The sequence below is a fragment of the Ruegeria sp. H8 genome, from assembly GCF_056532905.1.
The window spans coordinates 1-226,100 of sequence record NZ_JBQFNY010000005.1 but is presented as its reverse complement, the minus strand read 5'-3'; the positions used below and the strand labels follow the sequence as shown (position 1 = coordinate 226,100).

The following is a 226,100-nucleotide window of genomic DNA, read 5'->3' as shown; positions in this document are numbered from 1 at the left end:
GTCGAACTACGGGGCTTTGGTGCCTTTTCCGTGAAAAAACGCGATGCACGTGTTGGGCGCAACCCGCGCACGGGCGAGACAGTGCAGGTCGAAGAAAAATGTGTACCGTTTTTCAAAACTGGCAAGTTGCTCAGGGATCGATTGAACGGTAAAGCCTGACACCATGATGCGTTACCTTCGATATGCTTTTCTGGCGGCTCTCGGGATCATCCTGATTTCCGTGTCTCTTGCCAATGTTCAGTCCGTTGAACTGAAACTGATGCCGGATGCTCTGGCCGAGCTTCTGGGTTTTAACCTCAGCGCGTCACTGCCGCTGTTTCTGGTGGTTTTAGGGGGTGTTGCAGCAGGATTGGTTATTGGTTTCCTGTGGGAATGGCTGCGGGAACACAAGCACCGCCGCGACGCGACCGTGAAGAAAACCGAAGTGCGCAAGCTTGAGCGTGAAGTCAAGAAACTCAAGAAAAAGCAAAACGAAGGCAAGGACGACGTACTTGCCCTTCTGGATGAGGCGAGCTGAGCCTGACCGCTATGCCTGATGTTCGGTTCAAAATCTGCGGTCTGACCGCACCGGATCACGTGCGCGCTGCGGCCGAAGCCGGGGCGGGCTATGTCGGGTTCGTTTTCTTTCCGAAATCGCCACGCAATCTGGATGTTTCGCGGGCCGCAGAGCTGGCGCATCTGGTCCCGGTTGGCGTTGCCAAAGTGGCTTTGGTGGTGAATGCCACTGACGAAGAGTTGGACGGCATCGTTTCGACTGTACCGCTTGATATGCTTCAACTGCATGGCAAGGAATCGCCCGAACGGGTTTCCGAAATTCGCGAGCGATTTGGTTTGCCGGTGATGAAAGCCATAGGAGTGGCCGAGGCCGAGGATCTGGCGGCCATCGATCTTTACTCGGAGGTGGCCGATCAACTGCTGATCGATGCGAAACCGCCCAGAGAATCCGAATTGCCGGGCGGCAACGGGTTGGCCTTTGACTGGCGGCTGTTGGCCGGACGGAAATACTGGCGGCGACCCTGGATGCTGGCCGGTGGCCTGACACCCCTGAACGTTGCCGAAGCAGTGCGGATGACAGGTGCCCGGCAGGTGGATGTGTCATCCGGTGTCGAAAGCGCGCCGGGCGTGAAAGATGCGGCCCTGATCCGCGACTTTGCATCGGCTCTCAGGTGATCTGAAAAAGATCTTGTTGCGTATCCCTCGAAACGGAGGGATGGAGCATGCTCGCAGCAATCGGGGGCGTTTCCTTGAAACACTGGTACCATGCGCCGGAGTTTTTCTGGCGCGCGGGACAGGCCTGTCGGCAGGCGCAAGGCGACCCATTGTGCCTGCACGCTGACTTGTTCAGGAAGGATGGCATCTATTTTTCATTCAGTGTCTGGCAAGACATCGAAGCAATGCTGACATTTTCCCAATCCGGCCCCCACAGGCGTGCCGTGTTGGCGGCCGATCGTTTGGCGGATGTGAACAGGTTTCATCATTTTCCGTGCATTGGTGTGCCCTCGCCGGAACAGGCGATTCAGGTCTGGCGTCAAAACACGCAGGTTGTGGAATGATGCGTTTTGCCCATGGCAAATCCCGCTGCCACCACCTATGAACAACAGATACGACGAGGGAGACACCCATGGCCAACGATCTTTTCAATTCCTTCATGTCCGGCCCTGACGAACAGGGACGTTTCGGCATCTTCGGCGGGCGTTTTGTCAGTGAAACTCTGATGCCGCTGATCCTGTCGCTGGAAGAGGAATACAACAAGGCCAAAGATGATCCGACGTTCTGGGCCGAAATGGATGACCTGTGGGCAAACTATGTGGGTCGTCCTTCGCCGCTGTATTTTGCGGAACGCCTGACCGAGCATCTGGGTGGTGCCAAGATCTATCTGAAGCGTGACGAGCTGAACCACACCGGCGCGCACAAGATCAACAACGTGCTGGGTCAGATCATTCTGGCGCGGCGTATGGGCAAGACCCGGATCATTGCTGAAACCGGGGCAGGGCAGCACGGCGTGGCCACCGCCACCGTATGTGCCAAATTCGGCTTGAAATGCATTGTCTATATGGGGGCGCACGACGTGCAGCGGCAAGCCCCGAACGTATTCCGTATGCGTCTTCTGGGGGCCGAGGTGATCCCTGTGACCTCGGGTCGTGGGACGCTCAAGGATGCGATGAATGACGCGCTGCGCGACTGGGTGACCAATGTGCGCGACACGTTCTACTGCATCGGCACCGTGGCTGGGCCGCACCCCTATCCGGCAATGGTCCGCGATTTCCAGTCGATCATCGGCAAGGAAGCGAAAGAGCAGATGATGAAGGCTGAAGGCCGTTTGCCAGACACGATCATCGCCGCAATCGGCGGCGGTTCGAACGCGATGGGCCTGTTCTATCCCTTCCTCGACGACAAGGACGTCAACATCATAGGCGTCGAGGCGGGCGGAAAAGGTGTGAACGAGAAAATGGAGCATTGCGCCTCGCTGACCGGCGGTCGGCCGGGCGTGCTGCACGGCAACCGGACCTATCTGTTGCAGGATGACGATGGCCAGATTCTTGAAGGCTATTCGATCTCGGCCGGGCTGGACTATCCGGGCATCGGGCCCGAGCATTCCTGGCTGCACGAAATTGGACGCGCGAATTACGTCTCGATCACTGACAAGGAAGCGCTCGAGGCGTTCCAGTTGTGCTGCGCAACCGAGGGGATCATCCCGGCGCTGGAACCAAGCCACGCTTTGGCCCATGTGATGAAGATCGCACCGGAATTGCCCAAGGATCACCTGATCTGCATGAACATGTGCGGCCGTGGAGACAAGGACGTTCAGACCGTGGCCAAATATCTGAACTTCGATATGTCAGACACCGAAGGCCGTACGGCGGGCTGAGTATGAACCGCGGCGGCATGTCCCGGTTGCCCTGTTTTGGGGTCGATGGCTCAAGCAGTCCTGAAAGCAATAATTCCAAGGCAGGACAGGCGGGATAGTCAAACATGTGACATGTCCGCCGAAATCAGGTTGCCCTGCAAAAAGGGCCGCCGCCAATGCGCATGTGAGGACAACACAGAAGCCCGAGGAATCGCCGGCTGCTGTGAAACCTGGATCATTGTGCCTGCATTTGTTTCCCGACAACTGCCAGTTGCGATCTCTGCCCGAGATTGTTGCGAATATCCCGTCAAAGCCGAGAGTTTGTAACCTGCACATTCTGAGCATATGACTTGCAAAGTCTCGGCTTGTTGTGACCTTTCGCCGAGAAGACACCCTGAAAACACCGGGGTCCGAAGTGTTTTCTGGGCATTTTTCGCCTTTGCCTTGCGGTTTGTGCATGGCCATGTCGCCCGCACGCCAAAGTTGAGTTGCTTCCAATTCTATACAGTGTCTCCAAATTGAATTAACTATTGGATAACTGGCGTAGTTGCCGCCGGTTCAGGGGACGTCTCTGCAATGGATGGGACAATGGATGACGTGGTTCGGGGCACAGTGTCTTTGCCCGGGCGCCCTGGTGTTTAGCGCCCTTGCGGTGTTGTAGGAGGTAAAATGGTCAGGTCCGTTATTTCGAGGCTGTCGTGCCTCTGTTTTCTGATTTCAGCACTCATGATCGGAAGCGCGAAAGAGGGTGCGGCCCTTGGTGGTAGCTTCATCATAACCTCGGTTCCGACGCCGAACGGGGGAAGCATCTTTTTCAACAATATCCCATTTACCGGCACGGCCTTTGTTTCGCTGGGGGGGTCGGGGCAGGTTCCCGGCGGCAGTTTCTATTTCAACAACGGCATTCTGAACCAAAGTGCGATCACGCCTGCCGGCCTTGCTTCCCTGGGCTATATCGGCGCAACCATTCTCAGTCAGGATGGCGCGGATTCCACATATGCGGCAGACGGGTATATGGGGATTACGTTCACCGCGCGCGAAGCCGTCGGAGGGCCGCTTTATCGCTATGAGATCGCGTTGTCCGGTGTAACGAACACGCAAATCGTCAACACGCGCGTTCTGGTGGATACGACACAGCCAACTGCAACGATCGGCGCCTTGACACCGACCGGCAGCGGAACGTTTCAAGCAACCATTACCCTGAGCGAACCAAGCACCGATTTCACCGTGGGCGACCTGTCCGTCACCAATGCAACGGCCACTCTGACCGGGTCCGGCACCAGCTATGTCGCCACTTTGACGCCCCAGAACAACGGCACCATCGAGCTTTTCATTCCGGCAGGGGTGTTCTCGGACGCGGCTGGGAATCTGAACCTGGAATCAAACAGAGTCAGCACGCTTCAGGCCGTGACAAATGCTCAACGTCAGATTCAGGCGTTCCAGAACGCCCGGACCAACAGCCTTGTGACGAACCAGCCGAAACTGACCCAGTTTCTGCAAGGTTCGGGGTCGGGTGTACTGGACGCTTCGGTCACGCAGGGCTCGGGGTATCTGAATTTCGCCAGTGATCCGGCGCGCCCCGTCTGGTTCAGTTTGACCGGCAACTGGAGTTCGCAGGATAATTATGACAACTCCTATGCACTGGCTGTTGTCGGGGCTCATCGCCAGATCAATTCGAACCTGTTGATCGGTGCCATGCTTCAGTTCGACTATGCTGAAACGGAAAACGGCCCGGCCAGCGTGGACGGTACGGGCTGGTTGGTTGGTCCTTACGTGGTGGCAAAATTGCCCAATCATTCGGTGTTTCTTGAAGGGCGCGTACTTTATGGCCAGGCCGACAACAACATCTCTCCGTTTGGCACCTACGAGGACAGTTTCGACAGTGACCGTTGGCTGGTTCAGTCGCGCGTAACCGGCGAGATAAAGCGTGGCGCCCTGACATTGATGCCTTTGCTGGACGTAAGCTATGCCAGTGACGATCAGAAAGCTTATACCGACAGCCTGGGCAATCTGATTCCACAGCAGGATTTCAGTTTGACGACGGCACGGTTGGGCGTGGATTTCAGCCACCCGCTGCAAGTGTCACGCGGAGAGATGATGCTGACGGGCGGGCTTTCGGGGATTTGGAGCACGACTTCGGGTACTGGGACCGCCCCGGGCGTGACACCGATTGGCGACACCGCCCGTGCCCGCGCGGATCTGGGCCTGGATTACCGGCTGGAAAACAACAGCTTGCTTGCAGCAAACCTGTACTACGATGGCATCGGTGAAAGCGGTTTCGAAAACTACAGCATCAGCCTGATCTGGCAAATGGCATTCTGACCCTGGGGCGAAACTGGATCGCGGATCAGGTCTCGCCCCAAGGCGCAATGGCTGTCTAGGCATTCGCCTTGTTCTGAAGCAAGATATCAAGCGGCACAATCTCGAGAGCGCGTTGATGGGTTGCCTCCAGGTGAACCTTTGGCGCGCATCCTTCGTCATGGGCCTGTAGGAACCGGCCGGCACACAGACACCAGCTGTCACCGGGCTTGAGGCCCGGGAAATCGAATTCGGGCCGAGCCGTGCTCAGATCATTGCCGACGTATTTCGAGAATGCCAGAAACTCGGCCGTCATCACGGCACATACGGTATGGCTGCCCTGATCCTCGGGGCAGGTATTGCACGCACCGTCGCGGAAGAACCCGGTCAGAGGATCACGTGAGCAGGGCGCCAGAACGCCGCCGAGTACATTGATACTTTCTTGCTTCTGCATGAACACACCTTACAGGCTTTCTGCGATCTTGCGGAACATTTCGATATTCTGGTCGTTTACGCCAGTGTCGCGGAATTTCCGATCAGCGCCGGTAGACACAATCAGAACGCCGCGAGGTTGGTTGAAATAGATGTATTGCCCATACACGCCCCGGGCCAGAAACTCTCCCTCATGGGCGCCGCGCGGGATCCACCACTGGTACCCATATCCAATCTTCCCCTGAGCGGTCGGGGCGCTGGGTTGAGTTGCCTCGAATATCCAGTCGGCGGGCACCACTTGCCGGCCGTTCAATTCCCCATCTTGCAGGATCATTTGCCCGAACCGTGCAAAGTCACGTGTCGTGAAATTCAATCCGCCCAGAACAAATGCGACACCGGCGCCGTCAGTGACATAATACCCGTCCCGCTCAAGGCCCAGGGGCTGAAGGATTTTTTCCGTCAAAAGATCCGCGACACTGCGACCGGTCGCCCCGCGTATCACCATGCCCAATACATGCGTGTCTATGGAAACGTATTGCCAGGTTTCACCAGGGGGCGCGAAACTGTCCTGCAATGAGGCTGCGAAATCGTCCAGTTCACCGCCTAGGGCAATCACACGGCCCATCCTGTTGATGTCAGATTTCGGGTCCAGATAATCTTCGTCAAACGTGACGCCGCTGGCCATGTTCAGAACGTTCCGAATTGTCGCCCTGTCATATGCGCTGCCTGCAAGTTTGGGGGCGTATTTGACGACGGGATCATCCAATGAATCGATTGCGCCCTCTTGCAGGAGAATGCCGAAAAGCGCCGACAGATAACTTTTTGCCACTGACCACGAAATCCGACGATCATCGGAACCGGTGCCCAGATAGTATTCCTCGAACCGGATCTTGCCGTTCTGCATGATAAGCAAAGAAGTGACCGAGCGTTCATTGATCCAAGTGTCGGTGCCTTCCGGAAGATCGAAACCTTCGCCGTAGGGCAATTCCCATGTCGGGGCGTTTCCACGCGGCAGATCCACGGTCAGAAAGGCTTCATCCATATGCGAAAAGTTGTGAACGATCTTGTCCTCGGCAAACAGAGAGTTCACCGCCATCAGGCGCTGTAACTCTTCGCGTTTCCAAAGCCCAACGGCAGCGGCGGCCAAAGCCAGCGCCAGCACAATGCGCAGAACCCACTTCAGTATGGACCGCATCGCATAGCCTCCCTTGTTTGCGTGTATTGGAACGCGGACATCCCACTTTCGCAACGCCGACGTAACGGAAAGAGGGCGGGGCGCTATTTGAACTTGTCCAACAGTTTCTGCATGGCCGACCGTTCGTCGGCCGGTGGCTTCGGAGGTGCCTTAGATGCGGTTTCAGCTTTCGGAGCCGCCGTCTTGGACGACCGGGGCGGAGCAGTGCGCAGGGCCACCGCGTTCATGAATTTTCCACCATCATCCCGGGCCAGATGGGGCGCGCCGTCCGAAACACCCCGAAGAACGTCGTCCAGCCAGTCACTCCCGGCTTTCGCAAAGTCGCTCAGAACATAAGCCGAGACCATTTCCTTGCGGCCCGGATGTCCGATCCCAAGCCGGACACGGTCATAGGCTGCGCCTATATGGTCGTGGATCGAACGCAGACCATTATGCCCAGCGTGTCCGCCGCCCGCCTTTACCCGCACTTTGCCCGGGGCGAGGTCCAACTCGTCATGGAACACGACAACATCTGTGGACTCGAGCTTGTAGAAACGCATCGCTTCACCCACGGATTGACCGGACCGGTTCATGAAGGTCTGCGGTTTCAGCAAAAGGGTTTTTTCAGACCCTAACCGCCCTTCCGAGATTTCGCCCTGAAACTTGGATTTCCATGGGCCAAACCCATGATCTTTCGCAATCCGCTCCACAGCCATGAACCCGATGTTGTGCCGGTTTCGGGCGTATTTCTGCCCCGGGTTTCCCAATCCGACAAAGAGTTTCATGACCAAGCTCCGCCTTTGTAGCCTCGAGGCTATGTGATGCCCGGAATTGCCATGGAAATCCAGTCAGCGCCGCGCGCCTTGGCTAAAAAAAACGGGGCTCGTCAGAACCCCGTTTCAAAATCCTGACGTTTGATCCGGATTTATTCTTCTTCTTTGCCGACGACTTCGACTTCGTCGACTGCAACTTCTGCTTCTTCACCTTCTTCGTCGTCGCTTGTCGACAGACCGGTCGGTGCCGAGACGTTTGCGATCACGAAGTCGCGGTCGATGGTCGGCTTGGTGCCTTTGGGCAGTTCAACCGACGAAATGGTGACGACGTCGTTGATGTTCATTCCGGCCACATCGACGGTGATCTTCTCAGGAATGTCACCTGCGGTGCACAACAGCTCGACTTCCGGGCGGACAACGGTCAGCACGCCGCCCTTCTTGATGCCGGGGGCTTCATCTTCGTTGATGAATTCAACCGGAATGTACAGCGCGATCTTGGTGGTCCGGCGCAGGCGCATCAGGTCCAAGTGGGTCGGCAGGTCTTTGACGACATCACGCTGAACGTCGCGGCAGATGACGCGAACGTCTTCATGGCCTTCGACTTTCAGGTTCCACAGGGTCGACTTGAAGCGACCGGCCTTCAGGCGCTTGAACAGTTCGTTGAACGGAATCTGAATCGGCAGCGGATCTTTGTCGCCGCCAAACACTACGCCCGGAACCATGCCTTCGCGGCGAGTTTTGCGAGCGGCGCCCTTGCCTGTCCCCGTCCGTTCCAGAGCTACGAGATCAGGAATCTCTCCAGCCATGATAATTCTCCAATGTTAGGGCGGGCATCCTCCAAGGCTGTATACCCGCGTGAAGCCGCGTCCTTATCTCGATTCATCCGGTTTGGAAAGGGGTAATTCACAGCTTGCCGTTCTGTGGGGCTCAGCCGCGCGCTCCGAAGTGTTCTTCGCCAGATCAGTGAAGGGTCCGCTGCTTCATCTGGCCACAAATATCCCGGGGGAGACGCCCGGAACGGGCGGCGGGGGGCAGAGCCCCAAATCTCCCGCGGGCTCAGCCTTGCCAACGACCACCAAAATCTTCTGGTACCAGAAGATTGTGCGCCCCCAGCGCGCTAACGGTTTTTTCACCGCACAGCGCCATTGTTGTATCAAGTTCCTTCTGAATCACTTCCAGCGCGGTGGTGACGCCTTTCTGACCCATGGCGCCCAACCCATAAACAAATGCGCGGCCGATATACGTCCCCGTGGCCCCCAGCGCCAATGCCTTGAGCACGTCCTGACCCGAGCGGATACCACTGTCCAGATGCACTTCGACATCATTGCCGACAGCGTCCATGATTTCGGGCAATACCCGGATCGAGCTGAGCGCACCATCCAGCTGACGCCCGCCATGGTTCGACACGACAATGGCATCCGCTCCCAGCTTGGCAGCCATTTTGGCATCTTCCGCGTCGAGTATCCCTTTCAGGATCACCTTTCCGCCCCACTGTTCCATCAGTTTTTCGACTTTACTCCAGTCGAGGGTGGGGTCGAACTGTTCAGCGGTCCAGGCCCCCAGTGAAGACGCGTCCGAGATACCTTGCACATGTCCCACTATATTGCCGAACTCGCGCCGCTTGGCCCGCAGCATTTCAATGCCCCAGGCCCATTTGGTCATCAGGTTCGCGATGGTCTTCGCGGTCAGCTTGGGGGGTGCGGACAGGCCGTTTTTCAGGTCTTTGTGCCGTTGGCCCAGAATTTGCAGATCCAATGTAATCACCAGCGCCGAACACCTGGCGTCCTTGGCCCGCTGGATCAGACGGCTGACATAGTCATCGTCCTTCATCGTGTAGAGCTGAAACCAGAACGGCTTGTCGGTGTGCTCGGCCACGTCTTCGATCGAGTTGATCGACATTGTGGAAAGGGTAAAGGGAACACCAAAATCCTCGGCGGCTTTGGCGGCCTTCATTTCCCCGTCCGCATGCTGCATCCCCGTCAACCCGACCGGGGCCAACGCGACCGGCATCGACACTTTCTGGCCGATCATTTCCGAGGCTGTCGAACGCCCGGACATATCAACGGCAACCCGCTGACGCAGGCGGATCTTTTCAAAATCGGAACTGTTTTCGCGGAAAGTCTGTTCCGTCCAGCTGCCGCTTTCAGCGTAGTCGTAGAACATCCGCGGCACGCGACGCTCGTAGATGCGCCTGAGGTCTTCAATATTGGTTATCACAGGCATGACTCAGACCTCCAAACTTACTGGTTCGTTTTCCTTACCAATGCATGTCAAAGCCTGCAATGATCTGGCCCGGCGTCGGGCAGTCAAAAAAGCCTGCCCCAGAACAGTCTGCGGCAGGCTTTTTAGTGTGTTGTGTTATCTGCCGGATCAGGCGCTATGGGCGCCATCCGACAGGGACTTTACAAAATCCAGCACTTCGTCGACCGGTTTGCCTGCACCGATCTGGCTGACGATCGCCGATCCGACTACGGCACCATCTGCCACGGACGCGATATTGCGGGATTTCTCGGGCGTATTGATGCCAAAGCCCACGATCACCGGCAGCTCGGTCGCGGCCTTGATGCGCGCAACCTCGGGGGCCACATCCGTTGCCTGCGCCTCGGCCGCGCCGGTGATGCCAGTGATTGACACGTAATACACGAAACCCGAGGTGTTTTGCAGAACGCGCGGCAGGCGCTGGTCATCCGTGGTAGGTGTTGCAAGACGAATGAAGTTCAGCCCGGCAGCCTGAGCAGGCAGGCAAAGCTCTTCGTCTTCCTCGGGCGGCAGATCGACAACGATCAGCCCGTCAATCCCGGCGTCTTTGGCATCGGCCAGAAAAGCCTCGACACCCCGGCTGTAAATCGGGTTGTAGTACCCCATCAGGACAATCGGCGTCGTGTCATCTGTTTCCCTGAACGCGCGCGCCAGATCCAATGTGCGCTGCAACGTCATCCCGCCATCCAGCGCGCGTTGGCCGGCCGCCTGAATTGTGGGGCCATCCGCCATCGGATCAGTGAAGGGCAAACCAAGTTCGATGATGTCCACACCCGCGCCGGGCAGGCCTTTGACCACGTCGAGCGAGGTGTCATAGTCCGGGTCCCCTGCCATCACATAGGCAACAAAAGCCTTCTTTCCTTCGGCTTTCAGGGCGGCAAACTTGGCGTCGATACGGGTCATCGGATGTCCTTGCAATCGGGTTTGGACCCGTGTGCAGAAACTTTGACCGAAAATCAATCCCGCCAACGCAGGAATAGCTCAGAAGCCCAGATGGTACCGCAGCAGAACCGCGTTTACACCAGGGTTCTCATCATTGGTGCTGGCGTTCGATTTGTGCGTGATCGCAACTGACATTCTGTTGCCGTTGTTCAGGTTATATCCAAGACCCAAAAGGCTGCGGATCTGAAAGTCTCCGCCCAGGTCGTTCTGGTCGTTGCTGGCATTGAAGTACCCTGGCATGACACTGCCTTCGACGAACCAGCGCTCACCCAGAGAATACAGCCCGACCAGCCCCACACCGATATGCGTATCCCCGTCTTCGTCCACAGAAAACGCAGCACCCCAGCCAGCACTGAACCGAGTTGCCTGGTGAAAAGGAGAGTGATGGTATTCGAGAGCGATCAGTGCCTGATCTTCGGACGTCGCCTCGGAAAAATCTGAATACCCGGCACCAAAAACTACCGTCTGAGCATGGGCTGTAGCAAATGTAGAGACCGTCAGTACGGCTGCAAGAAGTAGTTTTTCCATTATATTCTGCCATTTAATTTGGTCGCGCTATGTTAATTGTTCATCCTACCCTTCGTTTTTCAGGACCGACAAGAACACGATTTGAGAACAATTTCGTGATGTGGCCGAAGGGACTCAAACAAAGTCGCCCGGCAATCACTTGCGCATTGATGCGGACCTGCATAGAAGCTGCGTTCGTATTCTATGCAGGAGGCCGTTATGGGCTTTAAGATGGGAATCGTGGGTCTGCCGAATGTGGGCAAGTCGACCCTGTTCAATGCGTTGACCAAAACCGCTGCCGCGCAAGCCGCGAACTTCCCGTTCTGCACGATTGAGCCCAATGTCGGCGATGTGGCCGTGCCGGATGAGCGGCTCGACAAGTTGGCGGCAATCGCGTCGTCGAAACAGATCATCCCGACGCGCATGACATTCGTGGATATCGCCGGTCTGGTGAAGGGCGCCTCGAAAGGCGAGGGGCTGGGGAACCAGTTTCTGGCAAATATTCGCGAGGTCGATGCCATCGCCCATGTCCTGCGCTGTTTCGAAGATGGCGACGTGACCCATGTAGAAGGCCGCATCGATCCTGTGGCCGACGCCGAGACCATCGAGACCGAGCTGATGCTGGCCGATCTGGAAAGCATCGAAAAGCGCCGTGCCAACCTTGTGCGCAAGCTGAAAGGCAATGACAAAGAGGCCCAACAGCAGGACCGCCTGCTTGCCGAAGCGCAAAAGATACTGGAGAGCGGCAAACCTGCACGGTTGGTCGAGGTTTCGGACGAGGATGCCAAGGCCTGGAAGATGTTGCAGCTGCTGACCACCAAGCCGGTTCTTTATGTTTGCAACGTGTCCGAGGAAGAAGCCGCTGAAGGCAACGAATACTCGGCGAAAGTTGCCGAGATGGCTGCCGCCCAAGGCAACTCTCACGTCATCATCAGCGCCAAGATCGAGGAAGAGATCAGCTTGCTTGAAGCGGACGAGGCGCAGATGTTCCTTGAGGAAATGGGTCTGGAAGAACCCGGTCTCGACCGTCTGATCCGTGCCGGGTACGACCTGCTGAAACTGGAAACCTATTTTACGGTCGGCCCGAAAGAGGCCCGCGCCTGGACCATCCGCACCGGCACCGCTGCACCGCAGGCGGCTGGTGTCATTCATGGTGATTTCGAAAAGGGATTCATTCGCGCCGAGACCATCGCCTATGACGACTTCATCGCCTGCAATGGCGAGCAGGGGGCGAAAGAGGCAGGCAAGATGCGGGCCGAGGGGAAAAGCTATGTCGTCAAGGATGGCGACGTGATGCATTTCCTGTTCAATACTTAAGGGTGCGCCGGGAACGAACACCGCTCGACAGGCGGATTTTTGCGAAGCTTATGCTGCAACGGGTCAGTCGATGCGCTTCAAGCGGGCTATGAAAAGCAGCCGAACTAGCTACATTATGGGCATGGTGAAGTTCGTATTGGCGATAACCACGGCTGTTCTTTTTTCGTCACTTCCTGTGGTTGCCGACAAAACGGACGAGGCAATTGAAATAGTGTCATGCATCAACACGGCGAATGGGCATTCCCAGCCGGTGTATGGAACGCCTTGGGAATTATCGCAGGCAGTGCTTGAGCTGCCATTGGAACATGAGTTGGAGCGACTAGCGGATGGGTACTTCTTTATCGGAGGAAGACGGCTCGGATATCATGGCACTTGGGCTGCGTTTCTTGATCTTACCGTTAGCGAATGGATCGCATATGAAACGAGAGATCAAGACGACGACCTTTTGATTTTTGCGTCTAGCTTTGTGCCGCCCGAGGTTGTTTCGGCGTTGGGTGAGTGTGGCGTATTATGGGGCGGTTCTTGGGTTGAAGAATATCCCGTTGTGGTTCTCGACCCTCCGCCTGTAACGCCGCTGCCCGAGGAACAAAGGCTGCCCGACAATCCATTAAAAAGCGATGTCGACTTGGCTCCTCCCAAAAGTACATCGGAGTAACCCCGATGTTCTGTGACATCCTGTTCAGTCCCGCGCCAAATCTGTTTTTGTTTAACTGAGGCGATTCTGACATCCTCTACACCTCCGAGCTTTTCTCGCAGGCAAAAATCCCGATAGAGTGGGTTTCGAGCTACCATCTGAGATTTCTCCAAATGATCGAAATTCGCGACCTGCAATTGCTCAGTGCATTGGCACGGCATCGGCATTTTGCAAAGGCGGCCGAGGAATGCGGGATTTCGCAGCCCGCCTTTTCCATGCGCATCCGCAACCTCGAGGATCGGCTGGGCGTGTCCATCGTCCGCCGCGCCAACCGGTTTCAGGGCTTGACCGAAGAGGGCGAGATGATTGTCCAACGGGCGCGGCGTATTCTCGATGACACAAAAGCACTCGAGCAGCAGGTGCTGGCCACTAGGGGCGAGATCACCGGTACGCTGATCCTTGGCGTGATTCCGACGGCCATAGCCTTTACCGGGCGCCTCACCAAACGCTTTCGGAAGGCGCATCCGCGCATCGTTACGCGCATCGAAACCATGTCTGCCACCGCCATTCAACACCGGCTGGACGAAGGAAGCCTGGACGCCGGGATAACATATGGCGACAGCATCGGGACCGATCTGCGACAGGTGCAACCTTTGTACGAGGAAACCTATGTTCTGCTGGTTCCGTCACACATGACGGACGAAACCGGCCCCTTGCCATGGGCGCGCGTGGCTGAATTTCCGTTGAGCCTGCTCGAGCCGCAGATGCAAAACCGGCGTATTCTGGATCGTATCTTTGCCGAACAGGGGCTGCACCCGGACGTGGTCGCCGAAACCAGCGGGTTTACCGCGTCGATGGTGATGGCGCGCGAGGGGCTGGCTGCTACGGTTGTGCCACGTGTCCTTATTCGGGCCTTGGGCGAGTTGCAGGGGACAAAGGTGCTGCCGCTGGTCGATCCGATTGTCAGCAAACCCATTTGTCTGGCCACCCTCAGCCGAGACCCTGAACTGCCAACGGTGCAGGCACTGCGCGCCGTGGTGACGTCTTTACGGTGATAAGATGTCGTTATCGTGCGATTGCAAAAAGCGATTTGACGATATGCTAGCCTGATGAGACACGGGGCCTGAATCGGAGGGCATCATGGCACCATTAGACACCAAGCCATCAGGCGCACCCAAGGGCGTCTGGAAGTCAGGTAAAGGCAAGGGGCGGCACACGCCCAAGGGCCGACAGTTTACGGATGAAGCACAGGCCGAAATTGCGCGCCTGCTGGGCGACCGCCCACGCCGCCGCGACCTGTTGATCGAGTTTCTGCACCTGATTCAGGACACGCACGGCCATATCAGCGCCGACCACATCGCCGCGCTGGCCGTCGAGATGCGGATCGGTCAGGCCGAGATCTACGAGACCGCGACTTTCTATGCCCATTTCGACGTGGTGAAAGAAGGTGAAACACCGCCCCCCGCGCTGACCATCCGCGTCTGCGATTCCCTGTCCTGCGAAATGGCTGGTGCGCAGCAGTTGAAAAAAGCGTTGGAGGATGGGCTGGACCCGTCCGAAGTGCGCGTTCTGCGCGCGCCCTGCATGGGGCGCTGTGACACGGCACCGGTGCTGGAAATCGGGCACAACCACATCGACCACGCGACCCCTGAAAAGGTGCAGGCTTCGATTGCTGCGGGCGACACTCATGCCCATCTGCCCGACTATGAGACCTTCGCGACCTATGTCGAGAACGGCGGTTACGCAAAGCTGAAAGAGCTGCGCGAGGGCGGCGACTGGGAAGCGGTTCAGGAACAGGTTCTGGCCTCGGGTCTGCGCGGTTTGGGCGGCGCAGGTTTCCCGTCGGGCAAGAAATGGGGCTTTGTCCGCATGAACGACGGCCCGCGCTATCTGGCCGTGAACGGGGACGAGGGCGAACCGGGCACCTTCAAGGATCGCTACTACCTGGAACGCACGCCGCATGTTTTCCTCGAAGGCATGCTGATTGCCGCATGGGCGGTCGAGGCAGAGACCTGCTTCATCTACATGCGCGACGAATATCCGGCCGTTCTGGAAATCCTGCGGCGCGAGATCGCGGCGCTGGAACAGGCCGGGATCGTCGCAAAAGGTTATATCGACCTGCGCCGCGGCGCGGGCGCTTACATCTGCGGCGAAGAATCCGCGATGATCGAATCGATCGAAGGCAAGAAGGGCCTGCCCCGCCACCGCCCGCCCTTCGTGGCGCAGGTGGGCGTTTTCGGCCGCCCGACGCTGGTGCACAACGTGGAAACGCTCTACTGGGTGTCCAAAATCTGCCGGGAAGGTCCGGAGATCCTCAATTCAGTTGAAAAGAATGGCCGCAAGGGGCTGCGCAGCTATTCGGTCTCGGGCCGGGTGGCGAAACCCGGCGTCTACCTGCTGCCGGCAGGGTCGACCATTCTTGACGTGATTGATGCAGCCGGAGGCATGGCCGAAGGTCATGTGTTCAAGGCGTATCAACCGGGCGGGCCGTCGTCAGGTCTTCTCCCCTCCAGCATCGACGACGTCCCGCTCGACTTTGACACACTACAGCCGCTGGGCACCTTCATCGGGTCTGCTGCGGTTGTAGTTCTGTCCGATCAGGACACGGCCCGCGATGCGGCGCTGAACATGCTGCGGTTCTTCGAGGACGAAAGCTGTGGCCAATGCACCCCCTGCCGGGCGGGCTGCGAAAAGGCGGTCAAGCTGATGCAGGCCGAGACGTGGGATACCGATCTGCTGGAAGATCTGTGCCAGGTGATGGGCGATGCCTCGATCTGCGGTCTGGGGCAGGCAGCCCCGAACCCGATCCGTCTGGTCATGAAACACTTCGCTGAAGAAATCTGAGGGAGACAGAGCCATGCTTGATGCAAGCCCAAACAAGACCGTCACCTTCAACCTGAACGGCGATGACGTCACCGTGCCCGAAGGCACCACCATCTGGGAAGCGGCCAATGGCCGTGGACTGGTGATCCCGCATCTGTGTCACAAACCGGCGCCGGGCTACAAACCCGATGGCAACTGCCGCGCCTGCATGGTCGAGGTGGAAGGCGAGCGTACGCTGGTCGCCTCGTGCATCCGTCCGGCGGCTGACGGGATGGTGGTGAAAACCGACACCGACCGCGCCGAGAAATCGCGCGCCATGGTCATGGAACTGTTGGTGGCCGACCAGCCCGAACAGCCGCATGATGCATCCAGCCATTTCTGGGATATGGCCAAGCTGAACGATGTCAGCGACAGCCGCTTTCCGGCGAAAGAGCCCGAGAAGATCCCGTTGCTGGATGACAGCCATGTGGCGATGCGGGTCAATCTGGATGCCTGCATCAACTGCAACCTCTGCGTCCGCGCTTGCCGCGACGTGCAGGTGAATGACGTGATCGGCATGGCCGGGCGCGGGCATACCGCGCAGGTGGTGTTCGACCAGAACGACCCGATGGGCGCATCAACCTGCGTGGCCTGCGGCGAATGCGTTCAGGCCTGCCCGACTGGCGCTCTGATGCCCGCCACCGTGCTGGACGACCAGCAGCACGGCGACAGCAAGGATTACGATTCCGAAACCGAAAGCGTCTGCCCCTTCTGCGGGGTGGGCTGCAAGGTCAGCCTCAAGGTCAAGGACGGCAAGGTCAAATATGTCGAGGGCATCAACGGCCCCGCCAACGAAGGCCGTCTGTGCGTCAAGGGCCGGTTCGGGTTCGACTATATCCACCACCCGCACCGCCTGACCAAACCGCTGATCCGGCGCGAGGATGCACCGGCAAAAGGTCTGAACGTTGATCCCGGCAACTTGTCGACCCATTTCCGCGAAGCGACCTGGGAAGAGGCGATGGATCTGGCGGCCACCAGGCTGATGGCCCTGCGCGACGAAGATCCGCGCAGCGTTGCGGGCTTTGGATCGGCCAAATGCACCAACGAGGAAGCCTATCTGTTCCAGAAGTTCATCCGTCAGGGTTTCAAACACAACAATGTCGACCACTGCACCCGTCTGTGCCATGCGTCGTCCGTTGCCGCTCTGATCGAGAACGTGGGCTCGGGCGCGGTGACGGCGACCTTCAACGAGATCGAGAACGCTGATGTGGCCATCATCATCGGCGCCAACCCGATCGAGAACCACCCCGTCGCGGCCACCTATTTCAAGCAGTTCGCCAAGCGCGGCGGCAAGCTGATCGTGATGGACCCGCGCGGCGTAGGCATGCGCAAATTTGCGGACGAAATGCTGCAATTCCGGCCCGGTGCCGATGTCTCGATGCTGAACGCGATCATGAACGTGATCGTCGAGGAAGAACTGTATGACAGCCAGTACATCCACCGCTGGACCGAGAACTGGGAGGCCGAGAAAGAGCATCTGCGCCAGTTCACCCCCGAGGCGATGGCGCCGATCTGCGGCATCGAACCGGATCAGCTGCGTCGCGTTGCGCGCACCTTTGCCAATGCCAAGGCGGGTCTGATCTTTTGGGGCATGGGCGTCAGCCAGCATATCCACGGCACCGACAATTCGCGCTGCCTGATCTCACTGGCCTTGATGACCGGGAATGTCGGCAAGCCCGGCGCGGGTCTGCACCCTCTGCGGGGCCAGAACAACGTGCAGGGCGCATCAGACGCCGGCCTGATCCCGATGTTCCTGCCGGACTACAAGACGGTGACGGATGACGGCATTCGCGCGCAGTTCACCAATATCTGGAAATCGGATGATTTCTCGAACGAGAAGGGTCTGACCGTCACCGAGATCATCGACCAAGCCTATGCGGGCAACATCAAGGGCATGTACATTCAGGGTGAAAACCCGGCTATGTCCGACCCGGATGTTGGCCACGCTCGTGAGGCCCTGGCCAAACTTGACCTGATGATCGTGCAGGACATCTTCCTGACCGAAACCGCGAACTATGCCGACATCATCCTGCCGGCCTCGGCGCTGTATGAAAAGAACGGCACGGTGTCGAACACCAACCGTCAGGTACAGCGTGTGCGCCCGGCCGTGGCACCTCCGGGTGAGGCGCGCGAGGATTGGAAGATCACGGTCGAACTGGCGCAGCGCATCGGGCTGAACTGGGACTACTCCGACGTGTCCGAGGTCTTTGCCGAGATGAAACTGACCATGGAGTCGCTTGACAATATCACGTGGGAACGGCTGGAAACCGAGACGATCACCTATCCGTCGCTCAGCGAAACCGATCCCGGCCAATCTATTGTGTTCGGCGATGGTTTCCCCCGCGCGGGTGGCAAAGCAAGGTTCACTCCGGCCAATGTCATCCCGCCTGATGAGGCGCCCGATGATGAATACCCGATGATTGCCACCACCGGCCGTCAGCTGGAACATTGGCATACCGGTTCAATGACCCGACGGGCAAAGGTTCTTGACGCGGTCGAGCCAGAGGCCAACTGCTCGATGAACCCGCGCACGCTGAAGCTGATGGGGATTGAACCGGGCGAAATGATCCGCCTGACCACGCGTCGTGGTTCGATTGAAATCATGGTGCGCGCCGACCGGGCCATTGCCGAAGACATGGTGTTCATCCCGTTTGCCTATGTCGAAGCGGCGGCGAACATCCTGACGAACTCGGCCATCGACCCCTACGGCAAGATCCCCGAGTTCAAGTTCTCGGCCATTCGTGTCGAAAAGATCGAGGATGCGATGGCAGCGGAGTAAGATCGCGGCCAGACTGAACAAGGGCGGCCTCTGGAAGGGTGCCGCTTTTTCTTTGCCGCGCCGTCGTTCAAACGATTGCCCCACCTGACTTGCCCCGGCAATTCGTCGGGTTTTCAATTGGCCGCGGCACCACGCAATTTCCCGCGCTGGCGATTGCATCGCGACCACCAACGAAATCGGAATCTGGCGTCGACAAAGCAATTTGAACACCCGCCACCTGCTTGGGCGACATGAACGGATGGCTCAGCTCGGTTTCTTTTGTGACAGTTGGTCAGTAGTCACGTTCGAAGAACACACCCACGCCTGTCTCTCCTCGGCCATCGACCGTACCGCGCACCGTGAAATTGTCCGTGACATCAAGGTTCAGATTCACTTCGGTGTCACCTTCGGTGTTCACGGTGAAATCCGTATAGAGGTTTTCACCCAAGTACGCGCCCGCGCCCAAACGGCCCGCGCCGCTTTCGGACGCTCCTATGTCGACCGTGTCGACTCCGGTGGAGTCGCGGAGACCTTTGGTTGCATCCCCTCCCGCACCGCTAAGCTGCGCCAGTGATGCTGCCATTTGCGCGATCAGGAAAGGCGAGATTTCTGAAAACCGGTTCCCGAACAGCAACATTGCCAGTGCTTCTTCAGCCGGACGTTCGGGGTCTGAAAACACATTGACCTCAGGTGAATCCAGCGGGCCGGCAATTTCGATCGTCGCGGTGCCGTCAGACGTGCTGGCTGAAGACTCGAATTCGATATACGGGGTCAGGTCGCCCTGCAACGTGACGATCCCCTTGGTCAGTGCCAATCTGCGGCCCAGAATGTCGAAATTCCCTCGGATCAGTTCGATCTGACCGGACGGAACGACAGAGGCAGTGGTGCCGCCGATGAAAATTCGACCACCCAGTTCTGCGTTCACACCCCGCCCTCTGACGAAAACCGCTTTGGGTGCAAGCAGGCTGATATCCAGCGCAATACGGGATGCGCTTTTCTCCGATCCTTCGGTCACGACCAATCCGGCCCGCTCTCGCGTGATGAAACCGGCGCGACTTTCGTTGATGTGCTGGATGTCCGGGATAGGTGCCGCGCCTACCGCGCCGGACGCGGCGGCAAGGTTGATGTTGGTTTCGTCAAACGTGATCTGACCGGCAAGCGAACTGTTTCCGGCCAACGCCCCGGTCATGGCAATCTGACCGTTCAGGGTCGTTTCATACAGCAACCGGTCTGTCAGCACCAGGTTGTTCAGGGTGGTGGTAATCTGGGCGTTGAACGGAGGGGTCAGGTCAACAGGCCCGTTGACGGTAAAGTTGCCGCCCGCCCGAACTCCGCCATTCAGTGTAATGTTTGCGCGACTTTGCGCCAGATCCACCTGACCACTAATCCCGGTAATGGTCTGACCAGCACCCGGAATGGCAAGGGATGTGCCCGAAGTGGTGACTGAACCGCTCAGCGACGCCAGCGCCGGAGCACCTTTGAGTGCCAGATCGAAGCGCGCCGACCCGTCGATCTTGTTGGGTGTGATGAAGACATTCGCGATCCCAAGGTTGATGCCGCCCTGTGCCTTCAGATCCGCCTGACTGCTGGTTTCATCAAAGGTGCCAGCCAACGTGGTGTCTATGTCGGCAGGCCCTTGCGCCTTGGCGTCAATCGTCCAGACACCGTTATCGCGTTTGGCCGTTCCCTTTGCCGCCACAGTGCCGGGAAATTCGGGAACGAACCGCTCGATCCGGTTGAGTTTGGCGTCAAAATCCACATCAGCCGAGCCATTCTGGCCGACCGTTCCTTGAAGGCTGGCGTAAGAGCTGTCAGGCCCGTCCAGGCGAGCAGTGCCTTCCAGTCCAGAGCCGGTCGGAGCGACGTTCCCGCTCAGGTTCAGCGGTCCGGACAAGGTTTGCGACAGACGGGTAAGGTCATCCAGTTTGGCGGAAAAGTCCAAACCGCCGGCGTCTCGGTTCAGCTTGCCCGATGCATTCGCCGAAAGAGCGGTTCCAATCAGTTGGAAAGTACGGATATCCAGGCCTTCATCGTTGTTCATCGCGTCTACGGTCAGGTTCGTTCGCCCCTGAATCAGGTCGTCAACGGCGTCGATCCCGGTTTTGATGTCGTCCGCCGCCAAATTGCCTTTTACGTCGAACGCTTTGCTGCCGACTGCGCCCTTGCCGGCAAAATCCGCTCGGATCGCCCCTGCCAGATCGCGTTTTGCAAGGCTGGAAAACGGTGACAGGTCCGGGATGTTCAGATTGACCTGCCCGTCAATCGCAAGGTCTTTCCTTGGGTCGTCTATGGTAACAGAGGCCTTGGCGGTCAGGGCTGAACCGTTCACCGATGCGTCGCGGATCACAATCTGTTCCTGACTCAGCGCACCGTCGAACGTGATCTCGTTGCGACCGACCAAAAGCGGGTCGATCTCGGCCAGACCGGTTTTGATATCCCGGCCCGATACGCTGGCCGTGCCGTCAAACTCCAGCGTCTGAACAGTTCCTTTTCCGTTCAGTTTCGCTTGCACTGCACCTCCGAGTTCGCGTTTGGCAAGGCCGGAAAACACGGACAGGTCCCGGGAATTGACCGTCGCCTGACCATCAATCGTCACGTTGCCATCAGGGGTCGTTACCGTGCCGTCGGCCTGGGCGCGCAAGGTATCACCGATCAGGGTGAAATCTCGGATGGTTACGCCATCTGCGCCGCGCCTGGCGTCGAGCGTTATTGTTGTATTGCCCTTTATCACCGGATCGATGTCATCACGCCCGGTCGAGAGGTCTGTTCCTTCGACCTCCAGTGTGCCGTCGAAACTGCCTTCCAGTGGTGAGCCTTGACCGTTTAGACGGGCCGAGACCTGGCCTCCCAGCTCCAGTTGGGCCAGTTCTGAAAACCGAGACAGATCCGTGGCTTCCAAAGTAGCGGTGCCGTCGACGGCCAGACCGGTGGACAGGCCGCTGACCAATGCGTCGACGCCCAATTCGTAATCCGCACCAACCAGTTCGAGACCGGTCAGGTTCAGGGATTGGTCACTGCCATATTCGAAAGTGCCATCCAGTGTGACGAGGTCGCCTATTGCTGCACTCAGGGTCTCGTCCGCCAGACTAATACCGTCCAACGCGGCCTGCAGGTTGCCATTGATTTTTAGCACTGCGCCCTGTTCCAGGGTCCCGTGAGCAGTAATTTGCGCGCGCTCCAAATCAACCTGCTCGGCCTGCACGGCGTTCGCAGTCAGGCTCAGGTCCCAATGATTGCCGTTTTTTTCGTCGTACAGCGCCGAAATCTGTGCTGCTCCAACGGACGTGTCACCGCCCGAGGCTGGAAGAGTTACCCTTTCACCCTCCGGTGGCGTTATGCGTCCTTGCAGGGCCGCGAGTTGCAATCGCCCACCTGCCGCCAACTGTAACTGGCCTTTCAGGTTCAGTGCTTGTGACGAAAACTCAAGCTCGTCAATTTCCAGCGCACCTTCAGGTTGGGTTCGCCCATCCACATAGAGCTGTGTTTTGGCACCGAAAAACGTATCCATTTCTTCGGCGACAAAAGGTGTCAAATCACCACCGAGATCGGCAGTAAACGCAATGCCCTCTTCTGCGCTGGCCGCGGCAGTCGGGGCCGAGCGTAACCGAACCTGACCCGTCACCCGAGGCTGACCATCGCTGCTGAGACCGATATCGGCCGTAAAATCGGTCACGGGTCCGGATCCTTTCGCTGTCAGCGCGATAGGCGGGGTATCCGGCATTTTAAGAGCGGTCGAGATCAGGCCGCCCGCTGCCTCTGTCACCTGAAGGTCAAGATCGATCTGGCTGTTTGAATTCTGAAATCCCGCTGTCAACTTGATTTCGTCACCTGCCCGGTCCAGCCGGGTGATATCAAGGTTGGTGTCCAGCGTCCCGTCGGCCAGTGACAGGTTGCCACTGACCGCCAGTTCTGCGGCCACTCCGATCAGGGGCTCGCCCAAAGCCAGCTCGTCGATGCGAATTTCACCGATTTCGATGGCAACAGGCAGTTCAGGCAGTTGGAAGCCTTTTGCCTCTGCGGTTGGCGGCGGCGTGTCTTTGGTGGTGGTGCCAGGCGCGCGGGCAACGTCGATCTCTTGTGCCGTCAGGGCATTGACCGAGAACCTCCCACGGATCAAAGCCAGCCGGTTCCAGTCTAGTTCGGCATCCTTTATGGTCAGCCAGACCCCTTCGTCATCGGCAACGGTGATCTCGGCAATCGTGGCACGTGAACTCAGTGCACCTTGCAGGCCTTTGACGGTGACGTTCTGATCGTCGCCCGACAGTGTATCCTGTAGGAACCTCTCGATCATGCTGCCGCCTTCGTCCTCCTGCGGATGTCCGGCCACAGGCACGATTGCCAGCGCGCCAATCAGCAGAGGATATGAAAGGTACCGTCTCAAAATGCCTGTCCTATCCCGATATAGAACTGTAGCCCGTCCCCGGTGGGACCGCTGACAGGATAGGCCAGATCAAGACGCAAGGGGCCAAACCCGCCCAGATCGTATCTTACGCCGATACCGGCGCCCGAGTGATCTTCTTGCGCGCCGCTGCCGACAAAGGAAGACGTATCGACGACACCGTAGTCATAAAACCCGACCAACGACAGGCTGTCAGTAACCTTGCCCCGGATCTCGCCGGACAAGCCAATAAATGACTTGCCGCCCGCGATGCCGGTCCCGACCGGAATGCCAAGGCTTTCATAGGGTTGCCCGCGAACGGTTCCCGCACCGCCCGAGAAGAACAGAAAGTCAGGCGTGACGCCATCGGCAGGTGGGCCAATCACGGATCCCAGCTGCGCGCGACCGGCCAAAACGATCCGCCCCCCTGTCCCCAGGCTTGTATAGGCCCGCCCATCAAAGAAAAGGCGGAGGCCGGTATCCGTACCGGATATTCCGACAAAGGGCATGACTTGCGAGTCCAGATAGAATCCGCGTGTGGCGCTGACTTTGCTGTCGCGTTTGTCCCATTCAGACCGGAAGGGCAGGATGAAATACCTGAACTTGCGACCAGTGCCATATGCGTCGTCGGCGTCTGACAGCTGAAACCCGGCGGATGCCTCGGCATATAAGTTGTCGGAAAAAGTGCGGCGCGCACCATAGGCCAGCGAAGCCACCGTTACATTATAGTTTTCCGTGTTGCGGCGTTCCAGCAGGGCGCTCCAGAAGGTGTTGTCATCCGGGCCAAGCCGGTCAGGTTGATCCAGACGCAACCCGATCCGGCCATCAATATCCTCTGCACCGCCAATATTTCGAACCGCCACTTCGAAGCGCAGACGTTCTGCGCGCCTGAACATATTGCGATGGGTCCACGTCGCGGTCACATCCACACCATCACGAGAGGCCAGTTCCACACCAAAGGTCAACCGACGTTTGGGCAGGTCTTCGAACGTGGCGTCGAAATCCAGTGTGCCATCGGGGTTTGGAGTCTCTCGTTCCTGCAACGAGACCACGTTGAACGTGCCGGTCCGGCGCAACCGTGTTCCCACCTTCTGGATTTTCTCAGGGGAATAGACCTCTCCACTTGGGAACCCGGCGATCTTTTCGATGGATCTGTGGCGCACATCTGAATTGCCCTTGATGAACATCTTGCCAAATGTCAGCCTGCGCCCGGGATCAAGGTCGATCTGGGCATCCAGACGGGCTTGGGCGTGGCGCGCGATGATTGTCTGACCCGCAATTCCGGCTTTTGCGTGACCCGCGTCCCTCCAACCCTGAACACCGGCCGAGGAGGCCTGTTGAATGGCACCGGTCGTCGCCAGTTTCCCGGGGGCAAAGTTTTCGGGCAGTTCCGTTCCGGGGGCCAGGGGCTTGACAGTGGCGGTGCCGAATTTGAAGCTTGGCCCGGTTTCAACGGTAATCGCAGCACGGTTTATTTGTGCAGGCACCGTGAGAGAGCTCAACTCGGCCGCCTCCTGTCCATCAAGCTTGATGCTGACGACCGGGCTGAAATACCCTTCGTCGTAAAGGATTTGCACGATCGTACGGTAATCCGACAAAGCTGCCGAGAGGATTTCAAGCGGGGTGTCGAGGCCGCGTTCCTCAGCGGTGGTTACTGAGGAGGTCTCCTTGAGGCGATCAACCAGTTCTTTCGATGCGCCGGGGGCCGAAAGGGAGGTTTCCAGCGCCGCCAGCGTGGTTGGGGCCAAAGTCACAACTGTGGCCATCAGCCAGCGCCCCAGACGGCATTGCCGCTTGCTCCTTTGCATGAATTGCCCCAACTGTCCCAATTCCAGTTCTCTTGTCCGTGTCGTGCACGGCCCTTTGAATTCAGGTTAGAGCATCTGAAAGCGGATGGGGAAAGGAATTATACATGAGACGAGAATTTTTTCGGCCAAATTGTGTTGAGGTTGCCGCCCGGCTATTCGGCTGCCATAAGGCGGGCCACGTCCAGCATTCGCGCCGAGAAGCCCCATTCGTTGTCGTACCAACCAAAGACCCTGACCTGATTTTCACCCACCATACGGGTCTCGGGCCCGGCAACAACCAGCGATTCAGGGCGGGACCGCAGGTCGGACGAGACCAGTGGCAAATCAGTCCAGCCAAGCACTGGGGATGCAGCAACGGCCTGCTTCAGGGCTCGATCGAAGATCTCGGCGCTCATACCGCGCTGCAATGTGACCACGAGGTCCACGGCTGACACACTTGCCGTTGGAACGCGGACAGCCGCGCCCGAGATACGCCCGGCCAGATGCGGAAGGACGACATCGATAAGGTGCATCGCGCTCGATGTGGTCGGAACCATCGACAGCGCCCCAGCCCGAGAACGGGCAAGGTCGCCACGCGGCGCATCCACCATCGGTTGGCTGTTGGTATAGCAGTGGATGGTGGTCATGTGCCCCGATGCAACACCGCCGATATCGTCGATGACCTTGACCAGTGGCACCAGCCCATTTGTGGTGCAGGATGCGTTTGACACAATCCGGGCGCTGCCCAACTGGTCTTCGTTCGCACCCAGAACGATGGTGACATCAGCAGCGGGGGAGGGGCCTGAAATCAGTACTTTGCCTGCGCCCGCAGACAAACCGCGACGTGCAACGTCCGAACTGCGGGCGATACCCGTGCAATCCAGCATGACGTCAACGCCCGACAGATCAACGCGGGACAGATCATCGCTGTGGGTCATGGGAATTGAGTGCCCATCCACGATCAGCGCGGCGTTCCCTGCGGACACATCGCCGGAGTAGGGACCAAAGGTGCTGTCGTATTTGAACAGGTAAGCACAGGTGTCCAGCGGCGCGATGTCATTGATCAGCACCAGCTCGATATCTGACCCTTCCGGCAGGGCCAGAACCTGCCGCAGGATCGTACGGCCAATACGGCCGAATCCGTTTATTGCGAGTTTCATGCGCAAGCTATGGCAGGCCGGTCGGGCGACCTCAATGCCTGATCTGACGCTGTGTCAGTTGCAGCTGACCTGCGAGAAAAACTGGCCCGAGATGTTCTGATACATGCTGGCCACGATCGGCTTGCACCCGGTTGCCTGCTGAATCGCGGCAATGGCCTGAACGGTGCGCAGGCGCGGTGGCGGACCGAACGGGTTGAGGTTGTTGTTGTCACGCGTGGCGCGATAGACAACCGGCGCATCGGAAACCTGCGTCACCGCCCAGGTGCGGCTCATGACGAACACGGATTTGGTTTCTTCCTTGGCCGAGATGGGGGATGCAAAAAGGGCCGCGGATGAAGCGAGTGCTGCGACGGCCAGCAGGGCAGGGCGTAGTTTCATGGAACAATCTCCAGTGCTCAAAATCAGAATTTACTTGGATTTCAGCAAATTCCGGCCCGCCTGTGAAGCCCCAAGGTCAGAAATTTGCGACGCCACCCCGTCGGACAGGTGTTACCGGCGAGCTGTGGGCAATGGCAAATGTCGGTTGCAGCCCCTGTGCCGCCAATGCCTGAACCACCCCGGAGGGCCCGCGTTGCGGGCTTGCGAACAGAAGTCTCGCAGACAGGACTGTCCGGGGTGTTTCGAAGGTTCGCCTCAGGGGCTTGGCCCTGCCGAGTTAGGGGTATAACCTTGACCACAAATGATTTCAGCTCTGCGAGGCCGCCATGAATGCCCCATTTTTTACCGCTATAGCCGCATGCGGCATTTTATTGATGAGCACTGTGGTCGAGGCCAAGCCCCTGTCCCGAATCATAGCCGAGATGGGGTTATCTCCGGCAGATTTCGAAGTGGTCAACGCAGCCTCGAACGCGCTTTTGACCAGCGGTACGCCTTCCGTGGGCCAGGAACGGTCATGGAAGAATGACGACACGGGTTCCAAAGGGACGATCCGGGTGCGGTCGGTACAGGGAAATTGCGTTGGTCTTCAGCATGTGATTCAGCCGGAAGGCGGTGATCAGAGCAGGGAAATCCGAACCCGCCGCTGCAATGACGGCAACGGCAATTGGATCCTTACGCCCTGATCATCAGCTCGGAATTCAGTAGCCCTGATCACGATCGACTTCATGCAGCAAGGCCGCGCCGGAACTGAGGCGTCGGAAGTTTTCGGCCACATCCGACAACGCGTCGCCCAGATGCCAGCCTGAAACATGTGGTGTGATCGTTACGCCGGGGTGGCGCCATAGCGGGCTGTCTTGTGGCAAAGGTTCCCGCGAGGTGACGTCCAAAACGGCATGCCCCGGAACCCCTGCGTCCAGTGCCGCGATGAGGGCGTCCTCATCAATCAGATTTCCGCGCCCGGCGTTCAGCAACTGACTGCCGGGTTTCATCGCCGCCAGCATCCGGGCATCAAACAGGCCAGCGGTCTGAGGGGTCGAGGGCAGGATGGCGCAAACGTGGTCACATTGGCCAAGAAGCGCGGGCAACGCGTCCTGCCCATGGATGCAAGTTACGCCTTCAATGGCTTTTGGCGTACGGCTCCAGCCCATCACCTGAAAACCCACGGCGTGCAGCATCCGCGCGGTGCGGGCGCCGATGTGGCCAAGACCCAGAACACCGACCACGGTGTCCGGCGTAAAAACCGGTGCGCGCGGGGACCACTCGGCGCGGGTTTGAGCCGCTTCGTGAAACGCCATGTGTCGCTGAGCGCGCAGGATATAGGCCAGAAACCACTCGGCAATGCCCTGTGCCGGGGCGTCAGGCTTCAGGCGGGCGATGCGAACGTGACCGGGCAGGCCGGGATGGCTGACAATGGTCTCGACCCCTGCGCCCAGCTTTTGAACCAGTTTCAGGTTCGGCAGTCGCGTCGGGTGGTCACGTTTCATGTCAACCACGGCCAGCATCGTTATGTCATCCGGATTGCCCAGCGTTTGGGCGGTGCGGATATCCGCATCCGGCAACACCGCCTGTAAACTGCGGGCAATTTCGTCATCACTTATCCAGTTGGACAGCCCGGTTTCGATCAACAACGCCATGTGCGGCTCCTGCATATGTTTGATGTGGTGACGTCCCGTCACTGCGGTGGACAGGGCCCGGGCAGTTAAGCCATCCTTGCGGCAAAAGTATAGCCCGGACCCGGTGCTTCAGAGGGACATTTCCGAAAACATGACATTCAGCCTGGCCGTGCAAATTCATGATCATCTGCAAGACGTTGCTGATATGACCGTGGCCGAGGTCATTCGGATGGATGGCGCATGTGTCCCTGGCGGTGATGGCGAAACTGATCGCAAGGCCGGCGTGTCAAACAAATTCGCCCCCAAAGTCGGAACGGGGAAAGTGTTTGAACGCCCGGGCACAGACAAACGGAAACGATTTGCGCAAGAACAGACCTGAGGATCACATGGCCGAAGCGCTCGACTTTACCAACACGACCTATTTTCATCAGCGCAAGGACGGGGCGTTTGTTGGCAACGATGCCGCGCGCGGGCCTTGGTCTGCCGCACATTGCCACGCGGGGCCGGTCAGCGGCTTGATCGTACGGGCCGCTGAAACCGAAATCGGCCCCGAGAAGATGCTGACCCGACTGACTGTCGATTTGCTGAGGCCGCTCCCGCTGGCCGGGCTTCGCGTTGCGGCAGAAACCACGCGCCACACAAAGACGCTCGGGACTACGCGGGTCACGGTGCACGATCTCGACGATACGTTGTGCGCCACGGCCACAACCATGCACCTGTTGCGGCGCGATCTGGGGCAGGTGCCGAATGTCGAAATGGATGCGCCGAAAATAGAGGACGTTGTCGATGGCCCTTTTCCGATAGGTGAAATTCGCCACGACCTGCCAGGCTTTGCCCATTACAGCGATATTCGCTATCCCGCAGGGGGAAAACAGGGCGCCGGACCCAAAACGATTTGGATGCGTACTCCGCAGCTTTTGCAGGGCGAGGATCAATCGCCCATACAGGCCCTGTGTCCGTTGGCCGATTGTGGCAACGGTATTTCCTGGAATGCGCCGACCACTGAAATGGGGTTCATGAATACGGACCTGACCGTGCATATCCACCGTGAACCGGTTTCGGATTGGCTGGCCTCAAAATCGATTTCGCATTGGCAGCCTTCCGGCATCGGCATGTCTCAGTCCGTGCTCTTTGATACGCAAGGTCCGGTGGGCACAGCGCTGCAAACACTGGTTCTGTTTCCGCCGACTTGATGGTGGGCCGGATTTCGCATCGGGATTGAAAATGTCGTTGCCGCCACGCGGACGGAGACCTATCTTGCGCCTATGCGTTATCTTATAACCACTTTGATCCTTTGTTTGCCGATGCAGGCCAACGCCCACCCGCATGTCTTCATTGATACCGGGCTGGAGTTCATCGTGGATGACGCCGGTCAACTGACCCATGTTCGCGTGACCTGGGCGTATGACGAATTCTACTCGTTGCTGGTTCTGGAAGACATGAAGCTGGATCAGGATGCTGACGGCGTTCTGACGGAAAGCGAAGAACGGTTCCTGACCGGGTTCGATACGCAGTGGGTGGAAGGATATAACGGCGATCTTGTCGTTGCCGCAGACGGAACCCCCGTCGCGCTGTCGGGCCCGATGGAGGCGCAGGCGACAGTTGAAGACGGGCGCGTTGTCACCACGCATCTCAGGGCGGTGGAGGCTGGTTCCGTCGCGGCCACGGCGCTGTCTGCGAAAGCGTTTGATGAGACGTTTTATACCGCCTACGAGGTGACGCGGCCCGTGACCGTGACGGGCGCCGCCGCGTGCCAGATTGACCGGTTTGACCCGGATATCGACGGCGAACTGGCCCAGATGCAGGCCTTTCTGCTGACCCTGGACGCCGACTATGACCTCGAGGAAAATGACATCCCTCTGGTCGGTGAACGTTTTGCCACCGAGATCCGCGTTTCATGTCCCGCTACCTGATCCTGCCTGTCGGCCTGGCGATTGCACTGCTGCTCTGGTTTTGGGGCAGCGGAGGCTTTGACAGTCTTGCGGCCTGGGCTGCGGGAGAGCAACGAGAATTCCAGAACCAGATCGCCCGGTCCTTGCGTGCCGCGCGTGCCGAGCAACCCGAGGCGGTGGCAACGCTGCTGACGGTCTGTTTCGCCTATGGGTTCTTTCATGCCATCGGCCCCGGCCACGGAAAGGTCCTGATCGGGGGTTACGGTTTGGGTCGGCGCGTCGCCTTCTGGCGGTTGTCGGCGATCAGTGTATTGTCCAGCCTGGGGCAGGCGGTGACGGCCGTCGTCTTGGTCTATGCCGGGGTGCTGGTGTTCCAGATGTCCCGTGAAAGCCTTGTTGGAACGACGGAACAGGTCATGGCTCCGATAAGCTACGGAGCGATCGCCCTTATCGGTCTTTGGCTGGTGGTCCGGTCCTTGCGCAGTTTCGCAAAGAGACGGAATACCACATCGCCCCATGATCACTATCATCATGAAAACGATCACACGCATCACCCTCACCACGATGGAGAAGTCTGTTCAGATTGCGGTCACCGTCATGGCCCGACTGCGCAAGAAGTTGCAAATGTGGGTTCACTGCGCGAGGCCCTGATCCTGATTGCGGGCATCGCGGCGCGACCGTGCACAGGGGCTTTGTTCGTACTGATCCTGACGTGGCAGATGGGCATCGCGATGGTCGGTATCGCCGGGGCTTTTGCCATGGCATTGGGCACGGCGCTGGTGACGACACTGGTGGGATGGACGTCCTTTGGCCTTCGCGGAGGTCTGCTGGCCTCAGCCTCGGCCACTCGGTTCGCATCGGTGCTGGCCCCAACCATCGAACTGGTCGCCGGGCTGATCATTGCCGTGATCGCAAGTGGTTTGCTGCTGCGTGCGATTTAGGTCAGTCGAAGACCGGTTCCGGATATCCGACCCGCGCCAGATACAGCCCCTGCGGCGGGCATACTGGTCCGCAGGCCGCACGGTCGGCAGCTTCCAGCGCCTCGCGCACCTCTTCCGGGGTCCACGCTCCGGCGCCCACACGTTCCAGCGTTCCGACGAAACTGCGCACCTGATTGTGCAGGAATGACCGAGCCCTTACGTGGAAATGAACCTCGGGGCCGGAAAAGCCCTGAACCTGTTCAACCCGCAATTCATCCAGCGTTTTGACCGGGCTGGCCGCCTGGCAAATCGACGACCTGAAGGTCGTGAAATCATGGCGACCCAGCAGCATGTTCGCCCCTTGCTGCATGGCCTCGACATCCAGCGGATGACTGATCTGCCAAACCTGCCCTTTGTCATGGGTTGCAGGCGCGCGTCGCATCAGGATGCGGAACAGGTATTGCCGTTCGACCGCCGAAAACCGCGCGTGCCAATCGTCGGTCACGCGCGCGGCATCCACGATCGCCACCGGCTGCGGTTTGAGGTGATAGTTCAGCGCCTCGGACAGGCGGAACGGGTCCCACTCCTTGGCCATGTCGCAATGGGCGACCTGACCCAACGCATGAACGCCGGCGTCGGTGCGCCCCGCGGCAGCAATCGTATGCGCACCCGGCTGGATACGGGACAGGGCCTGTTCGATGGCACCTTGCACCGACGGCTGATCCTTTTGCCGCTGCCATCCGGCAAACGGTTCCCCCTGGTATTCGACTTTCAACGCGTATCTGGGCATGTGCCGCTGGTACAGCGCGGCGCGGGAACGGGCAAGGGGGCGAAAGCGCTGGTATGTGCGGTACCCTCTACCTATCTTGGGTGAAACGATAATTGCGGGGCGACGGATTGGTCATCTCATCTCTGGCAGACAGTCTTGTGCGCGGCGTCGAAACCATCGGCGACAGCGTCTCCGAGACGTTTTTTGAACCTGTCATCCGCCTGGGTGTCACCGGGTTGGCGCGGTCGGGCAAGACGGTTTTTATCACCTCGCTGGTGGCGAACCTGCTGGATCGGGGGCGCATGGCCGGGTTGGTTGCGCAGCAGGAAGGTCGGATCAATGCCGCCTATCTGCAACCGCAGCCGGATGACACCGTGCCCCGGTTCGATTATGAAACGCACCTGTCCGCCCTGACGGGTCCGACACCGCACTGGCCGGACAGCACGCGCGCGGTGTCAGAGCTGCGCCTGTCCTTCAAAGCCCGCCCAGCCGGCTTGCTTGCCGGCTTGCAGGGACCGCGCACCGTTCATCTGGACATCGTCGATTACCCCGGCGAATGGCTTCTGGATCTGGCCCTGCTGGACAAGTCTTATGCAGACTGGTCTCGGGAAACACTGGAACGTATCGAGGCCCGCTCGGAGGCGGCCGAGTATTTGGGGCAGGCCCATGCCGCGGCCCCGTCCGGCGCGCATGACGAGCCGACCGCGCAAGCGCTGGCATCGTCGTTCACGACCTATCTCAATCAGGCGCGTGAAGCGGGGTACTACGACTGTACCCCCGGGCGTTTCCTGCTGCCGGGGGATCTGGCCGGATCTCCGGTTCTGACCTTTGCGCCGTTGGTGGTGTCTGGCCCGTCGCGGCGCAGAACGCTTCAACGCGAGATGGAACGGCGATACGAGGCCTATAAAGCCCAGGTCGTGAAACCGTTTTTTCGCGATCATTTCTCGCGCATCGACCGGCAGGTGGTTCTGGTCGATGCGCTGGGCGCTATTCACAAAGGTCCTCAGGCGGTCGAGGATATGCGCCGCGCCATGGCTGATATCCTGTCGGCCTTTCGCCCCGGCCGAAACGCGTGGCTCAGCCAATTGCTGCTGGGCAAAAGGGTTGAACGCATCCTTTTTGCGGCGACAAAAGCGGACCACCTGCACCACATGCAGCACCCCCGCCTGACCGCGATTATCGAGGCGTTGACGCGTGAGGCGCGTGATCGGGCGAATTTCGCCGGAGCCCGGACCGAGGCCCTGTCTCTGGCTTCGCTGCGTGCCACGACCGAAGAACTGCGCCACCACGACGGGACAGACTTGCCATGTGTTCGGGGTACCCTGTTGGAGAGCGGCAAACAGGCCGCCTTCTACCCGGGAGAATTGCCCGAGGATCCAGCGCATCTGTTGGGTCCGGCCAGAAACGGGGCTGATGCGTGGTTGGGCGAAGATTACGGCTTCATGGCCTTTGCCCCGGCGAAGCTGTCGCTGAAACCCGGTGATGGCCCGCCGCATATCCGGCTGGACAGAGCGGCACAGTTCTTGATCGGAGATCGGTTGTGACGATAATTCTGCGCCGCGCGCGCTCGACGGATGCGGGCACCATCGGGTCGATCCTGCACGGTTTCGCCTTGGAAAACGACTGGATGCCTGAATTGCACAGCTGCGCCGAGACGATCGCTTTCTGTGGTCGAATGATTGATCTGGAATGGGTGACCGTGGCCGAAACTGAGGCCGGCGTTGTCGGTTTTTTGGCGCTCGACGGTCGTGAAATCCATTCGCTTTATCTGGATGCTTCGGTTCGGGGCCGCGGGATTGGTCGGCAATTGCTGGATCACGCCAAATCGGCCCGCTCGGAGCTGAGCTTGTACGCGTTTCAGAACAATGCCCGAGCCTGCCGGTTTTATGAACGTAACGGCTTTGCCGAGGTGGCTCGCAGCGATGGGGCGGACAACGACGAAAACCTGCCGGACATACGGTTTGTCTGGCGCAGCGAGGATGTGATCAATGGCTAAAGGCCCGGTTTTGATCGATCTTGAAACGGATGAGCCCCCTGCCGATGTCGCCAAGGCCCCGCCGGTGCCGGACATCGCGCAACCACAAGGGCAGGCGATGCAAAGCGCGGCGCGGCTGGCGGCGCGCAAACCATCGGCTCTGGCACGCTGGTTCTGGGGGCTTGCACTGGCAGTGATCGGGGCGGCCGTATCGGTGGCCGCGTGGGATTTTGCAACTTCGCTGGTGGCGCGAACGCCTTTTTTGGGTTGGATCGTAACCGGATTGATCGCCGCTCTGGTTCTTGTGGCGCTTATGATCGCAATCCGTGAACTGGCCGCATTGGGGCGATTGTCCCGTGTGGATGGCCTGCGCCGGGCCGCAGATGCCGCGTTGGCTGAGGACGATCTGGCTCAGGCCCGCGCAGTCACCAATCGTATCATCGCATTCTACAAAGGCCGGGAAGACACGCGCTGGGGCCGCGAACGATTGACCGAGCGGATGGCGGATCAGTTCGATGCGTCAGCTCTGCTGGAACTTGCCGAAGTTGAGCTGTTGGCGCCTCTGGACGAAGCCGCCAGCCGCGAGGTCGAGGCCGCGGCCCGGCAAGTTGCAACCGTGACCGCATTGGTGCCATTGGCGCTTGCGGATGTGATAACCGCGCTGGCCGCGTCATTGCGGATGATCCGCCGGGTTGCGGAAATCTATGGCGGGCGCGCGGGTACGCTGGGCGGCTGGCGTCTGACCCGCAGTGTATTTGTGCATCTGGTGGCGACAGGGGCGGTTGCAGTCGGCGATGATCTGCTGGAGCCCGTCCTGGGCGGTTCCGTTCTGAGCAAACTGTCACGCCGGTTCGGCGAAGGTCTGGTCAACGGGGCCCTCAGCGCTCGTGTGGGTGTGGCCGCGATGGAGGTGTGCCGCCCGTTGCCGTTCTCGGACAGGCACAAACCTTCGACGCGGGGCATCATCAAGCGCGCCTTGCAAGGCCTGTTTTCCAAGGGTTGATCCAAAGCAAGGCGCCCCGGCCTGCGCTTCGGCACACTGAATGTGTCAAAGGAGCCAGCCATGACGGATCACGGTCACAGCCCGCAGGAAATCGCCGAACGGATCAACGCGCCGCCCGGACGCGGCGTGTTGCGTGATGTCGTATATGGCGGCATCGACGGGTCCGTCACCACATTTGCCATTGTGGCAGGCGTTGCAGGGGCAGGTCTTTCCCCTTTCGTTATCGTGGCGCTTGGCCTGGCGAATGTTCTGGCTGACGGGTTTTCGATGGCTGCGGGCAATTATTCGGGCACCAAGGCCGAACTGGACAACATTCGCCGCATCCGCGCGGTCGAGGAACGCCACATTGCGTTGTACCCGGATGGTGAGCGCGAAGAAGTGCGAGAGATCCTTGCGCAAAAAGGGCTGTCTGGCGACATTCTGATCGATGCCACGGCAGAGATCACCTCGAGTACCGAAAACTGGATCAACCTGATGATCGAAGGTGAATATGGTCTGGGCAGTGTCGACCCGCATCCAATGAAAGCGGCTGTGGCCACCTTCTTCGCGTTTCTGGTGGCGGGGATGATCCCATTGCTGCCGTTTCTGGCGTCCGTGCCGAACGCGTTTGCGATCTCGGCCTGGATGACCATGGCTGTCTTTTTTGCGATTGGCGCGCTCAAAAGCCGGTGGTCACTGGCTCCCTGGTGGCGGTCGGGGATCGAGACGTTTTTGATCGGCGGGCTGGCCGCGCTGATCGCGTATCTCGTCGGGTCCCTGTTCCACCCATGAAATTTGCGGCGCTGGGATGACGGTTGTTGCAGTGGGCCTTACCGCAGACCCCGGACCTTTTCAGGCCGACGATCGCGCGCCCGGCGATTTCGGTGCTTTAGATCGGATCACAGCTTTCCTTACTGTCACTTTCGGACGGCTCAAGATAGCCTGACCTCCAAAAGGATCGGAGACTCGGTTGGAATCGCTGCTTGTTCTTGTTGGCCTGATAGTTCTGGCCATCCCTGTGACATTGATCGCTCTTTTGGTCGGGCATTCCCGATTGCGTCGCCGGGTAGAGCAGCTGGAAGCGCAAATCGACGCATTGGCCTCAGGCGATGCGACCGTCCTGCCGCAACCGGAACAGGAAACGCCTGCAACGCAACCTGCTGCCGAAGAGAAGCCGCGCAGGCCGGCACCCTGGTCGGCTCCAAAACGGCAGGAAGACAACAGTGCCGACGCTCAGGATGCAGAGATTTCTTCTCCGGCTGTCGTGTTTCGCCATGACAGGTTTGCGGCTTTGGGCGCGTGGCTGCGCGAGAACTGGTTTTATGTGGTTTCGGCCCTGTCTCTGGCGCTGGCCGGTATTTTCCTTGTGCAATACGGCGTCGAAAGCGGATTTCTGCCACCGGCGGCCCGTGTTGTCGCAGCCCTGGGTTTCGGCACGATTCTGATCCTCGTAGGAGAAATCCTGCGCCGCAAGTTCGGTGATGACGAAGCGGTGGCAACCGCCTATCTGCCCTCGGTCTTTTCCGGTGCCGGGCTTGTCACTTTGTTCGGGGCCATCCTGTCCGCGCGCCAGCTGTACAACCTGATCGGTGCCGAAACGGCACTGGCAGGGATGGTCGTTGTCGCGCTGGTGGGCCTCGTTCTGGGGTGGTTCCACGGTCCGCTGCTGGCTGCGGTCGGTTTGATCGGTGCCTTCGCGGCGCCTTTCCTGGTCGGGGGCGCGTCCGATGATCCGTCGTGGCTTTACGCGTATTTCCTGCTGGTTGCCGTCTTGGGTCTGGGTATCGACACGGTACGACGCTGGGCATGGATCTCGGTCCTGACGCTGTTCGGGGCCTATGTGGCGAACCTGCTTCTGGTGATGGGCGCGCCGAGTACGGAATCGGGATACCTGATCGCGGCAACTGTGCTGGCGCTTTTGGCAACCGCCATTCCGGTGCGGCGCATTTGGCCAAATCACGCGGGCCCCATGCTGACTGAGATGATCCGCCGCCCAAAGGCCCGCCCCTGGGCGGAATTCCCAACTCGACTGGCAGCCGGGGCCGTCGCGGCAAGTACGGTGATCCTGGCCTGGCATTGGGCGGACACAGAACCCGAATTCTGGTTGGGCGTCAGCCTGTTGTCTGCCCTTGTTCTGGCGCTGCTTCTATGGGCTAAGGATGCACCGGCCCTTCGGGACCTGACCGTCCTGCCTGCGGCTGGATTGGTGGTCTTTGTCGCCTCTCACGGGCTTGAGAATGGCGCGGTTCTGGACAGGTTTGCGGGCACTTACGCGGAAACGCCCGAGGCCGACTATCCGATGGTGGTCACTGTGCTGGCCGCTTTGGGAGGTTTGATGTCGGCCCTGATGGCGTGGCGGTCATTCAAGGCAAACCAGTATCGCGCCGTCTGGGCCGGAGGAGCCGCGCTTTTTGCACCCGTGCTGGCCATCGCGCTGGAAATAGGCTGGCATCCGGCTTCGGTGATCGGGGCTTATCCTTGGGCGCTCCACGCGATTGCGCTGGCTGTGTTGATGGTGGTTCTGGCTGAACGCTTTGCCCGCGTTGACGGCGATGACCGGATACGGGCGGCACTGGCCACCCTGTCCATGCTGTCGTGTCTGGTCTTTGCCTGCGTCATCGTGCTCAGCTCGGCGGCGCTTACGGTTGCTTTGGTCGCCAGCGTTGTGGCTGCGGCCGCGTTGGACCGCAGGTTCATCCTGCCGCCGATGAGCTGGTTCATCTGGGCCGGTGTCTTTGCCGTCACGGTGCGTTTGGTGCTTGATCCAGGGCTGGACTGGGCCAATTCCGCTCCGGTGTCCGAGATGGCGATGGTCTATGGCGCGGCCACATTGGGATTTGTCGTGGGCTGGTGGCTTTTGCGTCCGTTGAATCGCCCACTGGCGGCGCTGCTGCTGGAAAGTGCGGCATGGGCGACAGCGGGTATCCTGCTTTCATTGCTGCTGCTGCGTTGGCTCGAAGGCTTTGGCGAGGGCGGCGCTGACAACAGCCATTGGGGCCTGGGTCTGTTGGCCGTCATCTGGCTTTTGCTTGCGTTCGCGCAGGTACAGAGGTTCGGGTTGGGTGGCAAACTGAACTACCTGCGATACCTGCTTGCTCTGTTCTTTGCGGGTCATGGCCTTTTCTATCTGTTGCCGGCATTGGCGGACCAGAACCCCTTGTTTGATCCGAATGCGGATCCGGTGCTTGGGCCGCCGGTTTTGAATACGCTGGCCGTTGCCTATCTGTTGCCCGCATTGGCCATCGGCGGATCGGCCTGGAGGATCCGGGAAATGCCGAAACCGATCATGCAAGCAAGCTTTGCCGTTGCAGGGACGTTGGCGGCAGTTTGGTTGGGTTTGACGATCCGTCACGTCTGGCAGGGTGCGGCGGGGATGTATGAAGGCAACGGCGTCACCCAGCCGGAACTGTATACCTACACTTTGGTGCTGCTGCTGATCGGGGCCGCTCTGTTCTATCAATCTCTTGCCCGCCGATCCGACCTGATGCGCAAGGCAGGGCTGGCGGTGATCGGGCTGGCGGTGGCCAAGGTCTTTCTGATCGACATCGCCGGTCTGGGCGGCCTGATCCGGGTGTTTTCACTGTTGGCGCTGGGCCTTGCGCTGGCCGGTCTTGCGTGGCTGAACCGGTGGGCGAAATTGCGCCATTCGCCGCAGCGGGCAGAACCTCTGGACCATTAGGTGCAGGCGTCATATAAGCGCGCCATGCATGACCGGATGGCCATCATTATTCGAATTATATCCCCGGCGCTCTGACCTCCTGAGACGCCGGGCAAAGGTGTTTGAGACTTCGCACCGACCGCTTCGATCCAATAGACGACCAGATCATCCAAAGGACGCCCCAAATGTGCGCCGACACGATCCAGACACCTGATTACAAAGACACGCTGAACCTGCCCAAAACCGATTTCCCCATGCGCGCCAGCCTGCCCAAGCGCGAGCCTGCCTGGCTGGAACGGTGGGAGACCATCGGTGTCTATGACCGCCTGCGCGAGAAAGAGGGCCGCACGCCCTTTACCCTGCACGATGGCCCTCCTTATGCAAATGGGCATCTGCATATCGGCCACGCCCTTAACAAGACCATCAAGGACATGATCGTGCGATCCCATCAGATGATGGGCTTTGATGCGCGATACGTCCCCGGCTGGGACTGCCACGGCCTGCCGATCGAATGGAAGATCGAGGAACAGTACCGCAAGAAGGGCAAGAACAAGGACGAGGTGAACATCGTCGACTTCCGTCAGGAATGCCGCAAGTTCGCCGAGGGCTGGATCGACATCCAGCGCGAAGAGTTCAAGCGTCTGGGCATCACCGGCAACTGGGCCGATCCCTACATCACCATGGATTATCACGCCGAGGCGGTGATTGCGGACGAATTCATGAAGTTCCTGATGAACGGCACGCTCTATCAGGGCTCGAAGCCTGTCATGTGGTCGCCCATCGAAAAGACGGCCCTGGCCGAGGCCGAGGTCGAGTATCACGACAAGGAAAGCTTCACCATCTGGGTGAAGTTCAAGGTCGTGAATGCGGGCGATCTTGATGATGCCTATGTGGTAATCTGGACGACGACGCCGTGGACCATGCCGTCGAACAAGGCCGTCGTCTATGGCAAGGACATTTCCTACGGTCTCTACGAAGTTACCGGCACGCCCGAGGAATGCTGGGCCAAGGTAGGCGACAAGTTCCTGCTGGCCGACAATCTGGCCGCTGACGTTCTGGGCCGTGCCCGTCTGAACGACGATCAATGGACCCGTGTGCGCGACGTGACCGCCGACGAATTGGAGAGCGTGCAGCTGCTTCACCCGCTGGCCGGGGCCGAAGGCGGCAATGGCGAATGGGATGACATCCGCGATTTCCGCGCCGCTGACTTCGTGACCGATACCGAAGGCACCGGTTTCGTCCACTGCGCGCCGTCCCACGGGATGGAGGAGTTCGAGCTGTACCGTGATCTGGGCATGCTGGAACAGGTCATCACCTATAACGTGATGGACGATGGCTCGTTCCGCGCTGATCTGCCGTTCTTTGGCGGCAAATACATCCTGTCCCGCAAGGGCGGCGAGGGTGACGCAAACAAGGCCGTCATCGACAAGCTGGCCGAGGTCGGCGGGCTGCTGGCGCGCGGCAAGATCAAGCACAGCTATCCGCATTCGTGGCGCTCGAAGGCGCCGATCATCTATCGCAACACGCCGCAGTGGTTCGCATCCGTCGACCGCAAGCTGGATGACGGTATGGGCGAGATGGGCGACACCATCCGCGAACGTGCCCTGCGGTCGATTGACGAGCTGGTGAAGTGGACGCCGCAGTCCGGCCGCAACCGCCTGTATTCGATGATCGAAGCGCGCCCGGATTGGGTTCTGTCGCGCCAGCGTGCATGGGGTGTGCCGCTGACCTGCTTCACCAAGAAGGGCGCTCTGCCCACCGACGCGGATTACCTGCTGCGCAACGCCGAACTCAACGCCCGCATCAAGGCGGCGTTCGAGAAGGACGGTGCGGATGTTTGGTACACCGACGGCTTCAAGGAAAAGATCCTCGACGGAATCGCCAACCCGGACGACTACGAACAGGTCTTTGACGTGCTGGATGTTTGGTTCGACTCGGGTTCCACCCACGCGTTTGTTCTGCGCGATCGCGAGGACGGGACCGAGGATGGCATCGCCGATGTCTACATGGAAGGCACCGACCAGCACCGCGGCTGGTTCCATTCGTCCATGCTGCAAGCCTGCGGCACCAAGGGCCGCGCGCCCTATCGCAACGTAGTGACCCACGGTTTCACGCTGGATGCCAAGGGCAACAAGATGTCCAAGTCGCTGGGCAACACCATCGTGCCGGAAGAGGTCGTCAAGCAATACGGTGCCGATATCCTGCGCCTGTGGGTGGCGCAGACCGATTATACCGCCGACCAGCGGATCGGGCCGGAGATTCTGAAGGGCACCGCCGACAGCTATCGCCGTCTGCGCAACACCATGCGGTTCATGCTGGGCTCATTGGCCGACTTCACCGAGGCCGACCGCGTCGCGCCCGAGGATATGCCGCGTCTGGAACGCTGGGTTCTCAGCCGTCTGGCGGAATTGGATGAGCAGGTGCGCAAGGGTTATGCCGCGTTTGACTTCCAGGGTGTTTTCAGCGCCGTGTTCAACTTTGCTACGGTTGATCTGTCGTCCTTCTATTTCGACGTTCGCAAGGATGTTCTGTACTGCGACGGAGACAGCACACGCCGCCGCGCCGCGCGCACTGTTCTGGATATCCTGTTCCACCGTCTGACCACCTGGTTGGCCCCGGTTCTGGTCTTCACCATGGAAGAGGTCTGGCTGGAGCGGTTCCCGGGCGACGACAGTTCGGTCCATCTGGTGGACTTTCCGGATACACCTGCCGATTGGCGCGATGCCGAGCTTGAGGCCAACATGGCCAAGGTGCGCCGTGTACGCCGGGCCGTGACTGCCGCGCTGGAGGTTCAGCGTCAGGACAAGGTGATCGGCTCCAGCCTCGAGGCGGCACCGATCGTGCATGTCGAGGATGGTGATACCCGCGATCTGCTGGCCACGTTCGACGTGGACGACATGTGCATCACCTCGGGCCTGACCGTGACCGGCGATCCCGCCCCGGCCGAGGCGTTCCGTGTGCCGGAAATCGAAGGCGTTGCCGTCGTATTCGAAAAAGCAGAAGGCGAGAAATGTCAGCGTTGCTGGAAAATCCTGCCTGATGTGGGCCGCCACACCCACGCGGGCGTCTGCGGGCGCTGCAATGAGGCGCTGGGATAAATCAACGCGCCCCCCGAATTCAGTCGGGGGGGCATTTTGGGCTATGTCTGCACAGATTGCGGTGTTGGATTGAACAGATCAAAGCCAATGGCAGGATCTGACAGTGCTTTCCAAACCTGATAGTCCGTAAAGTAACCGGTGTGCCCGCCAGGATCGACCGGGATGTTTCGATTTGCAAAAATGAGACCACCCTCGATCTCGGTTCCGACAAAATCGTCCTGCCGGAAGATGTTGAACCACGCGGCGTTCAACTGACTGGCGGTGATGGTGAACATCTCGGGAAAATAGCGCTGATAAATATGCGTGACCGGAGAGCCCATCGTGATGAGTGTCAGAGTCCGCCCGCCGATGCGTCTCTGGACGCGTGGGTCAGCAAGCATCTGTGTGGCGATCACGGTGCCCTGCGAATGGGATATCACCGTAATATGATCCGCTGGAAAGATATCGAGAACATAGTACAACGTGCGATAGAAACGCTCGTCTATCGCCTTGCGATCCGGATAGTTGCGTTGTCGCGTTTCCAGATCTTTTCCCAGATAGCATTTGTCACGAATGGCGTAGGTAACGATATCCCGTGCAACGCCCAGCCCGGCGGAAACAAAATCAGAAAACCGGTACATCAACGCAGTTGCGCCAAGAACGATCAGGCCGATCTCGCCTTGCGAACAGGCCAACCTGTCCAAAGCCCAAGAGATCGGGTTGGTTTCACCTATGCCCACGTTGCATGCGGCCTCAAAACTCTGGTTGGCTGCGATCTCTCGGATCGTGACCAGAACCAGCACGATTGTACCAAACAGAAAGACCCACTGCGCCAGCCGGTTTACAATCGCCCGGCTGATCAGACCGCTGCGGGTGTGAAGGTTGGCCTTGTACGTTTTGCGACCTGCAAAAAGCCCGACGCCAACGAACCCCAACAGAACGATGGCCACAAAGGCCACGCTGAGAGTTTCGATGGACTCGTTCAAATTGCTTTCAAAAAGACGTTGCAGCTGACCGCCGGACAGGCCCGAAACAGTTTCCAGCAATTGCTCTATGGTCAACCAGAGGCCGGAAATGAAGAACATCCAGAAAACCAGCATGCCTGCACAGATGCTGGGGTACAGCCGCCTGTGCTCTGAAAGTGTGTCATTGATCTGCAGCGTCCAGGCGGACAACGCGTAAAGAATGAGTGTCAGGAAGATAAGAGTGGCCCAGAAAATGGACAGCAGAAAAACCTGAAACGCCACGAATTGCTCCAGGGCCGGCGGGCAATTTCCCGTGTCGGAAGGGACGCAGACCCACAATTTCAGGCCCAGCGGCCCAATGACCAGGCACAGAGTCAGTGCTGTTCCCATTGCGAGCATTCCACGCCAGAAGACCCGCCTGAGATAGGTCGGCGCCGATCGGCTTTGCCCCAGCCCGACAATGGCCCCGCCGGCGTACAGCCCGAACAGAAGCCAGAACAACAGGGCAGGGTTCTGGAAAACCGAGACAGGTATCCGGTCGGTCATGACCGCTGCGGCACCAATCAACAAAAAGACGTTCAGCGTCGCAACCGCACCGAAGAAGATCCATGTGAAAAGATGTACCAGCTGTGCCGCAAGTGTATTCCTGCCATTGGGCTGGTCCGAGGCAACGCCTTTGCGGATGTGGGTTTGCTCGACATTGTCCATCGCCAGATATCCCAACGCCAGAACGACCCAAATCAGGTCCAGCACGGTTTTGATCGCTCCTTTCGGGGCCGGAGAGCGATCAGCCCAATAAACTTCGGCAAACAGGGCCTTGTCCTGAGGAACAGCCGGGTCAGTCACCGTGCGCAGATTGACTTCGAACAGCTCTGCATTTCTTGGATTTCCGTCGAAGGTGGATTCGGCCAGTTCGATCATGCCGCGTTCGACTTCGATCGGTGGTCTGGGGTTTCCATCCAGCCAGGTTGTTGCTGCGCCAACGACCTGATCGACGGTTTCGCCGGGTTTTTGTTCACCGATTCCATGTACCGTGAGGATCAAATGTCGACCCATTGCGTTCTCCAAAATCTCTTTAAGTAACGGCAGGAGCGTATCACGAATGGCGCCAATGCCCAAAAATGACGTTTTGCGTGGTCTTGCACATTCCCGCGCTTGTGCTTGGTGCTTTGATCTGAAACCGTCGGTCCATGGCGATGATTTCCGTTGAAACTCAGTTCGGACGACTTGGTGTTGAAGAAACAGACGGAGCCCTTACACGGCTTGTCTGGAACGGCAGGAACGAGGGTGAGCCGACTACGCTGCTGCGCGAAGCCGCCGCCCAGTTGAGGGCCTATGATCAAGGGTGGCTTGACCGTTTCGATCTGCCGTATCGCATTGACGGATCAGAGTTTCAAAAGCGGGTCTGTGACCTGATATATGCCATCCCGCTTGGAGAAACGCGCACCTATGGCGATATCGCCAAAGAATTGGGGCAGCCCGCCCAGCCGGTTGGCCAAGCCTGCGGATCAAACCCCATTCCCGTGATCATTCCCTGCCACCGGGTACTGGCCGCAAATGGCTTGGGCGGTTTTTCGGGCGACGGTGGTGTTGAGACGAAAGTTGCCCTGTTGCGGCATGAGCGGGCGGCAGGTCTTTTGATCTGAGCGTCGAAATTCGGTTGCAATCCGCTTTTTGCAGACACAACTTGTAACCATTGCTGAATTTGAAGGACCGCATTGCATGACCACTGAACAAGACCGTGCAGCCCGCAAGAAGGCCATTATCGACCGGTTGATGTCGCTTGAAGCGCAAGAGCTTGCAACGGCGCAGGCGCATTACGATGCGTTTTTGAAAGATGCCCAGTTGGACGACCGGGAAGGTCACGACAAGGATGACATTGCCGCATCGCGGGAAAACGCCGATCTGGCGGCTGCCTTTGATGCCCCGGTCCATGCGCATCATGCAAAGATTGATGTCATCGAAAATACCGATTTCAGCCTTGCCGACACGGTCAGGCCAGGAGCTGTGATCAAGTTCAACAACCGCAGATTTGTTGTGTGTGTTTCAACAACGCGGTTTGAAGTGGATGGCAAGACCTATATGGGCATTTCAACCCAAAGCCCGATATATCTGGCGATGGCAGGTCTGCAAAAGGGCGACGTCTTTACCCATAACGGCACCGAATTCGAGGTGCAGGACGTTCTGTAAAACGGGACGGGCAGCGCTGCGTCAGGCGCGGCGCTGCGGAACAACCTGTTGGGCGATGCCTGCGAAGGTCAGGTACAGGCTGGTGATGACCAGCCCCCAATGGGCCCAGCTTTCGGGGTGAAAATCGACCCATGCGGCCCAACCCGCGAAGAACGTCCATGCCAGCGCCATCGGCAAAGTCAGGCTGCGCCAGCGCTCGGTGCGGACGGGATGAACGAATTTCAGCGGCAGAAACATGGCCAGCGACAGCAGGGTGACCAGCAGCAGGATGATCCAGAAATTCGGTTCCAGTGCGAAGATCACGATCACGAACATGTTCCAGCACCCGGGAAAACCGGAAAACGAATTGTCCTTGGTCTTCATGCGTGTATCCGCGAAATACATCGCACTGGCAAATGTGATGACGATGATCGCGAACCATCCGGTCCAGCCGTCCATCAGCCCCGATTTGAACAGGGCAAAGGCCGGGATGAACACATAGGTCAGGTAATCGATGATCAGATCCAGCAGAACGCCGTCGAACTCGGGCGCGTTGTGCTTGACGTGATAATGTCGCGCCAGCGGGCCATCGATACCGTCTACAATGAAAGACACGACAAGCCAAAGATACATAAGGCTCCATTTCTCTTCGACCGCGGCCAGCATGGCCAGCATGGCAAAAACAGCGCCTGTTGCAGTAAAGAGATGAACGGAAAGAGCTTTGAATCTGAGTGTCATGCGAGCGTCATGACTGATGCGCGTCCGAGATGCAAACCAAAAGCCCGGGTTTCTAGGTGATGTGCACGTCAGGCTTTGGGATGCGCGCGGTTGTAGACCTCCATCAACCGCGCTGTGTCCACCGCCGTATACGCCTGCGTCGTCGACAAAGAGGCGTGGCCAAGAAGCTCTTGGATGGCACGCAGGTCGCCTCCGGCTGACAGCAGGTGGGTGGCAAAGCTGTGCCGCAACGCGTGAGGTGTCGCGGTTGAGGGCAGGCCCAGCTGCATACGCGCTTTGGCCATAACCCCTTGGATTGCACGTGGGTTCAATGGCCCGCCACGGACACCTCGAAATAGGGCTTTGTCCTGTGCTCGTGGATGGGGGCATAACTTCAGGTATCTGTCGACCGCTTCGCGGGCGGCAGGAAGAACCGGTACGACCCGTTCTTTGTCGCCTTTCCCGACGATGCGCAGCGTGGCGGGCAAAGGCACGTCCGCTCCGGTCAGGGACAGCGCCTCGGATATGCGCAGGCCGCATCCGTACAGCAGCGTCACAACCGCGACGTCGCGCGCCGCGACCCAGTCGGATGTGGATTGCAGTTCCACCGTATCGATCATGGCGCGGGCTGCATCTTCGGCCAGCGGACGGGGCAGTTTCTTGGTGAATTTCGGCGCGCGGGTGGACAGAACGGCGGTGGGCTCGAACCCCTCACGCTCTGCCAGCCAACGGTAGAAGCTTTTGACCGCCGACAGTTTGCGCGCCAAAGACCGCGCGCTGACGTCTGCGCCGCGCTGATCCGCCATCCAGGCGCGCATATCCGACACCGTGATCCGTTCCAGTGCCTTCAGGCCATGCCGTTCGGCGTGATGCAGGGTCATGAACGACAGAAACTCGACGACATCGCCACGATAGGCGTTTAGCGTATTCTCGGATCGTCCGGCCAGTGCGCTCAGGCTGTCCAGCCAATGCTGAAGCGCGTCGCGGCAGGCAGGCGAGATCAGGCTCACGACAACCAGTGACGCATCGAGCGTTCGAACACGCCGGCAAAAAAGGCCAGAAGATCGGTGCCCAGCTGCGGTGTGAAATGCCGCGGGTCGCGGGCGGCCATGACGATCATGCCAGGCAGGCGACCGGCTCCGAGGTCCAGTTTCAGGCAGGCCTCGGAACGAAGCTGATCGGCCTGTGACCCGAAAATACGCCGACTCGGCTGATGGATTTCCCGCAAGATCACATCCCGCGCAGGGCCGCCGCGATCAATGGTCAGGTACCGGTCGATGAAACCGGGTTCCGCGATCGTCAGGACCCCGCCCAACGTGTCGATTGCGGGATCGTTCTGAACCACGGTTGTTTCCAGAACCAGCGTAACGCTGTCGACGCGCAGGATGTCCGCCACATCGGCGCCCAGCGTTCGCAGGAAATCTTCGAACTCGACAGGTTCCAGCAATCGCAGAATGGCGCGGTGGACCTGATTGGTACCCGCGAGGTTTTCATAGGCCGCAGCGATGACGGAACGGTGGGTGTCTTCCAGCCGGTCCAGCCGCGCCTCGAGCCGTTGCATCGCAATGCCGCGCAGGTCAATCACGTTGTCGCCGCGCGCTTGCTCGTTGGCAGCGACAAGCGCCTGCATCAGGTCTTTGTCGTCCAGTACGACATCCGGCTCGGCCAGAATCGCCGCGCGGAGGTTATCCTCGAGTTTGGGGGTGCTGCTCATGTCCCGTCCGGTCTTTTTTTGTTGTCGCGGCTTATAACATGCCGGACCGGATTTGCCTTGGAAAAAATGCACGCAAGGGTGGATTTCCTTGCATGCTGTGGCAAGGGGCTCCCGCCCGCCATGCCTGATCACAGATCAGGCATTTGGCCGTTGGGCCGGGCGCGGCGCCTTTCGGCACCGCGCGGTCGGGTCTGGGATCAGAGGATATTCTGACCGGTTTTGGCCCAGTCCGCGAGGAAGGTTTCCAGACCTTTGTCCGTCAACGGATGGTCGGCCAGTTTCTTGATCACGGAAGGCGGTGCGGTGATCACATCGGCCCCGATGCGGGCGCTGTCGGTCACGTGGTTGACGGTACGGATCGATGCGGCAAGGATTTCGGTCTCGAACCCGTAGTTGTCATAGACCTGACGAATGTCTGCGATCAGATCCATGCCGTCGAGGTTGATATCGTCAAGCCGTCCGATGAAAGGCGAGATGAATGTCGCGCCCGCCTTTGCAGCCAGAATCGCCTGATTGGTCGAGAAACAGAGCGTCACATTGACCATCTGGCCTTCGTCGCTGAGTGTCTTGCAGGTTTTCAAGCCGGCCCATGTCAGCGGCACTTTGACGGCGATATTCGGCGCGATCTTGGCCAGTTTGCGGCCTTCGGCGATCATGTCGTCAGCTTCGGTGGCGACAACCTCGGCCGATACCGGGCCATCGACCAGATCACATATCTCTTTGGTCACTTCCAGAATGTCGCGACCTGACTTCAGGATCAGCGAAGGGTTGGTGGTGACGCCGTCCACCATGCCCAGATCGTTCAGTTCGGCAATGGCGTCGATTTCGGCTGTGTCTACGAAGAATTTCATGAGGGCAGTCCTTTGATGGGTTGGCCTTGGTCGCGGATGGCTTTACCTCAAAGAGACCCCTGCTGGAACCCCCTGCGAAGGACATGCCGTGAGCGCTAACGGATTTTTCGACCAAGGAGAGCTGGTTGCGGTGCTGACAACGCAGCCGCTTGACCGGACGCTGGATTACAAAGCGCCCGAAGGCGGGTGCGTTCTGGGCGCGTTTGTCGAGGTTCCTTTGGGCCCGCGCAAGGTGCTGGGGGTGGTCTGGGGGCCGGGGCAGGGTGGTTTTGATCTGAGCAAGGCGCGGTCGGTGATCCGGGTTCTCGAAGTTGCTCCGATGCGTGAAGAGATGCGGGTGTTTCTGGAGAAGGTTGCCGATTACACTCTGACGCCAATGCCTGCGATGCTGCGTCTGGCGACGCGGGCACCGGGCCTGGGTGATCCGCCGTCTATGCGCAAGGTCTACCGGCTGGGGGATACTGAACCTGACCGAATGACCGATGCCCGGACCCGGGTTCTGGAGGTATTGCGGGATTATGGTGGGCTGGCCTTTACCTTGAAGGAACTCGCCGAACAGGCAGGTGTAACGTCATCTGTTGTCAAGGGGTTGGTCAAACAAGGCGCCGTGCGCGAAGAGGACAGCCCGCGCGACCTGCCTTATCCGCATCTTGATCCGGACCTGCCCGGGAAAGACCTGACCGCGGATCAGGCAGCGGCGGTCGAACGGCTTCAGGCCGGGCAGCGGACCGGCGATTACGGCACCACGCTGCTGAAAGGCGTTACCGGTTCCGGCAAGACCGAGGTCTATTTGGAGGCCGTGGCCGAAGCGCTGCGCATGGGGCGGCAGGCCTTGGTTCTGCTTCCCGAGATTGCCCTGACCGCAGAATTTCTGACCCGGGTCGAGGCGCGGTTCGGTGCGCGCCCGGCGGAATGGCATTCCGGCGCGACGATGACGGAACGGCGCCGGGTCTGGCGGATGGTCGGACAGGGGAATGCGCAACTGGTCGTGGGCGCCCGGTCGGCGCTGTTTCTGCCATTCCGCGATCTGGGGCTGGTGGTCGTCGACGAAGAACACGACACGTCCTACAAACAGGAAGACGGCGTGCATTACAGCGCCCGTGACATGGCAGTTCTGCGCTCGGCGATCTGTGGCGCCCGGGTGATTCTGGCCAGCGCGACGCCTTCGCTGGAAAGCTGGGCCAATGCCGAGGCGGGCAAGTACGAAAGGCTTGACCTGACCTCGCGCTTCGGAGCGGCGGTATTGCCCGAGATGAAGCCCATCGACATGCGGGCCGAGCAGATGTCGCCCGGAACGTGGGTTTCTCCGTCTTTGCGGCAAGCGGTGCAGCAGCGGATCGAAAAAGGTGAACAATCGCTGTTGTTCATCAACCGCCGTGGCTATGCGCCGGTCACCTTGTGCCGGGCCTGTGGCGAGCAGATCGCCTGTGATCAGTGCGACGCACGCATGGTCGAGCATCGGTTTCTCAAGCGATTGATGTGCCACCAATGCGGCGAAACCAAGCCGATGCCCGAAGCCTGCCCCTCCTGCGGCGTGGAGGGTAAGCTTGCCCCGGTCGGGCCGGGGATCGAACGGCTGGCGGAAGAAGCCGAGGCGACCTTCCCCGAGGCGAAAATCGCGATGCTGAGTTCCGATCTTTTTGGTTCAGCCCGGGCATTGAAAGCCAAGATTGAAGAGATCGCCGCCGGGGATGCCGACATCATCATCGGTACGCAATTGGTGGCCAAGGGGCACAACTTCCCCAAGCTTACATTGGTCGGTGTGATTGACGCTGACCTTTCCCTGCACGGCGCGGATCTGCGCGCGGCTGAGCGTACGTTTCAATTGATGCGGCAGGTGGCCGGGCGCGCGGGACGGGCGGACAAGCCGGGGCAGGCGTTGTTGCAAACATTTCAACCGGAACACCCGGTGATCCGGGCCATCCTCTCGGGTGACGAGGAAGGGTTCTGGAAAGCCGAGGCAGCGGGTCGGCAGGCGGCAGGCGTGCCGCCCTATGGTCGCATGGCCGGGATCGTGTTGTCGGGCCCCGAGGTCGGGCCGGTTTTCGATATCGGCAATGCAATGGCGCGCAACGATACACCTTTGACGCAGATCGGTGCTCAGGTCTTTGGCCCTGCGCCGGCACCCATCGCACGTATACGTGGCCGCCACAGAGTACGCTTGTTGGTGAAAGCCCCCAAAGGGGCGCCGATCCAGGATGCCATTGCCCGCTGGATCGCCCCGTTGCGCCTGAAGGGCGATATCCGCCTGACCGTCGATATCGACCCACAGAGTTTTTACTGACCTCTGCATCTGTGCAGGGTGATTGTGCGCAGACCGCTTCCCTCTCGCCAAAGCGGTGAAATGGGCGTAGAGGACTCTCATGCTGAAACCCATGCCCCTTACCGAGGCGCAGAGCCTGCCGTTCTGGCGCCGCCCCATCACGCTGTTGTTCATGATGGCGCTGACCATGCCCATTGCGTTCAACGCATGGAGCGCGCTGCTGAACAACTTTGTTATTGAGGTGGCGAATTTTGATGGCGCGGATATCGGTCTGCTGCATACGGTGCGCGAGATTCCGGGGTTTCTGGCGGTTGGCGTGATTGCCGTCATCATTTTCATTCGCGAGCAGGTGCTGGCGATGATCTCTCTGATGATGCTTGGCGTCGCAACGGCGGTGACCGCGTGGTTTCCCAGCCTGGGCGGGTTGCTGTTTGTGACCTTGTTCAGCTCGATCGGGTTCCATTACTACGAGACCGTAAACCAGTCGCTTCAATTGCAGTGGCTGCCCAAGGATCGTGCTCCGCAGGTGCTGGGATGGCTGGTTGCGATGGGATCGGCGGCGACCATGGTGGTGTATGGGCTGATCGTACTGACCTGGGATCGCTTTGATCTGTCCTACAACTTTGTATTCATGGCGTCGGGTGGAGTTACGGCTGCGCTGGCCCTGTTCTGTCTGTTCGCCTATCCGCAATTCGATGCGCCCACGCCGCAGACCAAGAAGCTGATCCTGCGTCGCCGGTATTGGCTGTATTATGCATTGCAGTTTATGGCAGGCGCGCGGCGGCAGATATTTGTCGTCTTTGCCGGGTTCATGATGGTCGAGAAATTCGGCTTTGAAGTGCATGAGCTCACCAGCCTTTATCTGATCAATCTGATGATCAACATGATGGCCGCCCCATTGCTGGGAAAGGCGGTGGCAAAGTTCGGTGAGCGGCGCACGCTGATATTTGAATATACCGGCCTGGCCATCGTGTTCGCAGCCTATGGCGGCATCTATTGGTTCGGCTGGGGTGTTCTGCTTGCGGCAATCCTTTATGTGATCGACCACGTGCTGTTTGCGCTGGCTTTGGCGTTGAAAACCTATTTCCAGAAAATCGCCGACCCTGCTGATATCGCGCCGACCGCTGCGGTGGCCTTTACGATCAATCATATTGCGGCGGTGTTTTTGCCCGCTTTGCTTGGCCTGCTTTGGGTCGTGTCGCCGGGCGCCGTGTTTGGCCTGGCCGCGGCGATGGCGATCGTTTCGCTGCTGCTGTCCCTGTTGATCCCGCGTCATCCCGAGCCCGGCAACGAGACCATCCTGACCAAATACGCTCCGGCCCCTGCGGAATAGGTCTCAGCGCTTGACCTTGACGGCGCGGCGTCCTAGGCGCGGTGTCAATCGAGACAGGAGGCCCCAATGCCCACATTCACCGCACTGACGACGCTGACAGGTAAGAAGGCCGCCGAAGGTCTGGGCGAGGCGATGGAACGTCTGGAGCCAGAGCCAACCGGCGTTGGTGTGTTCGAAGTCGAAGACGGCTCCGGCCTGTGGGAGGTCGGCGGATATTTCACCGAAGCCCCCGACGAGACCGCACTGGCGGTTCTGGCCGCGGCATTCGACGCCAAACCGTTTGTTGTTTCAGAGCTGCCGGAAACCGACTGGGTTGCGCATGTACGACGCGAGCTTGCGCCCGTCGAGGCGGGGCGTTTCTTTGTCTATGGAAGCCACGATGCCGACAAGCTGCCCGAGGGCCGCATTCCATTGCTGATCGAGGCCGCAATGGCCTTTGGCACCGGCCACCATGGTACGACTTTGGGGTGCCTCAAGGCCTTTGACAGATTGCTTGACGAAGGGTTCACCGCGACGAAAGTGGCGGATATCGGCTGTGGCACCGCCGTTTTGGCCATGGCCGCAGCCCGGGTTTGGGACGGTGACATCATTGCCAGCGACATTGATGAAGTGGCTGTTGACGTGGCCGAAGCCAACCTCAAGGCGAACGGGATGTCCGGTGCCGTGCGGTGCGTGGAAGCGGCGGGTTTCGACCACCCCGATCTCAGGGCGCACGCGCCCTATGACCTGATCTTTGCCAATATTCTCAAAGGTCCTCTGGTCGCGCTCTCGCCGGAAATCGCGGCGAATCTGCGTCCCGGAGGGTATGCAATCCTGTCGGGGATCCTCAACGAACAGGCCGATGATGTGGTGTCTGTTTATTCTCAAAATGAATTCAATCTTATCCGTAGGGATGAGATTGGTGAATGGACGACCCTAATCTTAATGAAACAGGGCGCAAACTAGGCCATTTGCAGGAGTTTTGTGGAATTTTGCCACGTTTTTGTCGTAATCTCTTTTTACCGTTTTCTGACTGAAGTCGAGGGGGGCGGTTTTTGGAGGCTGCCATGACGGGTAAACAACTGGAGTTCACTCAGCGCGTTAATCGCCTGAACAAAAAACATCAAAAGATGAGCCGTGGCTATCGCGCGACGATGCGCAAGGATGGCCTGGTCGTCATGAAGCCGCAGCGGGTAAGCTCGGCAGTGCCGGCCAGGGTGCTGTTGCTTACGCTTCTGAGTGTTGTGGCGTTCAAGGCGTTTCTTCTGTCCAGCCTTGGCCCGACCGGATACCAATATCGGATCGACAGTTTGAACGAAGGCACATCGGTCGAAAAAGCAGGTGCTTGGGTGATGCAGATCGACCCGGTGTCGCAGGCGATTGCCGTGCAACTCAACAAGATTTTATACTGAATCTCAGTTTTGACTCAGTTTTCGGACGAAAAACACCGCGTGCCCGGGGCGCGCGGTGTTTCTGTTTGCCCCTCAAGGGAGGAGGAAGGGGCGTATGCGAGTGGTGGTCGGTATTACCGGCGACCTTGGGCGATGGCGTCGATGTCGCCACGGCACAGGCCGATATCTTCCAGTTCACGATCGGTTAGACCGGTCAGCGCGTTGCGGGTAACGCGGGCGTCATTCCATTCGACGGCGGCGTTCACGGCCGATACAAAAAATGCGCCGATACGGCCAACGAGGCCGAACGAGCCAGTGGAGGCGAAGCGGGTGGTGTCCAGTGCAGCCATATCCTGTTTCCTTCTGGTTGGTGTTCACTTTGCGGTCTTGCGATCTGCCCGGCATCTAGTGCCGCCAAATCGCCCGCACAAGTTCAGTTTTTGCATGTGTCCTATGCGTTTCCTGCAATGCTCCAAAAGGTTGTAATCCCCTTAAATAATTGGTGAAAACGCGTTCACAAAAGTGTCGAATTCAGACTTTTTGAAGTCGCAAATGGCGTGTTGAGTCGCCTATGGGACAGGTGTGTCGTTTTCAGGCCTTGGGTCAATTCGCTTGGAAAATGTTCACGCTTCGTGCTAGGCGTTGAAAAAAGATCACAGAACCCGAGCAGGCCGAGGCAAAACATGCGAATTCTGGGCATTGATCCGGGGCTTAGGACCCTGGGGTGGGGCGTCATCGAATCAAATGGCAGCCGCCTGAGCCACGTGGCCAACGGTTTGTGCAAGTCGGATGGGGATGATCTGGGTGAGCGGCTGTTGTCTCTCCATAACCAGATTGTCGAAGTCATCGCCGATCACCAACCGGACCAGGCAGCCATCGAACAGACCTTTGTGAACAAGGATGGTGCCGGTACGCTCAAACTGGGTCAGGCGCGAGGCGTGGCGTTGCTGACGCTGGCACAGGCCGGATTGCCGGTGGGGGAATACGCCCCGAACCGGGTCAAGAAAACGGTCGTGGGTGTCGGGCACGCGGAAAAGGAGCAGGTGTTGCACATGGTCAAACTGCAATTGCCCGGATGTCAGCCCAAAGGGGCGGATGCAGCAGATGCTCTGGCGATTGCGATTTGCCATGCCTATTACGGCAAGACCCAACAGGTGCGTGTGAAAGAGGTGCGGGCATGATCGGAAAACTCACCGGAAGGCTGGACTATCGCGCAGCAGATCACGTGCTGATCGATGTCCGGGGTGTGGGATACATCGTCTATTGCTCTGACCGGACCATGGCTGCACTGCCGGGTGTAGGCGAGGCGGTTTCGATCTATACGGACATGGTCGTGCGCGAGGACCTGATGCAGCTTTATGGCTTTCTTTCGCTGGTCGAGAAGGAATGGCACCGCCTTTTGTGCTCGGTTCAGGGGGTCGGAGCGAAAGTCTCTCTGGCGATCCTCAGCGCGCTGGGGCCGGACGGTGTCAGCCGCGCAATCGCACTGGGAGATTGGGCGGCGGTCAAGGCGGCGAAAGGTGTGGGCCCGAAAACGGCGCAGCGGATCGTTCTGGACCTCAAGGACAAGGCGCCGGGCGTGATGGCCATGGGTGGTACCTTGACCGATGCGATGGATGGCCCTTCGATCGAAGTTGTAGAGCCTGTCGAGGCAGCGCCTGCTCCGAAGCGGACGCCAAAACCGGCCTCTGGGGCCGCCGCTGCATCAGCGGGTGCGCTGTCTGCCTTGTCCAATCTGGGTTATGGGCCGTCGGATGCAGCAGCCGCGGTTGCCGAGGCGGCCGCCAACAACCCGGATGCAGACGAAGCGGGTCTGATTCGTGCCGCGCTGCAATTGCTGGCTCCGAAAGGCTGAATGAATGGTAGACGCTGATCCCACTGTGCGCCCCGATCCATTGCCCGAGGACAACGACCGCGCATTGCGCCCGCAGGGCTTGGATGAGTTCATCGGTCAGGCCGAGGCACGCGCCAATCTGCGCATCTTCATCCAATCCGCCCGCCAGCGGGGCGAGGCGATGGATCACACGTTGTTCCATGGCCCTCCGGGGTTGGGCAAGACGACGCTGGCGCAGATCATGGCGCGTGAACTGGGGGTGAATTTTCGCATGACGTCCGGGCCGGTTCTGGCGAAAGCGGGCGATCTGGCTGCGATCCTGACCAATCTCGAAGCGCGGGATGTCTTGTTCATCGACGAAATCCACCGCCTGAACCCGGCGGTGGAAGAGGTGCTTTACCCCGCGATGGAAGATTTCGAGCTTGATCTGGTGATCGGCGAGGGGCCCGCCGCGCGAACCGTACGGATCGAATTGCAACCCTTCACGCTTGTTGGGGCCACGACGCGCATGGGTTTGCTGACCACACCTTTGCGCGACCGGTTTGGTATTCCGACCCGGTTGCAGTTCTACACCGTGGACGAATTGCATGAGATCGTCACCCGAAACGCGCGGAAACTCGGCGCTCCGGCAGATGATGATGAGGGCGCACGCGAGATTGCGCGCAGGTCACGCGGAACACCGCGCATCGCCGGACGTCTGCTGCGCCGGGTGGTGGATTTCGCCATTGTCGAAGGAGATGGGCGGATCACCCGCGAACTGGCTGACGGAGCCTTGACGCGGCTGGGTGTGGACCATTTGGGGCTGGATGGTGCGGACCGCCGGTATCTGAAACTGATCGCCGAGAATTACGGTGGTGGTCCTGTCGGGATCGAAACGATGTCAGCCGCCCTGTCTGAAAGCCGGGACTCGCTGGAAGAAGTGATCGAGCCCTTTCTGTTGCAGCAGGGGTTGATCCAGCGAACACCGCGTGGGCGGATGTTGGCGCAAAAGGCTTGGACGCATCTGGGCATGGCTGCACCCAAACGGCAAAGCGATCTGTTCGGTTGAAGCTTGCGCTTGGAAATTTTATGCCTTCGGCGAGAGTGTTTTCGAAAAGATGAAGGCTTGACCGTGACACCGGAAGAGATTGAGGCGCTGTTCACGCGCGAAAGCGGTGAGTTTCTGTTTGCCCGCTGGGGACGACCCATCGTGCCGATTGTGTTTGGCGTTGAAGATGAAACGCTGTCCACTGTGAAGGGCGCCTTCGAGGCGGTTGTCACCTTGGCCGGTCACAAAATGGCCGAAACCGACCCCGAACTTGGTGCCAACTTCATGGTCTTCTTCTTCCGGGATTGGCAAGAGCTGCTGGACGTGCCTGATCTTGATCGTCTGATCCCCGATCTGGCACCATTGGTCGGGCGCTTGGTTGAAGCGGATGCAAACCAGTATCGCATTTTCCGGTTCGAGGAAGATGGCGCGATCCGTGCGGCTTTTGTTTTTCTGCGCATGGACAAGCAGTTGTCCAAAGTACCGGCGGAAACGCTGGCGCTGAGCCAGGTGGTGCAGACCATCCTTCTATGGTCCGATACTGCGTTTCGGACGCAATCTCCGCTTGCCGTGGCGGGCGAAGCGACGATCCTGCGCCCCGATATTGCTGCGTTGATTCGGGCTGCTTACGATCCGGTTTTGCCGGGTTCGGCGCAGGATGCGTCTCATGCGCTCAGGTTGTTTGCCCGGTTGGAGCCACTGCAATGAAACATACCTATCCGGTTCGCGTTTATTATGAAGACACCGACATGGGCGGCGTCGTCTATCACGCGAACTATCTGCGGTATATCGAACGTGCGCGTTCGGATTGGGTGCGCAATCTGGGCAATGACCAGAACGCAATGCGGGAAGAGGGCATTGTTTGGGTCGTGCGGCGGGTCGAGGCCGATTACCTTTCGCCCGCCAGGTTCGATGACGAACTGATCGTCGAAACCGAAGTTACGGAAATCTCGGGTGTGCGGCTGACCATGGCGCAGCTGGTCCGGCGCGGCGAGACCGAGATTTTTCGCGCCTCGGTCACTGCCGTGTGCATCAACAAGGATGGCAGGCCGATCCGGCTTCCGGCAGAGATTCGCGCATTGATGTAACAATTTGCGTGTCAGGGGTGGTTCTGTTGGCATTTCAGCCCCAACTGCGTTAGCGTTTGGCAAAACAAGGCCAAACAAACGGCCGTCAGGCAAAAACAAAGAGCAGGTTCATGGAAGCTGAAACGCTGGCGCTGGCGCAGGAGATCGATTTCTCCATGTGGGGGCTGTTTGCCCGCGCGACATTTATCGTCAAATTGGTGATGTTGATGCTGATCGGTGCATCCATCTGGTCCTGGGGCATCATCATTCAGAAGCTGATCAATTACCGCGCGGCCCGTCGCGAGGCGCAGGCATTTGACGAGAGCTTCTGGTCCGGCAACCCTTTGGACGAGCTGTTCGAGCAGATCGGAACCCAGCCGGATGGAAGTTCTGAAAAGATTTTTGCTGCCGGAATGATCGAATGGCGCAGGTCGCACCGAAATGATGGCGGATTGATTGCCGGAGCGACTGCGCGGATAGACCGGTCCATGGATGTGGCCATAGCGAAAGAGGCCGAGACCTTGCAGAAAGGTCTGCCCATCCTGGCTACGGTTGGATCGACTGCGCCGTTCATCGGCCTGTTTGGTACGGTCTGGGGCATCATGAATGCCTTTATCGAAATCGCCGAACAGCAGAATACCAACCTGGCGGTCGTGGCCCCGGGTATTGCCGAGGCACTATTGGCAACGGGGCTGGGCCTTCTGGCCGCGATCCCGGCGGTTATTTTCTACAACAAGCTCAGTGCAGACTGTGACCGCATCGTGGGCGGCTATGAGGCCTTTGCCGACGAGTTCGCGACCATTCTGTCGCGCCAGTTGGACAGCTGAAAATGGGCGCGGCGGTTCAGCAATCCTCGGGTGGAAACGGGCGCAGACGCGGTCGGCGTCGCGGTCGCGCGCAACCCATGGCCGAGATCAACGTGACCCCGTTTGTGGATGTCATGCTGGTTTTGCTGATCATCTTCATGGTGGCCGCGCCATTGCTGACCGTCGGTGTTCCGGTAGATCTGCCCAAGACCGCCGCCAGTGCTTTGCCCGGTGACAATGAAGAACCTTTGACCGTGACCCTGACGGCAGATGGACGTGTGCAGATCCAGACAACAGACGTGTTGCGCGAGGAACTGATCGGCAAGCTGCGGGCCATCGCCGCAGAGCGGAGCAGTGACCGGGTTTTCCTGCGCGCCGATGGCGCGATTCCTTACGCGCAGGTCATGCAGGTCATGGGCGCGCTGAACGCGGGCGGGTTTTCCAACGTTGGGCTTGTGACCGATACGGGCGGGCCGACGCTGGACGAAGGTGGAGAGTGAGGCCGCACGGTGGATACCGGCACCAAGATTTCGGCGATTGCGCATGTCAGCCTGATCGGAGTGGCGCTTTTCGGCGGTACCTTCCGGTCCGAGCCTTTGCCGATGGCCGTACAGGATGTGTCCGTGATCACCGCTGAACAATTCGCGGCCATGACGGCCCAGCGGGATGCGCCTGAGACCCCGGAGGTGCCGGCGGCATTGCAACAACCGCCCGAACCACAGGCTGATAGCACGCCGCCAGAACCTGTGGTCGAGGAACAGCCCCGCCCTGAACCCGTCGTGCCTGCCGAACCCGAACCCGAGCCTGCTCCTGTTATCGTCGAAGTACCGCCGGAACCGGACGTGCCGGACGAGCCGCCGGTATTGACAGAGCCCGAGGTCGAACCTGTCGCACAGGTTGTGCCTCCGGGGCCCGAGGCGCAGCCGCGCCCGTCCGATCGTGTCGCCCCCGAGGCCATAGCGCCACCACCGCCCGAGGCAAAACCTGATGATTTCGAAACGCCGCCGGTGTCTTTGGACGAGGGCGCCGAGGTTCAGCAGGAACAACAGGATCAGACCGCGCCGGAAGAAGCGGCCCCCGAGATCGTGACCGAGGCAGAGGAAACCAAAGAGCAGTCTCCGCTTACGTCACCGCGACCGCGGGTGCGTCCGAGCCGCCCAAACCCACCGCCCGAACCCGTTGTGGCAGAGACGCCCGAGGCGGCGCCTGAACCTGACGCGCAGGCCGACGAGGCCGCGATCAATGACGCTTTGGCCGAAGCCTTGGGCAGTGGAACACAGCCATCCGGCCCACCGCTGACCAGCGGCGAGAAGGACGCGATGCGATTGGCCGTGTCCAAGTGCTGGAATGTGGGCTCTTTGTCTACGGATGCACTGAGTACTGTGGTCGTTGTGGCTTTTTCGCTAAACCGTGATGGTACGGTTGTGGATGGCAGCATTCGGATGCTGGACAGTTCTGGCGGGTCTGCTGGCGCGGCCAATCAGGCCTATCAGGCCGCTCGGCGCGCGATTTTGCGCTGCGGGGCGAAAGGATATGACTTGCCTGCTGACAAATACGCTCATTGGCAGGATGTTGAGATTACATTCAATCCCGAGAGGATGCGGATCAAATGATGAAACTTCTGACCAGCCTCTTTGTCGGCCTGACGCTGATGTCTGCGCCGGTTTTTGCACAGAACGGTCCCCTGCGATTGGAGTTGGACCAGGGCATTATCGAACCATTGCCCTTTGCGGTGCCGAACTTTGTCCCCGATGGCCCGTCAGCGGCGCAATTTGCACAGGACATCTCGCGCGTGGTGGCGGCTGATCTGACAGGAACCGGGTTGTTCCGCGAGATCTCTTCGGATGCCTTCATCAGTCGGGTCAGCAGCTTCGAAGCACCAGTTCAGTTTGCCGATTGGAAAGCGATCAATGCCGATGCGCTGATTACGGGGGCAGTCAATGTTTCGGGCAAGAACCTCACGGTTCGGTTCCGGGTCTGGGATGTGTTTTCGGGCCAGGAGCTGGGCAATGGGTTGCAATTGGCAGGCACCACCGAGGGCTGGCGGCGCATGGCCCACAAAGTGGCCGATCAGGTGTACAGCCGGATTACGGGCGAGGGCGGATATTTTGACAGCCGCGTGGCCTTTGTTTCGGAAAGTGGGCCGAAAAACCAACGCCTGAAACGTCTGGCGATCATGGATTATGATGGCGCGAACGTGCAGTACATGACCGACAGTGCTGCTATCGTTCTGGCGCCGCGCTTTTCACCCAATGGCGATCGGTTGCTGTACACCAGCTATGAAAGCGGAAGCCCGCGCATCTATGTTCTGGATGTGGGCCGCGTCAAACGGCAGGAGCTGAAGACTCAGGACGGAACCATGAGCTTTTCGCCCCGCTTTTCGCCGGATGGCCGGTCGATCGTGTATTCATTGATTCAGGGCGGAAACACGGACCTGTGGAAAATGGATCTGGCGTCGGGGCAAAGCACTCGTCTGACCAACACGCCGGCGATTGAAACAGCCCCCAGCTATGCGCCGGATGGCAGCCGGATCGTGTTTGAAAGCGACCGTTCGGGTACACCGCAGCTTTACGTGATGCCCGCGAATGGCGGAGAGGCCACGCGGATCAGCTTTGGCTCGGGTCGTTATGGCACGCCGGTATGGTCGCCGCGCGGCGATCTGATTGCCTTTACCAAGCAAAACCAGGGCCGCTTCCACATCGGGGTGATGCGCACGGACGGATCAGAGGAACGCTTGTTGACCGCCTCGTTTCTGGATGAAGGCCCAACCTGGTCGCCCAATGGCCGCGTCATCATGTTCACCCGTGAAACGCAGGGTGCCAGCGGCCGGGCCTCGCTGTATTCGGTGGACATCTCGGGCCGCAACTTGCGCCCGGTGCGAACACCGGATGGCGGCAGTGATCCGTCATGGGGCCCACTACAGAATTGATCGCAGCAAAGTTCACAACGAATCGTCCCTGTGGTAGACAGGCGGCAACAATCAAAACACGAGGCACTTGAAATGAATGTATTGAGCAAAGTCCTGGCGTTGGGCGCGCTGAGTGTGATCGCCGCCTGTACGAACAATGACCCATCCGCCTTGGGCGGCAGCGGTGCCGGCGGCACAGGCGCAATCGTACCGGGCTCGCCCAGTGACCCGCGTTCGCCTGCGTATTTCCAGCAGACCGTCGGGGATCGTGTTCTGTTCGCCGTGGACCAGTCCACCCTGACACCACAGGCGCAGACCGTGTTGCAAGGGCAAGCGGACTGGCTTCTGGCCAATCCGGATTTTGTTGCCACGATCGAAGGTCACGCGGACGAGCAGGGTACGCGCGAGTATAACCTTGCGCTGGGTGCGCGTCGCGCAAATGCCGCTCGTGAGTATCTGATTTCGCGCGGTGTTGCTGGCAACCGTCTCAAAACCGTCAGCTACGGCAAGGAGCGCCCAATCGAGATTTGCAGCGTTGAGGAATGCTATTCCAAGAACCGCCGCGCAGTGACTGTGCTGACCGGATCAACACTGGGGTAAGACAATGCGTATGGCAGGATGGGTATTGGCGGCGGTCATGGCGACAGCCGGTGTTGCACAGGCACAGGATCAGCAAACCTTGGCCGACATACGTCAGGAGCTGACGGTGCTGCATGTGGAAATTCAGCGTCTGAAGCGCGAGTTTTCCACCACAGGATCGCCAGCGCCAAACTTGTCCGGCAGTTCGGTTCTTGAACGGGTTGACGCCATTGAAGCGGAACTGCAACGCCTGACCCGTCAGACCGAGCAGCTGAACCAGCGTGTGCAAAACATTGTCTCGGACGGCACCAATCGCATCGGAGATCTGGAGTTCCGCCTGTGCGAGCTTGAGGCAAACTGCGAGATTTCAGGCGAACCGACCAGCACACTGGGCGGAGAGGGCACAGATGTAGGTACGGCCGTTATCACGCCTGCCACGCCATCCCAAACCGATCAGGGTGAACTGGCCGTGGGCGAGCGGGCGGATTTCGACGCGGCATCGCAAGCACTGGCCGATGGGGATTACCAGACTGCGGCTGATTTGTTTGCGCAGTTTGATACGAACTATCCCGGCAGCCCCCTGGCGCCCGAAGTGAATCTGAAACGTGGTCATGCGCTTGAAGGCCTTGGCGACACCCGCGAAGCGGCACGGGCGTTCTTGGCAAGCTTTACCGGAGATTCCGAAGGAGCGTTTGCCCCCGAGGCCCTGTTCGAGTTGGGCGCGGCGCTGGGGCGTCTGGGGCAGACCGATCAGGCCTGCATCACGCTCAATGAAGTTGGCGTGCGCTTTCCATCCGCACCGGCGTTTGCGGATGCGACGCAAGAGATGTCTGCGCTGGGGTGTTCTTGAACCGTCACAGCGAAAACCTGCTTGCAGAGCTTCGCGCCCGGCTTCCCGAAAGGCTTCCGCCTAAACTGGGCGTGGCGGTCTCGGGCGGTGGGGATTCCGTCGCGTTGATGCATCTTTTGCATCAAATCGCCCAAAACGAAGAGATCGCCCTTTTTGTGGCCACGGTCGATCACGGCTTGCGCCCCGACGCAGCGCAAGAGGCCGTGACAGTGTCGCGCCAGGCCGCTGCTTTGGGGCTGCCGCATGACATTTTGCATTGGGCGGGTTGGGACGGATCGGGCAATGTTCAGAATGAGGCCCGCAAGGCGCGTTACAGCCTGCTTGCCGGTTGGGCGCAACAGCGCGGAATCGACGCCATCGCGTTGGGGCACACGGCGGATGATCAGGCGGAAACGTTGCTGATGCGACTGGGTCGTTCATCAGGTGTTACGGGACTGTCCGGCATGTCGGCAAACCGGCAATGGGAAGGTGTGACATTGCTGCGGCCAATGCTGGGGATCACACGCAAGGATCTGAGAACCTACCTGACCGGTATCGGCGCAACATGGGTCGAAGATCCGTCGAATCAGGACCCTCGTTTCGACCGGATCAAGGCACGAGAGGCCGTGTCCGGCCTCAAACCACTGGGAATTGACGCGCTTTCATTGTCGCGAGTGGCCGAAAATCTGGCGCAGGCCCATGCAGCCCTGGTTGTGTTTGCGCAGGAATCCGCACGGAATGTCGCCCAGGTCGAACAAAGCGACGTGAAGGTGGACAGGGCCGGTTTTGCCGCATTGCCCAAGGAAATCCGACGCCGCGTGTTGCTTGGATGCATTGCCTGGATCGCAGGGCAGGGATATCCCCCGCGTCAGGCGGCGGTCGAGCAGGCCATGAAGGCCATAACCGACGGGCGGGCAGGGTCGCTCAGCGGTTGCCTGTTGGTCCCGGAAGGGATGAGTGTTTGGATTTGCAGGGAATTCAAGGCCGTGGAGGCTCGGGTTTCAGCACGTGACGAAGTTTGGGATGGCAAATGGGTCTTGACCGGGCCCGAGATTTCCGGTGCCGAGATCCGCGCTCTGGGTGAAGACGGGCTGCGACAGGTGGCCGAATGGCGCGAAACAGGCCGGCCCAGGCTGGCCTTGAGTGCGACGCCCGCGGTCTGGAAGGGGGGCGTGGTGCTGGCCGCTCCGCTTGCGGGATTTGCGAACGGATGGCACGCGGACACGATACCGGAATGGCCCGAGTTCCACGCATCTTTTTTATCGCATTGAACATACCACAATCCTCTCTATTTTAAGAGGTAACTTGGCAGCTCCTCACCTGCCGGAACTTTTGGGAGAATTTCCTTGGGCAACGCTCGCAATATCGCGTTTTGGGTCGTTCTGTTTCTGCTGATCCTTGCACTGTTCAATCTGTTCAGTGGACCGGGCGGAACGCTTCAGAGCAATGAAAGAACTTATTCCGATTTCGTCGGCGCCGTGCAAAGCGGTGAAGTCAAGAACGTGACGCTGGACGGCGAACAGATCCGCTATACGACCGAAAGCGGTGCGACTTACGTCACGATCAAACCCGGCGACGCCGAGGTCACCAAGCTTTTGATCGATGAGAACATCCCGGTTCAGGCGGTCAAGCAACAGCAGTCGGGCTTCCAGTCTTTCCTGATCACGCTCTTGCCGTTCCTGCTTCTGATCGGTGTCTGGGTCTATTTCATGAACCGGATGCAGGGCGGCGGCAAAGGCGGTGCGATGGGCTTTGGCAAGTCGAAGGCCAAGATGCTGACCGAAAAGCATGGCCGCGTCACATTTGACGACGTGGCGGGCATCGACGAGGCCAAGGAAGAACTGGAAGAGATCGTTGAATTCCTGCGAAATCCACAGAAGTTCAGCCGCCTTGGCGGCAAGATCCCGAAAGGCGCGCTGCTGGTCGGTCCTCCGGGTACTGGTAAAACATTGCTGGCCCGCGCCATCGCGGGTGAGGCGGGTGTGCCATTCTTCACCATTTCGGGGTCCGACTTCGTCGAGATGTTCGTGGGTGTCGGTGCATCCCGTGTCCGGGACATGTTTGAACAGGCCAAGAAGAATGCGCCTTGTATCGTCTTCATCGACGAGATCGACGCGGTGGGCCGCCATCGTGGCGCTGGATACGGCGGTGGTAACGATGAACGCGAACAGACCCTCAACCAGTTGCTGGTTGAGATGGACGGGTTTGAGGCCAACGAAGGCGTGATCATTCTGGCGGCCACCAACCGAAAAGACGTTCTGGATCCCGCGCTGCTGCGTCCGGGCCGTTTTGACCGCAACGTGACCGTTGGTAACCCCGACATCAAAGGCCGTGAGAAAATTCTGGGCGTGCACGCGCGCAAGACGCCTCTGGGCCCCGATGTCGACCTGCGCATCATTGCGCGCGGTACGCCGGGCTTCTCGGGGGCTGATCTGGCGAACCTTGTGAACGAGGCCGCGCTGATGGCCGCCCGCGTGGGTCGCCGCTTTGTCACTATGGAAGATTTTGAAAACGCCAAGGATAAGGTGATGATGGGCGCCGAGCGCCGCTCGATGGTGCTGACCCAGGACCAGAAGGAAAAAACCGCCTATCACGAGGCGGGCCATGCCGTTGTCGGCCTGACTCTGCCGTTGTGCGATCCAGTCTACAAAGCCACGATCATTCCGCGCGGTGGTGCGCTGGGTATGGTGGTTTCGCTGCCTGAAATGGATCGCCTGAACTACCACCGTGATGAGTGTGAGCAAAAGCTGGCCATGACCATGGCCGGCAAAGCCGCCGAGGTTATCAAATACGGTGAAGACCACGTTTCGAACGGCCCGGCCGGGGACATCATGCAGGCCAGCCAGTTGGCGCGTGCCATGGTGATGCGCTGGGGCATGTCGGACAAGGTCGGCAACATCGACTATGCCGAGGCGCACGAAGGCTATCAGGGCAACACCGCAGGGTTCTCGGTGTCGGCGCATACGAAAGAGCTGATCGAAGAAGAGGTGAAACGCCTTATCCAGCAGGGTTATGAGCGCGCGCACCAGATTCTGACCGAACAGCGTGAAGAATGGGAACGCCTGGCGCAGGGCTTGCTTGAATACGAAACCCTGACGGGTGATGAGATCAAGCGTGTCATGAATGGTGAATCACCCACCGAGGATGATGATGAAGGCGACAAGCCGGATGAAGGCAGCGCGCCCAGTGTCACGGCCATTCCCAAGACAAAGGCCAAGAAATCTCCGCCCGATGGCGGGATGGAGCCTGAACCCACCGCATAGTCAAAAAAGACCCGGCGCATAGTCCGGGTCTTTTTTCTTTTCATCGGTGTTTTGCCGGGCAATATGCACGCAAGAAAAAAAGCGAAAAGAGAAGGCTGTGCCATTTTTGCGTGAAACCGAATTTGCCGCCGAAGCAGTCTGGCTTGGCCATGTCCCTGCGGGAACCTCTTTGCGGGCCCAGGCTGTTGACACGCTGGATTTGTGTTTTGACGGCGTGAAGGGTGAGCGCCACGAAGGCCTAAATCGGGCGTCCTGTGTCAGGGTCTCGAACCTTTACCCGAAAGGCACTGAAATTCGAAACGTGCGTCAGCTTTCAGTTTTGTCCGAGGAGGAATTGCAGCAAATTGCGCAGGACATGGGGTTGGATCAGCTTGACCCGTCCTGTCTTGGGGCTTCCATTGTGCTGCGTGGGATCCCGGATTTTTCGCATATCCCCCCGTCTTCACGTCTTCAGGCAACGAGCGGGGCGACGATAACGGTGGACATGGAAAACGCCCCTTGTGTTCTGCCGGGGCGCGAGATCGAAGCGGATCAACCGGGGCATGGCGCAGCTTTCAAACCTGCGGCGGCCGGGCGTCGGGGCATCACCGGATGGGTCGAACGTCCGGGGCGCATTCAACTGGGGGATCGGCTGAAGCTGTTTGCTCCGGATCAACCTGCCTGGGCTTGGGAAAACGGGCTTGTTTCCGATTAGAAACCCCTGAAACGAACTTACGACGCTTCGCGACGCCAGAATGTCGGAATCCATGGCTATCGGGATTGTACACAAGGGTATGGAATGCACAGCGCCGACGCCCCGCGTCGGTTTTGCACGGTATTCAATCAAGGACCCCGGCCAATGAGCTACAAATCCGATATCGAAATCGCCCGCGAAGCGAACAAAAAGCCGATTCAGGAAATCGGTGCCAAGATCGGCATCGACTCTGCGGATCTGCTGCCTTACGGCCACGACAAGGCGAAGGTCAGCCAGAACTTCATCAACTCGGTTCAGGACCGCGAAGACGGCAAGCTGATCCTGGTGACTGCAATCAACCCGACCCCGGCAGGTGAGGGCAAGACCACGACCACAGTGGGTCTGGGTGACGGCCTGAACCGCATCGGCAAGAACGCGATGATCTGTATCCGTGAAGCCTCGCTTGGCCCGAACTTCGGCATGAAGGGCGGCGCCGCGGGTGGCGGTTATGCGCAGGTCGTTCCGATGGAAGAGATGAACCTGCACTTCACCGGTGACTTCCACGCCATCACCTCGGCTCACTCGCTGCTGTCGGCAATGATCGACAACCACATCTATTGGGGCAACGAGCAAGAGATCGACACCCGCCGCGTCGCATGGCGCCGTGTGGTCGACATGAACGACCGTGCCCTGCGTCAGATCACAGCTTCACTGGGTGGTGTGTCGAACGGCTTCCCGCGTGAGGCAGGTTTTGACATCACCGTAGCGTCCGAGGTCATGGCGATCCTCTGCCTGGCGAACGACCTGAAAGACCTGGAAAAGCGTCTGGGCGACATCATCGTTGCTTACCGCCGCGACAAATCTCCGGTCTACTGCCGTGACATCAAGGCCGAAGGCGCAATGACCGTTCTGCTGAAGGACGCGATGCAGCCGAACCTGGTGCAGACGCTGGAAAACAACCCGGCCTTCGTCCATGGCGGCCCGTTCGCGAACATCGCGCATGGCTGTAACTCGGTCATCGCGACCAAGACCGCTCTGAAAGTCGCCGACTATGTCGTGACCGAAGCCGGTTTCGGTGCGGATCTGGGTGCCGAGAAGTTCATGAACATCAAATGCCGCAAGGCGGGCATTGCCCCGTCGGCGGTTGTTCTGGTTGCGACCGTGCGCGCGATGAAGATGAACGGCGGCGTTGCCAAAGCCGATCTGGGTGCGGAAAACGTTGAGGCCGTCAAATCAGGCTGTGCCAACCTGGGCCGTCACATCGAGAACGTGAAATCCTTCGGTGTACCGGTTGTCGTCGCCATCAACCACTTCGTCACCGATACCGATGCCGAAGTTCAGGCGGTGAAAGACTATTGCGGCGAGCACGGCGTCGAGGCGGTTTTGTCGCGTCACTGGGAGTTGGGTTCCGAAGGGTCTGCGCCGTTGGCCGAGAAAGTCGTCGAAATCGTCGAAGGTGGCACCGCGAACTTCGCACCGATCTACCCCGACGATATGCCTCTGTTCGAGAAGATCGAAACCATCGCCAAGCGCATCTACCGCGCTGACGAGGTTCTGGCTGACAACAAGATCCGCAACCAGCTGCGTGAATGGGAAGAAGCCGGATATGGCAACCTGCCGGTCTGCATGGCCAAGACGCAGTATTCCTTCTCGACCGACCCATCGCTGCGCGGTGCACCCACGGGCCATTCGGTTCCGGTGCGCGAGGTACGCCTGAGCGCGGGCGCGGGCTTCATCGTGGTCGTTTGCGGCGAGATCATGACCATGCCTGGTCTGCCCCGCAAGCCGGCTGCCGAAACCATCTGCCTCAATGACGCAGGTGAGATCGAGGGCTTGTTCTAAGCCGCCGAATAGGACATCTCGTGGTCCGGGGATTCATTCCCGGGCCATGAGGAGATGACGATGCCCACTCTGATACCGCCTCAGAACTGTAACACGATGCAGGAGCTGCGGGCTGAGATCGACAAGCTGGATCGCCAACTGATCGAAATGTTGGTAACGCGCGCGACATATATTGACCGCGCGTCGCAGCTGAAACCGGGCGAGGGCCTTCCGGCCCGTATCCCGGAACGTGTCGAAGAGGTGGTGCAACGCGTGCGTGCAAGCTCGGACGCGCTGGGGATGGACCCGGATCTGGCCGAGAAGCTGTGGCGCATATTGATTGACTGGTCGATTGCACGCGAAGAGCGCGTGATTGGCACCGACTGACTGACCGGGCGTTCTGTGCGCCCGATCCGTTTTTTGAAAGAAGGGATCGAAGTATGGTAGCTCAGGTTATCGACGGTAAGGCCTTTGCCGCAAAAGTGCGCGGTCAAGTTGCCGATCAGGTCGCAAAGCTGAAAGAAGAAAACGGCATCACCCCTGGCCTGGCCGTGGTTCTTGTGGGCGAAGACCCAGCCAGCCAGGTTTATGTCCGTTCGAAGGGCAAAATGACCGTTGAAGTCGGCATGAATTCGTACGAGCACAAGCTGGACGTCGATACATCCGAGGAAGATCTGCTGGCGCTGATTGACAAGCTGAACAACGACCCGGCCGTGCATGGCATTCTGGTCCAGTTGCCGCTGCCCAAACACCTGAACGAGGATCTGGTGATCAACTCGATCGACCCGGCCAAGGATGTGGATGGCTTCCACATTTCGAACGTGGGCCTGCTGGGTACCGGTCAGAAGTCGATGGTGCCCTGCACCCCGCTGGGCTGCCTGATGATGCTGCGTGACCACCACGGTTCGCTTTCCGGCATGGACGCCGTTGTGATCGGTCGCTCGAACATTGTGGGCAAACCGATGGCGCAGCTGCTGCTGGGCGATAGCTGCACCGTGACCATCGCGCATTCGCGCACCAAGGATCTGCCGGACGTCGTACGCCGTGCCGATATCGTCGTGGCTGCCGTGGGGCGTCCGGAAATGGTGCCGGGTGACTGGATCAAGGAAGGCGCGACCGTGATCGATGTAGGCATCAACCGCATCGAACGCGACGGAAAGAACAAGCTGGTCGGTGACGTGGACTATGCCAGCGCGTCCCAGCGTGCTGGCGCCATCACTCCGGTTCCGGGAGGGGTAGGTCCGATGACCATTGCATGCCTGTTGGCCAACACTTTAACTGCGTGCTGCCGCGCCAACGCTCTGCCCGAACCAGAAGGTTTGACGGCGTAAGGTAATCTGGCCGGGTCGATCATGTCGGCCCGGCACACTCCTCAGTTGTGCATGACCCCGCGGGACAAAAATCGGACGCTCCAGTCAATTTGCCCTGAATGGGTTTGACAGCTTAAAAAATCGTGATATCCCTGTATTCCCAGTTGGTTACAGATAAGGTGCTTCAGTGCTTGTCGTGCTAAGGTTGAATTTTATTAAGTCGTGCACAAAAGCGGTATGACGTCTGGGATTAACACTATTCGGAATGCTTGTACCCCACAGCGAGTGACGGCGGGCCTTGTCTTTCTTCCATTGCTTGCTTACGCGTTTCCTCCGTTTCTGGTCGCGGATTTGAGCTTCGGTTTGCGTCTTCTTTTCTGGACCGGGGTGATGGTTCTTGCCCTGACAGTCACCGGGTTGGCGCGCAACTTGATGCAGAAAAACCCCGTTCTGTTGAATGTTCCCGTTCGTGATCTGGCCTTCGCGGCACTGATCCTGGTTCTGTTCACACCGTCCCTTTGGATGTTGGCATGGATCCTGTTCACCTGCGGAGGTCACATGGCACCAGGCGCCCAGACCGTCGCGGTATATGGGGTCCTGTTTGCAACGGGTTTGGTTCTTGTGCAACGCAATGATTTGAACCCATTGATGGCCTCAACACCTGAAACCGAGAGGCCGCGCCTGATCAGGCGTCTGCCGCCTGACTTCCATGGTCAAATCCATCGTTTGACGGTCAGGGATCACAATGTGGATATTGTCACTTCGGAAGGCACGTTCACGGTCCGCTCGCGCTTTACGGACGCAATTGCCGAGATGGAGCCGGTTCCCGGACACTGTTCGCACCGTTCGCATTGGGTGGTGGACGCGTCCATCGCAGGGGTTGAAAGATCGGCGGGCAAAACCTTTTTGCGCCTGATGAACGGCGATCTGGTTCCAGTAAGCCGCAAGTACAAACCGAAGTTGGAAGAAGACGGGTTGATCTGATTTCAACGCGGCATTGGGATCATCTGTGGTTGCTGGCCCGTCAGAATGGCCATTGCGTCCGAGCCCATGAGATCGGAAAGTGCCCGATCCGAACTGCGCAACCCCCCGGTGTAAGTTCCGTAGGCAGGCAGGATCAGCCGGTTTCTGTCCAGCAGAAAGGCAGGCCGGGAAATGTGCCTGCCTTTCGTCCGAATCCGTGCTTTCGGATGAAAATGGCCTGAAATTTCACCTTGCGGCTGATCTTGGGCGATGTGACGAAAGACAAGAGGGCCGCACTGCCATTCGACCAGATGAGAGCCCCCCATCTCGATCGGGCCGGGATCGTGGTTGCCTTCGATCCAGATCCATTGGCGCCCGGCCTGCAAAGTCGCAATCCTCAACCCTTCTGCGTCGGGCAAGGCTTGGGCCGCTTCGAGATCGTCAAAGCTGTCACCTAGGCAGATGACGGTTTCGGCGTTGGTGTGTTCCAGATCGCGGGCCAGCCAGTCAAGCGTTTCGCGACTGTCATAAGGCGGCAGCGTAGCCCCGCGCCGACGGGCCATACGTTCGGATTTTCCCAGATGCAGGTCCGAAACACAGAGCAGTCGCCGCGCCGGCCACCATAATGCGCCAGACGGCAACGCATCGAGTTGCTGGCCTGCAAAGGAAAACTTGCACACGTTCATGATACGTTCTTGACCTGATTCCACATCTTGCGCAAGGGGCTCAAAGCTGGTCCAACCCGGCGGCTTCCAGCAGGCGTGCGCTTTCTTCTGCAAGCAGCCTTTCTTCGGCGGCCCCTTTGACAGGCACCTTTCCGACCTCAAGAAACAGCGGCGCGGCCAGTGGGGAAACGCGATCTAGACGCAGCAGGTCGACGCGGTCGCCGATGCGCGCCAGCATTGCCTCGATCCGACCGAAGTCAACCAACCCGCGCATGGCTTCTTCGCGGGTGATCTGCATCAACAGATGATCGGGATCATATTTCAGCAAAGTGTCATAGAGAATATCCGACGAAAACGTGGCTTGCCGCCCGGTTTTCCGTTGCCCGGCCATGTTGCGTTCGATCAGACCGGCAATCGTGGCCGACGCGCGAAAGGTACGCTTCATGACTGCGTTGCCTGCCAGCCATGTGTCCAGCCCGTCACGCAGCGCTTCGGGTTGAAACAAAGGGCGTGGGTCAGTGACCGCATCCAAACCCCAAATCAGCGTGGCATAGTCTGTGGCGACAAACCCCAGCGGCGCCAAACCGGTATCCTCCATCCGCTTGGTCAACAGCAGCCCAAGTGTTTGTTGCGCGTTGCGGCCGGCGAATCCGTACACGCACAGATGCTCTCGCCCGTCGCTTGGAAAGCTTTCGATCAGCAGACGATCGCGTTGAGGCAGGCGGGACATTTGGCGCTGCAAGTCCAGCCAATCAGCCGTATGGGAAGGCAGGTGCGGCCAGTCAGTTTGGGCGAACATGCGCAGAATGCGGTCGCTGAGTTGCGTTGAGGTCGCAAATTTCGTGCCCGAGAAGGTCGCGATCTTTGGTTTGCGATCGGCGCGACGGCTGACTTCGACCACCATTTCGCGCAGACCTTCATACCGTACGATCTGTCCGCCGATCAGGAAGGTATCGCCGGGGGTCAGCGAAGCAGCAAAGGCTTCCTCGACTTCGCCCAACGGTTTACCGCCACGGCTGCGTTTAAGGCGAACTTTGAGTGTATCCGTGTCCTGAATCGTGCCCAGATTCATGCGAATACGCGACGCTGCGCGAGGATCGCGCAATTGCCATTGCCCGTCGGCACGCTTCTGCAACCTTTGCCATCGATCATAGGCGCGCAAGGCGTAGCCGCCGGTGGCACAGAAATCCAGACAGGCGTCAAATTCCGGTCGGGTCAACTGTGCGTAAGGTCCGGCGGATGTCATCTCGGCATATAGATCATCAGCGTCAAAGGGCCCGGCACAGGCCGCAATCAGAATGTGCTGGCACAACACATCGCGGGGGCCGGGGCCTCGGGGTTCTCCGTCCAGTTCATGGGCTTTGGCAGCCTCGAGCGCAGCGACGCATTCGACAACCTCAAAACGGTTCGCAGGAACCAGCAGCGCCTTGGAAGGCGCGTTGTAGCGGTGGTTGGCCCGACCAATCCTTTGCACCAGCCGCTTGACGTTCTTGGGCGCACCGATCTGAATCACCAAATCGACATCGCCCCAATCAATGCCCAGATCGAGGCTGCCGGTGCAGACGATGGCACGCAATTCGCCACGCACCATCGCGGCCTCGACCCGCTCGCGTTGCTGTCGGTCGAGGCTGCCATGATGGATGCCGATGGGTAGGCCGTCGTCATTCGCCAGCCACAGATTGTGAAAGTAGATCTCGGCCTGCGCGCGGGTGTTGTGAAAGATCAGCGTGGTCTTGTGCCGCCGGATCTGGTCCAGCACAGCCGGAATCGAATAGGCCGCGCCTCCGCCGGACCAGGGCGGCATTTCCGTTGTTTCCAACATCTGGATGTCTGGGTCCGGGCCGGGATCGGCCTGCACAATCCGGCAGGGGTCCGGGTGGCGCGCCAGAAAGCCGGCAATTGCCGCGGGGTCTTCGACTGTGGCTGACAGGCCTACACGACGTAGACCCGGGTTGAGGCGCTGAAGGCGTGCCAGGGCCAGCATCAGCTGATCGCCGCGCTTGCTTTCCGCCAGCGCGTGGATTTCGTCGACGATGATCCGCTGTACCCCATCGAACATGCGCGGCGCATCTTCGTACGAGGTCAGCAGTGCCAGACTTTCCGGTGTGGTCAGCAGGATATGGGGCGGATCGGCCCTTTGGCGTTTTTTCTGCGTGGCCGAGGTGTCACCGGTGCGATCTTCGATCCGGATGGGCAGGCCGGTCTCATCCACCGGGGTGCGCAGGTTACGTTTGATATCCGCCGCCAGCGCCTTGAGCGGCGAGACATAGAGCGTATGCAAACCGTTGTGGCCACCGTCGGCCAGCTCGGACAGGGAAGGCAGAAATCCGGCCATGGTCTTGCCGCCACCCGTTGGGGCGATAAGGAGGGTTGCCGGCTCCTTCGCCCGGTCGAACATCTCTTTCTGATGCGGGTGGATGGACCAGCCTTTGGAGGAGAACCACGTACCAATCCGAGCGGGAATCTGCGTCATGGTTGCAGATTACCCGCCCGGAGGAGGGATTGGCACGGCGTTATTTGACGATTTTCTCGTCTTTTACGAACATGTTGGCCCAGGCACGGTCAATCAGGTCCGGACTCATCTGATAAGGGATGCCTTCGAACTCGCAGATCGAGATCATCTGATCAATCAGGAAGATCGGTTGGTAGTTGGCATAAATATTGTTGATAGTCGGGTACTTGACCTTCAACAGGTGTACCAAGGCCGCCTCGTCCAGTGGCATACCTCGTTTGCGGGCCACCATGGCAAAGATTTTCAGGAAGTTCTCCTGATTGGGGCCGTCAATCTTGATCTTGAAGAAGATCCGGCGCAAGGCCGCTTGGTCGAAGATCTCATTGGGGTGGAAGTTGGTCGAGAAGATGACCAGAGTGTCAAACGGAACTTCGAACTTTTCACCTGATTGCAGGCCGAGGATATCCTTGTTTTCTTCAAGCGGGACAATCCAACGGTTGACCAGCGCCTGCGGCGGTTCGGCCTGACGGCCAAGGTCATCTACGATGAAAATGCCACCGGTGGATTTCAGCTGCAACGGGGCCTGATAGGTTCGGGCGGTCGGGTTATAGACCAGATCCAACATACTGAGCGAGAGCTCACCACCGGTTACGACGGTGGGGCGTTCACACTGAACATAGCGAGAATCGAACCGCTTGCGACGGCGCAGGCTGTTGGGGTCGTCCGGCTCCTGTTCGATCGCCGTGTGCACGATCGGGTCATAGACCGTGATCACCTGACCTGCATATTCGATAGCATATGGCACATAGACGTTATCACCCAACGCATCCCGGATGCCGTTCGAGATCGAGGATTTACCGTTGCCCGGAGGACCGTACATCAGAATCGACCGGCCCGCGCTAACCGCCGGGCCCAGATGGTCCAGCAGGCTGTCGGGCAGAACGAGATGACCCATTGCGCCAACCAGTTGCTCTCGCGTGACCTGAATATTTCGGATCGACTGGCGTTTGACCTGCTCGCGATAGACATCCAGCGGCACCGGCATTGCGCCGAAGTATTCGGATTGGCTCAGCGCATCCAGCGCACGGGCCTTGCCTGCATCGGTCAGCTGATACCCCATCTCATTGCCGCTATTGGCGTTCAGTGTCCCGGTCGCTTCAAGCAGTTTCTGATCGCGCGCGATATCGACCAGTTCCTGAGTTACCGAACCAGGCAGACAGATCGCTTCGGCCACTTCTGATACCGTGCTCGCGTTTTTGCGAAAAACCGTCTTCAGAAGGATGTCCCGCATCATTACAAGCGGAAGCTTCATTTCGCCCAAACCCTTGGGGGCAGGGGGGGCCATAACAGAGGAATTCTGCATATTCATGCGCGGTGCTCATCCATCAAGTTGTCACGCCAAGAACCCGAAAAAGGGCGTCTTGAAGAAAAATGAACCAGCTTTGTGGCGGGACAAAGGCAGCGACAAGGCGCGCTGATGATAGTTTACGATCCGAGAACAGTACCCAAAATCAGGTACATGGCCAATGATCCGCCCAAGGCGAAACCCATCGGAAACTGCTTGCCCCGGCTCCAGCTTTCCCAATGCGGCGCGATCGTGCGCAGCCTTGTGATTTTGGCCAAACGATGAGTGACAACGGCAGCCAGAACACAGGCGGTCAGGATCATCAGCATAATTCTCAGATCGCCCAGCCAGACAAACGCCGAAGCGGCGGCCAGAAATTTGGCATCGCCAGCGCCCATGGTGCCTGCGGCATTCAGGAAGATGCCAATAACCAAAACCACGACAATATGCAACAATTGCCAGAAATAGATCGGCATAGACACGGTGACCGGCCCCAGATTGCCGCCGAGGCTGCCTGTAGACCAGGGTGGAATGGCGATCAGACCTATCACGATGTAAACCAGCGTCAGCGCAAGGACTGCATGGTTCTTGATCCGCATCTCACGCATATCCGTGAAGGCCACGTAAAAGCAGATCGGCAGCACAAACGGCAGAAACCAGGCCGCTGCCACTGCGGGTATTTGCATGTGTCAGGCCCCTTCAAGCGCCCGAAGCGAGCGGACCGCCTCGTCGAAATGCTGCGGGTGGGTTGAAATGGCTTCGCGGAACAGGTTCTTGGCGGTGGTTATGTCGCCCTGTTTGACTGCCGAAATACCCATCGTGTTGAGCAGACGCGCCCGCTCGACCTGAGTCATCGGCACGACTGGCAGGCTGTAGTTGCCTTGCGCCGATCGGGCCAAAACCAGGTTGTTCTTGGCGGTAAACAGCGAATTGTCCTGGCGGATCGCTTCCGAGAACAACCGCTCGGCTTCGGCATATTCGCCGCGGGTCAGTTTGGAATATCCCCAGTTGTTCATCACACTGCCCGGACGTGTCGTCAGCCCGACAGCGGTTTCATAGAAATGATCCGCGCGTTTCCACTCTTTCCGGGAATCCGCAACGACTGCCTCGAGGCGATACCGTTTGAAGGTTTCAAAGGTGGGGGGAACCGAATCCAGAACCGTTTTGGCCTGCGACCAGTCGCCGTTTCGGACCAAGGCGTCCGCGTATTCAACCTTGTCCGCGGCGTTCGAGCCTTTCATCGTTGTGACGCGCTTCCATGCGGTCACGGCCTCGGTCGTGCGTTTGGCGCGGCCCAAAGAAATTGCCAGTCCGCGCTGAAGATCGATCCGGTCCGGGTTCTTGAGCGCTGCACCGTGGAAATAGGTCACTGCTTCGTTTGGATCTGCGGCGCTCAGAAGCACATCGTTCAGGTTTGTTTCGTCAATAACGTTCACTTCCTGAAACGTTCGTTCAACCTTTTCCTCTTCGGTTTCCTTTGCACAGGCCGACAGGATCAGACCACTGATAACAACACTCGGAATCAAGAATTGCTGGCGCATTTTTTGCGTCCTTTACTGCTCTCGCCTCAATTACTGGATCTTGCGTAGCGTGAATTGCCCGTCGCCAAGCTGCTCCAGTGTGTATTCTTGTTGTTCTTGTGGGGTATTATTAACAGGATTTTCCATTTTTGCGAGTGCTAAGCGCAGATTGTCCCGGATTGCGTCACTTTCGCCATTGTCCAGCGCATAGGCCCGCTGAAACACTTGCGCTGCCTCGGGGTATTCCTGTTTTTCCATCAGCAGGACACCGAGATTGTTCCAGGCCACCGGCCAGTCCGTGTCGTCTTCGACGGCTCTGCGCAGCAGTTTTTCGGCCTGTCCCAAGCGGCGTAGCCCCACATTTGCGGTACCCAGAGAAGTCAGGACCTGGGGCGTCATACCCTGTTCAAGCGCGGCCCGGGTAAAGGTTTCAAGCGCCAGTTCGTATTCTCCGGCGGCCATCAATCTGTTTCCGACCTCGATGTTGTCCTCTGCCTGACCCTTGGCGTCAATTCCCGGTGCATCCAATCCGTTGGATGACAGGCCTTCTGTGCAAGAAGCCACCATGGCAAAAACCATGGTGGCCCGGAGCATTCGGCGAAACCCGGAAGGGAAGCACCTGAATTCAGCTTTCATATGGTTCTATCCGACCTAGCGTCCAAAACTCGAAATAACATTCGCCGACGGGCCAACCAGAATAATCAGCAGCGGCGGGACCGTCAGCATCATTGTGACAAGAGTCATCTTGGTCGGCAACTTGTTCGCGGCCTCCTCGGCGCGCATCACGCGTTTGTCGCGCATCTCGCCGGCGTAAACCCGCAACGCCTCGGCAATCGATGTACCAAATGTCGCCGATTGGATCATAACGGTGACAAAAGAGTTCACATCCTGCACACCACATCGCACGCCGAAATCACGCAGGACGGTGTCCTTGTCCTTACCAGCCTTCATTTCGTGCGCGACAGTTTCGAATTCCTGCGCGATATCCGGATATGACGCACTCATTTCGCTGGCAACGCGAACGATGGCCTGATCAAGCGATTGGCCGGCCTCGACACAGACCAGCATCAAATCGAGCGTATCAGGAAAGCCAGCGGTAATTGCTTCCTTCCGTTCTTCAACCCTGCGCGTGATCCAGTATTTTGGAGCGAAATAGCCAATCGCACCGGGGACAAGCACTCGGATCATCATCTGTGTTCCGGTAAATTCCTGGCCGCCGGAAAAGACCGTGACCAGCAGAACACCAATGAAAATACCAAGGATACCCAAGGAAAACTGCGCAAAGTGGAAGAACCGAACCGAATCCTTCGACCTGTAGCCCGCTTGGCGCAGCTTCAGCTCGACGGCCGAGTATTCTTCTTCGTTTTTGGGCTCAAGGAATGTGGCAAACTTCTCAAGCTGCTCGTTTCGGCTTGAGTTTCGAAGCTGCTCTTTCTTCCCTTTTTTCTGCTTGGGAGGAGCCGCATTCGATCTTTGCAGTTTCTTCAGCGGGTCTTCCGGCTGCTTCATCATCAGTGTGACAGCGACCAGAACCATAAGCAGGCCAAGTACGCCGACAATGATAAGAGGGCCGAATTCGCCCAGGTGCTGGGTTAACAGGTCATTGATGCTGGTCAGGATTTCCATTGTGCTGCCCTCAGACCTTGATGTTGGTGATGATTTTCATGACGATCAGGTTCAATGTCAGCAGGATGGCGACAACAAAACACGCGGGAATAAACCATGGGTGATCCAGCACCTCGTCGTAATAGCCCGGATCTTTGACCAAGATGAAAATCAGACAGGCAACGGGAAACCCGGACAGGAACTTGCCGGACCATTGTGCCTCGGCCGTAATCGCCTTGACGCGACGGAACAGGCGAAAACGAGCGCGGATCACCTTTGCCAGTCCGGCCAGAATTTCGGCAAGGTTGCCGCCGGATTGCTGCTGAATACCCACGGCTACGGCAAGAAAGCGCATATCCTGCATGTCCAAACGTTCAGCCATATCCTTCAGCGCCTCGCCCACATCGCGACCATAGGCACATTCATCAGCGATAACGCCAAATTCGGTTCCCAGCGGATCCTGAACTTCGTTTGCAACCACCTGAATCGTCGACACAAATGGATTGCCAACACGCAGAGATCGAACCATCAGCTCAACCGCATCGGGCAGTTGTTCTTCAATCATACCCATGCGTTTCTTGGCCTTGTGGTTGACCCAGGCGTAAACGCCGCCGATGCCGATTGCGATGGAAACAACGATACGAAGTGCCGTGTCCGTAGCGGTGCCAATGCTCAAACCGACAAAGGCCATGGCTGATACCAGACCCATGATCATAATCAATTGACGTGGAGAGAACGCGATTGCAGCCTTTTGCGCCTTGTCAGCAAGAAGTGAGTACAGAGGAATGCTCTGCGATTTCATATGCTGCTGCATCTCTTTGCGCAGCTGCTCCAGCACCTGTTCGCGTCCGGCACCCTTTTCCAGCATATCCAGGCGTCGGTTGACCCGGCTGTTCAGGCTGATGGACTTGCCGAAGGCGACAAGATAGATGCCCTCGACCAAGGCAAGAACCCCCACAAAGATGGCGACATAAATGATCGCCTCCATAGGCAATTGCATACCCGGTTCTCCTACATTGTGGTTGGGTCGTAGATGGACGCTGGCAAGTCAAAGCCCCACAGACGGAACCGTTCCGAATAGTGGCTGCGGACGCCAGTGGCGGTGAAATGCCCGATGATCTTGTTGTCTGGTGTCAGGCCAACGCGTTGAAAACGAAATATTTCCTGCATGGAAATCACGTCCCCTTCCATCCCGGTGATCTCGGTGATCGAGGTCATCCGGCGTGAACCGTCCTGTAGGCGGCTGGCCTGCACGATCAGGTTCACAGCCGAGGCGATCTGACTGCGGACCGCTTTGATCGGCATTTCGATCCCGGCCATCGCGATCATGTTTTCCAGACGTGAAATGCCGTCACGGGCCGAGTTGGCGTGAATCGTGGTCATCGATCCGTCGTGACCGGTGTTCATGGCCTGCAACATGTCGATGACCTCGGCGCCGCGTGTCTCACCCACGATGATGCGGTCAGGACGCATACGCAGGGCGTTTTTCAGACAGTCGCGCGGGCTGACTTCACCTTTGCCTTCCACGTTGGGCGGGCGGCTTTCCATCCGACCCACATGCGTCTGTTGCAGTTGAAGTTCAGCCGTGTCCTCGATGGTCAGGATCCGCTCGGCATCGTCGATGAAGCTGGACAAGGCGTTGAGCGTGGTTGTTTTACCCGAACCCGTACCCCCGGAAACGATGATATTCAGTCGGGTAGACACGGCGGCCTGCAAATACGCCGCCATTTCTTCGGTGAACGCACCGAAATTGACCAGGTCGTCAATTCCCAGCTTGTCTTTCTTGAATTTACGAATGGAAACAAGCGATCCGTCCACCGCGATCGGAGGCACCATGGCATTGAAACGCGATCCATCGGCCAGACGGGCGTCAACATACGGGTTGGATTCATCGACGCGGCGGCCCACGGCGGACACGATCTTGTCGATGATCCGCATCAGGTGCTTTTCATCCTTGAAGGTAATGTCGCTGAGTTCCAGCTTGCCGGCACGTTCCACAAAAATCTGTTGTGGACCATTCACCAGAATATCGTTGACCGAATCGTCCTGAAGCAGCGCCTCGAGCGGGCCGAGACCCGTTACCTCGTCATACAGTTCCTTGTTCAGTTGGGACCGGTCTTCGCGGTTCAGAACAATGTTTCGTGTTTCCAGAACTTCACTGGCGATAGCACTGATTTCAGTGCGCAACTCGGCTTCGCCGGCGTTTTCCAGCGCGGCCAGGTTCAGGTTTTCCAGCAGTTCACGGTGCAGTTCGATCTTGATCTCACCCAACCGCTCCTTGCGTTTGCGGTCTTTGTCTGAACTTGCGACCTCACCTGCAATCTTTTTCACGGGTTTGCGTGCCACCGCAGTCGCAACAGGTGTCGCCTGTGCAGAAGATGCCGCTGTTTCAGCCGGTTGTGCCGGCGTTTTGACGGGCTGCGCTGCAGGTTGCTTTTTGTATCTTGAAAACACGGCTTATCCCCCTTTGGGATGATGTTACGCAGCTTCTTCGGCACTGCTGCCGAGGCTGTGGAGCGACTTCGCCAGCTTTGCGATTTCCCGGCGCAACGGGTTCTTGGCGGCCGCATTTGCCAGAGGCAGACCATGATCCCCACTTTGCATGACCGGTTTGCCACCATCAGGCAGCAGCAGGTCGATGGAGATTCCAAGACTTTCCCCCATGCGTTTCACGCGGCTTTTCCCGTTCAGATCGGTAAATTTCGGCGCTCGGTTCAACGCGAAACGCAGCTTGTTGAATGGCAGTTCCTCTGCCTGCAACGCACGCTTCAGGCGCAGGGCATTCTGGGCGGACCGCATGTCCAGCTCGATCAGGGCGAAATACACATGGGCGGCCTGCAAAACTGTTTCCGACCACAGGACCAGCGTTTTTGGCATGTCGACAATGACATAGTCGAAATGCGCGCGCGCCATGTCGATCACGCGCTGAATGTCTTCCGGAGTGATCAAGTCCAGTGGCACCATATCGGAGGGTGCGGTTAAAACCTGAAGCTTTTCTTCATATGTTTGAAGGGCTTGCGAGAATACTTCGCTGTCCATCGCATCGGTGTCCGACAGCATTTCAAACACGGTCTCTCGTCGCGGCAGATCCAGATAGGTGGAAACGGTCCCGTATTGCAGGTCCAGATCGATCAGACACACGGTCGGCGCGTCCTTGTCAGAGGCACATGCCAGTTCCCAGGCCAGGTTAACGGCCAGTGTCGTTGCGCCGACACCACCTGCCAGGCCCTGAACGACAAACAAAGCGCCTTCTTTGGACGCGCCGCCGGCCAAAGGAACGGCGGCTGCTTGCGCAACGGCAACCGGGTCGGGCTGCTTCATACGCTCAATGGCTTCCTGCAATTCGCCTTCGGGAAGAGGATAGGGCACGAACTCGTCAGCACCCTTGCGCAAAAGTTGGTGCAGGGATGCCGGAGTAACATCCTCGGCGATCAGAACAACTTTTACTTTTTTTTCATTGGCTTGAGTGATTATCTCACCTAGCAGAGAAAGGTTGTCTTCGTCTTCTCCGTCGATCGCCAGTGCTACGAATTCCAGCGTTTCAGCTTCGGGTTGGCTGAAAAAGGCCAACGCTTCTGCAAATCCCAGGTCTCCCCAGCGTTCGCCCAAGATGGCTTCCATGTCTTCGATCAGAAGGTCGAAATTCTGAACATCCCGACTGATGGTGCAGGCCAAGATTGCAGTATTGTCGTCTTGCGGCGTTGCGCTGGTCATAAACACTATCCTCGTCGTGAGGGCTCAGCATGTCATATGAACGAAATCCGCCAGATTGATGTGCTGTCGCCCCAATACGGTCAAATTTGGCCGCAGGTCACCCTATTGTTCACAATGTTGCTTTGAAGTTGGGCGAGAATTGGGCGCAAAAGAACCAATTGTAGGGAAATGGGCGACGATGCCGCCCATTTCAAACGTATTATCCACCGCTGCCAGCGTCCTGGGCGTTCACTTCCTGAATCTGGCTTACAGCGGTCGCACTTTCCACATATTCGCGGTAAATGATCTGAGCGTACTTGCCGTCCAGAAGCTGTGGGTTGCGATCAACGAATCCTGAAACTTCAGTGACCGTTCTGCGATTCCTGCGATCCCGGCTTTGCGTTGCGATCAGCGGTTGCGTTTTGCCGAACGATACCACCGCTTCAAGCCGTGAGCGTGAGATACCCTGCTGCCCCAAAAACGCGACAACTGCTTGAGCGCGGCGAAGGCCAAGACTTTTGTTGTAGCTGGCCGACCCCACAGCATCCGTATGTCCGTAAACGCGGAACCGGGCCTCGGGGAACTGCTTGATCCAGTCAGCCTGTTGCAAGAGAATGCGCTGAGCCGAAGCATCCAGTTGCGAGCTGTTGAACGCAAAGTTCACCTGGCTGGGTACATCCGCGGCAAACCGGCGGCTGAGAATCTGCGCGTAGGTCAATTCGCCGCTTTGTACCTGGACGTTGTTGAGCGTCGCATTTCCGAAAGTACCTGTATCGATCTCGTACCCGGCCTCGCGGGTGCATGCGGCGACAGCGACCGAAAGACCCAGTGTGATGATCCACTTATGCATTGGTCCTATCCTCCTGATCAATCTAGGACGTAGCCGTAGGAGCTGCCGAAGTTCTGCTTGGCAACTTCTGACGCTCCGCCGGCGCCCGTGCGCTGTGTGCGCGCCACCTGGCCGTTCAAGAACAAGTCAAATTCGCTGGGCGGTTTGACCCGATCGGTTGGAAGCGCAAGAGTTTCGCCCCGAGTCGGTGAAACCAGATGCGCGGTGATGATAACGACGAGTTCACTTTGCTCGCGCTGGTAGTTGGCGCTGCGGAACAACGCGCCCAGAACCGGCACATCCCCCAACCATGGAATCTGGTTGCTCAGATCCGCGAAATCGTCCTGGATCAGGCCTGCAATGGCAAAGCTTTCACCATCGCGAAGTTCAATCGTTGTTTTTGCCCGGCGGGTGATGAAGCTAGGAACCGAATCCCCGTTGATGGTAAAATCCGAGCTATTGTCGATACTTGAAACAGCCGTGCCCATCTCAAGGTTGATCAGATCGCCATCTACGACGCGTGGGATGAAGTCCATTTCAACGCCGAAGGCCTTGTATTCGATGGCCACAACGCCGTCATCCTGCGGTACCGGGATGGGAACTTCGCCACCGGCTAGGAACGATGCCTCCTGGCCGGACAGCGCGGACAGATTCGGCTCGGCCAGGCTGCGGGCCAACCCCTTGGTTTCCAGCGCTTCCAGCAACAGGCGAACCTGCGTCGAACCCGCGCCAAACCCAAACAGGATCGCACCGGTATTGGCCTGAACTGCCGGAATGTTGTTCGCCAAAGCGTTGTTCAGTGCGAACTGGTTGTTGAGCGTGTTAAAGCCTCCGGTAACGTCGCTTCCACCGAAGCCAAGCGACGCTGTCAGGCTTTTGGCGACCGAGCGGTTCATCTCTGCAAAGCGGACCTTCAGCATGACCTGCTGCACACCACCGACCGACATCAGGTTCGAGACACGCTCGGGGGCATACCGTTCAGCCAGTTCCAGCGCGCGCGCCAGTTTGGCCGAGCTGGAGATCGTACCGGACAAAACAATGCCATCATTGGCTGTGCGAACCTCGATGGGTTCGTTGGGCAGGATTTGACGCAGACGTTCCTTGAATTCTGTAACATCCGGTGCGACCCGGACGCGGACATTGGCCAAAAGATTGCCCGCGCCGTCAAACAGTGTCAGCGTGGTCAGGCCAGGCGCCTTGCCTAGAACATAGATCGTGCGCTCCGACAAAGAAGAGATGTCTGCAATGCCTGCGTTGGCAATGCTGAGCTCTGCGAAAGGTTGTTCGCTTTCTACGACAATTGCGCGGTTCATCGGGACGTCCAGTGTTTCCACAGTCCCTTTTTTCACCACGCGCAAAGTTTCAGCCCAGGCGGTGTCGCCAATGGGGCCCATAACAAGCGACAACCCCAGCAGGGTTGCGCTGATCCAGGTACGTATTGTCATGTGACCTGCCTCTCCGATCACGCCTCGTTTTTTTGGGTCTTATGCCCTATGGGAGGAGAGACTGCGCGAAATCCGAATTTATTGCAATAATCAATGGTTTCCGTAAGTTTCCTTATGTGGGGAATTGGCAACATCCGCAAAAAAATGAGCCGCACCAAGGGTGCGGCTCTGAACCTGTAACGTTCTGAATTGGCGTCAATTTGTGCAGGGGATAGGCACATTTACAATTTCGCCACCGCGGCGAATACGTGTCGTGCATACCCTTTCGGCTTTTGCTTCTGGTTCCGGCGCGGCTTCTTGAATTCCCAACAGCTTGCGCTGATCCACTTCAATCGTAGAGGCAACGGACTCATCCTGCACCCCAACCAGAGCCAGGGAAAGTCGCCCGGTGTTCTGAGCCTGTGCCAAAGCCGCGACCTGTTCAGGTGTGGCTGCGACCGTGACTGTACGTGCAATGGTTGTGTTGGTGACGTCTGAACCAGCGGTCTGATCGACGGCAATGAGCTGCACGTTGGTTTCGATCAGGCGGGTAATTCCGCCGCTGTTCCCTTCGATGGTTCCACTGGAACCGGTCCAATAGATGTCGACACTGTCGCCGGGCCGCAGGAATCCGGAAACGCCAGAAGCTACGTCAACGCTGATCGCAAAGGCACGCATACCTTTTTCCAGACGTGACGTCAGGCCGGCCTTTTCGCCTGGACGAGTGATCTTGACCTCCATGATCGCTTCGTCTTTTTCCATTGCCCTCAAAACGAAACGTTCATTTGCGCCGCTTTCGGGGAACAGGGCTGTGAGCTCTGTGAATGTACCTTCCGGAATCGCGTTTTCCGGCCAGTCAACTGCGCGGATATCTTCCTCCGTCAACCGCTCGCCGTATTTAAGGGCGCGGTTCGACACCAATACAGTGACTGTCGGAACAACATCGACTTTGGCATTGGCCAGAGCCTCTTCCGCAGCAAGCCTTTGGCGTGCCAGTTCACTTTGGTAAGCCGCGATATAGTTTCGCGCCATGTATACGGCGCCCCCGGCCAGTGCAACGCCGACAATCAGGACAAGTCCGAAAACTGCTCGCATGCGTGTACCTCATTCTTTTGTTTGGTCGAATACTTAGCGGCCAAGGAACCACATTGAAACAGCCTATTTGCTAACCGCAAATTGTGTCGAAATGTGGGACAAAAATGCCTGATTGTCAGATTTCTGCGCCTTCTTCCGCACAATTCCGCATGGTTAGTGTTACCTTTCCCATGATCGCCAGCGGACCGAGCGCAACAAAACAACGCTGCACCCAACGGGCGCAGCGCTTTGCTTCGAAACGGTTAAGCAAGACGTTTTTGGAAACCAGCCAGAGCGCGCACCAGCTGCAACTTAGCCGCCGCCGCCGGCAGTTCCCGCCGTGATAATACCAGACGGTGCAGTATTCGAGCCGGTGCTGACGACGGCGCTGTTCATGGCCCCGTTGATATTGCCGCCCATGCTGTCGACGCTTGAGCTTATTACAAGGTAGGTCGCGCCCGACAATCCTATGACCACTGCGGTCAACACCACCCAGTCAACTGTCACCGCTCCTGCTTCGTCAGATTTGAACTGATTAAGGAACCTTAACATGTGCTTATCTCCAAATACGTCGCGTCAGTGCTAACAACAGGTTGGCCTAAAACTGGTTCGCATGGATGGCGAAAGTTGGGCTAAATATTGATTTCGTAGGGAAATTTTGAGCTCCTACCAGGTTTCGCGCGTTAGTCGAATTGATTGGAGCAGAAGAAACGCGGCAATTACAGCAAAACGTCATGATCGTCGCGATTGCCTTCACAACTTGCGCGCGGGCAGGCTCCAGCGAACTTGGGATGGAGCAGTTTCAGATCACAAAAAAGGCCGCGCCCTATGAGCGCGGCCTTGGGAATTCTCTAGATCAGCAACTTAGTTGCTTTTGCCTTCTTTGGTGATACCACCGGTCGCGGTGTTGTCGCCGGTGCTCAGCGATGCGGCGTTCAGCGCTTCGTTTACGCCGGTTGCCAGGCCAGTGGCGCCAGCCGAGATCTGCTGATAAGCAACGGCGGCCAAGCCGATGACTGCTGCGGTCAGAACAACCCAGTCAACTGTTACTGCGCCGTCTTCGTCTTTGCGGAAGTTCTTGATGAACTTGATCATGTTACGTCCCTCCTAAAGGATCAAAAAAAGTTTAACAAACCTCGGCGTCTTTCAGAGCTTTCTCTCTCAGTCCGCTCATGTCCGTCTCGGTATGGGACTATGTTTGACCGTTGGGCGTGGCAGGAATTGGGCCAAACACAGATTTTTTTTCGCACGGCTTAACTTTTTGGTTATAATTTTTATAACATATTGAAAATAAAAGAAAAAAAAATCACAACGATTGAAGCAAAGGCCCTATAGCGATGCAAAATTGCGCCAAATGAGGCGAAACTGCCCCATTTCGCTTTGTTTTTCTGGCCTTGCGGGAAGATTCGGGGTTCAAATCGCCTAAAAAGAAAACATGAGGCAGGCAAATGAATCTCCGGAACGCACTTCAATGCGCCGGTGTGCTGGCGTTTCTGATATCGGGCACCGCATCTGTAAATGCGACCGAGACAGAGCCGCGCGGCGTATACAAGCGCGTCAAAGCCCCAAAACCCGGTGAACGTCCGCGTGTGACCGTGCAGATTACTCCGGAAGAACACGCAGCTAACCCTTCAGCGCCCAGCACGGGCACTGAACTGGTAGTCCCGGAAATCATCGCGCGTACCAAAGTCGCCCCGCTGCCAGTGCCGGGTGCGGAAGTCAAAAGAGATCCCAAAGGATCGTACAAGGCTTTCTGGAGCCGGATTTCACCGCACATTGATGAACGCGGGGCCGGGCGGCTTGACGCAGCGATCAACGCCCTGGCCGCAACCAACGTGAGATCACCGCGACTGCAATCGCTGCAAGATATCGCAAAGGAACGCGGGATCGATATCCTCCGTTCCACTGTGGGAACCAATGTTTCACCTGCGCTGGTGCTTGCGGTCATCTCGGTGGAATCGGCCGGACGTGCAGACGCGGTCAGTTCCGCAGGCGCACAGGGGCTTATGCAGTTGATGCCCGCGACAGCGGCCAGATTCGGGGTAAAGGACAGCCTTAAGCCCTCTGAGAACATTGCGGGCGGTGTGAAATACCTCAACTGGCTGATGGAAGAGTTCGGGAATGATCCAATACTTGTATTGGCTGGATACAACGCGGGAGAGGGGGCCGTACGCAAACACAGTGGCGTGCCACCCTATGCTGAAACTCGGGACTACGTGCCAAAAGTCCTCGCCGCGTTTCAGATCGCGCGGGCTTTGTGCGCAACGCCGCCAGACCTGATTTCCGATGGCTGTGTTTTTCAGACTTCCAACTAATAAGGCCCGCCGTGATCCGGCGGGCCTTTCCATTTGATCAGGAAACGATTGTCGCTTCCGTTGCGGCGCGCAGCTCGTCTTCGCTGACACCTTCCGCCAGTTCGACGATTTTCAGACCGCCTTCAACCACATCCAGCACACCAAGATTGGTGATAATGCGATCCACGACGCCCTTTCCGGTCAGTGGCAGGGTGCATTCCTTCAGGACCTTGCTGTCGCCATGCTTGTTGGTGTGATCCATCACGACAATCACTCGGCCCACGCCTGCAACCAGGTCCATCGCGCCGCCCATGCCCTTCACCAGCTTGCCGGGGATCATCCAGTTTGCCAGATCGCCCTTCTCATCCACTTCCATGGCACCCAGAATCGCCGCAGCGATCTTGCCACCGCGGATCATGGCGAAGGATGTGGCACTGTCGAAATAGGCCGTGCGGGACAGTTCGGTGATCGTCTGCTTGCCTGCATTGATAAGGTCCGGGTCTTCTTCGCCCTCAAAGGGGAAGGGGCCCATGCCCAGCATGCCGTTTTCCGATTGCAGAGTGATGTCCTTGTCACCCACATAGTTTGCCACCAGCGTCGGGATCCCGATGCCCAGGTTCACATACATGCCGTCTTCCAGTTCCTCTGCCGCGCGTGCGGCCATCTGATTGCGGTCCCAGGGCATTATGCTTCCTCCTTCTTGCGGGTGGTGCGCTGTTCGATGCGCTTTTCGTGTTCGCCCTGAATGATGCGATGCACATAGATACCGGGAAGGTGGATGCAGTCGGGGTCCAGCGAACCACGCGGAACGATCTCTTCCACTTCGGCAACGCAGATCTTACCACAGGTCGCAGCAGGAACGTTGAAATTACGGGCGGTCTTGCGGAAAACCAGATTGCCTGTGTCGTCAGCCTTCCAGGCTTTGACGATGGCCAGATCGGCGAAAATGCCTTCTTCCAGAATGTAGGTCTCGCCGTTGAAGTCCTTGTGCTCTTTCCCTTCGGCGATCACGGTGCCGACGCCGGTCTTGGTGTAGAAGCCCGGGATGCCCGCGCCACCGGCGCGCATCCGTTCGGCCAATGTTCCTTGGGGGTTGAATTCCAGCTCCAGCTCACCACTCAGATACTGGCGCATGAACTCGGCGTTTTCACCGACATACGAACTGATCATCTTTTTGACCTGCTTGGTCTGCAACAGGATGCCGATTCCGAAATCGTCCACACCGGCATTGTTCGACGCAAAGCTCAGGTCTTTTACGCCCGAGTCCCTGATGGCCTCAAGCAACAGTTCCGGAATTCCGCAGAGGCCAAACCCGCCTGCGGCAATCAGCATGCCATCCGACAGCACCCCATCGAGCGCCTCGGTGGCGTTGGCATAGACTTTCTTCATGGAAAACTCCCCCAATGACATGGTGATGGGCTGGTTGTGCCGCCGTGTCACGGGGAAGTCAATGAAACCAAGGGGGAGGTGGTATTTCTACCAGTGAAATGAGCTGTTGCAATGAACCGGACGGTTCAGCATAAGCGCCGTACCTTTATAGGAGATTGAAAACATGGAACGAATTTGGGTCGGAACGGTCGCAGGTGTTGCGCTTTTGGCTATGTCAGCCTGTGAGCCTGAGCAAGCGACCGTACTTCCGCTCGACGATAACAAGATCAAAGTTATAGGAACCGGTTATTCTGAGAAGTCTTCACTTGAATCCGCAATTTCAACCGCCAACGCACGGTGCGCACAGCAGGGCAAAGAAGCCTTTGTTCTGGCCAGCGATACCGGCTATCAGGGGGTGGACAAGAATGCAGCCCTGATCATCGATGTCCTGACGGCTGCTGCCCAGAACTCAGGCAGCGCACCCGGCTACTATCCTAGCTCAAGCAGCTCGGAAGACTGGCAGACGACGCTCGAAGTCCGGTGCGGCCCACAGCCCAAGTAACACGCTGACAGCCCCCGTAATGCCGAAACGGCGATTGCGGGGGGCTGTTCAATCCCGACCACCTGACCGCCTAGGTTGTTGCTTTCTTGGTGGTTGCTTTCTTTTTAGACGTGGCCTTTTTAGACGTGGCCTTCTTCTTGGTGCCTTTTTTGGCAGCGCGCTCGTTGACAAGCTCGATGGCCATTTCCTGCGTCACGTCTTCGGGTTTGATATCCTTGGGGATCGTCGCGTTGACCTTTTCCCATTTCACATAAGGCCCATAACGCCCGTCCAGAACCTGCATCGCGCCGCCATCGGGATGCTCGCCCAGTTCTTTCAGAGGTTTTGCCGCGGCCCGCCGCCCACGACCAGGGTTTGCCCGTTTTTCGGCCAGCAACTCAACGGCGCGGTTCATGCCGATCTCGAACACGTCATTTGGGTCTTTCAGATTGGCATAGACCGGCTTTGCCTCCTCCGGCAGCTGATGCATCAGGTAAGGCCCGAACCGCCCGAAATTCGCGCTGATCATGCCGCCTTCGGGGTGTTCGCCGATCTGACGGGGCAGGGACAGCAGCGTCAGCGCCTTTTCCAGGTCCATGTCATCCTTGCTCCACCCGCGCGGAAGGGATGCGCGCGGGGGCTTTTTGTTCTCGGGCGTGGGTTCGCCCCGCTGAACGTAAGGACCGAACCGGCCGGATTTCAGCCAGATCTCATCCCCGGCATCTTCGCCCAGCAGCCTTTCGTCACCTTCCGCGCCTTCTCCGGCAATCGGGCGCGTGTAGGTACATTCCGGATAGTTCCCGCATCCAACGAACCCACCCGTACGAGAGGTCTTCAGGTGCAACTGACCGGTGCCGCATTTCGGGCAGATACGCGGATCGGACCCGTCCTCGCGCGGCGGGTAGAGCTGCGGAGCCAGAGCTTCGTCGAGCCTGTCCAACACTTCAGAAATCCGCAGTTCGGACGTCTCGCCAATCGCGGCTGAAAAATCACGCCAAAACTTGCCCAGCAGGTCCTTGTAGTCGCGTTCCCCGGCGCTGACGTCATCCAGTTCTTTTTCCAGATTGGCGGTGAACTCATAGCCAACGTACTGCCGGAAGAAATTCAGCAAGAAGATCGTAACGATCCGCCCCTTTTCCTCGGGGATCAGCCGGTTCTTGTCCTTGCGGACATATTCCCGGTCCTGGATCGTCGTTACGATCGAGGCATAAGTTGATGGGCGCCCGATCCCCAGCTCTTCCATCCTTTTGACCAGTGTCGCTTCGGTATAACGCGGGGGCGGTTGGGTGTGGTGTTGAAGGGCCAGAACGGATTCGTTCTCGGACAGGATTGCTTCTTTCGCGATCTTGTCGCCGCTTTCGCCGGTCGCCTTGGCAAACTGATCCTTCAGAGAGGCTTTGGCAAATCGGGCCGGATCGCCCTGCGTGATCTGTGGCAGGCGCTTTTCATCCTCGTCCGCGACGTCATCCCGGCCTTCTTCGTATACCCGCATGAACCCATCGAACATGACCACCTGGCCCGTGGCGCGAAGGCCGACCTGACCGTCGTCGCTGCCGATCTCGACGGTGGTGCGCTCCAGACGCGCGGCAGCCATCTGACAGGCGATGGTACGTTTCCAGATCAGATCATAAAGCTTGCGCTGATCTTCGTCCGTGACCTTCAGCGCCTTGGCATCGCGCGACATATCCGTCGGGCGGATACACTCGTGCGCTTCCTGAGCGTTCTTGGCCTTGTTCTTATACATGCGCGGGCTGTCCGGTACATATTCTGCACCGTAGCGATCCGCGATTGTTTCGCGCGTGGCAGCCACGGCCTCAGGCGCCATGTCGATGCCGTCGGTCCGCATATAGGTAATGTACCCGGCCTCATAAAGCCGCTGCGCCACCTGCATTGCGTGGCGCGCGCCCATGCCGAACTTGCGGCTGGCTTCCTGTTGCAGGGTCGATGTCATGAACGGCGCGCTGGGGTTGCGGGCGGCGGGCTTGGCCTCGACCGAGGTCACGCTCAGCGCGCGGCTGGTGATGGCCTGAACCGCCAGCTCGGCCTGCGTCGCATTGGCCAGATCATGTTTGTCCAGCTTCTTGCCGGCCAGCGTGACCAGACGCGCCTCATAGGTCTGCCCGCGCGGTGTCTCGAACAGCGCCCGAACCGACCAGTATTCCACCGGCTTGAACGCCTCGATTTCCATTTCGCGTTCGACGATCAGACGCAGACAGACGGATTGCACGCGACCCGCCGATTTCGCACCCGGCAGTTTGCGCCACAAAACCGGAGACAGGTTGAAACCCACCAGATAATCCAGCGCGCGGCGGGCCAGATAGGCCTCGACCAACGGCATATCGACCTGACGCGGGTTCTGCATCGCCTCGGTCACAGCGTCCTTGGTGATGGCGTTGAAGGTCACGCGGCTGACGGGCGTATCCTTCTTGATCGAGCGGCGTTTGGTCAACGCCTCTTGCAGGTGCCAGCTGATCGCCTCGCCCTCGCGGTCGGGGTCGGTGGCGAGGATCAGCGCATTGTCTTCTTTCAACGCGTCGGCAATGGCCTTGACATGCTTGCGGCTGTCGTTGCCGACCTCCCATTTCATCGAGAAGTCATGTTCAGGATCGACCGATCCATCCTTTGGCGGCAGGTCCCGCACATGGCCGTAAGAGGCCAGAACCGTGTAGTCGGGGCCCAGGTATTTATTGATTGTTTTTGCTTTGGCCGGAGATTCTACAACAACTACGGGCATTTAAGGGGAAACCTCGCTCGACGAATTTGGCGCCTTCTATGGTGGTGCAAAATGTGTGGGGCAAGCGGGAATTGTCAATGCGTTCCTTTCGCCGGTGGAAAAGCGCCGTGATTTCAGTGCGCTACCACAAATCTTCAGAAACCGGGCACGCCGGAAGGAGGGTTCGATCAACTTGCCAGCGACAGCAGACCTCCGGGCTGACGCTGGATTCGCCCGTCAAGTTCAAGGTCGATCAGCGCCGGTCCAAGCTCACCGGCCGAAGCCGCGATATCCCGCAGCAATTGATCTTCGGCGATGGGTGAGGGGCCAAGCCGCGCGATGATTTGCTCGTGCAGGTCTCTTGCGGGACGCGCGAATGGTTCCGAGGGCTGTTCGATTGGCCGGGAAAACAGGTCGTCCTGCCTCGGCAAGGCTTCAATAACGTCTTCAGCGGATCGGACAAGTGTGGCGCCGTCACGAATCAACAGATTGCAGCCGGCGGCCCGCGCATCGAACGGATGGCCGGGAACGGCCAGAACCTCGCGCCCCTGATCCAGTGCGTCCCGTGCCGTGATCAGACTGCCGGACTTGGCGGCAGCCTCGACGACGACAACCGCCTGCGCAAGCCCCGAAATGATCCGATTTCGGCGTGGAAAGTGCCGGGCCTGGGGTGTTACGCCCATCGGTTGTTCCGAAATGCGCAAGCCGCGGGACGCGATGTCATGGGCCAGTTCCGTGTTTTCGGCCGGATAGACCACATCAACGCCACCGGCCATGACTGCCACCGTGCCGGTCTCCAGCGCGGCCATGTGCGCGGCTGTATCGATGCCGCGCGCCAGACCAGAGACGACAACGTGCCCCTTGCCGCCCAGTTCGGTGGCCAGGCCACGCGCCATCCGCGCGCCGAGCGAGGAACAATTTCGCGCGCCGACCATCGCAATTGCTGGTTTTTGCAGCAGCGAAACGTCTCCGATCGCCCACAGCAGCGGCGGGGCTTCGTTCAGTTCAGCCAGGGTCGGGGGGAATTCAGCGGACCCAAGGCACAAAAGCCGCGCTTTAGCGGCTTTTGCGGCCTTGAGTTCCGCCTCGATCACGCCGGGGGGGCAGGTTTCATACCCTTTTATACCGGCGGCGCGTGCCATTTCAGGCAGCGCAGCCAGCGCGTTCTGCGCTGAGCCATGTTCGCGAAGCAGCCGACGAAATGTCGCCGGACCGACCTTGCGAGAACGCAACAGACGAAGCCACGAAAACCGGTCCTCTTCCGTGGTGGGTGGGAGTGGGGGGTGATTGGAAGAAAGCTGCTCTTCGGTCATCCGTTGCTCCGCCTTGTTGCAGAACTGGTTTACGGGACAGGCAGTTAACAGCTTGTGAATCGTTGAAAATTAGAAGTGATTTTTTACAATCTTGTCAGGGTTGTCGAATGTAAGATGTTGATAATAAATAAAATAGAAAACTTTCAGTCAAAAAGAGCGCTTTGAACACTAAAAGCGATCTTCGTGAAAAAAGAGGCGCCGGGTTAACCCTGCGGCTCTTGGATTGCGCCGCGTCCGACTCAGGCGGCCGAACCGCCGACAGTCAGCCCGTCCATCAGGACGGTCGGCTGGCCAACACCCACCGGCACCCATTGCCCGTCCTTGCCACAGGTTCCCATGCCGGGGTCCAGCGCCATATCGTTGCCCAGCCCGCGGATGCGTTTCAAGGCCGAGGGCCCGTCACCGATCAGCGTGGCGCCCTTGACCGGCGCGCCGATTTTGCCGTTTTCGACACGATACGCCTCGGTGCACGAGAAAACGAACTTGCCATTGGTGATGTCCACCTGACCGCCGCCGAATCCAACCGCCCAGATGCCGTCCTTGATATCAGCTACCAGGGCCTGCGGGTCGGCTTCGCCGCCCAGCATGATCGTGTTGGTCATGCGCGGCATGGGTTTGTGCGCATAGCTCTGCCGCCGCCCGTTGCCCGTAGGAGCAACTCCCATCAGCCGCGCATTCTGGCGGTCCTGCATGTAGCCGGTCAGCACGCCATCTTCGATCAGCACCGTGCGCGCGCTGGGCGTGCCCTCATCATCCACGGTGATCGAACCGCGACGATCAGCAATCGTGCCGTCATCCACCACGGTCACACCTTTCGAAGCAATCTGCTGCCCCATCAACCCGGCAAAGGCCGAGCTGCCCTTGCGGTTGAAGTCGCCTTCCAGACCGTGGCCGATGGCCTCGTGCAGCAGGATGCCCGGCCAGCCGGGGCCAAGCGCGACTTCCATGACACCGGCCGGCGCAGGAACTGCGTCCAGGTTGACCAGTGCGATACGCAGGGCTTCGCGGGCCTTGGCCTGCCAGTCGGTGGGGTCGATCAACCCGCTCAGGCCAACCCGGCCACCACCGCCCGCGGATCCGCTTTCGCGGCGTCCGTTCTGTTCGACAATGACCGACACGTTCACGCGGGTCATGGGGCGCACATCGCGAACCATCACACCGTCAGGGCGCAGAATTTCGACCTCTTGCACGGCTGCCGCGATGGTGGCGCTGACCTGAACCACACGCGGGTCCAGGTCGCGGGCGAAGGCGTCGATCTCACGCAATGTCTCGATCTTGACCGGGAAGGCGGCAGAATCAATCGGGTCTTCGTCCGTATAGAGGCGCGTATTGGTGGAGCGCGGAGCATCCGCCAAGACCCCGCCGCCATCCCCGACAGCCAGTCTTGCCGTTTCCGCCGCCCGTTTCAGGGCAGGAATCGAAACGTCTGTGGAATGCGCATATCCAGCCACTTCACCTTGTACGGCACGCAGCCCGAACCCTTCCGACGCATCGTAAGACGCGGTGCGCAGACGGCCGTCATCAAACACGAGAGACTCGGATTTTCGCCGCTCGACAAACAGCTCTCCGTCCTCGGCCCCGTCCGTGGCCGAGCGCAACATGGCAAGCGCTTCATCATGCGGAAGAGCGCTTTCAAAGGGGCGAAACGGGGCGTCGGACATGGGTTGGGACCTTTCGGGTTTGATCCAGATCAAAAATAGCGTCTGTTTGACGCAAGCATTTTGCTTTATCTACCCGACGGAATATGGTTTTTAACGCGGCCAAAGACAACGGGAGAGGTGCGACCGATTCACACCTTTTCGCCAGGGACGCAAAGATCAAACGATCAGGACAGAACATGAAGAATGCTTTGATGCTTTCAGGGTTTATGACAGCCCTCTCCAGCCTTCCAGCCATGGCTCAGGAGCTTGAGATTATTGGCAAACCGGTTGACGGCGGTATGGGCTTTCAGCCGGCAGCCACCAGCCTTGCCACAGGAATTCAGCGTCTGGACGGCATGATTCTGGTGATCATCACCGTTATCTGCCTGCTGGTTGCCGGCCTGCTGGTTTATTGCATCGTGCGTTACAACGAACGCGTTAACCCGAAACCGGCACGTTTTTCGCACTATACCCCGGTTGAGATTGCATGGACCCTTGGCCCCATCCTGATTCTGGTCTTCATCGGTGCGTTTTCGCTGCCGGTTCTGTTCAAACAGCAGGAGATCCCGGAAGGCGATATCACCATCAAAGTCGTGGGCAACCAGTGGTATTGGACCTATGAATATGTTGATCACGATTTTGCCTTCGACAGCTACCTGCTGGGCCATCCGGCCACTCTGGACGAGGGCGCGCGCCCGGCTGACGCCGACGTGACCCCGTTTGTGCTTGACGATGCCATGCGCGCGAAGCTGGCAGATGCGGGTTACAGCGATGACGAATGGCTGCTGGCCACGGACACTGCCGTTGTTGTTCCGGTTGGCAAGGTTGTCGTGATGCAGGTTACCGCATCTGATGTGATTCACTCCTGGACCATCCCATCCTTCGGCGTAAAGCAGGATGGCGTGCCCGGGCGTCTTGCGGAACTGTGGTTCGAGGCCGAGAAGGAAGGCATCTACTTCGGTCAGTGTTCGGAACTCTGCGGCAAAGACCACGCCTATATGCCAATCACCGTGAAAGTCGTCAGCCAGGAAGCGTATGACCAGTGGCTGCAAGGCGCGATCGAAGAATATGCCGGTTTGCCGCAAAGCTATCAGGTTGCATCGAACTGAGCACACTGAGGGCGGGTTGAAGCCCGCCTGACACGAAATGCAGGCTGTGCGGGCTGACCGCGCAGCTTTCGCCCCAGAAGGACCCGAGATGACCGACGCAAGCATCAATGCCAGCACAGCGACCGCCCACGCGGACGAGGCTAGCTTTGGCGATTACTTCGCCTTGCTGAAGCCACGCGTGATGTCTCTGGTCGTGTTTACGGCGCTGGTCGGTCTGCTGGCGGCCCCGGTTCCGGTCCACCCCTTCGTCGGGTTCTGCGCCATTCTGTTCATCGCCATCGGTGGCGGCGCATCGGGTGCGCTGAACATGTGGTGGGATGCGGATATCGACAAGGTGATGAAACGCACCAAAGGTCGCCCGATCCCCTCCGGCAAGGTGGAAGAGGGTGAGGCGATGGCCATCGGCCTGACCCTGTCGGGCCTGTCGGTGATCATGCTGGGCCTTGCGACCAATTGGTTCGCGGGTGCGTTTCTGGGCTTCACAATTTTTTTCTATGTCGTTGTCTACACGATGTGGCTGAAGCGCTCGACGCCGCAGAACATCGTGATCGGTGGTGCGGCGGGCGCTTTCCCTCCGGTGATCGGCTGGGTGGCCGCAACAGGGTCCATGGCGGTTGAGCCGTGGCTGATGTTCGCCCTGACCTTCATGTGGACACCGCCGCATTTCTGGGCTCTGGCCCTGTTCATGCGCTCGGACTATGACGATGCGGGCGTGCCCATGCTGACTGTGACTCACGGCCGCCGTGCAACGCGTGTACACATTCTCGTCTATACGGCCCTGCTGGCGATACTGGCGGTGGGAACCGCATTCTCTGGCATCGGTGGTCCCATCTATCTGACCGTGGCTTTGGTGTTGAACGCGATGTTCCTGCGCGGCGCCTGGCAAATTTCGCGTCGGACCGAGGATGACTCGGAGGCCGATAATTTCAAGGTCGAACGCAGCTTTTTCAAGCTTTCGCTGCTCTACCTCTTCCTGCATTTTGGCGCTATTCTGGCCGAAGCCTTGCTGAAACCCTATGGTTTGGGAGGATGGTCATGAGCCTGCGCAAAAGCCATGAACTGCATCAGCGACGGTTCAGCCGCAATCTGGGCGTTGGACTGACACTGGTTGCCTTTATCGTGATCATTTTTGGCCTGACGATCGTCAAGGTCTCGGGCACTGATTTCAATATGGCCACACAGGAGGTCCAGAACTGATGGCTTTGTCTGGTCCACAGAAAACGGTCGCTCAAACCGTAGGTGTGGTTGTCCTGATGGGCAGCCTGGCCTGGGCGGCGGTACCATTCTACGACTGGTTCTGCCGCGTGACCGGATTTGGCGGTACAACCGGTGTGGCCGAAGCCGCCCCCGAAGACATTCTGGACCGCACGGTCACCGTACGGTTTGATGCGTCCAAGGCCAAAAACATGGCCTGGGAATTCAAACCGGTCGTTCGCGAGATGGAAGTGCGCATCGGCGAGACCGGGCTGGCTTTCTACGAGGCCTACAACCCAACGGATCGTCCAATAGCGGGTCAGGCCTCATACAATGTGGCACCCTATTCGGCAGGCGGGTATTTTCAAAAAATTGCCTGTTTCTGCTTTGAAGAGCAGGTGCTGCAACCTGGCGAGCGGGTAGAGATGCCGGTGACCTTCTTCGTCGATCCTGAAATGGTCGAAGATCTTGAAGCAAAGTATGTTCATACGATCACGCTGTCGTATACATTCTACGAAATTGACCTGCCAGAGGGCTATGCCGCCCTTGAAGCGCAGGCAGAAACAAACACGAACTAACGCCTGTAGGTGAGGGACGCTGATGGCACACGCTAAAAACCATGATTATCACATTCTGGCCCCGTCGATCTGGCCTCTGATCGGAGCTGTCGGCGGCTTTGTGATGTTGTTCGGAGCCGTCCTTTGGATGCACGGATTGACCCCGTGGATGTTCTGGGCCGGTCTGGTCGCAGTTCTTTACACCATGTTCGCATGGTGGTCCGAAGTTGTTGTCGAAAGCCGCCAGGGGGATCACACCCCTGTCGTTCGCATCGGTCTGCGTTACGGTTTCATCCTGTTCGTCATGTCCGAGGTGATGTTCTTCTTTGCCTGGTTCTGGTCGTTCTTCAAACATCGCATGTACCCGATGTACGACTATGCCGGCACCGAATACATCCAGCCGGACATCCACGCGGTTGACCCGTTCCACCTGCCGCTGATCAACACTCTGGTTCTGCTGCTGTCAGGCTGTGCTATTACCTGGGCGCACCACGCGCTGGTGCATGACAACGACCGCAAAGCGCTGATCAACGGCCTGGCCATCGGTATCGTTCTGGGCATTGCCTTTACCGGTTTGCAGGCGTTCGAGTATTACGAGCTGCTGGCCCATGAAGGCTGGAAATTTGGCGATGATCAGTTCTATTCGAACTTCTTCATGGCGACCGGTTTCCATGGATTCCACGTCATCATCGGCACCATCTTCCTGTCAGTCTGCCTGATCCGGGCCCTCAAAGGCGACTTCACACCGGAAAAGCATGTCGGGTTCGAAGCGGCGGCCTGGTACTGGCACTTCGTTGACGTTGTCTGGCTGTTCCTGTTTTTCGCGGTCTACATCTGGGGACAGGCCCCGCTGATGTAAGCCCGATCAGCTGATCAAATTGCAAAAGCCGCCCTAGAGGGGCGGCTTTTTCTCTGTTCCGGGCGCAAGATTGCGCCCCATACAATTGCGTGGTTGCAATTTGGCCCACACGCCCCTTAACAAGACGCCGGTTCCTGAAACGAGGTTCGACCCTGCCATGCGCCGCATTCTGTTCTTGCTGATCTTCGGCCTCGCCGGTTTGGGCGTTCTGCTGTCGCTGGGGATCTGGCAGACGCAGCGTCTGGCCTGGAAACAGGAGCTGTTGGCAGAGATCGAAAGCCGCATTTCAGCCGACCCCATCGCCTTGCCCAGGCATGTTTCAGAGGACACCGACAAATACCTTCCGGTAACGGTTTCGGGTGAGATGGAACCAGGCGAAATCCATGTGCTTGTTTCGGTCAAACAGGTCGGGGCAGGGTATCGCATCATCCAATCGTTCAGCACCGAGGACCGCACAATTCTGGTCGATCGGGGTTTTGTGCGGACAACGGCGAAACAAGCGCCGCGTCTGACCGGCCCGATGGAGATCACCGGCAACCTGCACTGGCCGGATGAGGTCGACAGCTATACGCCCGAGCCCGATATCGATGACAACATCTGGTTTGCCCGGGACGTGCCCAATCTGGCCGCAGCTTTGGGGGCCGAGCCGGTGTTGCTGATCGCGCGGTCCCAGACCGACCCGAACGTGACGCCTTTGCCGGTGGATACGGCGGGGATTCCAAATGATCACTTGCAATATGCAATCACCTGGTTTGGCTTGGCTCTGGTCTGGGCTGTGATGACCGGTTATTTCCTGTGGCGCAATCGCGCCCCTTCTGAGAGTGAAGAGCAATGAAATACATCTCGACCCGTGGCCAAGCGCCAGAACTGACCTTTGAAGAGGCGATGCTGACCGGATTGGCCCGCGATGGGGGTCTGTATCTGCCCGCCGAGATCCCGGTGATGAGCCATGACGAGATCGCGGCGCTGGCTGGTCTGCCCTATGAAGACATCGCGTTCCGCGTGATGTGGCCCTATGTCAGCGGCTCCTTCGCCGAGGATGAGTTCAAGCAGATCATCGCGCGCGCTTATGAAGGGTTCGGTCATGACGCCCGCGCGCCATTGAAGCAGTTGAACGAGAACCATTTTCTACTGGAACTGTTCCATGGGCCCACGCTGGCGTTCAAGGACTTTGCCATGCAGTTGATCGGCCAGCTGTTCCAGGTGGCTTTGAAGCGGCGCAATGACCGCGTGACCATCGTCGGCGCCACCAGCGGTGACACCGGCTCGGCCGCGATTGAGGCCTTCCGGGGGCTGGATGCCGTGGATGTATTCATCCTGTTCCCGCATGGCCGCGTGTCCGAGGTGCAGCGCCGCCAGATGACGACGCCTGCGGACAGCAATGTTCATGCTCTGGCGGTGGATGGCGATTTCGATGATTGTCAGGCCGCGCTGAAAGATATGTTCAACGATTTCGACTTCCGCGACGGGGTCAAGCTGGCGGGTGTGAACTCGATCAACTTCGCCCGGGTGCTGGCGCAGATCGTCTATTACTTCTCGGCCGCCGTCAGCCTCGGCGCGCCGCACCGCAAGGTCAGTTTCACCGTGCCGACCGGCAATTTCGGCGACATCTTCGCGGGCTATCTGGCCAAGCGCATGGGCTTGCCCATCGACCGTCTGGTCGTTGCAACTAACCAGAACGACATCCTGCACCGCTGCCTGTCGGGTGAGGGGTATTTCAAGGGCGACACCATCCCCTCGATCAGCCCGTCGATGGACATTCAGGTCAGCTCGAATTTCGAGCGCGCGTTGTATTACGCCTATGGCGAGGACGGCGGTGCCGTGGCGCAGTTGATGGATGAGCTCAAGTCCGGCGGCTTCAATGTCAGCCAGGGCGCGATGGAAGCGCTGCGCGAAACTTTCGACTCGGGCCGGGTGTCCGAGGAGGAAACGCTGGCGACGATCCGGCATACGCTTGCCCACAGCGCGGAACTGGTCTGCCCCCACACTGCGGTCGGGATCAAGGTCGGCGAAGATCACCGTGCCACCGATACCCCGATGATCACCTTGGCCACTGCGCATCCCGCCAAGTTCCCTGCCGCAGTCGAGAAGGCGAGCGGCGTGCATCCGCCTCTTCCATCCCGCATGTCTGATCTGTATGAACGTCCGGAACGGGTGACCCGGATCGCCAACGATCTGGGCGCCATCGAGGATCATATCAAAGGGCACATCGCCGAGTGACTGTCAGACAAGACCAACTGAAGAACGGCTTTCGTATCGTCAGTGAACACATGCCGGGGCTGCAATCTGCGGCCATCGGCATCTGGGTAACCGCCGGTGGGCGGCATGAGCGGATCGAACAGAACGGCATCGCACATTTCCTTGAGCATATGGCGTTCAAGGGAACCGAGAGACGTTCGGCGCTGCAAATCGCCGAGGCGATCGAGGATGTGGGCGGGTATATCAACGCCTATACCTCGCGCGAGGTAACGGCTTATTACGCGCGCGTTCTTAAGGACGACGTGGCGCTGGCGATGGACGTGATCGGAGACATCGTTCTGAACCCGGTTTTCGATCCGCGCGAAATCGAGGTTGAGCGCGGCGTGATCCTGCAAGAGATCGGCCAGGCCTATGATACGCCGGACGATGTGATCTTTGACTGGTTGCAGGAGCAGAGCTATCACGACCAGCCTTTGGGCCGCACCATTCTGGGACCATCCGAGCGGGTCAGTGCGTTCTCGCGCGAGGATCTGTCGGGGTTCGTGGCCGAGCATTATGGCCCCGATCAGATGATCCTGTCCGCTGCCGGAGCCGTGGATCACGATCAACTGATGAAAATGGCCGAAGAGATGTTCGGTCATCTGCAACCACGCACCGGGCTGATCGCCGAGCCTGCGCGTTTTACCGGTGGTGAAGCGCGGCAGGAAAAAGTGCTGGAGCAGGCCCATTTCGCACTTGCGCTGGAAAGCCCGGGCTATCGCGACGATGCGATCTATACGGCGCAGATCTATTCCACCGCTTTGGGGGGTGGCATGTCTTCGCGGTTGTTCCAGGAGGTGCGTGAGTCGCGCGGGCTGTGCTATACGATCTTTGCCCAGACCGGTGCCTATGCCGATACCGGTACGACGACGATCTACGCCGGTACCTCGGCAGATCAGGTGGCAGAGCTTGCCACCATCACCATCGACGAAATGAAGCGCGCGGCAGAGGACATGACCACGGAAGAGGTTGCCCGTGCCCGTGCGCAGATGAAAGCCGGGATGTTGATGGGGCTAGAAAGCCCGTCAAACCGGGCCGAACGCTTGGCGCGGCTGGTTCAGATCTGGGGGCGGGTCCCGTCTCTGGAAGATACGGTGGCCCGGATTGATGCGGTCAGCACCGAAGATGTGCGCGTATTTGCCGAGCAGATGGCTGTCAACGCGCCTGCCGCTTTGGCGCTGTACGGGCCGGTTTCGGGGGCGCCAACATTGGCCGAACTACAGGAGAGGCGGGCGGCGTGATGCTGTTGGGCAGACGCAAGCTGAAACTCGAGACTGCGCGGCTCAGCCTGCGCCCGCCAGTACATTCCGACTTCAACGATTGGGCCGCATTGCGGCGGGCCTCGAAAGACTATCTGACACCTTGGGAACCGATCTGGGCCAAGGACCACCTGAGCCGCAAATCCTTTACCAACCGTGTGTATTGGGCACAACGTTCTGTAACGGCCGGGACGGCAATCCCGCTTTTTCTGTTTCGCCGCGAGGATGACGTGTTGGTTGGGGCCATCACGCTGGACAACATTCGGCGTGGTCCCGCGCAGGCGGGCACATTGGGGTACTGGACCGGTCAGGCCTTTGCCCGACAAGGGTATATGCGTGAAGCCATCGGCGCGATGGTTCACCATGCCTTTACCCGTTTGGACCTGAGCCGGATTGAAGCCGCCTGCTTGCCGGAAAACCGGGCGTCGCGCGGGTTGCTGGAAAGCTCGGCCTTCAAGTACGAGGGCGTGGCGCAGTCGTATTTGCAAATCAACGGGCGGTGGCGGACGCATGTTCTGTATGCCAGCTTGCGGTCTGACCGGCGCGGAAAAACCGACGCAGGATAGGGGGCGCTGCCCCCGTCGCGGCAAGCCGCGCCTCCCCCGGGATATTTGGGGCCAGATGAACAAGGGGCATGACTTGTCGTAGTTCTACGCTACACTCGGGGTATGCGCTGGTTGATTGCGGCATTGATGGTGATTTCGGGCGGGGCCGCTGCGCAGGAGCGACGGCCAAGTCATTGTGTCGCCATTGCCGATGCGGCGCCCGGAATAGAGTATCTGCACAGGGCGGCCTGGCAGGATCCTGTGCCGGAATTCTCGGTGCGGATCAGCTATATCGCGCATGCCTCTTTCATGATCCAGACCCGCGGCGGGCTGAATGCGGTGACGGATTTTACCGGATTTATCGGCAGCGCAAACCTGATCCCCGACGTGGTGACGATGAACCATGCCCACGGCACGCATTGGACGGCGCATCCCGACCCGGCCATTCCGCATGTTCTTCCGGGGTGGGGAGAGTTCGGGAAAGGTGTCGAGCATCATCTGGATCTGGGTGAGATGCTGGTGCGCAATGTCTCGACCGATATTCGATCTGTTTATGGTGGGGTCGAAGAACGCGGCAATTCGATTTTTGTGTTCGAGGTTGAGGGGTTGTGCATAGGTCATCTGGGACATTTGCATCATGTCCCTTCGGATGAGCAGTTTGCCGCGCTCGGGCGGCTGGATGTGGTCATGGCCGCCGTGGATGGCGGGACCACCATGCCTCTGCCCGAGATGATTGCGGTTCTGAAACGGCTGAAAAGTTCTGTCATCATTCCGATGCACTGGTTCTCGCAGTTTTCGCTGGATCGCTTCCTGGTGGATATCAGGGATACATTTCCGGTTGAGCGCGACGGGGTGTCGGAGATCACCGTGTCGTTGCGGAACCTACCGGACCGCCCCACGGTTGTGGTGCTTGAGCCGCGCTATCTGATTGATCTTGAATAAGGCTTGCGACAACCGCATCGCTTGGGCATTGAAGGCGTATGAGTTTGAACCCCGCTGATGACCGTTTTGCCGCGCTGCTCCGTTCGAAACTGGGCGACGGTGTCCTGCGCCCCGTAGAGGAACGGTATTTGGAAGAACCGCGCGGGCGTTTTTCGGGACGGGTCGGTCTGCTGGCCTTGCCGCGCAACACCGATGAGGTGGCGCAGCTGGTAAAATTGGCTGCGCAGGCACAGGTTCCGATTGTTCCATATGGCGGCGGCACTGGCCTGGTCGGCGGGCAGGTGATGTCGGCGGGGCCTGCGCCGTTGGTGATTTCGTTGGAACGGATGACCGCCATCCGGTGTGTCTTTCCAACCGAGAACGTTCTGGTCGCCGAAGCCGGGGCCATTCTTCAAGATGTTCAGGCCGCAGCCGGGGCGGTAAACCGTTTGTTTCCTTTGTCATTGGCGGCACAAGGATCCTGCCGGATCGGGGGCAACCTGTCGACCAACGCAGGGGGCGTCAACGTTTTGCGGTATGGCAACGCGCGCGACCTGTGCCTGGGGCTTGAGGCGGTGCTGCCCAGTGGTGAGATCTGGCACGGCCTCAGCCGGCTGCGAAAGGACAATACCGGCTATGACCTGCGCAACCTGTTGATCGGGGCTGAGGGGACGCTGGGGATCATAACTGCCGCATCGCTCAAGCTGTTCCCGCGACCTGCCGGTGTCGGGACGGCGGTGTTTCAGGTGGCTTCTCCCGAAGCGGCGATCGACCTGCTGGCTTTGGCGCGGGACAAGGTGGGTGAGGCCGTCAGTACGTTTGAGCTGATCCACCGGCAGGGGCTTGATTTCCTGACCGAGGTTCTGCCGGATGTCCGTCAACCGTTCGCCTCGCCCCCGGAGTGGAGCGTGCTGATCGAGCTGGGTCTGGCCGACGGGCAATCACCATTTGCCGCATTGGAGGGACTCTTTGTTCGCGCTGAAGAGCTTGGTCAGGTTCAGGACGGAGTAATCGCCCAAAGTGAAGCGCAGCGGGCCGATTTGTGGGCGGTGCGTGAACGCATTCCCGAAGCCAATCGTCTGATCGGGTCAGTGTCGAGCCATGATATCTCGATCCCGATTTCCAGAATTCCCGATTTCATTTGCGAAGGCAGAAGATTGATTGCGGGCCTGGGGCCCTTCCGGATCAATTGCTTTGGCCATCTTGGTGACGGCAATCTGCATTACAACGTGTTCCCGCCCAAAGGGCGGCGCCGATCGGAATTTGATGATCAAAGAGGCGCCATCAAGCAGGCCGTCCATGATCTGGTATACGCCTTCGACGGTTCGGTCAGTGCCGAACATGGGGTCGGGCGCCTTAAGACCAAAGATTTGGAACGCTATGGCGATCCAGCCAAGCTGGGCGCGATGCGGGCTATCAAACTGGCATTGGACCCGCAGGACATCATGAATCCCGGCGCGGTACTGAAAGGGTGAACACGGCCCGAGCGTCGGACCGTGCCCGGTTGTTTCTTACGAGGCAGGCAGGATCACTTTGTCGATCACATGGATCACGCCGTTCTTGGTTTCGATGTCGGCCTGAACCACGTTGGCGTCATTCACCATCACACCCGAATCCAGATCGATCGTGATGTCGCCGCCTTGTACGGTTGCAGCGGTCATGTCATCGCTCAGATCACCTGACATCACTTTGCCCGGCACGACATGGTAGGTCAGAATGGCAACCAGCTGATCCCTGTTTTCGGGCTTCAGCAAGGTTTCGACGGTGCCTTCGGGCAAAGCCGCGAACGCGTCATCGGTGGGGGCAAACACGGTGAACGGGCCTTCGCCTTTGAGTGTGTCCACCAGTTCGGCGGCCTGAACTGCCGCGACGAGTGTTTCAAAGCTGCCAGCGGCGACGGCTGTGTCGACAATGTCCTTGCCGTGGCCATCGGCAAATGCAGCAGTGCTGAAGAGGATCGAGGCGACACCGGCGGCGGCGAATTTGCGGAACATGAACTTAACTCCCTAGGTTGAAATGCTTCAAGCAGCATCACCCAGGGTACGGGGCAACCTAACCACAAGATCACTTGTATTGATCCGTTTTGCGCCTTGATCGGCGCAATAACCACGCTAAGCCTGCCCGGTTTTCAGTTTCCAGTCACGATTTTGTGAAAAACTCCTGGTCAGAGGCCTTCGAATTCGCACAGGACATGCACGTCCATGCCCATCTCTTCCAACACTTTTCGGCCGCCAAGTTCGGGCAGGTCAATGATGAAGGCACACGAGACGATTTCGCCCCCAAGCCGTTCGATCAGCTTAATACCCGCCGCGGCAGTTCCGCCCGTGGCCAGCAGATCGTCAACCACCAGAATTTTTTCACCGGGTTGGATGGCATCGTCATGGATCTCGACGATCGCCTCTCCGTATTCCAACTTGTAGTCTTGGCTGATTGTCGTGCCGGGCAGTTTGCCCTTCTTGCGGATCGGGACAAACCCGACGCTCAACTGATGTGCAATCGCACCGCCCAGAATAAAGCCGCGTGCTTCAAGCCCGACCACTTTGTCGATCCGCTCACCTGCATAGGGGTGCAACATCTGGTCAATCGCCATCCGAAACCCGCGGGGATCGGCAAACAGGGTTGTCACATCCCGAAACATGATCCCTTCATGGGGGAAATCGACGATGGTTCGGATATAATCTTTGACAGATTTGTTTCTGGACATGGACCAACCTTTTAGCGTCAAACACAGGTATTGTGTTTGGCCCAAGAGGGTTGGCCTTGCAAGGAACAATTCCACGGCCGGATCAGCACCGGATTTAGGTTGCAGCGTTGAGCAGGCCAAAAACCGAGGCAACCCGTGCGCTGGCCAAGATAAGTCTCCGTCCCATTTGCTTGCTTGCTGCCACTTGTTCCAAACAGCCCCCCGCGCTTGGATTTCCGGAAGCGCAATGGGCAATCTGTCTGGTTTGCAATTCGACGTACCCGGGTCACAGGCGCGGTCGGCCTCAATTGCGAGGAATTGGCTCAAGAACGGCCCGAAAGTGGCAAGGTTCATTGTCAATTTCCTGTCCTTGCCGTTAAGTGCCCGATAACGACAAGAACTATGCTATGAATATACTCGGCATCGACAGATAGAGTTTAACTTCGTTGGGAAAAATACACGTGGCCAGGAAAGAAGGCAAAGGATCGACCAAGAAAAACAGTCAGTTGGTCTTGCGCCTCGACAGGGATGAACGTGACTCGTTTGTCGAGCTTTGCAAAGAGCTGGACACGTCGGCTGCGCGAGAAATCCGCAGATTTATCCGTGGTTTCATGAAAGAGCACGCCGAAGACTGATGCGGTGTCAAGCCGGTCGGCGCAGGACCGCCGTTGCCATACCCATGCCGATCAAGGTCAAGCCGCCAAACCGTGTCATCGCAGTGATCACACTGGCGCGACCGATAAGCCGCCGCAACCTGTCTGCCAACAGGGCGTAGGCCAACGCATTCAACCAGGCCAGCCCGACGAATGTGGCAATCAGGATGACGAACTGAGGTTCAAGCGGTTCAGCAGGGCGTATGAACTGCGGCACAAAGGCAATGAAGAAGGCGATGGATTTCGGGTTCAGGGCAGTGACGGCGGCTGCGTGGCCGAACACGCTGCGCGCGGTGACATCCCGCCCGGTGTCGACCGTGCTCAATCCACCGGCGGGCGCGCTGCACAACAGCTTGATCCCAAGCCAGACCAGATAGGCCGCACCGACCCATTTCAGCACGGAAAACAGGGTTGCCGATGCAAGAACAAGCGCGCCAAGCCCCAGCAAAGATGCGGTCATGGCCACAAGATCGCCCACCGCAACCCCTGTGGCGGACGCGACGGCGACACTGCGCCCCTTAGACAGGGCATAGCTGAGAACGAGCAACACCGTCGGGCCCGGGATCAGCAGCAGGGCGGTGGATGCAGCAACAAAGGCCAGCCAGAGATCGAGTTGCATCGTCAAATTCCTGATCAGATCGCCCGAGATTGAGAGAATCAGCACCGGGGGTCAACCTGCTTGTGCCGCGTGAATGTCCCGTAAGCCAGTTCTCATCTCCCGTGAATCACAAATTTAGTCAATTGCTTGTTCGTGTTCTGGGGGGTTTGGGGACAAAATATTCAATTTGTGCTATAATAACCCCGTTTTTTTAAATTCATTTTAGAAGGAGGTTCGTCATGAAACTTGCCGTTTCTATTTTTTTGTTGAGCGTGTTGCTGATGCCGACTGCCGCTTCTGCCTGCCCAGACGGTTACTTCAACTGCGGCGGGTCGTTATGCTGCCCCAAACCTCAGAACTAGTTCGGAGGGCTTGGGATGTCTGTTATCAGTTTACGCAATGCTGTCATTGTTGCTGGAGCGCTGGCAATTATGGGCGCTGGTAAAACGCTTGTATTGAATGCGAATGAACTGGATTTACAATACCAGAAGCTCATTGTTCCGAAGGGTTCACTACATGCGCCTGTGCTTGGTGCGGCTTATGCCTTGGATCATTCAACCGGAAGATTTAGACCCACAAAGATATGTAATTTGTTTGTTGGGGGGAACGAATCTGGCCCGGAAGATGTCTCCTTCACCAGCCTTAGCCTTGTGGCAATCGGCTGGAACGGTGCCATGGATGCCGTAACCGACTACGTCGGTGAGAAAATCGTAAATTCCATGAAATTCTCGGATGAGAGTGCCAAGTGGGAATTCCAAAAAAGGTTCTGGAGTGCCCGCGAGGGTATGTCATTCAGAAGCACGTGCAGGTCTCTTGTTGAGGAAACCGCTGCGAACCCCAACTACTCTGTTTTTCTTGTAGAAACCATCTTCTTCGATCCGGTTTCCGACGAAAAACAGGTAATGGTTCAAATGTCTCAGACTTCGGTGGTATTTGATGGCTGCGAAGATGCATGTCCACAACCTGTCTCGCTTCAATCCGTGCTAAATGTTGGTTGGCTAGCTCGCTCAAAGGGCGACTGGGGCATCGTTCGCATCCATTGAGGTCATTGAGGCCCTAGCCGATTTTCTCGAGTCGGTCTTACAGAATACGCCTGGCCACCGCATCCAACTTGGCCAAAAGCGCCGGATCGCGGTTTTCCGGTGCGGTCAGGATTGCGTATTCCAGCGCCCGGTCGCAGCCATGCGGGCAGGGTGCTCGTTCGGCCCCCAGAAGGGATGGCAGGCCCTTGACAAGTGCGCGGCCTTTTTCGGCATTGCCGGTGAGGGTGGCGATGATCGTGGTCACGTCCACCTCGCCATGGTCCGGGTGCCAGCTGTCATAGTCGGTGACCATCGCGATCGACGCGTAACACAGCTCGGCCTCGCGGGCGAGTTTCGCCTCGGGCATGTTGGTCATGCCTATCACGTCACAGCCCCATTGTTCGCGATACATCCTGGATTCCGCAAGGCTGGAAAACTGGGGGCCCTCCATCGCCAGATAGGTGCCGCCCCGGTGGATGGTGATGCCGGCGGCCTTACCTGCCGTCTCGCATGCGTCCGACAGGCGTGGGCAGGTGGGATGGGCAACGCTGACATGGGCAACGCAGCCCGTTCCGAAAAAGCTCTTGTCCCGAGCAAAAGTGCGATCGATGAACTGATCGACAATCACGAAGTCACCGGGAGCCATATGTTCGCGGAACGATCCGCAGGCCGACACCGAGATCACGTCCGTCACGCCCAACCGTTTCAGCGCATCGATATTGGCGCGATAGGGTACATCTGTGGGCGAATGCACATGACCGCGCCCATGACGCGGCAGAAAGGCCATTTCGATACCGTCAAGCGACCCGGTCAGGATCTGGTCTGACGGCGTACCCCAAGGGGTCTCAACCTCTACCCATTCCGGGTTCTCCAGCCCATCGATGTCATAGATGCCTGATCCGCCGATGACGGCTATCCTGGTTTGGGTCACTGTCCTGCTCCGCCTGAATACCTGATGTTGAATTTGTGCGGGTTCAGCCCGGATTTGACAAGAGGCCTATTCCCGCATCGTCAACAGGTTGCGCTGTTGCGATTGCCCGGTGAAATCGGCCCAGGCCGCGCCGAACATGCCCAGAGACCAGGTCAGATCCTGTGATTGCCCGTGCCGGTCCCGGAACACGAAGCGGAACGCATCGCCGGTCAGCATGGCGTCCAATAGCGCCTTGGCGCGTTGGCCTTCGAAAGTACAGCCAAGCCCGGTCAGGCATCCGGGGCGCCGGGTGCGCCATGTGGTTTCTTCGCCCTTTTCGATGCGAAATCCGGATGGGGTGAAGAAAGTACCCGGCTCGATCCCGAATTCAATTTTGAAACCTTCCGGTTCCGGCGTAATGAAAACGAACTGTGCCGCGAATTTTGGCCGAAGGGAAAACACCTCTGCCCGTCGGATGTAGCACCGCTGCCGTAACGCGCCGCTTTCTTCGCGCTCGTCACAGATCGAATTCCAGATGCCGAAAATCTCGTGATGCGTTACCCGCCAGTTGCCGGCCGTGTCATTGCCATCCAAATCCTGTGCTAGGACGGGAAGGGCCGGGAACAGTAAGAACAGTAAGAAGAGGATCCAACGCATGGCCTCACATGTGGTGGCTTCATAGTGGCTCCTCAAATCACCTTGCCGTGAGCGCCAGGTATGCGCTTTGCGCATGGCTGCATCCCACTTAATGCAGTAGCTCAATGCCGGCGCGCCAGCTACAACAACGCCTTCGCGCGAACATATAATCCTATAGGACTGTCTGATGCCCCGAGCCTTGCTGGCAAGCTTTGCCAATCGCCTCGCCATTCCCGATCTGCGCTGGGTGCCAGATGAGGGACTGACCTTCTCACGCCTGCGGATCGAGCTGCTGTCCGGTCTGACGGTTGCCCTTGCACTGGTGCCCGAGGCGGTGGCATTTGCCTTTGTGGCGGGCGTGCACCCGTTGGTCGGTCTCTACGCGGCGTTTTTGGTGGGTCTGATCACGGCATTGATCGGTGGGCGACCGGGCATGATCTCGGGCGCGACCGGCGCGCTTGCGGTTGTCATGGTGGCACTGGTGGCCGAACACGGGGTCGAATACCTGTTCGCGACCGTTGTTCTTATGGGAATCCTTCAGGTCATTGCCGGGGCTATGCACTGGGGGCGTTTCATTCGTCTGGTGCCGCATCCGGTCATGCTGGGCTTTGTGAACGGTCTGGCCATCGTGATCTTTCTGGCCCAGATGGGGCAGTTCAAAGTGCCCGGAACCATGGAAAATACGGGTCATGGACTGAGCGGCGGCGAATGGTTGTCCGGGATGCAGCTTTACACCATGCTGGGTCTTGTCGGGCTGACCATGGCAGTGATCTGGATCATGCCGCGTATCACGCGCATCATCCCAGCGCCTCTGGCCGGTATTCTGGTGGTCGCGGCAATCGTGATCGGATTTGGCCTTGATGTGCCGCGCGTCGGCGATCTGGCATCGATCGAAGGCGGCCTGCCTGCGTTCCATGTTCCAATGGTTCCTTTGAACTGGGAAACCTTTGAGATCATTCTGCCTTATGCGGTCATTCTGGCCGCCATTGGCCTGATCGAATCCCTGCTGACCCTGAACCTTGTGGGTGAGATCACAGGCAAGCGCGGCGGGGCCTCTCAGGAATGCATCGCACAGGGCGCGTCGAATATCGTGACCGGATTTTTCGGTGGCATGGGCGGTTGCGCGATGATTGGCCAGTCTATGATCAACGTGAAATCCGGCGGGCGTACACGTATTGCCGGTATCGCGGCAGCGCTTTTCCTGCTGGTCTTCATCCTGTTCGCGTCACCCCTGATCGAGCAAATCCCGCTGGCCGCGCTGGTTGGCGTGATGTTCATGGTTGTGATCGGCACCTTTGCGTGGAACTCGTTCAAGATTCTGCGCAAAGTGCCAATGACCGATGCCTTCGTCATCGTTCTGGTCACCGTCGTAACGGTGATGGAGGACTTGGCCGTTGCCGTCGTGGTAGGCGTCATCGTCTCGGCGCTGGCCTATGCCTGGAACAATGCCAAGCGCATTCACGCGGTCACGCGTGACTCCGAGACCGAGAAAGGCGCGAAAGTCTATGAAATTCAGGGGCCGCTGTTCTTTGGATCCTCTGACGGATTTATCGAACTATTCGACGTCCCGAACGATCCCGAAACCGTTATCATCGATTTCGCCGAAAGCCGCGTGGTGGATCAGTCCGCTCTGCAAGCCATCGAAAACATCGCCGCAAAATACGAGGCGGCAGGCAAACGGGTCATGCTGCGCCACCTGAGCCGCGACTGTCACAAACTGCTGAACAAAGCGGGACACCTCATGGTCGACAGTGATGATGATCCGGACTACGAACTGGCGGTGGATTACTCTGTCCGCACCGGCATTCTGGGCGGCCACTGACTTCGAAAGGCGGCCAATCGGGCCACCTTTTTCAAGGGCCCAAGCGCTCCAGCTTATCGATATCTCCCGTCAGCAGAGCGCTTTCGGCTTCGGCGATCAGTTCGACTGGCCAGTCCCACCACTTCAAAGAAAGCAGCCGCTCGATTGTGTCGGCGTCAAACCGGTATCGCCGTACCTCGGCAGGATTGCCCGAGACGATCGCATAAGGCGGGATGGTTCCACGCACGACTGAACCCGCGCCGATTATCGCTCCGTCACCGATATTGGCTCCGGGCAGGATCAACGCGCCATAGCCGATCCAGACATCATTGCCGATCACGGTGTCCCGGACGTCCGGCTGGAATTCCAACATCTGTTCCGGATCGAAAACCGGAAAGGGAAAGCAGGTTATCCCATCCATCGCATGATTTGCCGAGGCTGTCACAAAGCGGACGCCGTGGGCAATTTGGCAAAACTTCCCCAAAATCAGCTTTTCGCGCGAAAACTCGAACAGGTAAGGGGCCAGCCGATTGGCCCAATCCTCGGGTTCGTCAAAATCTGATGCATAGGTGTAATCTCCCACCTGAATTCTGGGGTGGTCGATCACTCGTGACAGAAAGGCCGTTCCTTTGTGTTCCGTGCCGTCAGGCAGAGTGACAGGATATCGGCGCGCAGCGTCAGGCAGGGGCATCAGTCATCCGGTCTCGAAAGGCTGAACAACTCGGAAACGACAGAGTAATCGCGATACCCGAGCCGCGCCAAAGGTTGGAACGAGGTCACGTCGAACATGCCATCCCGAATATGATCGTCGTGCAGGTGTACACCTGTCACTTCGCCAAACACCACCCGATTGGCTTCACCGGGCAACGTGACGATCTGCGTCAGCTTGCATTCCAACGCAGCTGGGACCCCTTCGATCCGTGCGCAGGGTATGGTTTCGCATTCTATGGGTGAAAGCCCGGCATGCGAAAACTCATCAACTTCTTTCGGCAACCCGGCCGAACTTGCATTCATCGCGTCCCGATGCGCATGGGCCACGACATTCACGCAAAACACGCCCGTGGCCTCGATATTGGCGATGCTGTCCTTGCCGGCGTTCTGATCCTGTTTGGTGCCGGTCGAGGCAAACATGACCTGCGGTGGCGTATAGGCGACGCCGTTGAAGAAGGAATAAGGCGCCAGATTGTTGATCCCATCCGCGTCCCGAGTCGAAATCCAGCCAATCGGGCGCGGCGTGATGATGGCGTTGAACGGGTTGTGCGGCAATCCGTGGCCGTCTTCGGGGCGGTAGAACATCTGATCTCCAAGCGTTTGCCCAAGGCGTAGCGAAGTGCTAGGGCGATTGCCAGCAAGTAAATGAGGGCAGGGTGCAGCAATTCGGGATCAGGCCGGAAGAGCCGGACGACTGGTGGGAGGTCGAAGCCCTGTATGACCTGTGTTTTGCGCCGGGTCGCGAGGCTTTGTCGTCCTACCGCTTGCGTGATGATGTGCCGCCGGTTGCGGGTTTGTCTTTGGTCGCGCGCGACGGTCAGGGGATTCTGGCCGGTGCGATCCGGTTCTGGCCGGTTCATGTCGGTGATCATGATGCTCTGCTGCTGGGGCCGATTGCCGTGCACCCCACCCACCAAGGTGAAGGCCTTGGCGGATATCTGATACATGCCGGAGTCGAAGCGGGGCACACTCGCGGTTGGCAAAGGGTCATGCTGGTCGGGGATGAGCCCTATTACAGCCGGTTCGGTTTCACGCGATTGCACGCGGTCGAGATGCCTCCGCCCACCAACCCTGACCGGGTTTTGGGGCTGGAACTGGTGCCCGGTGCCTGGTCCGGGGTTCAGGGCGCGGTGACACGTTGGAGCCGCTGACCTATTGAAACCATGCTGCGCAACGCCGATGTTGAAAGGCAGGAGGGCGTGAATGCAGAACGTTGTTCTTGTTGAAAACGTGGATACCGAGGCCGAACTGGATCGTTTGGCGGATCACTACCGATCCGCCGGAGGGGCTGGCGTGAAACTTCTCAACAAACTTGGAGGATCAGCCGAGTCATTGCTGGAGCAATTGCCAGAACCCGTTCGGAATGGCCTGACAGGCGCAACCGAGCAGGCGTTATGGCTGGCGATGCATGCGGCCGAGGGTTCGCGGCGCGCGGTTCCTGATCAGCAGCCCTGGGTCAATACCGCAGTGACGACTGCCATGGGTGCGGCCGGGGGGCTGGGCGGTGTTTCGACAGCCCTGATGGAGCTGCCCGCGACAACCGCGATGCTGCTGCGCGCCATTCAGGGGGCTGCGGCGCGCGAGGGGTTTGATCCCTCTGCCGAAAACGTAAAGTTCGATTGTGTCCGCGTCTTGTCTGCAGCGGGACCATTGTCGCATGACGATGGGGCGGACCTGGGTTTTTTCTCGGTCCGGCTGACCCTGACCGGACCGGCCATGCAACGCCTGATTGCCGCCGTTGCGCCGCGTTTTTCGATAGTACTGGGGCAAAAGCTTGCAGCCCAGTCCGTTCCTGTGCTGGGGGCATTGGCCGGCGGTGGCACGAACTATGTCTACACGCGCTACTATCAGCAAATAGCGCGCGTGCATTTCGGTTTGCGCCGGCTGGCAATTGACGCTGACATCCCCCATGAGGATCTGGCACGGCGGCTTTCTGCCCGAATGTAGGCGATATCTTGGGCGACGTGAGTGACTTGGCGTGTGATACATCATGTGGTATGATTGCAGGTGCCAGCCGCTAGATTAGGTGAGCGTACCAATTTGGATGGCTGACGTTCGACCGAAAGGGAGCGTCGCTCGATGAAAGCACGATTGTTGCTTCATGACCTTCCAAAAGCTGCAAGGCAGCCAGTTTTGCGGCAATCCTCGGCTTTATGTTTCCGGATCAAGCGCGGCCGTCCCAAGATTCTGTTGATCACGACACGCAAGTCGCGGCGATGGATCATTCCTAAAGGATGGCTCATCCCCGGTCTGAGCCCGCAGGAAACCGCATTGCAAGAGGCTTGGGAAGAGGCGGGTGTATCTGGCCGGATCAACGGGGCGCGACTGGGGCAGTTCCTGCACCACAAACATCATTCTAACCGGCCCCCATCCTTGTGTCTGGTGGATGTTTTTCCAGTGCATGTAAGCACTGTGTCGCAGGAATACCCGGAAAAGACCGAGCGTCGGCGCAAATGGTTTTCGCCGAAAAAAGCAGCGCTAAAGGTCGATTCTCATGAGCTTGCTGAATTGTTGCGCGACTTTAAGCCGTACTCACATTAAAGTAGCATCTGATAGGCTTGATATTGTCACCTTGATCGGTATCTATTCGCCAATCGTTTTTTTGGACTGAACATGATTCAATACGCGTTGAAATGCAGCGAAGGCCACAGTTTCGACAGTTGGTTCCAATCCGCAGAAGCCTATGACAAGCTGGCCTCTGTGGGTATGGTCACCTGCGCGGTTTGCGGGTGCACGCAGGTCGAGAAAGCGGTCATGACGCCACGCGTCCGCCCGGCGCGGAATGCCCGGAAGGAAAGTGAAATCCGTTCCGCCCCGGAACAAAAGATCGACGTTGCCACCCCATCGCCCGAAGTCGAGAAGGTTTTGGCCGAGATGCGCCGCCATGTCGAAGAAAACTCGGATTATGTCGGGAAAGATTTCGCCAGCGAGGCGCGCAAGATTCATTTGGGCGAGGCGCCGGAGCGTGCCATTTACGGAGAAGCCAAGCTGGATGAGGCGAAATCCCTGATCGAAGATGGCGTGCCGGTGGCTCCGCTGCCGTTTGTCCCCAGCAGAAAGACCAATTGATCATGCACATCATGATCACCGGCGCCAATCGCGGCATCGGGCAAGCCTTGGCAAAGCGTTACGTGAACCGGGGGGACAAAGTCACTGGGACGGCGCGTGACGGCAGCATGCAGGTGCGTCTGGATGTGGCCGATCCCGTGCAGCAATCAGCCATGGCAGAACAGATGAAAGACCAGCCTGTCGACCTGCTGGTCTGCAATGCCGGCGTGTATCTGGACAAGGGGCATTCGATCGATGGCTATCCGGCCGACATGTGGGCGCACAGCTTTGCGGTAAATGTCACGGGGGTCTTTCTGACGATACAGACCCTTTTGCCCAACCTGCGCGCCGCGGGCGGTAAAGTTGCGATCCTTTCGTCGAAAATGGCGTCGCACACACTTGCGCCGGGTGGCAGTTATATCTACCGCGCGTCCAAGGCGGCGGCTTTGAACCTTGGACGGAATCTGGCGATGGATCTCAAAGATGACGGGATTGCCGTCGGCATCTATCATCCGGGCTGGGTTCAGACGGATATGGGCGGTGCAGCGGCGGATATCGATGTGGATCAGGCCGTGTCCGGCCTGATTGAACGATTTGATGCCTTGTCGCTAAGCACAACGGGCTGTTTTGAAACCTATGACGGGCAACCGCACGCCTACTGAGAGGTCAATGCGGCTTTGGGGATTTCGAAGACCTCACCAGGTTCAATGTAGACCACCATCATATCGCCTCGCGTTTCATGTGAGATTTTCGAGGTCGAATTGCTGGATTCCGGCACACCATCCTTGAAATAGATATTGCGCACATGTCCGCCTCCCAAGGCCACTGCGACCGTTATGTTTCCGTCATCATGGCGGCGCAGTTCGGCGTGGCAGCTTTGTACGGGATCACCGGCATTTGCAGCGCAGGGAATTGTGCCCAGCGCGTTCTTGCCGTCCGTCCCGGCGACACTCGCGACCTGGGCCAGTGCAGGCGATGACAATAGGGCAAAGGCGAGGGCTAGGCGAAACATAAAGAACCTCTTGATCTGGTTGGTGTCCTTAGGCTGACATTGCGCCAGTGCAATGTAAAGCGGCCCTGCGCCGCAGGGGCGACCGCTTTGCGCCCTTGCCCTTGCGGTGCCCCTCGCTTATGAGGCACGGAACTACTAATCCAAGGCGCGGAGACTTTTGCCCCCATGCCCGTACTCGTAATGAAATTCGGCGGCACATCGGTCGCCAATCTGGACCGCATCCGCCGCGCCGCCAAACGTATCGGCGTTGAAGTTGCCAAGGGCTATGACGTGATCGTCATCGTTTCGGCCATGTCGGGCAAGACCAACGAGCTTGTGGGCTGGGTGAACGAAACGTCGCCTCTGTTCGACGCCAGGGAATACGATGCCGTCGTGTCCTCGGGCGAGAACGTAACCGCTGGCCTGATGGCCCTGACCTTGCAGGAAATGGACATCCCCGCGCGCAGCTGGCAGGGCTGGCAGGTGCCGCTGCTGACCACCAGCGCGCACAGTCAGGCGCGGATCGAAGAAATTCCGACCGAGAACCTGAACCAGAAATTCAGCGAAGGTATGCGTGTTGCCGTGGTTGCCGGGTTCCAGGGCATCAGCCCGGAAGGCCGGATCACGACATTGGGCCGGGGTGGGTCGGATACAACGGCGGTTGCCTTTGCAGCAGCCTTCGACGCCGAACGCTGCGATATCTATACGGACGTTGATGGCGTCTATACCACCGATCCGCGCATCTGCGAAAAGGCACGTAAGCTGGACCGCATCTCGTTCGAAGAAATGCTGGAACTGGCGTCGCTTGGTGCCAAGGTTCTGCAAACCCGCTCGGTCGAACTTGCGATGCGATACAAAGTGAAACTGCGCGTTCTCTCAAGCTTTGAAGAACAATCCGATGAGGCCGGCACGCTGGTCTGCGACGAGGAGGATATTATGGAATCCAATGTTGTGGCCGGTGTGGCCTATTCCCGCGACGAAGCCAAGATGACCGTTGTTTCCGTGGCCGACCGACCGGGCATCGCCACGACCATCTTCTCGGCGCTCAGCGAAGAGGGGGTGAATGTCGACATGATCGTCCAGAACATCTCGGACGAGGGGCGTACGGACATGACCTTTTCCTGTCCCACCGATCAGGTGGCCCGCGCCGAAAAAGCGCTGCTGGCGATCAAGGAAAAGGGCGAGCTGAACTATGCCGAACTGGTTGCAGATACTGATGTCTGCAAGGTCTCGGTTGTGGGTATCGGGATGCGCTCGCAATCGGGCGTGGCGGCCAAGATGTTCAAGGTGCTCTCGGATGAGGGGATCAACATCAAGGTCATTACAACCTCCGAGATCAAAATTTCCGTGCTTGTCGACAGGAAATACATGGAACTTGCTGTTCAGGCACTGCATGATGCCTTTGAACTGGACAAGGCGGCCTGAGCTTATCGGCCAAAGGTATCGCCTGACACACTAAATCGGTTGGGCCATGGCGGACGGCACGGAAACAGAATCCCGCAAGCTGCTGCGGCGGTTGCGCGAAGAAATGGCGAGCGAAGCCGCCGGTCAGGAACGTCTTGACCGGATCACGCACCTGATTGCCGACAGTATCAGGGCCGAAGTGTGTTCCATCTACCTGTTTCGCGATGAAGATACGCTGGAACTTTGCGCGACCGAGGGGCTGTCTCCGGAAGCGGTCCATAAAACCCGGATGCGCATGGGCGAAGGTCTTGTGGGGCGGGTCGCCAAGTTCGGCAAGGTCGTCAACACCGCCGACGCGCCGTCGGCCAAGGGCTTTCGTTACATGCCGGAAACCGGCGAGGAACGGTATTCCTCGTTCCTTGGTGTGCCGGTTCAACGCCTTGGGGAAAAGCTGGGCGTTCTGGTCGTCCAGTCCCGCGAGGCGCGCGAGTTTTCCGCCGATGAGGTCTATGCGCTGGAAGTGGTGGCTATGGTGCTGGCCGAAATGGCCGAGCTTGGCGCTTTTGTCGGCGAAGGCGCGGCCCTGTCACCCCTGCACCAGCAATCGGTTCTGCTGCGCGGCGGCCCGGCGCAGGAAGGGTCTGCCGAAGGGCATGTCTGGCTGCACGAACCCCGCGTTGTGGTTACCAATCCAATTGCCGAAGACCCTCAACGGGAACGCGAACGTTTGGTCGAAGCGGTGGAGGAACTGCGCGTCGGTGTCGACAAGATGCTCGAAATTTCGCAGGGCGGCGACAAGGAACAGCTGAAAGTTCTGGAAGCTTACCGCATGTTTGCCAATTCCAAAGGCTGGATGCGGCGGATGGAGGAAGACATAGCCCTGGGTCTCAGCGCCGAAGCTGCGGTGGAGAAAGAACAATCCCAGGCCCGCGCGCGCATGGGGCAGGTCACCGATCCCTACTTGCGTGAACGTCTTGCGGATCTGGACGATCTCAGCAATCGCCTGCTGCGCATCCTGACCGGGCAAGGCAAGACGGACAGTGCTGATTTGCCACCCGATCCGATCCTGATCGCGCGCAATATCGGCCCCGGCGACTTGCTGGAATACGGACGGGCGCTGAAGGGGATCGTGCTTGAAGAAGGCTCTGTCGGCAGTCATGCCACGATCGTGGCCAGGGCGCTTGCGATTCCTTTGGTCGTGCATGTGGGCCGGATCACCACCGAGGCCCTGAACGGAGATCACATTCTGGTGGATGGTGATCAGGGCGTTGTGCATCTGCGCCCGGAAGACAGCGTGGTCAGTGCCTTCCGCGACAAGATCGCGATGCAGGCAAAGGCGCAGGAACGTTATGCGTCGATCCGCGAAACACCCTGCGTCACGCGCGATGGCTCGCGGATTAACCTGGTGATGAATGCAGGCCTGATGGCCGACCTGCCATCGCTTGGCACCTCGGGCGCCGAGGGCGTTGGCCTGTTCCGCACTGAACTTCAATTCCTGATCCGCAACCAGATGCCGAAACGGTCGGAACTGGTCAGCCAATATCAGCGCGTTCTGGACGCGGCGGGGGACAAGAGGGTGGTATTCCGCACACTCGATATCGGGTCGGACAAGGTTCTGCCCTATATGAAGCACGTGGCGGAACCAAACCCGGCGCTGGGTTGGCGTGCCATTCGGGTCGGTCTGGACAAGCGCGGTGTTATGCGGATGCAATTGCAGGCCCTGCTGCGCGCCGCCAATGGTCGACCGCTGACCATCATGTTCCCTTTTGTCGCACAGGCCGAGGAATATCGCGAAGCCCGTTGGGAAGTGAACAAAACGATCGAGCGGGAAAAGCGATTGGGTCATGTGCTGCCCGAGATGCTTGAAGTTGGCGCGATGCTGGAAACGCCGTCGCTGGCCTTTGCGCCGCAGAAGTTCTTTGACGAAGTGGACTTCATTTCGATAGGCGGGAACGATCTAAAGCAGTTCTTCTTTGCTGCTGACCGTGAGAACGAACTGGTCCGGCGCCGCTATGACACGCTGAATGTCAGCTTCCTGAGCCTGATGGAACGCATCGTCGAACGCTGCGATATCTCGGACACGCCGCTCAGCTTCTGTGGTGAAGATGCAGGCCGCCCGGTCGAGGCCTTGTGCCTTGCGGCGATGGGGATACGGACGCTGTCGATGCGGCCTGCCTCGATCGGCCCGGTCAAAAGCCTGCTGTTGCGGTCCAATCTGACGGAGGTTCGCAAGATCATCGCTGACGCGCGCCACCGCGGAGAGCAATCGGTGCGTCCTGCGGTCATGGGCTGGCTGCGCCATCAGACCTGATGCGCTAAACGGCACGGTTTCTTCAAACTGTGCTTGATTTTTCATGGGCGGTTTTCTAATAGACATGCAATGTTAGCGATAACATGTCAGGTTTTGCGGGGTATCACGCCGTGCTAAGCTGATATCGGCAAATTCAGAAGGAGCCTGTGATGGTTTCACGCGTAATTCCGGTAGAGCCATTTGATCTGGTGCTTTTCGGTGCGACCGGCGATCTGGCGCAGCGTAAAATCCTGCCGGGCCTGTACCATCGCTTCGAGGTCGGGCAAATGCCCGACGGCGCGCGGATCATCGGTACGGCACGCTCTGATATCGACAATGACGGGTTTCGCGATCAGGTCCGCAAATCGATGGAACAGTTCGCGCCCGGTTTTTCCCGGGAAACATTGGATCGGTTTCTTGCCCATGTCGAATATGTGCCCGTGGATGCGCTGGGCGAGGCCGGGTGGTCCGACCTGAAAGAACGGATGCGCGAAGACGTCGTGCGGGCCTTTTATTTGTCCGTTGGTCCAAGCCTTTTTTCGGGTATCGCGCAGCGGCTGCATGACGCCGGTCTTGCGACACCGGACAGCCGAATTGTCGTCGAAAAACCATTTGGGCACGATCTTGCCTCGGCGAAGGCGCTGAACGAAGGCTTGCGCGCCTGTTTCGAAGAACATCAGATTTACCGGATCGACCATTATCTGGGCAAAGAGACCGTGCAGAACCTGATGGCGCTGCGCTTTGCCAACTCGCTGTTCGAACCCCTCTGGAATTCGACCCATATCGACCACGTGCAGATCACGGTGGCCGAGACCGTAAGCGTCGAAGGGCGCGGGGCCTATTACGATCAGTCCGGCGCAATGCGGGACATGGTCCAGAACCATCTGGTTCAGTTGCTGTGTCTGACCGCAATGGAACCGCCGTCGAAATTCTCACCCAACGCGGTGCGCGATGAAAAGGTCAAGGTGATCGAAGCGCTGGAGCCCGTGGCCCAGTCTGACATCGCGCGCGGTCAGTACCGGGCCGAAAAGGGCGAGGGCGGTTATGTCGATCATGTCGGCAACCCTGCCAGCCGAACCGAAAGCTTCATCGCCCTCAAGGTTCATATCGGCAACTGGCGTTGGGCAGGTGTGCCGTTCTATCTGCGCACTGGCAAGCGTCTGCGCGCGCGGGAATCCGAAATTGCGGTGTTCTTCCGCGATCCGCCGCACACGATTTTTCCCAATGTCGGCCCTCTGCACGGAAACGTTCTGGTGATCCGGTTGCAGCCTGACGAAGGCATCACCCTGCGCACCACGATCAAGGATCCGGGGCCAGGGGGCTTCCGGTTGTCGGATGTCGCGTTGGACATGAGTTTTGCCGATGCGCTTGGGGCCGAAGCGCAAGCCCCCGACGCTTATGAGCGGCTGATCATGGATGTCATCCGTGGCGATCAGACACTGTTCATGCGTGGGGACGAGGCCGAGGCCGCCTGGGCCTGGGTCGACCCCATCATTCAGGGCTGGGAGCAGCGCGGAGACCGCCCATCCCGATACGATCAGGGCAGTTCAGGCCCCGAAGAAGCATTGATGCTGATGCATCGCGATGGGCGCCGCTGGCGTCAGATCGGAGGGTAATCATGGTTCACTCAGTCATTTCCGATGTCACCAAACGGATCATCGACCGCAGCGCCGATCTGCGCGGCCCACATCTTGAACGGATGGAGCAGGCCAGATCCAAGGGTCCTGCCCGTGCGCATCTGTCCTGTAGCGGTCAGGCCCATGCCTATGCGGGCGCAGGCGAAGATCAGCAATCGATGGCCACCGGCACCGCCGGCAATCTGGGCATCGTCACCGCTTATAATGACATGCTTTCGGCCCATCAGCCGTTCGAACGTTATCCCGCCCTGATCCGCGACGCGATCCGCGCCGCAGGCGGAACGGCACAGGTGGCAGGCGGTGTTCCAGCCATGTGCGACGGTGTCACCCAGGGCGAAGCGGGGATGGAGCTGTCGCTGTTCTCGCGCGACGTCATCGCGTTGGCAACCGGTGTGGCCCTTAGCCACAACACCTATGACGCGGCTGTTTTTCTTGGGGTGTGTGACAAGATTGTGCCCGGCTTGATTATCGGCGCGCAGGCCTTTGGCCATCTGCCCGCCGTATTCCTGCCCGCAGGCCCGATGACCAGCGGCTTGCCGAACGACGAAAAAGCCAAGGTCCGACAGAAATTCGCCGCCGGGGAAGTGGGCCGCGAAGAGCTGATGAAGGCTGAAATGGCGGCCTATCACGGCCCCGGCACCTGTACCTTTTATGGCACCGCCAATACCAACCAGATGCTGATGGAGTTTATGGGCCTGCACCTGCCGGGTTCCAGCTTCGTCAATCCGAATACCCCGCTGCGTGACGCCCTGACCGAGGAAGGCGCGCGCCGTGCCCTGTCGCTCAGCGCGTTGGGCAACAGTTACACTCCGGTCTGTCAGGTTCTGGATGAACGCGCTTTCGTCAATGGCATCGTCGGTCTGATGGCGACCGGTGGTTCAACCAATCTGCTGATCCACCTGATCGCCATGGCGCGCGCTGGTGGTATCGTATTGGACTGGCAGGATTTTTCCGATATCTCCGCTGTGGTTCCACTGGTCGCGCGGGTTTATCCCAACGGCCTGGCGGATGTGAACCATTACCACGCGGCCGGCGGCCTTGGGTACACGATCGGTACATTGCTTGAACAAGGCTTACTGCACCCCGACACGCTGACCGTCGCAGGGCAGGGGCTGCACAACTATACCAAGGAACCCAAACTGATCGATGGTGAGTTGATCTGGCAGGATGGTTCGGGACACAGCCTGAACGAAAAGATCCTGCGCCCGGCCAATGACCCGTTCCAGCCCACCGGGGGCCTGTCGCGCCTGACCGGTAATCTGGGCACCGGGGTCATGAAAGTATCAGCCGTCGCGCCGGAACATCAGGTCGTCGAAGCACCCGTGCGGGTGTTCCACGATCAGGATGAGGTGAAAGCCGCCTTCAAGGCCGGAGAGTTCACAGATGACGTCATCGTCGTGGTCCGCTTTCAGGGGCCAAAGGCCAATGGGATGCCTGAACTGCATTCGCTGACACCTATCCTGTCGATTTTGCAGGGCCGTGGACAGAAAGTGGCACTGGTCACAGATGGCCGCATGTCGGGTGCATCCGGCAAAGTACCCGCCGCCATCCATGTCTGCCCCGAGGCACTGGACGGCGGGCCCATCGCCTGCCTGCAAGACGGTGACATCCTGCGTGTCGACGCGGTCAACGGCGACCTGGAAATCCTGACCAAAGGGGTCTTGGACCGGTCCCCTGCCACCGCCGACCTTTCTGCCAATCAACACGGTGTCGGGCGCGATCTCTTCGCTGCGTTTCGGCAGAATGTCGGGTCCGCCGACACTGGCGCCAGCATATTCGGAGCGTAATAGATGTCCAAAACTCAACGCACCCGCGAAATCTGCGCTCTGGCGCCCATTGTTCCGGTGCTGGTTGTCGATGACGCCGCACAGGCCCGCCCGCTGGCCGAGGCGCTGATCGCCGGCGGCTTGCCAGCGCTCGAGGTGACCTTGCGCACCCCGGCGGCACTGGATGCGATCAAGCTCATGTCCGAGGTGCCCGGCGGCGTGGTCGGTGCAGGCACGCTGGTCACGCCCGAAGATGTCGGCGCTGCCAAACAAGCGGGTGCGGTTTTCGGCGTTTCCCCCGGTGCCACGGACGCCCTGATCGCGGCCTGCGAGGCCGAAGACCTGCCGCTGCTGCCCGGTGCCGCGACGGCAAGCGAGGCTATGGCGTTGCTGGAAAAGGGCTATGACATGCTGAAATTCTTCCCGGCCGAGGCGTCGGGCGGCGCGCCCGCGCTCAAGGCAATCGGCGCGCCGCTGCCCCAGATCAGCTTCTGTCCGACGGGTGGCGTGTCGCCTTCCAACGCCAGCGACTACCTGTCATTGCCCAACGTGATCTGCGCTGGCGGAAGCTGGGTTGCACCAAAGCAACTGGTCGAAAACGGCGACTGGGCCGGGATCGAGACACTTGCCCGCGAGGCGTCGAAGCTGGCGGATTGACGCCGCGCGGCCTCTCGGTAATGTGGGCGTCAATTCATACAGGTTGACCCCATGACACAGACAGTTTCCCTTTCCCGGGGGCGGACATATTTGGCCATTCCGGGCCCTTCGGTCATGCCGGACGCGGTTTTGCAAGCCATGCACCGTCCGTCGCCCAACATCTATGATGGCGAACTTATTGATATGATGCCCGGCCTGACGCGCGATCTGTGCCGGGTTGCCGGCACAAATCACAACGTTGCCATCTATATCGCCAATGGCCACGGCACCTGGGAGGCGGCACTGTCCAACGTGATCGCCCCCGGCGAAACCGTTCTGGCCCCTGCCTCGGGCAGGTTCACCCATGGCTGGGCAGAAATGGCCGAAGGGATCGGGGCAAAGGTCCAATTGATCGATTTCGGCACCTCGTCAGCCTGGGATTTCGACCGGATCGCAGATGCGTTGCGTGCGGATCGAAACCACCAGATCAAGGCGGTTCTGGCGGTCCACGTGGATACATCCAGTTCGATCCGGAACGATATCCCGGCGCTGCGCAGGCTTCTGGACGACCTGCAACACCCGGCGCTGTTGATGGCAGACTGCATTGCCTCGTTGGGTTGTGACAGGTTCGAGATGGATGGCTGGGGCGTCGATGTCACAGTTGCCGCTTGCCAAAAAGGCCTGATGACCCCGGCGGGCATCGGTTTTGTTTTCTTCAACGAGAAAGCACAATCCAAACGGGCCACCATGCCGCGCGTTTCGCAATATTGGGATTGGCAGCCGCGCGCTAATCCAGACCTGTTCTACCAGTATTTCAACGGCACCGCGCCCACGCACCACCTCTATGGCCTGCGCGCCGCGCTTGATCTGATCCATGCAGAGGGGATCGAGCAGGTCTGGGCCCGCCATGAGCGCCTGGCCAATGCCATCTGGGCGGCCTGTGAGACCTGGGCCGAAGGCGGCATGTTGTACCTGAACGTCGCCGACCGTGACTTTCGCAGCCACGCCGTCACGGCCCTGCGATTGACGGAAGGTCGCGGCACGGCCCTGCGTACGTTCACCGAAACCCGGTTGGGCCTGACATTGGGCATCGGCTTGGGGATGGAGGATTATGACAGCTGTTTCCGTCTCGGTCATATGGGGCATATCAACGGGCAGATGGTCATGGCGATTCTGGGCGGTGTGGAAACGGGCATGGCTGCACTTGACATATCGCGTGGAAAGGGGGCCCTCGAAGCCGCCGCCGCCGTGCTGGCGGCCTGACACCCTTCGGGCGTCTCCGCAGGATCCGCCTCTTCATCTGGCCAAAAATATCCTCGGGGGGAATCGCGCCTTGGCGCGATGGGGGGCAGACAGCCCCCCTTTGCTGTCCGACTGGGCGCAAAGGGATCAATCAGCGCACCCGCGCAACCGCGAGCGCCTCGGGCAAAGCGGCGGCGAACGCATCCAGATCAGACGCCGGGCCACAGCTCACCCGAATGCACCTGTTCTGCGGTGCCGCGAACGGCATTCGGACAAAAATCCCCTGCGCCACCAGGGCGTCCAGCACGGCCTTGGCAAAATCCCCGTCGCGCCCGCAGTCAATCGCCACGAAATTGGTGGCCGAAGGCAGGGCCGCCAATCCGTTTTCCCGGGCAATCGTACCGATCCGCGCGCGCGCCTCTGCGATCTGCGCCTGAACATGCTTCAGCCACGCGCCATCCTGCAAAGCCGCCAAAGCACCGGCCTGCGCGGCGCGGTTCATACCGAAATGGTTGCGCACCTTGTTGAAGGCCGCGATCAGATCCGGCGTACCCATGGCATAGCCAACCCGCGCACCCGCCATGCCATAGACCTTCGAGAAGGTCCGCATCCGGATTACGCGCGGATCATCTAAACTGACAGGTGCCGCCGTCCCCTCGGGCGCACATTCCACATATGCCTCATCCAGAACCAGAAGGCAGCCATCAGGCAAAGCGTCCATCGCGGCCACGATGTGCGCGCCGGAATGCCAGCTGCCCATCGGATTGTCCGGATTGGCCAGATAGACCAGCTTGGCACCAACCTCAGCCGCCTTGGCAAACAGCGCCGAGGGGTCTTCGTGATCACCTGAATACGGCATTTTGTGAAGAATGCCGCCGAACCCGGCCACATGATAGTTGAAGGTCGGATAGGCCCCGTCCGAGGTGACAACCGCATCCCCGGGCCCGACGATCAGCCGCACCAGATAGCCCAGCAGCCCGTCAATACCTTCGCCCACGACGATATTTTCCGGCGATACGCCGTGATGGTCGGCCAAAGCATGGCGCAGGTCATGGTTTTCGGGGTCACCGTACATCCAGATCTCTGACGCGGCTTGCGCCATGGCCTCGATCGCGCGGGGCGAGGGGCCGAAAATGCTCTCATTGGCGCCCAGTCGGGCCACAAAGGACGCGCCGCGCTGGCGCTCTTGCGTTTCCGGGCCGACAAAGGGCACGGTGGCGGGCAGGGATTGGGCAAGCGGGGTGTATCGAGGTCCGGTCATGTCCGCAGATAACCCCAAGCCCGATCGATGAGCAAGCGCGCACAGGCGTTGGGCGTGCTGGAAAAGAAGTATGAATAAAGGAGCGCAGATGCGCATTCTCTCGATCGTCATTCTCCTGGGGCTCGCCTATCTTCTGGTCTGGCCGGTCCCGGTAAAACCTGTCACCGTCGAAATGCCGGAAGATGCCGGGTTTGTCGGGGATTTCGTTGAAAACACGGCACTGGATGCGGTGCAGCTGATCCCCCTGCCGGGTCAAGAGATCGGGCCCGAAGACATCGCCGTAATGCCAGATGGGTCGATCTACACAACCAGCCTGTCAGGTACCCTTTACCGCATCGACGGGGCGGAACCGGTCAAGGTTGACCAACTTGGCGGGCGTCCGCTGGGCCTCAAGGCCGGACCGGATGGCGCGCTTTACATCGCTGACAGCTATCGGGGCGTGATGCGTTGGACCGGTCCGGGCACATTGGACACGCTGGTAGGTGACATCAACGGCGCCCCGGTGATCTACGCCAACCAGCTGGATGTGGCGCGGGATGGCACGATCTACTTCTCGAATTCCTCTGACCGTTTCGATCCTGAGACCATGGGCGGGACCAAACCGACCTCTGTCCTCACCATCTGGGAACAGTCCGATACGGGTTACGTCGCGCGTCACACACCCGACGGCCGCACCGAGAAAATCGCCGAGGGCTTTGTCTATACCAACGGTATCGCGCTTTCACCTGACGAGGATTTTCTGCTGATCGCGGAAACAGGTCGCGCGCGCGTGCACAAGCTGTGGCTGACCGGACCAAATGCAGGGCGGCAAGAGATCCTGCTGGAAAACCTGCCCGGCTATCCCGACAACCTCGAGGCTCAGGGCGACGGCACCTATTGGATGGCCTTCGCCAGCCCGCGTGTCCCGTCCGAGGCGCTGATGTCGTACCCGTTCCTGCGCAAGGTGATCTGGCGGTTGGGTCCGGCAGTGCGCCCCGCGCCGATCCATCGTGGCATGATGGTGCAGTTCGATGGCGACGGTACGATCCTGCGCACGCTACAGGACCCGCAAGGCCGCTTGGGCATCACGACCGGGGGCAAGATCGCAGGCGATCAGTTCTATGTCATGACCCTTGATTCCCCGTGGTTCGGGCGAATGCCTGTCAGCGACATGCCCTGACGTCGCAGTGGTATTCGGCCCTTTGTCCGGGCATGTTTGTCACGATTGAATTTCCGGAGGTCCTCCATGTCACGCGTATCCGTTGCCTATCAAGACCACGTTGCCCATGTCACTCTGACCCGAGGCGACAAGATGAATGCGCTGGATGATGCAATGATCAAGGCACTTTTGTCCGCCGGGCAAGAAGTCGCCGCGTCGGATGCCCGTGCCGTGGTCCTGTCTGGCGAAGGCAAAAGCTTTTGCGCCGGGCTCGACATGGCAAGCTTTGCCAAGATGGCCCACATGGACCCCACGGAATGGCTGATGACCCGCAGCCATGAAGACGCCAACGAGATGCAGGAACTGGCGTTGATCTGGCGTCGCGTACCGGTTCCGGTGATCTGCGCAATTCAGGGCGTGGCCTATGGCGGTGGCCTGCAAATCGCGCTGGGCGCGGATATCCGTATCGCGCATCCCGAGGCGAAACTGGCCGTGATGGAGATGAAATGGGGCATCATCCCCGATATGAGCGGCATGGTTCTGCTGCCCCGGCTGGTCCGGTCGGACGTGCTGCGGCTGCTGACCTATACGGCCCGCCCGATCGGTGCGCCGCAGGCGGCGGAGTGGGGCCTTGTGACGCAATTGTCCGACGATCCGTTGACCGAAGCGTTGGCCATTGCCGAAAACATCGCGGGTCAAAGCCCTTCGGCCATCCGTGCTGCCAAGCGTCTGATCGAGGTCGCTGAAACTCAGTCCCGCGCAGACGTTCTGATGGCGGAATCCGCTGAGCAGGTGGAACTGATAGGGAAACCCGACCAGATGGAAGTTGTCATGGCGCAGATGCAGGGCCGCAAGCCCGAGTTCAAATGATCACCGCATGAAGGCCCGCCGTGCGTCGCGGGCCATGTTGTAGCGCATTTCCAGATCGGCGATACGGGCCATTGCGGCTTTGCGCTTTGCCGGGTCCGTCAGGGTCGCATAATCCTGCCGCGCTGTGTCGAGCTGCTTTTTGATGTCGAATTCTTCCGGCATTACGCCTGCCTGCGCCATGATCCGATGGCCGGCGGCGATGGCCGGATCGCTCAATGCCTCGGATGACCGGTCAGGCAGTGGTTGGCCTTCGCCCTCGAGGCCCTGCAACTGACCCTCGGCCTGGGCTTTCTTGATCTGGCGCTCGACGAGTTTTCCTAACGCTCCAAACATGGCCTCTTCATACTTGCTTTGAAGTGCGGTTTGAACCCGTTCACCGAAAGCGTTGTTTCACAAGATAGGCCATCCCGCCTGCCAGCAAGCCCCAGACCGCCGCACCAAGCCCGAACGCGGTGATCCCTGATGCAGTGATGGCAAAGGTCAGGATGGCCGCTTCGCGCTCGGCCGGAACTTCCAGCGCGGCGGATGTGGCATTGGCCATCACCCCGATCAGCGCAACACCGGTCAGCGTGCCCATCAACAGTGGATCGGCATGAATGGCGAACCCGGTAATCGCCACGGCGAACACCCCGAACAGGCAATAGAACAATCCACCCATCACGGCAGACCAATAGCGTTGCGCGGGGTCAGGGTGGCTGTCCTCGTTCGCGCACATCGCAGCGGTGATCGCCGCAAGGCAGGTGGCGGGGGCACCGAACGGAGAGGACAAGATGCTGGAAATGCCCACGGACGAGAACAGTTTGCCGGTCTGCGGTGCATAGCCAAAGCTGCGGATCACAGCGATGCCGGGGATGTTCTGGGTCGCCATCGTGACGATGGACAGCGGCACGGCAATCCCGATGACCGAAGCCACAGAGAAGCTGGGCGTGGTCCAGACCGGAGCCGCGATCCATTGCGTCGGCGTCAGCGACGCGTCCCCGGCGTTCAGGACCACGACGGCTGACGCTGCCACGACCGCAGCCGGAACGGCAAACAGGCGGTTGATCCGGCCGGCGATGAACCATGTCAGAATTACCGGCAGCGCTTGCCACGGCAGGTCAACTGCCGCCTGAAAGGGCAATATGCAAAGCGGCAGCAACACGCCTCCCAACATGGCCTGCGCCAGGGTCGTCGGTATCGCCGCAGCCATGCGCCCCAATGGTCGCCACAGCCCGGCCAACACGGTCAAAGCCCCTGCACAAAGGAACGCGCCTGTCGCTTCGGCAAACCCCAGCGCAGGTGTGGCGGAAACCGCCAGCAGGGCCGCACCCGGCGTGGACCAGGCCACGCTGATCGGCTGTCGGTACCACAGGCTCAGCACGATGGCGGTCAGGCCCATGGCGATCGCCGCCATCATCAATCCTGACGCCGCCTGCGCCGGGGACGCGCCCATCGCCGTCAACCCCTGCAAGACGATCGGGAAAGAGCTGAAAAAACCGACGATTGCCACAACCAGCCCGGTCGAGACTGTCTGGAACGGTGGGGCTTTGTGCGTCATGACGGCCTCGGAGAAATGAGTTCGCTGATTGCTAACAAGCAGGGGCAGGGTCGGGCAAGGTCCGATGGTGCAAAAGAAAACCCCGCCGTTGTGGCCGCGGCGGGGTTCCGGATTTGAGTATTTGGAAAAAGATGAAGATCAGGCGATTTCGGTCAGTCGGGCCAGCGCCTCGTTCAGTTTCGCCTCTTCCTCTTCGCGGGCGGCGAGGTTGGCTTTGGCCTCTTCCACGACCTCTGCGGGGGCCGAGGCCACGAATTTCGGGTTGTTCAGACGCCCGCGCAGGCCACCAAGTTCCTTGGCCAGCTTGCCCTTGGCCTTTTCCAGCCGTTCCTTTTCCGCGCCAATGTCGATGATGTCGGCCAGTGGCAGGCCAAAGGACGCGCCGGGCGCCGCGATCGAGATAGTGCCCTTGGGCAGCGTATCGGCCTTGGTCAGGCTGTCGATCCGGGCCAGTCGCTTGATCAGCGCCTCGTTCCGGTCCCAGGCGGCCTGGCCGTGGGCGTCGATCTCGGTCACCAGCATCGGCACGTACAGACCCGCCGGAACGCGCATCTGGGCGCGGGCCGAGCGGGTGTTCTCGATCACCGAGATCACCCAGTTCATTTCGCGGTCCGCGTCGGCATCGACCAGATCGGCGGCGGCATAAGTCGGCCAGTCGGCATGCACCAGCATCTTGGGCCGCGCGCCGGTCAGGCCCCACAGTTCCTCGGTGATGAAGGGCATGATCGGGTGCAGCAGGACCAGACACTGATCCAGAACCCAGCGCATTGTGGCGCGGGTTTCAGCCTGGGCCTCGGCGTCATCGCCTTGCAGCAAAGGTTTGGACAGTTCCACATACCAGTCACAGACCTTGCCCCAGACAAAGGCATAAAGCCCGTTCGCCGCGTCGTTGAAGCGGTAGCTGTCCAGCGCCGCGTCGACCTCTTCCCGCACCCGGGCGGTTTCGCCGATGATCCAGCGGTTCGCGGCGGCCTTGGGTTTCAGGTCGGCTACGTCCAGTTGCGGGACGGCATCAGTGAAAACCTCGTTCATTTCGGCAAAGCGGACGGCGTTCCACAGTTTGGTGCCAAAGTTGCGATAACCGGTGATGCGTTCGCGGGACAGTTTCAGCACGCCGCCAATCGCCGCCATCGACGCGTTGGTAAAGCGCAGCGCGTCGGCGCCGAACTCGTCCACGATCTCCAGCGGGTCGATGACGTTGCCGGTGGTCTTGGACATCTTCTTGCCCTTCTCGTCGCGGACGAGCTGGTGCAGATAGACGGTGTGGAACGGGATCTGATCGACCACGGCCAACTGCATCATCATCATCCGGGCGACCCAGAAGAACAGGATATCGAAACCGGTGATCAGAACATCGGTGGGGAAGTAGCGCTGCAACTCTTCGGTCTGTTCGGGCCAGCCCAGCGTGCCGATGGGCCACAGGCCGGAGGAGAACCACGTGTCCAGCACGTCAGGGTCGCGCCACACCGGGTAAACCAGCTTGGTCGGGTCCTGTTCAACGGCGTACTGCGCCAGGCTTTCGGCGAACCGATGGATCGCCTCCTGCTTGTCGGCGGCTTCGATCACGGTCGCGTGGCTCAGAGGGCTGGGAATGTCCGCATTGTCGTCCAGGAACTTTTCGGTAACGGCCTCGAAGCTCGCGGCACATTCCATGACATTGCCACGGTGCAGCATGCCGCCTTCGTTCAGCAAACGACCCAATTCAACCAGATCAAGGTCGCCATCATTCTCGTCGTCAATGAAGTCTTCTGCCGACAGGTCGAGACCATACCAAACCGGAATCTGATGCCCCCACCACAGTTGGCGGCTGATACACCAGGGCTCGATATTTTCCAGCCAGTGGTAATAGGTCTTCTCGCCCGACTCGGGGATGATCTTGACCGTGCCGTCCTTGACCGCGTCCAGCGCGGGGCCGACGACCTTGGCGGCATCGACGAACCACTGATCGGTGAACATCGGCTCGATCACCACCTTCGACCGGTCACCGAAGGGCTGCATGATCGGTTTGCTCTCGACCAGCGGCACCAGCGTGTCGGCGCCTTCCTGATCCGGCTTCAAAGCGGTCGAACCCAGACGCGGATCATCCGCGCGGGTCATCACGGCCAGACCATCAGCCGTGATCTCTTCCACCACCTTGGCCCGCGCTTCGAACCGGTCGAGACCACGCAGATGATCCGGCACCAGATTGATCGCGTCGATTTCGTTCTCGGTGAACGCGCGCCCAAGCGCGTAGTCCTGCGCTTTGCCTGCCTCTTCGGCATAAGGGGCCCCATCGGCCCGCATCGCGCCTTTGGTGTCCATCAGGCGGTACATCGGAATGCCGCCGCGCTTGGCGACCATGTTGTCGTTGAAGTCATGTGCGCCGGTGATCTTCACCGCGCCCGAGCCGAAATTCGGGTCAGGGTAGTCATCGGTGATGATGGGGATCTGGCGGCGATGCTCTTTCGGACCAACTGGGATTTCGCACAGCTTGCCGACGATCGGCGCATAGCGTTCGTCCGAGGGGTGCACCGCAACCGCGCCGTCGCCCAGCATGGTTTCGGGGCGGGTGGTGGCGATGGAAATATAATCACGCTCCTCGCGGAAGATCACATTCCCATCTTCATCTTTTTCCAAATACTCATATGTCTCACCGCCCGCCAAAGGGTATTTGAAGTGCCACATGTGGCCGGCGACCTCGATATTCTCGACCTCGAGGTCCGAAATCGCGGTTTCGAAATGCGGGTCCCAGTTGACCAGCCGCTTGCCGCGGTAGATCAGGCCTTTGTCGTACATGTCGACAAAAACCTTGATCACCGCGTCGTGGAAGTTGGGGCTGTTTTCGTGGCCCGTGCGCGGATCGCCCGCCGCACCGGCCATGGTAAATGCGTTGCGCGACCAGTCACAGGAAGAGCCGAGGCGCTTCAGCTGCTCGATGATGGTGCCGCCGTATTCACCTTTCCATTCCCAGACTTTCTCCAGAAACTTTTCGCGGCCCAATTCGTTGCGGCTGGGTTGTTGGGTGGCGGCCAGCATCTTTTCGACCTGCATTTGGGTTGCGATGCCGGCGTGGTCCTGGCCGGGCTGCCACAACGTGTCAAAGCCACGCATGCGGTGCCAACGGATCAGGATGTCCTGTAGGGTGTTGTTGAACGCGTGGCCCACATGCAGAGCACCGGTCACGTTCGGCGGCGGGATCATGATGCAAAAGCTCTCGTCGCGCGATTTGTTCGCGCCTGCCTTGAAGGCTCCGGCCTGTTCCCAGGCCTTGTAGATCCGGGCCTCGGCCTCGGCCGCGTTGAATGTCTTTTCCATCGCCATGGGATGCGTCCTGCGTCAACAAATTCGGGTCAGCGCCTGCAATAGCGAATGCGCGCGGCAAGGGGAAGGCCTAGTGCGCCTAAGCCATACCAAAGCGTGCTTTGAAATAGGCGTCAACGCGTTGATAGGCGGGTTCATGGAAATCCAGCGTCAGCAGCGAATGATCCTTGCCGGGATATTCGACGGTTTCCAGCAAATTGCCGAATGCCTGTTCAAGCGCCCGCATCAGTTTCTTTGGTGCAAGCTTGTCTTCGGAATACCGCATCGCCAGACCGGGGCCTTTCGCGGCCATACCCGCAGAGGCCGCGCCGATGTCTTCAGCGCTCATATGCAGATGGCGGCCCCCGAGGATCGGCAGCGCTGGTTGGCTGGCTACCCCGCCCAGAACGGCGTCTTCTGCCATGAGGGTAAGGGCGAAACTGCCGGTCAGGCACATGCCGATGACGCCCACACCGGCGCTGTTTTCGCGTTGCTTGATCTCACGGGTCAGGACGCGCATCCATCCTGCAATGGGGCTCTGCCTGCCACGGGCGAAAATGTTGAACTCGCGCCGCACGCAGAACAACCGGGCCATGTTCTTGCCCATTTCAACCTTGCCATAGGTTCCAAACAAATGAGGCAGGTAGACGCGAAAGCCGGATGCGTTGAGCTTGGCGGACAACGCCAGCGTTTCGGGCCCGATCCCGGGCAGTTCCTGAAGGATCAGGATCGGTGGGCCTTCGCCTCCGACATAAACGTCATGTGTGCTCGACTGCCCGCTGGTCATCGGGGCAGAGAAGGGAAAAACGGTATCATGCGTCCAGCTCATGGCCAAAGGCTAGCCGAACATCCTTTGCGCGCAAACGAATTCCGGTGAACCCCGCTGGACATCGCCGGGTCGCGGGCTAGGCTCGCCCCTGATATCGCGCAGGAGGGCCACCCATGGAAAAGTTCGGCAGAAGCCAGCCGGTGAAACGGACCGAGGATCAACGGTTCCTGACCGGGCAGGGGCGTTACATGGATGATGTGGTGCCCGGGAACGCTTTGTTTGCCGCATTCTTCCGCAGCCCGGTGGCGCATGGTGACATCACCTCTCTGGATGTCGAGGCCGCACGGGCTGCCGACGGCGTTCGGCTGGTCATGACGCTGGACGATCTGGCCGCATCAGGCATCGACACGGTGCTGAATGCGGCTGTCTTGCAGAACCGGGATGGGTCCAGGGCCGCTGCGCCGGATCGGCACATGCTGGCCAGGGATCGCGTGCGTTTCGTGGGCGAGCCGGTGGCAGTTGTCATTGCGGATACCCTGACGCAGGCGCAGGACGCGGTTGAATTGATCTGGATGGATACGCAAGAGCGCCCGGCCAAGTTGGACGTCGAGGCTGGGGGCGAGATCCTGCACGCGGAAGCGCCCGAGAACCGTGCGTTCGATTGGGGGCTGGGCGACGAAACCGCGACCCAGGCAGCCTTTCAGGCGGCCGCGCATACCGTGTCGCTGAACGTCGCCGACAACAGGGTCATCATCAGTTCGCTGGAGCCGCGCGGATGTCAAGCAAACTGGTCCGAGGGGCGCCTGCATTTTTCTTACGGAGGTCAGGGCGTATGGGCGATGAAGGCCCAACTGGCGCAAAAACTGAAACTGGATGCGGACGACATACGCGTCACGACCCCGGATGTGGGAGGTGGTTTCGGTATGAAAGTGATGCCATACCCTGAATATTTCTGCGTCTCCGTGGCGGCGATGAAACTGGGTCAGCCGGTGCACTGGATGTCCGACCGGTCCGAGGCGATGCTGTCTGATCATCATGGCCGCGATCTGACCTCGCTGGCCGAGCTGGCCTTTGACGCCGATCACAAGATCACCGCCTATCGCGTCCACAGCAAGGTGAACCTTGGCGCATACAACAGCCACTTCGGTCAGGCGATCCAGACCAGCCTGTTCAGCAAAGTGCTGATGGGTGTCTATGATGTCCAGACCACCTATTTGCGGGTCGAAGGCTTCTATACGAACACGACGCAGGTGGATGCGTATCGCGGTGCGGGCCGCCCCGAGGCGATTTACGTGCTTGAACGCGCGATGGACCGCGCCGCGCGCGAACTGGGCATTGACCCGTGGGAACTGCGGCGCAGGAATTTCATCCGCCCCGGCGATTTCCCCTACACCACTTCCACCGGCGAAACTTATGATGTCGGCGATTTCGACATGGTTCTCACCCGCACGGCCGACCAGACCACAGGGTTCGAGGCCCGTAAAGCTGCGGATGCCGAACGCGGTCTGATCCGGGGGCAGGGTCTCTGTTACTATATCGAAAGCATTTTGGGGGACCCTTCCGAAAACGCGAAGGTCGCGTTTTGCGAGGATGGAACGGTGAATCTTTACGTCGGCACACAATCGAACGGGCAGGGGCATGAGACGGTCTACGCCCAGTTCCTGTCAGATCAGACGGGTATCCCCATGGACAAGATCACCGTCATTCAGGGCGATACCGACCGGCTTGCCCATGGCGGCGGCACTGGCGGGTCCCGCTCGGTCACGGTGCAAAGCACGGCCGCCCTGGCCACGATTGACAAGATGATCGCCGCATTCACGCCTTATCTTGCCGATAAGATGGGGGTCGAGGAAAATGATGTGAGTTTTGACCACGAGACATTCCGAGCGCCGGGCTCCAACCTGACGCCGACCCTGACCGAAGCCGCCGAGATGGCGCGTGCCGATGGTCGAACGGATCTGCTGCAACATGAGGCCCGCGCCAACCTGGATGCGCGCAGCTACCCGAACGGCGCGCATGTTGCCGAAGTCGTGATCGATTCTTGCACCGGCGAAACCTGGGTGGACCGCTACACGGTGGTTGACGATTTTGGCAATCTTATCAATCCGATGCTGGCCGAAGGTCAGGTACATGGCGGGGTGGTGCAGGGTATCGGCCAGGCGCTGACAGAACATGTCGTGCACGATGCACATGGGCAACTGCTCACGGCTTCGTTTATGGATTACGCCTTGCCCCGTACAACCGACATACCCATGATTAAGTTTACCTCGGCGCCGGTTCCGTCAACTTCAAACCCGATGGGGATGAAAGGGTGTGGCGAGGCTGGCACCGTGGGCGCACTGGCCGCTGTCGCGAACGCGGTTCAGGATGCGCTCTGGGACCACGGGGTGCGGCAGGCGGACATGCCTTTCACACCTCACAAAGTATGGGAATTGCTGACGCATGAATCTGTCGCGGCTGAGTAGAAAGGTTCTGGGATGGCTCGGGCGCCCTTTGAGGTCCGAGCATTCCGCCGAGACGCGGCACCGCGAACCGATCAGCCATGTCATCATTCTTGATGGCACCATGTCCACTCTGGAACCGGGGTTTGAAACCCATGCCGGTCAGACATTTCGCCTGTGCTGCGAGATGGGCAGCAAGGTTTCGGTGTTCTACGAGGCTGGCGTGCAGTGGGAAAGCTGGAAGTCCTCGCTGGACGTGATGGTGGGCCGGGGCATCAACCGCCAGATCCGTCGCGCCTATGGGTATTTGGCGTCCCGCTACAAGCCGGGCGACAAGATCTTTTTCATCGGTTATTCGCGCGGTGCCTATGGCGTGCGCAGTCTGGCCGGCGTGATCGACATGATCGGCCTGCTCAAGGCGGAACACGCCACTGAACGAAACATATTGCAAGCGTACCGCCACTATGAATGCAATCCGGACGGCATCGCCGCCAGCGAGTTCCGCCGACGTTTCTGCCACGACGGGGTCGAGATCGAGATGATCGGCGTCTGGGACACGGTCAAGGCGCTGGGTTTGCGTCTGCCGTTGCTGTGGCGCTGGGCCGAAGAGAAGCACGCCTTTCACAACCATCAGCTGGGCCCGGCCACCCGCCACGGGTATCACGCCATGGCGCTGGATGAGACGCGCGAAGTGTTCGAACCAGTTCTGTGGACCTGCACGCCCGAGTTCAAGGGCCATGTGGAGCAGGTCTGGTTCCGCGGAACCCATGGCGACATAGGTGGCCAACTGAACGGCTACGAAGAGGCGCGGCCGCTGAGCAACATTTCCCTGATCTGGATGCTGGACAAGGCGGAATTGCACGGTCTGCCTTTGCCCGACGGCTGGCGCGATCGGTTTCCTATTGACCCCCACGCTCCGTCGGTTGGCACATGGCGCGGTTGGGGCAAGATTTTCCTGCTGCGAAAGCATCGCAAGGTCGGGCAGGACCCGTCAGAACGCCTGCATGTTTCAGTTTCGCCGGACGAACTGCCCGGATGGGTCGCGATGCCAAATTTACCATCGCATCCGGCGCAGTAGGGGTCAGCTTGGGACGCAGACATTTCTGACTGACACAAGCATTGCATCCGGGCGCTCAACCAGATCGAAACGCCATCTTCTTGGAGACCAGTTATAGACCCGTTGCGCATCGGGGTGATCTACTATCATCAGGCCGTGAAAGTACCATTTTGACGTGGATTTGTATCCCGTCGCAGTCGTGTAGAATGAGAAGCCCCGTAAATCGCGTACTGCCTCGATTGGCGCGTTTTTCGAGTGTTCAGCGATGCAATAGGGCGCGCCGTCCGCAATGAAATGCGCTTGAACAAGGATCATCGGAACTGTCAACAACGACCAGAGCGCGGCGATTGTCCCGATTGAAAAACCAATCTTCGCCACCCGAGAAGGCTGTGGCTGCCCGCCCGATCCCGACCAAAACAGAAAGCTTGCGGCGACGGCTGTCGTCAGGGTGACACCGTGCAGAATCTGGGTGTCAGAACCAAGCGACAGCACCATGCCAAATAACGTCAGAAACAAACCGGAAACGATTGAAAAAACGGCAATACATCTGGCGACGAATCGTGGAATCGAAGGCAATCCCAGTAGCACAAGGCCACCAATGAACGCGGGAATGGCGGGCGCAAGCCATGAATACAAGTATGTGGCCTGAAAAAACAAAGGCAGGGTTTTTCCGCGCTCATTCGGCTCGAATATCGAAGGGTCAAACGGCTCAGCGTATGCCGCGAAAATCAGCACGCTGTAGGCGCAGAACAGGATCTTGAATTTCATGGCGTGCTGAATGACCAAATCTCTTGGTTCAAAAAATACTGCCCACTCATCTTGCGACGGGTGGGCAGCTGAGAAAGAAGATTAGGTCACGCCGCTAAAAGCAGGGTTCATAGCTGAATTCTACCGCCGACGATCCCTGCGCGAGCTCATCGGCTGGAAGGCCACGCCCACATGTGCCTCGCAATAGGGTTTGCCCGCCTCAACCGGAAGGCCGCAGAACCAGAAATCCTCGGTCGCGGGGTCGCCCACGGGCCACTTGCAGGTTTTCTCGGTCAATTCCATCAGAGTCAGCTTCTTGGCTTTCTTTTCAACCTCGTTGACCTTGGCCAGCGCCTCGGGGCTGATCTCGTTGGCCGATGGCTGTGGTGGCAGCGGCTGACCGGCGGGGATGATCTGACGGCGGGCCGGAACGACCGGTTTCGCCTCGGCGGTCGGGGCCGGGGCCGGACGCGCCGGTTCGGTCTTGGGTGCAGGTTTGGGCTTGGCCTCGGCCTTGGGGGCGGGCGCCGGTTTTTCTTTCGGTTCCGCCTTGGCCGGGGATGCGCCTGCCGTCCGGTTCGACAGGCCCAGGCGGTGCACCTTACCGATCACCGCATTGCGGGTCACGCCACCCAGTTCCTTGGCAATCTGGCTGGCCGACTGGCCTTCGCCCCACATCTTCTTCAGCAGTTCAACACGCTCGTCTGTCCAGGACATCGTTAGCCTTTCAAAAGCGGAAAGCGGCCCCGGATTCGGGCCGCCTTGGGAATTCGTCTCAGCCCCCTATTCTAAACACTGCTGCCCGAGTTACAAGCTGTCTTCGAATCAGGTTGAGGGCAAATCATGCAAAATCCCGCAGATCAGACCGCGCGTCGCTTCGGAGCAGTCAACTGGATGGGCCTGTACACGCTGGCGCAGCGCGAAACCCTGCGTTTTCTGGCCGTCTGGACGCAGACGGTTCTGGCACCACTGGTTACGGCGGGGCTGTTCCTGTTGATCTTCACCATCGCCATCGGACCCAGCCGGCCCGATGTCATGGGTGTGCCGTTTGTGATGTTTCTGGCGCCGGGGATCATGATGATGACGGTGATCCAGAATGCCTTTGCCAATACCTCGTCCTCGATGGTGATCGCCAAGGTGCAGGGCAATATCGTCGATACATTGATGCCACCGCTGTCACCGCTCGAGATTCTGCTGGGTTACCTCGCGGGTGGCATTGCCCGAGGCGTGATGATTGCGCTGGTGATCTCGATTGCGTTCCTGATCTTGCTCTCCATTGCGCCTCAGCACCCCCTGATCGCGCTGACCTTTGTTGTTCTGGGCGGGGCATTCATGGGCGCGTTGGGCCTGTTTGCCGGTATCTTCGCCAACAAGTTCGACCAAATGGCAGCAATCACCAACTTTATCGTCACGCCGCTGGCCTTCCTGTCGGGTACGTTCTACTCGGTCGAGGCGCTGCCGCCCGTGCTGAACCGCCTGACCCACCTGAACCCGGTGTTCTATCTGATCGATGGTTTGCGCTATGGAATGATCGGAGTGTCCGACAGCTCTCCGTGGCTGGGGATGGCGGTATGTACGTTTGCGACTTTCGTGATCGGAGCCATCACCTGGCTGATGCTGCGCACCGGATATCGCCTCAAGGCTTAGCGCGGCCCGGCCATCGCGGCCGGTTGCACGGGCCGGGATGCAGGCGCACCCGCTCCCGCCGTGCGGGGCAGGCTCTCAGGCGCGGCGCCGCACCGCTTCTCGCCAGACCAGGATCAGCCCGCCGGCCAGGATGGTCGCAGATCCGACCAGACTGATCCAGTCGGGGATCACATCAAAGACCGCAAAGTCGTAAAGGGCGGCAAAGATCAGCGTGGCATAACTGATAGGGGCCACGAAGGATGCATCCGCCCGCGCCATGCCGTTGACGAAACAGGCCTGGGCGCAGGCCATCAGAACGCCGATCCCCACCAATGCCGCCCACTGCTGCGGGGTTGGCATCTGAAAGACGAAGCTGACAGCTAAAGTGGCGATCAGCACCCCCATTGCGTTGTTGATCAGCAGGATCTGCATAGGTGGCTCGCGCCCGGACAGTTTTTTGATGAAAATCAGCTCCATCCCGATCAGCGCAGCCGCTGCCAACGCCAGAAGGGCGGCGGGCTGAAAGCTGGCGGGGGTCGGGCGCAGCAGGATCATCGCGCCCGTCAAGGCGACAGCCGCCGCCAGCCAGCGCCAAGGACCAACCCGCTCTTGCAGCAGAGGAATGGCCAGCACCATACCAAAGACAGGGTTCAGAAAGGATATGGCCGTCGCATCCGCCATCGGAATGAAGGCAACCGATGCGAACATCAATGTCACCCCCGCCCAGCCAAAACTGGTCCGCCCGACGTGAAGCCCCCAATGGGGCCGCACCAACCGGGGCCGCAGAGTTGCAACCGCCAGCAGAATCGCCAGCAGGGCAAACAGAAACCTCCCGTGACTGATCTGCATGGCATGCAGGGGCGGCCCGAACGCATCCGTCCCCAGCGCCTTGGCCAGCAGCGTCGTCGCGGCGATAAAGGCGGTGGCGACAAAAATCAGCGCAGCGGCAAGCGGAGGATTGTGGTGCTTGGGTTCGAACATGGCCAAGCGGTGCGCGGTTGCACAGGCTTTGGCAAGGGCAAAATTCGATCCCTGCAAAATACTGGCTTTCCAACCTGCACAAGCATCGCTATACGGTCGGCCATGATCAAACATCTGCATATCCAACTGCTCCGACGCCGACGCATCTTTGCGTAACCGGCCTGTTTGATCTCATGTGCCCGGCAAATCGGCACAGACCTCACCAAAATTGTTGACGAACAGGGCCTTCGTGTATCACTCACGAGGCTCATACTACCTGAAAAGGATGATCCCATGATCCCGTCCGTTCTGCCGACCTATAACCGTGCGCCCCTGACCTTCGTAAAGGGCGAAGGCGCCTGGCTGACCGAGGCGGATGGCCGACGTTTCTTGGATCTCGGCGCAGGGATCGCCGTGAACGCGCTGGGCCACGCCCATCCGGCATTGGTGGCCGCGCTGACTGACCAGGCCCATGCGCTGTGGCATGTCTCGAACCTGTACAACATTCCTCAGCAACAGGCCTTGGCTGACAAGCTGGTGGAACACAGTTTTGCCGATACGGTTTTCTTTACGAACTCCGGCACGGAATCCTGCGAACTGGCCATGAAAATGGCCCGCAAGTATTTCTATGACAAAGGTCAGCCCGAGCGGGTCGAGATCATCACTTTCGATGGTTCCTTCCACGGCCGGTCGTCAGCGGGCATCGCTGCTGCCGGGTCCGAGAAAATGACCAAGGGCTTCGGCCCTTTGCTGCCGGGTTTCGTGCATGTGGCCTTCGGAGACCTCGACGGCGTGACCGACACCGTCACCGACAAGACCGCCGCGATCCTGATCGAGCCCATCCAAGGCGAGGGCGGTATTCGCCCCGTCCCCGACGCCGAACTCAAGGCACTGCGTCAGATCTGCGACGACAACGGGCTGCTGCTGATCCTTGATGAAGTCCAGTGCGGCGTCGGCCGGACAGGCAAGCTCTTTGCCCATCAATGGGCCGGCATCACACCTGATATCATGATGGTCGCCAAAGGCATCGGCGGCGGCTTCCCGCTGGGCGCGGTACTGGCGACCGAGGACGCGGCATCCGGCATGACCGCAGGCACCCACGGTTCGACCTATGGCGGCAACCCGCTGGGCTGCGCGGTGGGCTGCGCGGTGATCGATCATGTGGCAACACCCGCCTTTTTGGAAAGCGTCAACCGCAAGGCGGGCCTGCTGCGCCAAAAGCTCGAAGCCCTGATCGCAGATCACCCCGACGTGTTCGAAGAGGTGCGCGGATCGGGCCTGATGCTCGGCCTCAAGTGCAAGCCTGCCAATATCGACGTGGTCAATGCAGGTTATGACAACCTCGTCATCACCGTTCCCGCCGCCGACAACGTGATCCGCCTGTTGCCGCCTCTCACCCTGACCGAGGACGATATCGCTCAGGCCATGATCCGCCTCGACATGGCCGCCCGGCAGATCGAGACCCAGCTCCAAACCGCCTGATTTTCATCTTTTCTCAAATACTCCAGGGGTCCGGGGGCAGCGCCCCCGGCGACCGACAGCCAGGAAACGAACCGACATGAACCATTTTCTTGATATCCACAAAACCGATTCCACCGATCTGCGGGCCATGATCGATCAGGCGGGCGTGATGAAGCAGGCGCGTTTGGGCCGCCCCAAGGCCGCCCCTGACGACGAACAGCCGCTGAAAGATCGCATGGTGGCGCTGATCTTCGAAAAGCCTTCGACGCGGACGCGCGTGTCTTTCGATGTGGGCGTGCGCCAGATGGGCGGGCAGACCATGGTGCTGTCCGGCAAGGACATGCAGCTGGGTCACGGCGAAACCATCGCCGACACCGCCCGCGTGCTGTCGCGCTATGTCGACATGATCATGATCCGCACCTTTGATGAAACCATCCTGACCGAAATGGCCGAATACTCGGACGTGCCGGTGATCAACGGCCTGACCGACCGCACCCATCCCTGCCAGATCATGGCCGACGTTCTGACATTCGAGGAACATCGCGGCCCCATCGCTGGCAAAAAGGTGGTCTGGACCGGCGATGGCAACAATGTCTGCGCTTCTTTCCTGCACGCCGCCGGTCAATTCGGATTCGATCTAACCTTCACCGGCCCCGCTCAACTTGACCCGGAAGAGGAGTTCATGGGGTTTGCCCGCCAGAAAGGTTCGAAAATCGTGATCGAAAGGGATCCGCACAAAGCGGTGGAAGGCGCGGACCTCGTCGTCGCGGACACCTGGGTTTCGATGCATGATTCCCAGTCGGCCAAAGAGCGCCGCCACAACATGCTGCGTCCATATCAGGTCAATGCTGAACTCATGTCGCATGCCAAACCGGATGCGCTGTTCATGCATTGCCTGCCGGCCCACCGCGAGGAAGAAGCGACCTCCGAGGTCATGGATGGCCCGAACTCGGTCATTTTTGATGAGGCCGAAAACCGTCTGCATGCACAAAAGGCGGTGATGCGCTGGTGCCTGGACGTCTAAGGGCGTCGACGGATATCCCACACTTTCAATTTGGCGAGCGTGCTTGCGCTCGCCAAGAGGACCAGTGCGCAAAGCGCTGTTTTGGTTACGATCTCCATCGTGCCTTCGATCAGCATGGCGTGAACAAGGCTGCCGACAATCGTCACCCCGGCCAGTGCGGTGTGGCTCAGCCGCCAAAGACGAAAGCGCTGGCGCAGACGTTTGCGGAAGACCCCTAACAGGGCCGCCCCGAAAGCGGCCCACATGGCAATGACACCCCAGGCCGAGAACGGCGTTGGCGATACGAACAACAACGCATCCACCACATCCGGCGGGCTGGTAAGCCACAACCCCGCGACATGGACCACAATCGCCAGCACCAGGGTCAGACCGATCCAGCGGTGAATGTGGCGGCTTATCACTGCGGACAAGCCCGGAAGGTATCTTCCGGCCAGAAGCGGCTGCAGCAACAGCAGGCCCAAGCTCAGAATTCCGGCAAACCCGGCGAGGATATAGGTTGGATCGCGCCACGCAAGATACGGGCTGCCTGCCGCAGCGATTAAAGGAACGGCAAGGGCGGCGATCAGGGTCGCCCAAATGACACCGGTTCGGATCACCGGGATCAGAGCGGTTGCAACACGAAATGCGCAGCCAGTGTCTTGTCTTTGGAACTGGACATCACAGGCCGCAGGAACACGGTTTCGAACGCGCCGCTGTCATAGGCCAGATGCCCGTGCGGTTGACCGAATGCAGGAACGATCTGCGGCATTTCCAGGCGGAATTCACCCTTTTCATCCGTCAAGGTCGCCCCATGGCTTTGCGGGTCACGCTCGTGCCCTTCTGTGGTATGGGCCCAGATCTGAATGCGCTGGCCGGGCAGGGGAGCGCCATCGCCCGCCCGTCGTACGGTGCCGGTCATCCAGAACCCGCCGCCACCGATCCGGTCCACGATTGGCGCACCGGGGCGATAGTTGTTCGATCCGCCCCGCATCGAAGGCGTCGGCGCAATCCCGGCTGCGCGGGCAGGCACCAAAAGCCCTGTGGCGCCGGTCGCCAAAACGGCAACACCTTGGGTGATCAGGGAACGACGGGACAGCAACGCATCTGTCATCGAGAAACCTCCAATACGCGATCCAATCTTGTCAGTCTGCGGCTTCCATCTGAAACATAGCATGTTTCTTTCAAAATCCGAGGCCGTGCGCGGTTGGATCCCCGCGCCCTCACGGTTCTGTGAGTGAATCCGGATCGTCGAAACGAATCTCTTTGACCTCTGGCGGTGCGTGGTGCGATGCTCGGGGCCACCGAACCACATCGGGATGATCCTTCCATGACGACAGCAGATCTGGTTACACAGGAAGACATTGCCGCCTTCCAACGCGATGGCGCTATTGTTCTGCGGTCGAAGTTCTCATCCGACTGGTTGTCATTGCTGCGTGCAGGTATCGACGCCGATCTTGACAATCCGACCGATAATTTCACCCGTCATACCAAGGATCCGAACGCCCCGGGCTATTACGAAGACTACTGGGCCTGGAACAAAATCCCGCAATTCAACGAATTCGTTCATAAGTCCCCCTGCGCACCGCTTGCTGCCAGGTTGCTGGGGGCACCGTCCATCAACCTCGTCATGGACAACTGGTTCCTGCGCGAGGCCGGCTCGACCTCGCGCCCGCCCTTCCATCAGGACCTGTCTTACTTCGACTTCGAAGGCACGATGTGTGTCCTTTGGCTGCCGCTGGAACCCGTGACCAAGGAAAACGGCATCGCATTCGTGAAAGGCTCACACCTGTGGGACAAGCTGTTCATGCGGGTGCGGTTTGCCGATGGGCATCCCAGCTATGAGCCCACCGAAGTCGCCGGGCTGACCTATCACCCGCCACCCGATGTCAATGCCGACCCCGGCGCGTATGAGTTGCTGCAATGGGATCTGGAGCTTGGGGATTGTATCTTTTTCGACATGCGAACGCTGCATGGCGGGCTGTCCTCGACCACGCCGTCGGAAACGGTGCGGCGCTTCACCCTTCGCATGACGGCACCTGATGGTGTCATCCGGTATCGCGGCGACTGGGCCAAGGACGAGCGTGCGCAGTTCGAGGCGGCAGGCTATGGCGAGGGGGATCGGATTGACGGGCCGTTTTTCCCGCAACTTTGGCCGCGTTGATTGGAACGGCGCCGCACTTAATCTGTGCGATTGTGCACTTTATGGGCTGCTTTGCGTGGCTATTTCTTACCTGAGTGAACGCGGGTGGCCTGACCATCTGCAACGAAGGGAGAGCTGAAATGAGTTGGAACCCGACACACAATCCGGAGTGCATTTCGGAGAATCCGGCGCTGGACACATTAATCATCCCGCGTGCCCGTGACTTGGGAGGGTTCGAAGTGCGCCGCGCGTTGCCTTCGGTAAAACGACAGTTGGTGGGCCCTTTCATATTTTTCGATCAAATGGGGCCCGCTGAATTCATCACCGAAGGCGGCATCGACGTGCGGCCCCATCCCCATATCGGACTGGGCACGGTCACTTATCTGTACCAGGGCGAATTCGAGCACCGCGACAGCCTTGGCACACATCAGATGATCTATCCCGGCGAGGTCAACTGGATGGTCGCAGGCCGCGGCGTCACCCATTCCGAACGCACCAGTGATGAGACCCGAGGCAGGAAACACAGCCTGTTCGGCATTCAGACCTGGATCGCCTTGCCCGAAGCGCATGAGGATATGGCCCCGGATTTCGAACATCACAAACAGGCCGCGCTGCCGCATATTCAGGATGCAGGCGTCAGTGCCCGATTGATCCTGGGTTCAGCTTATGGTGAGACCAGCCCGGTCACGATGCTGTCCGAAACCTTCTATCTCGACGTGCAATTGGAACCCGGCGCGTCTTTGCCTCTGCCTGACGACCACGAAGATCGAGGTGTCTATGTCACGCAAGGTTCGGTCGAAATCGCGGGTGACAGGTTTGACGAGGGCCGCATGATGGTGTTCCGGCCCGGGGACAAGCTGTCTGTCAAGGCCGGTGCGCTGGGCGCGCGGCTGATGCTGCTGGGCGGAGCGACCCTGAATGAAGACCGCTACATCTGGTGGAATTTCGTTTCGTCTTCGAAGGAAAAGATCGAAACCGCAACCCGTGAGTGGAAAAGCGCCGATTGGGCTAATGGTGCATTTCAACTGCCTCCGGGTGACGATCAGGAATTTATCCCTATTTCCAAAGAGCTTGAGCGCACCAAACCCCGGCTGGCCCGCTAACGCGTGACGTCGGGGGCAAGCGGGCTTGTGTCACAGGACGTTTGCGGTGATCCTTTTCGGGTGTACCGGAGGGGGTATCATGAAACTTGTCCTTGCTGGCGCGGGCAGCATTGGCTGCTTCTGCGGAGCCTTGCTGGCCCGGTCGGGGCATTCCGTGACCTTGCTGGGCCGCGCCCGTGTGCTGGACCCGATCCGAGAGCACGGGCTGAAGGTCACTGACTTTGATGGCCTTGACGTCACGATTCCGACCGGGGGCCTGACGCTCAGCGAAGATCCGGCCTGTCTGGATCAGGCCGAACTGGTCATCGTCACCGTCAAATCGGGTGCAACCGCAGACATGGCCGAGCAAATTGAGCGCTTTGCGCGGCAGGATGCCCCGATCCTGTCCTGGCAAAACGGTATCGAAGCTGCCGCAACATTGCGCAATGCCCTTCCCGGGCGCGACATACGCGCCGGAATGGTTCCGTTCAACGTGGTGCCGACTGCCCCCGCCACCTATCATCGGGCCACGTCCGGAGAGATCGTCATCCAAAGCGGCGCTGGTGATCTGGCCGCGCAACTGAGCAGCGCAGACCTTCCCGTCACGTCCAGCGACCAGATCGAAGCCGTGCAATGGGGCAAGTTGGTGATCAACCTGAACAATGCGCTCAATGCCTTGTCGGGCCTCACGCTGATGGATCAGCTGATGAACCGCGACTGGCGCAATCTCATGGCGGATCAGATGTCCGAGGCGCTGACCGTCCTCAAGGCGGCGGGTCATCCCGTGGCCTCGACCACACCGCTTCCGGCATGGATGACCCCGCATATTCTGCGGCTGCCGACACCGCTGTTCACCAGGATCGCGGCCCGGATGCTGACAATCGACCCGAGCGCGCGAACGTCCATGGCCTATGACCTCATGGCTGAGCGGCAAACGGAAATTGACAGCCTGCAAGGTCACATCATCCGGATGGGTCACGAAACCGGAGTGCCGACACCCATCTGCACGCAGGTGTCCGACCTGATCAAACATGCACCCGATCACCCGTTGTCGCCGGAACAGATCAGGCTCTGACGTCATCCCTCAGGCGAACGCGGTCAGCACCCAGTAAATGACGGCCGACATGATTGCGGCGGCGGGCACGGTGACAATCCACGCGGCCACGATGGTCATGAAATGCGACCGCCGTACCAGCTTGCGACGGCGGTATTCTTCCGGGGCAAGGTGTTGTGCTTTGCGTTGAAGCTTTCCCCGCTTGCGCCGGCGCTCGGAATCCCACTCGCGGTAGAAGCCGACGCCAAAGACTGCTCCAACAGCGATATGGGTCGAACTGACCGGCAGGCCAAGCCAGCTGGCCAGAATCACGGTGATCGCCGCCGACAGGGCAACGCAAAAGGCGCGTATCGGGTTCAGCTTTGTGATCTGGCGGCCCACCATCCGAATGAGCCTGGGGCCGAACAGGAACAGACCGAAGGAAATCCCGAACGCTCCGATGATCATCACCCAAAGCGGGATTGGAACTTTCGCGGCGAACTCTCCGAACTCGGCTGCGTGAACAATCGCAGCCAGCGGGCCGACCGCATTGGCCACGTCATTTGCGCCGTGGGCAAAGCTCAGGAACGTGGCCGAGATCACAAGCGGCAGGCCAAACAGCGTCTTCAGCGACCGGGTCCGGTTCTCCATCCCTTCGGATCTGCGTTTGACCCACGGGACGGTCACGGACCAGGTCAGCAGCCCCACGCCCAACCCGATCAACAGGGCCATCTTGGGATCGATATGCACGATCCGTTGCAGGCCTTTAACGGACAGATAGGTGGCAAAGGCCCCCGCCATCACCGCCAAAAGGATAGGTACCCATTTTCGCGCGGCGGCAATCTTGTCGTCCTGATCCTGGATTTTCGACTTGATCAGCGCCAGAAAAGCCGCGGCAACCGCCCCCCCGAGCATCGGCGAAATCACCCAGCTGACTGCAATTGCACTCATCGTGCCCCAGCTCACCGCGCTCAGGCCCGCTGCTGCAATGCCTGCACCCATCACCCCGCCCACGACTGAGTGCGTTGTGGACACAGGGGCGCCGATCCAGGTCGCCAGGTTGACCCACATGGCCGAAGATATCAGCGCTGCCATCATGGCCCAGATGAACACCTCGCTGTTTTGCACCGAGGCGGGGTCGACAATCCCCTTTGAGATGGTCGAGACCACGTCACCCCCCGCAAGCAACGCACCTGCGCTTTCGGCTATGGCGGCAATCATGATGGCGCCGCCCATGGTCAGCACATTCGCACCGACCGCTGGGCCCATGTTGTTGGCCACGTCATTGGCACCGACATTGATCGCCATATAGGCCCCGAACGCGGCCGCCGCGACCACGACATGGCTGCCATCCGCCCGACCGAACAGGACCGCCGCCGTCAGCCCGGCAAGCGCCATGAAGGCCAGTGCGACCCCCGGTGCCAGCAGGTGGCGCGCGACATGGATGTTGGCGGTTTCGACCCGCGAAATTCTATGCAGGTCGCTGTCCAACGTTTGCCAGCGTGGTTTCGGATTCGTGTCAGACATGAACTTGGTCAGATATTGAAGGATCGTGCGCCACTAGCGGTATCCGGATGCTCAGGCAAGCTGGGTGCCATCGAAATGTTGCGAATTCCTTACAGTCTGCGCAACAAGGCCTGAAGCACGGGCTCTTGCACCAGAGTGGCCGCTTCAGCCGGCGAAAACCAGCTGCGCTCGCGCTGGTCAGCCTCGGGAAAGTCATCGGCCAGCGCACGCACCGAAATCCTGTAGACATTGGTCAATACCGGTTGCGCCGATCCGTCTTTGAGGATCTTGTCGTAGGTGAATTGGCCGATGGGTTCATCGTGAACCGCATCCGCGCGCACCCCGGCTTCTTCCCAGGCCTCCTGAAGGGCTGTTTCCGCGCCACTCAAACCATCGATGGGCCAGCCTTTCGGGATGATCCAGCGTTTGGTGTCACGGCTGGTGATCAGCAAGACCTGGTCCTGCCCATCCTGAACGCGGGTGCACAACGCCGCAAACTGCACCCGTCGGGGGCGCAGGAACAGCGGACGTCCTACCTCTTCCCAGATATTTTGCAGCCATGCATTCATCAGTTATTTTGTCAGTCTACTCTATGCCTTCAAAGTTGATACGACTTAACAACGGAAATGGTGAGTTTCAATTAAACCTTCCAGTTTGGCCGGGTTTGGCCGATTTTTGAGGGTTTTCTGGGTTGTTTTGTGGATTATGGGCAAGGCTCGGGCTTTGCTGATGGCTCTAGTCACGTCTGCGTTTTGCCCTCAGCGTGGGATCAGCCTGGGTCGGGTCTTCGGGCCAGGGGTGTTTGGGGTATTGCGCCCTCATGTCTTTGCGTACATCCGCGTAAGAGCCCGCCCAGAAACCGGGCAGGTCACGCGTTATCTGGATCGGGCGCTGCGCCGGTGACAGCAGAGTGATCTTCAAAGGCTGGCCACCGATCGCCGGGTGTCGGGTCACGCCAAACACTTCCTGCAAACGGACCGAGATTTCCGGCACGGCCGCGCTGTAATCAATTGGCACCTTGCGCCCCAGCGGCGTTTCAAATGACCCCGGAGCGCGCCGGTCCAGCTCCTGCGTCTGCGCCCAGTCCAGCCGCGCGCGCAGGGCGGGCAAAAGGTCGAATTTCTTCCAGTCTTCGGCGCTTTTGACCCCTGACAGCATGGGCAGCAACCAGTCCTCCATGTCGGCCATCAGGCCTGCGACCGAAAAATCGGGCAGATCGACGCCATCGGCGCGCACCAGCTCGACACGGGCGGCCAGGCGCGCGGCGGCACCCTCCGGCCGCAGGCCCAGATCGCGTATCCCATCCAGCATCGCGCGGGCCACGGCGTCGTCCGGGACGTCCTTCCAGATGCGGTCGTCCAATATGATCGCGCCGAACCGCTCTTGCCGCCGCGACACGACCCGCCGCTCGCGTTTGGACCAGGCGCAGGTCTCGACGCAGCCGATCTGATCCGCGAACAGATCGCGGATGTCGCGTTCCAAAATCTGCGTGGCCATCCGGACCTTCGCCTCGCGCGGGTTGCCATCCGTGTCGATGACGACCAGAAACGGAGCGTTGGCCAGTGGATCCGCACTGTCCAGAACAACGCCTTTTCCCCCTGACAGCACATAGCGCGGCGCGTCACCCTTGCGCCGCTGTCCGATGCGGTCAGGATAGGCCAGCGCAGCCATGGCGGCGGGGCTCAGATCGGCCGAATCGCCCTTGGCCTGTTTCCGCAGCCGTCTGGTCTCGGCATTGATCCGATCCACGGCGCCCATGTTGACCTGCCAGACCCTGTTGCGCTGAAAGGCCCGGGGATCGCGCAGCGCCTCTTGCCGCAGGGTGATATCCACCGGAGCACCGCGAAGGGGGTCACGCTCTGCCATCAACGCCGCCAAGGGGGCCGCGTTCGGACCGGCCCGCACAAGCATGTGCCCCAGCCGGGGATTCAAGGGCAGCGCCGCCAGGGCGCGCCCATGATCGGTGATCCGCCCATTGGTGTCGAGTGCGCCCAGCATCGTCAGCAAAGCCCGCGCCTCGGCCATCGTCCCTTCGGGAGGTGGAGTCAGGAAGGCAAGATCGGCCGGGTCAGCGCCCCACAGTGACAGCTCCAGCGCCAGCCCGGTCAGGTCAGCCGCTTCGATCTCGGCAGGCGGGTAGGCCGCCAGCGCACCGTCTTCCCCCTTCGACCAGAGCCGGTAACACACCCCTTCGGCCACACGTCCGGCCCGGCCCGCACGCTGTGTGGCCTCGGCCCGGGTCACCCGTTCTGTCACCAGCCGGGACATGCCCGATCCCGGATCGAACCGAGCCCGCCGGGCCTGTCCCATATCCACCACGACCTTGATGTCGGGGATCGTCAGCGAGGTTTCGGCAATCGACGTCGCCAGCACGACTTTGCGCCCATGTTCCACCGGGGCAATCGCCGCACGCTGGGCCGCAAAGGGCATGGCTCCGAATAACGGGCGCACCACGCAACTGTCGAGCAACCGACCGTTCAAAAGGCTTTCAGCGCGTCGGATTTCACCCTCTCCCGGCAGGAAAACCAGAATTCCGCCGCCGGACTTCCGCGTCTCACGCTCGGCCTGCACCACCAGATCGATCAACGCATCCAACCGTCGCGCTTGCGGCCCCAATGGCCGATCCAGCCAGCGCGTCTCAACCGGAAAGCTGCGCCCGTCCGATGTGACCAGAGGGGCCGCCATCAACGCGCCGACGGGATCCGCATCCAGCGTGGCTGACATGGCCAGCAGGATCAGATCGTCCCGCAATGCGTCGGTCACCTCGAGGCACAAGGCCAGCCCCAGATCGGCGTTCAGAGATCGTTCGTGGAATTCATCGAAAATCACCGCGCCAATTCCCGGCAGATCCGGGTTGGATTGCAGCATCCGGGTCAGGATGCCCTCGGTCACCACCTCGATCCGGGTGTCTTTCGACACTTTCGCCTCGCCACGTACACGGTAGCCCACGGTCTGTCCCGCGCGCTCTCCCAACGTCTCGGCCATCCGCTCGGCCGCGGCCCGGGCCGCCAGCCGCCGGGGTTCCAGCATCACGATCCTGCCATCGCACAAACCCGCCTCGAGCATTGCCAGGGGAACCCGCGTGGTCTTGCCCGCCCCCGGTGGGGCCTGCAATACCGCGCGGCCCTGCGCGCGCAATCTGTCCAGCAGTTCAGGAATGGCGTCGTCGATGGGCAGGCGTATCGTCATCCGGCTCTTATCCGCGATCATGCTGGTGTCGTCCAGTTCTCTCGCCGGCGCGTTCTGGTGACACCGGGGCTGCAGGTCCAACCCTGAACGGCCAAGCAACGCACGAATTGACGCAGCTTTCGCTTTGATTGCATTTCCGGCGACCTGCGGTCTGGACAAACACCCCCCGAGCGCGGCAACTATTCCTGCCTCTAGGATCGGGACAAGAATGCAGACAGACAGCCTCAGCGACAGGATTTTGAAGGGCGAGCGCCGGGCGCTGGCCCGCGCGATCACTCTGGTGGAAAGCAATCGCGCCGATCATCGCGCACAGGCCAGCGAGCTGTTGGCCCAGCTCGCGGGATCGGGGCGTCAGGCGCTCCGGATCGGTTTGTCGGGTACGCCCGGGGTGGGCAAGTCCACCTTCATCGAAAGCTTTGGCATGATGCTGACGGGGCAGGGGCTGCGTGTCGCGGTTCTGGCAGTCGATCCCAGCTCTGCCCGTTCAGGGGGCTCGATTCTGGGGGACAAAACCCGGATGGAACGTCTGAGCCGCGAGAAGAACGCCTTTATCCGCCCCTCCCCCAGCCAGAGCCATCTCGGCGGCGTTGCCCGACGGACCCGCGAGGCCATCGCCCTGAGCGAGGCCGCAGGCTATGACGTGGTGCTGATTGAAACCGTGGGCGTCGGGCAGTCCGAAACGGTGGTGTCCGAATTGTCGGACCTGTTCCTGTTGCTGTTGGCCCCGGCGGGAGGGGACGAATTGCAGGGTGTCAAACGTGGCATCATGGAGATGGCCGATATCATCCTGATCAACAAGGCGGATGGCGACCTGAAGGCCACGGCGACCCGGACATGCGCAGACTATGCCGGCGCGTTGCGATTGCTGCGCAAGCGCCCGCAGGATCCCGAAGGTTTCCCCAAGGCAATGACCGTTTCAGCGGTCGAAGAACAGGGGCTGGAGCAAGCCTGGGACGAGATGCAATCCCTGACCCGGTGGCGCCGCGACAACGGTGTCTGGGAAGCCAACCGGGCCGCCCAGGCGCGATACTGGTTCGATCAGGAAGTCCGCCATGCCCTTCTGGCCCGGCTCGACACGCCGCAGGCCAAGGCCGAGATGGAACGCCTGAACGCTGAAGTCTCGGCCGGGCGGCTGAACCCGGCCCGCGCGGCCGAAAAACTGCTTGGCACGCTGAGCTGACGGGGTGAAAGGGGGCAAGGTTTCAAAGGCGGGCGCAAAATGAAAGAATTCGTTCGGTCCGTCTTGACCCTTCCTGCGATTCCCACTAAACGCATCCAACCAGTTTTCGGGCGCGACTTCGGGTTGTGCCCCTTGTGATTTGGCCGAGGGCTTTGTGCCCGGCCTCCAGAAACAAAGGAAGAAACCATGTCGCGCCGTTGCGAACTGACCGGAAAAGGCCCGATGACTGGCAACAATGTCAGCCATGCCAAAAACAGAACTCGTCGTCGTTTCCTGCCGAACCTGAATGACGTTACCTTGCAGTCCGAGACCCTGGGCCGCGGCGTGAAGCTGCGCATCTCGGCAGCCGCTCTGCGTTCGGTTGACCACCGCGGTGGTCTGGACGCATTCCTGGCCAAAGCCAAGGATGAAGAACTGTCGGCGAACGCACTGAAAGTGAAGAAGGAAATCGCTAAGGCGCAAGCCACGGCCTAAGCCTTTTCGCTTATTGATTTTCAGGCCCTGCACCTCTGAGGTGCAGGGCTTTTTCGTTTTGAGCCGCCCGCTGCAGCCCGACACTGTTTTCAATTTCGAAATTATTTTCCGCTATTGGTGAATTGCTTCACATACGGAATGCCGAATCTGACCTATCGTCACTGTCATTCATCAGGCGGGGGCCTCACTATGACGTTAAAAAGTTTCTACCTTTTCCTGTTTCTGGCCGCGGTTTTTCGCAAAGCAATTTCGGCTTGTACGCGGATGCAGCGCAGGGTGAATCGTTCCCACACCAGCTTCAATGCAAGCAAGGTGAAACGACCGGGAATTGATTACTGAAACCAGCTTCAAGCGCGACCCTTTGGCGCTTGAAGCTACTCTGCCGACTGACCTATACCCGGGTCAGGATGAGACCAGCCACTACACGATTCCTGCCTTATGTTCTGTCCCTGCTTTTGGTTCTGACCGGGCAGGGCCTTGCCGTGTCCCGCGGCATGGACAAGGCCGTGGGTCAGATGGTGTTGTGCACAGGCACCGGTCCGGTCGTTGTCTATATGGACGAAGACGGGCAGCCCACCGCGCCACCGCATTACTGCCCGGATTACGCACTGTCCCTGATGGGCGCGGTCGCCGTTGCCCAGCCGCCCATGCCTATGGCGCCAGAGCGGGCGCAGATAGCGCCGTTGCGACATCTGGTCAATCAAATCGCCTTGCCGGTCCCCGGCACCCCGGCGCGCGCGCCGCCTGTACGTGTTTGAAGACACTACTTTTTCAAACCTACAATACAGGAGAGGCACGATGTCCCTCAAAACTACTCTGTTTGCAACCCTGGCCGCCTTGACCCTGGCCATGCCCGCTTTTGCCGAAGGCACTATCAAAGTTGATGACGCCTATGCCCGGTCGTCGGGAAAGACCGCCAAGGCAGGCGCCGCGTTCATGATGATCCAGAATCTGGGCGATGCGGACGACCGTCTGGTCGGCGTGACGTCGGATGCCGCTGCCCGGGTTGAACTGCATACGCACAAAGTCGACGACAATGGCGTGGCCAAGATGGTGCATGTCGAGGAAGGCTTTGCCATTCCGGCAGGTGAAACCCACATGCTGAAACGTGGCGGCGACCACGTGATGTTCATGGGGCTGACCGAACCGTTCGAGCAGGACGCCATGGTTCCGGTGACGCTGATCTTTGAAAAGGCTGGCGAGGTTGAGATCGAAATCCCGGTCGATCTGGAGCGTCAGGACATGGGCGGACACGGATCTCATTCGAACTAGGGCAACGCCTGTCTTCAGGCCGCGCTGCGGCCGTCATCCATGCGTCAGGCCGGGCATTGCCCGGCCTGTTGTTCCTGCGGTCACCGCTGGTGCTATTTGTTGACGGTTTTCATACCGACACGGTCACCGGCCCGGCGGAATCGGGACGCCAGCCAGAACATGACCGCGGCAATGGCCAGCGCCGAAAAGGCGATGCCCCATCCCAGCGCAACAAGCGCGACCGCTGGCCAGATCATCAAAACAAGCCCGACCACAAGCGCGACAAAACCCGAAACGCGCATGGAGCCGCGTTGAGGGTCTCTCTCGTGCATTTGCCCGGATGCCGCAAGCGAACCGATCCCGATGATCAGCGCCCATGCGCCCATCAGGAAAAAGGCCAGTTTGACCGTCCCTTCCGGCCAGATCAGCAGGACAAGCCCGATCAGAAGCGCACCGATTGCAGCCCCGCCCATCACCCCGCGACGCCCAACGCCCAAGAGCGTCAGGCCACCATCGAGGATCAGCAGCACACCAACCAGCCGCAGCAGCAACGCGATGCTGCCAGACGGCCAGAACAGTGCTGCAATACCGACAAGCCCGGCCAGTATTCCGCGCAGCAGAAAGGTCCACCACAGGCTGGAAAGCTGCTCTCCCAGCATGTCGCGCCCGGCCATGCTGCCTTCATCCAGAATTTCACCGGTCCGGGGGTCCTGATCCGTCATTTCTTGTCCTCCAGTCGTTTCGGGGACAGTCTAACCGAATTAAGCGAGTGTTGTCTGTACTTTAACTGTGCGGCGCAAGCAGGTGCCCGACCCATCGCGGAACTGTCTGGGTCGCTTTGCCGACAAGTCTTTCATCAAACCCGGATGCGCCCGGCGACGGTTCCAGATTGATCTCGATCGTCCGAGCGCCCGCCGCCTGTGCCTCGTGCACGAACGCTGCCGCCGGATAAACCTGACCCGAGGTGCCAATGGCGGCAAAAAGCGACGCGCTGGTCAGGTGGTCATAAATCTCGTCCATGTAATAGGGTATCTCTCCAAACCAGACCACATCGGGCCGGGCCGTGGGGCGCGCACAGGCGGGGCAGGATTCCCCAACCGCCATTTCGGGCGGGGCGGTCCAGCGATGGCCACAGGCTGAACACAGCGCGCCCGCCAAAGTTCCGTGCATGTGGATGACATCCTTTGCGCCGCCCGCCTCGTGCAGGCTGTCCACGTTCTGGGTCACGATCACGACGTCCCCGGGCCAGTCCCGTTGCAGCCGGGCCAGTGCTTCATGAGCGGCATTGGGTTGAACCCTGGCGGCCTGAACCCGCCGCGCATTGTAAAACCCTTGAACCAGTGCGGGATCGCGGGCGAATCCTTCCGGCGTGGCTACATCCTCGATGCGGTGCTGGACCCATAATCCACCCTCATCGCGAAAGGTGCTCAACCCGCTTTCGGCGGATATTCCGGCCCCGGTCAGAATCACGATCTTTTCCATTTCTCCTCCGCGCGGTACAGCATGGTACATGTCACACCGTATCCTCTTTGTCTGCCTGGGCAATATCTGCCGCTCGCCTGCGGCAGAGGGCGTTTTTCGCGCCCGCGCGCCGCATCACGTAACCGATAGTGCCGGAACCATGGGCTGGCATGCGGGAAAACCGCCCTATGGCCCGATGCAGGCAGCTGCGAAGGTCAGGGGAATCGATCTGGGCGACCTGCGCGCCCGTCAGTTCACCGCTGCCGATTTCGACCGCTTCGACCTGATCCTGGGCATGGACGCCAACAACATCGCGGATATCGAGGATCTGCGCCCCGCCGGCAGTGACACCCCGGTGCGCCTGCTGACCGATTTCGCCCCTGAAGCCGGCGCTGATCATGTGCCTGACCCATATTACACGCGGGATTTCGATGGCGCTCTGGATCTGATCGAGGCGGCGGTCGAGGGGCTTGCCGCCCATCTGGACAGTTAACCGCCGATCACCCGCAGCGATCCGCCCAGCCAGGGCAGTTTGGCCAAAGCCGGGTCAACGATCTGGTTCTGCATCAGACGCCGTATCATGCCCGCCACCTCCTGCGGTACCTGATCGGACCAGCCCGTTCGCGCCAGCAATGATATGCTACGCGAGAAATCCCCGAACGGGGCAGGGTGGGCCTCCAGCCCGTCATGGAACCGCGCGGCGCGCATGAAACCCAGCGGCGTCGTAATCGCCCAACCCAGACCCCGTGCAACCATGGCCATCAGCGCCATGTGCGAGCCGATCTCGAACCGTTCCTCGAACTCCTGCGCGCCGCGCGCCATATGCGCCTCGATCTGCCGGCTGATCAACTGCTCGCGGGCATAGCGCAGATACGGCAGGCTGTTCTGTGCCGCCTCCACTCCGCCCGCCCCCTGAGGCGCAACCAGAATAAACGGATCCCGGACCAGAGGGTACTCGACCACCCCCTCCAGCACTTCTCCGCTATGGGCGGTGACGGCCATGTGCAGGCGTTGTTCGGCCAAGGCCTCGAACAGATCGAGGCTGGACAGGGTGATCAGTTTGAAATTCGATCGGGTCAGACTGTCTGCCAGCAACGTGGCCAACCGCGGGGTCAGATCATTGTCGAAGTCGTCGATCAGCCCGATGGACAATGTGGTCAGATGCCCCAGGTCCATGACCGACAATTCGCTTTGTGCCATTTGCAGCTCGGCCAGAACCGCCTCGGCGCGCACCAGAAAGCTGCGCCCGGCCTGTGTCAAGCGCATCGGTCGGCGCCCGTGATCGACCAGTTCGGTGCCCAGAGCCTTTTCCAGATTGCGCAACTGTTGGGAAACGGATGGTTGGCTGAGCCCGGTGATCTCGGCGGCCTGCGCCACCGATCCCGTCCGCGCCAAAGCCTCGAACACCTCAAGGCCCCGCAGGGTCAGCCCTTTCATCACCATAAGATACACCTTTCGCTGCGCCTTTCTGGGGCGCAGCGTGGATCAGGTCAAGGTTTCAGAAGGGCTTAGCTGCAGATCGCCTGCGCCATCTGGCCAAAGTTCTGATACCGGTCCCACAGCGCATCGTCGCGCGCGGTCTGCGACATCTTTAACTGTTGCGCCTGATGGGGGTCGGTGAACCATTTGGCCACGGTTTTCTGATCGCTGCGGGTAAGCGCCTGATCTGCTACGCGCTGGATGCAACTGCACCGATCCCGCGTCGCCGCCGACCGGTCCGACGCCAGACACGCCCGCTTGATCTGCGCCGCGTCAGCAACCGGAGCCACCGCCGTCAGCGATGCCGCACAAAATGCGATTAAGAGGAACTGTTTCATGCTCATGCCTCGTTTTTGCCTGCCCGGAGGGATCTTGCGCCCCTCTCGGCCTGCGGCGGAGTATGAATCAAACTGGAGTTTGGATCAACGGACAAGATGCTGTTGATCAGGAATGTTGCCTCTTTTCTCTTCAGCGTCAGCCTCGCGGTTTCAACGGCATATGAATCCTGATCGACCAGGCTGCGAAAGAACAGATCATCCGGGTTCTGGCCGCTGGTGGATGGTGCCAGCAGCAGGCTTTCGGAAATTGCTCCGTTGGCGTTAATGACATTATGTGTCTCAAGCAGCAGATGATGGTAAACTGCACTGTTTTCTCTGCACAATGTAGCAATGCCCGCATCAACAAGGCTGATGGCTGGAACAAACACTTCGTTCTCTGCGCAAAGGATTTCAGCCAAAGGGTGCGTGACCAGCATTCTGTGTTGCTGTGACACTTTCAAAGGCGCGAAATTCGAGAGCTTTCCCTCGGGAATTTCGACCATTCTGAAACGTCCGGCTGTGATGACAGCCTGTTCGCCCGTCCAGATGACGGGTAGATAGCCATTGTCACGGGTCCAAATCTCATCACCCGGCTTCAGCATTTCGATGGGGCGGTATCCGGATTTGGTTTCGATCAGTGTCCCGCGGCAGTAGCAAATGGGGCTGACATATGCGTTTGATGCGAAGCTTGGGCCTTCTTGCGTACTGACGACCGTTAGAGGGACTCCGGCTGGTGGAAACTGTCCGGGTCCGCCGATGAATGCGATGCCCTCGACGGTTCCATATGCCGGTGATGAGTTGTTCACGTTGAACGCAACCGCCTGCCACGTGGTTGTCCCGTCTGTCAAAGTAATACCATATTCGGCTTCAACACGCGTGCCGCTGGCGAAAAGCGTACCATCGATTGTCTGATCGCCGTTTAACCGCTGATTGCCATCATTGTCGGAAAAGTTGGTGTCCGATCCGGCATCCGTGATAAAAACTTCGGTCGCGGCGCGCGAATTGATGGTAATCGTCTCACCAATAAGATGTATCCCCGTGCCCTGATTGATCCCGTCCAGACCCTGCGCCACAGAGACGGACAATTGACCTTCACCCAACACAAAGATCGAATAATCGGCCAAGTCTTCCCTGCTTTCTGTTTTTGAAACGGCCAAATGATGCGATCATCTTAACTATTCACTGATTTCGGGTAAATGCCGCTGAACAGAAAGGCGCGGGTGGGACCTTTTTTGCAACGCTTCAACGCTTGACGAGGGGCAAAACTCCCGACATATCCCACTCCATGACAGACCTCGCTCATATCCGCAATTTCTCCATCGTCGCGCATATCGACCATGGCAAATCCACCCTTGCTGACCGGCTCATCCAAGAGACCGGCACGGTCAAGGATCGCGACATGAAGGAACAGCTGCTCGACAGCATGGATATCGAGCGCGAGCGCGGCATCACCATCAAGGCCAACACGGTCCGCATCGACTATACCGCCGACAATGGCGAGCAATACGTGTTGAACCTGATCGACACCCCCGGCCACGTGGACTTCGCCTATGAGGTCAGCCGGTCGATGCGCGCGGTCGAGGGCTCGCTGCTGGTGGTCGACTCGACCCAAGGGGTCGAGGCGCAGACGCTGGCGAACGTGTATCAGGCCATCGACGCCGATCATGAGATCGTGCCGGTGCTGAACAAGATCGACCTGCCCGCGTCCGACTGTGACCGCGTGGCCGAACAGATCGAAGATGTGATCGGCATCGACGCGACCGATGCCATTCAGGTTTCCGCCAAGACGGGGCAGGGCATCCACGAAACTCTGGAAGCAATCGTGCAGCAACTGCCCGCGCCGCAGGGCAATCTCGACGCGCCGCTCAAGGCGATGCTGGTGGATTCCTGGTACGACGCCTATCTCGGCGTCATCGTTCTGGTCCGCATCATGGACGGCACGCTGAAAAAGGGCATGCGGGTCAAGTTCATGTCGAACGGCACCCTGCACCATGTCGACCGTGTCGGCGTCTTCCGGCCTGAGATGGAGATGGTTGACAGCCTTGGCCCCGGTGAGATCGGCTTCCTCACCGCATCCATCAAACAGGTCCGCGACACCCGCGTCGGCGACACCATCACCAATGACCGCAACGGCACCGAAGAGGCCCTTCCGGGCTTCAAACCCGCGCAGCCGGTAGTGTTCTGCGGCCTGTTCCCGGTGGACAGCGCCGAATTCGAAGACCTGCGGGATGCGATCGACAAACTGGCGCTCAACGATGCCAGCTTCAGCTTTGAAATGGAAACCTCGGCCGCGCTGGGCTTTGGCTTCCGCTGCGGCTTCCTTGGCCTTCTGCACCTTGAGGTCATCCGCGACCGCATCGAACGCGAATACGATATCGAGCTCATCACTACCGCGCCGTCGGTGATCTATCACGTCTACATGAAAGACGGCGAGATGATCGAGCTGCACAACCCCGCCGACATGCCCGACCCCTCGAAGGTCGACCATATCGAGGAACCGCGCATCAAGGCGACCATTCTGGTGCCGGATGAATACTTGGGCGACGTGCTGAAACTCTGCCAGGACCGCCGCGGCATCCAGCTGGACCTGACCTATGCGGGCAGCCGGGCCATGGTCGTCTATGACCTGCCGCTGAACGAGGTCGTCTTTGACTTCTACGACCGCCTGAAATCGGTGACCAAGGGCTATGCCTCGTTCGACTACCAGATGACCGGCTATACCGAGGACAATCTGGTCAAGATGTCGGTGCTGGTGAATGACGAACCGGTTGATGCGCTGTCGACCATGGTTCACCGCGACCGGGCCGAGATGCGGGGCCGGGCGATGTGCGAAAAGCTCAAGGACCTGATCCCGCGCCACATGTTCAAAATCCCGATCCAGGCCGCCATCGGAGGCAAGGTCATCGCCCGCGAAACCCTGAGCGCGTTACGCAAGGACGTGACCGCCAAATGCTACGGAGGCGACGCCACGCGGAAACGCAAACTGCTGGACAAGCAGAAGGCGGGGAAAAAGAAGATGCGCCAGTTCGGGAAGGTGGATATCCCGCAGGAGGCGTTTATTTCCGCACTTAAAATGGATTCTTAATCCATTTTAAGTGCGAGTGCGCGAAAGCGGTTGGCGCAGCCAACTGCGTGCCCAAAGCGTCTTAGCGCGAGAACCGAAGAGTTGAAAATCTTGTTTTGGTGAATAAACTTGCTTCGAATAGCTTTCGAGGTAGCATTTTGCAGAACGCACTTACTGGCCTGTTTTCGGGTCTTTCTCCGCGATACTATCACTATTGTAGCGCGACGGCATTTCTTGAAATCATCAAAAACGGTGAGATTTGGGCTTCTGACCTAGAATCGATGAACGATCCGCGCGAAATAAAAAATGGCCTTCCTGTAGTCAAAGACTACCTAGACAGCCTTTCATTTGCAGAGGGTTCAGAAAATCAAAAGTTCTTGGAAGAAGTGCGCACCGCTTTCGATAACTACAAAGAAAAAATCAAATTTCTAGGCGCATCATTTACTCAGCGAAAGGACGATTTGTATTCCTGGATGAATTACTCTGATGGCGGTAAAGGGTTCTCTATCGCAATAGAAGAAGACTATTTTCCTCGGCATTGGTGGCGCAATGTAATTTACGAGCCGCAACTATTCTCAAATAGTATTGCGCAAACTTTTGAAGAGCATATGCGCGAGTATTCCGGTTGCGATGCGAACACGAAGGATAAAATGCCGGTCTTTTGCGCAATCGATTTGGTCTCTTTGACTGCTTCATATAAACACAATTCTTGGGAAAATGAACGGGAAACGCGTCTTTTAATACCGTTTGGCTCCATGGCTGGTGAACCGAGCACATTTGAGATTTTTGGTGATCCAGAACCATTTGTTCAAAACGGCGATGTCGAGTTCAGAGCCACCCGAAACAACATTCGAGCTTTCGCGGGTCTTGACTTGGTGCATGCTGATCGAGGGGGTGGTTCGAGGCCATCAATCGCAGAAGTCATCATTGGTCCCAACAATCGGTCTGATAGCGGAGTTGTAGAGATTTTGTTGAATGATTATGGCTTCGATAGCGTGACGGTTATCAGTTCTGAATGCGAATTCGTGGAATGGTAACGCAGTCGATCGGGTTTATCCGAACCGAACCCACCCGCCCGGCGGCACCGCCGGGCCGCGCCGGCCCGCCCCCATGGGGCGGCGCGTTTGCGCCTCCCCTCGGGCCGGCGCTGCCTTCAGTTTGTTGATCGACGGTTGCAAACGCGTTTGCGCTCCGGGGCTCCATCCCCAACCCTGCCAAGCCCCCCAATTTCTGAAATCCCGCCAAAAGTGCTAGGCTCCCCGCATTCCAAACAGATTTTTCAAAGGGGAAGTGTTATGGACCCGCAATTGCGTTCCGAGATTTCGATGCGCCGTCTTGACCATTATTACGACATCATGCGCACCTCGATCTTTGCCTATGTCGCCATCGCCGCGGTCATCGGGTTTGGGGCCGAAGGGGTTGCTCTGCCGCTGATCGTGCTGGTGCTTGTGATCACCACCTATGGCGTTCTGGCGGGCAAGACCGCGCTGGAAGATGTTGAAAACCTGCGCGGCGACATGACCGAGGAGTTTGCGCAGACCAGCTTTGCCCAAGGATTGAAGGCGCGTAACCTGAAAGGGCTGATCCTGACGTCGAATGTGTTGCTGGGTCTGATTGGGCTGTCCGAACTCATCGCAATCGTGTTCTGACCGGAGTCTGTGACCAACCTCACAGCCTCAACTTCGCCCACCTGCTAAAGTTGACGCAACGGCAACCTCGGCAGGAGGCCCACATGTCCACATCGCTCATCCCTCTCATCGCCCTCGGGTCGGCGGGTCTCTATTCCGTTGCCATGATCTCGATGAAGTTCTGGTGGAAGATCCCCGGTGTTGGCCTGACCCTTCTGATTGTTGCCACGCTTCTGGCCGCCGCGACGCTGGAACTTGCCGCGCTGCGCAACGAACGATTGGGCATCATCTATACCGGCATTCTCGGGGCCGAGGTCGTGCTGATCGCCATCGCCTCATATTTTCTGTTTGGCGAGAACTTTTCCTATCGCGAGGGGATTGGCATCGCGCTGGTCATTGTCGGGACGGCTCTGGCCTGGGCCTGAAGCCCCATTCTAAGCCGCCGCTGAACCAATCATGAAGTTTCCCTTAAGTAAGTTGTAACCCGCCCGGGCGCTCCCAATCTGTTGACCAGACAGAAGGAGAGAGCCCATGACCAGATATATGACTGCCGGAGCAGCCGCTTTGGCCACGACCCTCGCCCTTGGAACGGCCGCGCTGGCCGATACCACGCCCGACCTGCGCGGCACCTGGCTAGGGTCTTACACGACAGTCCAGCCCAGCCATTACTACAAAGGCGATCAGCCCCGGTTCAATCAGGCCGAATGGATGCTGGATGTGCAGCTTCAGGACGGCAACGTTTTCTGGGGGCACAGCAAATGGCGTCGCGATGGCGATACCGACTGGAATGAGTACGAGGCCACCGGCACCATCAGCCTCGATGGGACGGGCAGCATCGGCATCGTCGAAACCTCACCTCTGCTGATCGGCGCGAATGCGTTGATCGATGCGCGGTACGAAGATGGCAAGATCTTTGCCGATTTCCGTAGCCTGCGGAACGGAACGACCTACAGCACCGTTCTGGAACGTCAGGTGAACTGAAGCGTGTCCGGCCCGGGCGATTGTAGGGGGTAAGTATCGCTGCTGCAATTTTGACTGCGGCGGAGGTTAGTAGGTTGCCACGCGCGGGTCGGACCGCTTCTCAAAAACGGAACCATCGTCTCCACAGCGAGGAGACGGGCCGGGCGGCCAGTTCACCGCCTGCGACAGGATCCAGACCACCCCGCGCAAGAATGCGGCGTTCCTCGGCACGGGTCATCTGGATTTCGCGAACCTTCAGCGCGGCTTCGCGCGCGGTGACATAGCTGCCGTCCGGTCCCGGTTCCATTCCGGGGATGTTGCGTCCCCGCGACCACATCCCGCGAATGCCCGACAGCGGGTGTTTCCACCCGATTTCGTCATCATTCTGCAAATGCCAGATCCGCTTCGCTTCGGCGATCGAGACCAGAGCGGCCAGCGGTTTGCCGTGCCGGGTCAGTATGATCACTTCGCGCGGGTCCCGTGCGCGGGTGACCAGAGCGCCCAAATGGGCGCGCGCATGGGAAATGGTGCAACGCATCGGCGAATCTCCGTATGTACGATTCGAAAGATTGGTGGCCCGAGAGTTGTACAAATCCTGCAATTCTCAACTAATGACGCGTGCGGTGGCCTTTGCGCCCGCAGCATAGGGCCAAAAACCGGGCTCAGGTTCAGGCCTGAAAATGTCCCGGGACAAACATGCGTGGAGTCGAAACTTCTCGGATTATCCACAAAGATTTCCCGGCAGATACCAACAATTTATCCCCGTCTAATTTTCATGCTGCAGTGCTATTTTCTTGTCAGATACAAGGCGTGCTGCAACAGTCTGACCACCACACAGGTTATTAGAAACCGAAGGTGGGACGCAAAGGCCCGGGGGTCTTGGCAGGGAGACTGGATCTTAGGATTTGCGTTGAACTGCAATGGCTTACCGGCGGGTGACCAGCCGAGTGAGGGTTTCGTGCCCAAGTCGGATGGCTACCTTCTCAGAAGGCCGATGCACGCTGTGATGTCCCTTCGGGGGCAATGCAGCCGCCGCAGCTTCTCAGGGGGCTGTGGCAACTGGATCGGGTGCTCTTCGGAGCGCATCGACCCGGTAAGGCGTCAGGAGTGTCCGAAAGGATGCATGCAAAGACCGCGTCTGCGCACCTGGCGCCTTTTCCCTTGCCGGATTTCGGTTTCATACAGGCTACCACTCACCCCTGCCGAAAGGGACCGGGGCTCTTCTGCGTGTGCGAAAGAGCCCCGATTTAGCGTCAGATGATGCAATGCCGCGTCTATGCACCTGTAAGGGAAAGCTACCGCGGCATGCCATGTCATTCAACTATATATTGAGAGAAGGCCCGCGCGCGGCGCAAAATAAAGTGTATTACAGGCTTTCCTGCACGTCGGTTGCTGCGCCTTGGATGGCATCTCCGGCTTTTTCGATATCCTTGCCGGCGCCTTTGGCGGTTTCGCAGGCAGTCAGTGCAAACAGGCTCAGGCCCATCAGAATTACGCGGATCATGTTCGTCTCCTTGGTGCTCGATTGTTTTTCGGTAGCACCTTTTATCAGCCGGAGCCAGTTCCTAGGTCCGGTCGTCGCTGCAGAAGAGCTCGTAAACGACTTCGAGCATGCGGCGGGGACGATCATCCGCCAGACGATAATAGATGGCTTTGCCTTCCCTGCGAGGTATCACCAACCCTTCAAGTCGCAGACGGGAAAGTTGCTGTGATACAGCGGCTTGTCTGGCGGACAGCAATTCTTCCAGTTCGGTGACGGATTTTTCACCGGACACCAGATGGCAGAGGATCATCAATCTGCCTTCGTGGCTTATTGCCTTGAGAAAATTGGAAGCGCGTGTCGCGTTGGTGACCATGCGGTCAAAATCTTCTTTTGACATGTCATTGGACAGCTGAGGAAGTGCCATCGATTGAGTTCCTTGCAAACCCGTTGGCCGGGTGTTGTTTCCGTTACGTAAAGAGACGTGAGTGTGAGACCCTTCAGTACATGTTTCGTACATTCATTTCTATATGTATGAATCAAAATAGCGTGATGTATGAAAGGGGAATTCGGATTGAACGTTCCCGCAACGCGTGGGGGCAGATGATTCACTTTAAGGCGATCTGCTGATCGTCGCCGGAAACAACAGATGGTTCGCCTTGACGATTGATGATGATCGACATTCGGTCAGCGTTCTCACTTGCCCCCCTTGCAGCCCCCCTTAGCCGACACTAAGACTCAGGTAACACTTGTTGGGATATTGTCCCGATCCATAGCTAAACAGGCAGGTTACGAATGTTCGATCCCGTAGAAACCTACATGAATACACTTGTCCCCATGGTCGTTGAGCAGACCAGCCGGGGCGAGCGCGCCTATGATATTTTCTCCCGCCTCCTGAAAGAGCGCATCATATTCATCAACGGACCGATTCATGATGGGATGAGCCATCTTGTTGTGGCGCAATTGCTGCACCTCGAGGCGGAAAACCCCAACAAGGAAATCTCGATCTACATCAACTCGCCGGGCGGGGTGGTGACCAGCGGTTTGTCGATTTACGACACAATGCAATACATCAAGCCGAAATGTTCCACATTGGTGATCGGTCAGGCGGCTTCGATGGGCTCGGTCCTTTTGGCCGGGGGCGAGAAGGGAATGCGCTTTTCACTGCCCAACAGCCGCATCATGGTGCACCAGCCCAGTGGCGGATACCAGGGCCAGGCCAGCGACATCATGATTCACGCGGCCGAGACGCAAAAGCTGAAGGATCGCCTGTATGATATCTACGTACGTCATACGGGGCAGACGAAAAAGGCGGTCGAAAAAGCGCTGGATCGTGACAATTTCATGAGCCCGGAAGAGGCCAAGGAATGGGGTCACATCGACGAGATCGTCGAAAACCGAGCGAAAATGGACACGGAAGAGGCCTGAGGCCGATACCCTGCGTCACCGGCGCGGGGGTCATTTTGAGATTGTAGCCGCCAGAGTGCTGGCCTAAGCTGCACACACAGGTGTAAGCGCCCCCGAAAGGGGCGCAGGGACGAAGCCCGAAAGGTAGATCATGGCGACGAATTCAGGCGGCGATGGGAAAAACACGCTCTACTGCAGCTTCTGTGGCAAAAGCCAGCATGAAGTCCGTAAGCTGATCGCAGGCCCCACGGTTTTCATCTGTGATGAATGTGTTGAGCTGTGCATGGACATCATCCGTGAAGAGACCAAGGCCAGCGGGCTGAAGTCATCTGACGGTGTTCCGACGCCCAAGGATATCTGCGAAGTGCTGGACGATTACGTAATCGGTCAGGCCACGGCAAAGCGGGTTCTGTCGGTGGCCGTGCACAACCATTACAAGCGTTTGAACCACGCTCAGAAAGCGGGCAGCGATATCGAACTGGCAAAGTCGAATATCCTGCTGATCGGTCCGACCGGTTGCGGTAAGACGCTGCTGGCGCAAACGCTGGCGCGTATTCTGGATGTGCCGTTTACCATGGCTGACGCGACGACCCTGACCGAAGCCGGCTATGTCGGCGAGGATGTCGAAAACATCATTCTCAAGTTGTTGCAGGCGAGTGAGTACAACGTCGAACGCGCGCAGCGCGGCATCGTCTATATCGATGAGGTCGACAAGATTACCCGCAAATCCGAAAACCCCTCGATCACACGTGATGTGTCCGGTGAGGGCGTGCAGCAGGCATTGCTGAAACTGATGGAAGGGACAGTGGCCAGCGTCCCCCCACAGGGTGGCCGCAAGCATCCTCAGCAGGAATTCCTGCAAGTGGACACGACGAATATTTTGTTCATCTGTGGCGGTGCATTTGCGGGTCTGGACAAGATCATTGCGCAACGTGGCAAAGGCTCGGCCATGGGCTTTGGTGCCGATGTGCGCGACAATGATGACCGCGGTGTGGGTGAGATATTCAAGGATCTGGAGCCCGAGGATCTGCTGAAATTCGGACTGATCCCGGAATTCGTTGGTCGTCTGCCGGTTCTGGCGACGCTTGAGGACCTGGATGAAGACGCGCTGGTGACCATCCTGACCAAACCCAAGAACGCATTGATCAAGCAATACCAGCGTTTGTTCGAACTGGAAGATGTTGAACTGGCCTTTACGGATGATGCACTGAAGGCAATTGCCAAGAAAGCCATCGAGCGCAAGACCGGTGCGCGCGGCCTGCGGTCTATTCTCGAGGATATTTTGCTGGATACGATGTTCGAACTGCCGGGCATGAAAAATGTCAGCGAAGTTGTGGTGAACGAAGAGGCGGTGATGTCCGACGCGCAGCCGCTATTCATCTATGCCGACGCGGCACCGGAATCGGCATCGGCGGGCTGAGGCCGGGCTGTTTGCCGCGACGGTGGGACTTCACTTGAACCGGTTCAGGGGGCCCTGCCCCCGCTGCCCTTCGGGCATCCCCCGGGATATTTTTAGCCAGATGAAGCTGCGGATCCGCCGCTCGCACATGAGTGTCGGTGCAGTCAGGCGGCGGAAGCTTAAGCAAGTTTTCGAACAACAAAGGTGACGGATTATGGCAGTGAAGCGAATTTCTTCGGGCGGTGAGTTCGAAGCCAAGGTCGGGTACTGCCGTGCGGTGGTTGCGGGCGGCTGGGTTCACGTCGCCGGTACTGTCGGGCAGGGCGAGGACGTGGTGGCGCAATGCCGGTCTGCGCTGGACATCATCGGCAAGGCGCTGGCTGAGGCGGGCGCAGGCTTTGACGATGTGGTTCGGGTCACCTACATGCTGCCCGATCGCAGTGAGTTTGAGCCGTGCTGGCCGATCCTGGCCGAAACTTTTGGCACCAATCCTCCGGCAGCGACAATGATCGAATGCGGTTTGATTGATCCGAAATACAGGATCGAGATCGAAGTTACCGCCTTTCTGCCGGAGTGACGCAGGTGGTATCAGGGGCACTGGACCTTGGCGGGCCTTTGGTCCATACCTTTCTTCGACGAAATGCCGGAGGCACCCGATGGGAATCCTGAACAGTCTTTTGCGAGCCGTGACCTGGTGGAATGGGTCGACTTTGAACACTCAGATCTACACTGCACGCAAGGGCGTGAAAGTGGGCGAAGACAATGAAGGCAACGTGTTCTATCGCAATGCCGACGACAGCAAGCGTTGGGTTATCTTCAATGGCGAGGCCGAAGCCAGCCGGGTTGATCCTGAATGGCATGGTTGGTTGCATCGCACTTGGGACGAGCCTCCGACAGATAAACCGCTGCCGCATAAGTCCTGGGAAAAACCACATCAGGAGAACCTGACCGGCACCGCGCTGGCCTATGCTCCTGCCGGCTCACTGCGTCGCGCGGAGCCGGTTGAACGTAAGGACTATGAGGCCTGGAGCCCGGAATAAACGAGGCGATAATGTCGACCCATAACTGGACCGAAGTTCTTGTCGGCGGCGTCGTTTTGGCCGGTGCTGTGGCATTTGGTGTCTATGCCAGCCAATCGACGGGCTTGTCGCAAGGGGCTGCTGGATACGAACTGGGCGCGTCTTTCAGGTCTCTGGAGGGTGTGGGTGTTGGCACGGATGTGCGCCTTGCCGGCGTCAAGATCGGAACCGTCACGGGTGTCACCCTGAACCCTGAAACCTACCGCGCTGACACGACTTTCACGATTGCGGACGGAATTCTGGTTCCGGACGACAGTGCCATTGTCATTTCCTCAGAAGGTTTGCTGGGGGGCAATTTTGTCGAGGTGATGCCCGGTGGGTCGCCATTCTACTTTGAACCCGGCGATGAGATCGAGGATACGCAGGGCGCGGTCAGCCTGATTTCTCTTCTGGTCAAGTTCGTAGCCGGAGACGGCAGCGAATGATACGCGCCGCGTTTCTTGCCTTGTTGCTGGCCGCCACAGGTGCGGCCGCGCAGCAGAAAGTTCAATCTGGACCCGGGGCAATGCTGCGGGGCCTGGACAAGGTGAACGGCCAGACCGTCGATGTTGAATTGAAGACCGGCGAGACGGCAGCGGTTTTTGGGCTGGATGTTGCCTTGGGAGATTGTCGTTATCCCGTGGACAATCCAACGGGTGACGCGTTCGCCTTTCTGACCATCTGGGAGAGCGGGAAGGCCGATCAGCTGTTTGACGGTTGGATGATCGCAACCTCCCCTGCGTTGAACGCGCTGGATCACGCGCGTTATGACGTTTGGGTCATTCGGTGTATCACACCTGCCGCCGATTGATTCAGCGATGCCGAGAAATCGGCGCTGTGGTTCAAGGCCTCTTCCAGCTCTTTCTTGTAGGCGCTGCGCGGAATTTCGATTGCGCCCAAAGAGGCCAGGTGCGCGGTCAGAAACTGCGTGTCAAACAGACGGAAGCCGGTTTGCCGCAGGCGGTCCACAAGATAGGCGAGGGCGATTTTCGAGGCGTCTTTGCGTCTTGAAAACATGCTTTCGCCGAAAAATGCTGCGCCCAGGGTCACGCCATAGACGCCGCCCACCAGCGTGTTGTTTTCCCATACTTCCAGTGAATGCGCATGCCCGGTTTGGTGCAACTGACGGTACAGGCCATGAAGTTCGGCGTTGATCCAGGTATCTGCCCTGTCGGCGCACCCGTCGACGACGCCGGAAAAATCCTGGTCGATCGAGATATCGAACCCGCAGTTTCGGATGCGGCGCGCCAGGCTTCGGGAAATGTGGAAACCGTCCAATGGAAAGACGCCGCGAAACTTGGGATCGACCCAAAACAGCTCGGGGTCATCGCGATGCTCGGCCATCGGAAAGATACCGATGGAATAGCCATGCAACAAAAGTTCGGGCGACAGGCTCATGTCAGGTATGAGGCAACCGGAGGGTATGGGCCCTCCGGTCCTTGGTGACTATTGTTCCATGTTCTCCGCAAGCCAGCGCTCCAGCCAGTGGATGTTGTAGTCGCCGCTGCGCAGATCGGGTTCCTGCAACAGCGCGTGGAACAGAGGGACCGTGGTATCGATGCCGTCGACAATCAATTCCCCCAGGGCGCGTTCCAGTCGGGCCAGCGCTTCGGCCCGGTCACGGCCCTGCACGATCAGCTTGGCGATCAGAGAGTCATAATAGGGTGGAATCGAATACCCGTCATAGAGAGCCGAGTCCATTCGAACGCCAAGGCCCCCCGGCGCGTGGTACGCGGTGATCTTTCCGGGGCAGGGCGAGAAATTTGGCAGCTTTTCGGCGTTGATCCGAACCTCGATGGCGTGGCCGTTGATTTCCAGATCGTCCTGACCGAACGACATCGGTTCACCCGCTGCGACAAGGATTTGTTCGCGCACCAGATCGACGCCAAAGATACCTTCGGTGACCGGATGTTCCACCTGCAGGCGGGTGTTCATTTCGATGAAATAGAACTCGCCATTTTCGTAGAGGAACTCGATGGTGCCGGCACCGATATAGTTGATTTTCGCGACCGCATCCGCGCAGATCTTTCCGATCCTGGCGCGTTCTTCGGGTGTTATGCAGGGGCCGGGGGCCTCTTCAAACACCTTCTGGTGGCGCCGCTGAAGCGAACAATCCCGTTCGCCCAGATGAACAGCCTTGCCTTTACCGTCGCCAAACACCTGAATTTCGATGTGGCGCGGCGTGGTCAGGTATTTCTCGATATAGACTTCGTCGTTGCCAAAGGCGGCCTTGCCCTCGGCCCGTGCAGTCATGAAGGCGCTTTCCATTTCGTCAGCGTTCATCGCAACCTTCATGCCGCGACCGCCGCCGCCTGCGGTAGCCTTGATGATGACCGGATAGCCGAATTCCTCACCGATCTTCTTGGCCGTCGCAAGATCAGGCACGCCGCCGTCTGATCCCGGCACGCAAGGCACACCCAGCGCCTTCATCGTGTCCTTGGCCGTAATCTTGTCGCCCATGACGCGGATGTGTTCCGCGGTGGGGCCGATGAACGTGATGCCGTGATCTTCGACGATCTGCACGAACTCGGCATTCTCGGACAGGAAGCCATAGCCGGGGTGGATCGCCTGCGCACCGGTGATTTCACAGGCCGAAATGATCGCGGGCACGGACAGGTAGCTTTGGGGGCTGGGCGGGGGGCCGATGCAGACCGATTCGTCCGCCATGCGCACATGCATTGCGTCGCTATCCGCGGTGGAGTGGACGGCTACCGTCTTAATCCCCATCTCGCGGGCGGCGCGGATGACGCGCAGGGCGATCTCGCCTCGGTTGGCAATCAGGATCTTGTCGAACATGGGCCCGCCTTACTCGATGATGACCAGAGGTGTGCCGAACTCCACAGCGTCGCCATCGCCGACCAGAACACGTTTGATCGTGCCCGACTTGGGCGCGTGGATGTGGTTCATGGTCTTCATCGCTTCGACGATCAGCAGCGTGTCGCCTTCGGACACGGAAGCGCCGACCGAGATAAATGCGGGCGCGCCGGGCTCGGGCTGCATGTAGACGGTTCCAACCATGGGTGAGGTCACCGCGCCAGGGTGGCTGGCCGGATCTTCCTGAGCAGCCGGGGCTTCGGCCACGGCAGGCGCAGCCGCGGCAGCAGCGGCAGGAGCTGGTGCTGCCGCAGGGACGGCAACCTGAACCGGTGCGGCTGCGGCCTGTGTCAAGCGGCTTACGCGCACGTTCAGGCTGTCTTCCTCACCATATTCGCGCTTTACCTGCAATTCGGTCAGGTCATTGTCACGCAGCAACTCGGCCAGAGCCTTGATGAATGCCACATCCGCTTCGTGTTTGGTGTCTGTCATGAGTGTCCTCGACGGTTCCCCTTTGGCCCGTCTGTTTCTTGCGGGCTCTGATCAAATTACGCAGGGTTATAGGCTAAGCGGCGGTGCATGAAAAGCGCCGACTCGCACCATCACAGGCGGGAATCCCGTATAATTTAAAGGGGCGGACAGATTACAGAGGCATCCCTGACAATTTGGCGACAAGCTCGGACAGTTTGCGGGCGCCGAATTTCTCAAGCAGGCGGGCGCGATAGGCTTCGATTGTGCGGTAACTCAGGCCCAGTTCGGCGCCGATTTCTTTGGCGGACAGGCCGCGGCAGGACAGGATCGCCACTTCGCGTTCTCGAACGGTCAATTCGACAAGGGGACGTTCTTCCGAGATGTCGGAAAAGCTCCAGATTCCATGGCGGAACGGGTCATCGGGCGTCAAAGAGCGGCCACGGGCGCGGCACCAGAACAGATCGCCATTGCGCCGCCGCATGACGCGCTCATCCGTATAGTACCCGGTGTCTCGCATCACTTGCAGGCTGCGTTCCCCGATCCTCTCCCAATCCGCGACCGAAGGATAGAGATGCAACAGCGGCATGTTGCGGTAATCGGCCTCTTCCCCGCCGAAAGTGCGGGCGAATTGCAGATTGCAGCGTCTGATGATCCGGTTTTCCAGTTCAACAAGCCCGATCGGTGCGTATTCAAAGGCGGGGTCACTCATCCGCTTATCGTGCCGGGAAACCACGCGGAATTGAAGGGGAGATGCGGTTTCTTGTGGCCATTGATGCGCATTGGCGGCTGCCGCTTTTGTTAAGGTTGTAAACATGGTTTGAAAATATCTCGGTAAACCAGTGAAACACATGATATGTTCTGAAAAAAGAGGCTGAATCCTGGTCAGGAGAATACGATCATGCGTGATATGTTGACGGGAAGCCGTATTCGGGAAAGACGGCAGATTGCAGGGCTTCGGCAGGCAGAACTTGCCCGCCTCGCCGGGATATCCGCGTCTTACTTGAATCTGATCGAACATAACCGCCGACGGATCGGTGGCAAATTGCTGGTGGATATTGCGTCTGCGCTTTCTGTCGAACCCTCTGTCCTGACACAGGGGATCGAGGCAACCCTTGTGTCGGCCCTGCGGGAAGCGGCGGATGACGCCGTCGGGCAGCAGGCCGAAGTGGACGGGCTGGAGGAATTTGCCGGGCGCTTTCCCGGATGGGCCGGAGTTCTTGCGCAGATGCACCGCCGGGTTGTTTCGCTTGAGCGGAATGTCGAGATATTGTCGGACCGGCTGACTCATGACCCGCATCTTGCGGCATCAATGCACGAAGTGCTGTCAACGGCGGCGGCGATTCGTTCAACAGCGGCAATTCTTGCAGACACAGAGGACATCGAGGCAGAGTGGCGAGAGCGGTTTCACAAAAACCTGCACCAGGATGCAGAGCGGCTGGCCGGCAGTTCAAAGGCACTTGTAACCTTTCTGGACGAAAGCGACTCGTCAATTGATCCGCGCGGTGTTCCGCTTGAAGAGGTCGAAGCGTTCTTCGAAACGCGCAGGTACAGTTTTCCGGAATTGGAACAGGGCGAGGACGTGGATGCCGTTGATCTGAGCGGTCTCAACACGTCGGCTGCCCGAACTGTGGCGCGTGAAGTTCTGAAGATGTATCGCGATGATGCAATCGCTTTGCCGCTGGATGCTCTTCGATCAAGTCTGCAAAAAGGCGACACGGATCCCATCGCGTTGGCTTATCGCTTTTCCGTGGACGTCGCCACCGTTCTGCGTCGATTGGCGTTCATACCCGATGACGTGTTGCCGCAGCCGGTTGGCATGGTGCTGTGCGATGCATCCGGCAGCGTATTGTTCATCAAGCCGATTCCGGGCTTTGCTTTGGCGCGGCATGGTGAGGTTTGCCCGCTGTGGCCGTTGTTCACGGCTTTGAGCCGCCCACTTGTTCCGGTGCGCAAGCAGGTTGTCCAGATGGGGCGGACCCCGGCTGAATTCGAATGCTTCGCCTATGCTTGGCCTTATGCGGTATTGGGGTATGATCAGGATCCCGTTTATCGCTCGGTTATGCTGGTCCGTTCGGGCAACGAGGCGGCAGGTGACGCTCCGGTCACGCAAGTCGGGCCGAACTGCCGCGTCTGTCCCAGCAATGCTTGCAAGGCCCGCCGCGAACCGTCGATTTTGAGCGAAGGCTTTTGACACTTTCCCGACAGAAGGCTTAATCTGGCGGGGACCGATCTGAGGATGGAGGAACGGTCTTGGGGAGGAACTGAAAATATGAGCCGTAAGGTTCTGTTGATCGAGGACGAGCCGAACATTGCCGAGGCAATCCGGTTTCTGCTGACCCGCGAGGGATGGCAGGTAGACACGCATGGCGATGGCACGGATGCGGTTCAGGTGATTCAGAGGGCACAGCCCGATCTGGTCATTCTGGACGTCATGCTGCCGGGCAAGAGCGGCATGGATATCCTGCGGGACATCCGAGAGATGGAAGAGCTGGCAGGTTTGCCGGTTTTGATGCTGACGGCGCGCGGTCAATCGCGCGACAGGGAAATGGCGGAAAACGCTGGTGTCAGCCGTTTCATGACCAAACCGTTTTCCAATGCCGAAGTTCTGACGGCCGTGCGTGATCTTCACGCGCAGGCGACGCGAATATGATGTCTGGCGAGGGCAAAAAGGGCGCACCACAGGGCGCACGCCCCTCGCTTTTTCTCGAACGTCAAAGCTATCGCCGACGTAGGCTGGCGGATGCGGCGCGGCTGCTGCCGTTCTTGGGGGCGGCTCTGCTGGCGCTTCCGTTGCTGTGGCCCGATCAGCCCGGCAAGGGCGAGGCTGTCCCCTTGTCGTCGGCAATGTATTACATCTTTGTCTGCTGGGGGGCTCTGATCGTGGTAGGGTTGGTTTTCGGAGTTGCCGCCCGCCGTTTGGGCGTGCGCGAGGATCAAGACGCGGACGCTGAGTGATGGCAACCATTAACACGCTGATCCTGGTCTGCCTTGGCTATGTCATCTTCTTGTTCGCCGTGGCTTTCGCTGCTGACCGGATGGCTGCGGCAGGGCGGGGCAAGTGGCTGCGCTCGCCCCTGATCTATACCTTGTCGCTGTCGATCTATTGCACGGCGTGGACGTTCTATGGTGCGGTGGGCAATGCCGCGCGGTCCGGGTTGGAGTTTGTAACGATTTACCTTGGCCCAACCCTGGTGATGGTCAGTTGGTGGTGGGGATTGCGCAAACTGGTGAGGGTCGGGCGCAGTCAGCGGGTGACCTCGATCGCGGACCTGTTGTCATCGCGCTATGGCAAGTCGAACACGCTTGCCGTGTGTGTGACCGTTCTTGCCGTGCTTGGCGGGACACCCTACATCGCGCTCCAGTTGCAATCGATCACCCTGTCCTTTTCGATTTTCGCCGAAGCCGATCCATCGGGTCTGTATCGCGAAGGGTCCAGCGTATTCTGGATGGCAGCGGGGCTTGCCGTGTTCGCAATTCTTTTCGGCACGCGCAATCTGGACGTGAACGAGCGTCACCACGGTGTGGTCACCGCCATCGCCGTGGAGGCCGTTGTCAAACTGTTTGCTCTTATCGCCGTGGGCGTTTTCGTGGTGTGGGGTATTGCCGGTGGCATTGGCCCGATGATGGAGAGGATAGATGCCTCGGAAATCGGACAGTGGAACGTCGACGCCGGGCGCTGGACGACTTTCATATTCCTGTCCGCCGCAGCCTTTATCTGCCTGCCGCGGATGTTTCAGGTGATGGTGGTCGAAAATGATGACGAAAGCCATCTGCGAACCGCCGCCTGGGCGTTTCCGCTCTATCTGCTTTTGATGAGCCTTTTCGTCGTGCCAATTGCCGTCGTTGGTCTGGATCTGTTGCCAGAGGGGGCCAATCCCGACCTGTTCGTGCTGACGGTGCCGCTGTCGCAGGGCAATGACTGGTTGGCCATGCTGTCCTTTATCGGCGGGTTTTCGTCCGCAACGTCGATGGTCATCGTCAGCGCAATGGCCTTGTCGACGATGGTTTCGAACCATGTGGTCATGCCCATTTGGTTGAACACGCATGAGGGTACGGGCTCGGTCTCGGGCGATGTGCGCAGCATCGTTCTGGTTGCGCGCCGCGTGTCCATCGCCGTGATCATGGCGTTGGGTTACTTTTATTATCGGTTGTCCGGTGGGGGGGCGGCGCTGGCCTCGATCGGATTGATTGCCTTTGCCGGAATCTCGCAGATTCTGCCTGCTTTGGTCGGGGGATTGTTCTGGCGCGGTGCAACCCGGACAGGGGCGCTGGTCGGGTTGAGCGTAGGTTTCGCACTTTGGATATATACGCTGTTGTTGCCAGGTATGGGCGCGCCGTGGATGCCGGAAGCCGTCATGCAGAATGGGCTGTTCGGCCTTGCCTGGTTGCGTCCTCATGCCCTGTTCGGGATCGAAGGGATCGATCCGATGGTCCATACCGTGATGTGGTCCCTGTCCCTGAACACCATTGCCTTTTGCATAGCGTCCCTTTTGAGCTTTCCCAGCCCTCTGGAGCGTTTGCAGGGGGCACAGTTCGTCAATGTTTTCGATCACTCGGTTTCACCCGGTGGCTGGTCCGGCTCGGTGGCGCAAAGCGAAGACCTGATGATCATGACACAGCGTATTCTGGGCGCCGCCCCGGCGCAGGAGTTTTTTCAGGCAGAGGCTGAAAAACAGGGCGGCCGGTCACATATGCCAGAACCGACCCCGGGTTTCCTGAACCGGCTGGAACGAGAGTTGAGCGGGTCGGTTGGCACTGCCACGGCGCATGCGATGATTGCGCAAATCGTCGGTGGGTCTTCAGTTTCCGTAGAAGATCTGCTGGCGGTGGCGGATGAATCGGCCCAGCTTCTGGAGTATTCGGGGAAGTTGGAAGAGAAGTCGTCGGAATTGTCCCGTACGGCGCGCCAATTGCGCGAAGCAAACACCAAGCTTACGCAGATTTCCGAACAAAAAGACAGTTTTCTCAGCCAGGTCAGTCACGAGTTGCGCACGCCGATGACCTCGATCCGGGCGTTTTCCGAAATCATGCGGGATACAGAGGGTCTGAGCCGCGAGGAACAGACCCGTTATGCCGCAATCATTCACGATGAGGCTTTGCGCCTGACTCGGCTTCTCGACGATCTGCTGGATCTGAGCGTGCTGGAAAACGGGCAGGTCAATCTGAACCTCAGCGATGACAGTCTGCGTTCGGTTCTGGACCGTGCGGTATCCAGCGCGCTGGCCGGGGCCGAGCGGAAAATCACGGTTCGCCGAACTCTTACGGCCGAGCGAATGTCCCTGCATACGGATCTGGACCGGTTGGGGCAGGTGTTCATCAATCTGATCTCGAACGCTCAGAAATACTGTGACGCGGAAGAACCGGTTTTGGTCATTTCAGCTCACGACGTCGGCGGCAGGGTCATCATAGATTTCATCGACAACGGCAGCGGCATTCCACCGGGCGCGCGTTCGATGGTGTTCGAGAAGTTTGCCCGTGTCGGGGTCGACAAGGCAGGGGGCGCAGGTCTGGGCTTGGCCATTTGCCGTGAGATCATGCAGCGGTTGGGCGGTGAGATCACATATTTGCCCGGGCAGGGCGGTGCGGCGTTCCGGGTCAGCTTGCCTTTGGCTTTCCAGCAGGCCGCGCAATGACACGGCTATAAAGAACTTCTTAACGCTCGGCAGGGTAAACCAATAGCCAGTTATTGAAGCTATTGGTGATCGGGCGCCATGTCACAAACCGTCAGCGCCGCTTTGGCGCGCAAACTGTCTGTTGGACGAAAAGATCTGGGCGATCGCCCGCGTTCGGTTCTGCGGGCGCTGCGTTTGGGGTTTGCGCGGGCGGCAAGTGATCGATTGAACCTTCCCTTGGCTGTCATCGGGGCAAAACAGGCCAGCCGCACGCAGGATGACATGGTGGAATCAGTCGCTCAGGATTGGCTTATGCTGGTGTTTGACGGGCCCGAGGGGCGCGTAGGGATTTGCCTGAGCCCACATGTGGTGTCCGCCATTGTGCAAACCCAGACCATCGGTGAAGTACTGTCCGGTGATCCCGACCCAAGGGCCTTTACGGATACGGACGCCGCCATGGTGGCGCCATTTATCGAAACCGCTGTGACCTTGACCGCCGGCTCAATAGACGCCGCGGCCGAGCAGGTCTGCCTGACGGGATACGAGTTCGCGGCACGTACGAAAGATTCGCGCGGCTTGTCGTTGGCCATGTCCGAAGATGAATACCGCGTCTTCGATCTGACGGTTGATCTGGCCGGCGGGGCGCAGCAGGGACAGATCTCGATCTTTCTGCCAGAGCATCCTGCCACGCCGGATAAGGCAGAGGAGGTCACGGACCCGGCCGGTCCCCGGCTTGAGCAGGCATCGGGTGTTGTTCGGGCGGAACTGAACGCCGTCTTGTGCCGGATGTCGCTGCCACTGTCCGATCTGTCAGAAATTCAACCTGGATGTGTTTTGCCATTGCGCGGGGCGCGCCTGGACAGAACTGAGATATTGACCATCGATCGCAAGCCAGCGGGCGTTGGCCGCCTTGGTCAATGTGGCGGGTTGCGCGCCATTCGGTTGAACGAACATTCTACCCCGCCCGCCTTGTCGGGGGACGACGCGCAGGAGTTCATCGAAAGCCGAGGGAGAATGCAGCCGCACGATGACCTGGTCGAACCGGTTTCCAGCGCGGTCGATGTCATGCCTCCGGCAATAGAGGGCGCGGGTTTGGACCTGACGGACAACAATCTGTCACTGAACGATTCCGAACGCATGGTCGCAGAGATTTCGCAACTGGCTGGCCTTGACGCGGCCGACACGAATCCCGGCGCGGAATAGGGGCTAGTCTGCCTTGCTGCGGAAGTGTTCCAGGGCAGGGCGCAGGTTTTCCAGTTGATACCCGGCATTTGTCGTGGCGGCCAGAATGTCGTCCGTGCTCATGCGGTCGCATTGACCAAGGGCCCAGACCACCGAACACCGAGTGCCTGAGGCGCAATAAGCCAGAACCGGGCCATCGCAGTTTTCTGCCAGGTCACGCTGCTGCTTTGCAATCTCGGGCGTCATGGTCTGGTGGGTCAGTTCCAACACCTCGTATTCCATGCCTGCCGCACGGACGGCTTCACCGATCGCGTCGGATTGCATGATCGCGGGAACCTCAACATCGGGCCGGTTGCAGATCACCTTGACGAAGCCTGCCTCGGCAATTGCTGGGACGTCTTCTACCGTGATCTGCGGTGAGACAGCATAGCGGGGCGTGATCGGTCGAATCTCCATGCCAAATCCTTAGGCCGCGTTTGCGGCTCTGTCCAGTTGCGCCCCCAGCGTTGGCGCGATGAACATGCCTGCAACCATCGCGATCAGGAAGACCAAGCCACCCAAACCACCATATGTCAGCGAGGCCATCGCCGGTCCCGGGCAAAGCCCGGCCAAGCCCCAGCCCATTCCGAACAGGACGGAACCAATGATGAGCCTGCGATCAACCTCGGACCTCGGAGGAGGTGGAAAATCGCCTCCGGTCAATGCCTTGCGCCCAGAGATCAGCCTCCAGGCCACAAGCATCGGCAGGATGGCGCCGCCCATCACAAAGGCCAGGGTCGGGTCCCAGTTTCCGAAAACATCCAGCCAGCCCTGAACCTTGGTCGTGTCCGTCATGCCCGAAACCAACAATCCGGCACCGAACAGGGATCCTGCGAGCAAAGCAATCAAAAGGCGCATCAGATCAACCCCCAAACATGGCGCAGCAGGACGAGGGTCATTCCGCCGGCAAGGATATAGAATACGGTGGCCACGATGCCGCGCAGAGAAAATCGCGAGATGCCACAGACCCCGTGACCCGACGTGCAGCCATTGGCGAAACGCGTTCCCACACCGACCAGAAGCCCGGCCACAACAACAAGGCCCAGATTGCTGGTGAGATGCGTTTGGGCCTCGGGGGCGATCAGTGGCCGCAGCAGAAGCGGCATACCGATCAACCCGGCGATAAAGGCCAGGCGTTCGGCTTTGGTGTCGCGGGCCTCACCGTCGACAAGGCCACCCAAAATGCCGCTTGCACCCATGATCCTGCCATTTCCAAGCAGGTACACGGCTCCGCCCAGGCCAATCAGCAGGCCACCGCACAGCCCCCAGATCCACTCGATGTTCATGTGGGATAATCCTTTTTAGAGTGACTTGACTTGCGTCAGATTTTGTTCACCGGCAGCTTCAGGAATACATCGCCTTGCTCATCGGCAGGCGGCATTTGCCCCGCCCGCATATTGACCTGCAAAGAGGGCAGGATCAGGCGCGGCATGGCAAGGGTGGCGTCCCTTGCGTCACGCATTTCCACGAATTCTTCGATGCTGCGTCCTTGTCCGATATGGACGTTCAGCGCTTTTTGTTCACCTACCGTCGTCTCCCAGGCGTATTCATCTCGGCCCGGCGCTTTGTAGTCGTGCCCGACAAAGATGCGCGTTTCGTCCGGCAGCGATAGGATTTTCTGGATCGATTCAAACAGTGTGGCTGAGGAGCCTCCGGGAAAATCGCAGCGCGCCGTGCCGAAATCCGGCATGAACAGCGTGTCGCCCACAAAGGCGGCGTCGCCTATCACATAGGTCAGGCAGGCCGGGGTATGGCCCGGGGTATGAAGAACATCGCCGCGCATCTGCCCAATGTGAAAACTGTCCCCCTCCGAGAACAAGGCGTCGAACTGGCTGCCATCGCGCTGGAATTCGGTTCCTTCATTGAAGACTTTGCCGAACGTGTCCTGCACGGTGACGATCTGAGCGCCAATTCCGATTTTGCCACCCAGTTCCTGTTGCAGGTAGGGGGCCGCAGACAGGTGATCGGCGTGAACGTGGCTTTCCAGAATCCACTCAACCTTTAGATCGTGCGCGCGCACAAAGTCGATGATTGCGTCAGCCGATTTTGTCTCTGTGCGCCCCGAAGCATGATCGAAATCCAGAACACTGTCGATGATGGCGCAGGCACGCCCTTGCGGTTCATGAACAACGTAGGACACCGTGAAGGTTTGATCGTCAAAAAACGCTTTCACTGCGGGTGTCATGATTTCCTCCGTATCGGTTGTCATTATCATATATGTAAAATGGAATGTGATGCAACATCGAACCTGTGTTTGATGCGCGTCAAGGCATTCACGATTAAATCAGCTTAAACTTTAGCCCATCCGCGCCGGATTGCCGAAAACGCGAATGTGTTGGGCAATATCCCGCACAATTTCAGGTTAATATCAGCGGGTCTTATTCCCGTTACCTATATTTGGGATACTGGCGACACTTGGGAGGGTATTATGACATCGACAAGTCTTTATTCCGAAGCAGAACGGCTTGAACAAGAGCTCAGAAATGCGTGCCTTGATACGCGTTTGGCGCTTCAGCCGAGTGTGAGCAAGGTTGTCGACCGTATGCGACAGCAGGGGATGCAGGTGCCGTCCCGCCTGCGGCGTCTGGATGCAGCCCTGTGCGAAGACGCTATGGAAGCGCAGTTCGATAACCTGCCGATTTGAAACAAGTGGTCATCCAAAGGATATCCCGAGGATGACCAGCATCAATCCAAGGACGGACAGGAACAAAGACGCCAGGTTCCAGGGCAAAACGCCCTGAACGGTCGCGCGCAGTTCGTCGTCTGACAGACCCGCCTTGCGCGCTTTCATCACGCGAAGAATACACCAGATCAGGCCGGCGAGGCCGGTCATAGAAAGGGCTGCGCCGCCCCAAGTGATGAATTCGAACATGGTGCCCTACATCTCTTCGTGAACTACCCCCGCGCTTACCGGATCGGATCACGCCGTACAAGTGTGCTCGGGGATTGGGTGGGATTGGGTGCTTGCGACCCGGGCTGCGGCATTGTATCCGGCTTCCTGCATCAGATTTCAGCCCTTGGGACGGACGCGTATGGAAGGCATATTCAAAGATCAGGCTGCCCCCAACTGTCGCGTGACTGCCGATGAGCGGTGCCAGTTCATCGAACGGTTTGAGGGGCTGGATACGGTGAATACAAGCCGGTGGAACAACGGAAAAAAGCCATGGCTGCGGCTCGGGCACGTCGTTGCTTCTGCCTCTCGAGAACTGTTTTGTGTGTAGCAACCAAAGCTTGAGGCGAATACAGGTGGTATGAACTGTATTCTCTTAGCGGTGATGATCCAGAATTGGGAAGAATTGGATGAGCATGTCGGAAGAAGCAGAAGCAAGTTACAAGGTCACCTCTGGGGAGTTGCGCCAATTTGTTGAGCGTATCGAGCGCTTGGAGTTGGAAAAGAAAGACATCGCGGATCAAATAAAGGAAGTGTACGCAGAGAGTAAATCGCGCGGCTACGACGTGAAGGCTCTTCGCAGCATCATTTCTCTCAGAAAAAGAGATAAGGATGATATTGCCGAGCAAGAGGCTGTCATCGAGATGTACAAAGAAGCCTTGGGCATGAACTAAGGCCGGTTCTTGGCAAAAGCGCTAATTCATTCGGGCTGACGAAAGCTTCAGCCCGAACAGCGTGTCACTGGCCAAGACTGCAACATGTACAGCCAGACAGGGCAGAGATTTCAAAAATCGCAGACTTGGCTGGCTGTCCGGTGATAACTTTTGCCTCAGTTGCCTTGTGGGTTTGCAGGGTCCTTGTCGACGACCAGATCTGTTTTACACAGGCAGATATTCAATGTGTCAGAAAGCCGAAGCTGCGGTTGCTGAAGACCTTGTTGCCTTTTTTGATGGTTTATCCGAGGCAAGACCTGCCTCGTGATTGCCCGAAGGCTTGCGGCTCAAAGGCTGGGTTCTTTTGGCATTGAAGATCGTTGAAGATTCCTGTTCCGCCTTTTGCGGAGTGACACATGCGATTGGGCTGTGGCGAAATCCCGACCGACCCTGCGGCATTGCGGGTGCGAGCGCCGCAAACCATCCTTTAGATCAACCAAAAGGCCGGTCATGCACCAACCAACAAAGCCTGACCACTCAAGTGGGGCTACTCGGCGCGACCGACACCTTTTTGGCATAAGGCATGGTGGTGTTAAGAACTCAGCGCTCGGTAATGAAGGACAGCCCGGACACGAGTTGTCTCAGTCCAAGCGCCGCGCCCGCAAAGATCGCGGCGAATGTCACGGGCGCGCTGTATGCCAGAAGTGAGAAGGCAGATATGCCTTGTCCGACGCTGCAACCGACTGCGATGATCGCTCCGGGGCCCATGATCGCCGCGCCCAGCATCTGCCGTTTCAGTTCGCGCGGATCTTCGCAGGCTTCCCAGCGAAAATGACCCTTTGACCAGGACCCCAAAAATGCGCCGATCAGAACGCCCGAGACTGATCCGACGGCAAAAGACAAAGTGTTTCCGGACGCTGTCATCAAGTAGAATATCGTGTCACCCAAGGGTGCCGCGAAGGTATGCGTTTGCACCGGCTCACCGTCAAAACCGTGGGTTGCTACCCAGTTCGTTCCAAGCCAGCCCGAGACGATCGCCAGTCCAACCATAGATCCCCAAAACACCTGCGCTGGCGTACGCCGGAACTGCTGGTTCGCCAAAGCGAAGACCACCAAAACGACACCGACGGCGGAACCGACGAGCCACGCCGGAACAGAGGTCAACCGTTCAGCTAGAAAGCTGACGCTTTGGGGCGCGCTGATATCCATTTCCACTGGAAACAGCCAAACCCGCAGATATGCCAGGGGGCCGGACATTACGACATACGCCGAAAGGCCCATGATCAGGACGATGACGAAGGATCGAAGGTCGCCGCCTCCCAACCTTGCCAGCGCGCCATAGCCGCAGTTCCCGCTGATGGCCATTCCATAACCGAACATGAGGCCGCCCACGATCGAACCGATCGGGTTCCAGGTCTGGGCAAGGTAGCGTGTTCCCACAGGGTCAAGCCACCCGAACGCCATGGCGGCATGGCTTCCAACAATCGCGACGCCAATCGCAACCGCCCACATGCGAAGTCGCCGATCATCGCCTGCGTAAAGGTAGTCTTCGATGGCACCCAACGTGCAAAAGCGACCGATGCGCGCAGCCAGCCCCAAAGCGATGCCCCCAATCAAACCGATCAGAGCAACGGCATTTGCGTCTCCCAATGCTTCGAACATTGCCAGTCTCCTCCCAAAGCTGGCGGCGTCTTGACCGGCTTCTACGTGTCCCGGCAGAAAAGATCGTAAACGACTTCCAGAATTTGCGTCGAACGATCATCAGCCAATCTGTAATAAATTGTCTTACCCTCGCGCCGTGTTTTGACCAAGCCTTCAAAGCGCAGTCGGGATAATTGTTGGGATACGGCGGCCTGTCTCGCCGACAGCATCTCTTCCATCTGGGTGACGGACTTTTCACCCGATGACAGATAGCACAAGATCATCAGACGCCCCTCGTGGCTGATGGCCTTCAGGAAGTTTGATGCCGTCTGGGCATTCTCCATCATTCGGTCCAGATCTTCTGCACACATGTCCTTTGTGAACACCGGCAGTTTCGATGGTTTGTCCAAAAGGATCGCCTCGCTTTCTCAGCTTCACGCATTCAAAACAGTTTATGTAATTTGCCGCCGATTAGCCAGAGGTCTCAACCTGTACCCCTGCGTCACGCAGCATCACGCCCAACAACCCCCAGAAAAAGTCTTCGCCGGGGTAGCCTTCGATCCGGCCGACTTCGTGGCCGTTGTCCAGCAAAACAAAGGTCGGAGTGTAGTAGAGAGGTCGTTTCAGGGTGATCCCATCCGGCAGGGATTCATGGATGTCGACACGCTGAAGCGGGGCGGCATTTCCTTCCTGTGTTTTCGGGTAGATCCCCGAGATTTCGGAATCCCATCGGGCACACCACATGCACCCATCTTCTTCGGCCATCAAAAGCGTCATTTCCGCCCGTAAAGCCAGGGGCGAAACAAGCAATGTGACCGCAAGCACAAGCAGGAAAAGGTGGCGCATCTCAAGCTCCGATTGACCGCAGCGTCATATCTTTATTACTTTGAATGTATGAATGATAGCGCGCCAGGACGGGTTTGACCATGCTCGACATCACATTTGCAGGGGCTTTGGTCGCAGGGCTGTTGTCATTTCTGTCCCCATGCATCCTGCCGATTGTGCCGTTTTACCTCAGTTACCTGGCGGGTGTCGGGATGGAGCAGATTTCTGCCAGTTCAGTCATTTCCGGCAACGTTCGCCGCAGGGCAACGCTTTCTGCAATCGCTTTTGCAGCAGGGATCATAACGATTTTTATGGCCCTTGGAGCCACGGCTTCGATATTCGGTCAAATGATCCGCGAATACTTCGATATCCTTCGATGGATTGCCGCGGCCATCATCATGGCGATGGGCTTGCATTTCCTGGGGCTGATTCGCATCGGGTTTCTGTATCGCCAGTTTCGGGCAGATGTCGGTGAAACATCAAACCTGAGCCTGATTGGTGCTTATGTTCTGGGGCTCGCATTTGCTTTTGGCTGGACGCCCTGTGTCGGGCCCGTGCTTGCTGCAATCCTGTTTACGGCGGCCGGAACCGAGACGGCTTGGCGCGGTGCGATGCTTTTATTCGTTTACGGGGTGGGAATGACTGCCCCCTTTGTTCTGGCGGCCTTTTTGGTGCGCCCCTTCATGCAGTGGATGGCGCGGTTCAGAAAGCATTTGCCCCTGATCGAGAAGGCCATGGGCTGTCTGTTGATTCTGTTCGGCGCTTTGATCGCAACCAACTCGATCAATCGCGTGGCCCAATGGATGCTGGACCATATGCCCTGGCTTGCGGCCATCGGATAATACGGGAGGACAACATGAAGCGAACATTGTCAGTTTTGATGGCGTGCTTGTTGGGCGTGGCGGTTTCCGCCGCCGAGCTTGGCGACGACGGGTTGCACAAAACACGGTGGATGCGCGACACGTTCAAAGACCTTCGCGAGGATCTTGACGAGGCGTCAGATGAAGGCAAGCGCCTGGTTTTGTTTATCGAGCAACAGGGCTGCATCTATTGCAAGAAAATGCACGAAGAAGTTTTCCCCCAGCCCGACCTGGCGGCGTACATCGAAGACAACTTCTTTGTCGTCCAACTGGATCTGCACGGAAGCACCACGGCCACCGACTTTGACGGGGAAGAGAGCGAGCAAAGAGCGCTGATGCGCAAATGGGGGATTCTGTTTACGCCGACCCTTGTATTTCTGCCGGAAGAGGTTCCCGAGGACGCCACCGCCATTGATGCAGCGGTTGCAGTCATGCCGGGGGCGTTTTCGAAAGGAACAACCTTGGATCTGTTCACCTGGGTCTTTGAAAAGCGGTACGAACTTGAAAATGGTGAAGATTTTCAGCGCTACCACGCACGGCGCATTCAGGAGCGAAACAATGTTTCGCAAGACTGAGGTCGGGGGGTATAAATAAAAAAATTCATTGTAATGAATTTAATGTTGCGACAGACCGCCCTCGTCGACTACGGTACACAAATGCTTTGGGTCGCAAAGCGCCGTCGGCGTGTTAGCAAATGGGAGGGATCATGAAGCTGAGACTCTTAACATTGGTCTGCGCAATGACAGGGGGTGCCGCGTTTGCCGCGGATACCGACCCGAAAAACGTAACCTATGGTGAATATGGTGCCGTTGAGGTCTCGTTGACCGGCGCGGCCGGTGACGCGGCAAAAGGCGCGCTGATCGTTGGCGACAAGTCAAAAGGCAATTGCGTGGCGTGCCATGCGGTCTCGGCTTTGGCCGATATTCCGTTCCATGGCGAGGTTGGCCCGGCGCTGGATGGTGCCGGTGATCGTTGGTCCGAGGCCGAGCTTCGCGGATTGGTTGCAAACGCGAAAATGACGTTCGAAGGCACGGTGATGCCGGCATTCTACAAGGATGACGGCTATATCCGCCCGGGCGACGCCTATACCGGCAAAGCCCCGACCGAGCCTCTGACGTCGATCCTGACAGCGCAGGAAATCGAAGACGTGGTCGCGTTTCTTGCAACCCTGAAAGAGGAATAGTCGCGCTTGTCCAGCGTGATTTTTCGAAGACTCAAAGGAGATTGAAAATGGAACTCTCTCGCCGCGAAACTCTGGCCCTTGGGCTGGGCGCCGCGTTCCTGACAATGATGCCGTTTCGTGCAAATGCGGCCGCTGAGGATGCGATTGCCGCGTTTACCGGTGGGGCGGATGTGGCCGACGGCGGTGTTACACTGACGGCACCTGAAATCGCCGAAAACGGAAACACCGTACCGATCGAAGTAAGCGCCCCAGGTGCAGCATCGATTCTGATCGTTGCAGCAGGCAACCCCGAACCGGGCGTCGCAACGTTCAACTTTGGCCCACTGGCCGCTGAACAGGCCGCTTCAACCCGTATCCGCCTTGCCGGAACGCAGGATGTCATTGCCGTGGCGAAGATGGCAGATGGCAGCTTTGCCAAGGCATCCGCGACCGTAAAAGTGACAATCGGCGGCTGCGGCGGCTGATAGCCACGCGCGCCTCGAAGAACAGGAGACTAACCAATGGCATCCGGTGTGAAACCCCGCGTCAAGGTTCCGAAGAAAGCCGCAGCTGGCGAAACCGTCACGATCAAGACATTGATCAGCCACAAGATGGAAAGCGGACAGCGCAAGGACAAAGAAGGCAACGTCATACCTCGGTCGATCATCAACCGTTTCACCTGTGAGTTTAACGGCGAAATGGTGATCGATGTGACGATGGAGCCGGCAATCTCAACCAACCCGTATTTCCAGTTTGAGGCAACCGTGCCCGAGGCAGGTGAGTTCGTGTTCACCTGGTACGATGACGACGGCTCTGTCTACGACGAGAAGAAATCGATCGAGATCGCCTGACGGCTCGACCACTAAGGCAGATCAGCGCCGGAAATGACGTTTGGCGCTGGTCCACCAAGGGAGGAACGTAATGAATACAAAGGCATTAACAGCGATCGCGGCAGTTCTGGTTTTCCCAGTGGCAGCAATGGCCGGACCTGACGAAGACAATCTTGTGATCAATGACGAGCTGGACATGACCTCGGTCACCGAAGCGCCGGCGCATCTGGAAAACCTGGACACGATCTATTCCGGTTGGCATTTCCGTACGGATGAAACCCAGGCCCTTCAGATTGATGATTTCGACAATCCAGCGATGATCTTCGTCGACCAGGCTGCAGACCTTTTTGAGACGGTCGATGGGGCTGCCGGCAAAAGCTGTGCCTCGTGCCACGACGGGGTGGAAAGCTTCAAGGGATTGCAGGCTTCCATGCCGAAAGTTGATGCCGAAACCGGCAAGCTGGTGGTCATGGAAGATCTGATCAACGCGTGCCGGACCGAGCACATGGAGGCTGATGCCTGGAAATGGTCCGGCGGCGATATGCAGGGCATGGTCGCTTTGATCGGACTACAGTCACGCGGGATGCCCATGAACGTTGCCATCGACGGTGATGCCGCCCCGTATTGGGAACAGGGCAAGGAAATGTACTATACGCGCTATGGCCAGCTGGAGCTGAGCTGTGCCAACTGTCATGAAGACAATTGGGGCAACATGATCCGGGCAGATCACCTGAGCCAGGGAATGATCAATGGGTTCCCGACGTATCGCTTGAAACAGGCCAAGCTGATTTCGCGACACAATCGTTTCCGCGGTTGTATTCGTGATACGCGGGCGGAAACCTTTGCCGAAGGTTCAGACGAATTCCGTGCGCTGGAGCTTTATGTTGCCTCGCGTGGCAACGGGCTTTCAGTCGAAACCCCGGCCGTGCGCCAATAACGAACGACCCGCGCCGGCGATGTCCGACGCGGGTTTTTCAAGAATATAACATTCACACATTAATATGTGTAATAGGAAAGCCGAAAGATGATTTCTCGACGTGACTTCTTACAGGTTTCAATGGCGGCATCGGCTCTGTACGGAGCGTCCGGGTTTGGCAATTGGGCCAGGCTTTCCGCGCAGCAAAGTCTGACGCAGGATCAGCTGCTGGAGTTTCAGACCTTTGGCAATATCAGCCTGATCCATGTAACTGACATCCACGCGCAACTCAAACCGATTTACTTCCGTGAACCCGAGATAAACCTGGGTATCGGCGAGGCGAAAGGGCAGATGCCGCACGTCACGGGGGCCGCATTCCGCAAGGCCTACGGGATCGAGGATGGCAGCCCGTCCGCCTATGCGCTGACATACGACGACTTTGCGGCCCTGGCAAAGACCTACGGTCGGGTCGGTGGTTTGGACCGGGTCTCGACGGTGATCAATGCCATCCGTGCGGACCGGCCCGATGCCCTGCTTTTGGATGGCGGCGATACCTGGCACGGGTCTTACACCTGTTACCAGACGGGCGGTCAGGACATGGTCAATGTCATGAACGCGCTGAAACCTGATGCAATGACCTTTCATTGGGAGTTCACGCTGGGCAGCGACAGAGTTAACGAAATCGTCGAAGGGCTGCCCTTTGCCGCTTTGGGTCAGAACATTTTTGATGCCGAATGGGATGAACCTGCGGAATTGTTCAAGCCCTACAAGTTCTTTGACCGAGGCGGTGCAAAGGTTGCCGTGATCGGGCAGGCGTTCCCTTACATGCCAATTGCGAATCCGGGTTGGATGTTCCCTGAATACTCTTTCGGCATTCGGGATGAGAACATGCAGGCAATGGTCGACGAGGTTCGCGATGCCGGTGCCGATGTCGTCGTCGTCCTCAGCCATAACGGCTTTGACGTGGACAAGAAAATGGCCGGCCGGGTGCAGGGGATCGACGTGATCCTCAGTGGCCACACCCACGATGCGCTGCCCGAGCCGGTTCTGGTGGGCAAAACGCATATCATCGCGTCAGGCTCGAACGGCAAATTCGTCAGCCGCGTGGATCTGGATGTGCGGGATGGGCAGTTGATGGGGTTGAAGCACAAGCTGATCCCGATCTTCTCTGATGTTATCGCTCCGGATCCTGCGATCACCGCCCTGATAGATGAGCAGCGCGCGCCCTATGAGGCGACGCTCAGCGAAGTGATCGGCAGAACGGACTCGTTGCTCTATCGTCGCGGCAATTTCAACGGAACCTGGGATGACCTGATCTGTGATGCCCTGCTTAAGGAGCGGGAGGCAGACATTGCCATGTCCCCCGGTGTTCGTTGGGGGCCGTCGATCCTGCCGGGGCAGGAGATCACGCGCGAGGACATCTGGAACGTCACTTCGATGTCATATCCGAATGCCTATCGCACGGAAATGACGGGTGAGTTCATCCATGTGATCCTCGAGGATGTTGGCGACAACCTGTTCAACCCTGATCCCTACTACCAGCAGGGCGGCGACATGGTCCGTGTCGGTGGGCTGGGCTACCGCATCGACGTGACCAAGCCGCAAGGGCAGCGGATCAGCGAGATGACCCTGCTCAAGACGGGTGAAGCGATTGATCCGTCGAAAACCTATGTCGTGGCCGGCTGGGCCAGCGTCAACGAAGGCACCGAGGGTCCGCCGATCTGGGATGTCGTCGAAAACCACATTCGCAACCTTGGAACCGTAACGGTGCAAGAGAACACCAGCGTCGATGTCGTCGGCGCCTAAGAAACAGATGGAGACCTTAGAGATATGGATGACGCGTTCAAACCGTCCCGCCGGGCTTTCCTGAAAGGCAGTGCCGCGGTCGCCGCGGGATCAGTTGCAGGTGCGGCAGTGGCAGAAAAGCCCGACCCCCTGATAACAGAGCTTCAGGATTGGGCATCGTACACGGGTGCAGGCGTTGACGAGACACCCTATGGCATGCCGATCAGCTATGAATCCCATGTCGTGCGCCGCAATGTGGAATGGCTGACCGCCTCTCCGATTTCGTCGATCAACTTCACGCCGATCCACGCGCTTGATGGTACCATCACACCCCAGGGCTGCGCCTTTGAACGGCACCACTCGGGCGCAATCGAGCTGCGCAAGGAAGACTATCGGCTGATGATCAACGGGCTGGTCGATCGCCCGCTTGTCTTTACGTATGACGACATCGAACGTTTCCCGCGCGAAAACCACGTGTATTTCTGCGAATGCGCGGCGAATACCGGGATGGAGTGGGCGGGCGCGCAGCTCAACGGTGTGCAATTCACCCATGGTATGATCCACAACATGGAATACACCGGTGTTCCGCTGCGCACGCTGTTGCAAGAGGCCGGCGCCGATATCTCGCCCGACAAATGGGTCTATGTCGAGGGCGCGGACGCGTCGTCCAATGGCCGCTCCATTCCGATGGAAAAAGCGCTGGATGATGTGTTGGTGGCCTTCAAGGCAAATGGCGAGGCCCTGCGGATGGAACATGGCTATCCTGTGCGCCTGGTCGTGCCAGGCTGGGAAGGCAACATGTGGGTCAAATGGCTGCGCCGGATCGAGGTCGTCGACAGGGCGGTCGAAAGCCGCGAAGAAACGTCGAAATACACCGATGTCTATGCCGATGGCACGGCCCAGAAATGGACTTGGGTGATGGATGCGAAATCCGTCATAACCTCGCCCAGCCCGCAAATGCCGATCAAACATGGGCCCGGGCCGCTGGTGATTTCAGGGCTTGCATGGTCAGGTCACGGACAGATTACCCGTGTCGATGTATCCAAGGACGGCGGCATCACGTGGGAAACGGCACGCCTTGGCAAGCAGGGCGACACCAAGGCTTTGACACGTTTCTATCTCGACACGAATTGGGACGGGGCACCCATGCTCCTACAGGCCCGAGCAATGGATGAGACCGGCTATGTGCAGCCAACCAAAGACCAGCTGCGCGAAAAGCGCGGCGAAAACTCGGTCTATCACAACAACTGTATCCAGACGTGGTACGTAAGCGCAGAGGGGATCGCCGAGAATGTCGAAGTCTCTTAGTCATGTTTTCCTGCCCGTATTCGGCGGCACAGCGTTGGTGCTTGCGGGGGCGTTGGTGTTCGCCAACCGAAACTTCGGCCAATCGAAGATCGAAACTTTGGAAACCCGGATTGGCCAGGTCGAGGCCCACGCAGCAGCCGCACAGGAAAAAGCGAAGGCAGAAGCCGAACGAGCAGCCCAGCTTGAGCTCGAAGTCCAGGAAATTCAGGCCGCCGCGGCGGAACGGGTCGCGAATGGCGCGAACCTGACCGCACCTGCGCCCAGCCGCGAGGGCACCTATGGGCTTGGACGGCCTGCGCTGGAGGAAGAGATCGCGGCCTGGGACGTTGACGTTTTGCCGGACGGGCGGGGCTTGCCTGTCGGATCGGGCGACGTTTGGACCGGGGAAGAAGTGTTTGCCGACCGCTGCGCCTCATGTCACGGAGAGTTTGCCGAAGGTGTGGACAACTGGCCCGTTCTTGCCGGTGGGTTCGATACGCTTGCAAACGAAGATCCCGTGAAGACCGTCGGGTCCTACTGGCCGCATTTGTCTACTGCCTGGGATTACATTTCCCGATCCATGCCATTTGGCGAGGCGGGCACTTTGACCGCGGATGAGACCTATGCGATTGTTGCCTACATCCTGTATTCCAATGATTTGGTGGATGACGATTTCGAACTGAGCAACGAAAACTTCGTCGAATTCGAGATGTACAATAAGGACGGTTTTGTCGTCGATACACGACCCGAGACCGAGTACGCCGAATGGCGCAAAGAGCCTTGCATGGAAAACTGCAAGGCAGAGGCTGCTGTCACGATGCGTTCCGTTTTTCTGGTCGAGACGCCGCCCGAAGGTGGGTCGAACTCGGTGATGAATGATGCCACAGTTGAGGGGTTGCCGACATTCACTGCGGACGGCCCGTCGTTCATTCCGGCAGCGGCACCCAAGCCCGAGGAAGAAGCCGCTGCGGAGCCAGCCGTTCAAGAGGCCGAAGAGACCGACGAAGCAACGGAACTGGTTGCCGCCGGAGCGAAAGTCTTCAAGAAGTGCAAAGCCTGCCATCAGGTGGGTGAAGGTGCAAAGCACGGCACCGGGCCGGCGTTGAACGGGATTGTCGGGGCCAATGCAGGATCGGTCGAGGGGTTCAAATACTCCAAGGCGATGAAAGCCGCAGCCGAGGCCGGCCTAGTCTGGACGGATGAGGAAATGGCGGCCTTCCTGACGAAACCCAAGGATTACATGAAGGGCACGCGAATGTCTTTTGCGGGGCTCAGGAAGCCAGACGACGTTGAGGCCGTGATTGTCTACCTCAAATCGTTCGGAAGCTGATCATGCGGTGGTCGGACATACTGGCGTGCGCGGCGGTTGTGGCGGCTTTCGCCACATCGACCTACGCAACCGAAGACCTTGGTGATGCCGAGGCCGGGAAAACAGTGTTCGCCAAATGCAAAGGCTGCCATCAGGTTGGCGAAGGCGCTGAAAACAAAATCGGTCCGCATCTGAATGGTGTCTTTGGGCGCAAGGCCGCAGGTCTCGATGATTTCAATTATTCCAAAAGCCTTATGCGCGCGGGAAATTCGGGTTTGGAATGGCACGCTGACACTCTGTCAGCCTATATCGAAAATCCTCGTGCATTCGCCTCGGGCACAAGGATGAGCTTTCGCGGTCTGAAAGACCCGGAAGACCGGGCCAATGTGATTGCCTATTTGCGGGGGTTTTCAGACAACCCTCGGGATATTCCCGAAGCGGACCCAACCGCGAAAGGCACGGACCATTCCGTCGATCCAGCGATCCTGGCGATTCAGGGAGACCCCGAATACGGCGCATATCTCAGCAGCGAATGCACGACGTGCCATCAGATCGAAGGAAGTGACGAGGGTATCCCGTCGATCGTGTATTGGCCCGACGAGGATTTTGTCGTCGCCATGCACGCATACAAGGACAAAAAACGGCCACACCCGGTTATGCAAATGATCGCCGGAAGGCTGAGCAATGACGAGATCGCGGCGTTGGCCGCATATTTCAATAACCCAGAGTGATTGTGCCTAAGGGGAGGAAACGCGATGACACTCAATAGACGTACATTTCTAGGAGCCGCCGGGGTGGCGGCAGCCGGGTTATCTGCACCGATGGTTCTGGCTCAGGGCAGGCCCCGGGTCGTTGTTGTCGGCGGCGGTGCAGGCGGCGCCACGGCTGCCCGCTATATTGCGAAGGACAGCAAAGGTGAGATCGACGTGACGCTGATCGAGCCGTCCCGGACCTACTACACCTGCTTTTTCTCGAACCTGTATCTTGGAGGGTTCCAGGAACTCTCGGATATCGCCCACAGCTATGGAACGCTTGCTGCCGACTATGGGATAAACGTGGTCCACGATTGGGCCATCGGCGTGGACCGCGATGCCAAGACTGTATCCTTGGCCGGGGGTGGCTCGGTCCCGTATGACAAACTGATCCTCAGCCCGGGTATCGATTTTGTCGACGGGGCTGTTGAAGGCTGGGACGTCTCGGCGCAGAACAAGATGCCGCATGCGTACAAGGCCGGCTCGCAGACAGAGCTTCTGAAAGCTCAGATCATGGCGATGCCCGAAGGCGGTACTTTTGCGATGGTTGCACCACCAAACCCGTACCGCTGCCCGCCCGGACCCTATGAGCGGGTCTCGATGGTTGCGCATGTTCTGAAAGCAAACAATCCCACGGCGAAAATCATCGTGGCGGATCCGAAGCCGAAGTTTTCGAAGATGGCATTGTTCCAGGAAGGCTGGGCAAACCATTACGAAGGCATGGTCGACTGGATCGGTGAAGACTTTGGTGGTGGAAATGTCTCGGTAAACCCGGACGCGATGACGGTGACCATCGACGGAGAAGCGACCAAAGTCGACGTCTGCAACGTGATCCCGGCGATGAAAGCCGGACGCATTGCCGAAATGGCCGGAGTGACCGAAGGCAACTGGGCGCCGGTGAACGCCGCGGACATGTCCTCCAAGGCGGATCCGGACATCTATGTCCTGGGCGATGCCAGCCAGCAGGGTGACATGCCGAAATCGGGTTTCTCGGCCAACAGTCAGGCGAAAGTGTGCGCGAATGCCGTGCGGGGTGCGTTGACCGGATCCAAGGTGTTCCCGGCCAAGTTCTCCAACACCTGCTGGTCGCTGATCGACACGGATGATGGCGTGAAGGTTGGCGCAACCTACGAGGCGACGCCGGAAAAAATCGCCAAGGTGGACGGCTTCATCAGCCAGACCGGCGAAGATGCCGATCTGAGAAAAGCAACGTATGAAGAGTCGCTGGGTTGGTATGCCGGTATCACCTCGGACATGTTTGGATAGAAGTTCTCGGGGGTTTTGACACGGGTCAAAGCCCCCGAAGCTCAATCTGAGAAACTGCGGCTCAGGAGGAGGATCAAGATCATGAAGCACTTAATCATCACGGCCGCGTTTTTTGCAGTCTCTGCCAGTCAAGGGCTTGCCGAGGATATCATCACGACCCCCTTTAACGGAAGTTTTGATGATGCCACCTTCGCGGTCGAATCCGCCATTGTCGGGCAGGGGTTGGTCATCGACTATGTGAGCCACGTTGGCGAAATGTTGAACCGAACGGGCGCTGATGTCGGCAGCGACAAACAGATATTCGCGGCGGCGGACATCTTTATTTTTTGCTCGGCAAAGATTTCGCGTGAGGTGATGGAAGCAGATCCGATGAATATCGGCTATTGCCCATACGGGATATTCGTGACCGAGGACGATGACGGGGTGAAGGTAGGATACCGAAGCTATCCGGACGGCCCAATGCAAAAAGTCCAGACCCTGTTGTCCGGAATCGTTGAAGAGGCTGTTGGGGATTGAAATGAACTACCAGCAGTATTTTCGTGATCAACTTGGTCTACTGAAAGACGAAGGAAACTACCGGGTTTTCGCGGACCTCGAACGTCAGTGCGGCGCGTTTCCAAAGGCGCGCAGTTACACGGGGAATGGTCCCGAAAAAGTCACTGTCTGGTGCTCGAACGACTATCTTGGAATGGGCCAGCACCCAAAAGTCCTCGCAGCCATGCACGGGGCGATTGACAAAAGTGGTGCCGGGGCAGGGGGAACGCGGAATATCTCGGGAACCACGCACGAACATGTGCTGTTGGAGCAGGAGCTTGCGGACCTTCACGGCAAGCACGCGGCATTGCTGTTCACGTCTGGTTACGTATCCAATTGGGCCGCCTTGGGAACCTTGGCGTCCCGCATTCCTGGCATCACGGTTCTGTCCGACGAATTGAACCATGCCTCGATGATCGAGGGGATTCGTCACAGCCGTTGTCAAAAGCGGATCTGGAAGCACAACGATCTTGAGGACCTTGAAAGACATCTTGCGGACCTGCCTGCAAATGCGCCCAAGCTGATCGCGTTTGAAAGCGTCTATTCCATGGATGGCGATATTGCACCGATTGCCGAGATCTGTGATCTGGCGGACCAATATGGCGCGTTGACCTATCTGGATGAGGTTCACGCGGTCGGGCTGTACGGTCCGCGCGGCGGTGGCATCGCCGAGCGCGAGGGTCTGATGGACCGCCTGACCGTGATCGAAGGGACTTTGGGCAAGGCGTTCGGCGTGGTCGGTGGGTACATCGCGGCGTCGAAAGAGCTTGTCGACTTTGTCCGATCCTTTGCCAGTGGATTTATTTTCACCACTGCTTTGCCTCCGGCCGTGGCGGCAGGTGCTGCGGCTTCGGTGAAGCACCTGAAGCAAAGCAATGCAGAGCGGCAACAGCACAAAAAGCGCGTGCGCGAAGTCCGGGACAGGCTGGACGATCTGGGTATTCCCCATACACCGAACCCAAGCCATATCATTCCGGTGATGGTCGGCGATCCGGTCAAGTGTCGATTCATTTCGGATGTGCTGATGCGTGACTATGGGATCTACATCCAACCTATCAACTATCCAACTGTTCCCAAAGGAACGGAACGTCTGCGGATTACGCCGTCGCCGGTGCACACCTGTGAAGACGTGGACCGGCTGGTATCTGCGTTGGGCGAGTTGTGGACGCAATGCCAATTGGCGCGCAGGCCAATGGCTGCGCAATAACGCTGACGAATTGACCAAAGACAAAGACACATACGCAACGAAGTGAGAGTTTCTGTCCATGGAGAGGCTCATCGATTTGCTGGGAGACCCGGGCACCCTGGCGTTTGCCGGAGTGCTGGTCGGTATCTTGTTCGGTGTGACGGCTCAGAAGTCGCATTTTTGTTTGCGCGCATCGACGGTGGAAGTCGCCGAAGGTAAGTTTGGCCCTCGCTTGGCGGTTTGGCTGATCGCCTTTACCGCGGCACTGACGCTGGTACAGGCGCTTGTCTCGCTTGAATTGCTGGACCTTTCCGAGGCACGCGCGATCGCGTCAACCGGCAGCCTTAGCGGTGCGGTTATTGGTGGGGCGATGTTCGGCATCGGCATGGTTCTTGCGCGCGGATGTGCTTCTCGCCTGCTGGTCTTGGCGTCGTGCGGCAATCTGCGTGCACTTGTGACAGGGTTGATTTTGACCTTGGTGGCTCAGGCCGCCTACACAGGCGTTCTCAGCCCGGCCCGTGAAGCGATTTCCGGTCTGTGGACCATCTCAGGAGGCGCAGAGCGCGATCTTGCAGAAATAATAGGGTTCCCCCCATCGGTCTATTCGGCCGTTGCAGCAATTGGATTTGTCCTGTCGATCGTGTTTGCCCTTCACAGGAAAGTCGCGCCTGCAAAGATCGTGACAGCCGCCGGAGTTGGCGGGGCAGTGGCGCTTGGCTGGTTCATGACGTTTTCCATCGCGCAGGCATCCTTTGAGGTCGTCCCCGTGTCTTCGGTGACGTTTACCGGCCCGGCCACAGACACGCTGATGGCGTTGGTTGCAGAGCGCAATGTGGTGCTGTCTTTCGGTATCGGTCTTGTGCCGGGCGTAGCCATTGGCGCAGCAGGATCTGCCATCATTTCCGGCGAGTGGAGGATCGAACGCTTTGGCTCGGACACTCCGATGGAACGGTACCTCGTCGGAGCTGTCCTCATGGGGTTCGGGGCGATGCTGGCCGGAGGTTGCGCCGTGGGCGCCGGACTTTCAGGCGGGTCCGCCCTGTCATGGACAGCCTGGCTTGCCGTTTTCTTCATGTGGGTTGGGGCGATAGGCACGCACAGGTTTTTGATGCGGCTGCCGGTATTGCAGCATTCCTGACTTACTCGAACTCCATCTGTTCGAAAACGCGCCCGGCATTCTTGGTTGCCAGTTCCTCGTACGTGTCCAGATGGGCATAGGGGGACTGATCGACATAGTAGGCTTCGGTCAGATCGCCGCCTGCATCCATATGTTCTTGAATCCTGGTTCGCAGGTACACCAGGTAATCGCGTGTATAGCGGCGCACCTGATCCATATTCGTGGGATGACCGTGCCCGGGAATGACATACGTGGCATTCAAAGCCTCGAACTCGTTGTCCCAGGTTTCCAGCCAATCCGCGGTATAGGTCTCTTGAAAGATCGGCAGCATGCGCTCGTGGAACGCCATGTCACCCGCGATGACAAGGCCTTGGTTCGGCAGCCAGATCGAGATATCGCCGGGGCTGTGGGCCGGTCCGAGGTATTTGGCCTCGATCCGGAAGTCGCCCATCTCTATCACGTATTCATCATCGAATGTCTCGGTTGGGCCTGCCAGAAACGTGCCCTCTGCCTTGTCCTGATTGTATCGTTTCATTCCCTCCAGAATCTGAGGGCCATACTCCTCGAACTCGGCAGCTGCATCCGAATGGGCGACGATCGGAACCCCGATTTCCGACCAGTAGGCATTGCCAAGCATCGCGTGCCCCTGACCGTTCTCGTTGAAGACAAGCGTGACCGGCTGATCCGTAATCGCCTGAATTTCCTTGTGAAGCGCCTCGGCAAGGACATAGGCGGCACCGCCGTTGACAACGACCACGCCCTCACCGGTCACGATGAAGCTCAGGTTGTTGTTGTGACCAGAGTTTTCGTAGGTCGGCGGAGCGGTTGCGCCAATGGCGGAATAGACGCTAGGGATGAATTCGACCGGCTTGGAATACAGAACGCTTTGCGGATACTGGTCTGCAATATCCTCGCTTGCCCAAGCTGGTGTGACTAAAGCAACCGCAATCCCGAATGATCGTATCATGACGCCTCTCCAATGAATCTGTAGGCCGAGTCGGTCTTTTCGACGCGGCCAATTCCACCGTTCGGTAAGTGGAAGCCAATTATTCTCTTTTTTTCTTCGGAAACCTGATCCAGAAGTGAGTAACGCGCAGCTGCGGCGACCTGGGGATCCTGATCCGTTCCACTGTGCCAATCGGGGTGCTCAAAGGCCACGTGCGGATTTCCCAGCGCGTCGCCGACGACCATCACGGACTCATTCCCATTTCGAAGCTCAAAAGCCATGTGACCGGGCGTGTGCCCAAAGCTTGCCCGTGCCGCAATGCCCGGAAGTATCTCTTGACCATCCTCGAAGAACGCGACCTGATCCTCGATTGCTTCCAATCGCCGTTTTGCACCGGCCGCGAACGCGGTGCGATCTTCACCTATCGTGTCCACCGTTGAGGGGTTCCACCAATAATCCCATTCTTTGCGTCCAATGAGGTGCGTCGCATTAGGGAAAAGCAGGTCGTCGAAATCATCCAGAACACCCCAGATATGATCCGGGTGCGCGTGGGTGAAAACCACATGCGTGACACTTTCGGGCGACAAGCCGATTGCTTCAAAAGTTTCCATCAGATTGCCCGATGTGGGCATGAAGTCCGGCCCCGCTCCAGCATCGAACAGCACGGTGTTTTCATCATCTCGATAAAGCGTGACGTTGCACTCTGGCTCGTACTTGGTCGCGTCCGCTTGAGTGCGGGTCAGAAATTGCTCGACCTCCTCTTTGGGCATGGCTCCGAAAACAACATCAGGTGGCAATGACAGGTATCCGTCTGACACGGTCGTAATTCGGGCTGAAGGACCGAGCCGCAGCTCTGCTTGCACGATCCTGGCTTGAGCTCCAAGTGCCGCAAGACACGTGGCATTGAACAGGAAGCTGCGTCGGGACAAAGAAATTCCATTCATACGCAATCATTAAAATGAATATTTTTATTTGTAAACGATGGAAGTACCAACAAAGGATCATTCCACGACGCTGAAAAACCGGTCGGGTCTTCTTTGTAATTGGGCGAAGATCGGTTTTCAGCGGTGGTAAATGGAGACGACACCAAGGTCATGCGCAAAGTGAACGTGCAGCGCAATCCGCGTCATGATGGTTTGCCGAGGAAGAGATGATGTCGGAAAGGCGATTGTTACGTGACCTCGAAACAGGGGAGAGGCCCAGCCGCTGAACGACGGCGACGGCAGACGCAGCTTTCCACCGAAAAATCCCGGCCCATCTGCGTCAAAGCGCATTGTTCTCATCCCGCTGTGCTTGTAAGGAAATTGCACGGCCCCAGGGGCTGCGCCGTGCGGGCGTGATGGAATGGTAGACATATCAGACTTAAAATCTGAAGGGCGTATGCCCGTGTGGGTTCGAGTCCCACCGCCCGCACCAAAAAACCGAATAAGCGTTTTTAAAAAAACAAATAAAAATATGGCACCTTTCGTGCCCCACATTCTGCCCCACACTTGGTGAGGTATGCTTGCCAATCGGGCGGCCTTTTCTTCGATTAGACTTTCCAGTTCAGCAACCTTCGCCATATTGACGCCTGTGCCCTGGTGAATCATCCATTTGCTGTCTTTCTCTGTGCACAAGAACGATTGATCCGATCGAAATGGCGTGTAGACCATTCACTAATTTTCCAGGGAGGACCCCACAGGCTCTGAAACTCGATCAGTCTGGAGCCTGGTCTTCGCTTGGCCTACAGTGTTGCTGGGCCTCTCCAACCGAAAAAGGAGCTCCTATGTCCCGACTTTCAGAACGCACAGACTTTGCCACCGAAATCTGCAAGCAGGCTGGGGTAGTGGCCAAAAAGTTCTTTGCAGATCGGGTCAATCTTGTCGTTGATCAAAAAGGCGCTCAGGACTGGGTTAGCGAGGCGGACAGGAGCGTTGAGACTTTCATTCGTCAAAAGATCGCGGAAACTTGGCCCAAAGATGGCGTTTACGGTGAAGAACATGGCGCGGTAGCGGGAGAGAGTGGCTTTGACTGGGTTATTGATCCAATTGATGGAACCACGAATTTCGTGAACGGTATTCCAGCATGGACCATTGTTCTGGCTGGTGTCACCAACGGCCAAACGGAGATTGGCGTGATCCATGATCCAAACGTGGATGAAACATTTGTCGCAACGCGCGGAGAATCAGCGACACTTAACAGATCACCGATACGCGTCGCTTCAGGAGTGCCGTTGCGCGACGGAACTGTGGCAGTAGGATACTCGAACCGGATTGAAAGCCGTCATGTTTTACCCGTGATCGAGAACCTGATCGAGCACGGGGCGATGTTTCACAGAAATGCCAGTGGAGCGCTTTCGTTGGCCTACGTCGCTGCCGGACGCCTTTTGGGTTACGTCGAGGAACACATGAATGCTTGGGATTGTCTGGCTGGGCAATTGCTGGTCGCGGAAGCGGGCGGTGTTGTCGAGGATCAGAACGCCGATGCGATGATCCGAGACGGCGGGCGCGTGATCGCAGGCACGCCAGATGTGTTCGAGACGTTGCGTGAGATCGCAGAAAACGCTTGGAGCGCTTAACGTCTAAGTAAAAGAGACCCAACCTGAATCAGGTTTGAGTGTCGCTAGATCAGCCTGCCAGAAATGGCCTTGTGAGGGCTGGTCATACTTGCGGTCTATCAAACAATCCGAAAGTGCGCACCAAAGCAATGTGCCTACTGCCCCGTGGGTCGCGATTGCAAGATCCCCGGCATGATGCGTCTGGATTATCTCTGTTACTGCGCGATGAATGCGTCTCTGCGCCTCGACAGCTGTTTCCCAACCACGATAGCTCCTATCCGGCTGAGCAAAGAAAGCATCGGCTGCGGCCTCGAAATCGTCCCGAGGCAAGTAACCGGTTGCGCTGCGGTCGTTCTCACCAAGGCCCAAGTTGCAATTCACGGGTAGCGCTCGTGGTGCAGCAAGAATCTCAGCTGTTTCGCGGGCCTTCCGCTCGCCACTGGTCCAGATCTGCGTCACGTTGGACAAGACTTCACTGGATGCAAATTCATTAGCGCGTTTGCGGCCCACAGCATTCAAGCCCCACTCAGTTATCGGGACGGCCGGGTCGACAGAGACCTCGGGGTGCGAGATGATAATGAGTTTCGGCATTTAATCCGGCAAAAGAACGGGGCCTTTGTCAGCAAAGCCCATTTTGATTTCGGTGCCGGGATCAAGCGGCGCATCGACGTCATCGTGTACGACAAAAACCTGACCGAATTCACCGGTCAGCGTATATTCCATCCGAACGCCAACATAGGTCGCCTTGGCCACCGTGGCTGGGATGCCTTGGTCTGAACCGATGACCAGACGTGAGGGTCGCACGGCGATGGTTGCAGGTCCTTCGGACAATCCGCGACGTGGTAGTGTGTGGCGGTAGCCTTCTATTTCTATCGTTGCCGCGTCGCCATTGATTTCGACGATTTGGCACTCCAAAAGGTTTGCCTCGCCTATGAAATCAGCGACAAATCGGTCGTTCGGGGCGTCGTAAAGCTGGCGTGGGGTGCCCATTTGGGCGATTGCTGCATTGCGCATGACAACAATCTCATCCGAGACCGCCAGTGCCTCCTCCTGATCGTGGGTAACGTAGACAACTGTCAAACCAAGATCTTGCTGGATTGCCCGAATATCCTCTCGCACCTGACGGCGAAGCTTGGCATCGAGGTTGGACAGCGGCTCGTCGAACAGCAGAACCTGCGGCTCAAGAACCAGCGCGCGGGCGACTGCAACACGCTGTTGTTGACCCCCTGACAGTTCAGAGGGAAGACGGCTGTCGAACCCCTGAAGGCCAACCAGTTCCAATCCATTCAGAGCGCGGCTGCGGGCTTCATCCTTTGCAAAGCCCGAGAATGTGAGGCCATACATCACGTTTTCCAGCACGCTCATGTGAGGGAAAAGCGCGTATGACTGGAACACCATGGATACGTCGCGGTCGGTGGCAGGCAACTTGGTCACGTCCCGATCTCCGATCAGGATCTTGCCCGAGCTTGCCATTTCCAACCCGGCAATCATGCGCAGAGTCGTTGTTTTCCCACAGCCTGACGGGCCAAGCAGTGTGACGAGCTTTCCCGCCTCGACGTTCAGGTTGATGTTGTCGACGGCAACGACATCCTTGCCGAACACTTTCGACACGTTCTCAAAGCGTACCGGGGCGGCCTTGGAACCGATTTTGGTGTCGGTCATGGCGATGTCTCCGTTGCGTGCTGCGTGCGTCGGCCAATCTGGACCCGACCGACGAGAAGTTGCAATAAGCCGACCGCCGCGAGCATCACGAAGATCAGCGTCGTCGAATAGGCGATCGCAAGGCCATAGTCGTTGTTCTCGACCCGACCGATGATGTAGCTGGTCGCCATGTCATATTCTGCGCTGACCAGAAAGATGACGGCCGAGATCGCCGTCATGGCGCGCACAAAGCTGTATACAAGCGCGGCAAGTATCGCAGGGCGCAACAGCGGCAGAATGATATTTCGGAACGTCTGCCACGAGTTTGCACCAAGGGTCAGCGAGGATTCATCAAGGCTGCGGTCAAGCTGCGACATGCTCGCGATCCCCGCACGAACGCCGACCGGCATATTGCGGAAGATGAAGCTGACAACGAGAATGACACCCGTACCCGTGATTTCAATCGGCGGAACGTTGAAGGCCAGGATGTAGCTGACGCCGATCACTGTCCCGGGGATGGCGAAGGACAGCATTGTTCCAAATTCGAAAGCGTTCTTGCCTGCAAAACTTTGTCTTGTCAGCAGATAGGCGGTCACCAGGCCAACGGCGGCAGTCAATGGCGCAGCAATGGCCGCGATGGTTATGGTGGTCCAGAAACTGTCCCAAGCTGCCCCGGTCCAGCGAATACCCTCTTCTTCGAAGCGGACCGAGAATGCAGTGATATAGTGTTTGATCGTCAGCGAGTTATCGACGCCCCACAGCTCGACAACACTGCCGTAAATGATCATCGCGTAGACAACAATTGTGAACAGCGCCCAACCCAGGGCGATGAGCAGTACCGGAACAGAAAGGCCAGTGGGCATCAGTGGATGAACGCCGGCATCCCCTTTGCCGGTGACGGTTGTATAGCTTTTCTTCCCCAGCCAGACACGCTGCGCGTAAAAGGCGGAAAGAGTAAAGAACAGAAGCACCATGGCCAGAACCGCAGCCCTGCCCTGATCGTACTGAGCGCCGACGATGGCAAAGAATATCTCGGTCGAAAGCACGTCGAAATTCCCGCCCAATACAAGCGGATTTCCGAAATCGGCCATGCTTTCGATGAAGCCGAGAAGAAATGCATTCGCAAGACCCGGCCGCATCAAAGGCAGAGAAACTGTCTTGAATGTCTGCCATCTGCTGGCGCGGAGCGTTTGCGCCGCTTCTTCCATCGACGGAGAGACACCTTCAACCACACCGATCAGAACAAGAAACGCAATTGGCGTAAACGCGAGTGTCTGCGCGATCAGGATGCCCGGCATTCCGTAAAGCCAGCGTGTCGGTTGCGTGCCGAACAGTTCGGCAACGAACCGGGTGACAGAGCCGGACAGGCCAAAAAGCAGGATCAGCGCCAGGCCGATCACGAATGGCGGGGTGATTATTGGCAGAACGGTCAGAGCCCGCAGCGCGCGCTTGTAGCGAAAGCCTGAGCGCGTCACGACAAGTGCAAAGCAAAGACCAAGAACCGTGGTGATGACGCCAACGAGGATGGCAAGGAACAGTGAATTCCAGGCTGCGCCACAACGCGCGCCCTGAAAACACCCCAGACCCCACAGTCGATCATCGAAAAACTTCGAGAAGAAGACCGCGATGGAATACGCGCCGTCTTCGGTGATGAAGGCAGCGAAAAGCATCTTCGCGATGGGAAAAAAGACAAACGCGGTGACAATTGTAATAACGCCCCCGATGGCGCTTACGACAAAGACGTCACCGTTAATGGCACCCCTTGCCGCGATCCCCTGAGTAAGCAGGAACAGAAAGCTCGAGGCGCATATCATCGCGCCATAGCCCATGCCGAACTGACGGTCGCCAAGTTCGCCAAACATCGCCTCCAACCAATGAAAGTTGAAACCTCTGATGCCAATGCTGAACCCCTGAGCGATCAGCCAGCCAAAGCCAAGCGCCCCTGACAAGATCAATATGCGGGCGTAAACTGGATCAGATTTGGTGCGCTTCAACACCAGAAGCGGCAGGGCCAGCGCGATCACAAGCGGCGCGAGCCAAAGTTTTTCACCCTGCCCAATCAGAAACGCAGCGGGGGCGTAACCCTCATCGAATGGATAGCCGTCCAAAAGCCACTCGAACGACCAAAGGCCACCGTCGACCATGTACCAAGGTAACAGGCAGAATCCGACCCACCCGGCCGTGATCCAGAAGATCAGGACCGGATGGGTCGTTTTTGAAGTCTGGTCAGTCATTTACTGCGGCAGAGTCGAAACCTCTTCGTCCCATTTCTGCAACAGACGCTTCCGTTCGTCCGAGGACCCATACTTTTTGAAGTCATAATCAATCAGCTTGATCTGACTCATGTCTGGCGCGCTCTCCGAAGTTTTTGCGTTCTTGTTCGACGGTACCTGAAACGCGTTGACCTGAAGAGCAAGATTCTGAGCTTCTGGAGACAGCGCCCAGTCATAGAACTTTTTCGCCTCTTCTTCGTTGCGTGCCCCTTCAATAATCGACATCGAGCCGATTTCGTATCCCGTGCCCTCGCATGGCGCGACGACCATAATCGGGAATCCTGAAACGGCCTGCTTCACGGCGTCATGCATGAAGACGATACCAATGGTGTTCTCACCTCGACCGGCGGCCTTGATCGGCGCGGACCCGGACTTGGTGTATTGGTTGATGTTCGAATGCAGGCCCTTCATGAACTCAAAGCCTTCATCCTCGCCAAAGATCTGAACCATCGACGCCAGCGTGGTATACGCCGTACCTGATGAGTTCGGATTCGCCATCTGAACGTGGCCCTTGTATTCGGGCTTCAGCAGGTCTTTCCAACAGGCCGGTTCGGGCAGGTTGTTTGCAGCGATAAGATCGGAATTGTAGCCGTAGCCGAGTGCGCCCGAATAGATGCCGATCGTTCTGTTGCCGGCGCTTTCTGCCTGGGATATCGCCCAATCATGAAGCTGGTCGCGCATCGGCGAAGTGTATTCCATCGTCAGGCCCTCTTCGGCGGCCTGCAAATGCGGATCACCCGTACCGCCCCACCAAACGTCTCCTTTCGGGTTCGAGCTTTCGGCGCGTATTTGTGCAAAGGTCTCCCCTGACGACTTCCGGGTCATGTTGACGTCGATGCCCGTTGCATCTTCAAAGCTGCGCGCCATCAGTTGGCACCAGTCTTCTTGCGCCGAGCAATAAAGTGTCAGCTTGTCGGCCTGTGCCGCCGACAGTGACGCAGCCAGGGCGATCACCGATCCAACCGTGGTGGATATCAATTTCCTCATTTTCTTCCTCCCTTTGAGCTTGATGCGTCCGGGTTTCCCGGTTCTTTCATGCCCTTCCTCATGCAGCCTGTCGAAGTTTCTTTATGACAGTTTTGACTTCTGGATTGTCTGTCAGATTGTTCAGTAAATCTGACAGGTCGCTTTCTTGAACCAACTTTGCGGCCTTTGCCGGTGAAAACCAGTGACGCGTGCGTTCACCTTTTTCCTTCCAGCGTCGCTTCAGCTTTTCCACGACCATCGGATAAAGGGTGACGCGGCAGCGAACGCTGCTTCGCCCCTCGTATCGTTTATCATAGAAAAAATGACCGATTGGCCGTTTCGATATGGTGCCGACGGCGCCTGCTTCTTCTTGCGCTTCGATTTCAGCAGCTTGCCATGGTTTTTTGCCGTCCATTAGCCAGCCCTTCGGGATAACCCACCGGCCGGTATCTCGCGAAGTGACCATAAGAACGCGCAACTTGCCAGTCTTGTCCCAGCGCATCGGAAGCGCCGCAATCTGATCTGCCGTTTCGCTGTCGCCCATGCCGCCTCTCAATGCCACACGATCAAGAACCAAAAGGAAGCTGTCTTGTTGGCAAGTTGGCCGGTCAACGCTTTGCCTTGGCTCGTATTCTGAATTTGATCAGCCTGTGCATCTTTGCTTTGCGCTTCGAAATACTTGTGTTCGCTCGAATTCTCACAACCTTCCGAGGGTTATGCAACAAAAAATATTGCATTATGACCGAAAGCCCACAAAAGTGGGTTTCGAAACCTAGTCGGGTCGTCGGATGTCCAAAACTAAAACGCGCGGCAAAATGTCTGAAAAGAACCACAGCCGGGTAAAGAAATCCGACCGGCGCCAGCAGATATTGCTGGAACTGAAGCTGCGCCCGCATGTTCGCATCAACGAACTGGCGCAGCGGTTCAACGTCTCCACCGAGACGGTACGCAGAGATTTCGATGCTCTGTCGAATGATGGCTTGATCGCGCGGGCACACGGGGGGGCATCGGCCGCCGCGCAAGGGCACTATCCGGGTCTGGATGAACGAACAAACGCACAGGTTGAGGAGCGCGAACGCATAGGTGCCACAGCGGCAGAACTGATCCAGAGCGGTGAAACGGTCATGATCGATTCCGGCTCGACCACAATCGAAATGGCACGTGCACTGGCTTATATTGGCACATCTTGCACCGTAATCACCAATTCCATTCCCGTAGCCATGACCCTTGGCCATGGGGCTGCACAAGTGCTGTTATGCCCGGGGGAATACTTGGCAACTGAGTCTGCAACGATCGGAACCGAGACGCTGGAGTTTCTGTCCCGTTTCAACGTCGACAGGTGCATGATCGGTTCCTCGGGGTTTTCGCCCGATGGCCCTTCAGAAACGGTGCGCGGCTTTGCGGCAATAAAGAGGGCAATGCTGTCGCGCGCCCAGAAACGGCACCTTCTTGTTGATTCCGGGAAATTCGGCCGGAAAGGCCTGTCTCAAGTGGGGGGCCTTGACGACCTGGATTCAATAATCACCGACAAAAAACCAACAGGAGAATTGCATAACGCCATTGAAGGCGCCCGGGTCGACGTTCTCGTCGCCGGGTAGATATGAAATGACTGATTAACGGCGGATAAAAAGCACCGCACTTGACTGGGAGGAAAACATGAAGATCGATATCAAACTATTGCTTGGGGCATCTGCAATCGCGCTCATGTCGATAAGTGGAACGGCGTCGGCGCAGGATTGTCCACGCGGTGACTTGGACGAGCGTTTTTGTGATGCCGACGGGGATTTGATCGCGGATATCCCCACGGATCCTTCCGAGCAGATAGATCCAGACACTTTGATTTTTGCCTATACGCCGGTTGAAGATCCCGCCGTATACAAAACCGCGTGGTCAGATTTTCTTGACCATTTGAAAGCGGAAACTGGCAAGGACGTCGTCTTTTTCCCTGTTCAAAACAACGCGGCCCAGATCGAGGCGATGCGTTCGGGGCGTTTGCATATTGCAGGTTTCAACACCGGCTCCAACCCACTGGCGGTAAACTGCGCCGGGTTCCGTCCGTTCACGATCATGGCTTCGAAGGACGGAAATTTTGGTTACGAGATGGAGATCATCACCTATCCGGGTTCGGGCATCGAAAAGGTCGAAGACATCAAGGGGAAGCAACTGGCTTTCACATCGCCTACATCGAACTCGGGATTCAAAGCGCCCTCGGCGATCCTGAAAAGCGATTTTGATCTTCTGCCCGAACGCGATTTCGAACCTGTCTACTCGGGCAAGCACGACAACTCGATCCTGGGTGTCGCCAACAAGGATTACCTGGCGGCATCGATCGCGAACTCGGTAAAATCCCGGATGATCTCGCGCGATGTGATCAAGGAAGATGATGTCGTTACGATCTACAAGTCGCAGACCTTCCCGACCACGGGGTTTGGCACCGTCTACAACCTGACACCCGAGCTGCAGGAAAAGATCCGCAATGCCTTCTTCAATTTCGATTGGGAGGGGACGACACTTGAAGCTGAGTTCTCAAAATCAAACGAAGGCCAATTCCTCGAGATGACCTATCAGGAATTCTGGGACGTTATTCGCAAAATTGACGCGGCAAATGGCGTCTCTTACGCCTGCCAGTAATTTTTGGCTCATCCGGCGGGCCTGAAAGGGCCCGCTGTTCACCCTAATCTGGGGCATTTCATGCTGCGTCTTCAAAAGCTGACGAAAACATACAAGACCGGAGATCAGGCCCTGAAGGCGATTGATCTTGAGGTTCCAAAAGGACAGGTTCTGGCGTTGATCGGGCCCTCGGGCGCGGGCAAATCAACCATGATCCGCTGTGTCAACCGGTTGGTTGAACCGACAAGCGGCGGTGTCCTTCTGGATGACGTTGACGTGACCAAACTCGGCTCGGGTGCGCTGCGGAAAGCACGCCGCCAAATGGGCATGATCTTTCAGGAATATGCTTTGGTTGAACGCCTCACGGTGATGGAAAACGTATTGTCCGGCAGGCTGGGATACGTGGGATTCTGGCGCAGTTTCCTGCGACGGTATCCGCAGTCTGATGTGGACGAAGCCTTTCGCCTGCTCGATCGGGTCGGGCTGTTGCACATGGCTGATAAGCGGGCGGATGAACTGTCGGGTGGTCAACGCCAAAGGGTGGGCATCTGCCGCGCCTTGATTCAAAACCCGAAACTGTTGCTGGTTGATGAGCCAACCGCGTCGCTGGACCCCAAAACCAGCCGTCAAATCATGCGGCTGATCACCGAGTTATGTCAGGAACGCGGATTGGCAGCCATCATCAATATTCATGATGTGGCGCTCGCTCAGATGTTTGTTCCCCGCGTCGTGGGGCTCCGATTTGGCGAAATCGTGTATGATGGGCTTCCCACCGGCCTTACCCCTGAGAAGCTGACCGAGATCTATGGGGAAGAAGACTGGGAAGCAACCATCGAAAAAGTGGACGAAGATGAAGATGTCGAGGCCGCAGAATGAGCCATCGAGAACTGGACGACATGCTGGGAAAAGGCTGGCGCAAGCCTGCCTTTGTCAAGAACCCAGTGCTCCGCTGGGCATTGCTCCTTGGATTTTTCGCCTACCTGATCGCAGCTTTTATGACCATCGAGGTCGATTGGGGCCGTGTCTATGAAGGGCTGGATCGGGGTTGGGCGTTTGTGCTTGCATTCACCAGCCCGGACTTCATTTCACGGTGGTCAGATATTTGGAGCGGCCTTCTGGAAAGTATCGTCATGACCGTGGCCGCGTCGGTCGTGGGTATCCTGATATCGATCCCGATTGGGCTGGGGGCTGCACGCAATATCGCGCCATTGCCAATCTACATGATTTGCCGAGGCATTGTTGCGATAAGTCGGGCATTGCAAGAGATTATCGTTGCCATATTGCTTGTGGCGATCTTCGGCTTTGGCCCGCTCGCTGGATTTCTGACGCTTTCCTTCGCCACCATCGGATTTCTCTCGAAACTGCTGGCCGAAGATATCGAAGCCATGGACAAGGTTCAGGCCGAGGCGATCAAGGCCTCTGGAGCGCGTTGGCCACAATGGATCAACTATGGAGTTCAGCCGCAGGTGATGCCGCGACTTGTGGGCCTTTCCATGTATCGGATCGACATCAACTTCCGGGAAAGCGCGATCCTCGGGCTTGTGGGGGCTGGTGGAATTGGCGCGACTTTGAACACCGCATTCGACCGCTATGAATACGACACCGCGGCAGCCATTCTCATTCTTATCATCGGCATCGTGATGGCTCTTGAATACCTTTCGGGAATTATACGAGCGAGGGTTCAGTAATGCCGATACTTGAACGCGACGATGCGCAAATCTGGCGTCGCCGGACAACAGGTCAGAGCTTGGTCCGTTGGTTCGGCTGGCTGTTGGGCGCGGCGATCTTTGTTTACTGCTGGCAGCTGATCTCGGAATCGACCACTTGGTTTTTCGTCTGGGACGCGCCCCGCATCGCCAATGATATATGGACCCGGGCAACGCCTCCTAAATGGGAGTACATCACCCAGTTGGGTCGCCCGATTTGGGACACGCTAAATATCGCCACCCTGGGTACAATCATCGCCCTGTGCATGGCAGTCCCCGTCGCCTTTTTGGCGGCCCGCAACACCACGCCGTCCGCTCTGTTCATCCGGCCGATTGCGCTATTGGTCATTGTCTCGACCCGCTCCATCAACTCGTTGATCTGGGCGCTTCTTCTGATCGCGATTATTGGTCCCGGTGTGTTCGCCGGTGTCATAGCAATCGCCATTCGTTCAATCGGGTTTTGCGCAAAGCTTCTTTACGAAGCGATTGAGGAAATTGATCACGCGCAGGTCGAAGCAATCGCGGCGACCGGTGCTTCACGCTGGCAGGTCATGGCCTATGGGATCGTACCGCAAATCCTGCCCGCGTTTGCAGGCATTGCCGTTTTCCGTTGGGATATCAACATCCGCGAATCCACGGTGCTTGGGCTGGTTGGAGCTGGAGGCATCGGGTTGCAACTTTCAGCTTCGCTTAACGTTCTGGCATGGCCGCAAGTCAGCCTGATCCTGATTGTAATTCTGGGCGCCGTTATGATCAGCGAATGGGTTTCGGCGAAAGTACGAGGGGCCATCATTTGACCGGTTTCTCTGTGCAAGATGCTTTTGACGCCTACGAGGCTGTACGACATCGCCTGCCGCAAACCAGATCTACTGAATTGAGCTATCGCCAGGCGGACACGCTGGAGGACATAGCTCATGAGTTTGAGGTGTTCCTCCTCGATGCTTTCGGGGTTCTCAATATTGGTGATACGGCAATCCCGGGCACGCCGGATCGGGTCAGGTCGCTGAAAGCCGCCGGAAAACGTGTTCTGGTTGTGTCGAATGCCGCTGGGTTTCCCCACGCAACTCTACTGGAGAAGTACACGAGGCTTGGTTACGATTTCGCCCCACAAGACGTGATCACCAGCCGGGTCACATTGTTGTCTGAACTAAACGGCCAAAGTGAGTTGCATTGGGGATTGATGGCGACCCCCAGTGCCGGCCTTCGCGATCTGGAGGGGCTGAAACTATCCTATCTGGAGGACGATCCGAAGCCCTACGAAACCGTCGACGGTTTTTTGATGATCGGGTCGGCGGTTTGGACTGAATCGCGACAAGCCATGTTGGAGGCCGCTTTGCTGGAGCGCCCCCGCCCGGTATTGGTCGGCAACCCTGACATTGTCGCTCCGCGCGAGTATGGTTTTTCCAAGGAACCCGGTCTTTACGCGCATCGGCTGGCAGACCGGACAGGCGTCGCCCCTCAGTTTTTTGGAAAGCCTTTCGCCAATATCTATGATATTGCTTTCCAACGTCTCGGGCACATCGACAAGCCCCGGGTTCTGATGGTTGGCGACAGCCTTCACACCGACATACTGGGCGCACGAGAAGCCGGCATAGCTTCCGCACTCATCTCGGGATACGGTTTCTTCGCAGGGCATGATGTTGAAGCAGCGATCATAAAGGCAGGGATAGTCCCTGACTTTGTCGTAAGCCGGCCTTGATGCCAGGGCGTTACCCTTAGATGCGTTTTTCTGTTCACTTTAACTCGTATGTCGGCTGACTTTGCGTGGCAAACATGCCGACCATACACATGCAGTGCCACGTGTGAGCGGCGGCTTTGGAAAACTCCTCCGCAACCACAGAACTCTGAACTCATGTCTGGATTGGACTGTTATCACACATCCCAACAAACTGACGTATCGGCCGCTTTGACCGCAATTCGCAGCATATCTCAATCAGGTCCACGGCCTCAGTCCATAGCGGGTTTCAGAAACCGTGTACTTTTTCCATTAGCTTTTTATGGGTTCTTTCGGGACCGTTCACAAGTCGCCGTCTATCTCATCGAATCAAGTCCCCGAACCATCGACCGCGCGCACCGTCGCCGCGCAGCCGTTTCTTGAACCGATCAAACGCGATGAGCGCCATGTCCTCAAATGTCGGGTCGTTCGGGTTGTTTTCTGCATCAAGACGCCGGAGTTCAAGTTCCGCAATCGGATCGTCGTCGCGTTCCGTATTAGAGGACCATTTTTTCGTTCTGTGCGCGCATCAAACAGGGACATGTCAGGGAAAGATCCAATCCCCCATGCTGGCGCTTGCCGTTGTCTTAGAACTGATAGAACCAGCGACTGCCGTTCTGCGACTTCTTGAGAAAGAACCCGCCACCGTATTGAACAACGATACAAAGCGCGGCATTTATTACCTGCGCTGCTGATAGTCGGTTTACGCCTCTTGCTTTAACTGCCCCACGCTTGCGGCGCGGTGCTTTCCCAAATTCTGTTGCAGTGTGCTGCAGGTGCCGGATTAATTTAATAATAGTATTAATGTGTTAGAGATTAAATATAGCATAGTGTACTAGCCACATGGTGCTCACCGCCCGCACCAAAAAGAATAAGAAAATGCCGTGACTTATGTGTGCGTGGCAGAACGCGCGGGTGCTGCGAAGCCCCCATAAAACTCTGCTGTGCGACTATGCTTAAACCGGAAACCCCAATTGTCGGATCAGTTTCCAAATGTCCCTGTTCGCGGCTGACAGCTGATCAACGACTGCTTCGATCTGGAGCAGCGCGTTGTCGTCCACGGTATCTTCGCGGCCGAGTTTTATGTCGGTTTTGCGGTCAGCGATCCGCATAAGGATCGTTTTCGGGTTTCCGCTTTCAGGGTCGAAAGAATAGATGCAATGGTTGTACTTGTTGCGGATGCCAGAAAGCTTGGCCAGCCTTTGCGTATGTTCAAGGATCGGATCGCGAACCCGGGCAGGGCGCCCTTCCATTTTTGCAAGTCTTTCAACCAGATCTATTCGCGCGCGGGTAGTGTTCAAAGTCAGAAAGATGATTACGGCCACGTCCTTGGACGTTCCAGTCAGGCCGGCGATCAGATGGATCAGCAGGCTCTCGGTGTTTGTCCACATGTAGTTCAGCCTGCCGACCAAAAGGATCAGGCGGTCGAACCGGGCTTCAAAGCGATCAGTCAAGGGCGGTCTGCTGCGCCTCATGAGGCGCAACCTCGAAATAGAAATGAGCAGCCGCCGTCCGGTTGCTGACACCGATCTTTCCGACAACGTTATGCATGTGCAGCTTGACCGTGTGTTCCGTGATGCCCAGCTTGGCCGCAATCAATTTGTTGCTTTTGCCTTCTGAGACCAGTTTCAGAACCTGTTTTTCGCGGCGTGTCAGCTTAGAGTACTGTGCGTGCCGATCCGCGCCGTTGGATGTAATGGCTTCCCGTTGCCGTGGTCTCTCGGGCGCGCGCTGACAGGGGGGTGAAACACAGTCAGCCAGAAAGCTGGGAAGATAAAGTTCCTCGTGCATCAGCAGTCTGAGGATGGCGCGCCACGCGTCCGGTGCCACGTTCATCGGCAGAAAGCCGACATCGCCAAACTGCGCGCGGTTCCAGCCTTCGAACAGGTGCCGGGCCGATTCCTCTTTGCGGTAGGCGAAGGCAAGACAGCCGGAACCTGCACTTTTGGTGTATGCGCCTCGGCGCGCCAACAGGTCTTCGATCAACATCTGATCCACGACGACGATCTTGCCGCTGTCCGGAACACTTGTACGCATCGCCTCGAGTGTTTCGAAGCGAAAAGCGCGGACACCAAATTCGGTTTGAACGCTTCTTAGGGTTTGATTTGAATAGAATAGTTCTTTCCCGAGGAAGACAATTGAAAAATCTTCTGAATAAAAACTTTGATTGCCAGATTCATTGTTCAAAGACTCACTCATTATATTCCCTCACAAAACGGGGTTAACCGGAAATGGCTTTATCGAAATGGAATTACCGGTGTAAAAGTAGTTAACTAATCAAAGAATTACGTGAGGTTTACTATAGCTGAAAACGTGATTTTCTACAACCAGACGGTATAGTTCAAGTGCCTTTGATATAGAACTATTGTTTAGGTTTTTCGGTGTGGCATTGTGTAACCAGTGGAAACAATTGCATTATTTTTTATTGCTTTCTTAATTTAGAACTTTTTGTTCCAGCCCGGCGAAAGTTCCGCAATATTCTCAAAATAAAAATAAAAAACAATAGCTTATCCTCATCAGAACTTTCAGTTAGCTAGTCGCAAGCGTGCGTCGCTGCGAACATGGTCGGGCTTTAATTGTGAAAGCATCTGTCCCTGCCGCGCCCGTTCCTTGCGCATTTCAGCATCGATTGTGAACGGCCGCGTATTCGGCTTAGCCGGGAAAGGAGGTGGCCTCAGGTAAACTACCGTGAACCGCATTCAGCGTGCTTGAACGCTGTGCGGGAATTTTAGTTTCAATTACGCCCGTTGCCGCTTTGTAGATGAATGGCGGTCAGGCGTTCCAGTAATGGGAATTTGTTATGAGACGTAATGTAAACAATACAAACGTAACGACCGTTGACGAAATTGTAGTCGAAAACCTGGATGCTCCGGTGGATGTTGAAATTCAGGTTGATGAGGCCCTTGTTGAAGCCGACGTGACTGCGCAGCAACAGCAGCAGGACCAAAATGTAGAAAACGCCAACGAACAGGGTCAGGATCAGGGTCAGGACCAGGGTCAGGATCAAGACCAGGGTCAGGATCAGGACCAGGGTCAGGATCAGGACCAGGGTCAGGATCAGGACCAGACGCTTAATGCCGGCGACAACACCAACGACAACTCCAACAGCAACTCAATCAACATCGATTTCGGCGGCGGTGAGTGGATTCCGCGCGACGATGATCAGGTTGATCTGGACCTCGGCGACTCGGCGACAGTGGGTGACGTGATCACTGCTGGTCGCGATCTGACCTATGATCCAGGCGATGACATGAATCTGGATGTCTCGATGGATGGCGCCGGAACAGCGATGTCATCCGTGAACAGCCAGGTCGCCAGTCTGAGTGATGATGACACGTTGGACTCACCAAGCGTATCCAACAATGCCGACTTCTACCAGAACGGCGATGCCAATGGTGGTAATGCTACTGCGGCTGAAGGTATCAGCTCGGATGCCGGCGGTGGAAAATCGGGCGACGGTGGAACCAGTTACGGCGGCGCGGCCGATTCATCGACGCTGGGCAGCCACGCGTGGGCTGACGGTGGCGATACCGGCAGTGCCGATGCCGATTCCAGCGGCGGCCGGGGCGGATCGACCGGTGACGCAAGCAATGCCAGCAACGGTGTTGGTATGGCGGGCGCAGGATCCGACGGTGACAGTGCCGGCGGAGATGGCGGTGCCGCGGATGGTTCCGCGTCGTCTGACAACGATGGCAGCACAAGTGCCGATGGCAGCGGAACCGGCGGAGCCGGCGGCAGCGCGGATTCGTTTGGTCTGGGCCTGGGCCTGGGTCTGTCCGGTTCGAATGCATCCGGTAACGCAAACGGCGGCGACAGCGACTCCGACTCGACCGGAACGGGTACCGGAACGGCAGATAACGCCGCGGACGCGTCCGGCGCGGACGGTGGCGATGGTAATGCTGCGGCAGATGGTTCGGCTTCGAACACCAGCGACAGCAACACCGATGCAAATGATGCCACTGCGGGTGACAACACTGCGGATGGCTCTGCTGACAGCGGCGCGGACAGTTCGGCTGACGGCTCTGGCGGAACCGGAACCGGTGGTGACGGATCCGGCGGTGACGGCTCTGGCGGTGACGGCACCGGTGGCGACGGCACCGGCGGCGACGGCGAAGGTGGATTCGGCGCGATGGTCGAAGCTGCAATCATGGCTCTTCAGGAAGAGTTGGGCATGATTGACGCCGAAGCAGGCGAAGGCGGTGACGGAACCGGCGGTGACGGCACCGGTGGCGACGGCACGGCCGGCGACGGTTCGGGTGGCGACGGCTCGGGCGGCGACGGTTCCGGTGGGACCGCTGACGCGGATTCCGATGCTCAGGGTGTTGGCGATCAGTCGGCAAGTGGGCCGGACATCGACCAGAGCCCAGGCGACGTGAACGGTGCGGCCAGCAACTCGCAGGACACCGACGGCAGCGGCGGTGACGGCGGGTCGAACGCAGCAGATGGCGCAGCGGATGCGGCCGGTACCGGAACATCGGCTGCCGACGGCGACGGCGGCGCGGGCGGCAGCACGACGCCGACATCATCGTCTACCGGCAACGGAGCCGGGTCTGCCGACGCGGCCAATACCGCGGGTGGCGGCGGAGCTGCCGACATCTTCGGAGATGCCGACACAAACGGTGCGGCTGACAGCCTGGCCGAAGCAATTGCCGGATACGGTGGCGAAGGCAGTTCCGACAATGATGCCACATCGACTGGCTCTGGCGATGCAGCTGGTGCGGCCGACTCGGGTAACGGTGGTGCCGGTGGCGCATCCGCCGCGGACGGCGGAACCAGCGGGGCTTCGATGGGCACTGCAACGTCAGGCGATACCATGGGTGGCATGATCACCGGTGGTAACGGTGGCGGCGCCTATTCAGGTGACGGTGGTGCCGGCGGCAATGGTGGTGCCTGGGGCGCGAACAATGGTGGCGATGGTATCGTAACCGGCGAGTCCTATGCATCGGCTGCGGCTGTCGTTGATACGTCTGCGTTCAACCAGTCGATCATCATGGGCGCCAACGTTCTGGGCAACACGGTCGATACGACCATGGTGGGTGGTTCGATGACCATGTCCCACGCCAGCGACGACACGGACGTTTAAGTCAAAAGGCGGGGCTCGCATTTTCGGGCCTTGCTACCTTTCGAAAATGCCGGGGCCGCAAAACGCGGCCCCGGCCCAACTGAACCCAAAGCGGAAATTACGAGCTGCGGCGGGCAAAAAGGATAACCGACATGGCACTTGACGGTATTACGGAAACGATAGCGCATTTTGTTGGAACTTTTGAGCTTACGATAGAACAAGCCCGCCTGAGGGATCAGTACGAGGAATTCAGCGCCCTGAGGCGTAAAGCCGAAATAGACGGGCTTGATGAGCCTACCTCGATCAACATCAAAGCTGATCTGGATATCCCGGCGGGCGAATACAAAGCCCTGCCATTCAATTTTCTCCCCTCTCAACCGGAACTTCCGTTGCCAAAAGCTCCTGTCGGGCCGGTGCACGAGTCGGTCATCATCCTCAACGGTGACAGCGCGGAATCCACGCGATTTGTTCCAGACAGCATATCCGGCCCTTCTTCTGCACCGGAACTGATTGTTCTGCGACCGGATACGGTGCCACTGGGTTCGGCAATGACGTTCACCGTACAAAAGGTGGTCATGCGCGACAACGACACGGTGGGGGAAGGGGACTTTCGCGATACCGAGGCGCTGGTCGCCCAGGGCGAAGAGATGATGGACATGGCGCTGTCGCTTCATGCCATGGCAGCCCCTTCGCTTTCGCTCGCGGATTACAAGTCGACCGAAATGCTCGAGGCGCTGGCCAAACAGATGTCGGCCCCTGCAATCGCGAATATCGATGGGGTCACGATACATCAGTTTCATGGCGATGATGCGTTGGGGGTGATCGTGAACGGCAAGTACGTTGACGACGCTCCGGTATGGACGGACATCCTGCCTGCGTTCCATAAGCCGGATGAAGCCGGAGAGGATGAGGCCGAGGCCATGCTTCCGGCCGAGTGGGATCAGTCGAAAGATCCTGACTTTGACGACGGACACCTGGTCGTGACCGGCGGGAACCTTGCGATCAATGCCGTCTCGGCATCTGTGGGTTGGGTTGATGCCCCCTATATCGCCGTCGGAGGGCAGGCGATCAGCCTGACCGCCATCAGCCAGGTTGCGCTTGTGTCAGATTGGGATGTGGGGGCACCGGGAACGGGCAGCGGCACCAATGTGATTCAGTCCTCGAAGATCGAAGTCGAAGGCCGAGACGCCCCGTGGCTGGACAATGGCGCCGGATCATCCGGACAGCCTGACTTCGTCGTTGTGGATTGGGTCCACGGTGATCTGGTCGTGGCCAACTTCGTCAAACAGGTTATCGACGCCACGGATATCGACAACATACAGACCGAGATTTCGGCCGCATCGACCTTGTACGCGCTGGGCGACAACGAAATGTTCAATGTCACCGACATCGTTCAGCTGGGCAGTTTCTACGACCTGATCATGATCGACGGGAATATGATTTCCGTGGACATGTTGTACCAGACCAACGTCCTGATGGATGACGATATCATCAGCGGCGGTATGCCTGGCGCAATGGCCGGAGATGATGACAACGTGATCATGAATGACGCGTCGGTCAAAACGATAGGCAAAGATACACATCAGGATCTGCAACAGAACCTGTCCGACGCCATGGCGCTTGATCAAACGGATGTGGATGCGTTGGAGAATGCGCTGCTCAACGATCCCTTGTTCGCAGGAATGGAACAGTTGCGCGTGCTCAAGATCGACGGAGACTTGTTGCAGGTGAACATCGTTGAACAGGTCACCATGATGCTGGATCAGGATCAAATTGACCTGTCCGGTCCCAGTGCCGCCGATACTGATGTCGTCGCAGGCAGCAACGCCCTGTTGAACTCCGTCAATCTGACCAAAATGGGCGTGGATTCGACGGTAATGGCCGCTGACGGATCTTATTCTGACCTGCTGCTTCATCAGGCCAGCCTGATTGACGTGCCGGACAACCAGGAAATCACAGATATGACCAACGAGGCGATCGCCGCAATCATGGCAGACATGTCTGTGCCGCAACCGGATGCGGCCCTGGCACTGGACGCACAATCCACTGACACAACGACACCAGATGACGGCCTGCAATCCATGCTGGCCTGACCCCCAAGTTTTTATCGAGTGACCAGAAGGTTTGTATATGTCGATTGTTTTTTCGTCGCGCCGTCCACTCTTATCCAGTCCACTGGACAGGCAAGGCGGTTTGGGCCCGAAGCGCCAGCGCGCAGACGGTGGGACAGATCCAGCGACACAACGGGTCAAAGCCCGTTTGCACCTGACGCAGGAGATGCGCGTGTCTGAGTCAGATCCAGATTCGACAGTTGAAAGCGAAGCGCCACAGCAATCCGAAGACCAAAAACACTCACGCGAACAACGGCGCGCTGATCCTCCCCATCAGCGTGCGCAGCCGCAACCCGCGCAAGATGAAGACCCGGCGGGTGGCGGCAATGGGGTGGCCGGTGCCGACGGCCCGGATCCGGCATCCGCCGGGGACTCGACTGCGCGCAAGACCCCCTCTGCACGCGCATCCGGTGAGAACGGCATAGGCACCACGATCGAGGCCAAGGCAAACCAGCCACTGTTGCAAACGAATTCAGGCGGCGGTGATGGGAACGGGCCACCCCAAACTTTCCACAAACGCACCCCGCCCGAAGATTTCCAGCGCACGTTGCGCGTTTCGATGCGGGCGATCCGGCGCAATCTTGCGTTTGTTCTGGTCCTGACCTGCGCCACGAACATCCTGATCCTGGCGATCCCGATCTATCTGTTCCAGATCAGTGACCGTGTTCTGACCAGCCGGTCGCTGGATACGCTGATCATGCTGACGGCCATCGTTGCAGGGGCGGTGATCTTCCAGTCTGCTTTTGATGCGGTACGGCGGTTCATGCTCATGCGGACCGGGGTCGAAGTGGCGGCCCGGCTGGGCGCACCGGTTCTAAGCGCGGCGGCCCATGCGTCGCTGCACGGAAACGGGCGCGAGTATCAGACATTGGGCGATCTGCAACAGCTTCGTGGTTTTCTGGTCTCGGGCACGCTGCTTTCATTTCTGGACGTGCCGTTTGCACCGCTGTTCATTCTGATGATCTTCCTTGTGCATCCGCAACTGGGCATGATCGTGGTGGTTACGGCGCTGATCCTGATGACGATTGCGCTTATCAACCAGAAAACGACTGCCAAGCCGTTTGCCGAGGCCAACAAGGCGCAGTCCATGGCGAACCTGCATCTGGATTCGATGTCTCGCAACAGTCAGATCATTAATGCTCTGGCAATGATACCCGAGGCCGTGCGGATCTGGGGGCGGGATACTGCCCAATCGCTGACCTGGCAGGTGCGGGCACAGGACCGCAACGTGATCTTCGCTGCAATCTCGCGCGCCGTTCGCCTTTTGACGCAGATCGGAATTCTGGGTTGGGGCGCGTTTCTGGCGCTGCAAGGAGAGATCACAGGCGGTATGGTGATTGCGGCCTCGATCATCGCCGGGCGTGCCTTTGCGCCAATTGAAGGCTCGATTGAAGGATGGAACAGCTATCTGCTGACGCGCGGAGCTTACGGCCGGATCAAGGCGCTGCTGTCGACCTCGGCCCTACAATACGAAAAACTGCGCTTGCCACGGCCCGAAGGTCGTCTGGATGTCGAACGTCTGCTTTATGTACCGGGCGGAACCAAACGCGTGGTTCTGAACGGCATCACGTTCTCGCTGGTTCCAGGTGAAACTTTGGCCATCATCGGCAATTCCGGTGCCGGGAAAACCACGCTTGGGAAAACTCTGGTGGGATCCATTCTGCCCACATCGGGCAGCGTCAGGCTTGACCTGATGGACATCCGAAACTGGGACCCGCGCCAGTTTGGCGAAAGCATCGGCTACCTGCCGCAGGATGTTCAGCTGTTCCCGGGCACGATCAAGGACAATATCGGCCGGATGCGGGCGGATGCCACTGACGAACAGATCCACGATGCCGCCGTTCTGGCCGATGTTCATAACATGATTGCGACATTGCCGCAGGGATATGAAACCGTGGTGGCCGCTGATGGTTCGCCTTTGTCCGGTGGTCAGAAGCAGCGTATCGCACTGGCACGGGCGTTCTTCGGCAACCCCAGAATGGTTGTGCTGGATGAACCAAATTCAAATCTCGACGTCGCGGGCGACAAGGCGCTGGCATGTGCGATCGAACAGGCACGTCAAAGCAAGATCACCGTTGTCGTCATTACGCAGAAGCCAACGTTGCTGAATGTTGTCGACAAGATCATGCTGCTGACGGATGGGCGTGTGGCCCTGTTCGGTCAGCGTGATCAGGTTCTTCAGCAGATCAACGGGCCGCGCAAGCAGACTGGAATTGAAGGCCAGCAGGGGGGCTGACCATGAATGACCTCGTACCTGTGAACAACTCAGCCAATGAACCAGAAGTCTGGTATGCCGAGGTTCCGCGCTCGATCAACAGGTTGATAGTGATCGGGGTGGTCTTGCTTGTCGTTTGCTTCGGCGGTTTCGGGGTCTGGTCCTTCAGTGCCCCGCTGGCCGCAGCGGTCATCGCGCAAGGCAGCTTTGTGGCCACGGGCCGCAACAAGATTGTCCAACATCTTGAAGGCGGCATCATCGAAGACATCAAGGTTGTGGAAGGTCAGGCGGTTCAGGCAGGTCAGGTGTTGATGACCCTGGACCAGACCTCGGCCCAGGCCAATGAGCGTGAATTGCATATTCGCAAGCTGCGTCTTCAGGCCATGACCGAGCGGTTGCTGGCCGAGTACGGGGAACGCGACCGCCTCGTGTTTTCGCAGGCGCTTGTCGAAGCATCCGAAGATCCTGAAGTAATGGCCATTCTGGATGGGCAAAAGCTCAGCTTTGATGTGTCGCGCAAGACGCTGCTGAATGACTTGGCTTTGCTGGAGCGCAACATGGAAGCGCTGAAAATCCGATCCAGCGGATTTGAGGCGCAACTGGACAGCATGGCCCGGCGCGCCGAGATTTTGCAGGAGGAGTTCGAGGCCAAAAGCCAACTGTTCGAAAAGGGCCTTGTCCGCAAAGGGGAGTTGAACACGATCCGTCGTGTGCAGGCCGAAGCCGAAGGTCAGCAGGCCCGGTTGCAGGCGGAAGCCGCTGAAATCAACCAGATGCTGCTGAAATATGACGAACAGATCGCGCGTACGCGGTCCGCCTATCGTGAGGCCGCACTGGATGAACTGGGCGTGATCGAAGCTGATCTGGAAAGCGTGCGTGAAAAATCCCGACAGGCGCGCAGTGTTCTTGACCGGGCCGTGGTGCGCGCGCCGGTAACCGGAACGGTGGTGCGATTGCATTATCACACGCCGGGCGGTGTGATTGAGACCGGGGAACCGATAGCCGAAATCCTGCCCGCAGATGCGCCCCTGATCATCGAGGCACAGATTCCGCGTACCGAGATTGACAGTGTCGTCACGGGGCAGACCGCCACAGTCCGCCTGATCGCGTTGAACCAACGCACGACGCCTGTTTTGTATGGCGAGGTGTTCTATATCTCGGCCGATGCGCTGCTTGAGGATTCGACCGGTGTTCCGCAGGAAGTCTATCTGGCACGAGTCTCACTGACCCCGGATGAGTTGCAGCGCGTGCGCGGCTTTGTTCCGACACCGGGGATGCCCGCTGAAATCATGATCCAGACCGAGGAGCGCACCTTTGCGGCCTATATCGCCAAACCGGTATCAGACAGCATGTCGCGCGCGTTTCGCGAGCAGTAACACGCGCGTTTCCTTCCATGTCTACACCTTCCAAAATTCGCATGTTAACCTCTGCGCGGTGACGTGAAGGAGAAATCGCATGCCGGTGACGGTGAAAGAGATGATGGAAGCGGCCAACGCGGTGGTCGAGCGTATCGATGCGGCCAAGGCAAAGGCGATGACCGAACAGGGGGCGCTGCTGTTGGACATTCGCGATGCGAATGAGCTGGAACAGACGGGCCGCGCCGTCGGAGCGCATCATATACCCCGCAGCATGCTGGAGTTTCGGGCAGAGGATGCATTGCAATCACATGACCCTGAACTGCGCAAGGATCGCCCCATCGTGTTGTACTGCGCATCAGGCGGGCGCGCGGCTTTGGCCGGAAAACTCCTGAAGGATATGGGATACCAGAGGGTGTACAATCTTGGTGGATTGACGGACTGGGTGAATGGGGGCGGTGAAATCGCCAAATCCTAGCTTCGGAACCGTCTGAAACTGACACAAATCAAAGTACAACACATTCGAATCGTGAAATATTTGGCCGGAAGCCATCAAAAGGAAAGCCCGGCCATGTTTCGCCTTGCCGCTATGCTGTATTCACTGATTGCAACTGCTCTGTCTGGTTCGGCCGTAATCGCCGTGCTGTCGGCCGGAATGGTGTCCGTCAGCGCAATTGTAGGCGCCGCGGCCGCGGGGGCCGTAGTCGCCGCTCCGGCATCCTGGATGGTGGCCAGGCGGCTGTATCAAGGCGTTTGATCAGGCGTTCAGGAAGGTTCTGACGGCAGCTTCGAACTCGCGCGGTTTTTCGGCGTGCAGCCAGTGCCCGGCGCCGGGGATCTTGGCAAATCGCGCGCCGGGGAACAGTGCGCGGATTTTGGCCCGATGTTCCGGCAAGACGTAATCTGACTCGCCCCCCGACAGGAACAGCACGGGGCCTTGCCACTGGGCGTCCAACTCGGGAAAGCCCATGATATTTGGCATCTGGTCCGCCAACACGTCCAGGTTCAGCAGCCAACGCTTTCCCTTGATGTCTAGCGATTGGGTGAAGAAGCTCTGCAATGCTTTTTCAACGCCTTGCTCGGCCAATTGCTGTTCGGCATCCGAGCGGCGTGTAATGCGCGAGAAGTCCACGGCACGCATGGCCTCGATAAATTGAATTTGGCTGTGCGTGTATTTCACCGGCGCAATATCTGCGACCACCAGTTTGTTCACCAGCGCGCCGTGTTGCAGCGCAAGTGTCATCGCGGCCTTGCCGCCCATTGAATGCCCAAGTACGTCTGCCGTCCCGCCGATCCGTTCGATGACCTCGGCGATATCCTGCGCCAGATGGGGATAGTCATGACAAGCGTCCCACGTGCTGTAGGCGTGGTTACGCATATCGACGGCCACAACCTGCCGCTGGTCTGATAGCCGTCTGGCAATCACGCCCCAGTTTCGGGCCGACCCATACAGGCCGTGGGCAATGACAAGGGGCGGTCGGGCGGTCGGTTCGCCATATATGATGGTGTTCAGCATGTACCGCGTGATACAAGTCACCGCCGGAAACGACCAGCCCCATTGTAGGTAATGGGCGCTGCCGCTAGATTGCCTCGGCAGGAGGCCACCAATGCCGCAGGACCCAGACATTCAGACCCGGATCGCCGAAACGGTTGTGTTGCTGCGCGCAAAGCTCGGGGTGCGCGACAAGACGCTCGAGGCATCAATCCGCAAGGCCAAGCGCCGACTGCCGCGGCGCGTCTACAAGCAGGCCTTGATTCTGGCCCGGGCCGAGGCGATGGCCTCTCATCCCAAACTGAGGCTGGTTCTGGACAACCCCAAGCTGATCAAGGCGTCCGACGTGGTGCAGGAACATCTGGGGTCCATCAATCTTGCGGATCGCAGATGGGGTTGGTTCCTTGGCCTGCTGGGGGGGCTGGCCTTCAACATGCTGGCACTGACGACACTTCTGTTGGTTTTTCTGTGGTGGCGCGGCTTGATCTGAGCTTGGATTCTGGACTGCGCGCCGAGGTCTGAACATGGCGCAAACCCCTGTGTGCGGTAACATCGAAGGCACGGATTCGGTGTGAACAGCTGCGCGAAAAGCTGGTCGGGGCGGAAAAAGCGCGTATTGACCAGAATGGCCTTGGCGTCCTTTGGGCCCGAGACCTTGCCCAAAACACCGGATATGCGCTGGGCGAGATCCAGAACGTTTTCAGGGATCTGACGCATAAAAACGGCGCCTCATGGCGCCGTTCCGTGTTGGAGGATGGACTAGTTACAGGTTCGGATAGATCGGGAAGCGTGCACAGAGGTCTGCGACTTCGGCCTTGACCTTGGCTTCGACGGCGCCGTTGCCGTCTTCGCCATTGGCGGCCAGGCCGTCTACCACTTCGATGATCCAGTCGGCGATCTGGCGGAATTCGACCTCGCCGAAGCCGCGGGTGGTGCCGGCGGGCGACCCCAGACGGATGCCCGACGTGATGGTCGGCTTTTCGGGGTCAAACGGCACGCCGTTCTTGTTGCAGGTGATATGCGCGCGACCCAAGGCTTTCTCGG

General features: G+C 58.6%; 224 protein-coding genes, 1 tRNA gene and 1 pseudogene (1 of these 226 running past the window's edge). 135 read left to right on the top strand and 91 right to left on the bottom strand.

Features of this window, described 5'->3' with window-relative positions:
- From ihfB to ACR0A2_RS14210, 6 genes are all read left to right on the top strand, one after another.
- A protein-coding gene (ihfB, locus tag ACR0A2_RS14235; RefSeq protein ID WP_050603110.1) for an integration host factor subunit beta crosses the window boundary here: on the top strand, positions 1-159 show its 3' portion. Its footprint begins 126 nt before the window's first position; only the last 159 of its 285 coding nucleotides appear in the window; its start codon lies off the left edge, out of view; the stop codon is at positions 157-159.
- Between the two features lie 7 nt (positions 160-166).
- A complete protein-coding gene (locus ACR0A2_RS14230; protein ID WP_224857610.1) occupies positions 167-517 on the top strand; it encodes a lipopolysaccharide assembly protein LapA domain-containing protein in 351 nt (116 codons plus the stop codon).
- An 11-nt stretch (positions 518-528) separates the two neighbouring features.
- Positions 529-1,170 (top strand): phosphoribosylanthranilate isomerase, encoded by a 642-nt coding sequence (locus ACR0A2_RS14225; RefSeq protein ID WP_480619340.1) that lies wholly within the window; start codon positions 529-531, stop codon positions 1,168-1,170.
- Between the two features lie 47 nt (positions 1,171-1,217).
- Positions 1,218-1,553 carry a hypothetical protein gene (locus ACR0A2_RS14220; RefSeq protein WP_171229553.1) on the top strand — a complete coding sequence of 112 codons (336 nt, stop codon included), beginning with the start codon at positions 1,218-1,220 and terminating at the stop codon, positions 1,551-1,553.
- 68 nt (positions 1,554-1,621) lie between these two features.
- Positions 1,622-2,869 (top strand): tryptophan synthase subunit beta, encoded by a 1,248-nt coding sequence (gene trpB / locus ACR0A2_RS14215; RefSeq protein WP_171229554.1) that lies wholly within the window; start codon positions 1,622-1,624, stop codon positions 2,867-2,869.
- Positions 2,870-3,574: 705 nt separating this feature from the next.
- Positions 3,575-5,170: an Ig-like domain-containing protein gene (locus tag ACR0A2_RS14210; protein ID WP_480835657.1), complete on the top strand. Its 1,596-nt coding sequence runs from the start codon at positions 3,575-3,577 to the stop codon at positions 5,168-5,170.
- Between the two features lie 55 nt (positions 5,171-5,225).
- Here ACR0A2_RS14210 and ACR0A2_RS14205 read toward each other — a convergent pair whose 3' ends face one another.
- From ACR0A2_RS14205 to ACR0A2_RS14175, 7 genes are all read right to left on the bottom strand, one after another.
- Positions 5,226-5,600, bottom strand: coding sequence for a DUF2237 family protein (locus ACR0A2_RS14205; RefSeq protein WP_152457181.1), 375 nt, complete (start codon positions 5,598-5,600; stop codon positions 5,226-5,228).
- A 9-nt stretch (positions 5,601-5,609) separates the two neighbouring features.
- Complete coding sequence (locus ACR0A2_RS14200; protein ID WP_480835655.1) at positions 5,610-6,773, bottom strand: serine hydrolase domain-containing protein; 1,164 nt, start codon at positions 6,771-6,773, stop codon at positions 5,610-5,612.
- A gap of 83 nt (positions 6,774-6,856) precedes the next feature.
- On the bottom strand, positions 6,857-7,537 hold the full coding sequence (gene pth / locus ACR0A2_RS14195) for an aminoacyl-tRNA hydrolase (protein ID WP_480835653.1): 681 nt from the start codon (positions 7,535-7,537) through the stop codon (positions 6,857-6,859).
- A 140-nt stretch (positions 7,538-7,677) separates the two neighbouring features.
- Positions 7,678-8,331, bottom strand: a complete 654-nt coding sequence (locus ACR0A2_RS14190; RefSeq protein ID WP_152457184.1) for a 50S ribosomal protein L25/general stress protein Ctc — start codon at positions 8,329-8,331, stop codon at positions 7,678-7,680.
- A 250-nt stretch (positions 8,332-8,581) separates the two neighbouring features.
- Positions 8,582-9,748, bottom strand: coding sequence for an alpha-hydroxy acid oxidase (locus ACR0A2_RS14185; RefSeq protein WP_480835652.1), 1,167 nt, complete (start codon positions 9,746-9,748; stop codon positions 8,582-8,584).
- 147 nt (positions 9,749-9,895) lie between these two features.
- Positions 9,896-10,687, bottom strand: coding sequence for a tryptophan synthase subunit alpha (gene trpA / locus ACR0A2_RS14180; protein ID WP_171229559.1), 792 nt, complete (start codon positions 10,685-10,687; stop codon positions 9,896-9,898).
- Between the two features lie 78 nt (positions 10,688-10,765).
- Positions 10,766-11,254 carry an acyloxyacyl hydrolase gene (locus ACR0A2_RS14175; RefSeq protein WP_480447092.1) on the bottom strand — a complete coding sequence of 163 codons (489 nt, stop codon included), beginning with the start codon at positions 11,252-11,254 and terminating at the stop codon, positions 10,766-10,768.
- Between the two features lie 198 nt (positions 11,255-11,452).
- On the opposite strand from ACR0A2_RS14175, the gene ychF reads away from it, so the two are divergent.
- From ychF to fdhF, 5 genes are all read left to right on the top strand, one after another.
- A complete protein-coding gene (ychF, locus tag ACR0A2_RS14170) occupies positions 11,453-12,550 on the top strand; it encodes a redox-regulated ATPase YchF (protein ID WP_480619348.1) in 1,098 nt (365 codons plus the stop codon).
- Between the two features lie 70 nt (positions 12,551-12,620).
- The gene (locus ACR0A2_RS14165; protein ID WP_480835649.1) at positions 12,621-13,205 is read left to right on the top strand and encodes a hypothetical protein; all 585 of its coding nucleotides are present in this window, start codon (positions 12,621-12,623) and stop codon (positions 13,203-13,205) included.
- Between the two features lie 152 nt (positions 13,206-13,357).
- Entirely contained in the window at positions 13,358-14,239 is an 882-nt protein-coding gene (locus tag ACR0A2_RS14160) for a LysR family transcriptional regulator (RefSeq protein WP_480619351.1), read from the top strand.
- A gap of 85 nt (positions 14,240-14,324) precedes the next feature.
- Complete coding sequence (locus tag ACR0A2_RS14155; protein WP_480835647.1) at positions 14,325-16,028, top strand: NAD(P)H-dependent oxidoreductase subunit E; 1,704 nt, start codon at positions 14,325-14,327, stop codon at positions 16,026-16,028.
- Between the two features lie 13 nt (positions 16,029-16,041).
- The gene (gene fdhF / locus ACR0A2_RS14150) at positions 16,042-18,825 is read left to right on the top strand and encodes a formate dehydrogenase subunit alpha (RefSeq protein ID WP_480835646.1); all 2,784 of its coding nucleotides are present in this window, start codon (positions 16,042-16,044) and stop codon (positions 18,823-18,825) included.
- 271 nt (positions 18,826-19,096) lie between these two features.
- Here fdhF and ACR0A2_RS14145 read toward each other — a convergent pair whose 3' ends face one another.
- The 4 genes from ACR0A2_RS14145 to ACR0A2_RS14130 form a co-directional block, all read right to left on the bottom strand.
- The gene (locus tag ACR0A2_RS14145) at positions 19,097-23,185 is read right to left on the bottom strand and encodes a translocation/assembly module TamB domain-containing protein (protein ID WP_480835644.1); all 4,089 of its coding nucleotides are present in this window, start codon (positions 23,183-23,185) and stop codon (positions 19,097-19,099) included.
- Positions 23,182-24,990, bottom strand: coding sequence for an autotransporter assembly complex protein TamA (locus ACR0A2_RS14140; protein WP_171363674.1), 1,809 nt, complete (start codon positions 24,988-24,990; stop codon positions 23,182-23,184). The genes ACR0A2_RS14145 and ACR0A2_RS14140 overlap by 4 nt, the downstream gene beginning before the upstream one ends.
- Before the next feature lie 152 nt (positions 24,991-25,142).
- On the bottom strand, positions 25,143-26,129 hold the full coding sequence (locus ACR0A2_RS14135) for a type I glyceraldehyde-3-phosphate dehydrogenase (RefSeq protein ID WP_480835642.1): 987 nt from the start codon (positions 26,127-26,129) through the stop codon (positions 25,143-25,145).
- A gap of 54 nt (positions 26,130-26,183) precedes the next feature.
- The gene (locus tag ACR0A2_RS14130; RefSeq protein WP_170344942.1) at positions 26,184-26,507 is read right to left on the bottom strand and encodes a hypothetical protein; all 324 of its coding nucleotides are present in this window, start codon (positions 26,505-26,507) and stop codon (positions 26,184-26,186) included.
- A 374-nt stretch (positions 26,508-26,881) separates the two neighbouring features.
- On the opposite strand from ACR0A2_RS14130, the gene ACR0A2_RS14125 reads away from it, so the two are divergent.
- Complete coding sequence (locus ACR0A2_RS14125; protein ID WP_253283503.1) at positions 26,882-27,190, top strand: hypothetical protein; 309 nt, start codon at positions 26,882-26,884, stop codon at positions 27,188-27,190.
- 15 nt (positions 27,191-27,205) lie between these two features.
- Here the strand turns inward: ACR0A2_RS14125 and ACR0A2_RS14120 are convergent, their stop codons facing one another.
- A complete protein-coding gene (locus tag ACR0A2_RS14120; protein ID WP_480835640.1) occupies positions 27,206-28,141 on the bottom strand; it encodes a 2-hydroxyacid dehydrogenase in 936 nt (311 codons plus the stop codon).
- Positions 28,142-28,271: 130 nt separating this feature from the next.
- On the opposite strand from ACR0A2_RS14120, the gene ACR0A2_RS14115 reads away from it, so the two are divergent.
- From ACR0A2_RS14115 to ACR0A2_RS14100, 4 genes are all read left to right on the top strand, one after another.
- On the top strand, positions 28,272-28,499 hold the full coding sequence (locus ACR0A2_RS14115; RefSeq protein ID WP_480835638.1) for a hypothetical protein: 228 nt from the start codon (positions 28,272-28,274) through the stop codon (positions 28,497-28,499).
- Between the two features lie 7 nt (positions 28,500-28,506).
- Entirely contained in the window at positions 28,507-29,313 is an 807-nt protein-coding gene (locus ACR0A2_RS14110) for a thioesterase family protein (RefSeq protein WP_480447082.1), read from the top strand.
- A gap of 72 nt (positions 29,314-29,385) precedes the next feature.
- Positions 29,386-30,033 carry a DUF1007 family protein gene (locus ACR0A2_RS14105; protein WP_480835637.1) on the top strand — a complete coding sequence of 216 codons (648 nt, stop codon included), beginning with the start codon at positions 29,386-29,388 and terminating at the stop codon, positions 30,031-30,033.
- Positions 30,018-30,953 carry a nickel/cobalt transporter gene (locus ACR0A2_RS14100; protein WP_480835636.1) on the top strand — a complete coding sequence of 312 codons (936 nt, stop codon included), beginning with the start codon at positions 30,018-30,020 and terminating at the stop codon, positions 30,951-30,953. The genes ACR0A2_RS14105 and ACR0A2_RS14100 overlap by 16 nt, the downstream gene beginning before the upstream one ends.
- A gap of 1 nt (position 30,954) precedes the next feature.
- On the opposite strand, the gene truA is transcribed toward ACR0A2_RS14100, so the two are convergent.
- Complete coding sequence (gene truA, locus ACR0A2_RS14095; protein ID WP_480835634.1) at positions 30,955-31,722, bottom strand: tRNA pseudouridine(38-40) synthase TruA; 768 nt, start codon at positions 31,720-31,722, stop codon at positions 30,955-30,957.
- A 107-nt stretch (positions 31,723-31,829) separates the two neighbouring features.
- Between truA and ACR0A2_RS14090 the strand changes: the two genes are divergently transcribed.
- From ACR0A2_RS14090 to ileS, 6 genes are all read left to right on the top strand, one after another.
- Positions 31,830-33,245 (top strand): YcjX family GTP-binding protein, encoded by a 1,416-nt coding sequence (locus ACR0A2_RS14090; RefSeq protein WP_480835632.1) that lies wholly within the window; start codon positions 31,830-31,832, stop codon positions 33,243-33,245.
- Positions 33,242-33,697 carry a GNAT family N-acetyltransferase gene (locus ACR0A2_RS14085; RefSeq protein ID WP_152457204.1) on the top strand — a complete coding sequence of 152 codons (456 nt, stop codon included), beginning with the start codon at positions 33,242-33,244 and terminating at the stop codon, positions 33,695-33,697. Before ACR0A2_RS14090 ends, ACR0A2_RS14085 begins: the two co-directional genes overlap by 4 nt.
- A complete protein-coding gene (locus ACR0A2_RS14080) occupies positions 33,690-34,679 on the top strand; it encodes a YcjF family protein (protein ID WP_171170879.1) in 990 nt (329 codons plus the stop codon). The genes ACR0A2_RS14085 and ACR0A2_RS14080 overlap by 8 nt, the downstream gene beginning before the upstream one ends.
- A gap of 60 nt (positions 34,680-34,739) precedes the next feature.
- On the top strand, positions 34,740-35,450 hold the full coding sequence (locus tag ACR0A2_RS14075; RefSeq protein ID WP_152457206.1) for a VIT1/CCC1 transporter family protein: 711 nt from the start codon (positions 34,740-34,742) through the stop codon (positions 35,448-35,450).
- 178 nt (positions 35,451-35,628) lie between these two features.
- A complete protein-coding gene (locus tag ACR0A2_RS14070) occupies positions 35,629-38,337 on the top strand; it encodes a DUF2339 domain-containing protein (RefSeq protein WP_480835630.1) in 2,709 nt (902 codons plus the stop codon).
- Positions 38,338-38,501: 164 nt separating this feature from the next.
- Positions 38,502-41,414, top strand: coding sequence for an isoleucine--tRNA ligase (gene ileS, locus ACR0A2_RS14065; protein WP_480835628.1), 2,913 nt, complete (start codon positions 38,502-38,504; stop codon positions 41,412-41,414).
- Positions 41,415-41,455: 41 nt separating this feature from the next.
- Here ileS and ACR0A2_RS14060 read toward each other — a convergent pair whose 3' ends face one another.
- Complete coding sequence (locus ACR0A2_RS14060) at positions 41,456-43,414, bottom strand: lipase family protein (RefSeq protein ID WP_171616320.1); 1,959 nt, start codon at positions 43,412-43,414, stop codon at positions 41,456-41,458.
- Between the two features lie 134 nt (positions 43,415-43,548).
- Between ACR0A2_RS14060 and ACR0A2_RS14055 the strand changes: the two genes are divergently transcribed.
- Both ACR0A2_RS14055 and ACR0A2_RS14050 read left to right on the top strand, forming a co-directional pair.
- Positions 43,549-44,004 (top strand): methylated-DNA--[protein]-cysteine S-methyltransferase, encoded by a 456-nt coding sequence (locus ACR0A2_RS14055; protein ID WP_480835626.1) that lies wholly within the window; start codon positions 43,549-43,551, stop codon positions 44,002-44,004.
- Between the two features lie 76 nt (positions 44,005-44,080).
- Positions 44,081-44,548 carry a hypothetical protein gene (locus ACR0A2_RS14050; RefSeq protein WP_152457211.1) on the top strand — a complete coding sequence of 156 codons (468 nt, stop codon included), beginning with the start codon at positions 44,081-44,083 and terminating at the stop codon, positions 44,546-44,548.
- 21 nt (positions 44,549-44,569) lie between these two features.
- Here the strand turns inward: ACR0A2_RS14050 and ACR0A2_RS14045 are convergent, their stop codons facing one another.
- The 4 genes from ACR0A2_RS14045 to fsa form a co-directional block, all read right to left on the bottom strand.
- Positions 44,570-45,265 (bottom strand): CDP-alcohol phosphatidyltransferase family protein, encoded by a 696-nt coding sequence (locus tag ACR0A2_RS14045; RefSeq protein WP_152457212.1) that lies wholly within the window; start codon positions 45,263-45,265, stop codon positions 44,570-44,572.
- Between the two features lie 68 nt (positions 45,266-45,333).
- Positions 45,334-46,254, bottom strand: coding sequence for a tyrosine recombinase XerC (locus tag ACR0A2_RS14040; protein WP_171117476.1), 921 nt, complete (start codon positions 46,252-46,254; stop codon positions 45,334-45,336).
- Complete coding sequence (locus tag ACR0A2_RS14035) at positions 46,251-46,958, bottom strand: DUF484 family protein (protein WP_152457214.1); 708 nt, start codon at positions 46,956-46,958, stop codon at positions 46,251-46,253. The genes ACR0A2_RS14040 and ACR0A2_RS14035 overlap by 4 nt, the downstream gene beginning before the upstream one ends.
- 197 nt (positions 46,959-47,155) lie before the next feature.
- On the bottom strand, positions 47,156-47,809 hold the full coding sequence (fsa, locus tag ACR0A2_RS14030) for a fructose-6-phosphate aldolase (protein WP_480447069.1): 654 nt from the start codon (positions 47,807-47,809) through the stop codon (positions 47,156-47,158).
- 88 nt (positions 47,810-47,897) lie between these two features.
- Here fsa and ACR0A2_RS14025 point away from each other — a divergent pair, with 88 nt between their 5' ends.
- The 4 genes from ACR0A2_RS14025 to ACR0A2_RS14010 all read left to right on the top strand — a co-directional run bounded on the left by ACR0A2_RS14025 (position 47,898) and on the right by ACR0A2_RS14010 (position 52,796).
- Positions 47,898-50,093, top strand: a complete 2,196-nt coding sequence (locus tag ACR0A2_RS14025; protein ID WP_480835624.1) for a primosomal protein N' — start codon at positions 47,898-47,900, stop codon at positions 50,091-50,093.
- 79 nt (positions 50,094-50,172) lie between these two features.
- Complete coding sequence (locus ACR0A2_RS14020) at positions 50,173-51,405, top strand: MFS transporter (protein ID WP_152457217.1); 1,233 nt, start codon at positions 50,173-50,175, stop codon at positions 51,403-51,405.
- Positions 51,406-51,471: 66 nt separating this feature from the next.
- Positions 51,472-52,350 (top strand): 50S ribosomal protein L11 methyltransferase, encoded by an 879-nt coding sequence (locus tag ACR0A2_RS14015; RefSeq protein WP_480835622.1) that lies wholly within the window; start codon positions 51,472-51,474, stop codon positions 52,348-52,350.
- Positions 52,351-52,439: 89 nt separating this feature from the next.
- Positions 52,440-52,796, top strand: a complete 357-nt coding sequence (locus ACR0A2_RS14010; RefSeq protein ID WP_224857539.1) for a hypothetical protein — start codon at positions 52,440-52,442, stop codon at positions 52,794-52,796.
- Positions 52,797-52,909: 113 nt separating this feature from the next.
- Here ACR0A2_RS14010 and ACR0A2_RS14005 read toward each other — a convergent pair whose 3' ends face one another.
- A complete protein-coding gene (locus ACR0A2_RS14005) occupies positions 52,910-53,125 on the bottom strand; it encodes a DUF1127 domain-containing protein (protein WP_152457219.1) in 216 nt (71 codons plus the stop codon).
- Positions 53,126-53,458: 333 nt separating this feature from the next.
- Between ACR0A2_RS14005 and ruvC the strand changes: the two genes are divergently transcribed.
- From ruvC to ACR0A2_RS13915, 18 genes are all read left to right on the top strand, one after another.
- A complete protein-coding gene (gene ruvC / locus ACR0A2_RS14000; protein ID WP_152457220.1) occupies positions 53,459-53,956 on the top strand; it encodes a crossover junction endodeoxyribonuclease RuvC in 498 nt (165 codons plus the stop codon).
- Complete coding sequence (ruvA, locus tag ACR0A2_RS13995) at positions 53,953-54,630, top strand: Holliday junction branch migration protein RuvA (protein WP_480835620.1); 678 nt, start codon at positions 53,953-53,955, stop codon at positions 54,628-54,630. Before ruvC ends, ruvA begins: the two co-directional genes overlap by 4 nt.
- Positions 54,631-54,634: 4 nt before the next feature.
- Complete coding sequence (gene ruvB, locus ACR0A2_RS13990; protein WP_480835618.1) at positions 54,635-55,657, top strand: Holliday junction branch migration DNA helicase RuvB; 1,023 nt, start codon at positions 54,635-54,637, stop codon at positions 55,655-55,657.
- 63 nt (positions 55,658-55,720) lie between these two features.
- On the top strand, positions 55,721-56,344 hold the full coding sequence (locus ACR0A2_RS13985; RefSeq protein ID WP_480835725.1) for a hypothetical protein: 624 nt from the start codon (positions 55,721-55,723) through the stop codon (positions 56,342-56,344).
- Positions 56,341-56,724 (top strand): tol-pal system-associated acyl-CoA thioesterase, encoded by a 384-nt coding sequence (ybgC, locus tag ACR0A2_RS13980; protein WP_171205628.1) that lies wholly within the window; start codon positions 56,341-56,343, stop codon positions 56,722-56,724. The genes ACR0A2_RS13985 and ybgC overlap by 4 nt, the downstream gene beginning before the upstream one ends.
- A 110-nt stretch (positions 56,725-56,834) precedes the next feature.
- Positions 56,835-57,530: a protein TolQ gene (tolQ, locus tag ACR0A2_RS13975; RefSeq protein ID WP_480835616.1), complete on the top strand. Its 696-nt coding sequence runs from the start codon at positions 56,835-56,837 to the stop codon at positions 57,528-57,530.
- 2 nt (positions 57,531-57,532) lie between these two features.
- Complete coding sequence (tolR, locus tag ACR0A2_RS13970; RefSeq protein WP_152457226.1) at positions 57,533-58,009, top strand: protein TolR; 477 nt, start codon at positions 57,533-57,535, stop codon at positions 58,007-58,009.
- Positions 58,010-58,018: 9 nt separating this feature from the next.
- Entirely contained in the window at positions 58,019-59,122 is a 1,104-nt protein-coding gene (locus tag ACR0A2_RS13965; RefSeq protein WP_480835615.1) for an energy transducer TonB, read from the top strand.
- Positions 59,119-60,438, top strand: a complete 1,320-nt coding sequence (gene tolB / locus ACR0A2_RS13960) for a Tol-Pal system beta propeller repeat protein TolB (RefSeq protein WP_480835613.1) — start codon at positions 59,119-59,121, stop codon at positions 60,436-60,438. Before ACR0A2_RS13965 ends, tolB begins: the two co-directional genes overlap by 4 nt.
- A gap of 72 nt (positions 60,439-60,510) precedes the next feature.
- A complete protein-coding gene (gene pal, locus ACR0A2_RS13955; protein WP_152457229.1) occupies positions 60,511-61,017 on the top strand; it encodes a peptidoglycan-associated lipoprotein Pal in 507 nt (168 codons plus the stop codon).
- A 4-nt stretch (positions 61,018-61,021) separates the two neighbouring features.
- Entirely contained in the window at positions 61,022-61,846 is an 825-nt protein-coding gene (gene ybgF / locus ACR0A2_RS13950) for a tol-pal system protein YbgF (RefSeq protein ID WP_152457230.1), read from the top strand.
- Complete coding sequence (gene tilS, locus ACR0A2_RS13945) at positions 61,837-63,096, top strand: tRNA lysidine(34) synthetase TilS (protein ID WP_480835611.1); 1,260 nt, start codon at positions 61,837-61,839, stop codon at positions 63,094-63,096. Before ybgF ends, tilS begins: the two co-directional genes overlap by 10 nt.
- Positions 63,097-63,171: 75 nt before the next feature.
- Complete coding sequence (ftsH, locus tag ACR0A2_RS13940; RefSeq protein ID WP_152457232.1) at positions 63,172-65,088, top strand: ATP-dependent zinc metalloprotease FtsH; 1,917 nt, start codon at positions 63,172-63,174, stop codon at positions 65,086-65,088.
- 97 nt (positions 65,089-65,185) lie between these two features.
- Positions 65,186-65,782: an MOSC domain-containing protein gene (locus ACR0A2_RS13935; RefSeq protein WP_480835610.1), complete on the top strand. Its 597-nt coding sequence runs from the start codon at positions 65,186-65,188 to the stop codon at positions 65,780-65,782.
- A gap of 144 nt (positions 65,783-65,926) precedes the next feature.
- A complete protein-coding gene (locus tag ACR0A2_RS13930) occupies positions 65,927-67,603 on the top strand; it encodes a formate--tetrahydrofolate ligase (RefSeq protein ID WP_171117501.1) in 1,677 nt (558 codons plus the stop codon).
- A 60-nt stretch (positions 67,604-67,663) separates the two neighbouring features.
- Positions 67,664-67,969, top strand: coding sequence for a chorismate mutase (locus tag ACR0A2_RS13925; RefSeq protein WP_152457235.1), 306 nt, complete (start codon positions 67,664-67,666; stop codon positions 67,967-67,969).
- A 53-nt stretch (positions 67,970-68,022) separates the two neighbouring features.
- Positions 68,023-68,913, top strand: coding sequence for a bifunctional methylenetetrahydrofolate dehydrogenase/methenyltetrahydrofolate cyclohydrolase FolD (folD, locus tag ACR0A2_RS13920; RefSeq protein ID WP_171205634.1), 891 nt, complete (start codon positions 68,023-68,025; stop codon positions 68,911-68,913).
- 264 nt (positions 68,914-69,177) lie between these two features.
- A complete protein-coding gene (locus ACR0A2_RS13915) occupies positions 69,178-69,876 on the top strand; it encodes a LytTR family DNA-binding domain-containing protein (RefSeq protein ID WP_480835608.1) in 699 nt (232 codons plus the stop codon).
- Positions 69,877-69,878: 2 nt separating this feature from the next.
- On the opposite strand, the gene pdeM is transcribed toward ACR0A2_RS13915, so the two are convergent.
- The 15 genes from pdeM to ACR0A2_RS13840 all read right to left on the bottom strand — a co-directional run bounded on the left by pdeM (position 69,879) and on the right by ACR0A2_RS13840 (position 85,557).
- Entirely contained in the window at positions 69,879-70,541 is a 663-nt protein-coding gene (gene pdeM / locus ACR0A2_RS13910; RefSeq protein WP_480835607.1) for a ligase-associated DNA damage response endonuclease PdeM, read from the bottom strand.
- Positions 70,542-70,581: 40 nt separating this feature from the next.
- On the bottom strand, positions 70,582-72,993 hold the full coding sequence (locus ACR0A2_RS13905; RefSeq protein ID WP_480835606.1) for a ligase-associated DNA damage response DEXH box helicase: 2,412 nt from the start codon (positions 72,991-72,993) through the stop codon (positions 70,582-70,584).
- Positions 72,994-73,033: 40 nt separating this feature from the next.
- Positions 73,034-74,341, bottom strand: coding sequence for an ATPase (locus ACR0A2_RS13900; RefSeq protein WP_152457240.1), 1,308 nt, complete (start codon positions 74,339-74,341; stop codon positions 73,034-73,036).
- A 116-nt stretch (positions 74,342-74,457) separates the two neighbouring features.
- A complete protein-coding gene (locus ACR0A2_RS13895) occupies positions 74,458-75,003 on the bottom strand; it encodes a prepilin peptidase (RefSeq protein ID WP_480447057.1) in 546 nt (181 codons plus the stop codon).
- A gap of 3 nt (positions 75,004-75,006) precedes the next feature.
- Positions 75,007-75,858 (bottom strand): tetratricopeptide repeat protein, encoded by an 852-nt coding sequence (locus ACR0A2_RS13890; protein ID WP_152457242.1) that lies wholly within the window; start codon positions 75,856-75,858, stop codon positions 75,007-75,009.
- Between the two features lie 30 nt (positions 75,859-75,888).
- Entirely contained in the window at positions 75,889-76,431 is a 543-nt protein-coding gene (locus tag ACR0A2_RS13885) for a tetratricopeptide repeat protein (RefSeq protein WP_371419729.1), read from the bottom strand.
- Between the two features lie 57 nt (positions 76,432-76,488).
- A complete protein-coding gene (locus ACR0A2_RS13880; protein ID WP_152457243.1) occupies positions 76,489-77,463 on the bottom strand; it encodes a type II secretion system F family protein in 975 nt (324 codons plus the stop codon).
- Positions 77,464-77,473: 10 nt separating this feature from the next.
- A complete protein-coding gene (locus ACR0A2_RS13875; protein WP_152457244.1) occupies positions 77,474-78,442 on the bottom strand; it encodes a type II secretion system F family protein in 969 nt (322 codons plus the stop codon).
- 11 nt (positions 78,443-78,453) lie between these two features.
- Positions 78,454-79,896: a TadA family conjugal transfer-associated ATPase gene (locus ACR0A2_RS13870; protein ID WP_152457245.1), complete on the bottom strand. Its 1,443-nt coding sequence runs from the start codon at positions 79,894-79,896 to the stop codon at positions 78,454-78,456.
- Between the two features lie 24 nt (positions 79,897-79,920).
- On the bottom strand, positions 79,921-81,156 hold the full coding sequence (locus tag ACR0A2_RS13865; RefSeq protein WP_152457246.1) for a CpaE/TadZ family protein: 1,236 nt from the start codon (positions 81,154-81,156) through the stop codon (positions 79,921-79,923).
- 199 nt (positions 81,157-81,355) lie between these two features.
- A complete protein-coding gene (locus ACR0A2_RS13860; RefSeq protein WP_171229595.1) occupies positions 81,356-81,985 on the bottom strand; it encodes an OmpA family protein in 630 nt (209 codons plus the stop codon).
- Positions 81,986-82,002: 17 nt separating this feature from the next.
- Positions 82,003-83,409: a type II and III secretion system protein family protein gene (locus ACR0A2_RS13855; RefSeq protein WP_152457248.1), complete on the bottom strand. Its 1,407-nt coding sequence runs from the start codon at positions 83,407-83,409 to the stop codon at positions 82,003-82,005.
- 195 nt (positions 83,410-83,604) lie between these two features.
- Positions 83,605-84,483, bottom strand: coding sequence for a Flp pilus assembly protein CpaB (cpaB, locus tag ACR0A2_RS13850; protein ID WP_152457249.1), 879 nt, complete (start codon positions 84,481-84,483; stop codon positions 83,605-83,607).
- A gap of 291 nt (positions 84,484-84,774) precedes the next feature.
- On the bottom strand, positions 84,775-85,014 hold the full coding sequence (locus ACR0A2_RS13845) for a hypothetical protein (protein WP_152457250.1): 240 nt from the start codon (positions 85,012-85,014) through the stop codon (positions 84,775-84,777).
- 312 nt (positions 85,015-85,326) lie between these two features.
- Positions 85,327-85,557 carry a Flp family type IVb pilin gene (locus ACR0A2_RS13840; protein WP_480835602.1) on the bottom strand — a complete coding sequence of 77 codons (231 nt, stop codon included), beginning with the start codon at positions 85,555-85,557 and terminating at the stop codon, positions 85,327-85,329.
- A gap of 353 nt (positions 85,558-85,910) precedes the next feature.
- Here ACR0A2_RS13840 and ACR0A2_RS13835 point away from each other — a divergent pair, with 353 nt between their 5' ends.
- Positions 85,911-86,777 (top strand): lytic transglycosylase domain-containing protein, encoded by an 867-nt coding sequence (locus tag ACR0A2_RS13835; RefSeq protein ID WP_480835601.1) that lies wholly within the window; start codon positions 85,911-85,913, stop codon positions 86,775-86,777.
- Positions 86,778-86,814: 37 nt separating this feature from the next.
- On the opposite strand, the gene ACR0A2_RS13830 is transcribed toward ACR0A2_RS13835, so the two are convergent.
- The gene (locus ACR0A2_RS13830; RefSeq protein WP_152457252.1) at positions 86,815-87,441 is read right to left on the bottom strand and encodes a CoA transferase subunit B; all 627 of its coding nucleotides are present in this window, start codon (positions 87,439-87,441) and stop codon (positions 86,815-86,817) included.
- Complete coding sequence (locus ACR0A2_RS13825; RefSeq protein WP_152457253.1) at positions 87,441-88,145, bottom strand: CoA transferase subunit A; 705 nt, start codon at positions 88,143-88,145, stop codon at positions 87,441-87,443. The genes ACR0A2_RS13830 and ACR0A2_RS13825 overlap by 1 nt, the downstream gene beginning before the upstream one ends.
- 163 nt (positions 88,146-88,308) lie before the next feature.
- Between ACR0A2_RS13825 and ACR0A2_RS13820 the strand changes: the two genes are divergently transcribed.
- Entirely contained in the window at positions 88,309-88,686 is a 378-nt protein-coding gene (locus ACR0A2_RS13820) for a hypothetical protein (RefSeq protein ID WP_171170838.1), read from the top strand.
- 70 nt (positions 88,687-88,756) lie between these two features.
- On the opposite strand, the gene topA is transcribed toward ACR0A2_RS13820, so the two are convergent.
- The 3 genes from topA to tldD all read right to left on the bottom strand — a co-directional run bounded on the left by topA (position 88,757) and on the right by tldD (position 94,352).
- The gene (gene topA, locus ACR0A2_RS13815; protein WP_480835598.1) at positions 88,757-91,399 is read right to left on the bottom strand and encodes a type I DNA topoisomerase; all 2,643 of its coding nucleotides are present in this window, start codon (positions 91,397-91,399) and stop codon (positions 88,757-88,759) included.
- 167 nt (positions 91,400-91,566) lie between these two features.
- A complete protein-coding gene (gene dprA / locus ACR0A2_RS13810) occupies positions 91,567-92,691 on the bottom strand; it encodes a DNA-processing protein DprA (protein ID WP_480619404.1) in 1,125 nt (374 codons plus the stop codon).
- Positions 92,692-92,930: 239 nt separating this feature from the next.
- Positions 92,931-94,352 carry a metalloprotease TldD gene (gene tldD / locus ACR0A2_RS13805; RefSeq protein WP_480835597.1) on the bottom strand — a complete coding sequence of 474 codons (1,422 nt, stop codon included), beginning with the start codon at positions 94,350-94,352 and terminating at the stop codon, positions 92,931-92,933.
- Between the two features lie 176 nt (positions 94,353-94,528).
- Between tldD and coxB the strand changes: the two genes are divergently transcribed.
- The 11 genes from coxB (at position 94,529) to ACR0A2_RS13750 (ending at position 104,488) form a co-directional block, all read left to right on the top strand.
- On the top strand, positions 94,529-95,440 hold the full coding sequence (gene coxB / locus ACR0A2_RS13800; protein WP_171229600.1) for a cytochrome c oxidase subunit II: 912 nt from the start codon (positions 94,529-94,531) through the stop codon (positions 95,438-95,440).
- A gap of 88 nt (positions 95,441-95,528) precedes the next feature.
- The gene (gene cyoE, locus ACR0A2_RS13795; protein ID WP_480835596.1) at positions 95,529-96,479 is read left to right on the top strand and encodes a heme o synthase; all 951 of its coding nucleotides are present in this window, start codon (positions 95,529-95,531) and stop codon (positions 96,477-96,479) included.
- Positions 96,476-96,637: a hypothetical protein gene (locus ACR0A2_RS13790; RefSeq protein WP_171170832.1), complete on the top strand. Its 162-nt coding sequence runs from the start codon at positions 96,476-96,478 to the stop codon at positions 96,635-96,637. Before cyoE ends, ACR0A2_RS13790 begins: the two co-directional genes overlap by 4 nt.
- Entirely contained in the window at positions 96,637-97,212 is a 576-nt protein-coding gene (locus ACR0A2_RS13785; RefSeq protein ID WP_152457260.1) for a cytochrome c oxidase assembly protein, read from the top strand. The genes ACR0A2_RS13790 and ACR0A2_RS13785 overlap by 1 nt, the downstream gene beginning before the upstream one ends.
- A gap of 22 nt (positions 97,213-97,234) precedes the next feature.
- Entirely contained in the window at positions 97,235-98,050 is an 816-nt protein-coding gene (locus tag ACR0A2_RS13780; protein ID WP_152457261.1) for a cytochrome c oxidase subunit 3, read from the top strand.
- Positions 98,051-98,207: 157 nt separating this feature from the next.
- Positions 98,208-98,885: an SURF1 family protein gene (locus ACR0A2_RS13775; protein WP_480835593.1), complete on the top strand. Its 678-nt coding sequence runs from the start codon at positions 98,208-98,210 to the stop codon at positions 98,883-98,885.
- Positions 98,882-100,270 carry a threonine synthase gene (thrC, locus tag ACR0A2_RS13770; RefSeq protein WP_480835591.1) on the top strand — a complete coding sequence of 463 codons (1,389 nt, stop codon included), beginning with the start codon at positions 98,882-98,884 and terminating at the stop codon, positions 100,268-100,270. Before ACR0A2_RS13775 ends, thrC begins: the two co-directional genes overlap by 4 nt.
- Positions 100,267-101,529 (top strand): M16 family metallopeptidase, encoded by a 1,263-nt coding sequence (locus ACR0A2_RS13765; protein WP_171229604.1) that lies wholly within the window; start codon positions 100,267-100,269, stop codon positions 101,527-101,529. Before thrC ends, ACR0A2_RS13765 begins: the two co-directional genes overlap by 4 nt.
- Positions 101,529-102,113 carry a GNAT family N-acetyltransferase gene (locus ACR0A2_RS13760; RefSeq protein ID WP_480447047.1) on the top strand — a complete coding sequence of 195 codons (585 nt, stop codon included), beginning with the start codon at positions 101,529-101,531 and terminating at the stop codon, positions 102,111-102,113. Before ACR0A2_RS13765 ends, ACR0A2_RS13760 begins: the two co-directional genes overlap by 1 nt.
- 102 nt (positions 102,114-102,215) lie before the next feature.
- Positions 102,216-103,034 carry an MBL fold metallo-hydrolase gene (locus ACR0A2_RS13755; RefSeq protein WP_480447045.1) on the top strand — a complete coding sequence of 273 codons (819 nt, stop codon included), beginning with the start codon at positions 102,216-102,218 and terminating at the stop codon, positions 103,032-103,034.
- A 38-nt stretch (positions 103,035-103,072) separates the two neighbouring features.
- Positions 103,073-104,488 (top strand): FAD-binding oxidoreductase, encoded by a 1,416-nt coding sequence (locus ACR0A2_RS13750; protein WP_480835589.1) that lies wholly within the window; start codon positions 103,073-103,075, stop codon positions 104,486-104,488.
- Between the two features lie 36 nt (positions 104,489-104,524).
- On the opposite strand, the gene ACR0A2_RS13745 is transcribed toward ACR0A2_RS13750, so the two are convergent.
- A complete protein-coding gene (locus ACR0A2_RS13745; RefSeq protein ID WP_171229607.1) occupies positions 104,525-105,007 on the bottom strand; it encodes a fasciclin domain-containing protein in 483 nt (160 codons plus the stop codon).
- A gap of 170 nt (positions 105,008-105,177) precedes the next feature.
- On the bottom strand, positions 105,178-105,717 hold the full coding sequence (locus ACR0A2_RS13740) for an adenine phosphoribosyltransferase (RefSeq protein ID WP_224857464.1): 540 nt from the start codon (positions 105,715-105,717) through the stop codon (positions 105,178-105,180).
- Positions 105,718-106,157: 440 nt separating this feature from the next.
- Here ACR0A2_RS13740 and ACR0A2_RS13735 point away from each other — a divergent pair, with 440 nt between their 5' ends.
- A complete protein-coding gene (locus tag ACR0A2_RS13735; RefSeq protein WP_480835587.1) occupies positions 106,158-106,331 on the top strand; it encodes a hypothetical protein in 174 nt (57 codons plus the stop codon).
- Positions 106,332-106,338: 7 nt separating this feature from the next.
- On the opposite strand, the gene ACR0A2_RS13730 is transcribed toward ACR0A2_RS13735, so the two are convergent.
- Positions 106,339-106,968, bottom strand: a complete 630-nt coding sequence (locus ACR0A2_RS13730) for a LysE family translocator (RefSeq protein WP_480835584.1) — start codon at positions 106,966-106,968, stop codon at positions 106,339-106,341.
- A 356-nt stretch (positions 106,969-107,324) separates the two neighbouring features.
- On the opposite strand from ACR0A2_RS13730, the gene ACR0A2_RS13725 reads away from it, so the two are divergent.
- Positions 107,325-107,990: a hypothetical protein gene (locus tag ACR0A2_RS13725; RefSeq protein WP_152457271.1), complete on the top strand. Its 666-nt coding sequence runs from the start codon at positions 107,325-107,327 to the stop codon at positions 107,988-107,990.
- A gap of 37 nt (positions 107,991-108,027) precedes the next feature.
- Here ACR0A2_RS13725 and ACR0A2_RS13720 read toward each other — a convergent pair whose 3' ends face one another.
- Positions 108,028-108,900, bottom strand: coding sequence for an S-methyl-5'-thioadenosine phosphorylase (locus ACR0A2_RS13720; protein ID WP_480835581.1), 873 nt, complete (start codon positions 108,898-108,900; stop codon positions 108,028-108,030).
- Positions 108,901-108,966: 66 nt separating this feature from the next.
- Entirely contained in the window at positions 108,967-109,536 is a 570-nt protein-coding gene (locus ACR0A2_RS13715) for an invasion associated locus B family protein (protein ID WP_171363711.1), read from the bottom strand.
- Between the two features lie 166 nt (positions 109,537-109,702).
- Here ACR0A2_RS13715 and ACR0A2_RS13710 point away from each other — a divergent pair, with 166 nt between their 5' ends.
- The gene (locus tag ACR0A2_RS13710) at positions 109,703-111,337 is read left to right on the top strand and encodes a SulP family inorganic anion transporter (protein WP_480835579.1); all 1,635 of its coding nucleotides are present in this window, start codon (positions 109,703-109,705) and stop codon (positions 111,335-111,337) included.
- Between the two features lie 31 nt (positions 111,338-111,368).
- Here the strand turns inward: ACR0A2_RS13710 and ACR0A2_RS13705 are convergent, their stop codons facing one another.
- Positions 111,369-112,007 carry a CatB-related O-acetyltransferase gene (locus ACR0A2_RS13705; protein WP_170345017.1) on the bottom strand — a complete coding sequence of 213 codons (639 nt, stop codon included), beginning with the start codon at positions 112,005-112,007 and terminating at the stop codon, positions 111,369-111,371.
- On the bottom strand, positions 112,007-112,612 hold the full coding sequence (locus ACR0A2_RS13700; RefSeq protein ID WP_480835577.1) for a flavin reductase family protein: 606 nt from the start codon (positions 112,610-112,612) through the stop codon (positions 112,007-112,009). Before ACR0A2_RS13700 ends, ACR0A2_RS13705 begins: the two co-directional genes overlap by 1 nt.
- Positions 112,613-112,683: 71 nt before the next feature.
- Between ACR0A2_RS13700 and ACR0A2_RS13695 the strand changes: the two genes are divergently transcribed.
- The 5 genes from ACR0A2_RS13695 (at position 112,684) to ACR0A2_RS13675 (ending at position 115,737) form a co-directional block, all read left to right on the top strand.
- A complete protein-coding gene (locus ACR0A2_RS13695; RefSeq protein ID WP_480447037.1) occupies positions 112,684-113,178 on the top strand; it encodes a GNAT family N-acetyltransferase in 495 nt (164 codons plus the stop codon).
- A 52-nt stretch (positions 113,179-113,230) separates the two neighbouring features.
- Entirely contained in the window at positions 113,231-113,974 is a 744-nt protein-coding gene (locus ACR0A2_RS13690; protein WP_171170805.1) for an EcsC family protein, read from the top strand.
- A gap of 132 nt (positions 113,975-114,106) precedes the next feature.
- Positions 114,107-114,568, top strand: coding sequence for an NUDIX hydrolase (locus tag ACR0A2_RS13685; RefSeq protein ID WP_171117562.1), 462 nt, complete (start codon positions 114,107-114,109; stop codon positions 114,566-114,568).
- A 72-nt stretch (positions 114,569-114,640) separates the two neighbouring features.
- Positions 114,641-115,096: a DUF1178 family protein gene (locus ACR0A2_RS13680; RefSeq protein WP_152457280.1), complete on the top strand. Its 456-nt coding sequence runs from the start codon at positions 114,641-114,643 to the stop codon at positions 115,094-115,096.
- 2 nt (positions 115,097-115,098) lie between these two features.
- Positions 115,099-115,737: an SDR family NAD(P)-dependent oxidoreductase gene (locus ACR0A2_RS13675; RefSeq protein ID WP_152457281.1), complete on the top strand. Its 639-nt coding sequence runs from the start codon at positions 115,099-115,101 to the stop codon at positions 115,735-115,737.
- On the opposite strand, the gene ACR0A2_RS13670 is transcribed toward ACR0A2_RS13675, so the two are convergent.
- A complete protein-coding gene (locus tag ACR0A2_RS13670) occupies positions 115,731-116,087 on the bottom strand; it encodes a hypothetical protein (protein WP_152457282.1) in 357 nt (118 codons plus the stop codon). The two genes, ACR0A2_RS13675 and ACR0A2_RS13670, sit on opposite strands and share 7 nt — an antisense overlap.
- A gap of 165 nt (positions 116,088-116,252) precedes the next feature.
- Here ACR0A2_RS13670 and ACR0A2_RS13665 point away from each other — a divergent pair, with 165 nt between their 5' ends.
- From ACR0A2_RS13665 to ACR0A2_RS13640, 6 genes are all read left to right on the top strand, one after another.
- A complete protein-coding gene (locus tag ACR0A2_RS13665) occupies positions 116,253-117,491 on the top strand; it encodes an aspartate kinase (RefSeq protein WP_152457283.1) in 1,239 nt (412 codons plus the stop codon).
- A gap of 46 nt (positions 117,492-117,537) precedes the next feature.
- On the top strand, positions 117,538-119,781 hold the full coding sequence (gene ptsP / locus ACR0A2_RS13660) for a phosphoenolpyruvate--protein phosphotransferase (protein WP_480835574.1): 2,244 nt from the start codon (positions 117,538-117,540) through the stop codon (positions 119,779-119,781).
- 149 nt (positions 119,782-119,930) lie between these two features.
- The gene (zwf, locus tag ACR0A2_RS13655; RefSeq protein ID WP_171117571.1) at positions 119,931-121,376 is read left to right on the top strand and encodes a glucose-6-phosphate dehydrogenase; all 1,446 of its coding nucleotides are present in this window, start codon (positions 119,931-119,933) and stop codon (positions 121,374-121,376) included.
- A gap of 2 nt (positions 121,377-121,378) precedes the next feature.
- Positions 121,379-123,184, top strand: coding sequence for a phosphogluconate dehydratase (gene edd, locus ACR0A2_RS13650; protein ID WP_480835573.1), 1,806 nt, complete (start codon positions 121,379-121,381; stop codon positions 123,182-123,184).
- 3 nt (positions 123,185-123,187) lie between these two features.
- A complete protein-coding gene (locus tag ACR0A2_RS13645; protein WP_480835572.1) occupies positions 123,188-123,820 on the top strand; it encodes a bifunctional 4-hydroxy-2-oxoglutarate aldolase/2-dehydro-3-deoxy-phosphogluconate aldolase in 633 nt (210 codons plus the stop codon).
- A 51-nt stretch (positions 123,821-123,871) separates the two neighbouring features.
- On the top strand, positions 123,872-125,062 hold the full coding sequence (locus ACR0A2_RS13640; RefSeq protein ID WP_480835570.1) for a pyridoxal-phosphate-dependent aminotransferase family protein: 1,191 nt from the start codon (positions 123,872-123,874) through the stop codon (positions 125,060-125,062).
- A gap of 130 nt (positions 125,063-125,192) precedes the next feature.
- Here the strand turns inward: ACR0A2_RS13640 and ACR0A2_RS13635 are convergent, their stop codons facing one another.
- On the bottom strand, positions 125,193-126,302 hold the full coding sequence (locus ACR0A2_RS13635) for a pyridoxal phosphate-dependent aminotransferase (protein WP_480835568.1): 1,110 nt from the start codon (positions 126,300-126,302) through the stop codon (positions 125,193-125,195).
- A gap of 70 nt (positions 126,303-126,372) precedes the next feature.
- Between ACR0A2_RS13635 and ACR0A2_RS13630 the strand changes: the two genes are divergently transcribed.
- Positions 126,373-127,461: an SMP-30/gluconolactonase/LRE family protein gene (locus tag ACR0A2_RS13630; protein ID WP_480835566.1), complete on the top strand. Its 1,089-nt coding sequence runs from the start codon at positions 126,373-126,375 to the stop codon at positions 127,459-127,461.
- Between the two features lie 66 nt (positions 127,462-127,527).
- Positions 127,528-128,310 (top strand): crotonase/enoyl-CoA hydratase family protein, encoded by a 783-nt coding sequence (locus ACR0A2_RS13625; protein WP_480835564.1) that lies wholly within the window; start codon positions 127,528-127,530, stop codon positions 128,308-128,310.
- On the opposite strand, the gene ACR0A2_RS13620 is transcribed toward ACR0A2_RS13625, so the two are convergent.
- The 4 genes from ACR0A2_RS13620 to ACR0A2_RS13605 form a co-directional block, all read right to left on the bottom strand.
- Positions 128,311-128,643, bottom strand: a complete 333-nt coding sequence (locus ACR0A2_RS13620) for a DnaJ family domain-containing protein (RefSeq protein WP_480447028.1) — start codon at positions 128,641-128,643, stop codon at positions 128,311-128,313.
- A 40-nt stretch (positions 128,644-128,683) separates the two neighbouring features.
- The gene (locus tag ACR0A2_RS13615; RefSeq protein ID WP_480835562.1) at positions 128,684-129,847 is read right to left on the bottom strand and encodes a benzoate/H(+) symporter BenE family transporter; all 1,164 of its coding nucleotides are present in this window, start codon (positions 129,845-129,847) and stop codon (positions 128,684-128,686) included.
- A gap of 138 nt (positions 129,848-129,985) precedes the next feature.
- Entirely contained in the window at positions 129,986-133,147 is a 3,162-nt protein-coding gene (locus ACR0A2_RS13610) for a valine--tRNA ligase (RefSeq protein WP_480835560.1), read from the bottom strand.
- A gap of 79 nt (positions 133,148-133,226) precedes the next feature.
- On the bottom strand, positions 133,227-133,955 hold the full coding sequence (locus ACR0A2_RS13605; protein WP_480835558.1) for a dienelactone hydrolase family protein: 729 nt from the start codon (positions 133,953-133,955) through the stop codon (positions 133,227-133,229).
- A 113-nt stretch (positions 133,956-134,068) separates the two neighbouring features.
- Here ACR0A2_RS13605 and ACR0A2_RS13600 point away from each other — a divergent pair, with 113 nt between their 5' ends.
- Both ACR0A2_RS13600 and ACR0A2_RS13595 read left to right on the top strand, forming a co-directional pair.
- On the top strand, positions 134,069-136,360 hold the full coding sequence (locus tag ACR0A2_RS13600; RefSeq protein WP_480835556.1) for a xanthine dehydrogenase family protein molybdopterin-binding subunit: 2,292 nt from the start codon (positions 134,069-134,071) through the stop codon (positions 136,358-136,360).
- Positions 136,338-137,414, top strand: a complete 1,077-nt coding sequence (locus ACR0A2_RS13595) for a DUF2235 domain-containing protein (protein ID WP_480835554.1) — start codon at positions 136,338-136,340, stop codon at positions 137,412-137,414. Before ACR0A2_RS13600 ends, ACR0A2_RS13595 begins: the two co-directional genes overlap by 23 nt.
- Before the next feature lie 3 nt (positions 137,415-137,417).
- On the opposite strand, the gene ACR0A2_RS13590 is transcribed toward ACR0A2_RS13595, so the two are convergent.
- Together ACR0A2_RS13590 and ACR0A2_RS13585 are read right to left on the bottom strand one after the other, a co-directional pair.
- Positions 137,418-138,161, bottom strand: coding sequence for a hypothetical protein (locus tag ACR0A2_RS13590; RefSeq protein ID WP_480835552.1), 744 nt, complete (start codon positions 138,159-138,161; stop codon positions 137,418-137,420).
- 120 nt (positions 138,162-138,281) lie between these two features.
- On the bottom strand, positions 138,282-138,857 hold the full coding sequence (locus ACR0A2_RS13585) for a GcrA family cell cycle regulator (protein WP_152457300.1): 576 nt from the start codon (positions 138,855-138,857) through the stop codon (positions 138,282-138,284).
- Between the two features lie 126 nt (positions 138,858-138,983).
- On the opposite strand from ACR0A2_RS13585, the gene ACR0A2_RS13580 reads away from it, so the two are divergent.
- Positions 138,984-139,787, top strand: a complete 804-nt coding sequence (locus ACR0A2_RS13580) for an ABC transporter permease (protein WP_171330208.1) — start codon at positions 138,984-138,986, stop codon at positions 139,785-139,787.
- A gap of 75 nt (positions 139,788-139,862) precedes the next feature.
- Here ACR0A2_RS13580 and ACR0A2_RS13575 read toward each other — a convergent pair whose 3' ends face one another.
- Positions 139,863-140,747, bottom strand: coding sequence for a DMT family transporter (locus ACR0A2_RS13575; RefSeq protein ID WP_480835549.1), 885 nt, complete (start codon positions 140,745-140,747; stop codon positions 139,863-139,865).
- Positions 140,748-141,020: 273 nt separating this feature from the next.
- Between ACR0A2_RS13575 and ACR0A2_RS13570 the strand changes: the two genes are divergently transcribed.
- Both ACR0A2_RS13570 and argF read left to right on the top strand, forming a co-directional pair.
- Positions 141,021-142,208, top strand: a complete 1,188-nt coding sequence (locus ACR0A2_RS13570; RefSeq protein WP_480835547.1) for an acetylornithine transaminase — start codon at positions 141,021-141,023, stop codon at positions 142,206-142,208.
- Positions 142,209-142,284: 76 nt separating this feature from the next.
- Positions 142,285-143,211 carry an ornithine carbamoyltransferase gene (argF, locus tag ACR0A2_RS13565; protein WP_480835545.1) on the top strand — a complete coding sequence of 309 codons (927 nt, stop codon included), beginning with the start codon at positions 142,285-142,287 and terminating at the stop codon, positions 143,209-143,211.
- Here argF and ACR0A2_RS13560 read toward each other — a convergent pair.
- Positions 143,208-143,804 (bottom strand): ferric reductase-like transmembrane domain-containing protein, encoded by a 597-nt coding sequence (locus tag ACR0A2_RS13560; protein WP_371419741.1) that lies wholly within the window; start codon positions 143,802-143,804, stop codon positions 143,208-143,210. The two genes, argF and ACR0A2_RS13560, sit on opposite strands and share 4 nt — an antisense overlap.
- A gap of 8 nt (positions 143,805-143,812) precedes the next feature.
- Complete coding sequence (locus tag ACR0A2_RS13555; RefSeq protein WP_171117607.1) at positions 143,813-144,301, bottom strand: peptidase associated/transthyretin-like domain-containing protein; 489 nt, start codon at positions 144,299-144,301, stop codon at positions 143,813-143,815.
- A 216-nt stretch (positions 144,302-144,517) separates the two neighbouring features.
- On the opposite strand from ACR0A2_RS13555, the gene ACR0A2_RS13550 reads away from it, so the two are divergent.
- From ACR0A2_RS13550 to ACR0A2_RS13540, 3 genes are all read left to right on the top strand, one after another.
- Positions 144,518-145,351 (top strand): phytanoyl-CoA dioxygenase family protein, encoded by an 834-nt coding sequence (locus tag ACR0A2_RS13550; RefSeq protein WP_480447531.1) that lies wholly within the window; start codon positions 144,518-144,520, stop codon positions 145,349-145,351.
- 119 nt (positions 145,352-145,470) lie between these two features.
- Positions 145,471-146,433 (top strand): pirin family protein, encoded by a 963-nt coding sequence (locus ACR0A2_RS13545; RefSeq protein ID WP_480835543.1) that lies wholly within the window; start codon positions 145,471-145,473, stop codon positions 146,431-146,433.
- A gap of 79 nt (positions 146,434-146,512) precedes the next feature.
- Positions 146,513-147,487 (top strand): 2-dehydropantoate 2-reductase, encoded by a 975-nt coding sequence (locus ACR0A2_RS13540; protein WP_480835541.1) that lies wholly within the window; start codon positions 146,513-146,515, stop codon positions 147,485-147,487.
- A gap of 9 nt (positions 147,488-147,496) precedes the next feature.
- Here the strand turns inward: ACR0A2_RS13540 and ACR0A2_RS13535 are convergent, their stop codons facing one another.
- From ACR0A2_RS13535 to hrpB, 3 genes are all read right to left on the bottom strand, one after another.
- On the bottom strand, positions 147,497-148,972 hold the full coding sequence (locus ACR0A2_RS13535) for an inorganic phosphate transporter (RefSeq protein WP_480835539.1): 1,476 nt from the start codon (positions 148,970-148,972) through the stop codon (positions 147,497-147,499).
- 89 nt (positions 148,973-149,061) lie between these two features.
- Entirely contained in the window at positions 149,062-149,520 is a 459-nt protein-coding gene (locus tag ACR0A2_RS13530) for an NUDIX hydrolase (protein WP_480835537.1), read from the bottom strand.
- A 166-nt stretch (positions 149,521-149,686) separates the two neighbouring features.
- On the bottom strand, positions 149,687-152,140 hold the full coding sequence (hrpB, locus tag ACR0A2_RS13525) for an ATP-dependent helicase HrpB (protein WP_480835535.1): 2,454 nt from the start codon (positions 152,138-152,140) through the stop codon (positions 149,687-149,689).
- A 208-nt stretch (positions 152,141-152,348) separates the two neighbouring features.
- Between hrpB and meaB the strand changes: the two genes are divergently transcribed.
- The 4 genes from meaB to ACR0A2_RS13505 all read left to right on the top strand — a co-directional run bounded on the left by meaB (position 152,349) and on the right by ACR0A2_RS13505 (position 155,066).
- On the top strand, positions 152,349-153,320 hold the full coding sequence (meaB, locus tag ACR0A2_RS13520) for a methylmalonyl Co-A mutase-associated GTPase MeaB (protein WP_480835533.1): 972 nt from the start codon (positions 152,349-152,351) through the stop codon (positions 153,318-153,320).
- A 186-nt stretch (positions 153,321-153,506) separates the two neighbouring features.
- Positions 153,507-153,794 carry a 50S ribosomal protein L28 gene (gene rpmB, locus ACR0A2_RS13515; RefSeq protein ID WP_050603240.1) on the top strand — a complete coding sequence of 96 codons (288 nt, stop codon included), beginning with the start codon at positions 153,507-153,509 and terminating at the stop codon, positions 153,792-153,794.
- Between the two features lie 407 nt (positions 153,795-154,201).
- Positions 154,202-154,552 (top strand): hypothetical protein, encoded by a 351-nt coding sequence (locus tag ACR0A2_RS13510; protein WP_171232538.1) that lies wholly within the window; start codon positions 154,202-154,204, stop codon positions 154,550-154,552.
- A gap of 40 nt (positions 154,553-154,592) precedes the next feature.
- The gene (locus ACR0A2_RS13505; RefSeq protein ID WP_171117622.1) at positions 154,593-155,066 is read left to right on the top strand and encodes a copper chaperone PCu(A)C; all 474 of its coding nucleotides are present in this window, start codon (positions 154,593-154,595) and stop codon (positions 155,064-155,066) included.
- Positions 155,067-155,158: 92 nt separating this feature from the next.
- Here the strand turns inward: ACR0A2_RS13505 and ACR0A2_RS13500 are convergent, their stop codons facing one another.
- Complete coding sequence (locus ACR0A2_RS13500) at positions 155,159-155,767, bottom strand: HdeD family acid-resistance protein (RefSeq protein WP_171170744.1); 609 nt, start codon at positions 155,765-155,767, stop codon at positions 155,159-155,161.
- A gap of 61 nt (positions 155,768-155,828) precedes the next feature.
- Positions 155,829-156,527: an NAD-dependent deacylase gene (locus ACR0A2_RS13495; RefSeq protein ID WP_480447538.1), complete on the bottom strand. Its 699-nt coding sequence runs from the start codon at positions 156,525-156,527 to the stop codon at positions 155,829-155,831.
- Positions 156,528-156,555: 28 nt separating this feature from the next.
- Here ACR0A2_RS13495 and ACR0A2_RS13490 point away from each other — a divergent pair, with 28 nt between their 5' ends.
- The gene (locus ACR0A2_RS13490) at positions 156,556-156,999 is read left to right on the top strand and encodes a low molecular weight protein-tyrosine-phosphatase (protein WP_480447539.1); all 444 of its coding nucleotides are present in this window, start codon (positions 156,556-156,558) and stop codon (positions 156,997-156,999) included.
- On the opposite strand, the gene ACR0A2_RS13485 is transcribed toward ACR0A2_RS13490, so the two are convergent.
- The 3 genes from ACR0A2_RS13485 to ACR0A2_RS13475 form a co-directional block, all read right to left on the bottom strand.
- Positions 156,996-157,949 (bottom strand): LysR family transcriptional regulator, encoded by a 954-nt coding sequence (locus ACR0A2_RS13485; RefSeq protein WP_480835529.1) that lies wholly within the window; start codon positions 157,947-157,949, stop codon positions 156,996-156,998. The two genes, ACR0A2_RS13490 and ACR0A2_RS13485, sit on opposite strands and share 4 nt — an antisense overlap.
- Before the next feature lie 65 nt (positions 157,950-158,014).
- Positions 158,015-158,323, bottom strand: coding sequence for a hypothetical protein (locus ACR0A2_RS13480; RefSeq protein WP_152457335.1), 309 nt, complete (start codon positions 158,321-158,323; stop codon positions 158,015-158,017).
- 2 nt (positions 158,324-158,325) lie between these two features.
- A complete protein-coding gene (locus ACR0A2_RS13475; protein ID WP_480835527.1) occupies positions 158,326-159,426 on the bottom strand; it encodes a Hint domain-containing protein in 1,101 nt (366 codons plus the stop codon).
- 161 nt (positions 159,427-159,587) lie between these two features.
- Here ACR0A2_RS13475 and lepA point away from each other — a divergent pair, with 161 nt between their 5' ends.
- From lepA to ACR0A2_RS13450, 5 genes are all read left to right on the top strand, one after another.
- Entirely contained in the window at positions 159,588-161,387 is a 1,800-nt protein-coding gene (lepA, locus tag ACR0A2_RS13470) for a translation elongation factor 4 (RefSeq protein ID WP_480835525.1), read from the top strand.
- Between the two features lie 98 nt (positions 161,388-161,485).
- Positions 161,486-162,403 (top strand): DUF2971 domain-containing protein, encoded by a 918-nt coding sequence (locus ACR0A2_RS13465; RefSeq protein ID WP_480835523.1) that lies wholly within the window; start codon positions 161,486-161,488, stop codon positions 162,401-162,403.
- Between the two features lie 258 nt (positions 162,404-162,661).
- On the top strand, positions 162,662-163,015 hold the full coding sequence (locus ACR0A2_RS13460; RefSeq protein ID WP_171726738.1) for a hypothetical protein: 354 nt from the start codon (positions 162,662-162,664) through the stop codon (positions 163,013-163,015).
- An 83-nt stretch (positions 163,016-163,098) separates the two neighbouring features.
- Positions 163,099-163,419 (top strand): hypothetical protein, encoded by a 321-nt coding sequence (locus ACR0A2_RS13455; protein WP_170345061.1) that lies wholly within the window; start codon positions 163,099-163,101, stop codon positions 163,417-163,419.
- A 106-nt stretch (positions 163,420-163,525) separates the two neighbouring features.
- The gene (locus ACR0A2_RS13450; protein ID WP_152457340.1) at positions 163,526-163,975 is read left to right on the top strand and encodes a hypothetical protein; all 450 of its coding nucleotides are present in this window, start codon (positions 163,526-163,528) and stop codon (positions 163,973-163,975) included.
- A gap of 100 nt (positions 163,976-164,075) precedes the next feature.
- Here ACR0A2_RS13450 and ACR0A2_RS13445 read toward each other — a convergent pair whose 3' ends face one another.
- The 3 genes from ACR0A2_RS13445 to ACR0A2_RS13435 form a co-directional block, all read right to left on the bottom strand.
- Positions 164,076-164,492: a type II toxin-antitoxin system Phd/YefM family antitoxin gene (locus ACR0A2_RS13445; RefSeq protein ID WP_480835521.1), complete on the bottom strand. Its 417-nt coding sequence runs from the start codon at positions 164,490-164,492 to the stop codon at positions 164,076-164,078.
- A gap of 828 nt (positions 164,493-165,320) precedes the next feature.
- On the bottom strand, positions 165,321-165,458 hold the full coding sequence (locus tag ACR0A2_RS13440; RefSeq protein WP_152457342.1) for an entericidin A/B family lipoprotein: 138 nt from the start codon (positions 165,456-165,458) through the stop codon (positions 165,321-165,323).
- Positions 165,459-165,519: 61 nt separating this feature from the next.
- Positions 165,520-165,861, bottom strand: a complete 342-nt coding sequence (locus ACR0A2_RS13435) for an ArsR/SmtB family transcription factor (protein WP_152457343.1) — start codon at positions 165,859-165,861, stop codon at positions 165,520-165,522.
- A 368-nt stretch (positions 165,862-166,229) separates the two neighbouring features.
- On the opposite strand from ACR0A2_RS13435, the gene ACR0A2_RS13430 reads away from it, so the two are divergent.
- The 6 genes from ACR0A2_RS13430 (at position 166,230) to ACR0A2_RS13405 (ending at position 170,109) form a co-directional block, all read left to right on the top strand.
- Positions 166,230-166,862 (top strand): ATP-dependent Clp protease proteolytic subunit, encoded by a 633-nt coding sequence (locus ACR0A2_RS13430; RefSeq protein WP_117869644.1) that lies wholly within the window; start codon positions 166,230-166,232, stop codon positions 166,860-166,862.
- A 130-nt stretch (positions 166,863-166,992) separates the two neighbouring features.
- A complete protein-coding gene (clpX, locus tag ACR0A2_RS13425) occupies positions 166,993-168,261 on the top strand; it encodes an ATP-dependent Clp protease ATP-binding subunit ClpX (RefSeq protein WP_480835518.1) in 1,269 nt (422 codons plus the stop codon).
- Positions 168,262-168,454: 193 nt separating this feature from the next.
- Positions 168,455-168,817 carry a RidA family protein gene (locus ACR0A2_RS13420; RefSeq protein WP_171229658.1) on the top strand — a complete coding sequence of 121 codons (363 nt, stop codon included), beginning with the start codon at positions 168,455-168,457 and terminating at the stop codon, positions 168,815-168,817.
- Positions 168,818-168,896: 79 nt separating this feature from the next.
- Positions 168,897-169,280 (top strand): NADH:ubiquinone oxidoreductase subunit NDUFA12, encoded by a 384-nt coding sequence (locus ACR0A2_RS13415; RefSeq protein ID WP_152457346.1) that lies wholly within the window; start codon positions 168,897-168,899, stop codon positions 169,278-169,280.
- 11 nt (positions 169,281-169,291) lie between these two features.
- On the top strand, positions 169,292-169,744 hold the full coding sequence (gene mlaD, locus ACR0A2_RS13410) for an outer membrane lipid asymmetry maintenance protein MlaD (RefSeq protein ID WP_152457347.1): 453 nt from the start codon (positions 169,292-169,294) through the stop codon (positions 169,742-169,744).
- Positions 169,741-170,109 (top strand): DUF2155 domain-containing protein, encoded by a 369-nt coding sequence (locus tag ACR0A2_RS13405; RefSeq protein WP_480835516.1) that lies wholly within the window; start codon positions 169,741-169,743, stop codon positions 170,107-170,109. Before mlaD ends, ACR0A2_RS13405 begins: the two co-directional genes overlap by 4 nt.
- Here the strand turns inward: ACR0A2_RS13405 and aat are convergent.
- The 4 genes from aat to ACR0A2_RS13385 form a co-directional block, all read right to left on the bottom strand.
- Positions 170,064-170,696, bottom strand: a complete 633-nt coding sequence (aat, locus tag ACR0A2_RS13400; protein WP_480835514.1) for a leucyl/phenylalanyl-tRNA--protein transferase — start codon at positions 170,694-170,696, stop codon at positions 170,064-170,066. The two genes, ACR0A2_RS13405 and aat, sit on opposite strands and share 46 nt — an antisense overlap.
- A gap of 48 nt (positions 170,697-170,744) precedes the next feature.
- On the bottom strand, positions 170,745-172,094 hold the full coding sequence (gene accC / locus ACR0A2_RS13395; protein WP_171117652.1) for an acetyl-CoA carboxylase biotin carboxylase subunit: 1,350 nt from the start codon (positions 172,092-172,094) through the stop codon (positions 170,745-170,747).
- Positions 172,095-172,103: 9 nt separating this feature from the next.
- Positions 172,104-172,604, bottom strand: coding sequence for an acetyl-CoA carboxylase biotin carboxyl carrier protein (gene accB / locus ACR0A2_RS13390; RefSeq protein WP_171232527.1), 501 nt, complete (start codon positions 172,602-172,604; stop codon positions 172,104-172,106).
- A 151-nt stretch (positions 172,605-172,755) separates the two neighbouring features.
- Positions 172,756-173,292 carry a LuxR C-terminal-related transcriptional regulator gene (locus tag ACR0A2_RS13385; protein ID WP_152457352.1) on the bottom strand — a complete coding sequence of 179 codons (537 nt, stop codon included), beginning with the start codon at positions 173,290-173,292 and terminating at the stop codon, positions 172,756-172,758.
- Between the two features lie 189 nt (positions 173,293-173,481).
- Between ACR0A2_RS13385 and ACR0A2_RS13380 the strand changes: the two genes are divergently transcribed.
- The 5 genes from ACR0A2_RS13380 (at position 173,482) to ACR0A2_RS13360 (ending at position 179,398) form a co-directional block, all read left to right on the top strand.
- The gene (locus ACR0A2_RS13380; RefSeq protein ID WP_480835511.1) at positions 173,482-174,774 is read left to right on the top strand and encodes a helix-turn-helix domain-containing protein; all 1,293 of its coding nucleotides are present in this window, start codon (positions 173,482-173,484) and stop codon (positions 174,772-174,774) included.
- A 78-nt stretch (positions 174,775-174,852) separates the two neighbouring features.
- Positions 174,853-175,233 carry a response regulator transcription factor gene (locus ACR0A2_RS13375; RefSeq protein WP_152457354.1) on the top strand — a complete coding sequence of 127 codons (381 nt, stop codon included), beginning with the start codon at positions 174,853-174,855 and terminating at the stop codon, positions 175,231-175,233.
- Positions 175,230-175,538, top strand: a complete 309-nt coding sequence (locus tag ACR0A2_RS13370) for a hypothetical protein (RefSeq protein ID WP_254430124.1) — start codon at positions 175,230-175,232, stop codon at positions 175,536-175,538. The genes ACR0A2_RS13375 and ACR0A2_RS13370 overlap by 4 nt, the downstream gene beginning before the upstream one ends.
- A complete protein-coding gene (locus tag ACR0A2_RS13365; protein WP_480447552.1) occupies positions 175,538-178,216 on the top strand; it encodes an ATP-binding protein in 2,679 nt (892 codons plus the stop codon). Before ACR0A2_RS13370 ends, ACR0A2_RS13365 begins: the two co-directional genes overlap by 1 nt.
- Positions 178,217-178,294: 78 nt before the next feature.
- The gene (locus ACR0A2_RS13360) at positions 178,295-179,398 is read left to right on the top strand and encodes a FliM/FliN family flagellar motor C-terminal domain-containing protein (RefSeq protein ID WP_480835508.1); all 1,104 of its coding nucleotides are present in this window, start codon (positions 178,295-178,297) and stop codon (positions 179,396-179,398) included.
- A 3-nt stretch (positions 179,399-179,401) separates the two neighbouring features.
- On the opposite strand, the gene ACR0A2_RS13355 is transcribed toward ACR0A2_RS13360, so the two are convergent.
- Genes ACR0A2_RS13355 through ACR0A2_RS13340 form a run of 4 tightly spaced genes read right to left on the bottom strand, consistent with a single transcriptional unit; the run spans position 179,402 to position 181,601 of the window.
- Positions 179,402-179,833, bottom strand: coding sequence for a protein tyrosine phosphatase family protein (locus tag ACR0A2_RS13355; RefSeq protein WP_171641115.1), 432 nt, complete (start codon positions 179,831-179,833; stop codon positions 179,402-179,404).
- Between the two features lie 9 nt (positions 179,834-179,842).
- The gene (locus ACR0A2_RS13350) at positions 179,843-180,274 is read right to left on the bottom strand and encodes a DUF6691 family protein (protein WP_171170714.1); all 432 of its coding nucleotides are present in this window, start codon (positions 180,272-180,274) and stop codon (positions 179,843-179,845) included.
- Positions 180,274-180,702, bottom strand: a complete 429-nt coding sequence (locus ACR0A2_RS13345; protein ID WP_480835506.1) for a YeeE/YedE family protein — start codon at positions 180,700-180,702, stop codon at positions 180,274-180,276. Before ACR0A2_RS13345 ends, ACR0A2_RS13350 begins: the two co-directional genes overlap by 1 nt.
- Before the next feature lie 35 nt (positions 180,703-180,737).
- The gene (locus tag ACR0A2_RS13340; RefSeq protein ID WP_152457360.1) at positions 180,738-181,601 is read right to left on the bottom strand and encodes an MBL fold metallo-hydrolase; all 864 of its coding nucleotides are present in this window, start codon (positions 181,599-181,601) and stop codon (positions 180,738-180,740) included.
- Positions 181,602-181,844: 243 nt separating this feature from the next.
- On the opposite strand from ACR0A2_RS13340, the gene ACR0A2_RS13335 reads away from it, so the two are divergent.
- The gene (locus ACR0A2_RS13335; protein WP_152457361.1) at positions 181,845-182,060 is read left to right on the top strand and encodes a hypothetical protein; all 216 of its coding nucleotides are present in this window, start codon (positions 181,845-181,847) and stop codon (positions 182,058-182,060) included.
- 9 nt (positions 182,061-182,069) lie between these two features.
- Here ACR0A2_RS13335 and ACR0A2_RS13330 read toward each other — a convergent pair whose 3' ends face one another.
- Positions 182,070-182,288 carry a hypothetical protein gene (locus ACR0A2_RS13330; protein WP_152457362.1) on the bottom strand — a complete coding sequence of 73 codons (219 nt, stop codon included), beginning with the start codon at positions 182,286-182,288 and terminating at the stop codon, positions 182,070-182,072.
- Between the two features lie 428 nt (positions 182,289-182,716).
- Here ACR0A2_RS13330 and ACR0A2_RS13325 point away from each other — a divergent pair, with 428 nt between their 5' ends.
- Positions 182,717-182,980: a DUF2312 domain-containing protein gene (locus ACR0A2_RS13325; protein WP_152457363.1), complete on the top strand. Its 264-nt coding sequence runs from the start codon at positions 182,717-182,719 to the stop codon at positions 182,978-182,980.
- Positions 182,981-183,559: 579 nt separating this feature from the next.
- Here ACR0A2_RS13325 and ACR0A2_RS13320 read toward each other — a convergent pair.
- The 3 genes from ACR0A2_RS13320 to ACR0A2_RS13310 all read right to left on the bottom strand — a co-directional run bounded on the left by ACR0A2_RS13320 (position 183,560) and on the right by ACR0A2_RS13310 (position 185,446).
- Positions 183,560-184,621: a YeeE/YedE family protein gene (locus tag ACR0A2_RS13320; protein ID WP_480835503.1), complete on the bottom strand. Its 1,062-nt coding sequence runs from the start codon at positions 184,619-184,621 to the stop codon at positions 183,560-183,562.
- A gap of 41 nt (positions 184,622-184,662) precedes the next feature.
- Complete coding sequence (locus ACR0A2_RS13315) at positions 184,663-184,971, bottom strand: ArsR/SmtB family transcription factor (RefSeq protein ID WP_170345129.1); 309 nt, start codon at positions 184,969-184,971, stop codon at positions 184,663-184,665.
- A 100-nt stretch (positions 184,972-185,071) separates the two neighbouring features.
- Positions 185,072-185,446, bottom strand: coding sequence for a hypothetical protein (locus ACR0A2_RS13310; RefSeq protein ID WP_480835501.1), 375 nt, complete (start codon positions 185,444-185,446; stop codon positions 185,072-185,074).
- An 80-nt stretch (positions 185,447-185,526) separates the two neighbouring features.
- On the opposite strand from ACR0A2_RS13310, the gene ACR0A2_RS13305 reads away from it, so the two are divergent.
- The 14 genes from ACR0A2_RS13305 (at position 185,527) to ACR0A2_RS13240 (ending at position 198,450) form a co-directional block, all read left to right on the top strand.
- The gene (locus ACR0A2_RS13305) at positions 185,527-186,267 is read left to right on the top strand and encodes a cytochrome c biogenesis CcdA family protein (protein WP_224857308.1); all 741 of its coding nucleotides are present in this window, start codon (positions 185,527-185,529) and stop codon (positions 186,265-186,267) included.
- A gap of 14 nt (positions 186,268-186,281) precedes the next feature.
- The gene (locus ACR0A2_RS13300) at positions 186,282-186,860 is read left to right on the top strand and encodes a thioredoxin family protein (RefSeq protein ID WP_480835499.1); all 579 of its coding nucleotides are present in this window, start codon (positions 186,282-186,284) and stop codon (positions 186,858-186,860) included.
- Positions 186,861-186,991: 131 nt separating this feature from the next.
- A complete protein-coding gene (soxX, locus tag ACR0A2_RS13295) occupies positions 186,992-187,468 on the top strand; it encodes a sulfur oxidation c-type cytochrome SoxX (protein ID WP_480619491.1) in 477 nt (158 codons plus the stop codon).
- A 47-nt stretch (positions 187,469-187,515) separates the two neighbouring features.
- Positions 187,516-187,932 carry a thiosulfate oxidation carrier protein SoxY gene (soxY, locus tag ACR0A2_RS13290; protein WP_152457370.1) on the top strand — a complete coding sequence of 139 codons (417 nt, stop codon included), beginning with the start codon at positions 187,516-187,518 and terminating at the stop codon, positions 187,930-187,932.
- 36 nt (positions 187,933-187,968) lie between these two features.
- Entirely contained in the window at positions 187,969-188,298 is a 330-nt protein-coding gene (soxZ, locus tag ACR0A2_RS13285; protein WP_152457371.1) for a thiosulfate oxidation carrier complex protein SoxZ, read from the top strand.
- A gap of 70 nt (positions 188,299-188,368) precedes the next feature.
- Positions 188,369-189,214, top strand: coding sequence for a sulfur oxidation c-type cytochrome SoxA (gene soxA, locus ACR0A2_RS13280; protein WP_171120744.1), 846 nt, complete (start codon positions 188,369-188,371; stop codon positions 189,212-189,214).
- An 87-nt stretch (positions 189,215-189,301) separates the two neighbouring features.
- Positions 189,302-190,999 carry a thiosulfohydrolase SoxB gene (gene soxB, locus ACR0A2_RS13275; RefSeq protein WP_171641099.1) on the top strand — a complete coding sequence of 566 codons (1,698 nt, stop codon included), beginning with the start codon at positions 189,302-189,304 and terminating at the stop codon, positions 190,997-190,999.
- A 24-nt stretch (positions 191,000-191,023) separates the two neighbouring features.
- A complete protein-coding gene (soxC, locus tag ACR0A2_RS13270; RefSeq protein ID WP_480447564.1) occupies positions 191,024-192,286 on the top strand; it encodes a sulfite dehydrogenase in 1,263 nt (420 codons plus the stop codon).
- Positions 192,270-193,595 (top strand): c-type cytochrome, encoded by a 1,326-nt coding sequence (locus tag ACR0A2_RS13265; protein ID WP_480447565.1) that lies wholly within the window; start codon positions 192,270-192,272, stop codon positions 193,593-193,595. The genes soxC and ACR0A2_RS13265 overlap by 17 nt, the downstream gene beginning before the upstream one ends.
- A gap of 2 nt (positions 193,596-193,597) precedes the next feature.
- A complete protein-coding gene (locus tag ACR0A2_RS13260) occupies positions 193,598-194,305 on the top strand; it encodes a c-type cytochrome (RefSeq protein ID WP_480835495.1) in 708 nt (235 codons plus the stop codon).
- A gap of 24 nt (positions 194,306-194,329) precedes the next feature.
- Positions 194,330-195,592: an FCSD flavin-binding domain-containing protein gene (locus tag ACR0A2_RS13255; protein ID WP_480835493.1), complete on the top strand. Its 1,263-nt coding sequence runs from the start codon at positions 194,330-194,332 to the stop codon at positions 195,590-195,592.
- Positions 195,593-195,673: 81 nt separating this feature from the next.
- The gene (locus ACR0A2_RS13250) at positions 195,674-196,108 is read left to right on the top strand and encodes a DUF302 domain-containing protein (RefSeq protein WP_171641091.1); all 435 of its coding nucleotides are present in this window, start codon (positions 195,674-195,676) and stop codon (positions 196,106-196,108) included.
- Between the two features lies 1 nt (position 196,109).
- A complete protein-coding gene (hemA, locus tag ACR0A2_RS13245) occupies positions 196,110-197,333 on the top strand; it encodes a 5-aminolevulinate synthase (protein WP_480835490.1) in 1,224 nt (407 codons plus the stop codon).
- A gap of 58 nt (positions 197,334-197,391) precedes the next feature.
- Positions 197,392-198,450, top strand: a complete 1,059-nt coding sequence (locus ACR0A2_RS13240; RefSeq protein WP_480835488.1) for a YeeE/YedE family protein — start codon at positions 197,392-197,394, stop codon at positions 198,448-198,450.
- A 1-nt stretch (position 198,451) separates the two neighbouring features.
- On the opposite strand, the gene ACR0A2_RS13235 is transcribed toward ACR0A2_RS13240, so the two are convergent.
- Together ACR0A2_RS13235 and ACR0A2_RS13230 are read right to left on the bottom strand one after the other, a co-directional pair.
- A complete protein-coding gene (locus ACR0A2_RS13235; RefSeq protein WP_480835486.1) occupies positions 198,452-199,396 on the bottom strand; it encodes an MBL fold metallo-hydrolase in 945 nt (314 codons plus the stop codon).
- Positions 199,393-200,319 carry an MBL fold metallo-hydrolase gene (locus ACR0A2_RS13230; protein WP_480447573.1) on the bottom strand — a complete coding sequence of 309 codons (927 nt, stop codon included), beginning with the start codon at positions 200,317-200,319 and terminating at the stop codon, positions 199,393-199,395. The genes ACR0A2_RS13235 and ACR0A2_RS13230 overlap by 4 nt, the downstream gene beginning before the upstream one ends.
- Positions 200,320-200,705: 386 nt before the next feature.
- Here ACR0A2_RS13230 and ACR0A2_RS13225 point away from each other — a divergent pair.
- Positions 200,706-200,791 (top strand) — tRNA-Leu (locus ACR0A2_RS13225).
- Positions 200,792-201,140: 349 nt separating this feature from the next.
- Positions 201,141-201,932 carry an inositol monophosphatase family protein gene (locus ACR0A2_RS13220; protein WP_480447574.1) on the top strand — a complete coding sequence of 264 codons (792 nt, stop codon included), beginning with the start codon at positions 201,141-201,143 and terminating at the stop codon, positions 201,930-201,932.
- 3 nt (positions 201,933-201,935) lie between these two features.
- Here the strand turns inward: ACR0A2_RS13220 and ACR0A2_RS13215 are convergent, their stop codons facing one another.
- From ACR0A2_RS13215 to ACR0A2_RS13195, 5 genes are read right to left on the bottom strand one after another with little or no spacing between them, the layout of a single operon-like run.
- On the bottom strand, positions 201,936-202,502 hold the full coding sequence (locus tag ACR0A2_RS13215; protein ID WP_480447575.1) for a histidine phosphatase family protein: 567 nt from the start codon (positions 202,500-202,502) through the stop codon (positions 201,936-201,938).
- Complete coding sequence (locus tag ACR0A2_RS13210) at positions 202,503-203,573, bottom strand: ABC transporter ATP-binding protein (protein WP_480619506.1); 1,071 nt, start codon at positions 203,571-203,573, stop codon at positions 202,503-202,505.
- A complete protein-coding gene (locus ACR0A2_RS13205) occupies positions 203,570-205,786 on the bottom strand; it encodes an ABC transporter permease (RefSeq protein ID WP_480447578.1) in 2,217 nt (738 codons plus the stop codon). Before ACR0A2_RS13205 ends, ACR0A2_RS13210 begins: the two co-directional genes overlap by 4 nt.
- On the bottom strand, positions 205,787-206,812 hold the full coding sequence (locus ACR0A2_RS13200) for an ABC transporter substrate-binding protein (RefSeq protein ID WP_480835483.1): 1,026 nt from the start codon (positions 206,810-206,812) through the stop codon (positions 205,787-205,789).
- A gap of 58 nt (positions 206,813-206,870) precedes the next feature.
- Positions 206,871-207,335 carry an NUDIX hydrolase gene (locus tag ACR0A2_RS13195; protein WP_480619508.1) on the bottom strand — a complete coding sequence of 155 codons (465 nt, stop codon included), beginning with the start codon at positions 207,333-207,335 and terminating at the stop codon, positions 206,871-206,873.
- Between the two features lie 244 nt (positions 207,336-207,579).
- Between ACR0A2_RS13195 and ACR0A2_RS13190 the strand changes: the two genes are divergently transcribed.
- The 6 genes from ACR0A2_RS13190 to ACR0A2_RS13165 are packed head-to-tail and all read left to right on the top strand — an operon-like array spanning position 207,580 to position 212,806.
- Positions 207,580-208,389: a DeoR/GlpR family DNA-binding transcription regulator gene (locus tag ACR0A2_RS13190; protein ID WP_480835481.1), complete on the top strand. Its 810-nt coding sequence runs from the start codon at positions 207,580-207,582 to the stop codon at positions 208,387-208,389.
- Between the two features lie 58 nt (positions 208,390-208,447).
- Positions 208,448-209,422, top strand: coding sequence for a phosphate/phosphite/phosphonate ABC transporter substrate-binding protein (phnD, locus tag ACR0A2_RS13185; RefSeq protein ID WP_171172652.1), 975 nt, complete (start codon positions 208,448-208,450; stop codon positions 209,420-209,422).
- A gap of 60 nt (positions 209,423-209,482) precedes the next feature.
- Positions 209,483-210,277: a phosphonate ABC transporter ATP-binding protein gene (phnC, locus tag ACR0A2_RS13180; RefSeq protein WP_171229690.1), complete on the top strand. Its 795-nt coding sequence runs from the start codon at positions 209,483-209,485 to the stop codon at positions 210,275-210,277.
- Entirely contained in the window at positions 210,274-211,089 is an 816-nt protein-coding gene (gene phnE / locus ACR0A2_RS13175) for a phosphonate ABC transporter, permease protein PhnE (protein ID WP_152457392.1), read from the top strand. The genes phnC and phnE (ACR0A2_RS13175) overlap by 4 nt, the downstream gene beginning before the upstream one ends.
- The gene (gene phnE, locus ACR0A2_RS13170) at positions 211,089-211,904 is read left to right on the top strand and encodes a phosphonate ABC transporter, permease protein PhnE (RefSeq protein ID WP_480684891.1); all 816 of its coding nucleotides are present in this window, start codon (positions 211,089-211,091) and stop codon (positions 211,902-211,904) included. Before phnE (ACR0A2_RS13175) ends, phnE (ACR0A2_RS13170) begins: the two co-directional genes overlap by 1 nt.
- Positions 211,868-212,806 carry an HAD-IIA family hydrolase gene (locus ACR0A2_RS13165; RefSeq protein ID WP_480835478.1) on the top strand — a complete coding sequence of 313 codons (939 nt, stop codon included), beginning with the start codon at positions 211,868-211,870 and terminating at the stop codon, positions 212,804-212,806. Before phnE (ACR0A2_RS13170) ends, ACR0A2_RS13165 begins: the two co-directional genes overlap by 37 nt.
- Before the next feature lie 971 nt (positions 212,807-213,777).
- Here the strand turns inward: ACR0A2_RS13165 and ACR0A2_RS13160 are convergent.
- Positions 213,778-214,275 (bottom strand): hypothetical protein, encoded by a 498-nt coding sequence (locus ACR0A2_RS13160; protein WP_254443952.1) that lies wholly within the window; start codon positions 214,273-214,275, stop codon positions 213,778-213,780.
- Positions 214,268-214,858, bottom strand: a complete 591-nt coding sequence (locus ACR0A2_RS13155) for a helix-turn-helix transcriptional regulator (protein WP_480835476.1) — start codon at positions 214,856-214,858, stop codon at positions 214,268-214,270. The genes ACR0A2_RS13160 and ACR0A2_RS13155 overlap by 8 nt, the downstream gene beginning before the upstream one ends.
- 763 nt (positions 214,859-215,621) lie before the next feature.
- On the opposite strand from ACR0A2_RS13155, the gene ACR0A2_RS13150 reads away from it, so the two are divergent.
- The 6 genes from ACR0A2_RS13150 (at position 215,622) to ACR0A2_RS13125 (ending at position 224,321) form a co-directional block, all read left to right on the top strand.
- Positions 215,622-217,904, top strand: coding sequence for a hypothetical protein (locus tag ACR0A2_RS13150; protein WP_480835474.1), 2,283 nt, complete (start codon positions 215,622-215,624; stop codon positions 217,902-217,904).
- Between the two features lie 131 nt (positions 217,905-218,035).
- Entirely contained in the window at positions 218,036-219,976 is a 1,941-nt protein-coding gene (locus ACR0A2_RS13145; RefSeq protein ID WP_480835473.1) for a type I secretion protein, read from the top strand.
- A gap of 190 nt (positions 219,977-220,166) precedes the next feature.
- A complete protein-coding gene (locus tag ACR0A2_RS13140; protein WP_480835471.1) occupies positions 220,167-222,230 on the top strand; it encodes a type I secretion system permease/ATPase in 2,064 nt (687 codons plus the stop codon).
- A 2-nt stretch (positions 222,231-222,232) separates the two neighbouring features.
- The gene (locus ACR0A2_RS13135; RefSeq protein ID WP_171172658.1) at positions 222,233-223,585 is read left to right on the top strand and encodes an HlyD family type I secretion periplasmic adaptor subunit; all 1,353 of its coding nucleotides are present in this window, start codon (positions 222,233-222,235) and stop codon (positions 223,583-223,585) included.
- Positions 223,586-223,664: 79 nt separating this feature from the next.
- Entirely contained in the window at positions 223,665-224,042 is a 378-nt protein-coding gene (locus tag ACR0A2_RS13130; RefSeq protein ID WP_171120798.1) for a rhodanese-like domain-containing protein, read from the top strand.
- A 93-nt stretch (positions 224,043-224,135) separates the two neighbouring features.
- Positions 224,136-224,321 carry a hypothetical protein gene (locus tag ACR0A2_RS13125; RefSeq protein WP_171207088.1) on the top strand — a complete coding sequence of 62 codons (186 nt, stop codon included), beginning with the start codon at positions 224,136-224,138 and terminating at the stop codon, positions 224,319-224,321.
- Here ACR0A2_RS13125 and ACR0A2_RS13120 read toward each other — a convergent pair whose 3' ends face one another.
- A complete protein-coding gene (locus ACR0A2_RS13120) occupies positions 224,322-225,080 on the bottom strand; it encodes an alpha/beta fold hydrolase (protein ID WP_171363818.1) in 759 nt (252 codons plus the stop codon).
- 91 nt (positions 225,081-225,171) lie between these two features.
- Between ACR0A2_RS13120 and ACR0A2_RS13115 the strand changes: the two genes are divergently transcribed.
- Positions 225,172-225,546: a hypothetical protein gene (locus ACR0A2_RS13115; protein ID WP_152457403.1), complete on the top strand. Its 375-nt coding sequence runs from the start codon at positions 225,172-225,174 to the stop codon at positions 225,544-225,546.
- A gap of 273 nt (positions 225,547-225,819) precedes the next feature.
- Here ACR0A2_RS13115 and glyA read toward each other — a convergent pair.
- A pseudogene (gene glyA / locus ACR0A2_RS13110) lies at positions 225,820-226,100 on the bottom strand (serine hydroxymethyltransferase); the annotation flags it as partial.

Bases quoted from the DNA above. Each gene is read 5' to 3' on its own strand.
- ACR0A2_RS13905 (WP_480835606.1), bottom strand. From the start codon at position 72,993: ATGACGCAGATTCCCGCTCGGATTGGTACGTGGTTCTCCTCCAAAGGC.
- ACR0A2_RS13780 (WP_152457261.1), top strand. From the start codon at position 97,235: ATGGCACACGCTAAAAACCATGATTATCACATTCTGGCCCCGTCGATC.
- ACR0A2_RS14020 (WP_152457217.1), top strand. From the start codon at position 50,173: ATGCTGAAACCCATGCCCCTTACCGAGGCGCAGAGCCTGCCGTTCTGG.
- ACR0A2_RS13845 (WP_152457250.1), bottom strand. From the start codon at position 85,014: ATGTTAAGGTTCCTTAATCAGTTCAAATCTGACGAAGCAGGAGCGGTG.
- ACR0A2_RS13585 (WP_152457300.1), bottom strand. From the start codon at position 138,857: ATGTCCTGGACAGACGAGCGTGTTGAACTGCTGAAGAAGATGTGGGGC.
- tolB (WP_480835613.1), top strand. From the start codon at position 59,119: ATGATGAAACTTCTGACCAGCCTCTTTGTCGGCCTGACGCTGATGTCT.
- ACR0A2_RS13335 (WP_152457361.1), top strand. From the start codon at position 181,845: ATGACATCGACAAGTCTTTATTCCGAAGCAGAACGGCTTGAACAAGAG.
- ACR0A2_RS13235 (WP_480835486.1), bottom strand. From the start codon at position 199,396: ATGATACGATCATTCGGGATTGCGGTTGCTTTAGTCACACCAGCTTGG.
- coxB (WP_171229600.1), top strand. From the start codon at position 94,529: ATGAAGAATGCTTTGATGCTTTCAGGGTTTATGACAGCCCTCTCCAGC.
- ACR0A2_RS13605 (WP_480835558.1), bottom strand. From the start codon at position 133,955: ATGAGCTGGACGCATGATACCGTTTTTCCCTTCTCTGCCCCGATGACC.
- ACR0A2_RS13365 (WP_480447552.1), top strand. From the start codon at position 175,538: ATGGCAACCATTAACACGCTGATCCTGGTCTGCCTTGGCTATGTCATC.
- ACR0A2_RS13635 (WP_480835568.1), bottom strand. From the start codon at position 126,302: ATGACCGGACCTCGATACACCCCGCTTGCCCAATCCCTGCCCGCCACC.
- ACR0A2_RS13450 (WP_152457340.1), top strand. From the start codon at position 163,526: ATGACCAGATATATGACTGCCGGAGCAGCCGCTTTGGCCACGACCCTC.
- ACR0A2_RS13645 (WP_480835572.1), top strand. From the start codon at position 123,188: ATGTCCAAAACTCAACGCACCCGCGAAATCTGCGCTCTGGCGCCCATT.
- ACR0A2_RS13215 (WP_480447575.1), bottom strand. From the start codon at position 202,502: ATGCCGAAACTCATTATCATCTCGCACCCCGAGGTCTCTGTCGACCCG.
- mlaD (WP_152457347.1), top strand. From the start codon at position 169,292: ATGTCGACCCATAACTGGACCGAAGTTCTTGTCGGCGGCGTCGTTTTG.
- ACR0A2_RS13120 (WP_171363818.1), bottom strand. From the start codon at position 225,080: ATGCTGAACACCATCATATATGGCGAACCGACCGCCCGACCGCCCCTT.
- ACR0A2_RS13745 (WP_171229607.1), bottom strand. From the start codon at position 105,007: ATGTTCCGCAAATTCGCCGCCGCCGGTGTCGCCTCGATCCTCTTCAGC.
- ACR0A2_RS13260 (WP_480835495.1), top strand. From the start codon at position 193,598: ATGCGGTGGTCGGACATACTGGCGTGCGCGGCGGTTGTGGCGGCTTTC.
- phnD (WP_171172652.1), top strand. From the start codon at position 208,448: ATGAAGATCGATATCAAACTATTGCTTGGGGCATCTGCAATCGCGCTC.
- ACR0A2_RS13775 (WP_480835593.1), top strand. From the start codon at position 98,208: ATGCGCCGCATTCTGTTCTTGCTGATCTTCGGCCTCGCCGGTTTGGGC.
- ACR0A2_RS13460 (WP_171726738.1), top strand. From the start codon at position 162,662: ATGGACCCGCAATTGCGTTCCGAGATTTCGATGCGCCGTCTTGACCAT.
- ACR0A2_RS13150 (WP_480835474.1), top strand. From the start codon at position 215,622: ATGAGACGTAATGTAAACAATACAAACGTAACGACCGTTGACGAAATT.
- ACR0A2_RS13790 (WP_171170832.1), top strand. From the start codon at position 96,476: ATGAGCCTGCGCAAAAGCCATGAACTGCATCAGCGACGGTTCAGCCGC.
- ACR0A2_RS13325 (WP_152457363.1), top strand. From the start codon at position 182,717: ATGAGCATGTCGGAAGAAGCAGAAGCAAGTTACAAGGTCACCTCTGGG.
- ACR0A2_RS14205 (WP_152457181.1), bottom strand. From the start codon at position 5,600: ATGCAGAAGCAAGAAAGTATCAATGTACTCGGCGGCGTTCTGGCGCCC.
- ACR0A2_RS13670 (WP_152457282.1), bottom strand. From the start codon at position 116,087: ATGTTTCGCCTAGCCCTCGCCTTTGCCCTATTGTCATCGCCTGCACTG.
- ACR0A2_RS13715 (WP_171363711.1), bottom strand. From the start codon at position 109,536: ATGCGTTGGATCCTCTTCTTACTGTTCTTACTGTTCCCGGCCCTTCCC.
- ACR0A2_RS13630 (WP_480835566.1), top strand. From the start codon at position 126,373: ATGAATAAAGGAGCGCAGATGCGCATTCTCTCGATCGTCATTCTCCTG.
- ACR0A2_RS14200 (WP_480835655.1), bottom strand. From the start codon at position 6,773: ATGCGGTCCATACTGAAGTGGGTTCTGCGCATTGTGCTGGCGCTGGCT.
- ACR0A2_RS14175 (WP_480447092.1), bottom strand. From the start codon at position 11,254: ATGGAAAAACTACTTCTTGCAGCCGTACTGACGGTCTCTACATTTGCT.
- lepA (WP_480835525.1), top strand. From the start codon at position 159,588: ATGACAGACCTCGCTCATATCCGCAATTTCTCCATCGTCGCGCATATC.
- phnE (WP_152457392.1), top strand. From the start codon at position 210,274: ATGAGCCATCGAGAACTGGACGACATGCTGGGAAAAGGCTGGCGCAAG.
- ACR0A2_RS14075 (WP_152457206.1), top strand. From the start codon at position 34,740: ATGACGGATCACGGTCACAGCCCGCAGGAAATCGCCGAACGGATCAAC.
- soxY (WP_152457370.1), top strand. From the start codon at position 187,516: ATGGAACTCTCTCGCCGCGAAACTCTGGCCCTTGGGCTGGGCGCCGCG.
- ACR0A2_RS13535 (WP_480835539.1), bottom strand. From the start codon at position 148,972: ATGTCTGACACGAATCCGAAACCACGCTGGCAAACGTTGGACAGCGAC.
- tldD (WP_480835597.1), bottom strand. From the start codon at position 94,352: ATGTCCGACGCCCCGTTTCGCCCCTTTGAAAGCGCTCTTCCGCATGAT.
- ACR0A2_RS14210 (WP_480835657.1), top strand. From the start codon at position 3,575: ATGATCGGAAGCGCGAAAGAGGGTGCGGCCCTTGGTGGTAGCTTCATC.
- ACR0A2_RS13820 (WP_171170838.1), top strand. From the start codon at position 88,309: ATGGAACGAATTTGGGTCGGAACGGTCGCAGGTGTTGCGCTTTTGGCT.
- topA (WP_480835598.1), bottom strand. From the start codon at position 91,399: ATGCCCGTAGTTGTTGTAGAATCTCCGGCCAAAGCAAAAACAATCAAT.
- ACR0A2_RS13930 (WP_171117501.1), top strand. From the start codon at position 65,927: ATGAGCTACAAATCCGATATCGAAATCGCCCGCGAAGCGAACAAAAAG.
- cyoE (WP_480835596.1), top strand. From the start codon at position 95,529: ATGACCGACGCAAGCATCAATGCCAGCACAGCGACCGCCCACGCGGAC.
- ybgC (WP_171205628.1), top strand. From the start codon at position 56,341: ATGAAACATACCTATCCGGTTCGCGTTTATTATGAAGACACCGACATG.
- ACR0A2_RS13375 (WP_152457354.1), top strand. From the start codon at position 174,853: ATGAGCCGTAAGGTTCTGTTGATCGAGGACGAGCCGAACATTGCCGAG.
- ACR0A2_RS14110 (WP_480447082.1), top strand. From the start codon at position 28,507: ATGGCCGAAGCGCTCGACTTTACCAACACGACCTATTTTCATCAGCGC.
- phnE (WP_480684891.1), top strand. From the start codon at position 211,089: ATGCCGATACTTGAACGCGACGATGCGCAAATCTGGCGTCGCCGGACA.
- ACR0A2_RS14045 (WP_152457212.1), bottom strand. From the start codon at position 45,265: ATGACACTCAGATTCAAAGCTCTTTCCGTTCATCTCTTTACTGCAACA.
- ruvC (WP_152457220.1), top strand. From the start codon at position 53,459: ATGCGAATTCTGGGCATTGATCCGGGGCTTAGGACCCTGGGGTGGGGC.
- ACR0A2_RS13240 (WP_480835488.1), top strand. From the start codon at position 197,392: ATGGAGAGGCTCATCGATTTGCTGGGAGACCCGGGCACCCTGGCGTTT.
- ACR0A2_RS13570 (WP_480835547.1), top strand. From the start codon at position 141,021: ATGATCCCGTCCGTTCTGCCGACCTATAACCGTGCGCCCCTGACCTTC.
- ACR0A2_RS14225 (WP_480619340.1), top strand. From the start codon at position 529: ATGCCTGATGTTCGGTTCAAAATCTGCGGTCTGACCGCACCGGATCAC.
- ACR0A2_RS13345 (WP_480835506.1), bottom strand. From the start codon at position 180,702: ATGAACATCGAGTGGATCTGGGGGCTGTGCGGTGGCCTGCTGATTGGC.
- ACR0A2_RS13840 (WP_480835602.1), bottom strand. From the start codon at position 85,557: ATGATCAAGTTCATCAAGAACTTCCGCAAAGACGAAGACGGCGCAGTA.
- phnC (WP_171229690.1), top strand. From the start codon at position 209,483: ATGCTGCGTCTTCAAAAGCTGACGAAAACATACAAGACCGGAGATCAG.
- ACR0A2_RS13895 (WP_480447057.1), bottom strand. From the start codon at position 75,003: ATGCAAATACCCGCAGTGGCAGCGGCCTGGTTTCTGCCGTTTGTGCTG.
- hrpB (WP_480835535.1), bottom strand. From the start codon at position 152,140: ATGACGATACGCCTGCCCATCGACGACGCCATTCCTGAACTGCTGGAC.
- ACR0A2_RS13165 (WP_480835478.1), top strand. From the start codon at position 211,868: ATGGGTTTCGGCGAAAGTACGAGGGGCCATCATTTGACCGGTTTCTCT.
- ACR0A2_RS13195 (WP_480619508.1), bottom strand. From the start codon at position 207,335: ATGGGCGACAGCGAAACGGCAGATCAGATTGCGGCGCTTCCGATGCGC.
- ACR0A2_RS13205 (WP_480447578.1), bottom strand. From the start codon at position 205,786: ATGACTGACCAGACTTCAAAAACGACCCATCCGGTCCTGATCTTCTGG.
- ACR0A2_RS13510 (WP_171232538.1), top strand. From the start codon at position 154,202: ATGAGACCAGCCACTACACGATTCCTGCCTTATGTTCTGTCCCTGCTT.
- trpA (WP_171229559.1), bottom strand. From the start codon at position 10,687: ATGACCCGTATCGACGCCAAGTTTGCCGCCCTGAAAGCCGAAGGAAAG.
- ACR0A2_RS13455 (WP_170345061.1), top strand. From the start codon at position 163,099: ATGTCCACATCGCTCATCCCTCTCATCGCCCTCGGGTCGGCGGGTCTC.
- ybgF (WP_152457230.1), top strand. From the start codon at position 61,022: ATGCGTATGGCAGGATGGGTATTGGCGGCGGTCATGGCGACAGCCGGT.
- ACR0A2_RS13925 (WP_152457235.1), top strand. From the start codon at position 67,664: ATGCCCACTCTGATACCGCCTCAGAACTGTAACACGATGCAGGAGCTG.
- ACR0A2_RS14080 (WP_171170879.1), top strand. From the start codon at position 33,690: ATGGCTAAAGGCCCGGTTTTGATCGATCTTGAAACGGATGAGCCCCCT.
- ACR0A2_RS14115 (WP_480835638.1), top strand. From the start codon at position 28,272: ATGACATTCAGCCTGGCCGTGCAAATTCATGATCATCTGCAAGACGTT.
- clpX (WP_480835518.1), top strand. From the start codon at position 166,993: ATGGCGACGAATTCAGGCGGCGATGGGAAAAACACGCTCTACTGCAGC.
- pth (WP_480835653.1), bottom strand. From the start codon at position 7,537: ATGAAACTCTTTGTCGGATTGGGAAACCCGGGGCAGAAATACGCCCGA.
- ACR0A2_RS13665 (WP_152457283.1), top strand. From the start codon at position 116,253: ATGCCCGTACTCGTAATGAAATTCGGCGGCACATCGGTCGCCAATCTG.
- ACR0A2_RS13135 (WP_171172658.1), top strand. From the start codon at position 222,233: ATGAATGACCTCGTACCTGTGAACAACTCAGCCAATGAACCAGAAGTC.
- ACR0A2_RS13360 (WP_480835508.1), top strand. From the start codon at position 178,295: ATGTCACAAACCGTCAGCGCCGCTTTGGCGCGCAAACTGTCTGTTGGA.
- ACR0A2_RS13730 (WP_480835584.1), bottom strand. From the start codon at position 106,968: ATGCAACTCGATCTCTGGCTGGCCTTTGTTGCTGCATCCACCGCCCTG.
- accC (WP_171117652.1), bottom strand. From the start codon at position 172,094: ATGTTCGACAAGATCCTGATTGCCAACCGAGGCGAGATCGCCCTGCGC.
- ACR0A2_RS13405 (WP_480835516.1), top strand. From the start codon at position 169,741: ATGATACGCGCCGCGTTTCTTGCCTTGTTGCTGGCCGCCACAGGTGCG.
- ACR0A2_RS13595 (WP_480835554.1), top strand. From the start codon at position 136,338: ATGAATCTGTCGCGGCTGAGTAGAAAGGTTCTGGGATGGCTCGGGCGC.
- hemA (WP_480835490.1), top strand. From the start codon at position 196,110: ATGAACTACCAGCAGTATTTTCGTGATCAACTTGGTCTACTGAAAGAC.
- ACR0A2_RS14220 (WP_171229553.1), top strand. From the start codon at position 1,218: ATGCTCGCAGCAATCGGGGGCGTTTCCTTGAAACACTGGTACCATGCG.
- ACR0A2_RS13250 (WP_171641091.1), top strand. From the start codon at position 195,674: ATGAAGCACTTAATCATCACGGCCGCGTTTTTTGCAGTCTCTGCCAGT.
- ACR0A2_RS13590 (WP_480835552.1), bottom strand. From the start codon at position 138,161: ATGAAATTCAAGATCCTGTTCTGCGCCTACAGCGTGCTGATTTTCGCG.
- ileS (WP_480835628.1), top strand. From the start codon at position 38,502: ATGTGCGCCGACACGATCCAGACACCTGATTACAAAGACACGCTGAAC.
- ACR0A2_RS14135 (WP_480835642.1), bottom strand. From the start codon at position 26,129: ATGAAACTCGCAATAAACGGATTCGGCCGTATTGGCCGTACGATCCTG.
- ACR0A2_RS13315 (WP_170345129.1), bottom strand. From the start codon at position 184,971: ATGTGTGCAGAAGATCTGGACCGAATGATGGAGAATGCCCAGACGGCA.
- ACR0A2_RS13615 (WP_480835562.1), bottom strand. From the start codon at position 129,847: ATGACGCACAAAGCCCCACCGTTCCAGACAGTCTCGACCGGGCTGGTT.
- ACR0A2_RS13640 (WP_480835570.1), top strand. From the start codon at position 123,872: ATGACACAGACAGTTTCCCTTTCCCGGGGGCGGACATATTTGGCCATT.
- ACR0A2_RS14100 (WP_480835636.1), top strand. From the start codon at position 30,018: ATGTCCCGCTACCTGATCCTGCCTGTCGGCCTGGCGATTGCACTGCTG.
- thrC (WP_480835591.1), top strand. From the start codon at position 98,882: ATGAAATACATCTCGACCCGTGGCCAAGCGCCAGAACTGACCTTTGAA.
- ACR0A2_RS14120 (WP_480835640.1), bottom strand. From the start codon at position 28,141: ATGGCGTTGTTGATCGAAACCGGGCTGTCCAACTGGATAAGTGATGAC.
- ACR0A2_RS13865 (WP_152457246.1), bottom strand. From the start codon at position 81,156: ATGACCAGCGCAACGCCGCAAGACGACAATACTGCAATCTTGGCCTGC.
- ACR0A2_RS13485 (WP_480835529.1), bottom strand. From the start codon at position 157,949: ATGGTGATGAAAGGGCTGACCCTGCGGGGCCTTGAGGTGTTCGAGGCT.
- ACR0A2_RS14055 (WP_480835626.1), top strand. From the start codon at position 43,549: ATGGCGATGATTTCCGTTGAAACTCAGTTCGGACGACTTGGTGTTGAA.
- ACR0A2_RS13125 (WP_171207088.1), top strand. From the start codon at position 224,136: ATGTTTCGCCTTGCCGCTATGCTGTATTCACTGATTGCAACTGCTCTG.
- ACR0A2_RS13380 (WP_480835511.1), top strand. From the start codon at position 173,482: ATGCGTGATATGTTGACGGGAAGCCGTATTCGGGAAAGACGGCAGATT.
- folD (WP_171205634.1), top strand. From the start codon at position 68,023: ATGGTAGCTCAGGTTATCGACGGTAAGGCCTTTGCCGCAAAAGTGCGC.
- ACR0A2_RS13710 (WP_480835579.1), top strand. From the start codon at position 109,703: ATGCCCCGAGCCTTGCTGGCAAGCTTTGCCAATCGCCTCGCCATTCCC.
- dprA (WP_480619404.1), bottom strand. From the start codon at position 92,691: ATGACCGAAGAGCAGCTTTCTTCCAATCACCCCCCACTCCCACCCACC.
- ACR0A2_RS14015 (WP_480835622.1), top strand. From the start codon at position 51,472: ATGCCCACATTCACCGCACTGACGACGCTGACAGGTAAGAAGGCCGCC.
- ACR0A2_RS13310 (WP_480835501.1), bottom strand. From the start codon at position 185,446: ATGCGCCACCTTTTCCTGCTTGTGCTTGCGGTCACATTGCTTGTTTCG.
- pal (WP_152457229.1), top strand. From the start codon at position 60,511: ATGAATGTATTGAGCAAAGTCCTGGCGTTGGGCGCGCTGAGTGTGATC.
- ACR0A2_RS13550 (WP_480447531.1), top strand. From the start codon at position 144,518: ATGACGACAGCAGATCTGGTTACACAGGAAGACATTGCCGCCTTCCAA.
- ruvA (WP_480835620.1), top strand. From the start codon at position 53,953: ATGATCGGAAAACTCACCGGAAGGCTGGACTATCGCGCAGCAGATCAC.
- ACR0A2_RS13540 (WP_480835541.1), top strand. From the start codon at position 146,513: ATGAAACTTGTCCTTGCTGGCGCGGGCAGCATTGGCTGCTTCTGCGGA.
- ACR0A2_RS13880 (WP_152457243.1), bottom strand. From the start codon at position 77,463: ATGGAAATCCTGACCAGCATCAATGACCTGTTAACCCAGCACCTGGGC.
- ACR0A2_RS13890 (WP_152457242.1), bottom strand. From the start codon at position 75,858: ATGCGCCAGCAATTCTTGATTCCGAGTGTTGTTATCAGTGGTCTGATC.
- ACR0A2_RS13740 (WP_224857464.1), bottom strand. From the start codon at position 105,717: ATGTCCAGAAACAAATCTGTCAAAGATTATATCCGAACCATCGTCGAT.
- ACR0A2_RS14050 (WP_152457211.1), top strand. From the start codon at position 44,081: ATGACCACTGAACAAGACCGTGCAGCCCGCAAGAAGGCCATTATCGAC.
- ACR0A2_RS13130 (WP_171120798.1), top strand. From the start codon at position 223,665: ATGCCGGTGACGGTGAAAGAGATGATGGAAGCGGCCAACGCGGTGGTC.
- ACR0A2_RS14005 (WP_152457219.1), bottom strand. From the start codon at position 53,125: ATGGCTGCACTGGACACCACCCGCTTCGCCTCCACTGGCTCGTTCGGC.
- zwf (WP_171117571.1), top strand. From the start codon at position 119,931: ATGGTTTCACGCGTAATTCCGGTAGAGCCATTTGATCTGGTGCTTTTC.
- ACR0A2_RS13435 (WP_152457343.1), bottom strand. From the start codon at position 165,861: ATGGCACTTCCTCAGCTGTCCAATGACATGTCAAAAGAAGATTTTGAC.
- soxC (WP_480447564.1), top strand. From the start codon at position 191,024: ATGGATGACGCGTTCAAACCGTCCCGCCGGGCTTTCCTGAAAGGCAGT.
- ACR0A2_RS14185 (WP_480835652.1), bottom strand. From the start codon at position 9,748: ATGCCTGTGATAACCAATATTGAAGACCTCAGGCGCATCTACGAGCGT.
- ACR0A2_RS13350 (WP_171170714.1), bottom strand. From the start codon at position 180,274: ATGCGCCTTTTGATTGCTTTGCTCGCAGGATCCCTGTTCGGTGCCGGA.
- ACR0A2_RS13725 (WP_152457271.1), top strand. From the start codon at position 107,325: ATGTCTGTTATCAGTTTACGCAATGCTGTCATTGTTGCTGGAGCGCTG.
- ACR0A2_RS13750 (WP_480835589.1), top strand. From the start codon at position 103,073: ATGAGTTTGAACCCCGCTGATGACCGTTTTGCCGCGCTGCTCCGTTCG.
- ACR0A2_RS14160 (WP_480619351.1), top strand. From the start codon at position 13,358: ATGATCGAAATTCGCGACCTGCAATTGCTCAGTGCATTGGCACGGCAT.
- ychF (WP_480619348.1), top strand. From the start codon at position 11,453: ATGGGCTTTAAGATGGGAATCGTGGGTCTGCCGAATGTGGGCAAGTCG.
- ACR0A2_RS13145 (WP_480835473.1), top strand. From the start codon at position 218,036: ATGGCACTTGACGGTATTACGGAAACGATAGCGCATTTTGTTGGAACT.
- ACR0A2_RS13760 (WP_480447047.1), top strand. From the start codon at position 101,529: ATGCTGTTGGGCAGACGCAAGCTGAAACTCGAGACTGCGCGGCTCAGC.
- ACR0A2_RS13445 (WP_480835521.1), bottom strand. From the start codon at position 164,492: ATGCGTTGCACCATTTCCCATGCGCGCGCCCATTTGGGCGCTCTGGTC.
- ACR0A2_RS13480 (WP_152457335.1), bottom strand. From the start codon at position 158,323: ATGAAACAGTTCCTCTTAATCGCATTTTGTGCGGCATCGCTGACGGCG.
- ACR0A2_RS13415 (WP_152457346.1), top strand. From the start codon at position 168,897: ATGGGAATCCTGAACAGTCTTTTGCGAGCCGTGACCTGGTGGAATGGG.
- ACR0A2_RS13855 (WP_152457248.1), bottom strand. From the start codon at position 83,409: ATGACAATACGTACCTGGATCAGCGCAACCCTGCTGGGGTTGTCGCTT.
- ACR0A2_RS13490 (WP_480447539.1), top strand. From the start codon at position 156,556: ATGTCACACCGTATCCTCTTTGTCTGCCTGGGCAATATCTGCCGCTCG.
- ACR0A2_RS13685 (WP_171117562.1), top strand. From the start codon at position 114,107: ATGAAAGCACGATTGTTGCTTCATGACCTTCCAAAAGCTGCAAGGCAG.
- accB (WP_171232527.1), bottom strand. From the start codon at position 172,604: ATGACAGACACCAAACACGAAGCGGATGTGGCATTCATCAAGGCTCTG.
- ACR0A2_RS13575 (WP_480835549.1), bottom strand. From the start codon at position 140,747: ATGTTCGAACCCAAGCACCACAATCCTCCGCTTGCCGCTGCGCTGATT.
- ACR0A2_RS13680 (WP_152457280.1), top strand. From the start codon at position 114,641: ATGATTCAATACGCGTTGAAATGCAGCGAAGGCCACAGTTTCGACAGT.
- ACR0A2_RS14155 (WP_480835647.1), top strand. From the start codon at position 14,325: ATGGCACCATTAGACACCAAGCCATCAGGCGCACCCAAGGGCGTCTGG.
- ACR0A2_RS13885 (WP_371419729.1), bottom strand. From the start codon at position 76,431: ATGCTCCGGGCCACCATGGTTTTTGCCATGGTGGCTTCTTGCACAGAA.
- ACR0A2_RS13900 (WP_152457240.1), bottom strand. From the start codon at position 74,341: ATGAATATGCAGAATTCCTCTGTTATGGCCCCCCCTGCCCCCAAGGGT.
- ACR0A2_RS13580 (WP_171330208.1), top strand. From the start codon at position 138,984: ATGCAAAATCCCGCAGATCAGACCGCGCGTCGCTTCGGAGCAGTCAAC.
- trpB (WP_171229554.1), top strand. From the start codon at position 1,622: ATGGCCAACGATCTTTTCAATTCCTTCATGTCCGGCCCTGACGAACAG.
- ACR0A2_RS13690 (WP_171170805.1), top strand. From the start codon at position 113,231: ATGCAGAACGTTGTTCTTGTTGAAAACGTGGATACCGAGGCCGAACTG.
- cpaB (WP_152457249.1), bottom strand. From the start codon at position 84,483: ATGCGAGCAGTTTTCGGACTTGTCCTGATTGTCGGCGTTGCACTGGCC.
- ACR0A2_RS13675 (WP_152457281.1), top strand. From the start codon at position 115,099: ATGCACATCATGATCACCGGCGCCAATCGCGGCATCGGGCAAGCCTTG.
- ACR0A2_RS13370 (WP_254430124.1), top strand. From the start codon at position 175,230: ATGATGTCTGGCGAGGGCAAAAAGGGCGCACCACAGGGCGCACGCCCC.
- ACR0A2_RS13320 (WP_480835503.1), bottom strand. From the start codon at position 184,621: ATGTTCGAAGCATTGGGAGACGCAAATGCCGTTGCTCTGATCGGTTTG.
- soxA (WP_171120744.1), top strand. From the start codon at position 188,369: ATGAATACAAAGGCATTAACAGCGATCGCGGCAGTTCTGGTTTTCCCA.
- fsa (WP_480447069.1), bottom strand. From the start codon at position 47,809: ATGAAATTCTTCGTAGACACAGCCGAAATCGACGCCATTGCCGAACTG.
- soxX (WP_480619491.1), top strand. From the start codon at position 186,992: ATGAAGCTGAGACTCTTAACATTGGTCTGCGCAATGACAGGGGGTGCC.
- edd (WP_480835573.1), top strand. From the start codon at position 121,379: ATGGTTCACTCAGTCATTTCCGATGTCACCAAACGGATCATCGACCGC.
- ACR0A2_RS13495 (WP_480447538.1), bottom strand. From the start codon at position 156,527: ATGGAAAAGATCGTGATTCTGACCGGGGCCGGAATATCCGCCGAAAGC.
- ACR0A2_RS14060 (WP_171616320.1), bottom strand. From the start codon at position 43,414: ATGGGTCGACATTTGATCCTCACGGTACATGGAATCGGTGAACAAAAA.
- truA (WP_480835634.1), bottom strand. From the start codon at position 31,722: ATGCCCAGATACGCGTTGAAAGTCGAATACCAGGGGGAACCGTTTGCC.
- ACR0A2_RS13545 (WP_480835543.1), top strand. From the start codon at position 145,471: ATGAGTTGGAACCCGACACACAATCCGGAGTGCATTTCGGAGAATCCG.
- ACR0A2_RS13385 (WP_152457352.1), bottom strand. From the start codon at position 173,292: ATGAGTGACCCCGCCTTTGAATACGCACCGATCGGGCTTGTTGAACTG.
- ACR0A2_RS13255 (WP_480835493.1), top strand. From the start codon at position 194,330: ATGACACTCAATAGACGTACATTTCTAGGAGCCGCCGGGGTGGCGGCA.
- ACR0A2_RS14130 (WP_170344942.1), bottom strand. From the start codon at position 26,507: ATGAAACTACGCCCTGCCCTGCTGGCCGTCGCAGCACTCGCTTCATCC.
- ruvB (WP_480835618.1), top strand. From the start codon at position 54,635: ATGGTAGACGCTGATCCCACTGTGCGCCCCGATCCATTGCCCGAGGAC.
- ACR0A2_RS14125 (WP_253283503.1), top strand. From the start codon at position 26,882: ATGAGCACTGTGGTCGAGGCCAAGCCCCTGTCCCGAATCATAGCCGAG.
- ACR0A2_RS13625 (WP_480835564.1), top strand. From the start codon at position 127,528: ATGTCACGCGTATCCGTTGCCTATCAAGACCACGTTGCCCATGTCACT.
- aat (WP_480835514.1), bottom strand. From the start codon at position 170,696: ATGAGCCTGTCGCCCGAACTTTTGTTGCATGGCTATTCCATCGGTATC.
- tolR (WP_152457226.1), top strand. From the start codon at position 57,533: ATGGGCGCGGCGGTTCAGCAATCCTCGGGTGGAAACGGGCGCAGACGC.
- ACR0A2_RS13875 (WP_152457244.1), bottom strand. From the start codon at position 78,442: ATGCAATTGCCTATGGAGGCGATCATTTATGTCGCCATCTTTGTGGGG.
- ACR0A2_RS14105 (WP_480835637.1), top strand. From the start codon at position 29,386: ATGCGTTATCTTATAACCACTTTGATCCTTTGTTTGCCGATGCAGGCC.
- ACR0A2_RS13355 (WP_171641115.1), bottom strand. From the start codon at position 179,833: ATGGAGATTCGACCGATCACGCCCCGCTATGCTGTCTCACCGCAGATC.
- ACR0A2_RS13210 (WP_480619506.1), bottom strand. From the start codon at position 203,573: ATGACCGACACCAAAATCGGTTCCAAGGCCGCCCCGGTACGCTTTGAG.
- ACR0A2_RS13305 (WP_224857308.1), top strand. From the start codon at position 185,527: ATGCTCGACATCACATTTGCAGGGGCTTTGGTCGCAGGGCTGTTGTCA.
- ACR0A2_RS13220 (WP_480447574.1), top strand. From the start codon at position 201,141: ATGTCCCGACTTTCAGAACGCACAGACTTTGCCACCGAAATCTGCAAG.
- ACR0A2_RS13505 (WP_171117622.1), top strand. From the start codon at position 154,593: ATGTCCCTCAAAACTACTCTGTTTGCAACCCTGGCCGCCTTGACCCTG.
- ACR0A2_RS13825 (WP_152457253.1), bottom strand. From the start codon at position 88,145: ATGAAGAAAGTCTATGCCAACGCCACCGAGGCGCTCGATGGGGTGCTG.
- ACR0A2_RS13200 (WP_480835483.1), bottom strand. From the start codon at position 206,812: ATGAGGAAATTGATATCCACCACGGTTGGATCGGTGATCGCCCTGGCT.
- pdeM (WP_480835607.1), bottom strand. From the start codon at position 70,541: ATGAACGTGTGCAAGTTTTCCTTTGCAGGCCAGCAACTCGATGCGTTG.
- ACR0A2_RS13705 (WP_170345017.1), bottom strand. From the start codon at position 112,007: ATGCCCCTGCCTGACGCTGCGCGCCGATATCCTGTCACTCTGCCTGAC.
- ACR0A2_RS13420 (WP_171229658.1), top strand. From the start codon at position 168,455: ATGGCAGTGAAGCGAATTTCTTCGGGCGGTGAGTTCGAAGCCAAGGTC.
- ACR0A2_RS13430 (WP_117869644.1), top strand. From the start codon at position 166,230: ATGTTCGATCCCGTAGAAACCTACATGAATACACTTGTCCCCATGGTC.
- soxZ (WP_152457371.1), top strand. From the start codon at position 187,969: ATGGCATCCGGTGTGAAACCCCGCGTCAAGGTTCCGAAGAAAGCCGCA.
- ACR0A2_RS13340 (WP_152457360.1), bottom strand. From the start codon at position 181,601: ATGACACCCGCAGTGAAAGCGTTTTTTGACGATCAAACCTTCACGGTG.
- ACR0A2_RS13785 (WP_152457260.1), top strand. From the start codon at position 96,637: ATGGCTTTGTCTGGTCCACAGAAAACGGTCGCTCAAACCGTAGGTGTG.
- ACR0A2_RS13700 (WP_480835577.1), bottom strand. From the start codon at position 112,612: ATGTTCTACCGCCCCGAAGACGGCCACGGATTGCCGCACAACCCGTTC.
- fdhF (WP_480835646.1), top strand. From the start codon at position 16,042: ATGCTTGATGCAAGCCCAAACAAGACCGTCACCTTCAACCTGAACGGC.
- ACR0A2_RS13500 (WP_171170744.1), bottom strand. From the start codon at position 155,767: ATGACGGATCAGGACCCCCGGACCGGTGAAATTCTGGATGAAGGCAGC.
- ACR0A2_RS13610 (WP_480835560.1), bottom strand. From the start codon at position 133,147: ATGGCGATGGAAAAGACATTCAACGCGGCCGAGGCCGAGGCCCGGATC.
- ACR0A2_RS14140 (WP_171363674.1), bottom strand. From the start codon at position 24,990: ATGCAAAGGAGCAAGCGGCAATGCCGTCTGGGGCGCTGGCTGATGGCC.
- ACR0A2_RS13230 (WP_480447573.1), bottom strand. From the start codon at position 200,319: ATGAATGGAATTTCTTTGTCCCGACGCAGCTTCCTGTTCAATGCCACG.
- ACR0A2_RS14190 (WP_152457184.1), bottom strand. From the start codon at position 8,331: ATGGCTGGAGAGATTCCTGATCTCGTAGCTCTGGAACGGACGGGGACA.
- ACR0A2_RS13155 (WP_480835476.1), bottom strand. From the start codon at position 214,858: ATGCGTACAAGTGTTCCGGACAGCGGCAAGATCGTCGTCGTGGATCAG.
- ACR0A2_RS14165 (WP_480835649.1), top strand. From the start codon at position 12,621: ATGCGCTTCAAGCGGGCTATGAAAAGCAGCCGAACTAGCTACATTATG.
- rpmB (WP_050603240.1), top strand. From the start codon at position 153,507: ATGTCGCGCCGTTGCGAACTGACCGGAAAAGGCCCGATGACTGGCAAC.
- ACR0A2_RS13115 (WP_152457403.1), top strand. From the start codon at position 225,172: ATGCCGCAGGACCCAGACATTCAGACCCGGATCGCCGAAACGGTTGTG.
- ACR0A2_RS13190 (WP_480835481.1), top strand. From the start codon at position 207,580: ATGTCCAAAACTAAAACGCGCGGCAAAATGTCTGAAAAGAACCACAGC.
- ACR0A2_RS13830 (WP_152457252.1), bottom strand. From the start codon at position 87,441: ATGCCCTGGGACCGCAATCAGATGGCCGCACGCGCGGCAGAGGAACTG.
- ACR0A2_RS13530 (WP_480835537.1), bottom strand. From the start codon at position 149,520: ATGAATGCATGGCTGCAAAATATCTGGGAAGAGGTAGGACGTCCGCTG.
- meaB (WP_480835533.1), top strand. From the start codon at position 152,349: ATGCAGACAGACAGCCTCAGCGACAGGATTTTGAAGGGCGAGCGCCGG.
- ACR0A2_RS13440 (WP_152457342.1), bottom strand. From the start codon at position 165,458: ATGATCCGCGTAATTCTGATGGGCCTGAGCCTGTTTGCACTGACTGCC.
- ACR0A2_RS13600 (WP_480835556.1), top strand. From the start codon at position 134,069: ATGGAAAAGTTCGGCAGAAGCCAGCCGGTGAAACGGACCGAGGATCAA.
- ACR0A2_RS13265 (WP_480447565.1), top strand. From the start codon at position 192,270: ATGTCGAAGTCTCTTAGTCATGTTTTCCTGCCCGTATTCGGCGGCACA.
- ACR0A2_RS13755 (WP_480447045.1), top strand. From the start codon at position 102,216: ATGCGCTGGTTGATTGCGGCATTGATGGTGATTTCGGGCGGGGCCGCT.
- ACR0A2_RS13330 (WP_152457362.1), bottom strand. From the start codon at position 182,288: ATGTTCGAATTCATCACTTGGGGCGGCGCAGCCCTTTCTATGACCGGC.
- ACR0A2_RS13835 (WP_480835601.1), top strand. From the start codon at position 85,911: ATGAATCTCCGGAACGCACTTCAATGCGCCGGTGTGCTGGCGTTTCTG.
- ACR0A2_RS13300 (WP_480835499.1), top strand. From the start codon at position 186,282: ATGAAGCGAACATTGTCAGTTTTGATGGCGTGCTTGTTGGGCGTGGCG.
- soxB (WP_171641099.1), top strand. From the start codon at position 189,302: ATGATTTCTCGACGTGACTTCTTACAGGTTTCAATGGCGGCATCGGCT.
- ACR0A2_RS14035 (WP_152457214.1), bottom strand. From the start codon at position 46,958: ATGAGCAGCACCCCCAAACTCGAGGATAACCTCCGCGCGGCGATTCTG.
- ACR0A2_RS13555 (WP_171117607.1), bottom strand. From the start codon at position 144,301: ATGACAGATGCGTTGCTGTCCCGTCGTTCCCTGATCACCCAAGGTGTT.
- ptsP (WP_480835574.1), top strand. From the start codon at position 117,538: ATGGCGGACGGCACGGAAACAGAATCCCGCAAGCTGCTGCGGCGGTTG.
- ACR0A2_RS13620 (WP_480447028.1), bottom strand. From the start codon at position 128,643: ATGTTTGGAGCGTTAGGAAAACTCGTCGAGCGCCAGATCAAGAAAGCC.
- ACR0A2_RS14230 (WP_224857610.1), top strand. From the start codon at position 167: ATGCGTTACCTTCGATATGCTTTTCTGGCGGCTCTCGGGATCATCCTG.
- ACR0A2_RS13860 (WP_171229595.1), bottom strand. From the start codon at position 81,985: ATGCATAAGTGGATCATCACACTGGGTCTTTCGGTCGCTGTCGCCGCA.
- tolQ (WP_480835616.1), top strand. From the start codon at position 56,835: ATGGAAGCTGAAACGCTGGCGCTGGCGCAGGAGATCGATTTCTCCATG.
- argF (WP_480835545.1), top strand. From the start codon at position 142,285: ATGAACCATTTTCTTGATATCCACAAAACCGATTCCACCGATCTGCGG.